Annotated in this window: 193 protein-coding genes, 16 tRNA genes, 1 other RNA gene and 3 pseudogenes (1 of these 213 only partly in view); 138 read left to right on the forward strand and 75 right to left on the reverse strand. The window is 60.3% G+C overall.

The genetic code is table 11. The annotated features are described in order from the left end of the window. The 3 genes from FSY59_RS00845 to FSY59_RS00855 form a co-directional block, all read left to right on the forward strand. Nucleotides 1–380, forward strand: partial view of a hypothetical protein gene (locus tag FSY59_RS00845; RefSeq protein ID WP_003057399.1) — the 3' portion only. Its footprint begins 61 nt before the window's first position; the window shows 380 of its 441 coding nt (coding positions 62–441); the start codon falls outside the window, past its left edge; its stop codon occupies nt 378–380. Between the two features lie 277 nt (nt 381–657). Further along, nucleotides 658–1,239: an HD family hydrolase gene (locus FSY59_RS00850; RefSeq protein WP_148728299.1), complete on the forward strand. Its 582-nt coding sequence runs from the start codon at nt 658–660 to the stop codon at nt 1,237–1,239. Between the two features lie 584 nt (nt 1,240–1,823). Further along, nucleotides 1,824–3,275 carry a sensor domain-containing diguanylate cyclase gene (locus FSY59_RS00855; protein ID WP_144244986.1) on the forward strand — a complete coding sequence of 484 codons (1,452 nt, stop codon included), beginning with the start codon at nt 1,824–1,826 and terminating at the stop codon, nt 3,273–3,275. A gap of 219 nt (nt 3,276–3,494) precedes the next feature. Here the strand turns inward: FSY59_RS00855 and FSY59_RS00860 are convergent, their stop codons facing one another. Then, nucleotides 3,495–4,628, reverse strand: a complete 1,134-nt coding sequence (locus FSY59_RS00860) for a CaiB/BaiF CoA-transferase family protein (protein ID WP_148728557.1) — start codon at nt 4,626–4,628, stop codon at nt 3,495–3,497. A 183-nt stretch (nt 4,629–4,811) separates the two neighbouring features. On the opposite strand from FSY59_RS00860, the gene FSY59_RS00865 reads away from it, so the two are divergent. The 7 genes from FSY59_RS00865 (at nt 4,812) to FSY59_RS00895 (ending at nt 16,809) form a co-directional block, all read left to right on the forward strand. After that, on the forward strand, nt 4,812–5,555 hold the full coding sequence (locus tag FSY59_RS00865; RefSeq protein ID WP_003057392.1) for an SDR family NAD(P)-dependent oxidoreductase: 744 nt from the start codon (nt 4,812–4,814) through the stop codon (nt 5,553–5,555). A gap of 289 nt (nt 5,556–5,844) precedes the next feature. Then, a complete protein-coding gene (locus tag FSY59_RS00870; protein ID WP_003057389.1) occupies nt 5,845–7,050 on the forward strand; it encodes an acetyl-CoA C-acetyltransferase in 1,206 nt (401 codons plus the stop codon). A gap of 17 nt (nt 7,051–7,067) precedes the next feature. Further along, on the forward strand, nt 7,068–9,227 hold the full coding sequence (locus FSY59_RS00875) for a 3-hydroxyacyl-CoA dehydrogenase NAD-binding domain-containing protein (RefSeq protein ID WP_148728300.1): 2,160 nt from the start codon (nt 7,068–7,070) through the stop codon (nt 9,225–9,227). 86 nt (nt 9,228–9,313) lie between these two features. Beyond that, complete coding sequence (locus tag FSY59_RS00880; protein ID WP_148728301.1) at nt 9,314–11,032, forward strand: GMC family oxidoreductase; 1,719 nt, start codon at nt 9,314–9,316, stop codon at nt 11,030–11,032. A gap of 28 nt (nt 11,033–11,060) precedes the next feature. Next, nucleotides 11,061–13,490 (forward strand): acyl-CoA dehydrogenase, encoded by a 2,430-nt coding sequence (locus FSY59_RS00885; RefSeq protein ID WP_148728302.1) that lies wholly within the window; start codon nt 11,061–11,063, stop codon nt 13,488–13,490. A gap of 135 nt (nt 13,491–13,625) precedes the next feature. Then, on the forward strand, nt 13,626–14,984 hold the full coding sequence (locus tag FSY59_RS00890) for an MFS transporter (RefSeq protein WP_148728303.1): 1,359 nt from the start codon (nt 13,626–13,628) through the stop codon (nt 14,982–14,984). 217 nt (nt 14,985–15,201) lie between these two features. Further along, entirely contained in the window at nt 15,202–16,809 is a 1,608-nt protein-coding gene (locus FSY59_RS00895) for an AMP-binding protein (protein WP_255439083.1), read from the forward strand. A gap of 96 nt (nt 16,810–16,905) precedes the next feature. Here the strand turns inward: FSY59_RS00895 and FSY59_RS00900 are convergent, their stop codons facing one another. The 3 genes from FSY59_RS00900 to FSY59_RS00910 all read right to left on the reverse strand — a co-directional run bounded on the left by FSY59_RS00900 (nt 16,906) and on the right by FSY59_RS00910 (nt 20,662). Continuing rightward, nucleotides 16,906–17,301 carry a hypothetical protein gene (locus FSY59_RS00900; protein WP_253279269.1) on the reverse strand — a complete coding sequence of 132 codons (396 nt, stop codon included), beginning with the start codon at nt 17,299–17,301 and terminating at the stop codon, nt 16,906–16,908. A gap of 209 nt (nt 17,302–17,510) precedes the next feature. Beyond that, nucleotides 17,511–18,866 (reverse strand): MFS transporter, encoded by a 1,356-nt coding sequence (locus FSY59_RS00905; RefSeq protein ID WP_051962136.1) that lies wholly within the window; start codon nt 18,864–18,866, stop codon nt 17,511–17,513. 80 nt (nt 18,867–18,946) lie between these two features. Continuing rightward, entirely contained in the window at nt 18,947–20,662 is a 1,716-nt protein-coding gene (locus tag FSY59_RS00910; protein WP_148728305.1) for an amidohydrolase family protein, read from the reverse strand. 285 nt (nt 20,663–20,947) lie between these two features. Between FSY59_RS00910 and FSY59_RS00915 the strand changes: the two genes are divergently transcribed. Beyond that, a complete protein-coding gene (locus tag FSY59_RS00915; protein WP_050785786.1) occupies nt 20,948–22,243 on the forward strand; it encodes an MFS transporter in 1,296 nt (431 codons plus the stop codon). Continuing rightward, complete coding sequence (locus tag FSY59_RS00920) at nt 22,240–22,965, forward strand: EthD domain-containing protein (RefSeq protein WP_148728306.1); 726 nt, start codon at nt 22,240–22,242, stop codon at nt 22,963–22,965. The genes FSY59_RS00915 and FSY59_RS00920 overlap by 4 nt, the downstream gene beginning before the upstream one ends. 174 nt (nt 22,966–23,139) lie before the next feature. Here the strand turns inward: FSY59_RS00920 and FSY59_RS00925 are convergent, their stop codons facing one another. From FSY59_RS00925 to FSY59_RS00935, 3 genes are all read right to left on the reverse strand, one after another. After that, nucleotides 23,140–24,249: a Rieske 2Fe-2S domain-containing protein gene (locus FSY59_RS00925; RefSeq protein ID WP_003057373.1), complete on the reverse strand. Its 1,110-nt coding sequence runs from the start codon at nt 24,247–24,249 to the stop codon at nt 23,140–23,142. Nucleotides 24,250–24,396: 147 nt separating this feature from the next. Next, nucleotides 24,397–25,242, reverse strand: a complete 846-nt coding sequence (locus FSY59_RS00930) for an SDR family NAD(P)-dependent oxidoreductase (protein ID WP_148728307.1) — start codon at nt 25,240–25,242, stop codon at nt 24,397–24,399. A 25-nt stretch (nt 25,243–25,267) separates the two neighbouring features. Next, nucleotides 25,268–26,602, reverse strand: coding sequence for an MFS transporter (locus FSY59_RS00935; protein WP_232536094.1), 1,335 nt, complete (start codon nt 26,600–26,602; stop codon nt 25,268–25,270). 125 nt (nt 26,603–26,727) lie between these two features. Here FSY59_RS00935 and FSY59_RS00940 point away from each other — a divergent pair, with 125 nt between their 5' ends. After that, complete coding sequence (locus FSY59_RS00940) at nt 26,728–28,152, forward strand: coniferyl aldehyde dehydrogenase (RefSeq protein WP_003057370.1); 1,425 nt, start codon at nt 26,728–26,730, stop codon at nt 28,150–28,152. Nucleotides 28,153–28,437: 285 nt separating this feature from the next. Beyond that, nucleotides 28,438–29,208, forward strand: a complete 771-nt coding sequence (locus tag FSY59_RS00945) for an SDR family NAD(P)-dependent oxidoreductase (RefSeq protein ID WP_148728308.1) — start codon at nt 28,438–28,440, stop codon at nt 29,206–29,208. Between the two features lie 265 nt (nt 29,209–29,473). Here the strand turns inward: FSY59_RS00945 and FSY59_RS00950 are convergent, their stop codons facing one another. After that, on the reverse strand, nt 29,474–30,409 hold the full coding sequence (locus FSY59_RS00950) for a LysR family transcriptional regulator (RefSeq protein WP_019043231.1): 936 nt from the start codon (nt 30,407–30,409) through the stop codon (nt 29,474–29,476). Nucleotides 30,410–30,489: 80 nt separating this feature from the next. Here FSY59_RS00950 and FSY59_RS00955 point away from each other — a divergent pair, with 80 nt between their 5' ends. The 4 genes from FSY59_RS00955 to FSY59_RS00970 are packed head-to-tail and all read left to right on the forward strand — an operon-like array spanning nt 30,490 to nt 32,766. Continuing rightward, on the forward strand, nt 30,490–31,128 hold the full coding sequence (locus tag FSY59_RS00955) for a DsbA family protein (protein ID WP_148728309.1): 639 nt from the start codon (nt 30,490–30,492) through the stop codon (nt 31,126–31,128). Between the two features lie 48 nt (nt 31,129–31,176). Then, nucleotides 31,177–32,076, forward strand: a complete 900-nt coding sequence (locus FSY59_RS00960; RefSeq protein ID WP_003057365.1) for an MBL fold metallo-hydrolase — start codon at nt 31,177–31,179, stop codon at nt 32,074–32,076. Nucleotides 32,077–32,093: 17 nt separating this feature from the next. Further along, nucleotides 32,094–32,486 carry a nuclear transport factor 2 family protein gene (locus FSY59_RS00965; RefSeq protein WP_187427869.1) on the forward strand — a complete coding sequence of 131 codons (393 nt, stop codon included), beginning with the start codon at nt 32,094–32,096 and terminating at the stop codon, nt 32,484–32,486. A 19-nt stretch (nt 32,487–32,505) separates the two neighbouring features. After that, a complete protein-coding gene (locus FSY59_RS00970; RefSeq protein WP_148728311.1) occupies nt 32,506–32,766 on the forward strand; it encodes a hypothetical protein in 261 nt (86 codons plus the stop codon). Between the two features lie 131 nt (nt 32,767–32,897). On the opposite strand, the gene FSY59_RS00975 is transcribed toward FSY59_RS00970, so the two are convergent. The 4 genes from FSY59_RS00975 to FSY59_RS00990 all read right to left on the reverse strand — a co-directional run bounded on the left by FSY59_RS00975 (nt 32,898) and on the right by FSY59_RS00990 (nt 38,252). Beyond that, nucleotides 32,898–33,389: a hypothetical protein gene (locus FSY59_RS00975; protein ID WP_003057362.1), complete on the reverse strand. Its 492-nt coding sequence runs from the start codon at nt 33,387–33,389 to the stop codon at nt 32,898–32,900. A gap of 110 nt (nt 33,390–33,499) precedes the next feature. Then, the gene (locus tag FSY59_RS00980; protein WP_050872732.1) at nt 33,500–33,883 is read right to left on the reverse strand and encodes a cytochrome c; all 384 of its coding nucleotides are present in this window, start codon (nt 33,881–33,883) and stop codon (nt 33,500–33,502) included. 212 nt (nt 33,884–34,095) lie between these two features. Next, complete coding sequence (locus tag FSY59_RS00985; RefSeq protein ID WP_043371361.1) at nt 34,096–36,222, reverse strand: NAD(P)/FAD-dependent oxidoreductase; 2,127 nt, start codon at nt 36,220–36,222, stop codon at nt 34,096–34,098. A 14-nt stretch (nt 36,223–36,236) separates the two neighbouring features. Beyond that, a complete protein-coding gene (locus FSY59_RS00990; protein ID WP_148728312.1) occupies nt 36,237–38,252 on the reverse strand; it encodes an NADPH-dependent 2,4-dienoyl-CoA reductase in 2,016 nt (671 codons plus the stop codon). A 154-nt stretch (nt 38,253–38,406) separates the two neighbouring features. On the opposite strand from FSY59_RS00990, the gene FSY59_RS00995 reads away from it, so the two are divergent. Together FSY59_RS00995 and FSY59_RS01000 are read left to right on the forward strand one after the other, a co-directional pair. Next, nucleotides 38,407–39,180, forward strand: a complete 774-nt coding sequence (locus FSY59_RS00995) for a 3-alpha-hydroxysteroid 3-dehydrogenase (protein WP_003057355.1) — start codon at nt 38,407–38,409, stop codon at nt 39,178–39,180. A gap of 109 nt (nt 39,181–39,289) precedes the next feature. Then, nucleotides 39,290–39,667, forward strand: coding sequence for a steroid Delta-isomerase (locus FSY59_RS01000; protein ID WP_003057354.1), 378 nt, complete (start codon nt 39,290–39,292; stop codon nt 39,665–39,667). 347 nt (nt 39,668–40,014) lie between these two features. On the opposite strand, the gene FSY59_RS01005 is transcribed toward FSY59_RS01000, so the two are convergent. Further along, the gene (locus FSY59_RS01005; protein ID WP_148728313.1) at nt 40,015–40,455 is read right to left on the reverse strand and encodes an acetyltransferase; all 441 of its coding nucleotides are present in this window, start codon (nt 40,453–40,455) and stop codon (nt 40,015–40,017) included. 45 nt (nt 40,456–40,500) lie between these two features. Beyond that, nucleotides 40,501–41,412 carry a LysR family transcriptional regulator gene (locus tag FSY59_RS01010; RefSeq protein ID WP_148728314.1) on the reverse strand — a complete coding sequence of 304 codons (912 nt, stop codon included), beginning with the start codon at nt 41,410–41,412 and terminating at the stop codon, nt 40,501–40,503. Nucleotides 41,413–41,521: 109 nt separating this feature from the next. Here FSY59_RS01010 and FSY59_RS01015 point away from each other — a divergent pair, with 109 nt between their 5' ends. Further along, nucleotides 41,522–42,289: an SDR family NAD(P)-dependent oxidoreductase gene (locus FSY59_RS01015; protein ID WP_148728315.1), complete on the forward strand. Its 768-nt coding sequence runs from the start codon at nt 41,522–41,524 to the stop codon at nt 42,287–42,289. Between the two features lie 126 nt (nt 42,290–42,415). Beyond that, a complete protein-coding gene (locus tag FSY59_RS01020; protein ID WP_148728316.1) occupies nt 42,416–42,817 on the forward strand; it encodes a GFA family protein in 402 nt (133 codons plus the stop codon). 45 nt (nt 42,818–42,862) lie between these two features. Here the strand turns inward: FSY59_RS01020 and FSY59_RS01025 are convergent, their stop codons facing one another. Next, nucleotides 42,863–43,675, reverse strand: a complete 813-nt coding sequence (locus tag FSY59_RS01025; RefSeq protein ID WP_043371379.1) for an enoyl-CoA hydratase — start codon at nt 43,673–43,675, stop codon at nt 42,863–42,865. 108 nt (nt 43,676–43,783) lie between these two features. On the opposite strand from FSY59_RS01025, the gene FSY59_RS01030 reads away from it, so the two are divergent. The 14 genes from FSY59_RS01030 (at nt 43,784) to FSY59_RS01095 (ending at nt 60,889) form a co-directional block, all read left to right on the forward strand. Beyond that, a complete protein-coding gene (locus FSY59_RS01030; protein ID WP_003057341.1) occupies nt 43,784–44,575 on the forward strand; it encodes an SDR family oxidoreductase in 792 nt (263 codons plus the stop codon). 18 nt (nt 44,576–44,593) lie between these two features. Then, complete coding sequence (locus FSY59_RS01035) at nt 44,594–45,538, forward strand: Zn-ribbon domain-containing OB-fold protein (protein WP_003057339.1); 945 nt, start codon at nt 44,594–44,596, stop codon at nt 45,536–45,538. A gap of 15 nt (nt 45,539–45,553) precedes the next feature. After that, nucleotides 45,554–46,657 (forward strand): acyl-CoA dehydrogenase family protein, encoded by a 1,104-nt coding sequence (locus FSY59_RS01040; RefSeq protein WP_003057337.1) that lies wholly within the window; start codon nt 45,554–45,556, stop codon nt 46,655–46,657. 12 nt (nt 46,658–46,669) lie between these two features. Beyond that, entirely contained in the window at nt 46,670–47,086 is a 417-nt protein-coding gene (locus tag FSY59_RS01045; RefSeq protein WP_003057334.1) for a MaoC family dehydratase, read from the forward strand. A gap of 32 nt (nt 47,087–47,118) precedes the next feature. Beyond that, nucleotides 47,119–48,291, forward strand: a complete 1,173-nt coding sequence (locus FSY59_RS01050; RefSeq protein WP_043005774.1) for a lipid-transfer protein — start codon at nt 47,119–47,121, stop codon at nt 48,289–48,291. A gap of 16 nt (nt 48,292–48,307) precedes the next feature. Then, a complete protein-coding gene (locus tag FSY59_RS01055; RefSeq protein ID WP_003057330.1) occupies nt 48,308–49,489 on the forward strand; it encodes an acyl-CoA dehydrogenase family protein in 1,182 nt (393 codons plus the stop codon). A 30-nt stretch (nt 49,490–49,519) separates the two neighbouring features. Beyond that, a complete protein-coding gene (locus FSY59_RS01060) occupies nt 49,520–51,331 on the forward strand; it encodes a long-chain-acyl-CoA synthetase (protein ID WP_148728317.1) in 1,812 nt (603 codons plus the stop codon). Continuing rightward, on the forward strand, nt 51,324–52,406 hold the full coding sequence (locus tag FSY59_RS01065) for an MBL fold metallo-hydrolase (protein WP_003057325.1): 1,083 nt from the start codon (nt 51,324–51,326) through the stop codon (nt 52,404–52,406). Before FSY59_RS01060 ends, FSY59_RS01065 begins: the two co-directional genes overlap by 8 nt. Next, on the forward strand, nt 52,403–53,599 hold the full coding sequence (locus FSY59_RS01070) for an acyl-CoA dehydrogenase family protein (protein WP_050872711.1): 1,197 nt from the start codon (nt 52,403–52,405) through the stop codon (nt 53,597–53,599). Before FSY59_RS01065 ends, FSY59_RS01070 begins: the two co-directional genes overlap by 4 nt. 71 nt (nt 53,600–53,670) lie before the next feature. After that, nucleotides 53,671–54,798 carry an acyl-CoA dehydrogenase family protein gene (locus FSY59_RS01075; protein WP_148728318.1) on the forward strand — a complete coding sequence of 376 codons (1,128 nt, stop codon included), beginning with the start codon at nt 53,671–53,673 and terminating at the stop codon, nt 54,796–54,798. A 1-nt stretch (nt 54,799) separates the two neighbouring features. Then, nucleotides 54,800–56,506 carry a class I adenylate-forming enzyme family protein gene (locus FSY59_RS01080; protein ID WP_043371397.1) on the forward strand — a complete coding sequence of 569 codons (1,707 nt, stop codon included), beginning with the start codon at nt 54,800–54,802 and terminating at the stop codon, nt 56,504–56,506. Between the two features lie 281 nt (nt 56,507–56,787). Then, nucleotides 56,788–58,167 carry a DUF1329 domain-containing protein gene (locus FSY59_RS01085; RefSeq protein ID WP_003057317.1) on the forward strand — a complete coding sequence of 460 codons (1,380 nt, stop codon included), beginning with the start codon at nt 56,788–56,790 and terminating at the stop codon, nt 58,165–58,167. Nucleotides 58,168–58,202: 35 nt separating this feature from the next. Then, nucleotides 58,203–59,714 carry a DUF1302 domain-containing protein gene (locus FSY59_RS01090; RefSeq protein WP_232536095.1) on the forward strand — a complete coding sequence of 504 codons (1,512 nt, stop codon included), beginning with the start codon at nt 58,203–58,205 and terminating at the stop codon, nt 59,712–59,714. A gap of 71 nt (nt 59,715–59,785) precedes the next feature. After that, the gene (locus FSY59_RS01095; RefSeq protein ID WP_003057315.1) at nt 59,786–60,889 is read left to right on the forward strand and encodes a dienelactone hydrolase family protein; all 1,104 of its coding nucleotides are present in this window, start codon (nt 59,786–59,788) and stop codon (nt 60,887–60,889) included. Between the two features lie 164 nt (nt 60,890–61,053). Here the strand turns inward: FSY59_RS01095 and FSY59_RS01100 are convergent, their stop codons facing one another. The 3 genes from FSY59_RS01100 to FSY59_RS01110 are packed head-to-tail and all read right to left on the reverse strand — an operon-like array spanning nt 61,054 to nt 64,999. Continuing rightward, nucleotides 61,054–61,512 carry a nuclear transport factor 2 family protein gene (locus FSY59_RS01100; RefSeq protein WP_003057314.1) on the reverse strand — a complete coding sequence of 153 codons (459 nt, stop codon included), beginning with the start codon at nt 61,510–61,512 and terminating at the stop codon, nt 61,054–61,056. Beyond that, nucleotides 61,512–63,995, reverse strand: a complete 2,484-nt coding sequence (locus FSY59_RS01105; protein WP_148728319.1) for an RND family transporter — start codon at nt 63,993–63,995, stop codon at nt 61,512–61,514. The genes FSY59_RS01100 and FSY59_RS01105 overlap by 1 nt, the downstream gene beginning before the upstream one ends. Continuing rightward, nucleotides 63,992–64,999, reverse strand: coding sequence for a YCF48-related protein (locus tag FSY59_RS01110; protein ID WP_003057312.1), 1,008 nt, complete (start codon nt 64,997–64,999; stop codon nt 63,992–63,994). The genes FSY59_RS01105 and FSY59_RS01110 overlap by 4 nt, the downstream gene beginning before the upstream one ends. Before the next feature lie 210 nt (nt 65,000–65,209). Between FSY59_RS01110 and FSY59_RS01115 the strand changes: the two genes are divergently transcribed. The 4 genes from FSY59_RS01115 to FSY59_RS01130 all read left to right on the forward strand — a co-directional run bounded on the left by FSY59_RS01115 (nt 65,210) and on the right by FSY59_RS01130 (nt 69,000). Then, nucleotides 65,210–66,424, forward strand: coding sequence for a thiolase family protein (locus FSY59_RS01115; protein ID WP_003057311.1), 1,215 nt, complete (start codon nt 65,210–65,212; stop codon nt 66,422–66,424). A gap of 4 nt (nt 66,425–66,428) precedes the next feature. Further along, nucleotides 66,429–67,367 (forward strand): OB-fold domain-containing protein, encoded by a 939-nt coding sequence (locus FSY59_RS01120; RefSeq protein WP_148728320.1) that lies wholly within the window; start codon nt 66,429–66,431, stop codon nt 67,365–67,367. Between the two features lie 349 nt (nt 67,368–67,716). Next, a complete protein-coding gene (locus tag FSY59_RS01125; protein ID WP_003057306.1) occupies nt 67,717–67,920 on the forward strand; it encodes a hypothetical protein in 204 nt (67 codons plus the stop codon). A 180-nt stretch (nt 67,921–68,100) separates the two neighbouring features. Then, entirely contained in the window at nt 68,101–69,000 is a 900-nt protein-coding gene (locus FSY59_RS01130) for a TonB-dependent receptor domain-containing protein (RefSeq protein WP_255439087.1), read from the forward strand. Between the two features lie 40 nt (nt 69,001–69,040). On the opposite strand, the gene tesG is transcribed toward FSY59_RS01130, so the two are convergent. The 5 genes from tesG to FSY59_RS01155 all read right to left on the reverse strand — a co-directional run bounded on the left by tesG (nt 69,041) and on the right by FSY59_RS01155 (nt 73,747). Further along, on the reverse strand, nt 69,041–70,093 hold the full coding sequence (gene tesG, locus FSY59_RS01135; RefSeq protein ID WP_003057299.1) for a 4-hydroxy-2-oxovalerate aldolase TesG: 1,053 nt from the start codon (nt 70,091–70,093) through the stop codon (nt 69,041–69,043). A gap of 16 nt (nt 70,094–70,109) precedes the next feature. Then, on the reverse strand, nt 70,110–71,033 hold the full coding sequence (gene tesF, locus FSY59_RS01140) for an acetaldehyde dehydrogenase TesF (RefSeq protein ID WP_003057297.1): 924 nt from the start codon (nt 71,031–71,033) through the stop codon (nt 70,110–70,112). Nucleotides 71,034–71,039: 6 nt separating this feature from the next. After that, nucleotides 71,040–71,846 (reverse strand): fumarylacetoacetate hydrolase family protein, encoded by an 807-nt coding sequence (locus tag FSY59_RS01145; protein WP_003057294.1) that lies wholly within the window; start codon nt 71,844–71,846, stop codon nt 71,040–71,042. 4 nt (nt 71,847–71,850) lie between these two features. After that, nucleotides 71,851–72,690, reverse strand: a complete 840-nt coding sequence (locus FSY59_RS01150; protein ID WP_003057291.1) for an alpha/beta fold hydrolase — start codon at nt 72,688–72,690, stop codon at nt 71,851–71,853. A 79-nt stretch (nt 72,691–72,769) separates the two neighbouring features. After that, a complete protein-coding gene (locus FSY59_RS01155; protein ID WP_148728321.1) occupies nt 72,770–73,747 on the reverse strand; it encodes a flavin reductase in 978 nt (325 codons plus the stop codon). A 287-nt stretch (nt 73,748–74,034) separates the two neighbouring features. Between FSY59_RS01155 and FSY59_RS01160 the strand changes: the two genes are divergently transcribed. The 9 genes from FSY59_RS01160 (at nt 74,035) to FSY59_RS01200 (ending at nt 83,487) form a co-directional block, all read left to right on the forward strand. After that, nucleotides 74,035–75,222, forward strand: a complete 1,188-nt coding sequence (locus tag FSY59_RS01160; RefSeq protein WP_019043221.1) for an acyl-CoA dehydrogenase family protein — start codon at nt 74,035–74,037, stop codon at nt 75,220–75,222. Nucleotides 75,223–75,326: 104 nt separating this feature from the next. Next, complete coding sequence (locus FSY59_RS01165; RefSeq protein WP_148728322.1) at nt 75,327–77,057, forward strand: FAD-dependent oxidoreductase; 1,731 nt, start codon at nt 75,327–75,329, stop codon at nt 77,055–77,057. Nucleotides 77,058–77,072: 15 nt separating this feature from the next. Then, the gene (locus FSY59_RS01170; protein ID WP_148728323.1) at nt 77,073–78,809 is read left to right on the forward strand and encodes an FAD-binding protein; all 1,737 of its coding nucleotides are present in this window, start codon (nt 77,073–77,075) and stop codon (nt 78,807–78,809) included. An 81-nt stretch (nt 78,810–78,890) separates the two neighbouring features. Continuing rightward, nucleotides 78,891–79,958 carry a ferredoxin--NADP reductase gene (locus tag FSY59_RS01175; protein ID WP_148728324.1) on the forward strand — a complete coding sequence of 356 codons (1,068 nt, stop codon included), beginning with the start codon at nt 78,891–78,893 and terminating at the stop codon, nt 79,956–79,958. Between the two features lie 3 nt (nt 79,959–79,961). Next, nucleotides 79,962–81,584: a FadD3 family acyl-CoA ligase gene (locus tag FSY59_RS01180; protein WP_148728325.1), complete on the forward strand. Its 1,623-nt coding sequence runs from the start codon at nt 79,962–79,964 to the stop codon at nt 81,582–81,584. A 99-nt stretch (nt 81,585–81,683) separates the two neighbouring features. Then, nucleotides 81,684–81,759 (forward strand) — tRNA-Gly (locus FSY59_RS01185). Nucleotides 81,760–81,858: 99 nt separating this feature from the next. Beyond that, nucleotides 81,859–81,947, forward strand: a tRNA-Leu gene (locus FSY59_RS01190). Nucleotides 81,948–82,172: 225 nt separating this feature from the next. Beyond that, nucleotides 82,173–82,802 carry a DUF6806 family protein gene (locus FSY59_RS01195; protein WP_003057277.1) on the forward strand — a complete coding sequence of 210 codons (630 nt, stop codon included), beginning with the start codon at nt 82,173–82,175 and terminating at the stop codon, nt 82,800–82,802. A 73-nt stretch (nt 82,803–82,875) separates the two neighbouring features. Further along, entirely contained in the window at nt 82,876–83,487 is a 612-nt protein-coding gene (locus FSY59_RS01200; RefSeq protein ID WP_187427870.1) for a M48 family metallopeptidase, read from the forward strand. A gap of 9 nt (nt 83,488–83,496) precedes the next feature. On the opposite strand, the gene murI is transcribed toward FSY59_RS01200, so the two are convergent. The 4 genes from murI to FSY59_RS01220 form a co-directional block, all read right to left on the reverse strand. Then, nucleotides 83,497–84,393 (reverse strand): glutamate racemase, encoded by an 897-nt coding sequence (murI, locus tag FSY59_RS01205; protein ID WP_003057273.1) that lies wholly within the window; start codon nt 84,391–84,393, stop codon nt 83,497–83,499. A gap of 86 nt (nt 84,394–84,479) precedes the next feature. After that, on the reverse strand, nt 84,480–84,860 hold the full coding sequence (locus tag FSY59_RS01210; protein ID WP_019043219.1) for a hypothetical protein: 381 nt from the start codon (nt 84,858–84,860) through the stop codon (nt 84,480–84,482). Nucleotides 84,861–85,100: 240 nt separating this feature from the next. Further along, nucleotides 85,101–85,691: a hypothetical protein gene (locus FSY59_RS01215; protein ID WP_148728327.1), complete on the reverse strand. Its 591-nt coding sequence runs from the start codon at nt 85,689–85,691 to the stop codon at nt 85,101–85,103. Continuing rightward, nucleotides 85,688–86,179 carry a GNAT family N-acetyltransferase gene (locus tag FSY59_RS01220; RefSeq protein WP_148728328.1) on the reverse strand — a complete coding sequence of 164 codons (492 nt, stop codon included), beginning with the start codon at nt 86,177–86,179 and terminating at the stop codon, nt 85,688–85,690. Before FSY59_RS01220 ends, FSY59_RS01215 begins: the two co-directional genes overlap by 4 nt. A gap of 226 nt (nt 86,180–86,405) precedes the next feature. Here FSY59_RS01220 and FSY59_RS01225 point away from each other — a divergent pair, with 226 nt between their 5' ends. The 8 genes from FSY59_RS01225 to FSY59_RS01260 all read left to right on the forward strand — a co-directional run bounded on the left by FSY59_RS01225 (nt 86,406) and on the right by FSY59_RS01260 (nt 94,299). Next, nucleotides 86,406–89,381, forward strand: a complete 2,976-nt coding sequence (locus FSY59_RS01225) for a monovalent cation/H+ antiporter subunit A (RefSeq protein WP_029158568.1) — start codon at nt 86,406–86,408, stop codon at nt 89,379–89,381. Beyond that, a complete protein-coding gene (locus FSY59_RS01230) occupies nt 89,381–89,746 on the forward strand; it encodes a Na+/H+ antiporter subunit C (RefSeq protein ID WP_003057261.1) in 366 nt (121 codons plus the stop codon). Before FSY59_RS01225 ends, FSY59_RS01230 begins: the two co-directional genes overlap by 1 nt. Beyond that, complete coding sequence (locus tag FSY59_RS01235; protein WP_148728329.1) at nt 89,743–91,575, forward strand: monovalent cation/H+ antiporter subunit D; 1,833 nt, start codon at nt 89,743–89,745, stop codon at nt 91,573–91,575. Before FSY59_RS01230 ends, FSY59_RS01235 begins: the two co-directional genes overlap by 4 nt. Continuing rightward, the gene (locus FSY59_RS01240) at nt 91,572–92,072 is read left to right on the forward strand and encodes a Na+/H+ antiporter subunit E (RefSeq protein WP_003057257.1); all 501 of its coding nucleotides are present in this window, start codon (nt 91,572–91,574) and stop codon (nt 92,070–92,072) included. The genes FSY59_RS01235 and FSY59_RS01240 overlap by 4 nt, the downstream gene beginning before the upstream one ends. Beyond that, nucleotides 92,069–92,347: a K+/H+ antiporter subunit F gene (locus tag FSY59_RS01245; RefSeq protein WP_003057255.1), complete on the forward strand. Its 279-nt coding sequence runs from the start codon at nt 92,069–92,071 to the stop codon at nt 92,345–92,347. The genes FSY59_RS01240 and FSY59_RS01245 overlap by 4 nt, the downstream gene beginning before the upstream one ends. After that, complete coding sequence (gene mnhG, locus FSY59_RS01250; protein WP_003057254.1) at nt 92,344–92,772, forward strand: monovalent cation/H(+) antiporter subunit G; 429 nt, start codon at nt 92,344–92,346, stop codon at nt 92,770–92,772. Before FSY59_RS01245 ends, mnhG begins: the two co-directional genes overlap by 4 nt. 53 nt (nt 92,773–92,825) lie before the next feature. Continuing rightward, entirely contained in the window at nt 92,826–93,203 is a 378-nt protein-coding gene (gene crcB, locus FSY59_RS01255; RefSeq protein ID WP_003057253.1) for a fluoride efflux transporter CrcB, read from the forward strand. Between the two features lie 217 nt (nt 93,204–93,420). After that, the gene (locus tag FSY59_RS01260; RefSeq protein ID WP_003057252.1) at nt 93,421–94,299 is read left to right on the forward strand and encodes a TIGR00730 family Rossman fold protein; all 879 of its coding nucleotides are present in this window, start codon (nt 93,421–93,423) and stop codon (nt 94,297–94,299) included. A gap of 114 nt (nt 94,300–94,413) precedes the next feature. On the opposite strand, the gene FSY59_RS01265 is transcribed toward FSY59_RS01260, so the two are convergent. The 7 genes from FSY59_RS01265 to FSY59_RS01295 all read right to left on the reverse strand — a co-directional run bounded on the left by FSY59_RS01265 (nt 94,414) and on the right by FSY59_RS01295 (nt 101,900). After that, nucleotides 94,414–94,935, reverse strand: a complete 522-nt coding sequence (locus tag FSY59_RS01265) for a DUF2199 domain-containing protein (RefSeq protein ID WP_003057251.1) — start codon at nt 94,933–94,935, stop codon at nt 94,414–94,416. 11 nt (nt 94,936–94,946) lie between these two features. Next, the gene (locus FSY59_RS01270; RefSeq protein ID WP_148728330.1) at nt 94,947–95,579 is read right to left on the reverse strand and encodes a DUF938 domain-containing protein; all 633 of its coding nucleotides are present in this window, start codon (nt 95,577–95,579) and stop codon (nt 94,947–94,949) included. 79 nt (nt 95,580–95,658) lie between these two features. Further along, nucleotides 95,659–96,243 (reverse strand): hypothetical protein, encoded by a 585-nt coding sequence (locus tag FSY59_RS01275; RefSeq protein WP_003057249.1) that lies wholly within the window; start codon nt 96,241–96,243, stop codon nt 95,659–95,661. A gap of 209 nt (nt 96,244–96,452) precedes the next feature. Continuing rightward, complete coding sequence (locus tag FSY59_RS01280; RefSeq protein WP_003057248.1) at nt 96,453–97,172, reverse strand: hypothetical protein; 720 nt, start codon at nt 97,170–97,172, stop codon at nt 96,453–96,455. Between the two features lie 190 nt (nt 97,173–97,362). Continuing rightward, on the reverse strand, nt 97,363–97,863 hold the full coding sequence (locus FSY59_RS01285) for a GNAT family N-acetyltransferase (protein WP_148728558.1): 501 nt from the start codon (nt 97,861–97,863) through the stop codon (nt 97,363–97,365). Nucleotides 97,864–98,024: 161 nt separating this feature from the next. Continuing rightward, on the reverse strand, nt 98,025–99,578 hold the full coding sequence (locus FSY59_RS01290) for a fumarate hydratase (RefSeq protein WP_003057246.1): 1,554 nt from the start codon (nt 99,576–99,578) through the stop codon (nt 98,025–98,027). A 135-nt stretch (nt 99,579–99,713) separates the two neighbouring features. Continuing rightward, a complete protein-coding gene (locus FSY59_RS01295; protein WP_255439091.1) occupies nt 99,714–101,900 on the reverse strand; it encodes a bifunctional diguanylate cyclase/phosphodiesterase in 2,187 nt (728 codons plus the stop codon). A gap of 242 nt (nt 101,901–102,142) precedes the next feature. Between FSY59_RS01295 and fumC the strand changes: the two genes are divergently transcribed. Then, nucleotides 102,143–103,534, forward strand: coding sequence for a class II fumarate hydratase (fumC, locus tag FSY59_RS01300; protein WP_043371648.1), 1,392 nt, complete (start codon nt 102,143–102,145; stop codon nt 103,532–103,534). A gap of 125 nt (nt 103,535–103,659) precedes the next feature. Here the strand turns inward: fumC and FSY59_RS01305 are convergent, their stop codons facing one another. From FSY59_RS01305 to FSY59_RS01320, 3 genes are all read right to left on the reverse strand, one after another. Further along, on the reverse strand, nt 103,660–104,856 hold the full coding sequence (locus FSY59_RS01305; protein WP_003057239.1) for a multidrug effflux MFS transporter: 1,197 nt from the start codon (nt 104,854–104,856) through the stop codon (nt 103,660–103,662). A gap of 52 nt (nt 104,857–104,908) precedes the next feature. Then, nucleotides 104,909–105,391, reverse strand: a complete 483-nt coding sequence (locus FSY59_RS01310) for a MarR family winged helix-turn-helix transcriptional regulator (protein ID WP_019043976.1) — start codon at nt 105,389–105,391, stop codon at nt 104,909–104,911. An 806-nt stretch (nt 105,392–106,197) separates the two neighbouring features. Further along, nucleotides 106,198–106,884 (reverse strand): DUF3334 family protein, encoded by a 687-nt coding sequence (locus FSY59_RS01320; protein ID WP_003057233.1) that lies wholly within the window; start codon nt 106,882–106,884, stop codon nt 106,198–106,200. A 124-nt stretch (nt 106,885–107,008) separates the two neighbouring features. Here FSY59_RS01320 and FSY59_RS01325 point away from each other — a divergent pair, with 124 nt between their 5' ends. Next, nucleotides 107,009–107,521: a hypothetical protein gene (locus tag FSY59_RS01325; protein WP_148728331.1), complete on the forward strand. Its 513-nt coding sequence runs from the start codon at nt 107,009–107,011 to the stop codon at nt 107,519–107,521. A 76-nt stretch (nt 107,522–107,597) separates the two neighbouring features. On the opposite strand, the gene proX (FSY59_RS01330) is transcribed toward FSY59_RS01325, so the two are convergent. From proX (FSY59_RS01330) to FSY59_RS01355, 6 genes are all read right to left on the reverse strand, one after another. After that, nucleotides 107,598–108,644: a glycine betaine/L-proline ABC transporter substrate-binding protein ProX gene (proX, locus tag FSY59_RS01330; protein WP_003057227.1), complete on the reverse strand. Its 1,047-nt coding sequence runs from the start codon at nt 108,642–108,644 to the stop codon at nt 107,598–107,600. Between the two features lie 107 nt (nt 108,645–108,751). Further along, nucleotides 108,752–109,822, reverse strand: a complete 1,071-nt coding sequence (proX, locus tag FSY59_RS01335; protein ID WP_148728332.1) for a glycine betaine/L-proline ABC transporter substrate-binding protein ProX — start codon at nt 109,820–109,822, stop codon at nt 108,752–108,754. Between the two features lie 173 nt (nt 109,823–109,995). Then, nucleotides 109,996–111,051, reverse strand: a complete 1,056-nt coding sequence (proX, locus tag FSY59_RS01340; protein WP_148728333.1) for a glycine betaine/L-proline ABC transporter substrate-binding protein ProX — start codon at nt 111,049–111,051, stop codon at nt 109,996–109,998. 20 nt (nt 111,052–111,071) lie between these two features. Further along, a complete protein-coding gene (proW, locus tag FSY59_RS01345; RefSeq protein WP_148728334.1) occupies nt 111,072–112,316 on the reverse strand; it encodes a glycine betaine/L-proline ABC transporter permease ProW in 1,245 nt (414 codons plus the stop codon). A gap of 18 nt (nt 112,317–112,334) precedes the next feature. Next, nucleotides 112,335–113,627 (reverse strand): glycine betaine/L-proline ABC transporter ATP-binding protein ProV, encoded by a 1,293-nt coding sequence (gene proV, locus FSY59_RS01350; RefSeq protein WP_003057214.1) that lies wholly within the window; start codon nt 113,625–113,627, stop codon nt 112,335–112,337. Between the two features lie 717 nt (nt 113,628–114,344). Further along, a complete protein-coding gene (locus FSY59_RS01355; RefSeq protein WP_187427871.1) occupies nt 114,345–114,983 on the reverse strand; it encodes a YqhA family protein in 639 nt (212 codons plus the stop codon). 359 nt (nt 114,984–115,342) lie between these two features. Between FSY59_RS01355 and acs the strand changes: the two genes are divergently transcribed. Further along, nucleotides 115,343–117,337, forward strand: coding sequence for an acetate--CoA ligase (acs, locus tag FSY59_RS01360; RefSeq protein ID WP_003057210.1), 1,995 nt, complete (start codon nt 115,343–115,345; stop codon nt 117,335–117,337). Nucleotides 117,338–117,478: 141 nt separating this feature from the next. Beyond that, nucleotides 117,479–117,934, forward strand: coding sequence for a hypothetical protein (locus FSY59_RS01365; RefSeq protein WP_003057208.1), 456 nt, complete (start codon nt 117,479–117,481; stop codon nt 117,932–117,934). Nucleotides 117,935–118,042: 108 nt separating this feature from the next. Here the strand turns inward: FSY59_RS01365 and argG are convergent, their stop codons facing one another. The 4 genes from argG to FSY59_RS01385 form a co-directional block, all read right to left on the reverse strand. Then, nucleotides 118,043–119,380 (reverse strand): argininosuccinate synthase, encoded by a 1,338-nt coding sequence (gene argG, locus FSY59_RS01370; RefSeq protein ID WP_003057205.1) that lies wholly within the window; start codon nt 119,378–119,380, stop codon nt 118,043–118,045. A 106-nt stretch (nt 119,381–119,486) separates the two neighbouring features. Further along, nucleotides 119,487–119,804, reverse strand: coding sequence for a pyrimidine/purine nucleoside phosphorylase (locus FSY59_RS01375; protein WP_003057202.1), 318 nt, complete (start codon nt 119,802–119,804; stop codon nt 119,487–119,489). 148 nt (nt 119,805–119,952) lie between these two features. Next, on the reverse strand, nt 119,953–120,708 hold the full coding sequence (locus FSY59_RS01380) for a glycine zipper 2TM domain-containing protein (protein ID WP_003057198.1): 756 nt from the start codon (nt 120,706–120,708) through the stop codon (nt 119,953–119,955). A gap of 125 nt (nt 120,709–120,833) precedes the next feature. Then, nucleotides 120,834–121,196, reverse strand: coding sequence for an ArsC family reductase (locus FSY59_RS01385; RefSeq protein WP_003057195.1), 363 nt, complete (start codon nt 121,194–121,196; stop codon nt 120,834–120,836). Between the two features lie 100 nt (nt 121,197–121,296). Between FSY59_RS01385 and folC the strand changes: the two genes are divergently transcribed. From folC to FSY59_RS01510, 25 genes are all read left to right on the forward strand, one after another. Continuing rightward, nucleotides 121,297–122,622, forward strand: a complete 1,326-nt coding sequence (gene folC, locus FSY59_RS01390) for a bifunctional tetrahydrofolate synthase/dihydrofolate synthase (RefSeq protein WP_003057193.1) — start codon at nt 121,297–121,299, stop codon at nt 122,620–122,622. 58 nt (nt 122,623–122,680) lie between these two features. Next, a complete protein-coding gene (locus FSY59_RS01395) occupies nt 122,681–123,631 on the forward strand; it encodes an SPOR domain-containing protein (RefSeq protein WP_148728335.1) in 951 nt (316 codons plus the stop codon). A gap of 28 nt (nt 123,632–123,659) precedes the next feature. After that, nucleotides 123,660–124,157 (forward strand): CvpA family protein, encoded by a 498-nt coding sequence (locus FSY59_RS01400; protein WP_003057187.1) that lies wholly within the window; start codon nt 123,660–123,662, stop codon nt 124,155–124,157. Between the two features lie 196 nt (nt 124,158–124,353). Further along, nucleotides 124,354–125,862 carry an amidophosphoribosyltransferase gene (gene purF, locus FSY59_RS01405; RefSeq protein ID WP_003057182.1) on the forward strand — a complete coding sequence of 503 codons (1,509 nt, stop codon included), beginning with the start codon at nt 124,354–124,356 and terminating at the stop codon, nt 125,860–125,862. Between the two features lie 298 nt (nt 125,863–126,160). Continuing rightward, the gene (locus tag FSY59_RS01410; RefSeq protein WP_029158613.1) at nt 126,161–127,372 is read left to right on the forward strand and encodes an O-succinylhomoserine sulfhydrylase; all 1,212 of its coding nucleotides are present in this window, start codon (nt 126,161–126,163) and stop codon (nt 127,370–127,372) included. A gap of 150 nt (nt 127,373–127,522) precedes the next feature. Further along, nucleotides 127,523–128,929 carry a glutamate--tRNA ligase gene (gene gltX / locus FSY59_RS01415; RefSeq protein WP_003057178.1) on the forward strand — a complete coding sequence of 469 codons (1,407 nt, stop codon included), beginning with the start codon at nt 127,523–127,525 and terminating at the stop codon, nt 128,927–128,929. 67 nt (nt 128,930–128,996) lie between these two features. After that, nucleotides 128,997–129,072 (forward strand) — tRNA-Ala (locus tag FSY59_RS01420). A gap of 46 nt (nt 129,073–129,118) precedes the next feature. Further along, nucleotides 129,119–129,194 (forward strand) — tRNA-Glu (locus FSY59_RS01425). Nucleotides 129,195–129,242: 48 nt separating this feature from the next. Then, nucleotides 129,243–129,319, forward strand: a tRNA-Asp gene (locus tag FSY59_RS01430). A gap of 86 nt (nt 129,320–129,405) precedes the next feature. After that, nucleotides 129,406–129,481, forward strand: a tRNA-Glu gene (locus FSY59_RS01435). Between the two features lie 48 nt (nt 129,482–129,529). Then, nucleotides 129,530–129,606 (forward strand) — tRNA-Asp (locus tag FSY59_RS01440). Between the two features lie 8 nt (nt 129,607–129,614). Continuing rightward, nucleotides 129,615–129,690: transfer RNA gene (locus FSY59_RS01445), tRNA-Ala, on the forward strand. Between the two features lie 46 nt (nt 129,691–129,736). After that, a tRNA-Glu gene (locus tag FSY59_RS01450) sits at nt 129,737–129,812 on the forward strand. 48 nt (nt 129,813–129,860) lie between these two features. Then, nucleotides 129,861–129,937: transfer RNA gene (locus FSY59_RS01455), tRNA-Asp, on the forward strand. A gap of 8 nt (nt 129,938–129,945) precedes the next feature. Continuing rightward, a tRNA-Ala gene (locus FSY59_RS01460) sits at nt 129,946–130,021 on the forward strand. Between the two features lie 46 nt (nt 130,022–130,067). Then, a tRNA-Glu gene (locus tag FSY59_RS01465) sits at nt 130,068–130,143 on the forward strand. 48 nt (nt 130,144–130,191) lie between these two features. After that, a tRNA-Asp gene (locus tag FSY59_RS01470) sits at nt 130,192–130,268 on the forward strand. A gap of 277 nt (nt 130,269–130,545) precedes the next feature. Then, a complete protein-coding gene (locus FSY59_RS01475) occupies nt 130,546–130,944 on the forward strand; it encodes a hypothetical protein (protein WP_148728336.1) in 399 nt (132 codons plus the stop codon). A gap of 330 nt (nt 130,945–131,274) precedes the next feature. Continuing rightward, a complete protein-coding gene (locus FSY59_RS01480) occupies nt 131,275–132,561 on the forward strand; it encodes a TolC family protein (RefSeq protein WP_043376249.1) in 1,287 nt (428 codons plus the stop codon). A 46-nt stretch (nt 132,562–132,607) separates the two neighbouring features. Continuing rightward, entirely contained in the window at nt 132,608–133,816 is a 1,209-nt protein-coding gene (locus tag FSY59_RS01485; protein WP_003057172.1) for an efflux RND transporter periplasmic adaptor subunit, read from the forward strand. Between the two features lie 4 nt (nt 133,817–133,820). Further along, entirely contained in the window at nt 133,821–136,910 is a 3,090-nt protein-coding gene (locus FSY59_RS01490) for an efflux RND transporter permease subunit (RefSeq protein WP_148728337.1), read from the forward strand. A gap of 20 nt (nt 136,911–136,930) precedes the next feature. Beyond that, nucleotides 136,931–137,266 carry a P-II family nitrogen regulator gene (locus FSY59_RS01495; RefSeq protein ID WP_003057166.1) on the forward strand — a complete coding sequence of 112 codons (336 nt, stop codon included), beginning with the start codon at nt 136,931–136,933 and terminating at the stop codon, nt 137,264–137,266. A gap of 147 nt (nt 137,267–137,413) precedes the next feature. Continuing rightward, nucleotides 137,414–137,489: transfer RNA gene (locus tag FSY59_RS01500), tRNA-Ala, on the forward strand. 46 nt (nt 137,490–137,535) lie between these two features. Then, a tRNA-Glu gene (locus FSY59_RS01505) sits at nt 137,536–137,611 on the forward strand. Nucleotides 137,612–137,659: 48 nt separating this feature from the next. Next, nucleotides 137,660–137,736 (forward strand) — tRNA-Asp (locus FSY59_RS01510). 92 nt (nt 137,737–137,828) lie between these two features. Here the strand turns inward: FSY59_RS01510 and FSY59_RS01515 are convergent. Continuing rightward, on the reverse strand, nt 137,829–138,587 hold the full coding sequence (locus tag FSY59_RS01515) for a 3-hydroxyacyl-CoA dehydrogenase (RefSeq protein WP_003057163.1): 759 nt from the start codon (nt 138,585–138,587) through the stop codon (nt 137,829–137,831). 272 nt (nt 138,588–138,859) lie between these two features. Next, the gene (locus FSY59_RS01520) at nt 138,860–139,408 is read right to left on the reverse strand and encodes a phasin family protein (protein WP_003057161.1); all 549 of its coding nucleotides are present in this window, start codon (nt 139,406–139,408) and stop codon (nt 138,860–138,862) included. 352 nt (nt 139,409–139,760) lie between these two features. Between FSY59_RS01520 and FSY59_RS01530 the strand changes: the two genes are divergently transcribed. The 7 genes from FSY59_RS01530 to FSY59_RS01560 all read left to right on the forward strand — a co-directional run bounded on the left by FSY59_RS01530 (nt 139,761) and on the right by FSY59_RS01560 (nt 147,871). Further along, on the forward strand, nt 139,761–140,240 hold the full coding sequence (locus FSY59_RS01530; protein WP_148728338.1) for a thioesterase family protein: 480 nt from the start codon (nt 139,761–139,763) through the stop codon (nt 140,238–140,240). 229 nt (nt 140,241–140,469) lie between these two features. Beyond that, the gene (gene pncB / locus FSY59_RS01535; protein ID WP_003057154.1) at nt 140,470–141,705 is read left to right on the forward strand and encodes a nicotinate phosphoribosyltransferase; all 1,236 of its coding nucleotides are present in this window, start codon (nt 140,470–140,472) and stop codon (nt 141,703–141,705) included. An 81-nt stretch (nt 141,706–141,786) separates the two neighbouring features. Beyond that, nucleotides 141,787–143,205, forward strand: coding sequence for a sodium:proton antiporter (locus FSY59_RS01540; protein WP_148728560.1), 1,419 nt, complete (start codon nt 141,787–141,789; stop codon nt 143,203–143,205). 62 nt (nt 143,206–143,267) lie between these two features. After that, complete coding sequence (locus tag FSY59_RS01545; RefSeq protein WP_003057152.1) at nt 143,268–144,245, forward strand: D-glycerate dehydrogenase; 978 nt, start codon at nt 143,268–143,270, stop codon at nt 144,243–144,245. 139 nt (nt 144,246–144,384) lie between these two features. Further along, a complete protein-coding gene (locus tag FSY59_RS01550; RefSeq protein WP_003057151.1) occupies nt 144,385–144,792 on the forward strand; it encodes a tautomerase family protein in 408 nt (135 codons plus the stop codon). A 278-nt stretch (nt 144,793–145,070) separates the two neighbouring features. Then, entirely contained in the window at nt 145,071–146,681 is a 1,611-nt protein-coding gene (gene rmuC / locus FSY59_RS01555; protein WP_148728561.1) for a DNA recombination protein RmuC, read from the forward strand. Further along, entirely contained in the window at nt 146,678–147,871 is a 1,194-nt protein-coding gene (locus tag FSY59_RS01560; protein WP_003057149.1) for an MFS transporter, read from the forward strand. Before rmuC ends, FSY59_RS01560 begins: the two co-directional genes overlap by 4 nt. A 62-nt stretch (nt 147,872–147,933) precedes the next feature. Here the strand turns inward: FSY59_RS01560 and lapB are convergent, their stop codons facing one another. From lapB to gyrA, 9 genes are all read right to left on the reverse strand, one after another. After that, a complete protein-coding gene (gene lapB / locus FSY59_RS01565; protein WP_003057147.1) occupies nt 147,934–149,091 on the reverse strand; it encodes a lipopolysaccharide assembly protein LapB in 1,158 nt (385 codons plus the stop codon). Beyond that, nucleotides 149,081–149,416 (reverse strand): lipopolysaccharide assembly LapA domain-containing protein, encoded by a 336-nt coding sequence (locus FSY59_RS01570; RefSeq protein WP_003057146.1) that lies wholly within the window; start codon nt 149,414–149,416, stop codon nt 149,081–149,083. The genes lapB and FSY59_RS01570 overlap by 11 nt, the downstream gene beginning before the upstream one ends. A 111-nt stretch (nt 149,417–149,527) precedes the next feature. Further along, nucleotides 149,528–149,851: an integration host factor subunit beta gene (locus FSY59_RS01575; RefSeq protein ID WP_043371680.1), complete on the reverse strand. Its 324-nt coding sequence runs from the start codon at nt 149,849–149,851 to the stop codon at nt 149,528–149,530. 109 nt (nt 149,852–149,960) lie between these two features. Beyond that, nucleotides 149,961–151,643 carry a 30S ribosomal protein S1 gene (gene rpsA, locus FSY59_RS01580; protein WP_003057144.1) on the reverse strand — a complete coding sequence of 561 codons (1,683 nt, stop codon included), beginning with the start codon at nt 151,641–151,643 and terminating at the stop codon, nt 149,961–149,963. 198 nt (nt 151,644–151,841) lie between these two features. Next, the gene (locus FSY59_RS01585; protein WP_148728339.1) at nt 151,842–153,914 is read right to left on the reverse strand and encodes a bifunctional 3-phosphoshikimate 1-carboxyvinyltransferase/cytidylate kinase; all 2,073 of its coding nucleotides are present in this window, start codon (nt 153,912–153,914) and stop codon (nt 151,842–151,844) included. A 106-nt stretch (nt 153,915–154,020) separates the two neighbouring features. Next, nucleotides 154,021–154,917, reverse strand: a complete 897-nt coding sequence (locus FSY59_RS01590) for a prephenate dehydrogenase/arogenate dehydrogenase family protein (RefSeq protein ID WP_148728340.1) — start codon at nt 154,915–154,917, stop codon at nt 154,021–154,023. After that, a complete protein-coding gene (gene pheA / locus FSY59_RS01595; protein ID WP_003057141.1) occupies nt 154,917–156,017 on the reverse strand; it encodes a prephenate dehydratase in 1,101 nt (366 codons plus the stop codon). Before pheA ends, FSY59_RS01590 begins: the two co-directional genes overlap by 1 nt. Nucleotides 156,018–156,139: 122 nt before the next feature. Further along, nucleotides 156,140–157,249 (reverse strand): 3-phosphoserine/phosphohydroxythreonine transaminase, encoded by a 1,110-nt coding sequence (gene serC / locus FSY59_RS01600; protein WP_019043391.1) that lies wholly within the window; start codon nt 157,247–157,249, stop codon nt 156,140–156,142. Between the two features lie 128 nt (nt 157,250–157,377). Further along, nucleotides 157,378–160,074 carry a DNA gyrase subunit A gene (gene gyrA / locus FSY59_RS01605; protein ID WP_043371685.1) on the reverse strand — a complete coding sequence of 899 codons (2,697 nt, stop codon included), beginning with the start codon at nt 160,072–160,074 and terminating at the stop codon, nt 157,378–157,380. 229 nt (nt 160,075–160,303) lie between these two features. On the opposite strand from gyrA, the gene ompA reads away from it, so the two are divergent. From ompA to FSY59_RS01660, 11 genes are all read left to right on the forward strand, one after another. Further along, nucleotides 160,304–160,951 carry an outer membrane protein OmpA gene (ompA, locus tag FSY59_RS01610; RefSeq protein WP_003057138.1) on the forward strand — a complete coding sequence of 216 codons (648 nt, stop codon included), beginning with the start codon at nt 160,304–160,306 and terminating at the stop codon, nt 160,949–160,951. A gap of 83 nt (nt 160,952–161,034) precedes the next feature. Then, nucleotides 161,035–161,748 (forward strand): bifunctional 2-polyprenyl-6-hydroxyphenol methylase/3-demethylubiquinol 3-O-methyltransferase UbiG, encoded by a 714-nt coding sequence (gene ubiG / locus FSY59_RS01615; RefSeq protein WP_003057136.1) that lies wholly within the window; start codon nt 161,035–161,037, stop codon nt 161,746–161,748. Between the two features lie 5 nt (nt 161,749–161,753). Then, complete coding sequence (locus FSY59_RS01620; RefSeq protein ID WP_003057135.1) at nt 161,754–162,413, forward strand: HAD-IA family hydrolase; 660 nt, start codon at nt 161,754–161,756, stop codon at nt 162,411–162,413. A 19-nt stretch (nt 162,414–162,432) separates the two neighbouring features. After that, nucleotides 162,433–162,809: a transfer-messenger RNA gene (ssrA, locus tag FSY59_RS01625) on the forward strand. A gap of 216 nt (nt 162,810–163,025) precedes the next feature. Then, nucleotides 163,026–164,273 carry an integrase arm-type DNA-binding domain-containing protein gene (locus FSY59_RS01630; RefSeq protein ID WP_054076035.1) on the forward strand — a complete coding sequence of 416 codons (1,248 nt, stop codon included), beginning with the start codon at nt 163,026–163,028 and terminating at the stop codon, nt 164,271–164,273. A gap of 126 nt (nt 164,274–164,399) precedes the next feature. Continuing rightward, nucleotides 164,400–167,642, forward strand: coding sequence for a helicase-related protein (locus FSY59_RS01635; RefSeq protein WP_148728341.1), 3,243 nt, complete (start codon nt 164,400–164,402; stop codon nt 167,640–167,642). Beyond that, nucleotides 167,639–168,460: a DUF4391 domain-containing protein gene (locus tag FSY59_RS01640; protein ID WP_081007870.1), complete on the forward strand. Its 822-nt coding sequence runs from the start codon at nt 167,639–167,641 to the stop codon at nt 168,458–168,460. The genes FSY59_RS01635 and FSY59_RS01640 overlap by 4 nt, the downstream gene beginning before the upstream one ends. Nucleotides 168,461–168,467: 7 nt before the next feature. Next, nucleotides 168,468–170,606: a DUF262 and DUF1524 domain-containing protein gene (locus FSY59_RS01645; protein WP_054076036.1), complete on the forward strand. Its 2,139-nt coding sequence runs from the start codon at nt 168,468–168,470 to the stop codon at nt 170,604–170,606. Nucleotides 170,607–170,811: 205 nt separating this feature from the next. After that, nucleotides 170,812–172,713 (forward strand): site-specific DNA-methyltransferase, encoded by a 1,902-nt coding sequence (locus tag FSY59_RS01650; RefSeq protein WP_054076037.1) that lies wholly within the window; start codon nt 170,812–170,814, stop codon nt 172,711–172,713. Then, entirely contained in the window at nt 172,713–173,696 is a 984-nt protein-coding gene (gene rhuM, locus FSY59_RS01655; RefSeq protein WP_054076038.1) for a RhuM family protein, read from the forward strand. Before FSY59_RS01650 ends, rhuM begins: the two co-directional genes overlap by 1 nt. Continuing rightward, entirely contained in the window at nt 173,693–176,773 is a 3,081-nt protein-coding gene (locus FSY59_RS01660) for a type III restriction-modification system endonuclease (RefSeq protein ID WP_054076039.1), read from the forward strand. The genes rhuM and FSY59_RS01660 overlap by 4 nt, the downstream gene beginning before the upstream one ends. 240 nt (nt 176,774–177,013) lie before the next feature. On the opposite strand, the gene FSY59_RS01665 is transcribed toward FSY59_RS01660, so the two are convergent. From FSY59_RS01665 to FSY59_RS01685, 5 genes are all read right to left on the reverse strand, one after another. Further along, a complete protein-coding gene (locus tag FSY59_RS01665; protein WP_081007871.1) occupies nt 177,014–178,354 on the reverse strand; it encodes a hypothetical protein in 1,341 nt (446 codons plus the stop codon). Nucleotides 178,355–178,520: 166 nt separating this feature from the next. Further along, nucleotides 178,521–179,009, reverse strand: coding sequence for a helix-turn-helix domain-containing protein (locus FSY59_RS27590; RefSeq protein WP_254302942.1), 489 nt, complete (start codon nt 179,007–179,009; stop codon nt 178,521–178,523). Continuing rightward, nucleotides 178,975–180,126: a hypothetical protein gene (locus tag FSY59_RS01675; RefSeq protein ID WP_054076085.1), complete on the reverse strand. Its 1,152-nt coding sequence runs from the start codon at nt 180,124–180,126 to the stop codon at nt 178,975–178,977. The genes FSY59_RS27590 and FSY59_RS01675 overlap by 35 nt, the downstream gene beginning before the upstream one ends. Nucleotides 180,127–180,208: 82 nt before the next feature. Continuing rightward, nucleotides 180,209–181,249, reverse strand: coding sequence for a YqaJ viral recombinase family protein (locus FSY59_RS01680; protein ID WP_054076075.1), 1,041 nt, complete (start codon nt 181,247–181,249; stop codon nt 180,209–180,211). A gap of 175 nt (nt 181,250–181,424) precedes the next feature. Then, a complete protein-coding gene (locus tag FSY59_RS01685) occupies nt 181,425–182,417 on the reverse strand; it encodes a DUF932 domain-containing protein (protein WP_054076076.1) in 993 nt (330 codons plus the stop codon). 921 nt (nt 182,418–183,338) lie between these two features. Between FSY59_RS01685 and FSY59_RS01695 the strand changes: the two genes are divergently transcribed. The 3 genes from FSY59_RS01695 (at nt 183,339) to FSY59_RS01705 (ending at nt 186,244) form a co-directional block, all read left to right on the forward strand. Beyond that, the gene (locus FSY59_RS01695) at nt 183,339–183,599 is read left to right on the forward strand and encodes an AlpA family transcriptional regulator (protein ID WP_202967643.1); all 261 of its coding nucleotides are present in this window, start codon (nt 183,339–183,341) and stop codon (nt 183,597–183,599) included. Between the two features lie 147 nt (nt 183,600–183,746). After that, on the forward strand, nt 183,747–184,916 hold the full coding sequence (locus tag FSY59_RS01700) for an inovirus-type Gp2 protein (protein WP_054076077.1): 1,170 nt from the start codon (nt 183,747–183,749) through the stop codon (nt 184,914–184,916). Further along, a complete protein-coding gene (locus FSY59_RS01705; RefSeq protein ID WP_081007881.1) occupies nt 184,913–186,244 on the forward strand; it encodes a DUF3987 domain-containing protein in 1,332 nt (443 codons plus the stop codon). Before FSY59_RS01700 ends, FSY59_RS01705 begins: the two co-directional genes overlap by 4 nt. Here the strand turns inward: FSY59_RS01705 and FSY59_RS01710 are convergent. Further along, nucleotides 186,234–187,088, reverse strand: coding sequence for a hypothetical protein (locus FSY59_RS01710; protein WP_148728342.1), 855 nt, complete (start codon nt 187,086–187,088; stop codon nt 186,234–186,236). The genes FSY59_RS01705 and FSY59_RS01710 overlap by 11 nt on opposite strands. A 172-nt stretch (nt 187,089–187,260) precedes the next feature. Here FSY59_RS01710 and FSY59_RS01715 point away from each other — a divergent pair. Further along, nucleotides 187,261–188,395: pseudogene (locus FSY59_RS01715) on the forward strand (IS3 family transposase). A 360-nt stretch (nt 188,396–188,755) separates the two neighbouring features. Here the strand turns inward: FSY59_RS01715 and FSY59_RS01720 are convergent. Continuing rightward, nucleotides 188,756–189,751, reverse strand: a complete 996-nt coding sequence (locus FSY59_RS01720) for an IS5 family transposase (protein WP_054076086.1) — start codon at nt 189,749–189,751, stop codon at nt 188,756–188,758. A 275-nt stretch (nt 189,752–190,026) separates the two neighbouring features. On the opposite strand from FSY59_RS01720, the gene FSY59_RS01725 reads away from it, so the two are divergent. The 25 genes and pseudogenes from FSY59_RS01725 to FSY59_RS01845 form a co-directional block, all read left to right on the forward strand. Next, on the forward strand, nt 190,027–190,890 hold the full coding sequence (locus tag FSY59_RS01725) for a xanthine dehydrogenase family protein subunit M (protein ID WP_054076079.1): 864 nt from the start codon (nt 190,027–190,029) through the stop codon (nt 190,888–190,890). Next, nucleotides 190,887–191,414 carry a (2Fe-2S)-binding protein gene (locus FSY59_RS01730; RefSeq protein ID WP_054076080.1) on the forward strand — a complete coding sequence of 176 codons (528 nt, stop codon included), beginning with the start codon at nt 190,887–190,889 and terminating at the stop codon, nt 191,412–191,414. The genes FSY59_RS01725 and FSY59_RS01730 overlap by 4 nt, the downstream gene beginning before the upstream one ends. Continuing rightward, entirely contained in the window at nt 191,401–193,791 is a 2,391-nt protein-coding gene (locus tag FSY59_RS01735) for a xanthine dehydrogenase family protein molybdopterin-binding subunit (RefSeq protein WP_187427872.1), read from the forward strand. Before FSY59_RS01730 ends, FSY59_RS01735 begins: the two co-directional genes overlap by 14 nt. Before the next feature lie 63 nt (nt 193,792–193,854). Then, a complete protein-coding gene (locus FSY59_RS01740) occupies nt 193,855–194,739 on the forward strand; it encodes an SRPBCC family protein (protein ID WP_054076082.1) in 885 nt (294 codons plus the stop codon). 20 nt (nt 194,740–194,759) lie between these two features. Further along, nucleotides 194,760–195,602, forward strand: a complete 843-nt coding sequence (locus FSY59_RS01745; protein WP_217277324.1) for a MoxR family ATPase — start codon at nt 194,760–194,762, stop codon at nt 195,600–195,602. Continuing rightward, nucleotides 195,599–196,765, forward strand: coding sequence for a VWA domain-containing protein (locus FSY59_RS01750; RefSeq protein ID WP_081007882.1), 1,167 nt, complete (start codon nt 195,599–195,601; stop codon nt 196,763–196,765). Before FSY59_RS01745 ends, FSY59_RS01750 begins: the two co-directional genes overlap by 4 nt. A gap of 215 nt (nt 196,766–196,980) precedes the next feature. Then, the gene (locus FSY59_RS01755) at nt 196,981–197,880 is read left to right on the forward strand and encodes a transporter (RefSeq protein WP_148728344.1); all 900 of its coding nucleotides are present in this window, start codon (nt 196,981–196,983) and stop codon (nt 197,878–197,880) included. Between the two features lie 363 nt (nt 197,881–198,243). Then, the gene (locus FSY59_RS01760; protein ID WP_054075384.1) at nt 198,244–198,780 is read left to right on the forward strand and encodes an aromatic-ring-hydroxylating dioxygenase subunit beta; all 537 of its coding nucleotides are present in this window, start codon (nt 198,244–198,246) and stop codon (nt 198,778–198,780) included. Nucleotides 198,781–198,792: 12 nt separating this feature from the next. After that, complete coding sequence (locus FSY59_RS01765) at nt 198,793–200,196, forward strand: Rieske 2Fe-2S domain-containing protein (RefSeq protein WP_054075385.1); 1,404 nt, start codon at nt 198,793–198,795, stop codon at nt 200,194–200,196. A 236-nt stretch (nt 200,197–200,432) separates the two neighbouring features. After that, on the forward strand, nt 200,433–200,969 hold the full coding sequence (locus tag FSY59_RS01770) for an aromatic-ring-hydroxylating dioxygenase subunit beta (protein WP_054075384.1): 537 nt from the start codon (nt 200,433–200,435) through the stop codon (nt 200,967–200,969). Nucleotides 200,970–200,981: 12 nt separating this feature from the next. Next, nucleotides 200,982–202,385, forward strand: coding sequence for a Rieske 2Fe-2S domain-containing protein (locus tag FSY59_RS01775; RefSeq protein WP_054075385.1), 1,404 nt, complete (start codon nt 200,982–200,984; stop codon nt 202,383–202,385). A gap of 28 nt (nt 202,386–202,413) precedes the next feature. Next, complete coding sequence (locus FSY59_RS01780; protein ID WP_054075462.1) at nt 202,414–203,061, forward strand: isochorismatase family protein; 648 nt, start codon at nt 202,414–202,416, stop codon at nt 203,059–203,061. Nucleotides 203,062–203,187: 126 nt separating this feature from the next. After that, entirely contained in the window at nt 203,188–204,357 is a 1,170-nt protein-coding gene (locus tag FSY59_RS01785) for an NADH-ubiquinone oxidoreductase-F iron-sulfur binding region domain-containing protein (protein WP_187427608.1), read from the forward strand. A 22-nt stretch (nt 204,358–204,379) separates the two neighbouring features. Continuing rightward, a complete protein-coding gene (locus FSY59_RS01790; RefSeq protein WP_148728345.1) occupies nt 204,380–204,598 on the forward strand; it encodes a ferredoxin in 219 nt (72 codons plus the stop codon). Between the two features lie 41 nt (nt 204,599–204,639). Next, nucleotides 204,640–205,419, forward strand: a complete 780-nt coding sequence (locus FSY59_RS01795) for an SDR family oxidoreductase (protein ID WP_148728346.1) — start codon at nt 204,640–204,642, stop codon at nt 205,417–205,419. Nucleotides 205,420–205,442: 23 nt separating this feature from the next. Continuing rightward, a complete protein-coding gene (locus FSY59_RS01800; protein WP_054075389.1) occupies nt 205,443–206,459 on the forward strand; it encodes a hypothetical protein in 1,017 nt (338 codons plus the stop codon). A gap of 25 nt (nt 206,460–206,484) precedes the next feature. Next, nucleotides 206,485–207,576, forward strand: a complete 1,092-nt coding sequence (locus FSY59_RS01805; RefSeq protein WP_148728347.1) for a protocatechuate 3,4-dioxygenase — start codon at nt 206,485–206,487, stop codon at nt 207,574–207,576. Nucleotides 207,577–207,587: 11 nt separating this feature from the next. Then, entirely contained in the window at nt 207,588–208,463 is an 876-nt protein-coding gene (locus FSY59_RS01810) for a carbon-nitrogen hydrolase family protein (protein ID WP_054075391.1), read from the forward strand. A gap of 8 nt (nt 208,464–208,471) precedes the next feature. Continuing rightward, entirely contained in the window at nt 208,472–208,741 is a 270-nt protein-coding gene (locus tag FSY59_RS01815; protein WP_054075392.1) for a hypothetical protein, read from the forward strand. A gap of 18 nt (nt 208,742–208,759) precedes the next feature. Continuing rightward, on the forward strand, nt 208,760–209,569 hold the full coding sequence (locus tag FSY59_RS01820) for a GntR family transcriptional regulator (protein WP_081007780.1): 810 nt from the start codon (nt 208,760–208,762) through the stop codon (nt 209,567–209,569). Nucleotides 209,570–209,593: 24 nt separating this feature from the next. Beyond that, complete coding sequence (locus FSY59_RS01825) at nt 209,594–210,337, forward strand: aspartate/glutamate racemase family protein (RefSeq protein ID WP_054075394.1); 744 nt, start codon at nt 209,594–209,596, stop codon at nt 210,335–210,337. Nucleotides 210,338–210,357: 20 nt separating this feature from the next. Continuing rightward, nucleotides 210,358–211,161, forward strand: coding sequence for an SDR family NAD(P)-dependent oxidoreductase (locus FSY59_RS01830; protein WP_054075395.1), 804 nt, complete (start codon nt 210,358–210,360; stop codon nt 211,159–211,161). A gap of 192 nt (nt 211,162–211,353) precedes the next feature. After that, nucleotides 211,354–213,654, forward strand: coding sequence for an NADP-dependent malic enzyme (locus tag FSY59_RS01835; protein ID WP_054075396.1), 2,301 nt, complete (start codon nt 211,354–211,356; stop codon nt 213,652–213,654). Nucleotides 213,655–213,710: 56 nt separating this feature from the next. Then, entirely contained in the window at nt 213,711–214,775 is a 1,065-nt protein-coding gene (locus tag FSY59_RS01840) for an XdhC family protein (protein WP_148728348.1), read from the forward strand. Between the two features lie 86 nt (nt 214,776–214,861). Next, nucleotides 214,862–215,295, forward strand: a pseudogene (locus FSY59_RS01845) (transposase); the annotation flags it as partial. Nucleotide 215,296: 1 nt separating this feature from the next. Here the strand turns inward: FSY59_RS01845 and FSY59_RS01850 are convergent. The 8 genes from FSY59_RS01850 to FSY59_RS27600 all read right to left on the reverse strand — a co-directional run bounded on the left by FSY59_RS01850 (nt 215,297) and on the right by FSY59_RS27600 (nt 224,413). Continuing rightward, on the reverse strand, nt 215,297–215,575 hold the full coding sequence (locus FSY59_RS01850; RefSeq protein ID WP_081007781.1) for a transposase: 279 nt from the start codon (nt 215,573–215,575) through the stop codon (nt 215,297–215,299). A gap of 58 nt (nt 215,576–215,633) precedes the next feature. Beyond that, a protein-coding gene (locus FSY59_RS01855) for an IS3 family transposase (protein WP_238592509.1) occupies nt 215,634–217,173 on the reverse strand; the annotation gives its coding sequence in 2 pieces (ribosomal slippage) (nt 215,634–216,440 and nt 216,442–217,173; 1,539 coding nt in all). A gap of 298 nt (nt 217,174–217,471) precedes the next feature. Next, on the reverse strand, nt 217,472–218,548 hold the full coding sequence (locus FSY59_RS01860) for an IS110 family transposase (protein WP_012837655.1): 1,077 nt from the start codon (nt 218,546–218,548) through the stop codon (nt 217,472–217,474). A 492-nt stretch (nt 218,549–219,040) separates the two neighbouring features. Then, nucleotides 219,041–220,312, reverse strand: coding sequence for a phospholipase D family protein (locus FSY59_RS01865; RefSeq protein ID WP_054075398.1), 1,272 nt, complete (start codon nt 220,310–220,312; stop codon nt 219,041–219,043). Nucleotides 220,313–220,870: 558 nt separating this feature from the next. Continuing rightward, entirely contained in the window at nt 220,871–222,067 is a 1,197-nt protein-coding gene (locus FSY59_RS01870; protein ID WP_054075399.1) for an IS91 family transposase, read from the reverse strand. A 9-nt stretch (nt 222,068–222,076) separates the two neighbouring features. Beyond that, nucleotides 222,077–222,952 carry a site-specific integrase gene (locus FSY59_RS01875; RefSeq protein WP_054075400.1) on the reverse strand — a complete coding sequence of 292 codons (876 nt, stop codon included), beginning with the start codon at nt 222,950–222,952 and terminating at the stop codon, nt 222,077–222,079. 828 nt (nt 222,953–223,780) lie between these two features. Then, nucleotides 223,781–224,080, reverse strand: a complete 300-nt coding sequence (locus tag FSY59_RS27595; protein ID WP_255439095.1) for a tyrosine-type recombinase/integrase — start codon at nt 224,078–224,080, stop codon at nt 223,781–223,783. Between the two features lie 24 nt (nt 224,081–224,104). Beyond that, nucleotides 224,105–224,413: a hypothetical protein gene (locus tag FSY59_RS27600; RefSeq protein ID WP_255439096.1), complete on the reverse strand. Its 309-nt coding sequence runs from the start codon at nt 224,411–224,413 to the stop codon at nt 224,105–224,107. A gap of 714 nt (nt 224,414–225,127) precedes the next feature. Here FSY59_RS27600 and FSY59_RS01890 point away from each other — a divergent pair. Further along, nucleotides 225,128–225,361 (forward strand): DUF1488 family protein, encoded by a 234-nt coding sequence (locus FSY59_RS01890; RefSeq protein WP_235214385.1) that lies wholly within the window; start codon nt 225,128–225,130, stop codon nt 225,359–225,361. A gap of 410 nt (nt 225,362–225,771) precedes the next feature. Beyond that, nucleotides 225,772–227,139: an EAL domain-containing protein gene (locus tag FSY59_RS01895; RefSeq protein ID WP_148728350.1), complete on the forward strand. Its 1,368-nt coding sequence runs from the start codon at nt 225,772–225,774 to the stop codon at nt 227,137–227,139. Here the strand turns inward: FSY59_RS01895 and FSY59_RS01900 are convergent. Next, nucleotides 227,073–227,943 (reverse strand): annotated as a pseudogene (locus FSY59_RS01900) (recombination-associated protein RdgC). The gene FSY59_RS01895 and the pseudogene FSY59_RS01900 overlap by 67 nt on opposite strands. Before the next feature lie 769 nt (nt 227,944–228,712). On the opposite strand from FSY59_RS01900, the gene FSY59_RS01905 reads away from it, so the two are divergent. From FSY59_RS01905 to FSY59_RS01915, 3 genes are all read left to right on the forward strand, one after another. Then, the gene (locus FSY59_RS01905; protein ID WP_255439097.1) at nt 228,713–229,144 is read left to right on the forward strand and encodes a hypothetical protein; all 432 of its coding nucleotides are present in this window, start codon (nt 228,713–228,715) and stop codon (nt 229,142–229,144) included. 211 nt (nt 229,145–229,355) lie between these two features. Further along, nucleotides 229,356–229,787, forward strand: a complete 432-nt coding sequence (locus tag FSY59_RS01910; protein WP_255439098.1) for a hypothetical protein — start codon at nt 229,356–229,358, stop codon at nt 229,785–229,787. Between the two features lie 110 nt (nt 229,788–229,897). Then, nucleotides 229,898–230,113, forward strand: a complete 216-nt coding sequence (locus FSY59_RS01915; RefSeq protein WP_019043953.1) for a hypothetical protein — start codon at nt 229,898–229,900, stop codon at nt 230,111–230,113. A gap of 362 nt (nt 230,114–230,475) precedes the next feature. On the opposite strand, the gene FSY59_RS01925 is transcribed toward FSY59_RS01915, so the two are convergent. Continuing rightward, nucleotides 230,476–230,637, reverse strand: coding sequence for a hypothetical protein (locus FSY59_RS01925; RefSeq protein ID WP_172671659.1), 162 nt, complete (start codon nt 230,635–230,637; stop codon nt 230,476–230,478). Between the last annotated feature and the right edge of the window lie 49 nt (nt 230,638–230,686).

Raw genomic sequence — 230,686 nt, forward strand, 5'->3', positions numbered from 1 at the left:
AGCTGCGCAGCTACAGCGTTGCAAATCGCCATGAGGCCGTCCGGTTTGCCTCGTCCAAATGCAATTGCGGGTGCCGGACCTTTGCGCTGCAGACCGATGAAGAAGCCGGCGTGGCAATCCGCACCTGCACCGACTGCGGGCAGAAACACCTGATGGGCGACAGCGCGGACTACGTTGAAGAGGCCACCCCCGAGGCTCACGAGTGCGTGTGCGAGAACGAGGTGTTCGAACTGATGTCCGGCGTCTCCGTGTACGAGGGCACACATGACGTGCGCTGGTACTACATCGCTTGCCACTGCGTGGAGTGCAATCTGGTTGGGGTCTTCGCAGACTGGAAGTGTGAAGCGGGTGATGCGGCGGCCTTCCTCGCCAAGGTATGAGTTCGCGTCCCCCGCAGAAGATCCTGCTCGCAGGCTCGAGCGGCCGAGGAGTGTCATGAGGTGGTTGGTGGACTTGGCTGTATCAATGACGACAATCGCCAGAAGCCGGCCATCAGCATCTGCCGCTTGAAACCAGATTCAGTTGCGTTTGGCTTTAGCTCTTTGCAAGTTAAATGCCAGGTAGCACGCCCACAGCCTTGCTTGAACGTCTCTGGCGGTTCAGCCGAGCTTTCGGTATGCAACGACCTGGGTTATGAGACGCTTTATAGAATCGGGCATGAATATCGACGACATCAAGGGCCGTCTAGCCTTTCTCCAGGAGGCTGAAAAGCTCAAGAGCGTGCTCCGAAGCTCTCACACCTCGACGGGCAGGGCGGAAAGCACCGCCGAACATACATGGCGCCTGTGCCTGATGGCTATGACCTTCGCGGACGAGCTTGCCGGCATGGACATGCTTAAGATTCTCAAAATGTGCATCGTTCATGATTTGGGAGAGGCCATTCACGGGGACATTCCAGCCATCGAGAAAAACCAGCATCCTGACAAGAGCGCGCAGGAAAAGACCGACCTTCTGCATCTGACCCGCTCTCTCGACGAGGCCCAGCGGGCCGACATCCTGGCACTGTGGCAGGAGTATGAGGACGCAACCTCACCCGAAGCAAAAGCTGTCAAAGCACTGGACAAGCTTGAAACAATCCTTCAGCACAACCAGGGGATCAACCCGCCTGATTTCGACTACGAGTTCAATCTGAGCTACGGTCAGAAACACACAAGCGCCGATCCTCTGTTCGCATTGATGCGCAGCATCATTGATGACGCCACACGCCAGAGATTGGCCGAAAAAGCCAGTTCGCAGTGACTGCAATGGGTCGTTTTTCCCCTTTCCAGTCGCTGTAAGCGTTCAGCCGCTACAACGATGGCGCTAGCCATCGTCGCGGTGGTGCGAGTTAACGGCAGCCTCGACGCCGGGTCGCACCAACGTTGGCAGCTTACGATCCAAGCGCTTGCGATAAAGCCTCAGCGAGGGGTGCCGTTGCTCTGCCTATGACGGCAGCCATCCGGTTTGCGCAGCCGGTTGGTATCGGCGTCCCGGCGCTGACGTTGTTGTGCTGGCCTGCCCGCAGGCCTGTCTTTGTTGCGGGTTATCCCATCTCTCTTGAGCCGTTCTGGCAGTCCGCTTGCTTGCGGCATCGGCCGCAGGCAGACCGGCGGTCGCATGCAGGCGTGCCGCCGGCCGGTGCTGCCAGGGCCTGGCTCTGTTGCGGCAAACACAGGCAGAATGGGGAGCGCGCAGGCCAGTGCACGGTGTTGTCTCGCAAGAGCGCACCCGCTTGCCTGCATCGAAGAAATGTGACCGTCTCGCTCAAATACAGCAACGACATGAAACTATTTCGCAAGCCTGCTTTTGATCACAGCAACGTCGTTTCCCGTGCTCCCTTTGCAATGCTGCTGGTAGGGGGGATCATTGCGCTTTCGATGACGGCCATCTGCACCTTTGTTCTCTACCAGAGTCGGCTGGATGCCATGGCGCATGCGATAGAGACATCGCGCAATGTGGCGCTTCTTGCCGAAAACGACGTGGTGCGGAACTTCGAACTCTATGCGCTGTCGCTGCAGGCCGTGGTCGATGGGCTGAACGACTCCGAAGTCATGGGCGCCTCCCCGCATGTGCGCAACGCAGCCTTGTTCGACAAGGCCGCGACGGCCTCCTATCTGGGCTCCATCCTGGTGCTCGATGTGCAGGGGCGAGTGGTCCTGAATGCGGGCTCGGAAAATCCGCTGAGCGGGCATTACCTGGAGCATGATTTCTTCAAGGTGCATCAGGAAAGCCCCAACGTCGGTCTCTATGTGGGAGACCCTTATTCATCGACGCTGCATGGCGGCTCGCTGAGCATTCCGCTGAGCCGCCGTGTCTCCCATGCGGACGGCTCGTTCGCGGGCATTGTGCTGATCGATGTCCAGCTCGAGTATTTTCAGAAGCTGTTCTCCGCGCTTTCGCTGGGCAAGCATGGATCGCTGGCCCTGATCAGAAAGGATGGCGCCATGATGATGCGCCAGCCTTTCGATGCCAAGGTCATCGGGCGCAATATCCGCAATGCCAGCACCTTCAAGCAGTTCATGCAGGCGCCCGAAGGCAGCTTCTCGGACACCTCCTACCTGGATGGCGCGCAGCGCGCGTACTACTTCAAGAATCTTCCGAGCTTGCCATTCATCATCATGGTGGCGAAAGCGCATTCCGATATCTACGCAGTCTGGCGCCAGCGCGCCTTGCTGATTGCCTCCGTCATGGGAACGCTCACCATGGCTTTCATCGGTCTGTCCTTTGCGTTCGGAGTGCAGCTCAAGCGCCGCATGCGCGCAGAGTCCGAACTGGCGCTGCTGGCGCGTACCGATGGACTGACCGGCCTGAACAATCGCCGCAAGCTCGACGAGATCATCGAGCACGAGTGGCACAGGGCCAAAAGAAGTCACAGCGCCTTCTCGCTACTGTTCGTGGATATCGACTGGTTCAAGGCCTACAACGACACCTACGGACATCAGGCCGGGGATATGGTTCTGGCGACCGTGGCCAGATGCATTGCCAACAATATCCGGCGCCCCGAGGACAGTGCGGCTCGCTATGGGGGTGAGGAATTCATCGTGGTGCTGCCGGACACGACCCTGGATGGAGGCGCGCTGATTGCCGAGAACATCCGGGAGGCAGTCTCCGAGCTTGCGATTGCGCACACCGGAAGCGAATTCGGCTGCATCACGGTCAGCATCGGTTGCGCGGCCTGGGTGCCGGGCAAGGATCTGGACGTGCAGGAGGTCCTGCGTTCGGCCGACAAGGCGCTGTACGGCGCCAAGATGACCGGGCGCAACAAGGTCGTTCTATCCAGCTCGTCTGCGGCATAGCGCCACAGGCGCTCTGGTGACTTGGGGCTTGGCCTGCATGGCAGCGTCTACCCCGGCAAAGCAAGTTGCCTGAATATTGATAGCTGCTATCGCTTGATATACATTGATTTCAATACGAAAAATACCTGAAATCTAGTCATATAAAGCGATGGTAGCTATATTTTAAGTAGCTTTCATCCAGCGCACCGCTGGTCGCCTCGCCGATTGCCCGATGGCTGCTCAGGCGCAGGCCTTGCTCTCGCGCAGCGCCGCTATATCGCTCTGGGTGTAGCCCAAGGATGCGAGCACGGCATCGGTGTCCTGGCCGATCCTGCTGCCCGGCGTGGGCCGACGCGCCGGGGTGCGCGAAAAGCGTGGCGCGGGTGCCGGCTGGCGCTGGCTGCTGCCTTCCACTTCCAGATCGACAAACAGCTGGCGCTGGGCGTTGTGCGGATGAGAAGGGGCTTCCGCCAGGCTTAGCACCGGGGCAAAGCAGACATCGCTGCCTTCGAGTTCCGCGCACCACTGTGCCTGGGTCTTGCCGCGTACCATCCCGGCCACGCGGGACTTGAGTTCGGGCCAGTCCGCGCTCTGATACTGGCGCCTGGGGTCCACATCGGGCAGCCCCAGCTTCTGCAACTGCAAGGCATAGAACTGCGGCTCGATGGCGCCGAGGGTGATGTATCTGCCATCGGCGCACTCGAAGGCCTCGTAGAAGGGTGAGGTGTTGAGAAAGTGGTTCTGCGCGGGGTCGTCCTTCCAGTAGCCCATGGCGCCGCGCATCTGGTGCATCAGGCCGCTCATGGCCGCCACGCCGTCGATCATGGCTGCGTCCACCACCTGACCCCTGCCGGATTGGCGTGCCTCATGCATGGCGCACATGAGGCCGAACAGCAGAAACATGGCGCCACCCGCCATATCGCCCACGATGGTCGGCGGCAGCACGGGCGCCTGGCCGGGGCGCATGGAGGTGGACATCACGCCCGTCAGCGCCACATAGTTGATGTCATGGCCTGCGGCCTGGGACAGGGGGCCGGTCTGGCCCCAGCCGGTGACGCGGCCAAAGACCAGGCGGGGGGCGCGGCGTGCGACCTCCTCGGGGCTGAAGCCCAGACGCTCCATCACGCCGGGCCTGAAGCCTTCGTTGAGCGCGTCGGCAGACTCGATCAGCTTCCAGGCGGCGGCGCGTCCGGCCTCGGACTTGAGGTCCAGCGCGATCGACTTCTTGCCCCGGTTCTGCGCCATGCGCGGGTAGCGGGATGCCGCTGCATGGTCGGCGCTGCGCTCGATGAGAATGAGCTCGGCCCCCATGTCGGCCAGCATCATGCCGGCAAAAGGGGCCGGGCCTATGCCTGCAAATTCGAGGACGCGCATTCCGGACAAGGGGCCAGCGTTCTGGCCCTGGGACGGTTTTTCTGTGCTCAAGTCGGTCTCCTGTGGTGTCTCTGACTTTTCTATCTTGTGGATCCCGCCGGTTTTGACCCCGTCCATTTGGAGTATGTCCGGGGCGCAGGCCGGGCCAACACTGGGCATTCCATATAAAAAGGAGTGCAAGACATGTTCAGGCTGGATGGCAAAGTGGCGCTGGTCAGTGGTGCCGGGCGCGGCATGGGGTTCGGCATCGCGCAGGCGCTGGCCGTGCAGGGCGCGCATGTGGTGGTGAACGACTTTCATCAGGAGCGCGCCCAGAATGCGGCAAGTCAGCTGCGTGAAGCGGGATGGAAGGCCTCGGCCCAGGCGGCGGACCTGACGGACCGCGCCGCCATCTTTTCCATGGTCGAGCGCATCCAGGCCGAGGTGGGCGCAGTCGATATCTTTGTGCACAACGCCGGCATTCCGGCCCAGGGCTGGGGCTACACGCCGTTTCTGCAGTCGCCCGAGTCCGAATGGAATGCCTGGCTGCAGCTCAATCTGCACGGACTGATGCATGCCTGTCAGGCACTGCTGCCCGCCATGCAGCAAAAGGGCTGGGGCCGCATCGTGGCCATCAACTCCGACGCGGCGCGCACGGCCACGGGCATGGGGCTGTGCGCCTACGGGGCTGCCAAGGCGGCGGCTATCGGCTTCATCCGCAATCTCTCGGGCGAGGTAGGCCCGCATGGCGTGACGGCCAACGCCTTGTCGCTGGGCACCATGAACAACTGGGAAGGCTCGGAGAAGATCGCCAGAAAAGGCACTTCCGTGGGCCGGGCCGGCTCGCCCCAGGATGTGGGTGCGGCCGTGAGCTATCTGGCATCGACCGAAGCGGAATGGGTCAACGGCCAGGTGCTGCCGGTCAACGGCGGTGGTCTGGTGGCCTGAGCCCGACAGCCTTGCCCGCAGCCTTCCGGTGCTACAAGCTGGAAGGCTTTTTTTGTCACTCATGAGACCGCGGGCTGTGGCAGCGAAGGCGGCAATGCCTCCGGTGCGGGCGTTCCTGCGATGCAAGCCGGCTTTCGCGCCCTGAGGTGCAAGCCATGTGCCACCAGGGGTGGCTGCGGGCGGGTTTTCTCATAGTCTGCCCCTAGTCCGAATCAGGTAGGTTGGGGAAAAAGCCGTATGGCAATCTGAAAAAGAACTCGATAACAACCTGGTGATGTGAGGAAAGCAGATGGAGGCATTGATCTTCGACCATGTCCGGACCCCCCGAGGCAAGGGCAAGCCGGATGGAGCACTGCATGAGGTGACGCCGGTCTGGCTGGCGGCCCAGCCGCTGCAGGCTTTGCGTGAGCGCAACCAGCTCGATACCTCGGCGGTGGACGATGTGGTCATGGGCTGTGTGGTGCCCGTGGGCGAGCAGGGTGGCAATGTGGGCCGCATGGCGGTGCTGCAGGCCGACTATGCGCAGAGCGTGGCCGGCGTGCAGCTCAACCGCTACTGCGGCTCGGGCCTGGAGGCCGTGAGCTTTGCGGCGGCCAAGGTCATGGCCGGTCAGGCCGATATGACCATCGGTGCCGGCGTGGAGATGATGTCCCGCGTGCCCATGGGCTCGGACGGTGGTGCCTGGGCGCAGGACCCACAGCTGGCCAGCAAGACCTATTTCGTGATGCAGGGCATCTCGGCCGATCTGCTGGCATCGCTGCGCGGCCACAGCCGCCAGGATCTGGATGCGTACTCGGCCGAAAGTCATCGCCGCGCCGCCAAGGCCTGGGCCGAAGGGCGCTTTGACAGGTCGGTCGTGCCCGTCAAGGATTTTCTGGGCCTGACGCTGCTGGAAAAAGACGAGACGATTCGTCCCGAAACCTCGGTCGAATCTCTGGCCGCGCTCAAGCCCGCATTCACCGAAATGGGCCAGAAGTACGGCTACGACAGCGTGGCGCTGCAGCGCTATCCGCAGGTCGAGCAGATTCATCACCATCACCACGCGGGCAATAGCTCAGGCATTGTCGATGGGGCAGCGGCAGTGCTGATTGGCACGGCAGAAGCGGGTGCCAGGCAAGGCCTCAAGCCCCGTGCGCGCATTCGTGCTTTTGCCAGTATGGGGTCCGAGCCCACGTTGATGCTTGACGGCCCGGCCCATGCCGCACGCAAGGCCTTGGCCAGGGCGCGCATGCAGGCTTCGGACATCGATCTGTGGGAGCTCAACGAGGCCTTTGCCACGGTGGTGCTGACCATGATGGAGGAGCTGGACATTCCCCATGAGCGCATGAACGTCAACGGCGGAGCGATTGCCATGGGCCACCCGCTGGGGGCGACGGGCGCCATGATTCTGGGCACGGTGCTGGACGAGCTGGAGCGCACCGGCAAGCGCACGGCACTGATCAGCCTGTGCGTGGCGGCGGGCATGGGCTCGGCCATGATCATCGAACGCGTGTGAGTGAGGAAGCAGAAATCATGACAACGGAAATCATTCGCTACGCCGTAGATGGGGACGGCATTGCCACGCTGACGCTGGATTACCCCGGCAAGACCATGAATGTGATCGACCAGGCCTTCATGGACAGTCTGGAGGCCTGTATCGCACGCATGCAAGGCGACGATGGGGTGCGCGGCGGCATCATCACCTCGGGCAAGGACAGCTTTGTCGCCGGGGCCGACCTGATGGGCATGGAGGCCAATATCGACGCCATGGCGGACATGCCCATCGAGGAGCTGTTCGCCTCCTGCGCATCGCTGTCCAGGCTGCTGCGCAAACTGGAGACCCTGGGCAAGCCGCTGGTGGCGGCCATCAACGGCATGGCACTGGGCGGCGGCTATGAAATCTGCCTGGCCTGCCACCACCGCATTGCAGCCGATGCCCCCACGGTCATGGTCGGCCTGCCCGAGGCGCAAGTGGGCTTGCTGCCTGGTGCCGGCGGCACCCAGCGCCTGCCGCGCATGATCGGCATTCTGGCTGCCATGCCTTTTCTGATGGAAGGCAAGCAGCTGCAGGCCGTGAAGGCCAGGGAGGCCGGACTGGTGGACGAGGTGGTGGCTCCCGAGCAGTTGCTCGGCGCTGCCAGGGCCTGGCTGCTGGCCAGTCCCATGGCGGTGCAGCCCTGGGATGTGAAAGGCTTTCGCATTCCCGGTGGCGGCCCGCTGGATGCGCGCGTGGCCCCGGCTTTTGTGGTGGGCAACACCCTGCTGCAGGCCAAGACCTTTCACAATATGCCGGCGCCGCTGTGCATTCAGAGCTGCATCTACGAAGGCTGCCAGCTGCCCATGGACAAGGGCCTGCGCATCGAGAGCAAGTACATGGCAACGCTGTCGCGCAGCCCCGTGGCGCGCGGGATGATTCGCACGCTCTTCGTCAACAGGAGCAAGGCCGAGAAAGGCATGCACCGCCCTGCAGGCTTGGAGCCCTTCAAATGCCGCAAGCTGGGCCTGATAGGCGCAGGCATGATGGGCGCGGGCATTGCGCTGGTGGCCGCCCAGCGCGGCATTCAGGTGGTACTGATGGACCGGGATCAGGCGGCAGCGGACAAAGGAAAGCAGTACTCCGAGAAGGTGCTGGCCAGGCTGGTGGACAAGGGCCGCCAGAGCCGCGAGAAGGCCGACGCCATCCTCGCGCGCATCATGCCCGGCACCGATTACGAGCTGCTGCGCGATGCCGATATGGTGGTCGAAGCCGTGTTCGAAGACCGCGCCATCAAGGCCGAAGTCACGAAGAAGCTGGACGCTGTGCTGCCGCCAACCTGTGTGCTGGCCAGCAATACCTCGGCCCTGCCCATCAGCCTGCTGGCGCAGGCAAGCGAGCGGCCCGATCGCTTTATCGGCCTGCATTTCTTCTCGCCGGCCGACAAGATGCCGCTGGTGGAGGTGATTCGCGGCCGGCAGACCTCGGATGCCACGCTGGCGCAGGCACTGGACTTTGTGGCCCAACTCAAGAAGACGCCCATTGTCGTCAACGACAAGCGCGGCTTTTTCACCAGCCGCTTCATCGGAGCGTTTGTGGATGACGCCATCGGCATGGTGGCCGAAGGCATTGCCCCGGCATTGATAGAGAACTGTGCCAAGCATGCGGGCATGCCCGTGGGGCCGCTGGCGATTACCGACGAGCTGTCGATCGATCTGTCCAAGCATGCGGGCGAAGCCCAGGCCAAGGAGTTCCCTGGGGAATACAAGCCAGGCCGTTCCGTGCCCGTGATCGGCAAGCTGTTCGAGCTGGGCCGTCTGGGCCGCAAGGTGGGCAAGGGCTTCTATGACTACGATGAAAGCGGCAAGCGCATCTGGCCAGGCCTGGCCGAGCATTACCCGCTGAAAGCCCTGCAGCCCAGCGCCCATGATCTCAAGCAGCGCATTCTCTATGTGCAAGCCGTCGAAGGAGCGCATGCCATGGAGGAGGGCGTGCTGCTGGCGCCGGCCGATGGCGACATCGGCGCGATTCTCGGCGTGGGATTTCCGGCTTACACGGGCGGCCCCTTCTGCTTTATCGACGGCATAGGTCTGCCGCAGTTCGTGGCCGAGGCCGACCGTCTGGCCGATCTGTTTGGCGAGCAACTGCGCCCGCCGCAGCTGCTGCGCGATATGGCGGCCAGGGGGCAGACCTTCTACGGCAAAACCGCCAGGGCCTGACCAGAGCCCAAAGGGTGGGCGGGCGCGCCCACCCGGTACCGGCTCGGCACAGTCACTCATCCAATAACAATCAATGGAGACAGGCCATGGAGGAAATCTTTGATTACATCGTCATCGGCGCAGGCTCGGCCGGTGGCACTCTGGCGGCAAGACTGAGCGAGAACCGCGAGCACAAGGTGCTGCTGCTGGAAGGCGGCGCCAGCCACAAGGATCTGCTGGTGTCCATGCCCTCGGGCTGGGGCCAGATGATCAACAGCCCCCAGTATTCCTGGGGTCATGAGACAGAGCCCGAGCAGTACGCGGCCCATCGCCGCATCAGCCTGCCGCGCGGCAAGCGCCTGGGCGGGTCTTCGTCCATCAACGGCATGATCTATGTGCGCGGCGACCGGGCGGATTTCGACAGCTGGGCTGCCCAGGGGGCGGCGGGCTGGGGCTATGAGCAGCTGCTGCCCTACTTTGTGCGCACCGAGGACCAGCAGCGCAGCGAGGCAGAGTTCATCCAGCCCTGGCATGGGCGGGGCGGGCCGCTGACCGCCAACAATCTGCACCATCCGCACCCGGTATCGCTGGCCATGGTGCGGGCTGCGATTCAGGCGGGCCTGCCCGCCTGCCGGGATTTCAACAACGGCCATCCGCAGGGCGCGGGGCTATTTCAGGTCAATCTCAAGAATGGCCGGCGCTCGTCGGTGGCCAGCAATGCCATCGAGCCCGCCATGCAGCGGCGCAATCTGGATGTACGCATGCAGCTGCTGGTCACCGGCATCGGTCTGGACGGGCTGCGCGCCAGCACGGTGCACTGGAAGGACAGGGCGGGCGCAAGCCGCGCTGCCCGTGCCGGCAAGGAAGTGCTGCTGTGCGCCGGTGCCCTGCAGTCGCCCCAGCTGCTGATGCTCTCGGGCATCGGCCCGGCCGCGCATCTGCAGGAGATGGGGATCGAGGTCAAAGTGGATCTGCCCGGAGTGGGTGCCAATCTGCAGGACCATGCGATTGTCCCCATGTCCTGGCGCATGAAGGCCGGCACGCCCAGCCTCAACCGCTCGCTGAGAGGCCTGGGTATTGGCGCTTCGCTGCTCCGGTACCTGCTGACCAGGCAGGGCGCCATGGCGATGCCGGCTTCGGAGTTTGCCGCCTGGTTCAGCAGCGATGCGAGCCTGCCCTACAACGACATCCAGATTCACGGCCTGCCCGTGACCGGCGATATCGAAGGCTATATGCAAAGCGGCAAGAACTACCGCACAGAGGCCTTCCCCGGCATGACGATGGCGCCCTACCAGGTGCGACCTTACTCGCGCGGCCAGCTCCAGCTCAAGAGCCGCCATCCCGAGGAGCTGGCCAGCATCCGCATGAACTTTCTGCACGACGAGCGTGACCGCAAAGCGCTGCTCCACGGTGTACGCATGGCGAGCACGATTGCCCGTCAGCCTGCACTGGCCGGACTGATCGAAACGCAGACCCGTCCGACGCCTGATCTGCAAAGCGATGACGAGCTGCTGGACTGGATCTCCATGTACCTGGGCTCGGGCCATCACGCCAGTGGCAGCTGCCGCATGGGCGATGCGGCCGACCCGCTGAGCGTGGTCACGTCCGACCTCAGGGTCAAGGGCGTGCAGGGTCTGCGCGTGATCGATGCCTCGGTCATGCCGCATCTGGTGTCGGGCAACACGAATGCGGCCTCGGTGGTGATCGGCGACAAGGGTGCCGACCTGGTGCTGGGCCTGACGCCGCCTGCCAACAGGATGTCGGATATGTCCGGCGCAGCGGCCGCTGCGCTGTCTGATGGCGCAAGAGCCGCCGCCGTGGCCTGAATATTGGAAGATTGGGTGGAGACAGAAGATGAACTTCGATTTCAGTGACGACCAGAATGCCTTGCGCAATGAGATTCGCAAATTCCTGACCAGGGAGTCGCCGCTGACGCAGGCGCGTGCCTTGCTTGAGGGCGAGGGCGAGCATGCCCAGAGCGTTTGGAGCGGCATGGCACAGCTGGGGGTGAGCAGCCTGATGCTGCCCGAGGACTGCGGCGGCATAGGCCTTGGTGCCATGGAGATGTGCGTGGTGGCCGAAGAAGTGGGTCGTCAGCTCAGCCCCGTGCCCCTGGCTTCGACCATGTATCTGGCGGTGCAGGCCGTCTTGCTATCCACACAGGAGCATTCTGCGCAGCGCCCGCGATGGCTGCTGCCGGTTTCTGGCGGAAGCATTGGCTGTCTGGCAGCGCCTGCCGACGGGCAGGTCCCTCCATCCGGTCTGCCCCTGTTTGACGGCAAGACCTTGAAGGGCGACTGCCCGCTGGTGGCCGACGGCATGGCCGCGCAGTGGGGCGTGGCGCTGGCGCGCAGCGCGACGGGGGTGCAGGTGCTGGTGGCCTTCAGGTTTGACGGCTCGGTGCGGCGCGAAAAGCTCAGGACGCTGGACCCTTCCAAGCCCTATGCCCGCCTGAGTTTTGACCATACGGAGGCAGAGCAGCTGGACGGCAGCCGCAGCGCTGCCGAGGTCATGCGGCGAGTGCGCAATCGCGCGGCCGTGATGCTGGCCTTTGAGCAGCTGGGTGCGGCCGATGCCGCGCTGGAGATGGCCAGCAGCTATGCCAGGGAGCGCAAGGCCTTTGGCCGGCCCATTGGCTCCTATCAGGGCATCAAGCACAAGCTGGCCCATCTCTACACCAGCAACCAGCTGGCCCGTGCGCATTGCTACTACGGCGCCTGGGCGCTGACTTCGGACATGGCTGCGGCCGATGGCGCGCCCGAGCTGGCGGGCGCAGCCGCAGCAGCACGCGTGAGCAGCACCCAGGCGCTGTCGGACGCTGCACAGGAAAACCTGCACACCCACGGCGGCATGGGCTATACGTGGGAGCTGGACTGCCACCTGTTCTATCGCCGCGCGCGTCAGCAGGCCGTGGAGCTGGGCAGTATCCACGCCTGGCGCGAGCAGGTCGCGGCCGAGTTGCAGCAGCGGCTTCTCGCAGCTGAGCCTGAGGCGCCTGCAAAGAGCGCGAAGCAGGCCGACAGCCAGTCCATGGATTTCGAGGACACGCCCGAAGAGGCGGCATTCCGCGCCGAATGCCGCGCCTGGCTGCAGGCCAATGCCGAGCCCAAGGCCAGCGCCGACGACTATTTCGGCCGCGACATGACGGCCGCGCAGCGCCTGGAGGCGGCCCGGGTCTGGCAAGGCCGGAAGGCGGCAGCAGGCTTTGGCGCCATCACCTGGCCCAAGGTGCTCGGCGGCCGTGGCGGCACGCCCATGCAGGAGCTGATCTGGCGCCAGGAGGAGGGCAAGGTCAAAGTGCCAACGGGCATGTTCAATGTGAGCCTGGGCATGGTGCTGCCATCGGTGATGGCACATGCCAGTCCCGAAGTGCTGGGCCAGCATGTGGCCCCGGCGCTGAGCGGCAAGAACCTCTGGTGCCAGCTGCTGAGCGAGCCAGGCGCGGGCTCCGACCTGGGTATGGTGCGCACACGTGCCGAGCGCGCGACCGATGGCCGCGAGGGCTGGATCATCAACGGCCAGAAGGTCTGGACTTCGCTCGCGCAGTTTGCCCAGTGGGGCCTGGTGCTGACCCGTTCCGATCCGCAGGCCAGCAAGTTCGAAGGGCTGAGCACCTTCTTTCTGGACATGCATTCGCCCGGCATTACCGTGCGCCCGATTCGTCAGGCCGGCGGCGAGTCCGAGTTCAACGAGGTCTTCTTCGAGGATGTGTTCGTGCCCGACCACCAACTGGTGGGGAAGCTGGGCGGTGGCTGGAAGGTCACGCTGACGGGCTTGATGGCCGAGCGCCTGGCCATTGGCGGCGTGATGCCCGCCGAGCTGTGGCGCACCACGGCAGGCTTGCTGGCCGATCTTCGCTTCGAAGGCCGGCCCGCACTGGAGGACGGCCGCCTGCGCGAGCGCTGGGCCGATCTCTATCTGAAAGAGCAGGCGCTATGGCTGCTGCAATGCCGCGCACTGACGGCGCTGAGCAAGGGGCGCCAGCCCGGCCCGGAAATGAGCGGCGCCAAGAACGTGGCCGCTGCCGCGCTGCAGTCCTTCAGCTACTTCGCTATCGACTTGCTGGGCCAGCGCGGCGTGCTGACGGCCAGCGAACTGGCGGCCAGCGGATTGGGTGAGCGCTTTGCAATGGTGGAGCGTCTGTGGTTTGGCTCTGCCGGCATGCGCATTGCGGGCGGTACCGACGAGGTGGTGCTCAACAGCATTGGCGAGCGCGTGCTGGGGCTGGCCGCCGAGCCGCGCAGCGACAGGGATGTTCCCTTCTGCGAACTGCTGGCCCGGTGATCCGGTGCGGCGCAGCAGCATGTGCTGTGCCCTTGTGCCCGGCTCTTGTGCCCCGCTCTTGTCCCGGCTCTTGTGCCGGGGGCAAGCCTTCATTGATTCAACGTGGCGCAGATCACGTTCTTGAGGAGACAGGAAATGAGTGCATCTGCTGCGACCCGCGTGTCGCAAGCTGCTTCGGCCCATCGGCAGCCGCTTGGCAACGTGACGGGCTGGCGACGTCACTATCTGCTGCTGGTACTGCTGCTCGTCTATGGCGTGAGCATGATCGACCGCCAGATCATGGGGGTGCTGATTCAGCCCATCAAGCAGGAGATGGGGGTTTCGGACAGCGCCATGGGTTTGCTCACGGGTCTGGCCTTTGCGCTGTTCTACAGCATTCTGGCCGTGCCTTTTGGCCGCCTTTCCGACCGTTGCAACCGGCGCAACCTGATTGCCTGGTGCTGCGCCGGATGGAGCATGGCCACGGGGCTGTGCGGCATGGCGATGGGCTTCTGGAGCCTGACGGCCGCGCGTGTGGGCGTGGCGGTGGGAGAGGCGGGCAGCACGGCGGCATCGACCACCATGATCGCCGATGTCTATCCGCCCGAGCAGCGCAGCCGCGCCATGAGCGTGTTCAGCCTGGGCCCGCACCTGGGCTCACTGGTGGGGCTCGGCGTGGGCGCCTGGATCGCCCAGCACTACGGCTGGCGCTCGGCTTTCCTGTGGCTGGCCTTGCCTGGCGTGCTGGTGGCCCTGCTGCTGCGCCTGACCTGCCGTGAGCCCGAGCGGGGGGCTCAGGACGGGCGCCCGGCGGCACAGGCAGCCGTCGAAAAATTTGGCGATGTCATGGCCGCGCTGGCACGCAACAAGGCGTTTGTGGGCCTGGGTCTGGCCAGCATGCTGATGGCGTTCTCGGGCTATGCGATCGGCATGTGGAACACGGCGTTTCTGGTCCGATCGCATGGTCTGCAGCTCAAGGATGCGGGCGCCATCATGGGCTTCATCGGCGGGCCTGCAGCCATCGCTGGTGCTTTGCTCAGCGGCTGGCTGACGGATCTCATGGCCAGGCGTGACAAGCGCTGGCAGGTGGGCATGCCGATTCTGGGTACGCTGATCTCGGTGCCGCTGGGGCTGGCCTTCTATCTCAACACCTCGCCCCAGAGCTGGCAGCTTGCGGGGCTGCAGATTCCCCATGCCGTGGCCTTCTATGGCCTGTTTGCCATCTTCTCCAGCTTCTGGGCGGCGCCAGTGTTTGCGGCACTGACCAATGTGATCGCAGCGCATCGCCTGGCGACCTCGCTGTCCATCTACAACCTGCTGCTGACGGCTGTCGGCGGCGGCCTGGGGCCGTTGGCGGTGGGACTGCTCAGCGATGCCTTCACTGCTGGTTACGGGCAGGAGTCACTGCGCTGGGCGCTGGTCTGCATGCTGGCGTTCTATCTGCTGGCGGTGGGAATCTATGTCTGGGTCATCAGGCACTACGCGGCGCAGCTTGCAGCAGGAAAGACGGCTTGAGCGGCATTGCAGCAAAGCTGCCCCAGGGTTGGCGCTCTTGGCAGCACAGGCCGTTGGGTCCGAGCATTGGCGCGCCAGTGACCAAGGGTCTGTCCCCAGTTCAAGCGGACGATGGATGCCACAGGCCAGCCGCCGAGCATGAGAGCGATTGCAGACACAGTGAATTCAGAACAACTCAAGGACAGACGGAGACAGGAAGATGAAGCGGACCTTCAATTTGGCAGATATTTTTGAGCTGGTGGTACAGGCCGTACCTGATCGCACGGCCTTCGGTTGCGGCGACCAGAAGCTCAGCTTCAAGCAGCTCGACGAGCGAGCCAATCAGCTGGGCAATGCGCTGCGCGCGCGCGGCATCGGGCGGGGCGACAACGTCGGCATCCAGCTCTACAACTGCGCCGAGTATCTGGAGGCCTTTTTTGCCTGCAGCAAGATCGGCGCCGTGCCGGTGAACGTCAACTACCGCTATGTGGCCGATGAGCTGCAGGGACTGTTCAACAGCCTGGATCTGCGAGCCCTGGTCTATGGCGCGGACTTCGATGCATCGGTGCTGGAAGTCATGCCCCGGGTGCCCACGCTGCGCCTTGCGCTGCGGGTTGGCACTGTGCGCGATGGCCTGCCCAGAAGCGTTCAGCCCTACGAGTCGGTGCTGGCCGAAGGCGCCCGGGAACTCACGGACGCCGAGCGCAGCGACGACGATATCTTCATGCTCTGCACCGGCGGCACCACGGGCTTGCCCAAGGGCGTGATGTGGCCTCACAAATCGCTGTTCATGGGGGCCCTGGGCGGTGGCGGCTATTACTTCCGCCGCCCCCCCATCGAGACACCCGAGGAGCTGCTGCAACTGGTGCCCAACGGCCCGGCGCTGGCCTATCTGGCGGCGGCTCCGCTCATGCATGGCGCGGCCATGTGGGCGACCCTGATCAGCCTGTTTTCCGGGCACCCCGTCTATGTGAACGAGCGCAAGAACTTCGATCCCGTGCATATGCTGGATCTGATCGAGCATCACCAGATCAATGTGATGGCAGTGGTGGGCGATGCCATGGCCCTGCCCATCATCCAGGCGCTCGAGAACAACCCTGGGCGATGGCCGCTCAAGTCGCTGATGATTTTCGGCAACGGCGGTGCCGTGTTCTCGCGTCATCTGCAGGAGCGGCTGCTGCTGCAGGTGCCGCATCTGGTGCTCAACAACGGTATGGCCAGCTCCGAATCCGGCGTTCTGGGCGGGGGGGAGAAGACGCCCGAGGGCGAAGGTTTCATGCGCATCGCGCCGCGTCCCGACCTGAGTGTGATCTCCGAGGACCTGCGCATTCTGAGCCAGCCCGGAGAGGAAGGCATTCTTTCGCGCCGTGGCCACATGCCCCTGGGCTATTACGGCGATCCCACGCAAACGGCCGAGACCTTCGTCATGGTCGAGGGCAGCCGCTGGGTGTTGACGGGGGACAGGGCTCGCATCGACACCACGGGTGAATATGTGGTGCTGGGCCGCGGCTCGCAATGCATCAACACCGGGGGGGAGAAGGTCTACCCCGAGGAGGTGGAGGAAACCGCGCGCCGCTACCCGCCGGTTCAGGATGTGGTGGTCGTGGGCGTTCCGGACGAGCGCTGGGGCAGCAAGGTGGTGGCCGTGGTGCAGGTGCAGCCGGGCCACGAATTCGATCTGCAGGAGTTCGAGAAAGTCTGCCGCAGCAATCTGTCGGGCTACAAGCTGCCGCGCGCTGTGTATCTGGCCACTGAAGTCAGGCGCAGCCCGGCAGGCAAGGCTGATTACCGCTGGGCCAAGGCCTATGTGGCCGGGCATGAGCCGCTGACTGCCGCGACAGCCTGAGCGAGAAGAAGGAGCATTTGCAGACGGTGAAGGAATACCCTGTTCGTCGCGCCTGACGACGGGATTCAAAGGAGGCCCCGGCCTCCTTCTTTTTTTTCAGCGTGCCGCAGCGCAGATCCGGCGTGCCGTCTTCTCGGACTTCAGTGCCACAAATGCCTTTGCCTGCGCGTCATAGCGGTGTGCAATCACATACCGGCTGCAGCGATCCGAATAGCGTGCGCAGGTCTGCATGGCCACGCACAGATGGGACCCGCTCCCCCAGACCTTGGCGGGCGGCCTGTCGTAAATGCCTTCATACAGCGTCTGCTCCTGCGCTCCCCCGTCATTCCATCTGGCCACGATTTCAGAAGAGAAATGGTCAAAGCCGACGCTGCTGTAGCCCACCTCGTAGTCAATCGTGCCCAGTCTGGTGATGGAAGTGCGGCCCGTGGCCTGCTGGTCCCAGGCGGCAGTCTCCTGCGCGCTGCAGGATATGGCGAAACAGCTCAGCATGAGCGATGCTTGAAGCGGGATAGAGAGCTTGCGCAGGTACATGGCGTGTAGGCCCGGAAATTGACGCAGCCACTATATCGCCGGTCTCGGCCAGGCACCGCCCGGCGCAGCCAGCGACGGCTTTGCGATCCGGAATGCGAGATCGCCCGGGCCGGCCATGGCCTGGCAGATGGCCGGGGCGCTGGCGGCTGCTCAGTTGCTCGGGTGCCTCAGGTATCTGGATGGCCTTGGACCCTGCGCACATAGTCACGCAGCGAGAGCAGGTAGCAGAGCACGGCCAGCAGACAGCATCCGACCATGGCCACTAGGCCATAGCGCAGGGCTTCCTTGCCGTAGCTGGCCGTCAGGCCGTCGCTGATCAGGCCCACGACCAAGGGCCCCAGTCCTCCGCCCACGGCAGAGGCGCAGAGTCCGAAGATCGCCATCGCCGTGGCCATGCGTGTGGAGGCCACCACATTGGTCAGTGCCGCATAGGTGGGCGGAACCCAGAAGCTCATCAGCACGCCGAACACCAGATAGGCGGGCATGGCCTGCGGCACTTTCAGGCCCCAAAGCGGCCAGATGCCTTCGGCAGGCGCCAGGTAGAAGTAGATGCCGAACGGGATGGAAAGCAGCACCCCCATGGCAGGCAGCCATAGCTGCCAGCGCGCATCGTGCCGGATCAGACGGTCGGTCAGCCATGCGCTGAACAGGGCCCCGGTGACGGCGGCGCTGGCACCCAGAACGCCAAAAATGGCACCTGCTTCCTTGAGGCTCAGGCCATAGGAGCGCACGAGAAAAGAGGTGTTCCAGATGCCTATGGCCTGACCGGCGAAGGTCAGTATCACGCCGGCTGTGGCAATGCCGACAAAGGCATGGTTGCGACGCAGCGACTGCAGGACCTGCAGAAATCCTTCCTGGGCCCGGGATATGTTGCCATCCGCATGCGGCAAGGGCTTGCGCAGCGGCTCCATGCAGGTAAGACGCAGCAGCATGGCCACCACCATGCCGGGAATGGCCATCCAGATGAAGACATGGCGCCAGCCGTATTCCTGCGCAATCCAGGCGCCTGCGCCCAGGCCGAACAGCACGCCAAAATGCGCGCCCAGCATATAGATGCCCATGGCGCGGCTGCGTTGCTCTGGAGGGTAGGCATCGGCGATCATCGACACCGACGGCGCGCTGCCGCCTGCCTCGCCGATCGCCACCGCCACGCGGGCAGCGGCCAGCGTCCAGAAACCCACTGCCAGCCCGCACAGGGCCGTGGCAATGCTCCAGGCCAGGCAGCACCAGGCAACCAGATTGCGCCGGTTGGAGCGGTCTGCATAGCGCCCGAACGGTATCGCCAGCACGCTGTAGAACAGCGCGAACGCGAGGCCGGTGAGCAGGCCCATGGCGCCGTCGGAGATATGGAACTCGGCCTGCACGGGCTGGATGAGAACGCCCATGATGTTGCGGTCGGCCATGGCCATGGTGTAGACGAAGAACAACACCAACAGCATGTAATTGCGCTGCCTGTGGCTCAGGGAAGACGGCTGCTCGTGAGCCGGGGGCGCGGTTCCGGAGGCGGATACGGGGATATGCACGGAGGTCTCCTGTCGAATGAAAAGCGGGTGCCGGTCTCAGGCGCCGGATTGGCCTCGAAGCCGTGGATGCCCTGGCGCGCTCAGCCGGGCGTCAGCTCGCTGCGCTTGAGCAGGCGGCCCGGCAATGCCTCGGTGGCACTGCCGTCGCGGTAGGTGATCTGGCCGGACTTGATGGTGTAGCGATAGCCCTGCGCGCCTTGTAGAAAGCGCTTGCCGCCGGCGGGCAGGTCTCTGGCGATATGCGGCGGCTCAATCCTGAGCGCCTGCAGATCGATGAGGTTGAGGTCCGCCAGCTTGCCCGGCTGCAGCACTCCCCGGTCGGCAAAGCCGTAGAGCGAGGCCGGCCGCTGCGTGAGCAGATGGATGGCCTGCTCGATGCTGAACAGGCCGCGCTCGCGCACCCATTCGGTAAGCAGGAACGTCGTGGCGCTGCCGTCGCAGATGGTGCCCACATGGGCGCCACCGTCGCCCAAGGCGGGTACGGTATGGGGATGGCCGAGCAGCTCGTGCACAGCGCTGCAGTCATGGTCCAGATAGTTGGCCATGGGCAGATAGACCAGGGCCTGGCCTTCACGGCCCAGCATGAAGTCGTACATCCACTCCAGCGGCGGCACGCCGGCGGCATCGGCCAGCGCCTGAACCGAATCGCCTGCCTGCGGCAGATAGTTGGGCTCTTCGCCGCGCCAGGGATACATGCCCGCGAAGTTCTGGCCGAAATACTCCATGAACAGATGGGGGTTGCGGTCCTTCTCGCCGAGGATGGCGCTGCGCGTGGCGGGCAGTGCCAGCGCCCTGAGGCGTTCTGCCGGCTCGAGCGGTGCCAGCGCCGCATAGCTGGGGCGGCAGGAGAAGGGGTTCAGGCTGCACTCGAACCCCATGAGCACGCCCACCGGGCGGTTCAGCACCTGGCCCATGATGCGCAGCCCGTCGGCGTTGGCTTTCTCGATCTGCTGCAGCAGTTCGCGGTGCAGCTGCGGGCGGTGCGGATACTGAAGCACGGTGAGGGTGGCGGCACGGCCCGTGCGCTGAGCGACGCGTGTGAGTATGCTGAATTCATCGCCGACGTGTTCGAAGTCAGAGATCATCTGGAACACGCTGTTCGGGTAGTCCTTGAGCGCGAGTCCCAGCGCCAGCAGCTCCTCGCTCGCGGCCTGGTACATGGGGGTGAAGTCCCCCGACTTGGAGCGGTGGGCCATGGTGCGCGAGGTGGAAAGGCCCACGGCGCCGGCGGCCAGGCCTTGCCGGACCAGTTGCTGCATGGCTTTGATGTCTTCGGCGCTGGCTGGCTCGCGCCGTATGGCGCGTTCGCCCATGGCGTGGACGCGCAGCGGCGCGTGAGGCAGCAGGGCGGCAATATCGATGTCGTAGCACCGCGCTGCCAAGGCTTGCAGATATTCGGGAAAGCTCTCCCAGTTCCATCGCAGACCTTCATGCAGCGCGGTGTCGGGGATGTCCTCCACCCCCACCATGAGCGCAATCAGCTGGTCCCTGTCTTCGGGCCGGCAGGGCGCAAAGCCCACGCCGCAGTTGCCCATCACCGCCGTGGTCACGCCCTGCTGCGAGCTGGGCCAAAGCCTCTCATCCCAGGTCGCCTGACCGTCGAAATGCGTGTGCACGTCCACAAAGCCCGGCGTCACCAGCAATCCGTCGGCATCGATCTGCTGCACGGCGTCGCCCAGTTGCCGGCCGATGGCGGCGATGTGCCCGTTGCGCACTCCGAGGTCCGCGCGGTAAATCGGGGCCCCGGTGCCGTCCACGATGCGGCCGTTGCGGATCAGCAAGTCGAACTGCTGCATAGGTCGGTCTCCTTGAGGTTCTGGTGTGCGGCCGTGCCCGCAGCAGCTTCCATTAAGAGGCAATCCGCACGCAACGCCTATCAGGGTTAGGGAATCGTCCGTTGGGACGATGTGGGTGCGGCAGCCCATGCATCACGATGCTCAGGGCGGTGCTGCAGCCGGCGGCATATCGCCGCACCGCGAGGTGCGAGACGGGTCGAAAGACTGCCGCCGTGCCGGACGTGCAGCGCACAGGGCGCGAGCAGCGGCCAGAGCTTCTGCGTGATGCCAAAAACCAAGAAAACAATGACCCAACCAAATCATCAGAACCCATCGAGAGGGTATGTGCTGGCGCTGCTGACGGCCTTGTCCGCGCTGACCTTCATGGACCGGCAGATCCTGGCCGTGCTGCTGCAGCCCATCAAGCAGGAGTTCGGCTTCTCGGACCTGCAGATCGGCCTGATTACCGGACTCGGCTTTGCGCTGACCTTTGCTGCGCTGGGCATACCTCTGGGGCGGCTGGCGGACCGCCATGAACGGCGCAGCCTGATTGCCTGGTGCCGGGGCGCCGGCGGCGCGGTGGCAGCACTGGGCGCGCTGGCCGCCGGCTCTGGCGGACTGACGGCATCGCGCGCCGGCGCTGCCCTGGGAGATGCCGGTGGCGGCGCGGCCTCCATGTCCATCCTGGCCGATCTCTACAAACCCCATGAGCGCTCGCGTGCCATGAGTGTCTTCGGCGTCGGCAATGCGATGGGCGCCCTGCTGGCCTTGCTGCTGGGGCCGCTGTTTGCCGAGCTGTGGGGCTGGCGCGTGACCATGGTCGTCATCGGCGTGGCCATCATGCTCCTGTCCCTGGTGCTGCGCCTGAGTGTGCGCGAACCCGTTCGCACGGTCGGACAGGTGGGCGCGGCACCACAGGAAGGCCGGCAGCAGTCCCGCTCTGCAGTCGCCCTGATATGGCAGGAGCCCGTGACCCGCTATCTGATTCTGGGTGCAGCCTGCGTGCTGATCGCGGGAATCTCGATCGGCGCCTGGAATGTGGCCTTGCTGGCGCGTCGCTTCGATCTCAGCCTCAAGCAGGCAGGCTCGATTTCCGCAGGGGCTGCTGTGCTCTCGGTCTCTGGCAGTCTGTTCTCGGGCTGGTTGACGGACCGGCTGGCGCGCAGCGACGTGCGCTGGCAGATCCGTATTCCCGTGATCGGCACCGCTGTGGCCATGGTGCTGGGTTTCGGCTATCTGCTGGTGGGTTCGGATCAATTCATGTTGTCCATGGCCTGCATGCTGGTCTATTCCTTCTTCACGGCTTGGTGGGCACCGGCCACCTATGCGGCCCTGAGCCTGGTCGTTGCCGCCGAGCGGCGCGCCACGGCCAGCGCCATGGTGCTGATGGCCGGGGCCTTGCTGGGCAACGGCGTGGGACCCATCGTGGCCGGCTGGCTCAGCGATGTGCTCAACAGCGTCGCACCCGGCGAAGGCCTGCGCTATGCCATGGCAATCATGATGTGCACGCTGGTGCCGGCGGTGTGGGCGTTCTACCGGGCCCTCCAGCATTACCCGGGGGCTTACCGCAGGGCCCACGCACCAGTGGCCGTTGCCGCATGAAGAGGCAGGCGGCCAGCGAGCAGGGCGGCGGTGCCGTCTGGAAGATGATCTATCTGGCGCGGCGCAATCCGGCGCTGCGCCCAGAGGAGTTTGCGCAGGCCTGGCGCGAGCATTCCGCGCTGGGCCGCCTGTGCCGCAACGTGGGCCAGCGCGTCAAGGCCGTGGCCCAGTGCTCACGACATCTACAGGCACATGCCGCAGCCCTGAGCAAGGACCATGACGGCGTCAATCTCATGGTGCTGGCCGAGCGCGAAGCCGGCTCTGCGATCTGGTGCGACCCGGAAACTCTGGCCATCATGCGTCCCGACGAGCCGCGCGTGTTTGCCGACTATGTGCGCAATTTCTCGCTGCTGTGCCGTCAGCAGGTGTTGCGCGGCAGCCTGTGCGTAGATGTCTTGCCGCAGCACAAACAAGTCATGCTGATCGGCTTTTTGCAGCGCAGCGACGTCTGGCGCGGCGCTGCGGCCTTGCCTGAGATTTGTCCACTGCAGTGGCAAAGCGTTGCTCTGGGGCTGGCCAGCCGCATTGTCTGCAACACCATCGATGAGCAACCACCTTCCGGCTACGGCTACCGCCATGTGGTTGAGTGGTGGTTTGACTCGGTGGAGCAGGCGCAGGCGGCAGCGGTGTCACTCGATGTATCGGCCCGTGCGCAGGACGGCGAGTTTGGCTGGGGCGAACATGTCTTCATGCTGACAGAGGTGACGCACGCCAGATCTTGAGGACTTGAAAAATAGTAGCTTCTTACGCTTTATGAATAAGGAATTCAATATGCTTTGTATTGAATTTCCATGAAGATAAAGCGCTGGCAGCTATGGTTTTCAGGGAGAGGTCTTCAACCCTGCAAAAAAGGCCCATGCAAGCGCATGGGCCTTTGGCCTTGGAGTCAATGGAGATCAGGCTGTCACTTCCTCGGCTTCCTGGGTATAGGCCACCATGCCGCGCGGAATGTATCTGCCTTCGCACTGGTCCAGATACTCGGCAGTCTTGGTGCGCGGGTTGTAGAACTGCTTGTACCAGATGCGGGCCTTGAGGAAGGCGCCGTCGCTGGGGATGAACAGCGGGTTCAGGCAGGGCGCCTTCTGCGACCAGACTTCGAAGTCCTGGGCAAAGGCCAGGCGGCTGGCCTCCTGGTACTGTTTGGCGGCAATTTCGTCCGCCTTGGTGGGCAGGCCGCCATGCGCGGTCTTCACCAGCAGGTTGTGCCAGACCTTGATCCTGCCGTCCTCGATGGGGGTATGCATGATCATCATGAAGGAGTTGAACATGCCGCTGACCTTGGAGACCAGGATGGCGGGGCCGTGGTACCAGGTGTCGGTGTGCAGATCGGCGCTGGCACCGCCTTCGCCCACCAGGGTGCGGTGACCGCCGCACTGGCGCTGGATGGCATTGTGGCCCTTGAACTCGTTCTCGAAGCGCGCCACGGTGGAGCCATGGATGGGGCTCAGATGACCATAGTCGGCAATGTTGTCCACGACCTCCATGGGATGCTGGTTCAACTCGCCCAGGTAGTCCCATTGACCGTTGACATAGGTCTCGTCATGCCAGTCGCCAAAAGTGGGCAGATCGTAGTCGGGCTCGCCGCCTTCGGGATCGAACCAGACCCAGATGGCGCCGTACTGCTCGACCACCTTCCAGCTCTTGACCGCGGCCGCAGCCGGAATGGCGCCGTCGTGATAGGGGATGTGGTTGCACTTGCCGTCCGCGCCGAAGCGCCAGCCGTGGTAGGGGCAGCGGATGCCGTCGCCTTCCACGTTGCTGCCGCCACCGTCGATGACTACATAGCTGGTGGCGTTGGGCGCCGCCAGATGGGTCTTCATATGGGGACAGTAAGCGTCCAGCAGCACGACCTTGCCGCTTTCGCGGCCGCGGTACAGCGCGAAATCCTGGCCGAAGAAGCGCACGGCCACGGGCTTGTGGGTGTCGAGCGCACTGGCCTCGGAAATCATGAACCAGCCACGCGGGTAGGTAAATTCACCGAGGCGGTAGTCCTTCGTGGTTGCCATTGCAGAGGTCTCCGTATTTAGTTTTGGACGGATGCATCTTCTGGCAGGCGGCGCCGCCGCGCATACTCTGTTTGGACGAGTGCCGGAGCGCTTTTGAGCTGGCGCAAACTGCCCAGGGTTTGCACCAGTCCGAGTGTGAGTGCGTGCTCAGGAGGTGGTCGCGGCCGCTGCCACACGCTCCTGGTACAGAGGCTGCAGGTCCAGCATGGTGTGGGACTTGGCCAGCGACAGGGCCTCGGGCTCGGAGCCCAGCCAGAACAGGGCGGCCGCGATCTGTTCGGGCGTGGCCGCACCATAGCGCTGGGCCAGCACGCCGTCGTCGCCCAGCGTGGCCTTGACGGCCTCCGTCGTCACCACACCGGGGTTGACGCTGAAGGCGCGTACATTCTGCTGCCTGTACTCGGTGTTGATGCAGCCGGCCAGGCGCGCAACAGCGGCCTTGGAAGCCCCGTAGGCAAATCCCCAGCCGCCCTGGTCGGCCGGAACGGGCGGGTTGTATTGACCTGCGGCCGAGCACACATTGATGATGCGGCCGCCGCCTTGTGCCGCCATGGAGGGAAGCAGGCGCTGGGCCAGATGGAACGGGGCGATGACATTGCCCTGCAGGCAGCGCTGCAGCGACCCGGCCGTGATCTCGGGGATCAGGTGGTTGATCTCGCGGTTCTGGTAGACGGCGTTGTTGATCAGCAGATCGACACGGCCAAAGCGCTGCAGCACGGCATCGGCCGCCTTGTCCAGGCTGTTCAGCTCCATCAGGTCCATGACATGGGTAAATACCTCGCCGCCGGCGGCCTCGATGGCTCGGGCGGTGGACTCCAGGCTGCCGGACAGCAACTGGCCGTTGGGCAGACGCAGCTGGTTGTCCAGTTGCGCGCCTTCGGTCAGCGTGCGCGCGGTGATGGCCACACGCCAGCCCCGCAGGGCAAAGAAGACGGCGGTTGCCGCGCCGATGCCGCGGCTGGCACCGGTGATGAGAACGACGGGCTGGCTCATGAGAGTCTCCGGTTTTTTGGGGGGATCAGGCGGCAGCCGTCTGCAGCTGCTGCAGGCGCTGACGGTAGGGGCGAATGGCCAGTGCGAAGAAGATCGAGGTGATGAGCAGCAGCGAGGTCACGCCCATCAGCGCCCAGCGCAGGCCTTCGGAGCCATGGGTTTGGGCAAAGTAGTCCGACAGGATGCCGGTGACCAGCGGGCCCAGGCCCACACCGAGCAAGGTCATGAACAGGTTGAGCAGGGCCGAGGCCACGCTGCGCTCGGCGGCCGTCACCATCTGGCTCACGGCGCTGTATGAGAGCGTGGCGAACCAGCTCGCGAAGAAACCGAACAACAGCGCAAAGGCCATGGCGTAGGGGACCTTGATGCCGGCAACCGTCCAGAAGTCGGAAACGGGCCAGAAGAAGACGGCCACGCCGGCCGGCACGGCGCAGAGCGTTCCCATGGCGGCCAGACGCAGCTGCCAGCGCGCGTCGCGCTGGGTCAGCCTGTCGCTGAGCCAGCCACAGAACATGGCGCCGAACACGGCCCCCAGGCCGCTGGCCAGGCCGAACACCAGGCCGGCGTGGGAGATGCTCATGCCGTGAATGCGCATGAAAAAGCTCGGTGCCCAGACGCCGTAGCCATAGCCCGCAATACCGGCCACGCCGCAGGCGATGCAGATATTGCGCAGCGGCGCCATGCCCAGCAGACGCCTGAGCTGGCGGAACATGGATTCACGCGGGGCGCTGCCTTGCGCGGCGACACGGGCGGTTTCATAGGCGCCGCGTGCGGGTTCCCTGACAAAGAAATACACCAGCAGGGCCAGAATCACGCCCGGAATGCCGAAGGCCAGAAACACGGAGCGCCAGCCGTAGTGCTGGGCCACCATGCCGCCGATGACCAGGCCCAGCAGCGTGCCCAGGTTGGGGCCCATCATGAACAGGCTGATGGCAAACGAGCGCATCTTGGGTGGGTAGAGATCGGAGACTATGGACACCGACGGCGCCATGCCGCCCGCCTCGCCCACGGCCACGCTCATGCGGGCCAGCAGCATATGCCAGTACTGGGTGGCGACGCCGCAGGCTGCGGTGGCCAGGCTCCAGATGCCGCAGCACAGGGCCACGATGTTGCGGCGGTTGCGGGTGTCGGCCAGACGCCCCACGGGCACACCCAGCATCGCATAGATCAGACCGAAGGCCAGCCCCGTGAGCAGACCCATCTCGGTGTCGGAGGCACCGAATTCCTGCTTGACGGGTTCCAGCAAAATAGACAGAACCTGCCGGTCAATGAAGGAGAAAATATAGACCAGCGCCAGCAAGGCGAGGCTGAGATGAGTGCGCCAGCTGACGGCGGGAGGCGGGTTTTGAGGGGTGTGCATGCGCAGCATCGTGCGAGGGGCTCAGGGTTATGCCATCGTCTTTTTGGACGACGACCAGGAAATCTTCAGGTCCGAGCATGTGCCTTCCCGTTCATGGCTTTCAAGAGAAATATTCAGGAGACAAAATGACCCAGACGAATTCGTCCATCGGCATCCGCCAGCTGCTGGACATGCAAAAGCAGGCTTTCATCGAAGAAGGTGCAGTCAGCGCCGAAGTGCGCATGCAGCGCCTGCAGCAGCTCATCGACATGCTGGTGGAGCACAGGAATGCCCTGTGCCAGGCCATGGGTGAAGACTTCGGCGGCCGCCCTGCCGTATTTTCGCTGGCCAACGACATCCTGGGCTCGCTGGCCTCGCTCAAGCATGCGCGCGACCATCTCAAGGACTGGCTGGGCGACTCGGTGCGTCCCAGCGTCAAACCCTTCGACATGTTTGGTGCCACGGCCTGGGTCAAGTACCAGCCCAAGGGCGTGATCGGCATCATCGGCACCTGGAATGCGCCGCTGTTCACCTTGCTGTCGCCGCTGGCCTGCGCGTTCGCGGCGGGCAACCGGGCCGTGCTCAAACCTTCCGAAATCGCACCGCGCACGGCCCAGGTGCTGGCCGAGGCCGTGGCCAAACGCTTTGATCCCCAGGTACTGGCCGTGGTGCAGGGCGGCCCCGAGGTGGCGGCAGCATTTGCCGAGCAGCCCTGGAACCACCTGGTCTTCACGGGCTCCACCAGTGTGGGCAAGCTCATCATGGCTGCCGCCGCGAGGAATCTGGTGCCCGTGACGCTGGAGCTGGGCGGCAAGTCTCCGGTGCTGGTCGGCGACACGGCCGATATCGCCCATGCGGCCGAACGCATTGCCGTGGGCAAGTCGCTGAACTCCGGCCAGCTGTGCGTGTCACCCGACGAGGTCTGGGTCCATGAGTCGCGGCTGCAGGCGCTGGCCGAAGGGATTGCGGCGCAATACCAGTCGCTGTATCCCTCGGTGAGCGGCAATGCGGATATGACGCCTGTGATCAACGAGCGACACCATGCCCGTGTGAAAGCCTATGTGGACGATGCCAAGGCGCGTGGCCTGAGCGTGCTGGAAGTCGGTGCCGCGCAAGCCGGATCGGACCGTCGCCTGCCGCTGGCGCTGGTCATCAACCCGCCTGCCGACGCCGAGATCTCCCTGCATGAAATCTTCGGCCCGGCCCTGGTACTGCGCAGTTTCCACAATATCCGCGATGCGGTGGCGGCGATCAATGCCGGCGAGCGCCCGCTGGCGCTGTACTACTTCGGCAACGACGAGACGGAGCAGGGCTGGGTGCTGGACAACACGCTGTCCGGCGGTGTCTCCATCAACGATGTGGTCATGCATCCGGCGCTGGAAGACGCCCCGTTCGGCGGCGTGGGGGCTTCGGGCATGGGTCACTACCATGGCCGGGAGGGCTTTCTCGAGTTCAGTCATGCGCGCTCCGTCTACAAGGCTGGCAGCCACGACCCGCGTCGAGAGTGGGGCATGCTGCCGCCATATAACGAGCAGTTCGCACAGATGCTGCAGGCCGCTGTCACCCCCTGAGCCGAAGCGCGGCTTGCCCCTCTGTGCTTCTCGGAGGGGAACGACAGCTTCGCTGAGGGACAGCGGAGCATCCTGGGCCCTTGCTCGCTGTCTCTGATTCTGAATCTGCCTGATTCGCGGCTCTTCCCCGGTGCAGCGCTATCCATTTCAGGGGCTCATTTCTTGCGTGTTGACACAAGCTGCACGGGCCGACCATGGGAGTTGTCTCATGGTCCGTTTGGCTGATGTTTCAAAAGCGTTTCATGCAGAGCATGGCTGGCTTGGAACGCAATCAGAGGAAGAGACATGAACGAGATTTTTCGCCAGTTTTCGCTGGAGGGTCAGGTTGCTGTAGTGACCGGTGCGGGCAAGGGAATTGGCCGTGCTTGTGCGATCACGCTGGCCAGGGCGGGCGCCGATGTGGCGCTGTTTGCGAGAACCGAGGCGGATCTGCAGGCCGTCAAGGCCGAGATCGAAGTGTTGGGGCGCCGCGCCATCATCGTGCCTGGCGATGTGAACCGGGACGAGGACCTGCAGGCCCTGATCGATCGCACCGTGGCCGAGCTGGGCAAGATCAATGTGCTCATCAACAATGTGGGCGGCGGCGGCCCCAACGACCCACGCAAGGTCACGGGCAAGGCCGTGGGCGACATGCTGGCCTTCAATGTGGTGCCTGCCTATACGCTGATCCAGAAGGTGGCCGCCGCCATGGACGCCGCAGGCGGCGGCGCGGTGGTCAATATCTCGTCCACGGCGGCGCGCTACTCGCAAAAGTACTTCAGCGCTTATGCGGCTTCCAAGGCCGCGCTCAACCAGCTCACGCGCTGCCTGGCGCAGGACTTTGGCCCGAGGGTGCGTATCAACGCCATCGAGCCCGGCACCATCATGACCGATGCGCTGGCACCGTTTCTCACGCCCGAGCGCAAGGAGCGCATGGAAAAGACCACGCCCATGGCACGCATGGGCCAGCCCGAAGACATTGCCAACGCCGCGCTGTTTCTGGCCAGCCCCGCATCCAGCTGGGTGACCGGCAAGGTGCTGGGAGTGGACGGAGGTGTGGAAGCGCCGAACTTCTGAGTCTGAAGGCACCGCTCAGGCGGGACCGACCGTTTCGCGCAGAAAAAGGGAGCTTGGGCTCCCTTTTTCTATGCGCTCTTGACGATGTCGCTTGAGCCAAGCTGCGGCTTGAATCGAGCCTTTGTGTTCGTGGTCAAGCGCAATTGCAACGTCTGCAAGCTAGTGCCTCCTCCGGATGATGCGGCCGTTGTGCGATGGCGGTCTGGTGTGGTTTCAGCATGTCGCAGGCTGAGCCGCTTGCTTGGCGCCTGATGGCCGGCCTCGGTCATGTCCTGGGGAGGATGTGCTCCTGCATCAGGTCCACAAAGGCTTTCACCTTGGCAGGCCGAAAGCGTGCCGTCGGGAATACGGCATGAATGCCCCCCGAGGGCAGCGACCATCTGGGCAGTACCTGTATCAGCGTGCCGTTCTTCAAATCATCGGCCACTGCGAAGTCGGGCAGTACCGACAGGCCCGCGCCCTGGCGCACGGCCTCGCGCACGCCCAGCGTCGCATCCAGCGAGATCACCGGATGCACGGTCACGCTCTGCTGCTCCAGCTCGCCGCGCGAGAAGCGCCAGCTGCAGGGGTCACGCAAGGCCGTGTTCGCCACGAAAGGCAGCGCGCCGATATGCTGCGGCTGCTTGAGCTGCCCCACTTGCCGGCGCATCGAGGGCGCGGCGACCAGCAGTTGCCGGAAGCTCCCGATCTGACGGGCCTGCACGTTGAGGTCGGAAAGCCAGCCCACGCGGATCGCCAGCTCCACCTGCCCCGACATCAGGTCGAGCGACTGGTCGCTGAACACGGCATCCACCTTGCATTGGGGGTAGCGCCGGGTGAACTCGGTGATGGCAGGCACCACCGCCGTGATGCCATAGTCCAGCGCAGCGGTCAGGCGCAGGATGCCCGAAGGCTCGGCCGCCACCTCTCCGAGTTCGTCGAAGGCATCGCCTGCCTCCTTGAGGATGGATGCGCAGCGCTGATAGAAGAGCCTGCCTGCGTCGGTGGGCACGACCTTGCGGGTGGTGCGGGTCAGCAGCGTGGTGCGGAACTCACGTTCGAGTCTGGCGACCTGCTGGCTGACCACGGCCTTGGTGATTCCCAGCCGGTCTGCGGCGGCCGTGAAGCTGCCGGTCTCCACCACGGCTGCGAAGTAGGCCAGGCGCTTGAGATTGGCAAGCCTGCCGGCGATGGATTCTTCTGGATTGTTTGCCATTGACATACGGTTTATCTATTCGATCGGGGTTTTTCTGTCAATGCTTTGTTTCTACGATCACGGTATTCAAGCCATGGAGCCCTTTTGTGACCAAGACCCTGCATTACGTATTCGACCCTCTGTGCGGCTGGTGCTACGGTGCCGCCTCGGCAGTGGCGGCCCTGGGCAAAGCGCCCGAGGTCGAACTGCGCCTGCTGCCCAGCGGCCTCTTCGCCGGCGCGGGTGCACGTCCCATGGACGACGACTTTGCGGCCTATGCCTGGAGCAACGACCAGCGCATTGAGCGCCTGACGGGCCAGCGTTTTAGCGAGCGCTACCGCAGCCAGGTGCTGTCGGACCGCCAGCAGCGGTTCGACAGCGGTCCGGCCACCCTGGCGCTGAGCGCCGTCAGCCTGACCGCCCCCGAGCGCGAGCCAGAGGCCCTTGAAGCCATCCAGCATGCGCGATATGTCAACGGCGAGGACATCACCCGGTTGGAGCCGCTGGCGGCCGTGCTGCAGGCCCTGGGACTGGAGCAGGCGGCTGCATGCCTGCTGCGGTCTGAGGGCGAACTGCTGGCAGCCAATCGCGTCCGTATCGCCGCTGCGCAGGCCTTGCTGGGCCAGTTCGGCGCGCGTGGCGTTCCGTGCTTCATCCTGGAAACCCATGGCCAGCGCCAGTTGCTCAATTCCAGTGCCGCTTACGCCAATCCGCAGGCCTTTGCCGAGCAAGTCTCCAAGGCTTGAGGCTTTCGCCTTTCAACCTCGCCATCCCGAAATTACCGGAGAACCATCATGATGAATCGCCGAGACTTTGTTCATACCGCCGCCGCTGCCGGAATCGTTACAGGCCTGGCAGGTTGCGCCGCTGCCGTGACCGGCCAATCCAGGCTGCAATGGCAGCACTTCCCTGCAGACGACAAAGGCTTTTTCCGTGCGCCCGTGCTGCTTTCGGGCGACCAGGAGGCCGTTCTTATCGACGGCGGCTTTTCCCTGCCCGATGGCCGCGCCGTGGCCGAAGCCATCAAGGCTTCGGGCAAGCAGCTCAGCACCATTTATATCAGCCAGAGCGACCCGGATTACTACTTCAGCCTGGGACCGATCAAGGCCGCCTTTCCCGCTGCCAGGGTGATCGCAGCCTCCGACACCATTGCCGCCATCCGCGCCAACGTGCAAAAGAAGATTGATACCTGGGCGCCCCAGCTCAAGGAGAACGGTCCGCAGAAGCTCGCCGACATCGTCTTTCCCGAAGCCTATGACGGTCCCGCGCTGATGCTGGAAGGCCACCGCATCGAAATCGTCAAGGCGCAGGGACTGGAGAACCGCCGCTACCTGTGGGTTCCCTCGCTGAATGCGGTCTTCGGTGGTGTGCTGGTGTTCTCGGGCCTGCATGTGTGGACGGCCGATACCCCGACGCCAGCCTCTCGCGCCGCCTGGGTCAGGAATCTGGAGGCCATCGCCGCACGCAAGCCGGCCGTGGTCGTGCCGGGCCACCTGGGCGCCCCTGGCGCGCTGGACGTTTCGGCCGTGAACTACACCCGCGAATACCTGCTGGCCTTCGAGCAGGAACTGGCCAAGGCCGCCAATGGCGATGCCTTGATCGCCGCCATGAACAAGCGCTATCCTGACGCCGGCCTGGCCGCTGCGCTGCAGATCGGCGCCAAGGTGGCCAAGGCCGAGATGAAATGGGGCTGAAGCCCGGGAAGCACACCATGACCACCAATCTGGACATCATCCGCTCGACCTACGAAGGTCTGCCCGAGGAGAACGGCAGGAATCTGCTGGCCGCACTGGCGCCCGACGCGCGGTGGACAGAGGCCGCCGGCTTTCCCTATGCCGGAACCTACATCGGCCCGCAGCAAATCGTCGCGGGCGTGTTCCAGCGGCTGGCGACGGAGTGGGACTGCTACAGCGCCAAGGTCCACACCTACCTGGCCGATGGCGACCGCGTGGCCGCCTTCGGCGTCTACTCGGGCACCTATCGCGAGACGGGCAAGGCAATGACGGCTAGCTTCGCCCATCTGTACCGGCTCAACGAGGGCAGGATCACGAGCATGGAACAGTATGTGGACAGCCACCTGGTGCAGCAGGCGCTGCTGGCCTGAGCACAAGCGCAGTCCTGTCATGAGCGATGTCAACGCACAGTTGGAAGCCATCGTGCTGCAGATGCGGGCCGGGCAATGGAATGGCGCGCACGATGCCGTGCAGCAGCATGAAGGCCTGCTTGCAGCCTGGTTGCATGGGCTGCTGCATCTGCAGGAGGGCGATCTCGAGGACGCAGAGAACTGGTACGAGCGTGCCGGCCAGCGTTTCAGGCATCGCGGCACGCTGCAGCAGGAACTGGACCGGTTCGAGGCCGCACTGCGCTCTCGGCCCGGTGCGTGAGCTTCAGGCCGGCTCGCTGTCCGGTATTCGGCCTCTGGCCGTCACGGGTGCTGGCTGGTGTTGACGGCCCTCTCGGTGAACAAGCTCCTCAGGTCTGCGGAGAGCGGCGCCGGGCCATTGCCCGTCCTGGCTCAGTCCTCGCTGTAACGCGGGTAGCCTGCGTCTGCCCAGCGCTGCGCGGAGGCACGGTTGAGGCCATGGTCGGGCCGGACTCTTACCTTGGCCAGCTCGCTGCCGTCGGCCGCGGTGGCCGTGAGAGTCGCCGTGGGGTTGTCCTCATCGGGCTCGATATCGAGCGCCACGGTCACGCGCGATCCGCGAACATCGATCTGAATGGCTTTGTGCAACAGCGCCGCCTGGTGCTGCTCATGCCGGCGTATGACTTCGCTGGCGGTCTTCACCAGGGTGTTGAAGGCCGATACATCAAGAGGCTTGGGGTTCTTCTTGTCGCGCCCCATGGTCCATGGGCCGACCAGAGCGGGCTCCGCCTGGCCGTCCTGAGTCATGGACACGGCCCAGCCATCGTCGTCTTCATTCTTGATGACGCGGGCTTCCCAGCCCTTGTGATGCCAAAGGCGGTCTTCGAAGATGGAGAGGTCTTCTTGTTCGAGTTCTGCTGACATGTCTGGACCTTGGTCGGGGAGGTATCAAGTCCAGAGTCTACTGTTTCTTTATACAGTTTGCGGGGCTGGGTCTATACAGGCCAGGGCGTCCCGGGCAGGGGCGGGCGCAGTCATCGGCTTTTTGAAATCACGTCGCTCATGTATTTGTTCAGGTCGCGAAAATCCTGCACCGTCCAGGGATGCGGGGCGAGCTTGACCCCGTTCTCCCGCAGGGTTCTGGGAATCAGGTCCCCGTTCGGTCGGAGTATGACCGAGGAAACAATGACGCCCGGATATTCCTGGAGCCGCTTCCTGAAAGCTGCGCTGGTCAGATCCGGCGTGGGAGGATTGCTTTTCCTGGCCAAGGGGCCGGTGCCCTTGATATCTGCACCGTGGCAGACGGCACATCTCTGGGTGAAGAGATTTTTTCCATTGTTGTTCTGTGCAGAAGCCGGTGCTGCCTGGGTGAGCACCAGAACTCCCAGCAAAGCGATGAAGCATTCCCTTGCGTGCATTGGGTCTTGTCGTCGGTCGTGAGGTTGGAGGGGCCCGAAAAGTATAGGGCTGCTGGCCTGAAGCGGTGGCTTGCGGCTGGACGCAGTCCGGTGACTGTTTCCTGTTGCTCCGGGCAGACCAACTGGCGCCCAGCGGCAAAAGGCCGACACTGCCTGCCGTAGTTTTTGCGAAGAACCGCCTGCAGGCGGTCTCGGCTCTCCGGTCAGTGGCTTCAGACTTCGCGCCCGGCCTGATGGCCGGAATGCATGGCCCCCTCGATATAGCCCAGGTCCCGGCAGTCCCCGATGCGGCGCACGGGAATCCGGGTAAGGGCTTGCAGCTGCTCGGCGACGCTGGAATCGGCCTCGGCGCCTATGGCCAGCACCACGGAGTCGGCGGGCGTACGGTATTCCTCGCCTTTCTTGTCCGTCCAGACGACTTCCTTGCGCTCGATGCGCGTGACGCTGGACTGCATCAGCAGCTTGCCGTGGTTCTTCACGGTGTCGTACACGCGCCAGCGGCGCACGATGGCCAGTTCGGTGCCGGGGTGGGTACCGGGGTCCAGCACGGTGACTTCGCGGCCGCGATCGAGCAGGAATTCGGCCAGCTCCAGACCGACCAGACCTGCGCCGATGATGACCACGCGCTTGCCCAGGGGCATCCATAGCTTGGACAGATTCTGGATCGCTGCCGTGCTGTCCGTCACCTTGAGCATGCCGCCGGCCTTGAATAGTGCGCGCTCGGCCAGATTCAGCTTGGCCTTGGCAATTTCGTCGGCCCGGTCGCCCGTCATCAGGCGGCGCAGCTCGTCGCCGCTCCAGACATGGCTTTGCTGGGCGCCCTCGATGGCGGGGGCGGCACGCCTGGCGCCGGTGCCCACCAGAATCTCGTCGGGCTGCAACTCGGCCAGCAGTCCGTCATCGACCGTGGTGTTCAGGCGCAGCTGGATGTTCGGGTGGTCCATCTGCCGCACCAGATAGTCGAGCAGGCGGCCGTTCTCGGGATAGGCCAGGGCGGCAAAGAACAGCGTGCCGCCGAGGCGGTCGCTGCGCTCGACCAGCGTCACGCGGTGGCCGCGCAGGGCGGCAACGCGCGCCGCTTCCATGCCCGAGGGGCCGCCGCCGACGATCAGCACATGCCTGGGTTTGGCCGCAAAGGCAATGGTCTTGACGGCTTCATGACCGGTCAACGCATTGACGGCGCACTTGATGCCGCGGTTGACGAAGATTTCGCTCACGCAGGCATAGCAGTAGATGCAGGGGCGCACGTCGCCGGCCGCATTGGCCTGCAGCTTGTTGACCATGTCGGGCTCGGCCAGCAGCTTGCGGCCCATGGCCACGAAGTCGATCTCCCCCCTGGTCACGGCATCGGCGGCATCGTCAAGCTCCCAGCGTCCAGCCGAGATGATGGGAAGGCTCACGGACTGCTTGAACTGCCGCGCAAATTCGCGGTAGGCGTTCTGCTTCTGCGGAATCGGGGCGTCGGTGAACGCCGAGCCGGTGGGCATGCGGGCATAGGCCGAGACGCTGATGGCGTCCATGCCCAGTTCCTCGCAGAGCCTGGCGGTCTTGAGTGCCTCGTCCATGGTGATGCCGCCGGGCGTGTGCATCTCTTGCGCGTCCAGACGTACCCAGACCGGATAGTCGGGGCCCACGCGCCTGCGCACCTCGGTCAGCACCTCGCGCAGCAGGCGGCTGCGGTTCTCGTAGCTACCGCCGTACTCGTCGGTGCGGCTGTTGAAGAAGGGCGAGAGAAAATTGGCGATCATGTAGTTGTGCGCGCAATGCACTTCCACCGCGTCGAAGTTGGCCTGCTTGGCGCGCAGGGCCGCAGCGGCAAACCACTCCACCATCTGCGCGATATCGGCCTTGTCCATGATGCGGTAGCGCTCCGGGTAGGGGCCGACGCCGACAAAGGTCGAGAACTCCTTGGGCGTGATGGTGCGCATGCCGTCGTGAACCGGGCCGTCGGGCGGCATGGAGGACACCCACATTTCGCGGCCGCAGGCGCGGTCGTGGGCGGCGACCTTGCCGCTGTGATTGATCTGCACCGCGATCTTGCCGCCATGGGCATGGACGCGGCGCGTGACCTCAGCCAGGCCGGGGATGAAGCTGTCGTTGGAGATGCCCAGCTGGTGCGGCTCGCTGGTGCCCGAAGGCCAGGAAATGGCCGTCGTTCCCATGATGATGAGACCGGTTCCACCCTGAGCCCTGGCTTCGTAATAGGCCTGGGTGCGTTCGCCGCAGCAGCCGTCGTCGCCGCCGAAGTTCTCTCCCATGGGGGCCATGGCGACGCGGTTCTTCAGCTCCATGGAGCCGATACGTCCTGTCTGCAGCAGGGATGCGTGGGGATTGTTCATTTTCTCGCTGTCTCCTATAGTTTGCGGCCGAGTTCGGCGCCTTCCTCGATGGCTCTCGCAGCATCAATCTTGTGCGCATTGCGTGCACCGCCAATCACGGTATGCGCAATACCGCAGGCCTGAAGCCTGGGCGACCAGGGGTCGTGCGACTCCTGTCCGGCGCAGACCACGATGTGGTCCACGCTCAGGCAGCGCTGCTCGCCGCGTATGCGCAAGTGCAGGCCGTTGTCGTCGATATGGATGTATTCCACGTCGTTGAACATGCGTGCGCTCTTGTTCCTGATCCGGGCGCGGCGGATCCAGCCCGTGGTGGTGGGCAGGCTGCTGCCCATGGCCGCCTTGCTGCGCTGAAGCAGCCAGATCTGACGCGGCGAATCGGCTTTCTCGCTGGCCTTGATGCCGCCGCGCAGCTGGCGCTCTGGATCGATGCCCCATTCGCGGTCGAAGGCGGCCACGCTGCCGTCGTCGGCCTTGTGATGGGACAGCAGCTCGGCCATGTCAAAGCCCAGCGGCCCCGCGCCCACGATGGCCACGCGTTCGCCGACAAAGCGGGGGCTGCGCAATGCCTCGATATAGTCCACCACCTTGGAGCTGTTCTCGCCCTCGATGCCGCTGCGCCGCGGTGTCACTCCCGTGGCCACGACCACATGATCAAAGCCGCTCAAGGTGTCGATGTCCGGTGTGGTGTTGAGCCGCAGCTCTATGCCCAGGCGCTGGATCTCATGCTCGAAATAGCGCAGCGTCTCGCCCAGCTCCTGCTTGCCGGGCACTTTCTGCGCCAGAAAGAACTGGCCGCCGATGCGGATGCCGGGCTCGAACAGCGTCACCTTGTGGCCCCGGTCGGCCGCCTCGCGCGCGCAGGCCAGTCCCGAGGGGCCCGCGCCGAGCACGGCGATCTTGCGCGGTGCTGCGGCTTTTTCCTGGGGCCATTCCCATTCCCGGCAGGCTCTGGGGTTGACCAGGCAGCTGACCTGCTGGCGCGTGAAGATGCGATCCAGACAGGACTGGTTGCAGGCAATGCAGGTGTTGATGGCGCTGTTCTGGCCTGCCTGCGCCTTGCGCACAAAGGCCGGGTCGGCCAGAAAGGGGCGGGCCATGGCCACCATGTCGGCATGGCCCTGGGCAATCAGGTCATCGGCCACTTCGGGAGTGTTGATGCGGTTGCTGGCCGCCACGGGAACGCTGACCGCATGCTTGAGCTGCTCGGCTGCCCAGCTGAAGGCCGCGCGCGGCACCATCATGGCGATGGTGGGAATGCGCGCTTCATGCCAGCCCACGCTGGTGTTGAACAGGTCCACGCCAGCGGCTTGCAGCTGGCGGGCCAGGTCCAGCACTTCCTTCCAGTGGCTGCCATGCTCGACCAGATCCATCAGGGACAGGCGAAAGCTGATGACGAAGTTCTCGGGCACGGCCGCGCGTATGCCTTGCACGATGCGCAGCGCAAAGCGGCTGCGGCCGGTGGCATCGCCACCCCATTCGTCGGTGCGGAAGTTGGTCAGCGGCGCCAGGAACTGGTTGATCAGATAGCCCTCGCCGCCCATGACTTCCACGCCGTCATAGCCGGCTTCACGGGCCAGGCAGGCACAGCGTACATAGTCGGCAATGATCTGCTCGATCTGGGCCGCGCTGAGTTCGCGCGAGCTGCGGCTGCTGAGCTTGGAGAGCACGCTGCTGGGCGAGACGCCGCCGCTGCCGTGGTCGTAGCGGCCCACATGCAGTTGCTGCATGAGGATGTGGCAGCCCTCGGCATGCACTGCGTCCGTGATGAGGCGATGCCGGGCCGCCTGCTCGTGCGTGCACAGCGTCGAGAACTCGGCATGCTCGGGCATGCCCAGTGCGTACTCGTTGACGCCGAAGCCGCCGGTGACGATGAGCTGCAGCCCCTCCCGGGCACGCTCGGTGTAGAAGAGGGCCAGCTTCTCGAAACCCTGAGCCTGATCCTCCAGCCCGGTATGCATGGAGCCCATCAGAATCCGGTTCTTGAGGGTGAGATGGCCGATGGTGATGGGTTGGAAGAGATGGGGGGACATGGCTGGTTTCCTCACACGCAAACGTTGCGCCAGTGTAGAAATGGCCACGGTAAATTCTCCCTAGGGGAATCACATCGTCCGTTTGCATGTAGTCTGACTTTTCGTGATGGGCTTTGATGTGCGCCATCACAACCCAGACCCAAGGAAACAAGACATGTCCATCATCGTGATGAGCGGCTGCGCCACCGGCATCGGCGCCGCCACACGCAAGGCCCTGGAGGCGGCCGGCCACCAGATCGTCGGCATCGATGTCCGCGATGCAGAAGTGATCGCCGACCTCTCGACGGCCCAGGGCCGCAGCCAGGCGGTCGCCGATGTGCAGGCCAGGTGCGGCAAGAGCATGGACGGCCTGGTGCTGTGTGCCGGCCTGGGGCCGCAGACCAAGGTAGTCGGCAATGTGGTTTCGGTCAATTATTTTGGCGCGACCGAGCTGCTGGACGCTTTTCTGCCGCTGCTGGAACAGGGCCGCCAGCCCGCTGCCGTCGTCATCTCGTCCGTGGCTTCCGCGCATCTGGCGCACGACAGGAACCCGCTGGCACCGGCACTGGAAGCCGGCGAGGAAGCCAAGGCCCGCGCCATTGTCGAACAGGCGGGGGAGCAGGGCGGCAACCTGGCCTATGCAGGCAGCAAGAACGCTCTCACGGTGGCCGTGCGCAAGCGCGCCACGGCATGGGGCCAGGCCGGCGTGCGCCTGAACACCATCGCCCCCGGCGCGACCGAGACGCCTTTGCTGCAGGCGGGCCTGCAGGACCCGCGCTATGGCGAATCCATTGCCAAGTTCGTGCCTCCGCTGGGCCGTCGCGCCGAGCCCGCCGAAATGGCATCCGTCATCGCCTTTCTCATGAGTGAGGCCGCCAGCTATGTGCATGGCGCGCAGATCGTGATCGATGGCGGTATCGACGCGGTGATGCGCCCGACGGGATTCTGATTCCCCCTGAGCCGCCTTGTGGCTTGCTCCCGGGAGACAGGAGCCTGGCTGCCTTAGACCTGGGGCCGTCTTGCTCGGGAGCGCCTTATTCTGGAATTCTGGAGCTGAGATGAACTCTGTTGAACATATGACCGCAGTTGTGCAGCGCTATGTGGCTGCGCTCAACGCCGGCGATCTGGACGGCATCGTCGCGCTGTTTGCCGATGACGCCACGGTGGAAGACCCCGTGGGCTCCGAGCCCCGGCGCGGCAGGGAGGCGATTCGCGCGTTCTATGCCAACTCGCTCAAGCTGCCCTTGGCGGTGGAGCTGACGCAGGAGGTGCGCGCGGTTGCCGACGAAGCGGCCTTCGCCTTCATCGTCAGTTTCGAGTATCAGGGCCGCAAGACCGTGATTGCGCCCATCGATCACTTTCGCTTCAACGAGGCAGGCAAGGTGGTGAGCATGCGCGCCTTGTTTGGCGAGAAGAATATTCACGCCGGCGTCTGAGCAAGCTCTTCAGGCTACGTCACAGGCCATGACGGTTCTTTTGACACAGGCGCCGATACCAGGATTCTGCAGCGCAGGCGCAGCGCCGATCTCGCATCGCTTCGCTCGGTCTATGGCGAGCTTGCCCCGGAGCTGCAGAAGCCATGGCGCTGCCGAGCCGCAGCGTCCCATGTCTGTCATGCTCTGTATTCAGAAGCGGCTTACGATTGACTGCATTCAAATTTTAAATGTTTTATAGCTGAAATCAATAATGGGAATGCGCTATGTGCTCTTGTTTAAATAGCATATGAGGCGCTGAATGCATTGAGTCGGGCTGGATCGGCGCTTGGTCCAGCCAGGCCGGGCCTTCAGGGATTGGCGTATTTCAGATGGATGATGGGGTAGGCGCGGCCTTGCCCGTCGAGCGCAGAGCGGCCCGTGCGCTTGAAGCCCAGGCGTTCGTAAAAGCCCACTGCCTGCGCATTCTGCTCGTTCACGTCGGTGCTCATCTCGGGGTGCAGTGTCAGGCCGTGGCGCACCAGCGCCGCACCGAGGCCCCGGTGCCGGAAGGCAGGGTCCACAAACAGCGCCTCCATATGGCCCTGGTCCATGAGCATGAAGGCCAGGGGATGGTCCTGCTCGTCGACAGCGAACCACAGCGGGGCGTTTGGCAGAAAGCCGCACACCATCTCATCAATCTCGGCGCGATCCTGCGGACTCAGAAAGTCATGCGTGGCATCAACGGCATGGCGCCAGATCTCTATCGCTCGTGCCCCTTCGTCGGGGCGGGAAGCTCGAATGGAAGTCATCGCCGGATTATGGGCACCAAGCATGCTTGCCCCGGGGGCCGGGCATCAAGAGCGGTGCATGCCTGTCAGATGGGGCTCCAGCACCTCGGTGATCCAGTTCAGGAAAGCGGTGACCCGCGGCGCAATATGTCTGCGATGCGGGTAGAGCAGGGACACCGGCATGGGCGCCGCCTTGAAGTCGGGCATGACCTCGACCAGCAGACCCTGATCCAGCAGATGGCGCACACCCCTGACGGGTGCCTGAATCAGGCCCAGACCGGCAAGACAGGCTGCCTGGTAGGCATCCGTGCCGTTGACCACCAGTGCGCAGCGCATGGGCTGCAGGGCGGTCTCCCTGCCACGCTGATACTCCCAGCCCGCGCCATGCCGTCCGAGCTGGTTTGCATAGTGAATGATCCGGTGGCGTGACAGATCGGCCAGTGTTGCGGGTGTGCCGTGGCGCTCCAGATAGGCGGGGCTGGCCAGGTTGCACATCTCCAGCGCGCCGAGCGTGCGGGCGATCAAGTCGGTATCTGCCAGCGGGCCGATGCGCACCACGCAGTCAAAGCCCTCCTGCACCACATCCACGCGGCGGTCGCTGGTGCTGATGCCTACTTCCAGCAAAGGGTGGGCCGAGAGGAATTCGGGCAGTTTCGGAAGGACGACGTCTCGGGCCAGGGTGTTGGGCATATCGATGCGCAGGCTGCCCCGCAGTCCGCTGGTGGCGGGCTGGAACATGGCTTGCAGCTGTTCCAGGTCGGCCATCAACTCCTTGCTGCGTTCGAGGAACTGCTCGCCATCGGCAGTCAGCCGCACATGTCTGGTGGTGCGTTGCAGCAGACGGGTTCCGAGCTGCCTTTCCAGCTGCTGGACCACGGTCGACACACGGCTTTTGGTCAGCCCGAGCTGGTCTGCGGCCAGGGTGAAGCTGGAGAGCTCGGCAACGCGGGTGAACACATGAAGCGCATTGAAGTCCATGCTCTTGATTGTATTTTCAAAGTGAACAGTGAGATCTTTATCAAGGTGTTTATTCATGGATTGAGAACACCTAAAGTCCTGGCTTGTTGACATCCTCCATGAGACCGACATGCAAGCATCTTCACTCCGTATCGCATTGATCACCGGCGCAAGCCGTGGCCTGGGCCGTAGCGAAGCCCTCAAACTGGCCGAACTCGGCGTTCATCTGATCGTCACTTACAAGGACAGCGAAAGCGATGCGCAGGAGCTGGTCTCCCGCATCGAGGCGCTGGGCAGCCGCGCCGTGGCGCTGCGCCTGGACGTGGGCGACAGCAAGAGCTTTGCTGCGTTTGCCGAACGTGTCAGGGGCGTGCTGGCCGACACCTGGCAGCGCGAGCAGTTCGACTATCTGGTGAACAATGCCGGCATCGGCTTGGTGGCGCCGTTTGCCGAGACCACGCAAGAGCAGTTCGATCTGCTCGTCGATATTCACCTCAAGGGCACGTTCTTTCTGACGCAAAAACTGCTGCCCCTGATCAGGGACGGTGGACGCATCGTCAATACCTCGTCCGGGCTGGCACGTTTCAGCTTCCCCGGCTATGCCGCCTATGCGGTGATGAAGGGCGGTATCGAAGTGATGACACGCTATCTGGCCAAGGAACTGGGGGCACGCGGCATCGCCGTGAACACCATTGCTCCCGGCGCCATAGAGACCGATTTCGGTGGCGGCGTGGTGCGCGACAATGCACAGGTCAATGCCCATATCAGCGGCCTGACTGCCATGGGCCGGGTGGGCCGCCCCGACGATGTGGGCGCCGCAGTTGCCGCCTTGCTGGCGGATGGCAACAACTGGGTCACGGGCCAGCGCATTGAAGTCTCTGGCGGCATGATGCTCTGAGCAGGCTTCGATCCAGAGGAATCCATCCGGATTTCCCGGGGTGAGCGGTATTGGGCATGCAGGCGCGCAGCGGCAGAGGTGAGGCCTGCGGCCCTGTTTTTGAATAGAAGATTTGGAGACCGAGTCGTGCCCGAGAACTACCTGGGAAGCTGTTTATGTGCAAGAGTCGCCTATCGACTGCTGTCGCCGCCCAGGGCCGTGACTCACTGCCATTGTGGGCAGTGCCGCAAAAGCCATGGCTCCGCGTTCGCAAGCTATGGCGCCGTGCCGCGCAAGGACTTGTGCATAGTCTCCGGGCAGAGCGATATCAAGTCCTATGCCTCTTCGGCGTCCGTGCACAGGCAGTTCTGCCAGCACTGCGGCTCGTCGCTGTTCTGGTCCAGGCAGGCCGGCGACTGGGCCGACTGGATATGCATAGCGCTGGGCACACTGGACTCGCCTTTCAAGGCATCACAGCAAAAGCATGTGCACCTGGACTCCCGGCCCTTGTGGTCGGATTTTGCCGATGGCTGCATGTCGCATGACTGAGAGATAGTCCTCTGCCAGTGCTCCCGGATCCGAGGCAGAAAGCACTCATTCCCCCTTGAATTGCGGCTGGCGTTTCTCGATGAAGGCATGCATGCCTTCCTTCTGGTCCCGGGTTGCAAACAGAATCTGGTTGGCCTTGCGCTCCAGCATCAGGGCGGCATCCAGCGAGGCATCCATGCCGGCAATCACCACTTCCTTGATCTGCTCCACGGCCAGCGGCGGCATGGCGGCGATGAGTTTTGCCATTTTCAGAGCCTCAGGGATTACCTGATCGTCTGCACAGACTAGGCTGACCAGACCCATGGCGCAGGCCTCGTCGGCGCTGACGGGTTTGCCGGTCAGCAGGATGCGCATGGCCTGGAACTTGCCCACGGCACGCACCAGACGCTGGGTGCCGCCGATGCCGGGCATGATGCCGATGCGAATTTCGGGCTGGGCAAAGCTGGCACCGCGGCCGGCAATGATGATGTCGCAATGCATGGCCAGCTCGGCCCCGCCTCCAAAGGCATAGCCGCAGACCGCCGCGATGATGGGCTTGGGGCATTTCTCGATCGGCGCCCAGACCCGCTCCGTGTGGCGCTTCATGATCTCTATGGGGCCGCAGGAGTCCATGCTCCGGATGTCGCCGCCCGCTGCGAACACCGTGTCGCCGCCGGTCAGAACAATGCAGCGCACGCTGGCGTCTGCGCTCAGCGCGGTGAAGGTTGTGGACAGCGCGGCCTGCAGGGACAGGCTCAGTGCATTCGTGGCCTGAGGGCGGTTGAGCTGCACCACCGCCACGCCATTGTCCTGCTGCCGAACCAGCAGTTCCTCCTGCGCGGAATTCGTGTTTTCAATAGCAGTAGGCGTTGCTGACATTAGGTTTCCCAAGGAGTTGAACAGGGTCGATGGTCGTTTTCAGGCAAGAGACCAACATCGTCCTTTTGGACGTATCTGCTGCCGGTGCCGAAATCTAAATTGGCAGCCATGGATACGAACAACGACTTTCAAAACAAGGTGGTGCTGGTCACCGGCGGCACCAAGGGCATAGGCAAGGCCATTGCGCAGGGATTTCTCGCCGCAGGCGCCACGGTGGTGGTCTGCGGGCGCCAGCAACCCGAAGCGCTGCCCGGTGCGGGCGGTCGCCGCGCGGACTTCATGGCCTGCGATGTGCGCGAGGCCCAGGCCGTCAAGGACATGGTCGATGAGGTGCAGCGCCGCCATGGTCGCCTGGACGTTCTGGTCAACAACGCGGGCGGCGCTCCCCATGTGGATGCGGCCACGGTATCGCCGCGCTTTCATGAAAGCGTGCTGCGCCTGAATCTCTTTTCGACCCTGCACGCCTCTCAGGCCGCGAATGCCGTGATGCAGCAGCAGGACGGTGGCGGCGTGATTGTCTGCATCGGCAGCATCAGCGCGCTGCGCCCTTCGCCCGGTACGGCGGCCTACGGCGCAGCCAAGGCTGCGGTGCTGAGCCTGGTCAGCTCTCTGGCGGTGGAGTGGGCACCCAAGGTGCGGGTGGTGGCCGTCAGCCCCGGGCTGGTGCGCACCGAGCAGTCGCATCTGCACTTCGGGGACGAGGCCGGTATCGCCTCGGTCGCGCAGACCATTCCTGCGGGCCGCCTGGCCGAACCCGAGGACATTGCCAACGCCTGCCTGTATGTGGCCTCGCAGAGCGCTTCCTACATGAGCGGCACCAATCTGCTGCTGCACGGCGGCGGCGAGCGCCCCGCATTCCTGAGTGCCTCGAACTCGGAATCCGTACCGCAGAAACACTGAATTTCAAAGGAGACAATCTTGACCGATCAAGACTGGATGGCAGAAGTCCGCAGCTATGTGGGCAAGCAATACGGGCGTGTCTATGCCTGGGACAAGGTCAACAGCCCCATGATTCGTCAGTGGTGCGAGCTGATGGGCGTGGCCGTCAAGACCGACAGGGAGGGCAAGACCGTTGCGCCTCCTGCCATGCTGCAGGTCTGGTGCATGGAAGGGCCGGTGCAGAACAACTACCCGCCCGGCTCCACGACCGAGAATCCCTATGAAGTTCTGAAGCTGATCGAGGCACAGGGCTTCCCTTCCACCGTGGCGGTGAACTCGGAGCTGAGCTTCGAGCGCGATGTGCTCGAGGGCGAGGATCTGTACTACACGACACGCCTGGAAGCCATCAGCGAAGAGAAGACCACGGCCCTGGGAACAGGCTACTTCGTGACTCAGATCATGGAGTATTTCTCGATCAAGGCCCCGGGCGGCGAAGACGAGAAGGTCGGCCAGCTGATGTTCCGCGTCTTCAAGTTCCGACCCGCCAATGTGCAAAAGGCCGAACCTGCGCCGACGGCGGCCGCGAAGATCAAGCGACCCGCTCCCGGTGTCAGCGATGACAACCGCTTTTTCTGGGAAGGACTCAAGGAAGGAAAGCTCCTGATTCAGCGCTGCAAAAGCTGCGGCGATCTGCACCACCCACCAGGTCCCGTCTGCCCCCAATGCCATTCCTTCGACTGGGACACGGTCGAGGCCAGTGGCCAGGGCACGGTGTACTCCTTCGTGGTCATGCACTACCCCGAAGTTCCGCCTTTCGACCACCCCAACCCCATCGGCCTGGTGGAGCTGCAGGAGGGCGTGCGCGTGATCGCCCAACTGGTCGGCGTCAAGCCCGGCGAGGTGCAGATCGGCCAGAAGGTGCAGGTGGAGTTCAACACCTTTGATGGTGATCTGACTCTGGCCCAGTTCCGCCCCGTGGCCTGATGCGAGGAGGCCGTCATGGATTTTCAACTCAGTGAAGACCAGCGTGCGTTTGCCGACATGGCGCAAAGCCTGTTCGCCGACTATTGCACGGACGACAAGCTGCGTGAGCACGATGCCTCGGGTCAGCCCTTTATGCAGGAGCTGTGGCAGCAGTGCGTGGCTGCAGGCCTGCACAGCATTCTGGTGCCGGAAGCCGCAGGGGGTCTGGGTCTGGGCATGAGCGAGATGCTGGCCGTGCTGGAGCAGCAGGGCCGTGCGCTGGCGCAGGTGCCGCTGTGGCAGCAGCAGGTCGCCGCAGCCGCAGTTGTCAGGTTTGCCGAAGGGCAGGACGCAGTCGTTCAGTCAGCCATGCAGGGCGAGCTGCTGGCTTTGTCGCTGCAGGCTGCCGTGGCCACACGCGGGCCGGCGCTTCAGTTGCAGGGTGACCGACTCAAAGGCCAGCTGCAAGCCGTGCCGTTGGGCGAGCAGGCCCAGATGGCTCTGGTGGCGGCGGCGGCGGGCGACGAGATCAGGCTGGTGCTGGTGAGCTTGCAGGCCGATGGCGTCAGTCGCGTGGCTGGCATGCGCGAGGACTATTGCGCGGTGGCAGACATCAGCTTCCGCAACACACCGGTGCTGGCCGTGCTGGGCGGTCGCGCGCTGGACTGGGTTCATGAGGCGGCCATCGCCTGCCTGGCCAGTCTGCAGCAGGGCGTGACGCAGGAGCAGCTGCGTCGCACGGTCGAGTATGTGAGCGAGCGCAAGCAGTTCGACCGACCCATAGGCAGCTTCCAGCTGGTCCAGGGTCAGATGGCCGACGGCTACATCCTCATGCAGGCACAGCGCAGCGCGCTGAGCCAGCTGGTCTGGCGTCTGGATGCCGGCCTGCCCTGCGTGCCTCAGGCCCATGCGGTGCGTGCCCAGTCCAACGAGCTGGGCCTGAAGGTGGGCCGCGTTGCACAGCATGTGCATGGTGGCATGGGGGTGGACGTGACCTATCACATCCACCGATTCATGTTCTGGTGCCGTGCGCTGGCTGCCGAGCTCGGCAGTGCCGAACAGCACCTGGAAGCGCTGGGCCAGTGGCTCGCAGACAACGACACGCTCGGCTGGAAGTACGACCTGCCCGAAGACCGCTAAGGAGACAACAACATGGCCAATCAATCTATTCGCTTCGAGTCGGTGAACGTGGGCGACGAGCTGCAATCCGTGAGCGTGCCCATCACCGTGCCGCTGATTGCCGGCGGTGCCATCGCCACGCGCGACTATTTCCCCGGTCACCACGACCGCGATGCTGCGCGCGAGCTGGGCTCGCCCCATATCTTCATGAACATCCTGACCACCAACGGTCTGGTGCAGAGCTTTGTCGAGAGCTGGGCTGGCGACGAGGCGCGCCTCATGGATCTCAAGATTCGGCTGGGTGCGCCCAACTATCCCGGCGACACCATGAAGTTCACGGGCTCCGTGACCGAGAAGAACGAGGCCACGCGCAGCGTTCAGATCACGCTCAAGGGCAGCAATTCCATGGGCTCTCATGTCAGCGGCACCGTGCAAGTGGCCCTGGCCTAAGAACAACAAGCGGAGACATTCCTGTGAACGATATGAATATTTCCGGTCGCGCCGCCATTGTGGGTCTGGGTGCAACAGAATTTTCCAAGAACTCGGGCCGTACCGAGCTGCGTCTGGCCATGGAGGCGACGCTGGCTGCGCTCAGCGATGCCGGCATCGACCCCAAGGAGGTGGACGGCTTTTCCTCGTACTCCGTGGACAAGGTTCCCGAGTATGAAATCGCCCGCCTGCTCGGGGCTCGCAATGTGAGCTTTTTCTCCCAGGTACCGCATGGTGGTGGTGCGGCCTGCGGCCCCGTGCTGCATGCGGCCATGGCCGTGGCCACGGGCATTGCCAAGACGGTCGTGGTCTACCGCGCCATGAATGAGCGCAGTTGGTACCGCTTCGGCACCGGCAGCTATGGCTTTGGCAGCACGCCATTCTTTGACAATGTGAACTATGGCTGGTACATGCCCCACGGCTTTCACACACCGGCATCCTGGGTGGGCATGTTTGCGCGCCGCTATATGCACAGCTTCGGTGCCACCAGCGAGGACTTCGGCCGTGTGGCCGTGGCCGTGCGCGACTTTGCCGCCACCAATCCCAACGCATTCTTCTACGGCAAGCCCATCACACTGGAGGAGCACCAGGCCAGCCGCTGGATCTGCGAGCCGCTGCACCTGCTGGACTGCTGTCAGGAGTCCGACGGTGCCGTGGCCATGGTCATCACATCGAGCGACCGTGCCCGCGAGATGAAGGCCAAGCCGGTCTACATCAAGGCTGCAGCCCAGGGCATCTCCGACGGTCAGCAGTCCATGACTTCCTTCTACCGCGAGGACATCACCGGCCTGCCCGAGATGGGGCATGTGGCCAGCCAGCTGTGGCAGCAAAGCCGCCTGACGCCCAAGGATGTGCAAAGCGCGGTGCTATACGACCATTTCTCGCCCTTTGTGCTGCCTCAGCTCGAGGAGTTCGGTTTCGTCAAGCGCGGCGAGGCCAAGGATTTCATCCGCGGCGGCGAGCATGCGCGCGGCGGCTCCCTGCCCGTCAACACCCATGGCGGTCAGCTGGGCGAGGCCTATATCCACGGCATGAACGGCATTGCCGAAGCGGTGCGTCAGATTCGTGGCACTTCGGTCAACCAGGTCAAGGACGTGCACAACATGGTGGTGACCGCCGGTACCGGCGTGCCCACCAGCGGCCTGATTCTGGGCGACGAGGCCTGATGGCAAGGAGACATTCATGTTCATTGACCTGACTCCCGAGCAGCATGCGCTGCGCCTGAAGTGCCGCGACTACTTTCAGGCGCTGATGACGCCCGAGCTCAAGGCCCGCATGCGCGGTGCCGAGGGCGGCGACGAATACCGCGAGCTGATCCGCAAGATGGGGCGCGATGGCTGGCTGGCGATTGGCTGGCCCAAGGAGTTCGGCGGCCAGGGCCTGTCGGCCACCGAGCAGCTGATCTTCTTTGAGGAAGCGAATATCGCCGGGGCTCCACTGCCTTTCGTCACCATCAGCACTGTCGGTCCCGCGCTGATGGAGTATGGCACCGAGGCGCAGAAGCAGGAGTTTCTGCCGGGCATGGCCAGCGGCGACATCATCTTCGCCATTGGTTACTCCGAGCCCGGTGCCGGCTCCGACCTCGCCATGCTCAAGACGCAGGCCCAGCTGCAGGGCGATCTGCAGACCGGGCACTTTGTGGTCAACGGCCAGAAGCTGTGGACTTCAGGCATCGAGTCGGCCGACTACGTATGGCTGGCTGCCCGCACCGACCCGGAGCTGGCCCGCCACAAAGGTATTTCCATCATGGTGGTCGATGCCCGGGACAAGGGCTTTTCGCACACGCTGATTCAGACCGTGGGCAATTACACGGCAGCCACGTATTTCGACAATGTTGAAGTGCCCGCAGCACGTCTGATCGGCCAGCTCAATGGGGGCTGGAAGCTGATCACCGCCCAGCTCAACCACGAGCGCCTGGGTCTGGGGGCCTGGTCGGACAAAGTGTTCGGCCCCTTCGCCAAGGTGCTGCAGTGGGCCAAGGCCAGGGACGAGCAGGGCCGGCGCGCTGTCGATCAGGCATGGGTCAGGCGCAGCCTGGCCGAGTGCTATGCCCGCCTTGAAGCCATGCGGCTGACCAACTTCCGCATCGCTGCCAGTCTGGAAGCCGGTGCCATGGATGTGAGCCTGGCTTCTGCCACCAAGGTCTATGGCTCGGAAGGCGTGGTCGAGGTGCTGCATCGATTGATGGACATCGTGGGCAGCAGCGCTTTGGTGCGTGGCGGCTCGGCGGCGTCCTATCTGATGGGCGAGCTGGAGTATGAGCTGCGCGCCTCCACCATCAACACCTTCGGTGGCGGCACGAACGAGATCCAGCGCGAGCTGATTGCCCAGTTCGGCCTCGGCATGCCACGTCCTCAGCGCTGATCTAAGACAAAAAAACCAAGGAGACATGTGATGAGCGACACGACTGTGGTGTCGCGCGAGCAGACCCAGCTCAAGCTGGATCGTCGCGCGCCCATTGCGGCCAAGTACATGGCCGATACGCCCTACACCATGGCCGATCGCCTGGAGGACTGTGCGCGAGATTTCGGCGAGCGCATCTTTCTGACCGAAGGCGATGTGCGCTACACCTACGCGCAGTTCAATCAGCGCGCCGATCAGGTGGCTCGTGCGCTGCACGGGCAGGGAGTGAGAAAAGGCGATGTGGTGGCCATGGCCATCGAGAATCGTCCCGCCTTTTTCTTTGCCTGGTTCGGCGTGGCCAAGCTGGGGGCCGTGGTGGCCTTCATCAACACCCATGTGACGGGCAAGCCGCTGACGCACGCGCTGGAGGTGACCAGGGCCGGCCATGTGATCGTGGGCGAGGAATGTGTGCAGCGCTTTGCGCAGACCGAAGGTCTGAACACCGCACTGAACTACTGGCACTGGCCGGATGAGGACAGGCCCGCGGAAGCGGAAGTTCTGTCGCAGTTCGGTCCGGATCTGCAGGCGTTGGCCGCGAGCCAGGACGACTCACCCGTACCGCTTGCATGGCGCGAGGGCGTGCTGGCCGGCGATACGGCCCAGTACATCTTCACCTCCGGCACCACGGGCCTGCCCAAGGCTGCGGTCATCAGCCATGCCCGCTGGCTGATGGCGGGAGACTCCATGCAGCTGCTCTGGGAAATCACCCGGGACGACTGCTTTTACTGCTTTCTGCCGCTCTACCATGGTGCGGCTTCCATGTCGCTGACCGCAACCGCCATGGCTGCAGGCGCGCGCATCGTGGTGCGCCGCAAGTTCAGCCGCAGCGAGTTCTGGCGCGATATCCGCACGCATGGCATCAGCTTTTGCCAGTATGTGGGGGAGATCTGCCGCTTTCTGCTCAGCGCGCCTGCGACCGACCAGGACCGGGAGCACAGCTTGCGCAAGATGGCTGGAACCGGGCTCACGCCGGAGATCTGGCAGCAATGGACCTCGCGCTTCGGCGCCGTGTTCCAGATTTACGAGGGCTGGGGCGGGACGGAGTCCAACACCAACACCATCAATCTTGACAATCGGATCGGCTCCTGCGGCCGTGTGCCCTTCTGGGAGAAAACCAATCTGCGCCTGGTCCGCTACGACCAGGAAAAAGGCGATTACATCCGCGACGAGAACGGATTTCTGCAGCTGGCCGGCGTGAACGAGCCCGGCGAAGCCATAGGCATGGTCATTCAGTATCCGGGCGTGGTCGCCGGGCGCTTCGAAGGCTATACCAGCGAGGAAGCTTCCGAGAAGAAGCTGCTGCGCAATGTCTTCCAGCCGGGCGATGTCTGGTGGACCTCGGGCGATCTGCTGCGTTGCGACGAAGACGGCTATTGCTGGTTTGTGGACCGCATCGGCGATACCTTCCGCTGGAAGAGCGAGAACGTATCGACCATGGAGGTCGGCGATGCGCTGGGGGACTTCAAGGGCCTGGATGCAATTACCGTCTATGGCGTGCAGGTTCCCGGCCATGGCGGTCGTGCAGGCATGGCCGCCATGGTGATGCATGAGGGTGCCGGGTTTGACCCCGGAGCCTTCTGGGAGCTGGCCATCTCCCGCCTGCCACGCTATGCAGCACCGCTGTTCGTGCGCCTGATGGATACGCCGGACATGACCGGCAATTACAAGCTGCGCAAGGTGGATCTGCAGAAGCAGGGCTATGACGGCGTTCCCGGCGCCGATCCGCTGTTTGTGCGCAATGACAGGCTGCAGACCTATGTGCCGCTGACTGCCGCCGCACTTGAAGAGGCTCTGCGTGGCTAGCGCCGTCGCGCAGGAGCGCGTACGGGCCAAGCCCGCAGAGGTGCTGCGCTACCCCTTCGAGCCGCCGCCAGCCGATGGCAGCCATGTGGAGATCGTGCCCGGCCTGCTGTGGCTGCGCATGCCCATGCCCATGGCCCTGGATCACATCAATGTCTATCTGCTCAGGGACGGCGACGGCTGGGCGCTGGTGGACACGGGGCTGGGAATCCCTGCCACCTTCGAGCTGTGGGAGAAGATCTTTGCGCAGAAGCTGGCCGGACAGCCGCTGACCCGCGTGATCTGCACCCACTGCCACTATGACCATGCGGGGGCGGCATGGTGGTTGCAGCAGCGCTTTGGCGTGCCGCTGCTCATGACCTATGGCGAGTTCATGATGCTGCGCTCGCTGATGGGGCCGCCGCCCGATCCGCTGCCCGAGGCGCATCGCGAGTTCTATGTGCGTGCAGGGGTGAGCAGCGAGGAGCTGGACAGCATGCTGACTGCCATGCGCAAGGACCCGTTCATGCCCAGGCAGCCCAGCCATTACCAGCGCATTCATCCGGGCGAGCTGCTGCAGATCGGGGAGCGCCAGTGGCGCATTGTGCTGGGCGAGGGACATTCGCCCGAGCATGCCTGTCTGTATTGCGAGGACGAGGGCATTTTGCTGGCCGGTGATCAGGTGCTGCCGCGCATCACCTCGAACGTGATGGTCAGCCCCATCGAGCCGGAGGGCAATCCGCTCAAGCTCTGGATCGATTCGCTGCATCGACTGGGTGAGCTGCCGGCCGACACCCTGGTGCTGCCATCGCATCAGGGCGTGTTCTACGGCCTGCACGAGCGTCTGGTCCAGGTGCACGAGCACCATGCCGAGCAGTTTGCGCTGCTGACCGGGCATCTGGGCCAGGTGGGGTGCGCAACGGCGGCCGAACTGGTGCCGGTGCTCTTTCCCCGGCTGCGCAGTCCCGTGGATCGCCTGATGGCCCTAGGGGAAACGATAGCCCATTTGAACCTGCTTCACCAGGATGGAGTGCTGTTGCGCACCGCGGGTGAAGGCAAGATTGCATATTTCTCGTTGGCCGAGGTGAGGAAGCCATGACGGAACTGGAAACATTCAAACAAGACGTGGCGCAGTGGCTGGAGGAGAACTGTCCTGCGAGCATGCGCCGCCCCATTGTCTCCGAGGAGATGGTCTGGGGCAGCTCCCGGCTGCAGTTCACGAGCGAGGATCAGAAACTGTGGTTCGAGCGCATGCGCGACCGCGGCTGGTTCGCGCCGTCCTGGCCGCGTGAATACGGCGGTGGAGGCCTCTCTCCCAAGCAAGCCCGCATCCTGGACACGGAGATGGCCCGTCTCGGTTGCCGCCAGCCCCAGTACAACCTGGGCGTGTGGATGCTGGGGCCGGTCCTGGTGGAGGTGGGGACGCACGAGCAAAAGCTCGAGCATCTGCTGCCCATGATGCGCGGCGAGCAGCGCTGGTGCCAGGGCTTTTCGGAGCCCAATGCCGGCTCGGATCTGGCCAGCCTCAAGACCTCGGCCAGGCGCGTGACGGACGAGCAGGGCGAGGCCTATATCGTCAACGGGGGAAAGATCTGGACTTCGGACGGAGACAAGGGTGACTGGATGTACGCGCTGGTCCGCACCAGCAGCGAAGGCAAGAAGCAGGACGGCATCAGCTTCCTGCTGATCGACATGAAGAGCCCGGGCGTCACGGTCAAGCCCATAGAGCTGATCAGTGGCAAGTCCAGCTTCTGCCAGGTCTTCTTTGACGACGTGCGGGTGCCTGTGCGCCAGCTGGTGGGCAGGGAAGGCGAAGGCTGGTCGCTGGCCAAGAAACTGCTGCAGCATGAGCGTGCGGCCATGTCCAAGTTCACGGAAGGCGGCGCGCCCTCGCACGATGCTCTCAGGACCGCACTGCCCTATATGGTGGATGACCAGGGGCAGGTCCGCGATGGCGCACTGCGCGACAAGCTGGCTGGACTGCTGATGGATGCACAGTCTTTCGCCCTGACCCATCGCCGGGTGACCGAAAAGGCGCTGGCGCGCCAGGATGTTTCCGGCCCCTCCAGCATCATGAAGCTGGTGCAGACCGAGCAGGAGGTTGCCAAGTACGAGCTGCTGCAGCAGGCGCTGGGCCTGCGTGGCCTGGGCTGGGATGCCGGCGATGACTTCACGGCCGACGAGATCGAGGTAGGCCGTGCCTGGCTGCGCTCCAAGAGCTACACGATTGCCGGCGGCAGCTCGGAGGTGCAGCTCAACATCATTGCCAAGCGGGTGCTGGAACTGCCTTGACCGTGGGCTGCAATGCGGCTTGGCGCCACGCTGCGGGGCGGCGGACAACGAATTGAAATGGAGACAAGAATATGACCATGCTTTTGTCGCAAGAGCAGGAACTGCTCAAGGACAGTGCTGCAGCCTTTCTCGCGCAGGAAGCGCCTGTGGCCCAGCAGCGTCGCCTGCGCGATGCAAAGGTGGAACAGGGCTTTGATACGTCGCTGTGGCAGCAGATGGTGGAGATGGGATGGCCCGTGGCGGTACTGCCCGAATCGCATGAGGGGCTGGCTGCAGGCTATCTGGGCATGGGCGCCGTGTTTGAGGCGATTGGCCGCAACCTGTCGGCCCAGCCGTTGCTGAGCCAGGCCGTGCTGGCACCGGAGCTGCTGATTCGCGCGGGCTCTGCGGCCCAGCAGGCGCAGTGGCTGCCCCTGCTCGCCAGTGGTCAGGCCAGGCTGGCGCTGGCCCTGGAGGGAAAAGCCGGCCAGCATCAGGCCGATGCATCGGGTGCGGTGGCCGAGCAGTCCGGCACAGGCTGGAGCCTGAGCGGCGAAAAGGCCTTTGTGCTGGATGGCGTGGGCGCCAATGGCTTTGTGGTGCAGGCCGTCTCGGGCGAAGGTGCTCCCGGCCTGTGGCTGGTGCCTGCCGATGCCCAAGGTGTCAGCGTCAGCCCCATGAGCGTGATAGACAGCCGCAACATGGCGCGCGTGCGGTTTGACCAGGTGGCTCTGAGTGCCGAGATGGCACTGGTGGCCAGGCCGGCGGCTCGGGCGCTGGAGGAAGTGCTGGACCGGGCCAGAGCCTGTCTTGCCGCAGAGTCGCTGGGCCTGCTGCGTGAGGTGTTCGAGCGCACGACAAGCTATCTGAAGGAGCGCGTTCAGTTCGATGTGCAGATCGGCTCATTCCAGGCATTGCAGCACCGTGCGGCACGCCTGTATGTGGAGCTTGAGCTGCTGGAGAGCTGCGTGCTGGCGGCCCTCGAAGCCATTGACTCGGGCCGCGAAGACAAGGTGCCCGAGCTGGTCAGCATGGCCAAGGCCAGGGCGTCCGAGCTCTGCGAGAAGCTCTGCAACGAGGCCATACAGCTGCATGGCGGCATCGGGGTGACGGACGAACTGGACATCGGTCTGTTCTTCAAGCGGGCACGCGTCTTGCAACGCCTGCTGGGCGACGGCAGCTATCACCGCAACCGCTTTGCACAACTGAAAGGTTTCTGAGATGAGCGATGCCTTGGTTTCCATAGGTGAAAAGATCCGCAGCGTTCGCGCTCAGCTGACGGCGGCGGGCGCACCTTTTGAAGTGCAGCAGATCACGCTGCCCGATGGGCGCAGCGTGGCCGCCTATCGCAATGCGTTTCAGAATCTGGCCCAGCTGATCGATGCGGGCCGGGTCCACGGTGCGGCCGAGTTCATGGTCTATGGCGATGATCGCTGGACCTTCGACCGCTTCTTTGCCGCAGCCGACGCACTGGCCAGCCGCTTGCAGAAGCAGCAAGGCCTCAAGGCCGGCGACCGGGTGGCCATCGCCATGCGCAACCGCCCCGAGTGGGCGGTGGCCTTTGCTGCCACGGCCTTGCTTGGCGCCGTGCCGGTGCCTCTGAACAGCTTTGGTCTGAGCAGCGAACTGATGGCCAATCTGGAGGACACGAGTCCGGTGATGCTGATCTGCGATGCCGACCGCCACGCTCGCATCAGCCAGGCCATTGCGCAGACTGCCATCAAGACGGTGGTGGTGGATGGCGAGGCTGGCGACATCAGCTGGCTGGCGCTGACCGCAGGCGGTCATGATGGCTTTGTGTCGCCGCAGCTGAGTGCCGATGAAGCTGCGCTGATCCTGTTCACATCGGGTGCCACCAGCCGTGCCAAGGGCGTGGAGTCCACGCACCGTGCCGTGTGCCAGGGCATCTTCAATATCGACTTCATCGGCGCAGTGGCGGCCATGACCTCGCCGGACGCGATTGCCGCCATCATGGCGCGGCAGCTGCAGCCGACCACCTTGTCGGCCGTGCCGCTGTTCCACGTCAGCGGCCTGCATGCCCAGCTGCTGGTCAGCCTGCGCCATGGCCGCCGCCTGATCTTTGTGCACCGCTGGGAGCCCGAGAAGGCTGCCGAGCTGATCCGCAACGAGAAAGTCACCCAGTTCAATGGTGCGCCCAGCATGGTGCAGCAGCTGATCGGCCTGCCCGGCTTCGAGCAGCCGCAAAGCTCGGGCAATCTCTCCGGCGTGGGCTTTGGCGGGGCGGGACTGCACCCGCGCCTGATCGATGAGGTGCTGACCAAGTTCAAGGGGCGCATGTCCGGCATAGGATTTGGACTGACCGAATCCAACGGCGTCTGCGCAGGCAGCTCGGGTCGCATGTTCGAGGAGCATCCGCGTAGCTCGGGGGTGCTGTCGCCCATCATCGAGGTGCGTATTGCCGACCTGGATGGCGCCGCCCTGCCCGTGGGGCAGAGCGGCGAGATCTGGCTGCGGGGCGTGACCCTGATGGAGCGCTATTGCGGCGACGAGGAGGCTACCGCCAAGGCCATGCAGGGGGGCTGGTTCCACACCGGAGACATAGGCTTTCTGAACGATGAGGGCTTCCTGACCATCGTCGACCGCATCAAGGACGTGATCAACCGCAGCGGTGAAAAGATTGCCGCGGCCGAGGTCGAGGCCTGCCTGCTGCAGCATGAGTCGCTGGAGGAGGCCGCCGTGTTCTCCATGCCGCACGAGGTCACGGGCGAGCAGGTCGTAGCCGTGGTGGTCGGGAAATCGTGGAGTCAGGTCACTCCAGAGCTGCTTCGCGAGTTCGTGGCTCAGCGGCTGGCCAGCTACAAGGTGCCCAGCCGTATCGTCGTGCGTGCCGAGCCTTTGCCGCGCAATCCCGCCGGCAAGATGCTCAAGGCATCGATTCGCAAGGAATGTGCCCATCTGCTGAGTTGATGCCCGGATCGGGGTGGTTCTAGGACTTTCCCGATCTGCTTTCCAAAGCCTGCTGCTGCCTCGCGCACCAGCAGGCTTTTTCATTGGGAAAAACTCTTTGAGTTACCCATGTGGACTAGGTCTCTAGGGTCTGTCAGTAGTCAACTCAGACGATGGTTGAACAGACCTGCTGACGCAGTATGCAACTGCCTGCAAACGGCAAAACCACTGGGACTGCGCGAGGCGATGTACTTCGTTTGTAGCACCCACCAAAAATAAGTTCTAGAACCTAGGAGACAGAGATGAAGTTTGTGACAGACAGGACTCCGCTCGCAGTGGCAGTTGGCCTGATGGTTGCATCGTCGGCATGGGCGAAGGTGCCGGCGAGCGAAGCAGAGCAGCTGGGCAAGGAATTGACCTGCGTGGGAGCCATCAAGGCCGGCAACAAGGAAGGCACGATTCCCGAGTTCACTGGCAAATGGGCTGGCGCGCCCACCGGCGTGGCCCATGTGCAATCCAGCGGCAAGCATCCCGTGGATATCTATGCCGATGAAAAGCCTCTGTTCGTGATCACGGCGGAGAACATGGACAAGTATGGCGACAAGCTCAGCGCCGGCCAGAAAGCCATGTTCCAGAAGTACCCCAAGACCATGCAGATTCCGGTCTACAAGGGGCATCGTGACTTCCGCTATACGGATGAAGTCTGCGCCGTGCTGAAGAAGAATGCACTGGAGTCCGAGGTCGTCGACAACGGCATGGGCATCAAGGGCAGCTTCGGAGCGATCAACTTCCCGATTCCCAAGACCGGACAGGAAGTGATCTGGAACAACCTGCTGCCCACGCGTGCCTACACCGAGTCCATCACGCGTGACATGGCAAACGTGCTGTCGGACGGCAGCATGAGCTTCGGCCGCATGCAGAACCTGAATCTGGACATGGTCAACAAGCCGGAGATGCTGGGCAAGCCGGTCGAAGGCGTGATGGCCTATACGCGCACCAGAACGCTGGCTCCCGAGCGCGAGAAGGGCGGCGTGACCCACTCCGTGGAGCCCGTCAACTTCGCCAAGGACAAGCGCCTGGCCTGGAGCTACGACCCCGGTACACGCCGTGTGCGCCAGGTGCCCGAGTATGGCTTCGACCAGCCCATGGCCGGAACCGGCGGCAAGATGACCATCGACTCGGACCGTCTCTTCAACGGCTCTCCCGAGCGCTACAGCTGGAAGTTGCTGGGCAAGAAGGAAATGTACATCCCCGCCAACAACTACAAGATCCACCAGCCCACGGTGAAGTACGCCGACCTGCTCAAGCCCGGTCATGCCAACCCCGATTTCATGCGCTATGAGCTGCGTCGCGTCTGGGCCGTGGAAGGCACCCTGAAGGACGGCTTCCGGCATGTCTATGGCAAGCGTGTGCTGTTCGTCGACGAGGACACCGGCCAGGCCGTGGCCGCGGACATGTATGACGCGCGCGGCCAGCTGTGGCAGCACGCCTTCATCAACTACTACTACTCCTTCGACATCAAGGCCTGGCATGCAGGCACGTCCTTCTATCACGACCTGAACTCTGGCGGGTACATGGGCTACAACCTTTTTCAGGAACGAGCCCAGGGTCCCGTCCTGAACAAGGGTGATCTCGTGCCCGCCATGTTCACGCCAGAAGCCGCGCGCAACGCGGGCAACTAAGTTTTATCAACGAGCGACTCACTATGAAAAACAATATGAAGAAACTCACTCCCATCGCAGTGGCGGCGCTGCTGTCCCTGGGCATGGGAGCGGTTCAAGCGGGGGAGACTGTCGAGCTGGGCGATGGTATGAAGTTCGACTGGCGTCTCAACGTGAGCTATGGCCTGGGTGTTCGTCTGGACAACCCGTCGCCGGTGCTGAACACGGACGGCAACAACAACTTCAAGAAGGGCGCGCTGACGGCCAACCGCCTGGGCGCTGTCTGGGAGAGCAAGCTGTCAAAGGGCGACAGCGGCTTTGTGCTGAACGCCAGCACCTTCTATGACGACGTCTACCACCAGCGCAACGACAACAAGGGCCCGATCAGCACGGCCGGTCCCGTGGACGAGTTCAACTCTGCTGCCAAGCGCTATGGCGGCGGATATTCGCGTCTTCTCGATACCTATGCATACACCAGCTTCAACATGGGCGAGACCCGTGCCACGGTGCGTCTGGGCAAGCAAGTGGTGAACTGGGGCGAGTCCATGTATTTTGCCAATATCGCTGCGGCCCAGGGCCCCAGCGATGCGGCAAAGGCCGCCTCGCCCGGAGCCGAAGTCAAGGAAATCCTGCTGCCTGAAGACCAGATCTCGGCCTCGCTGGAAGTCAGTCCCAAGCTCTCGCTGCTGGGTCACTACCAGTTCGGCTTCCACGAGACGCTGCTGCCTGCTCCCGGCATGTACACCAGCACCAGCAATGCCCTGGGTCCCGGCGCCTCCTGCCTGGGTGTCTACAACGGCGCGACCTGCCGAGGCCTGCGACGCGGCAATGACATCCGCCCCAGCAGCTCGGGTCAATGGGGTATCGGCGGTCGCTATCGCGTGACCGACGAGACGGAAGTCGGCCTCTACTACCTGAACTACAACGACCGCACTCCCTCGCTGGTCGTGAACATGAACGGCGCGATACCGACGGGCTACCAGGTTCGCTATTTCGACGATATCAAGATGCTGGGAACCACGGTCAGCACGACCTTCGGCAAGTTCTCGGCCTTTGGCGAAGCCAGCTACCGCAAGGGCACGCCCGTGCTCAACGGCAACGGTGTGGCGGTGCGTGGGGATGTGGTGCAGGGCAACGTCGGCGGTATCTTCAATATCGGCCGCACCGGTATCGCGGACGACATGTCCCTGGCCGCCGAAATCTCCGGCTCTCGCGTGATCAGCGTGGCCGATGGCAGCTCCACCGACAACCTGAGCTTCAAGACCCGCAACTCACTGGTGGCAGGCGCGACCCTGACGCTGGGCTACCCCGGCATCTTCGAGGGCTGGGATCTGAGCATCCCCATCAGCTATCAGTCGCAACTGCGCGGTCGTTCACTGGTCGGCACCTTCGGCGGCGGCCAGAGCGACAGCCGTTTGAGCATTGGCGCGACGTTTGTGCGCAAGAGCAATTTCTCGATCAACGTGGCCTATATCAACTACCTGGGTAATCCTTCCGCCGACTCCCTGCGCGCACGCCCTCTGGCCGACCGCGACCAGCTGTCGGTTACCGCCAAGTACTCGTTCTGAAGCACAGCAACGAGCCAGCACCACAAAAGCCCGGCTCTCCGGGCTTTTGTGTTTGAAAGAGGTCTGAGTACATGCCAATAACGACCGGAAAATGGATCGCCCCCTTGAGGGCCATGGCGCTGGGATTGATGAGCAGTGCCGCATCGGGGCAGTATCTGCTGGACGCCTTGCCTCCTTTGCCCAAGGTAGCTCCCTTGATGGCACCCACCGAGCTGCACGGTGATACACAGGGCGACATCCGTTTCAGGTCCAGCAGCCCATATGACCTCGATGTGCTGCTGGGCCAGCCGGCCAGGGCCGAGGCAACCATGGGCATGGGCAAGCTGTTCCTGCCCAAGGGGGCCAGCGAGAAGAAGCAGGTGCCGGCCATGGTGGTCCTGCCGGGCGGCGCCGGTGCCATTCCCGGGCGCGAGAGCGAAATGGCACAGATGCTGGCCGACAACGGCATTGCTGCGCTGCTGGTCGATAACTTCAAGCCGCGCGGCATCAGCGAAGACATGCCTTACGCGCTCAAGATCATGGGTACCTCCGAGTTCGATGCCGTGGCCGATGCCTATGCCGCACTCAAGGCCTTGAACAAACACCCCGCCATCGATGGCTGGCGTATCGGGGTGATGGGCTTTTCCAAGGGCGGAATCGCGGCGCGCATGAGTCTGGATGCCCGTATTCGAGACAAGCTGGCACCTTTCATCCAGCCCTTTGCCTTGCATGTGGACTTCTACGGGCCTTGCTACGCGCTGCTGCAGTCACGCAAGACCACAGGCTCGCCCTTGCTCAGCTTCAGAGCGGGGGAGGATGCATCGAATGATCTGGTTGCCTGCGCGCAGCAGGAAAAGATCCTGCGTGAGGCCGGCTCCGAAGTCAGCACCGTGGTCTATGCCAGGGCCGGCCATGACTGGGAAAGCGACAAGCCGCGCGAGATGACGAATCGTCCCTACCTGGCTGGCTGCACCATCGAGTTCAACGACAAGGACTTTCCCGTCTTCAATGGCCAGCCTCTGATTCCCGCCGGGGCTCAGACTGATCGCCAGACACGCTACAGAATCCGGGTGCAAAGCGGTAAAGCGCTGGGAGACTGCGTCAAGGTGGGCTATATCGCCGGGCGCGATGAAACCGCACGCAGCCTGGCCGGCAAGCAGTTGCTGCAGTTTCTCAAGGTAAAGTTCGAGCAGTAGCCAAGGTTCTGCAGAAAGCACGGAGGCCAGCGATCGCTGGCCTTTTTCATGTCTTGAGTCTGGCTGAAGTAGCTGTCCATGAAGGGGGTGAAACTATCAGGAGAGCAGCATTTCAATGAAAGGGCCGCGCAGCCATGCTGCGCGGCCTGGTGAAGTGCTGCGGCTCAGGCGGCGGGTTGCAGCACGCTGCGATCGCCGATCTCCAGCAGCATCGTCATGCTGCGCTTCTGGATGCGCCAGCCCGCCGGCAGCTGCATCCATTCGTCTTCATAGAAGCCGATGGCGTCGTAGCGCAGATGACTGCGCGGGCCTAGTCCCTGATGCACGGCGCGTACCTGGATCCTGCTGCGTGGGCGAGCCGGGTCGTCGACATCGACCTCCAGATTGCCCAGCAGATGCTGGGTGGGGCCGCAGCCGTCAAGGTGTGTGCTGATCATGCGACGGACCTTGGCGACGCCTTCGCAGAGGTAGCGGCCACCATAGACCGTGGTGCAGTCGGGTGCGAACACCTGCTGCAGCAGGTCCCAGTTGCGTGTGTCGCAGGCCGTGGCGTAGCGGATCAGGGTCTGGGCCAGAGCATGCTCGAGAAGAAGCTGCTCCAGCGTGCTGGCGCTGGTCTGCATCACAGTTTCCCGTTCACGGAGGACTGGGGTTCGGGTTTGAGCATGCCGCCCGCGTGACCGATGCCGCCTGCACTGCCTGCTGCATGGGCATGTCGGGGCTGCCGGTGCAGGCGCTTGACACGTGCCTTGGCTTCGGCCGCGCCCACATTCAGCCAGTAGGCCATGGCGGGCAGCAGGAAGATGGCGCCCAGCATGTTCACCAGGAACATGAAGGCCAGCAGGATGCCCATGTCGGCCTGGAACTTCAGCGCCGAGAAAGCCCAGGTGCCCACGCCGATGGACATGGTCAGCGCAGTGAAGATGGCGGCGTTGCCGCGCTGGCGCATGGCTTCATAGAAAGCCTCGCGCAGCGAGATGTCGCGCTCGCGCAGCTCATGCTGCATGCTCTCGAACAGATAGATGCCGTAGTCCACGCCCACACCCACGCCCAGGGCCACCACGGGCAGCGTGGGAACCTTGAGGCCGATGCCCAGCATGGCCATCAGGGCATTGCAGAGTATGGAGACGATGGCCAGGGGCACGACAATGCACAGCACGGCGCGCCAGCTGCGGAAGGTCAGCCAGCACAGCAGCGTGATGGCGCCGAAGATGGAGCCCAGCATCTGCACTTCGGCATGTTCCACGGCTTCGTTGGTGGCGACCGCGACACCGGCATTGCCACCGGCCAGCAGGAACTTGACGTTGGGCGTCTTGTCCTCAGCGATGAAGTGGCGCACCTCGTCCACCACATGGGTCAGCGTGGCGCCTTCGTGGTCCTTGAGGAAGACCTGCAGATAGATGACCTTGCAGCCTTCGGTGTTCAGGCCCAGATCGGGAGACAGTGCCTTGGCGCCCGAGCGCAACGCGGCTTCGGTGCGCTGCAGCGCCGCCCAGCGAGGGTTGCCCTCGTTGTTGCTGGAAGCCGCAATCTTGGCCAGACCGGATACGCTGGATACCGATTGCACGCCGTCGACCCGGCGCATGCGCGATTCGAACCGCTCCACGGCATTCATCACCTGCCAGTTCAGGCAGCCTTCGTCGAGATTGGAGGTTTCGACGAAGATGGACAGCACATCCATGCCGATCGAGTAGCTGCCGATGATGTTGTCGTTGTCGCGGTTGTAGCGCGATTCGGCGCGCAGCTCCGGAGCGCCCGTGCCCACGTCGCCGGTCAGCAGCTTGCGCGACTCGTAGGTACCCGCGGCCAGCAGCAGCAGCGACACCACCAGCGTCAGCATGGCGGGACGGGACTCGGCCAGTGCCGACAGCTTCCACCAGAGGGGGTTGCGGCCGTTGGCGGTGGAGGAGGGTGCCTGCAAGGCCTTTCTCTCCAGGCGCAGATTGGCCAGCACTGCGGGCAGGAAGACTTTGTTGGTGATGATCATCAGCAGCACGCCCATGCAGGCGGTCACACCCAGCTCGTGCACGATGGGGATGTCGATCAGCATGATGACCATGAAGCCCAGGGCATTGGTCAGCAGTGCCAGAGCACCGGGAATGGCCAGCTTGCGAATCGCGTTCTCGGCGGCCAGCCTGGAGCTGAGGCCGGCGCGCACATCATGCTTCCAGGCGCCCGTCATCTGCACGGCGTGGGATACGCCGATGGAGAAGATCAGAAAGGGCACCAGGATGGACATGGGATCGATGCCGTAGCCGATCAGCGGCAGGATGCCCAGCAGCCAGATCACAGGCAGCAATGCCACGGCCAGGCCGACCACCGTGATGTTGGTGGATCGGGTATAGAGGCGCAGCATGACGGCCGTGATGACAAAGGCGATGGCGAAAAAGGTCATGACCGTGGTCAGTCCGTCCATCACATCGCCCAGCACCTTGGAGAAGCCGATGATGTGAATCGAGATGTCCTTGTTCTCGAACTTGCTGCGGATCTCTTCCAGGCGCTGCGCAACCTGGTGATAGTCGAGCTTTTCGCCGCTCTTGGGGTCGACCTCGAGGAGGTCGGCGCGCACCATGGCGGACTTCAGGTCGTTGCTGACCAGCGAGCCGATCTGGCCGGACTTGGCCACGTTGGAGCGCACCTGGGCCAGGCCTTGCTCGTTGGCCTCGAAGCGGGACGGAATAAGTACCTCGCCCACGTAGCCGTCTTCGGTGATCTCGATGTATTTCACGTTCGGTGTGAACAGCGAATACACCTGGCCGCGATTGACGCCGGGGGTGAAGAAGACTTCGTCCGTCACGCCGCGCAGCGTATCGAGGAATTCCTTGTTGTAGATGTCGCCTTGCTGGCCCTTCCACTCCACGCTCACCAGAATGCGATTGGCGCCCGAGAAGGTTGCTGCATGCTTGAGAAACGCCGTCATGTACTCATGGCGCATGGGGATCAGCTTGTTGAAGCCGGGGTCCAGATGCGTGCGCATGGCCGAGGCAGCCAGCAGAGCGGTGGCAATCAGCGTCAGTACGACGATCGACTTGCTCCACGAGATCAGCCAGCGTGCCGTGGATGCAATGAACCGGTCCAGCCGGCTGGTGGGGGCGCTCAGAGTCATGGGGTCGCTCCTGGGTCAGCCTGAGTGGCTGCCTTGGCTTGTTGTGAAGGAGGGAAGGGCTGGAGGCCCGCATCGCTGGACATCCAGCCGCTGTCAGGGCCGGTCAGAACGATGTCGGTCAGGGTGGCGCGGCCTTTGGCGCGTTGCAGACTGAAGCTCTTGCCGCCGTCCTTGCTCAGGCCCAGCATGCTGCCCTGTCCCACCAGGATGAGGGTTCCGTCCTTTTCCTGGGCATGGCCGAAAAAGGAAACCGGAGCCGGTATCGCCGACTTGAGCCATGGCGTGCCGGGCGCTGCCTGCACGAAGGCGTTGCCGCGCATGCCGTAGATCAGCCAGCCGCCCTCGCGCGTGGCCATGGCGTTGTAGAAAGAGCCTTTGTAGAACTCGGGCTCGATCTGCCAGCTGGTGCCGGAGTCCTCGGATCTGATGACCAGGCCGCGCTCGCCCACGATCAGCCAGTGCTTGCCGTCCTCGGTGCTGGCAATGCGGTTCATGTGCTTGTCCTCGACCTCTGCGGGCAGGGCCAGCGGCTCCCAGGTTTGACCATTGTCCCTGGAGGTGATGGCACGGCCGAAGGCGCCGACGCTGATCCAGTCGCCCGAGGGAAGGCGCGCTATCGACATCAGAGGCTCTCCGTTTTCCTTGGAGAAGGCGACCTCCTCCCAGGTGCTGCCGCCGTCCTTGCTGCGCAGAATCCAGCCCTCGTGGCCCACGGCAAAGCCGGTCTTTCTGTCGGGCGCAAAAGCCATGCTGATGATGAGTGCCTGACGCTGCTCCTTGAGCTGTGCCTGCAGCCAGTGTGTGCCCTTGTCGTCCGAGTACAGGATCTCGCCCAGTGCGCCGGCGGCCAGCAGACGATCACCCACCTGTGTGACGGTGTTGAAATGGCTGCGCTCGACGCCCATGGTGGTGGGCGCCAGCGGGGGCGGTGTGCGGGGCGCAAAGGCAAGCGCTGAGGCAAAGGCCACCAATGCTGCTGCGCCTATACCGACGGCTGTTTTCACGTTGTCTCCTTGTTGATTCGTACACGCTGTGCATGTATTGCAAACACGGGTGCAGGTTCTTGATTTGGAGCCTCAGCAACATCGTCCGAATGGACGTTTGCCCGGAGAATTAGGGGTATGTACGGGGCCGGCTTTTTAGTCTCTACAGACGATGGATTCGGTCTGCTTCATTTACACAATGAATGCACACTTTCTTGGTAAGGGAGACATATGGGTTTGCAAGGAAAAGCGGCGCTGGTTGGCGTCGCGCAGTACAAGCCGCAGAAGTACGCAACGGCGCCGCGCATGTTCCATCTGGAGCAGGTGGCGGACCTGACGCTGCAGGCTCTGGAGGACGCCGGCATGGAGCTGTCCGAGGTGGACGGCCTGATCACCAGCGCCCCGCACTTTCATGAAGCCAGCTGTTTTGTGCCGGCCATGGCCGGCGAGTACCTGGGCGTGCGCCTGAACTTTGCCGAAGTGGTCGACCTGGGTGGGGCCAGCTCCGTGGCCATGGTCTGGCGCGCAGCGGCCGCGATCGAGCTGGGGCTGTGCAACACCGTGGTCTGCGTGCTGCCGTCGCGCATGGCGCCGATCTCCGAGCATGACGACCACATCAAGGAGGTCATGAAGGCCAGCCGCTTCGGCGGCCACAGCACCCGCTTTGGCGCACCCGAGGCCGAGATGGATCTGCCCTATGGTCATATGGCGCAGAACACCGGCTACGCCATGATTGCTCAGCGCTACGGCGCGGTCCATGGCTACGACGCGGCCGCTTTGGCGCGCATTTGCGTGGACCAGCGCTTCAATGCCTGCCACAACCCCGATGCCATGTTCTACGGTCAGCCCATCACCGTCGATGACGTGCTGAACTCGCGCATGGTGGCCGACCCTCTGCATGTACTGGAAATCGTGCTGCCGGCTGCGGGCGGCGGCGCCATGATCGTCACCCGTGCAGACCGTGCCAGAACCACCAGACACCGCCCTGTCAGCATCGTCGGCTGCGGCGAGCATGTGAGCAGCAAGTCGCCCACCTATATGGCCGACATGCTGCAGACCCCCATCGGTCCGGCCTCTGCCAAGGCTTTCGAGATGGCGGGCATGCGCCCTTCCGACATGCATATGGCGCAGATCTATGACTGCTACACGATCACCGTGATGCTGACGCTGGAAGACGCGGGCTTTTGCGAGAAGGGCAAGGGCATGGACTTTCTGCGCAACAACGATTTCACCTTCAAGGGCAACTTCCCCATGAACACCCATGGCGGCCAGTTGAGCTTCGGCCAGTCCGGCACGGCGGGCGGCATGTCCCAGGTGATAGAAGCGGTGCACCAGATCCAGGGACGTGCCGGCGACAGGCAGCTGGGTCGCAACGATCTGGCCTATGTGTCCGGCACCGGTGGCGTGATGAGCGAGCAGGGCGCCTTGATCCTGCGGGGAGCATAAGAACATGGCTTGGAACAAACCTCTGCCCCATCCCACGGAAATTTCTGCGCCGTACTGGGAAGGTCTCAAGGCCCACGAAGTGCGCATTCAGCAATGCGATCGTGGACATTCGCTGTTTTTCCCGCGCACCCATTGCCCCACTTGCGGATCGCGCTCCCTGAAGTGGAGCAAGGTGTCGGGCGAGGGCACGCTCTACAGCTTCACCGTTGCGCGCATTCCCACCATGCCCGAATTCACCGACGAGATGCCTCAGGCCCTGGCGGTGATCGAACTCCGTGAAGGCGTGCGCATCAACACCACCATGGTCGGCGTGGCGCCCGAGGCGCTCAAGGTGGGCATGGAGGTGCGCCCCGTGTTTGACGAGCGCCCCGGCGAGGTCACCCTGCTGCGCTTTACTGCCCATGCGGGCAGCCATCCGAGCGTCATCAAGGCCGATGCCGAGTCCGAGGTTGCCGTAGTGGAGCAGGCTGTCGCTGCCAAGCGCAGGATTTCCGTCAAGGACATCGAGGCCATGAAGTCGCTGGTGTCCGAGGAGTACAGCCCCTGGTCCAACGAGTTCACCGTGAGCCAGGAAGTCATTGACGAGTTTGCCAGGCTCTCGGGCGATGACTACTGGATTCACACCGACCCCGTGCAGGCGCGTGAGAAAAGCCCGTTCGGCACCACCATCGCCCATGGCGCCCTGGTGCAGGTGCTGGCCAGTCAGCTCAGGATTCCGCTGGACTACGAGGTGGTGGACTTCAACAACATGGTCAACTATGGCTCGGATCGTCTGCGCTTCCCGACCCCTGTGCCCTCCGGTTGCAAGATCCGGGCGCGGGCTCGCATCAAGGCGGTGGAGCAGGTCAGGAGCGGCGTCCAGGCCACGATGGAACTCAACATCCACGTGGTCGGCCAGGATCGTCCGGCCGTCATCAACGACCTGGTGATTCTCTACATGTGATCGCCGCAGCCCGCCTTCCGAGGGCGGGTGTTTCAGTTTCTTCAAGGGTTGGGCTTTGCGCAGGCAAAGCCCTTTTTTATGCCCATCCACAAATGGGCTGCTTGCTCTGTGCAGCGCTAAAAATATAAGCCAAACTGGATTTATGGCTATGCATGTAAAGCGATGACAGCTATCAAATTATGAAGATTGTGCTTGCCATTGGCCCAAGCTGTGCGACGGCACCACCGGGGCATCGATCTGGGGTTGTCACCTAAGTAAATACCTGCTCATCAAAATGGACGATGTTGCATTTTCTGTGCTGGCCATACTGCAGACCAGAAAGGCCATAGAGCCTGCACAGGAGACAAGCATGAAAACCTCTTTTCGCTGGATGAATGCACTTCGCACAGTGTCGCTGGCCGCTGCGGCACTGGCTCTATACCTGCCTGCCATGAATCTGCCGCAGAGTGCCGCGGTGGCGGCGCAGGCGGACTCTGCACCCAAGCTGCCCGCCGGCATCGTGCTGGCCAGTGCCCAGACTTCCTGGAGCGCGGTTTTTGCATCAGGCTATTGAGTTCCGGCAGACCTCGATGGGGCGCTGGAACCAGCGCCGTGGTGAGTTCGACCTGGCGCGCGCCACAGGACAGTGCAGTCCGGCGCCATGAAGCGCGCCGACAGCTGCCGCGACCGGCAGTTTCCCGATCGCAAGGCGCCAGCGGCATCGGTGCTGATCTAGCCCAGCTCGGATACCAGCGTGCTGTTGCAGGCCGACTATCTGAAGGACAGCCGCCTGACGGACTTCGGTATCCCCGCGTACCAGGGCCGAGCTGTCAATGTGTCGCCTGGCACCTGCTACGGCGCGGCCAATGCCAGGGATGTGGATGTCAGCCGTGCCGAAGTGGCATCGCTGGGTGCGACGGTGAATCACCGTATCAGCGACAGCCTGTCCTTGCGCAATGCCTTGCGCTTCTGCGATGACCTGCTGGATAGAAACAACACGCTCGTGGGCTCGGTCAACGAAAAGGCCCTGAGCGCATCGCTGACCCGGGGCAATGGCCAGCGTGACGGGAGCGGCTTGTTCAAGCAGACCGAACCGACCCAGAAGCTTGAGCTGGCGGGGAGGAAGCATCAGCTGCTGTACGGCTTCGAATTCGGTCGCCAGAGCAAGGACCTGCTGTCATACAGCCAGGTCAATGTGGCGACGGTCTCGCGGTTCAATCCGGTGCTGCCGACTTTGCCGCTGCGCATCAACGGCAAGCCTTCGGCGGACAACCACAGCGTCGTCAAGGTGGCCAGCCTGTATCTGCAGGATCTGGTCAGCATCAACTCTCATTGGAAGGCTCTGGCCGGCGTGCGCTATGACCGTTTCCAGCAGGAAACGCATGAGCGCCAGCCGGGCAGGCCGGATCTGGGCCGCACGGACACCGCCTGGAGCCCGCGCGTCGGGCTGGTCTATCCGCCATCGTCGGCATGGTCTTGCCATGCATCGTGGGGCAATTCCTTCCAGCCCTCGGGCGAAACTTTTGCGCTGGCGGCAAACAATGTGGCCAGGGTCAGAGTCGCTGCCAGGGCCGACGGGCTGGATGGATGGAGGCCCGACGCTCAGGACGATGCCGCAAAAAAGGGTTCAACGGCTGCACCAAGCAGCCGCTGAACCCGATACAAAGCGGCAAAGAGAATGTGAAGTCAGGCGATCAGGCCGCCACGGCCACCTTCGGTGCCAGCTTCTGGCGCTCGCGCACCATGGTCAGTGCGGTGTCCTCGATCATGTCTTCCTGGCCGCCCACCATGCCGCGGCGGCCCAGCTCCAGCAGCAGCTCGCGCGCGGGGATGCCGTACTTGGCTTCGGCACGCTTGGCAAACAGCAGGAAGCTGCCGTAGACGCCGGCATAGCCCAGAGTCAGCGCGTCGCGGTCGATGCGGATGGGAAAGTCCATCAGCGGCACGACCAGGTCTTCGGCAACGTCCTGAATCTTGAACACGTCCACGCCGGTTTCAATGCCCATGCGCGCACACACGGCCACCAGCACTTCCATCGGCGTATTGCCTGCCCCTGCGCCCAGGCCGGCCGCTGCCGCATCGATGCGGTTGGCCCCGACTTCCACCGCCGCCAGCGAGTTGGCGATGCCCATGGCCAGGTTGTGGTGGCCATGGAAGCCCAGTTCGGTCTCGGGCTTGAGGGCCTGACGAACGGCGGACAGGCGCTCTTTCACATCCTGCGGCAGCATATAGCCGGCCGAGTCCGTGATGTAGATGCAGTTGGCGCCATAGCCTTCCATCAGCCTGGCCTGCTTGACCAGACCTTCGGCGCTGTTCATGTGGGCCATCATCAGAAAGCCCACGGTGTCCATGCCCATCTTGCGGGCCATGGAGATGTGCTGCTCGGAGACATCGGCCTCGGTGCAATGCGTGGCCACGCGGATGGTGGACACGCCGAGATCATGGGCCATCTTCAGGTGATCGACGGTGCCTATGCCGGGCAGTAGCAGGGCCGAGACCCTGGCCTGCTTCATCAGCGGAATGACGGTGGACAGGTATTCCTCGTCCGTGTGCGCAGGAAAGCCGTAGTTGACCGAGCTGCCGCCCAGGCCGTCGCCATGGGTGACTTCGATGAGGGGCACGCCTGCGGCGTCCAGGCCGCAGGCCACGGACTTCATCTGCTCCAGCGTCATCTGGTGGCGCTTGGGGTGCATGCCGTCACGCAGCGTCATGTCGTGAACGGTGATCTTCTTACCTTTGAGGGACATGTTCTTCTCTCCTTGATCAGGCTGCAACGGCCGCTTCGGCCAGCTCGAAGCGGCCGGCGAGGATTTCTTCGGCAAACATCTCGGCCGTGCGCGCGGCGGCGGCGGTCATGATGTCCAGATTGCCGGCGTACTTGGGCAGGTAGTCGCCCAGGCCTTCGACCTCCATGTAGATGGAGACGCGGTTGCCGTCGATGACGGGGCCGTTGACCAGCTTGTAGCCGGGCACGTATTTCTGCACTTCCTTGATCATGTCCTGCACCGAGGCTTCGATCTCTTCCTTTTTCGGCGCATCCACGGTCAGGCAGTGGATGGTGTCGCGCATGATGAGAGGCGGCTCGGCGGGGTTGATGACGATGATGGCCTTGCCTTTTTGTGCGCCGCCGATCTTTTCGACCGCGCCGGATGTGGTGCGGGTGAACTCGTCGATGTTCTTGCGGGTGCCGGGGCCGACGGAGCGGCTGGACACCGTGGCCACGATTTCGCCATAGCTCACGGCCTGCACGCGCGACACGGCTGCCACCATGGGGATGGTGGCCTGGCCGCCGCAGGTGACCATGTTCACGTTCATGGCCTTTTCGGCCACCTTCTCGGACAGGTTCACGCTGGGCACGCAGTAGGGGCCGATGGCCGCAGGCGTCAGGTCGATCATCAGCACGCCCAGCTCGTTGAGCTTGCGGCTGTTTTCGGCGTGGACATAGGCGCTGGTGGCGTCGAAGGCGATCTGGATGCCGTCTTCCTTGACGAAAGGCAGCAGGCCGTCCACCCCCTCGGCTGTGGTCTTGATACCCATTTCGCGGGCGCGCTTGAGACCGTCGGATTCGGGGTCGATACCGACCATCCACACAGGCTCCAGCAGGGGGGAGCGCTGCAGTTTCATGAGCAGGTCGGTACCGATGTTGCCGGGGCCGATCAGTGCGCACTTGATTTTCTTTTGCGTCATGGTGTCTTACTCCGTGAATTGAATGGAACAGCTGCCCATGCCGGCGATGACCATCTCGAAGCGGTCGCCGGCAGCGGCAGGAACCAGCGGGGCGAGGGAGCCCGAGAGAATGACCTCGCCTGCCTTGAAGGGGATGCCGAAAGCGCCCAGGGTGTTGGCCAGCCAGGCCACGGCTTCGGCAGGGTGGCCCTGCACGGCGCTGCCCAGGCCCGATCCGGCGGGTTGGCCGTTCTTGCTCATCTGCATGGAAGCAGCGGCCAGGTTCAGAGTGGCCGGATCGGTGTGCTGCTTGCCAATGACAAAGACGCCACAGGATGCGTTGTCGGCCACGGTGTCCTGGATCTTGATCTTCCAGTCGTTGATGCGTGAATCAACGATCTCGAAGCAGGGCGCCACCCATTCGGTGGCGGCCAGCACGTCTTCCTTGGTCACGCCCGGGCCCTGCAGGTCCTTCTTGAGCATGAAGGCGATCTCGCCTTCGGCGCGGGGCTGGATCAGGCCTGCAGACTTGAGCGAGACGGCGGCGCCGTCCTCGTATTCCATGGAGTCGGTCAGAAATCCGAAGTCGGGCTGGAACACACCCAGCATGTCCTGCACGGGCTTGGAGGTCACGCCGATCTTCTTGCCGATCACATGTTCGCCCGATGCTTCGCGCAGGCGCAGCATGTGCAGGGAGATGTGATAGGCGTCTTCCACCGTCATGTCGGGGTGGCTGTCCGTCAGCGGTGCCAGCGTCCTGGCGGTGCGCAGCGCGTCATACAGGCGCCGGCCCTGAGTTTCGATGAATGGCAGATCAAGTTCGGTGGTACTCATGGATTCAACCGTTTTTCATGAAGTCGATGCAGGTGCGGTTGAACATCTCGCGATGCTCGACCTGCACCCAGTGGCCGCACTGGTTGACCAGCACCACGCGGCAGTTCTTGATGCCCTTGGCCAGCTTGTCGGCACCGCCCACGGGGTTGAAGGCGTCCTGCATGCCCCAGAAGCCCAGCACATTGCACTTCAGTTCGGGCAGTTGCTCTGTCATATTGGGGATATACAGGCGCTGGCGCGAGGCTTCGGTCTGGGTCAGAGCAATGGGCGCACGCTCATTGATGATCTCGTCGGTCAGCAGCGCCTGGTCCACCACCTGCATGCTCATGACGGCGCGCATGGCTTCTGGGCCCGTCTTGCCCGACTTGTAGACATTGAACATGTTGGCAATGCCGGGCATGGCCATATAGGCTTCGAACTCTTCCACGCCACCGGGTGCCATGAGGATCAGGCTCTTGACGTCTTCGGGGTGCTTGAGCGCATAGCCCAGAGCCACGGCGCCGCCCAGCGAGTTGCCCAGAATGGTGATGTTCTTCAGGCCCAGCTGGTCCACCAGCCCCTTGACGCCGGCGATGAAGAAATCCATGTCGTACTGCCTGGGCTCTTCGGTCTTGGACGACAGGCCGTATCCGAGCAGATCGGGAACGATGGAGCGAAAGCCGGCTGCCGCAAATTCAGGGTAGTTGCCCTTGAAGTTGCTGTAGCCGCTGGCGCCGGTGCCGGCGCCGTGCAGGAAGATGACGGGATCACCCGAACCCTGCTCGTGGTAGTGCACGCGCTGGGGATGGCCGGCCACATTGCCGATGTCCACATATTTGCCTTCGGGAATGGAAAAAGTGCTCATCTCTGTTCTTTATGGTTGGAGTGGGTAGGCGAAGGCTGTCTCCTGCCTTCGGGTGAGGAGTCGTTGCTGGGGCCTGCTCTCAGGCCTTGGCCTGCCAGAGCTTGGGCAGGCCGGGGTCGGTGGCGGCAATGGCTTTCTTGAGCAGATTGCGCAAGGTGGCAGCTTCCATCTCGCCCAGGCTGGCGATCAGATCGGTTTCCACGGCCTTGGCGGCGGCCAGCACATGGAGGATGGACTCGTTGCCCTGGGCGGTCAGTTGCAGGGACTCGGCGCGGTCACGGCTTTCCTCCACCCAGCCTTTGCTGATCAGCGACTGCAGGGCCACGGCACCGATATCGGTGCCGGTATAGGCCATGTGAGAGGCAATCTCGGCAGGCGACTGGGGCTGCTGGATGCTCAGCAGCGAGAGCACGTAGAAATCGGCGTCGGTCATGCCGTATGCCGCCATGGGCCTGCGCAGGCCGCTCAGAAACTGGAAGTGCGCTCGGCCCATCAGATAGCCGATCAGGTTTTCGGAATAGGCAGTGTTGGTGTCGGCCGCAGGTTCGCTGGCCACGGGGCCTGCCTTGCGCGAAGCCATGGCGTAGCCGCCCGTCACATAGAGCAGCGGTGGGTGAGGGGTGGCGTCGTAGCCTGTGACCTCGCCCACGAAGATGATGTGGTCGCCGCCGTCGTACTGGAAGGCTGTCTTGCACCGGAAGCGTGCGCTGCAGTCCTGCAGCAGCGGGGCATGGGCTTCCTCGGAGTCCAGCGGCAGGCCCGAGAACTTGTCCTCGCCGACGCGTGCAAAGCGGTTGGAAAGTGCTTCTTGCTCGTTGGAGAGAATGTGCACATTCCAGGTGCTGGCACTCTGGAACACCGGCAGGCTGCGCGCGTTCTTGGCCAGGCTCCACAGCACCATGGGGGGCTCCAGCGAAACCGAATTGAAGCTGTTGGCGGTGATTCCCACAGGCTCGCCATTCTCGGCACGGGTGGTGACGATGGTGACCCCGGTGCCGAACATGCCCAGGGCGCGGCGAAAGTCTTTGGGGTCGAAGGTTGCTGCAGTACTTTGCATGAGGTGAATGTCTCCTTGCTGCAAGAGTGCTGCGAACGGGGTTTTGATGAATCCTTCACTTGGACTAGCAGGGAAAAACCGGGACTGGTATTTGTCCTAGGCCCTGTGTTTTTGCTGCATCCGATCCAGTTCCTGAAAGCTCCGCAAACGCCTGCGTCATCGTTAGTCTGATCGGACGATGAACGGAAAATTGCATGGTGCGAGCATTTCTGTCATAGGCGAGAAGCCTTGCCCACCACACCACAAGCCGTCCGGTGGAGCGGCAACCGGAGACCTGAATGAACACAATGACAGACAACTACCTCACCCCCGATGCGCTGGCCGTGATCGAGCGTGCCAAGGCTCTGGCGCCCAAGCTGGCGGCCCGCGCCCAGCAGGCGGATCGCGAAGGAAAGATCAGCGACGAAACCGTTCAGGAGATGGCCGAGGCAGGTCTGTTCCGTGTGTTGCAGCCCAAACGCTGGGGCGGCTATGAAATGGATCCCCGTGTGTTCTACAGCGTGCAGATGGAACTGGCCAAGGGCTGCATGTCCACGGCCTGGATCTATGGCGTGGTCGGTGTTCACCCCTGGCAGCTGGCGCTGTTTCCCGCGCAGGCGCAGGAAGATGTCTGGGGCAAGGACACGGGCGTGCGCATTGCCTCGACCTATATGCCCACCGGCAAGGCCGAGCCTGTGGAAGGCGGCTTCCGGTTCAATGGTCGCTGGAGCTTTTCCACCGGCTCCAAGCATTGCGACTGGCTGTTTCTCGGCGGCCTGCTGCCCAACCGTGATGGCACGCCCGGCATGGAGCATGTGACCTTTCTGCTGCCCAGGTCGGACTACCGCATCGAGGACAACTGGGATGTGCTGGGGCTGCGCGGCACGGGCAGCCATGACATCGTGGTGGAAAACGCCTTTGTGCCCGCTCACCGCATCCAGTACACCAATGACCACAGCGATGTGGGCTGCCCCGGCCGCAAGGAAAACTCGGGCTGGCTGTTCCGTATCCCGTTTACCCATGTGTTCCAGCGTGCCGTGTCCACGGCATGCCTGGGCGCACTGGAAGGCACGATTGCCGCCTTCACCGAGCGCGCTACTGCCCATGTCGGCAAGCATGGAAACAAGATGGCTGAGGACGTGAACGCCCAGACGGCAGTGACCGAGGCCACGATTGCACTGGACCAGCTCAAGCTGGTTCTGTTCCGCAACTACGCCCGCATCGTCGATGCTGCCAAGACCGGCATTCAGCTGTCGCTGCAAGAGCGCCTGCTGCAGCGTGCGCAAGCTGCCCATGTGCCCAAGCTCACGGGCTTTCATGTCAACGAGATGATGCGCGCCTGCGCTGCCAGCGGCACCTTCAAGAGCAACCCCATCGAGCGTGTGTTCCGCGACATCCATCAGGGCCGTACCCATATCGCGAACAATACCGACGCCTATGTGCGTGCCTATGGCTCGCATGTACTGGGTATTCCTAACCAAGAAGCGTATGTGTAAGTCGCTCTGATTGCGAGTGCGGTGGTGGTCTTTGCAGGGGCTGCCGCCGCATGCAGGTATTTGCAGAAGCCCATCCAATAAAACAAATATTTCGGAGACAAGGTATGGCAGAACAGGAATATGACCTGATCGTCGTGGGCTCGGGGGCCGGCGCTTTGCTGGGCGCGATTCGTGCGCAGGAGCAGGGTCTCAGGACTCTGGTGGTGGAGAAGACCGAACTGTTTGGTGGTACCTCGGCCCTGTCCGGTGGCGGCATCTGGATTCCGGTCAATTACGATCAGAAAAATGCCGGCATCCAGGATGATCTGGAAACTGCGTTCGGCTATTTGAAGCGCTGCGTGCGCGGCATGGCCACCGACGACCGCGTACTGGCCTATGTGGAAACCGCCAGCAAGATGGCCGAGTACTTGCGCCAGATCGGCATTCCCTACCGTGCCATGGCCAAGTATGCGGATTACTACCCCCATATCGAAGGCTCCAGGCCTGGTGGCCGCACCATGGACCCGGTGGATTTCAATGCAGCCAAGCTGGGCGTGGCTGCGCTGGAGACCATGCGCCCCGGCCCTCCGGGCAATCAGCTGTTCGGCCGCATGAGCATCAACGCCTTCGAGGCGCATTCCATGCTGTCGCGCGAGCTGAAGTCGCGCTTCACCATCCTCGGCATCATGCTCAGGTATTTCCTGGACTACCCCTGGCGCCGCAAGACCAAGCGTGATCGCCGCATGACCGGCGGCCAGGCGCTGATTGCCGGTCTGCTGACTGCGGCCAACAAGGCGGGTGTCGAGCTGCGGAGCAATAGCCCGCTCAAGGAGCTGGTGCAGGACGCATCGGGGCGTGTCACCGGAGTTGTCCTTGAAAAGAATGGTCAGCGCACACAAGTCAAGGCCAGGCGTGGCGTGCTGCTGGGTGCCGGTGGCTTTGAGCGCAACCAGGAAATGCGCGACCAGTATCTGAACAAGCCCTCCAGGGCCGAATGGACGGCCACCCCTGTGGGCGGCAATACCGGCGATGCCCATCGCGCAGGCCAGGCTGTGGGTGCGCAGCTGGCGCTGATGGACTGGTCCTGGGGCGTACCCACCATGGACGTTCCCAAGGAACCCGCTTTCCGCGGCATTTTCGTGGAGCGCTCGCTGCCGGGTTGCATGGTGGTCAACGCGAAAGGGCAGCGCTTTTTGAATGAATCCGGCCCTTATCCCGAGTTCCAGCAGGCCATGCTGGCCGAGCATGCCAAGGGCAATGGCGGCGTGCCTGCATGGATTGTGTTCGATGCCAGCTTCCGCGCGCAAAACCCCATGGGTCCTCTGATGCCCGGCTCCGCCGTGCCGGATAGCAAGCTGCGCAAGAGCTGGCTGAACAATGTCTACTGGAAGGGCGAGACGCTGGAGGATCTGGCGCGCCAGATCGGCGTGGATGCAGCCGGGCTGAAGGACAGTGCTCGGCGCATGAGTGAATATGCCAGGACCGGCAAGGATCTGGACTTCGACCGCGGCGGCAATGTGTTCGACCGCTACTACGGCGATCCGCGACTTGGCAATCCCAACCTCGGCCCCATCGAGAAAGGCCCGTTCTACGCCATGCGCCTGTGGCCCGGCGAGATCGGCACCAAGGGCGGGCTGCTGACCGACAGGGAAGGCCGTGTGATCGACACCCAGGGCCGGATCATCGAAGGCCTGTACTGCGTGGGCAACAACTCCGCCTCCGTCATGGGGCCGGCCTACGCCGGTGCTGGTTCCACCCTGGGGCCAGCCATGACTTTCGCCTTCCGCGCCGTGGCCGACATAGTGGGCAAGCCTTTGCCACTCGAGAACCCGCATCTGCTGGGCAAGGCCATTTAGGAAGGAGGCGTGGAGATGTCCAATTCCAAGAAACTCGTCAGCACCGTCAATCCCGTGAGGGCTGCGCTGGATGTGCGCTCGGCCGATGAGATCCAGTGGTCCGATGCCAGTGATGTGGTGGTTGTCGGTTGGGGGGGCGCAGGCGCCAGCGCAGCCATCGAGGCACGCGAGCAAGGTGCCGAGGTGCTGGTCATCGACCGTTTCGGCGGCGGTGGTGCCAGTGTGCTTTCCGGCGGCGTGGTCTATGCCGGCGGCGGCACCAGATACCAGAAGGAGGCCGGCTTCGAGGATTCGCCCGAAGCCATGGCGGCTTACCTCAAGCATGAGGTCAATGGCGTGGTCAGCGACGAAACACTGGCCCGCTTCAGCCGCGACAGCGTGGACAACCTCGACTGGCTCGAGAAGCAGGGCGCCACATTTGCATCCGCCATGCCGTCGTACAAGACATCCTATCCGGCCGACGGCATGTATCTCTACTACTCGGGCAACGAGGTCGTGCCGGCCTACGGCAACCCCCAGCTGAGCAGCAAGCCCGCGCCGCGCGGTCATCGCGTGGTGGCCAAGGGGCAGTCGGGAGCGACGTTCTTCGCCGCGCTGCAGAAGTCCACCTTGGCACACGGAGCCCGTACCTTGACGCAGGCTCGCGTCCAGCGCCTGGTGCGCGAGAAGGACAGCGGCCGCGTGTTGGGCGTGGAGGTGATGGTCTTGCCCGAAGGCGATCCACGTACCGAGCGCCATAAGAAGCTGGACGAACTGGTGGCCAAGTGGCGTCTGTATCAGGCGCCACGAGCCCAGGCGGGGCGCCGCGAAGCGGCACAGATCGAAAGCGAGATCGGCGAGAAGCGCTATATCCGCGCCCGCAAGGCGGTGGTGCTGTCCACCGGTGGCTATATCTTCAATTCGGAGCTGCTGGATCGGCATGCGCCGGCCTACAAGCCTGGCTGGCTGACCGGTGCGGCGGGCTGTGATGGCTCCGGTCTGCGGCTCGGGCTGTCCGTGGGAGGGGTGGCCCATGACCTGAACAATATCTCGGCCTGGCGCTTCATCACGCCGCCCTCGGTCTGGCCCAAAGGTCTGGTGGTCAACACCCGCGGCGAGCGCTTTTGCAACGAACAGGTCTACGGTGCCAAGCTCGGCTACGAACTGATGGAAAAGCAGGGCGGCAAGGCCTGGCTCATCATTGACGGCAAGCTGCGCAGGCAGGCCGCCTGGCAGTGCCTGTTTGGAGGCCTGTGGGCTTTCCAGTCCATGCCCGCATTGGCGCTGATGTACAAGGTCGCGATCAAGGGCCGATCGGTCGCCGATCTGGCCCGCAAGCTCGATATGGATGCGGCGGTGCTGCAGCGCCAGTTTGACGGTGCCAATGCCGCTGCTCGCGGCGAGATCGAAGACCCTCAGGGCAAGTCCAGGGATATGCGCCATGAGTTCAAGGGTGGTTCGCTGTTTGCCATCGATATCTCCATCAGCCAGAAGATGTTCCCGCTGGCCGTGCTGAGTCTGGGAGGTCTCAGGGTCAACGAGGACAACGGTGCGGTGATTGATGGTGCAGGCCGGGACATTCCTGGGCTGTATGCCGCAGGGCGTACCGCCATCGGCGTGGCTTCCTCGCGCTATGTGAGTGGCCTGTCTCTGGCCGACTGTGTGTTCTCGGGCCGCCGTGCCGGCAAGGCTGCGGCGCTTGAGGATGACAAGTCCCTGGCCGGCCAGACCGCGCGACAGCAGGCACCCGCTGTGGAAAGCATCAGTTCCTGACCCCTTGAATCGGGGGGGCGATCCTGCGCCGGGGCGCCGCTGCAAGACGGCACAGAAAGAGTGAGTAAGGGGTAAGAAGAAATGAGCAGTGAAGCCATGACAACCGCATCGCGCTACCACCCGCTGCGTGTGCGTGCAGTGATTGACGAGACGCACGATACCAAGTCCATCGTCTTCGAAGTGCCGGGGGAGCTGGCGGAGCAGTTCAGCTATCGGCCTGGCCAGTTTCTGACATTGCGTCTGCCCATCGAAGGACGTTATGTGCCTCGCTGCTATTCCATGTCCAGCGCTCCGACGCTCGACGATGCCTTGCGCGTGACCGTCAAGCGCGTGGAAAAGGGGCGAGGCTCCAACTGGGTGTGCGACCGGATCCGGGTCGGTGATTCCATCGAGCTGATGCCGCCCTCGGGCTTGTTCTCGCCGCGTAATCTGTCGCAGAACTTCTTGCTGCTGGCAGGTGGTAGCGGCATCACGCCGGTGTTCTCCATCCTGCGCACCGTGCTCAAGCAGCATCAGGGCAATGTGGTGCTGTTCTATGCCAACCGCGACGAGCGCTCGGTCATCTTCAAGAAGGACCTTCAGTTGCTGGCGGCCGAGTATCCGGATCGCCTGCAGGTCATTCACTGGCTGGACTCGGTGCAGGGTGCGCCGTCGCAAAAGCAGCTCGCTGCCTGGGCCACGCCGTGGGTGGCCGATGCGGGCCAGGCCTTTATCTGTGGGCCGGGCCCCTTCATGGATGCCGCACAGGCCGCGATGATAGAAGCCGGCATGCCAGCCGATCAGGTGCATGTGGAGCGCTTTGTCTCCCTGCCTGACGAAGAGACCCTGCAGCAGCTGCAGGAGGCGGCAACTCCCGTGGCGGCCGCTGTCGAGCATGCCGTGGTGCAGCTGCGCCTGGACGGCGAGGAATACGAATTCAGCTGCAGCGGCACGGAGACCATTCTGGAGGCCGGACTGCGCGCCGGCATCAACGTGCCGTACTCCTGCCAGGCCGGCATGTGCGCCTCCTGCATGTGCCAGGTACAGGACGGCAGCGTACACCTTCGTCACAACGAAGTGCTGGATGCCAAGGATCTGTCCAGGAACTGGACGCTGGCCTGTCAGTCCGTGCCCACCAGTGAAAAGCTGCGCGTCAAATTTCCGGAGTAATTTATGTCGAAACCCAACCAGAATGCGATGCCCGAGTCCTCGCTGACCTTGCCGGGCATGCTGGCCGATGTGGTCAGCCGCTTTTCCACCCGCGCGGCGATTGTCGAAAGCGGCAAGTCCATCAGCTATGCCGAGCTGCAGCAACTGAGCCGCCAGGCCGCACGAGCCTTGATGAGCCTGGGCGTGCAGGCCGGTGACCGGGTGGCGCTGTGGGCGCCGAATCTCAGCGAGTGGATCGTGGCCGCCTGCGGCGTGCATGCCGCAGGTGGCGTGCTGGTGCCCTTGAACACCCGGATGAAGGGCGCCGAAGCTGCCGACGTTCTGGAGCGCAGCCGCGCCAGGGTGCTGGTATGCGTGGGGGACTTTCTGAATAACTACTACCCCGATCTGCTGCAAGGTCTGCGCCCTGCCACGCTGGAGCAGGTGGTGGTGCTCGGTGACAAGGTGCTGCCCAGCGCAGACCTGAGCTGGGCGCAGTTCATGGCCAGGGCCGAGAGCACGACTGCCCAGGCCCAGCAGCAGCGCGAAGCCGGGATCAAGCCAGACGACACGGCCGACCTGATGTTCACCTCCGGCACCACAGGCCGCCCCAAGGGCGTGATGTGCGCTCACCGACCGACGATTCTGGCTTTCAAGGCCTGGTCGGAGGTGGTGGGTTTGACCGAGGGCAGCCGCTACCTGATCGTCAACCCCTTCTTCCACACCTTTGGCTACAAGGCAGGCTGGGTGGCGGCCTTGCTTCAGGGCTCCACCGTCTATCCCGAGCAGGTGTTCGATGCACAGGCCATCTTGCAGCGCATCGAGAGCGACCGCATCAGCTTCCTGCCCGGGCCGCCCACCCTGTTCCTGTCCATGCTGGCGCATCCGGGGCTCAAGGATTTCGATCTGAGTTCGCTGAAGTCCTCCGTGACTGGCGCCTCCACCGTTCCTCCCATTCTCATCAAGCGCATGCGCGAGGAGCTGGGCATCCAGAATGTCACCACGGCCTACGGCCTGACGGAATGCGGTGGTTGCGCCACGCTCTGCGAGCCGGCCGACAATGTGGAAACCGTGGCCAATACCTGCGGCAAGGCCCTGCCCGGGACCGAGGTGCGCTGCGTCAACGAGCAGGGGCAGCCCGTGGCCCCCGGCGAGGCGGGCGAGGTGCTGCTGCGTGGCTATCACATCATGCAGGGCTACTTCGAGGACGAAAAAGCCACGGCCGAGACCATCGATGCCGATGGCTGGCTGCATACCGGCGATGTGGGCGTGCTTGACGAGCGCGGCTATCTGCGCATCACCGACCGCCTCAAGGACATGTTCATCGTGGGAGGCTTCAATTGCTACCCCGCAGAGATCGAGCGCATGCTCTCCAACCATCCCGAGGTGGCACAGGTCGCCGTGGTCGGAGTGGCCGACGAGCGCATGGGTGAGGTGGGCTGTGCCTGCGTGGTGGCACGCAACGGCATCACGCTGGACAAGGAAGCCTTCACCGCCTGGTGCCGCGCGAATATGGCCAACTACAAGGTGCCGCGCTTCGTGCTGCAGCTGGACGGCCTGCCCGTCAACGCCTCCAACAAGGTGCAAAAGCGCGATCTGCTGCAGATCGTCAAGAGCCGGCTGGCGCCTGCTTCACAGCCAGCCTGAACAGGACTGTCTGAAAAAGCCAGGCGGTTTTCGGAAAGCGGCCGAAAATCATGGCTATAATTCGGGTCTGCTCTGTAAGGCGCACAGCTTTTCAGAAATGCGGGAATAGCTCAGTTGGTAGAGCGATACCTTGCCAAGGTATAGGTCGACGGTTCGAACCCGTTTTCCCGCTCCAGGTTTTGAAAAGGGAAGCAAAAGCTTCCCTTTTTTATTGCTTTGGTCGCCTGGCTGATGCAATACTTCCCCCTGGCGCCCGGCGCTGGTGGTGAAGTGGGCCTCGATGGTGAAATTGGTAGACACTGCAGACTTAAAATCTGCCGCTTTTAACGAAGCGTGCCGGTTCGATTCCGGCTCGAGGCACCAGAATTGAAAAGCCTGCTATATATTTTGTAGCGGGCTTTTTTTATTTATGGCTTGATGGCCGCTGCCGCCCGCAGTCTTGCCGAAGGTGGGAAAATCAAGGGCTGTGATGCCGTAGGGCAGTGCGATGTCGGGCTTTGTCAAGGCGCTTGGAAAAGCTCCGGCTTCGATGCAATATGGCTTGCAGTTCTGTCATGCTGACGGGGTCTGCACTCCTAGAGAGAAAAGATGTCTAGTTACAACGCTGCTTTTGAAATTCATGTCCACGGCCAGGTTCTGCTCCGTGCTGACGTTACGTATGAGCAGCTGCAAGATGCATTGCGTCCCTTGTGGGCCTATGCCGGCGCGCGCTCATTGACGGATGGCGAGGGAAGTCTTTACGAAGAAGAGCCCGGCATCCAGTTCGAGGCCAAGGAGCATCTGCTGCAGATGTGCTGGACCGTGCGCGGCGATGATGACTTCCGTCAGGCTCTGGACGATATGTGCATGGGCCTGAACGAGCTGGCCGAGCAGGGCTCGCCGATCGAAGTGACCTTCTACGACACCGAGTTCGACGAGGAAGAGGCTCCTGCCGAGGCCCAGAGCCGCGATGACTTCCTGATGCTGTTTGTGGGCCCCAATCCTGCCGCCATCATGCAGGTGCAGCGCGATCTGCTGGTGCAGGACGTCATCAACATGATGGAGCGCCACTTCGATGGCGCCGAACTCGGCGGCGTGGTGCAGGAAATCGACAAGCTGTTCTCGCAGCGTTTCGAAGCCCTGGTCAGCTCGCTGGAGCTGGGTAAGCCGCCGCGTGGCGGATCGGGCGGCTCGGCCTCCGGTCATGGCGGCAATCGCCGCCCGCGCCATCTGCATTGATTCTTCGCTCATTCGCCGTCAAAGCCCTCTGTGCTGCAGTCCCGAGACTGTGACAGGGGGTTTGTTTTTTGCCATGAAGCCCATTTCCACCCCCAAATATTCGGGAGCCGTCACGCAGCAGCTACGCAAGGACAGGGCTGCGCGCGCCAGCATGGGCGAAGCAGGGGCGCCGCTGGCGCTGGCATTGCCCTATCTTTCGGGTTATGCGCCATCGCTGCAGAACCAGGTGCGCGATTGGCTGCTGGCAGGCAAGGCCGGTGACTGGCTGCTGCGCAAATATCCGCAGGCCCACGCGGTACGCACTGACAGGGCGCTTTATGACTATGTCGATGCGCTCAAGACCCGGTATCTGCGCAATGCCGGTCAGCTGCACAAGGTCGCTTACGACAGCAGGATCCATGTGGTGCGCAATGCCCTGGGTCTGCATACGCGGCGTGCGATTGCGCATGGCGGCAGGCTCAATGCGCGGCACGAGATTCAGGTGGCGGCCATGTTCAAGCAGGCACCCGATGCCTTTTTGCGCATGATCTGCGTGCATGAGCTGGCCCATATCCGCATCATGGATCACGACAAGGCTTTTTATCAGTTATGCATGCATATGGAGCCTGACTACCACCAGTTGGAGTTCGATGTGCGCTTTTACCTCAGCTATCTGGATCAGGGTGGCCCGCCACTCTGGGTCTGATGGCGCAGCTCAGGCCGGTGTGGCCACGGCGCTTGGCGAGCACACGCTGACAGCCTGGCTGCAAGCGGCAGGCAGATCCAGCCAGCGCTGGGCCGCGGCTTGCATGGCCGTCAGGCGGCCGGTTGTCATGAGCCGGATCTGCTCGGCCTGGGCCAGCTGCCGCGATCCATCGGTCTCGGGCCCGAGCAGATGGCGCTGCTCCAGCATGCGCCGGGTCTGGCGCGCGACAGGGGCGCCTGTGTCCAGAAACTGGATATCCGGCCCCAGCAGCGCGCGCAAATCGTCCTTGACGAAGACATAGTGGGTGCAGCCCAGCACCAGCGTATCCATCTGCCCGGTCTTATGGCCGAAACTGCCTAGAGCGCTCGTGTATTTCGTGCAAAGCGCTCTGATCTCGGTGGCGCTTGCATCCTCGGGCAATGCCTGCTCGGTGCTTTGCTCGATGGCTCTGGCCAGGCCATCGCAGGCCTGCAGATGAAACTCGGCACGCTGACCATGCTCGGCCACCAGGCGTGCTACGCGCTGGCTGGAGACAGTGCCCCGGGTGGCCATCACTCCCACATGATGGGTCTGGCTCGAAAAAGAGGCCGGCTTGATAGCGGGTTCCACGCCGATGACGGGCAATTGCGGCATGCGTTCGCGCATCAGCTCCACGGCCGCAGCCGTCGCGGTATTGCAGGCAATCACCAGAATCTTGATGTCGTGCTGCTGCAGCAGATACTGCGCAATGGCCAGGCTGCGCTCCTGCACAAACGCATCGCCCCGTGCATCGCCATAGGGGGCATTGCCGCTGTCGGCCAGATAGACGAACTGCTCATGCGGCAGCTCGTGACGCAGTGCCTGCAGCACGCTGAGGCCACCCACACCGCTATCAAAAATACCGATGGGGGAGTGAGGAGTGGGCATGTGCAAAAAGATGAGTGCAGGCAATGATGCGGCCGCCAGTATGCGCCGCTTTGCGCCCGGGTGGCGCGTTCAGGGGTATGGATGCGTCACGCGTCCTGGCTGCTGTGGTCTGCGGGCAGGCCGCAGACCGGGCAGAAATTATTGCCATGAGCGACTTCATGCCCGGCCGGGCAGTGGCGGGGCGCCAGGAGGGAGGGCAGGTTCCAGCTCGAGAAGAAGATGCAGAACGCCATGCCGTAGAAGATCATCCAGTGGCCCGAAAACACGCGCAGGCCTGTCATGCCGACCGCAATGCTGAGAAAGAAGTTGACAAAAGCGTAGATGAAGATCGCGTAGGCGCTGTTGCGCATCCAGGCGGGGCAGCCGGCGAGCACCTTCTTCCAGGAAAACTGCAGACGATTGCCGTTGTTGATGCGCTGGGCGATCAGCGCCGCAGGAACCCAGACCGCAAAAATTCCCATGCTCATCACGCTGGTGAATATTCTCAATGTGTCTTTAGGTAAATGAACGTCAAGTGCGTCTATCTGTCCAGCAAGTGCTGCCAAGTGCGTGATTGCGCTGAGTACAAAGCCCATGCCGGAAATCAGCAGCAGTGGCGGTAGAAGAATGGGCATGGCGGTGATGAAAGATAAAAAAGGAAGCTGCTAGCGCTTATTTGACGGGGGATTTAGGCATAAGTAATGTAATTTTTCAAGCTGAAGCTACGATCAATGCTCATCTTTTTGTTGAGGATTGGACAGGCGAATGCTGTCCACCAGCTTGCCGAAGTAGCTTTGGCGCATGGACAGCAGGGCTGGCAACGGGCCTGAGGGCAGGCGTTCGTAGCCTTCTTCATCGATGCAGAACTCGAAGAAGAGATAGTCCACTTCAGCCAGCTTGAGCTGATGGCGGCAGGCATGGCGACCCGAACCCCGCTTTTTCTCGGCAACGGTCTTCAGGCTGGCATCGCTTCCCAGCGCTGCCGTATAGGCCATGGGCAGGGTGGCTGCCAGATCGAACCAGAGCACAAAAACCATGAAGGCGCTGCAGAGCACACCCATTAGCCAGCGCTTGACAGGACCGTAGCTGGGCCAGGGGCCTGCCGGCTGCCACAGTCCCAGTCTGTGCAGCCGCCGCAGCCAGATGCCCGCTGCCGCAGTCAGCGCCAGCGACAGATACAGCGCGAGCAATTGCCAGCGGGCCTCGGGTATGAAGCTGCGCCAGACAATGGGGGCGAGGGCGCCCAGCATCACCGCCATGAAAACCGCAATCAGCCATTTCTGCGGGGTGGAGGTTTCAGGTTTCCAGAGCCAGTTCATGCAGCAGGGCCCGCAGTCCGGGGCCGGAGCGCTTTTCGCATGCGCGTGTTGCTCAGGGCAATGCCTCTTACGACGGGCATTTGCCGGCACTGCTGCTCAAAGCCGAAATGGGCGAAGAAGCCCTGGGCGTTGAGACTGACATCGGCGCTCAGCTCCTGCAGACCGTTTTGCCGCGCGGCATGCTCGATATGCGCGAGCAGGAGTCGGCCCACGCCCTGGCCGGCATGTTGCGGGGCCACAAAAAAGTGATCGATATAGCCGTTGGCTTGCAGATCTGCATAAGCCACGGGTCGATCATTGGCGCAGAGGGCGACAAAAGGGCTCAGTGCCTGGATGCGCCGGCTCCACTCCGCCCGGTCGGGCTGTGGCTGCGCCCAGGCATCGAGCTGCTCGGGGCTGTAGTGATTCGCGGCCAGTTGATGCACCGCGTCGTGGAACACCTGCCACAGCGCGATTTCATCTCCGGGGCGATAGCTGCGTATATGCATGGGTTGGCAGATGGATTGAGTTTGGCAAAAATGCTTTTCAGCAGCAGAGGCATGACATCGGTTCCGCGCGCATGGGTAGATCGGATGCACTTCTTTATCTGCACGCAACCCGCTGTTTTGATGGATTTTCTGTCATCAATTAAAGCTGAACAGTGGTCTAAAGTCTGTGAAATGCTCAGGTTTTTATAGCGGAAAAAATAACGTCAACCTCTAGAATGATCCGCCCATGCCCTTGATCTACCTTATCCTCCTACCTTTCGCAGGCAGCCTTCTGGCTGCCTTATTGCCTGCAAATGCGCGCAATACGGAATCCACACTTGCAGGTGTCATCGCGCTGATATGCGCGATTCAGGTAGGGATGCTGTTCCCGGAAATGGCCGATGGAGCGGTGCTCAGGCAGGAGGTGTCCTGGCTGCCCGCGCTGGGCCTGAATCTGGTGATTCGCATGGACGGGTTTGCCTGGCTGTTCTCCATGCTGGTCTTCGGCATCGGTGCACTGGTGGTGCTTTATGCGCGCTACTACATGTCGCCCGCTGATCCGGTTCCGCGCTTTTTCTCGTTTTTTCTGGCCTTCATGGGGGCCATGGCGGGGGTGGTGCTCTCGGGGAACATCATTCAGCTGGTGTTTTTCTGGGAGCTGACCAGTCTTTTCTCCTTCCTGCTGATCGGCTACTGGTATCACCGCAAGGATGCGCGCCGGGGTGCGCGCATGGCCTTGACGGTCACGGGCACGGGTGGGCTGGCCATGCTGGTGGGCATGCTGGTGCTGGGTCATATCGTGGGCAGCTATGACCTCGACAATGTGCTGGCTGCAGGCCAGCAGATTCGCGACAGCCACCTCTATCTGCTGGCATTGGTGCTGATCTTGCTTGGCGCACTCACCAAAAGTGCTCAATTTCCGTTCCAGTTCTGGCTGCCCAATGCCATGGCGGCACCTACGCCCGTGTCGGCCTATCTGCACTCGGCCACCATGGTCAAGGCTGGCGTGTTTCTGCTGGCGCGGCTGTGGCCGGTGCTGGCGGACACCGATGCATGGTTCTGGCTGGTCGGTGGAGCCGGTGCCTTGACGCTGCTGATTGGCGGCTATTGCGCGATGTTCCAGCACGATCTCAAGGGTTTGCTGGCCTATTCAACGATCTCGCACCTGGGTCTGATCACCCTGCTGCTGGGCCTGAACAGCAAGCTGGCGGCCGTGGCCGCAGTTTTTCACATCATGAATCACGCGACCTTCAAGGCGTCGCTGTTCATGGCGGCGGGCATTGTGGACCATGAAAGCGGCACGCGTGACATCCGGCGCCTGTCGGGTTTGCGCTTCATGATGCCGATCACGGCCACGCTGGCCTGTGTGGCCAGTGCCGCCATGGCCGGCGTGCCGCTGCTCAACGGATTCATCTCCAAGGAAATGTTCTTTGCCGAGACCGTCTATCTGGATGCAGCTCCCTGGGTCAAGACCGTGCTGCCCGTGTTGGCGACGGTGGCCGGCATGTTCAGCGTGGCCTATTCGCTGCGCTTCACGTTCGATGTCTTCTTTGGTCCCCAGGCCGACGATTTGCCGCACGAGCCCCACGAGCCGCCGCACTGGATGCGTGTGCCCGTGGAGCTCCTGGTGCTGGCCTGCCTGATCGTGGGCATTTTCCCGGCCTGGGCGGTGGGCGGCTTTCTCGCGGTGGCCGCAACGCCTGTCGTGGGCGGTGACTTGCCGGAGTACAGCCTGGCCATCTGGCATGGCTGGAATATGCCGCTCATCATGAGCCTGGTGGCACTGGCCGGCGGTATCGTGCTCTACACCATGCTGCGCTGGCAGCGCACGGTCGGGCACTTCGACACCACGCCCGTGCTGGGCCGTGTCAGCGGTCGCAGGATCTTCGAGAATCTGCTGGCCCGCATCACCTGGCTGGGCCGGGCGGGGCGCCGCAATCTGTCCACGCGCCGCCTGCAGTGGCAGATGCTGTGGCTGGTCTGCGTCGCCCTGGTCGCAGCGGCCCTGCCGCTATGGCTATGGGGCATGAAACTGGGTGACCGTGGCACTTTGCCGGTGTCTTCGGCCTTTGTGCTGCTCTGGGCGATTGGCTGTCTGTGCGCGCTGGGAACGGCCTGGAAAGCCAAGTACCACCGGATGACCGCGCTGATCATGCTGGGCGGCACGGGGCTGTGCACGGTGCTGACCTTCCTCTGGTTCTCTGCGCCCGATCTGGCGCTGACCCAGCTGGTGGTGGAAGTTGCCACCACGGTGCTGATCCTGCTGGGGCTGCGCTGGCTGCCCAAGCGGGACAAGAACATGCGTACCGCCGACAACGCCGATGCGCGGGCCAAGGCACGCCGCCTGCGCGATCTGGTGCTGTCGCTGATTGCCGGTGGCGGCATGGCCTGGCTGGCCTTTGCCATGATGAGCCGGCCCTTCTACGAAAGCACCTCCACCTTCTTCCTCGAAAACGCGCTGGGCGGCGGCGGCGGCACCAATGTGGTCAATGTGACGCTGGTGGACTTCCGTGGCTTCGACACCTTCGGCGAGATCGTGGTGCTGGGCATCGTGGCCGTCGTCATCTATGCGCTGCTGCGCCGCTTCCGTCCGGCGCGCGAGGCCATGGACATTCCGGAGCAGCAGCGCTATGTGCCCGGCGATTTGCAGACCGATTTGCTCAATCCGCGCAATGCCAGCGATACGGCGGTGGGTTACCTCATGGTGCCCGCCGTGCTGGTGCGGCTGCTGCTGCCGTTCGCGACGCTGGTGGCTGCCTATATCTTCGTGCGCGGCCACAACCAGCCGGGTGGCGGTTTCGTGGCCGGGCTGGTGTTCTCGGTCGCCTTGCTGATGCAGTACATCATCTCGGGCACGCATTGGGTGGAGGCGCATCTGCCGCTTTATCCGCGCCGCTGGATTGCCGCGGGCCTGCTGTTTGCGCTGGGCACGGGTCTGGGCTCCGTGGCCGTGGGCTACCCCTTCCTGACCAGCCACAGCTTTGACTTTTCGCTGCCCTTGGTGGGACATGTGCATTTCGCCAGCGCCACCTTCTTCGATATCGGCGTGTTTGCGCTGGTGGTGGGCTCCACCATGCTGATCCTGACGGCGATTGCCCACCAATCGGTACGCGGACACCGCTTCCATGCGCGCTTGCTGGAAGAGCAGGAACAAGAGGCCAAGAAGGCCGAGGCCGAGGTGCAGGCGGCCACGGCCGCGGCGTTGGCAAGGGGAGGTATGTAATGGAAATTGTTCTGGCCATTGCCATCGGTGTGCTCACCGGCTCGGGCGTCTGGCTGCTGCTGCGTCCGCGCAGCTACCAGGTCATCATGGGGCTGGCGCTGCTGTCGTATGCCGTCAACCTGTTCATCTTCTCGATGGGGCGCCAAGGCCTCTCGATCAACAAGGTGCCGGTGCTGCAAAACGGTGTGCCCACCGATTTGTCGCACTATGCCGACCCCATGCCGCAGGCGCTGGTGCTGACCGCCATCGTCATCGGCTTTGCCATGACGGCGCTGTTCCTGGTCGTGCTGCTGGCGTCGCGAGGCGCTTCCGGCAATGACCATGTGGATGGCGCGCACTCGCGGACCGAACAGGAAATGCTATGAGCGAGTGGATTGAGCGTCTGATGCCGCACCTGATGCTGGCCCCCATCATGCTGCCCATGCTGACGGCAGCGCTGATGCTGTTCTTGCGCGAGGAGCGCCAGCGCCTGAAGCTGGGCATGAACATCCTCTCCACCACGATCAGCCTGGTGATCGTGGTCATGCTGCTGAGCTGGACCAATCAGGCGGGTTCGGCCGTCACCATGTCGGTCTACATGCCGGGCAACTGGCCTGCGCCCTTCGGCATCGCGCTGGCGCTGGACCGGCTCACGGCCCTGATGCTGCTGGTCACCTATGTGGTGGCACTGGCCGCGCTGGTGTTCTCTGCGGCGCGCTGGCACAAGGCCGGGGTGCACTTTCACCCCCTGTTCCAGCTGCAGCTGATGGGGCTCAGCGGCGCCTTCATCACGGCGGACCTGTTCAATCTGTTTGTGTTCTTCGAGATCATGCTCGCAGCCTCTTACGGTCTGCTGCTGCATGGCTCCGGCAGCACGCGCATCCAGGCTGGTCTTCACTATATCGCCATCAATCTGGCAGCGTCTTCGCTGTTCCTGATCGGCGTGTCCATGCTCTATGGCATTACCGGTACGCTCAATATGGCCGATCTGGCCCGGGCCATTCCGCTGGTGCAGGATGCCGACCGCGGCCTGCTGCATGCGGCGGCAGGCGTGCTGGGCACGGCCTTTCTGATCAAGGCGGCGCTGTGGCCGCTGAACTTCTGGCTGGTGCCCGGCTACAGCGCGGCGACTGCACCCGTGGGAGCCCTGTTTGCGCTCATGACCAAGGTGGGGGTCTATGTCATCTTGCGCCTGTGGACCTTGCTGTTCAGTTCGGAAGCCGGGGCATCGGCCCTGTTTGGCAGCACCTGGCTGATCGTGGGCGGCATGCTGACCATGGCTTTTGGCGCCATCGGCATGCTGGGCTCGCAGCGGCTGACCCATCTGGCGGGCTTTGCGGCGATTCTTTCGTCCGGCACCTTGCTGGCAGCGACGGGCTTCGGGCAGAACCTGCTGACGGCCGGACTGCTGTATTACCTGCCGGGCTCCACGCTGGCCGTGGCCTCCCTGTTCCTGATCGCCGATGTCGTGGATCGCTGGCGCGTGGATGATGATGCAGGCGAGCCCTACGAGGATGATGAGGCACCGTTCCTCAATGCCGAGCTGCTGCCGACCGAGGGCTTTAACCTCGACGATGAGGAAGAGCTCATGATCGGCCGGGCCTTCCCGGCGGCAGCAGCTTTTCTGGGTCTGAGCTTCATGGCCTGTACCTTGCTGATCTCGGGCTTGCCGCCGCTCTCGGGCTTTCTCGGCAAGTTCGCCATGCTGACCAGCCTGCTCAATCCGCTGGGCATGGGCACCTCCAGTGGCGTGAAGGCCGGCCCGCTTGGCTGGAGCATGGTGGCGCTGCTCATCATCACCGGTCTGATGGCGCTGATTGCGCTCACGCGCGCCGGCATCCGGCATTTCTGGGCCAACCCGGAGCAGAGCGCTCCCTCGCTCAAGGTGGCCGAAGGCCTGCCCATCGCTGCGCTGCTGCTGTGCTGCATGGTGCTGACGGTCAAGGCCGATGACGTGATGCGCTACACCCAGCGGGCGGCCAATGCACTGCATTCGCCCGATGTCTATGTGCGCACCGTCATGGGCCTGGCTCCCGTGCCAGCGCCCAAGGAGAAGAAGGCTCAGGAAGCCGCAGGCCCCGAGGCGGCAGCGCGTGCGGCCGCGCTGGAGATGCAGGCCGAGCTCCTGCCTGGTATCGGCGATGAACGGGACGCCGGGCAGAACGCCGTGACCCAGACCACGGCTTCGGTTCAGAAGGAGGAGAGCCGCCCATGAGGAACGTCATGAAATCCATCTTCCCGGCACCGCTGCTGTCGATCGCGCTGCTGGTGCTGTGGCTGCTGCTCAACCGCTCGGTCAGTGCCGGCCAGATCCTGCTGGGCCTGATCCTGGGCCTGCTGATTCCCGTGCTGCTGCGCGGCCTGCGCCCCTTGCCGGTGCGGGTCAGCCATCCGCTGAGCATTCTCAAGCTGGCCTTTCGGGTGGTCTGCGACACCTCGATCTCCAACTTCAACGTGGTGCGCTTTCTGTTGTTGCCGCGCATGCGCAAGCACCCGGCGGCCTTTGTCCCGATTCCGCTGGACCTGCGCGACCCCAACGGGCTGGCGGTGCTGGCCATGATCGTCTGTCTGACGCCGGGTACGTCCTGGGCCGAGATTTCGCGTGACCGCTCCATGCTGCTGCTGCATGCGCTGGAAGTGGAGGATGCCAAGAAGCTGGCCGACTTTGTGAAGTCCCGCTACGAAAGCCTGCTGATGGAGATTTTTGAATGAACCCCTGGTTTTATTGGGTGCTGATGGCATCTCTGGTCATGCTGCTGGCGGCCATGGGCTGCTCGGTGCTGCGCCTTCTCAAGGGACCGCATGCGCAGGACCGTGTGCTGGCGCTGGACTGCATGTATCTCAACGGCATGCTGGCCATGCTGGTCATGGGGATTCTCTATGACAGCACCAACTACTTCGAGGCGGCCTTGCTGGTGGCCTTGTTCGGCTGCGTGGGCTCCACGGCCATGGCCAAGTTCCTGCTGCGCGGCGAGGTGATCGAATGAGTACCGAGGTCATTGGCGTGGATCTGCCGCTGTGGGCCCAGATCCTGGTGGCCGCCCTGGTGTTCGGCGGCTCCTTGATTGCGCTCATGGGCTCCGTTGGGTTGCTGCGGCTCAAGAGCTATTTCGAGCGCGTGCATGCGCCTTCCATCATCGCCACCATGGGCTGCTGGCTCATCATGCATGCCACCTGGATCTATTTCTCCGTCAGCGGCCAGGGCTTTGTCATGCACTCGGTGCTGATTGCCATCTTCATTGCCGTGACCGTGCCCATCACCACCATCTTCCTCATGCGCGCGGCGCTGTTCCGCTCGCGCCGTGCAGGGGAGAGCGTGCCGCCCACGCTCAGCAATCTGGTGCGCAACGAACCCCTGGACGAGGAAGTGGCCGTCGAGGCCGATGAGAAGCCTGTGGCGAATAAGGCCTGAAATCCTGTCGTCCAAACATTTCAGGGCCGCCGTCTTGCGCTAGATTGGCAGCCATGCTCAATATTTTCGCCATCTGCATCGGTGCCTGTCTTGGCGCCCTGTCGCGCTGGGGGCTGGGACTGTGGCTGAGCGCAGGCGCCAGTCTGCCCTGGGGCACCCTGGCAGCCAATCTGATCGGCGGCTATCTGATCGGTGTTTTCATCGCGCTGTTTCAGGCCATGCCCCAGCTGGATCCGGCCTGGAAGTTGGCCATCATCACCGGCTTCCTCGGCGCCCTGACCACGTTTTCCAGCTATTCGGCCGAGGTCATCGGCCTGCTGCAGCAGCAACGTCTGGCTGCCGCTCTGGGCTGGGCCAGCGTGCACCTGGTCGGCTCACTGTTCATGACCTACATGGGCATGATCAGCTGGAGCAGCTGGTTCAGCCGTTAAGCTGGCAGACCATTTGCCACTATTGAGGCAAACTGCTTCAGCGTTTAGAGGCGAAATACTCTCCTGGGCTATAGCTTTGTGAGCGTATAGTGCAAGCATCATCTGCACTACAGGTGCATTTGAGCTTGAAGTACTTGACGGATGGGCGGTCAGCGCTACGAAATCTTTAGGGATGGCTGTAGCCCGTGCCACTCAGCATTCTAAGAACCGAGGGTCCATGCAAATCTCATCTCCCCTGTCCGATACCGATCTGGCCAATGCCTGGGCCGAGCTGCACAACCAGGCCCATAACGGCAAAGAGCTGGAACCTCAATCCAACCGCCTTGCATTCGCCGATCCGGAGTTCATGTTCCGCCGTGAAACGCGTGGCATCCGCATGCAGCTGGAAATGCTCAAGCCCGATCTGACCCAGATCGAGCGCGGCATCGAGCACACGGTGGTGGTCTACGGCAGCGCGCGCTTTGTCGATATGGATCAGGCGCGCGAGCAGCTTGCGCAAGCCAAGGCCAGCGGCGATGCCCAGCGCATGGCGCTGGCCGAGCGCGGCATGCGCAACGCCGAGCGTTATGAGGCGGCACGCGCCTTTGCACGCATCGTGGCGACCGAAGGCATGAAGCAGGCGCCCAGCGAGCGCTTCTACATCTGCACCGGTGGCGGCCCCGGCATCATGGAGGCCGCCAACCGCGGCGCCCATGATGCAGGTGCGCCCAATGTGGGGCTGAACATCTATCTGCCTCACGAGCAGCATGGCAACCCCTACATCACGCCGGGGCTGAGCTTCAAGTTCCACTACTTTGCGCTGCGCAAAATGCATTTCATGATGCGGGCCAAGGCGCTGGTGGCCTTCCCTGGCGGCTTCGGCACCATGGACGAGCTGTTTGAAGTGCTGACGCTGGTGCAGACCCACAAGAGCAAGCCCGTGCCCGTGATCCTGTTCGGCACGGAGTTCTGGAAGCGGGTGCTGAACTTCGACGTGCTGGTGGAGGAGGGCACCATTTCCGCCAAGGACCTGAACCTGTTCCGCTACACCGATGATCCGGCCGAGGCCTGGTCCTTCATCCAGCAGTTCTATCAGACCGGCTGGAACAACGGATAAGCGTTCACACCACTGCCCCGAGCCGCGAGAAGGTTTTCCTCTGGCGGTTTTTTTATTGCGCATCAACGCATGGACGATAGCTTCTGCGGAGTCAGCGCTCGGGCCTGCTTCGGCCTATATGCCATGCAGCGATTGCTCGGCCAGTTGCTGGGCGCGCGCGATCGAAATGCCTTCGTGCTGGTCGATGACCAGCGCATCGATCTCGTTGTCGCCGCGGTGCAGCACCACGCGCGGGCGTGTGCCGTCGGCCTGGATATGCACATCGGCCGGGCGTGACTTCTGCGTGGGGTAGACGGCAATCAGATTGGACAGCCAGCCAAAGAAAATCGGGTCTTCGGGCGGTTTGCCGAAGGAGTCCAGATAGCGGTGAAAGCTGGCTTCGCTGGCCGACACCCAGATGCCCCAGAGAAAGGGCTCGTCCAGGCCATGGATCGGCACTTCCAGAATGGCGCGCACGTAGTATTGCGTGCCTTCGGGATGGCTGATCACGCAGAGCTCGTCGCTCAGCTCGGCCCATGCCTCGCGTTCTTGCTCGCTCAGGCGTCGGTAGGGTGCAGGGGCATCGAAAGCAAAGCTCGGCGATCCTTCGTGAATCTCATCGCATTTGCTGCATTGGTAGGCAAAGATGGCGGCCATGGGGTGAGCTTTCAACGTTTGTGAAATACCAGCGTGCGGTTGTTGGCCGGCATGGCCTGGTCGAGCTGCAGCTCCATGCCGTGTTCTGCGGCCAGCGTCACGATGGCTTCAAAATCGCGCAGGCCACTGCGCGCATCGCGCTGGCGCAGCCAGGCGTCGAAGGCGCGGTTGCTGTCGCTGGTGAAGTGGCCGCCATAGTTGAACGGGCCATAGACGGCAAACACGCCGCCCACGGGAAGATGTGACCCCACCAGCTCGAACAGGCGCTGCACCAGCGGCCAGGCCACGATATGACAGGTATTGCTGGTGAAGACGGCATCGAAGCCGGATGAATCCGCAGTTGCCGGCCAGGCATCGGTTGCCAGGTCGAACTCCAGCGGCGCACGCAGATTGGGAGCGCCTTGGGCGGCGTGCCAGGCCCGGATGCCTGCATGACTGTCGGCCAGGTCACTGGTCTGCCAGAGCAGCTGCGGCAGGCGCGGTGCGAAGTACACGCTATGCTGGCCTGTGCCGGAGCCTATCTCCAGCACATGCCGGCAGTGCTGGAGGGCGGATTGCAGCACCTCGAAGATAGCGGCCTGATTGTTTTCGCAGGCCTGGGAAAAAGGCAGCTGCAGTGCTGTCGATGAAGAGTTGGAGGTCATAGGGGACTCGGCGGGCAGACACAGGAAATGGTGCAGGCATCTTCGCCCGAAATGCCAAGTCCGCGCAGTGCGACGGCCTTCACGGCCTGAAACGCAGCCTGATCTCGGGCCGAACGTTCAAGCTGCCGATTTTCCAGCTGTACGAACCCAGGCCCAGCGTGGGTGTGGAGCTGGCGTTTTGTGAGAGTACCTCGGCATTGCCGGGCAGGCTGACCTTCAGCTTGCCATTCATGGTGATGCCCAGCTGCGCAAAGTCTCTCTTTTCCTTGTCCTTGAGCGGCTTGGCGGCAATCGTCATCACGCCGCTGCTGTCGGTCTGCACGGTGAACAGGTCCAGCAATCGCAGGCCTTCGCCGGGCTTGCGCTGGCCGGCAATCTCCAGCACATAGCGGGCATTGCCCTTGTAGACGGCTTTCCTGACCTCGGGTTCGCGGCTCAGTTGCTGTGCCTGCTCTGCCAGCTCGCGGTGGTCTTTCTCGCTCAGCACGCCCTGTTTTCTGAGCTTCATCACGGCCAGGGCATTCACCACCGTGCCGTCAAAGCGGTAGCTGTAGCTGCCGTCTGCCTGTACTTCCACACTGGCGGAGAATCGCTCGGGCACCAGGCAGGCGCTCAGCAAGGCGGCGAGGGCGGTGGCCGTCGAGAGCGCAAAAAGCTTGTGCATGAGGACTCCTTTCGAGCGGCATCGCAGCATCCCGGGATGCGGATGCCTGAGCCATCGTAGAACAAACAGGAATCACGCCAATAGGGGCTGCCATCAAGACGGTATGGAGTCCTGTCGCAAGACTATTCAAAAAGAGTAGCTGCAATCGTTTTCTGTATAAGGGATTCAAGCCATCTATGTTTTTGGTTGGCTTGGCCGAGGGCAGTCCCTCACTTGGATTTGGATTCGGCTTTGAGCTGGCTGATGGCTTCCTGAAAGCCCTGCAGATACTTGGAGCGCGTCTGCTCGGCCAGGGCAGGCCACTGCGCGGCCGGCAGGCTCAGCGATTCCAGCGTCAGCCTGGCGGCCAGTTGCGGGTCCCGCGAGGCCTGTACCGCCTGCATGCCGTGCAGATTGATCCAGTGCGGATCGTAGGCGTGGGGCGTGCGGCGATCCCAGTCCACGACTTTGGCAATCAACTCCTGAGCCTTGTCCAGATCCTGAAACAGATAGCGGTTGATGGGGGCTCCATAGCTCTGGTTCATCACATCGACTGCTTGCCTGGCGGTGACGTCTGCACAGCGATTGGCATCGAAGCGGGCACGCAGCTGGCCGGCGTAGTACCAGAAGGCTGCCTCGTCGCGCTGGCCTGCCTTGAACAGCGCCTGCGACAGGACGTAGAAGACCGGAGGCTGAAAGCGCTCGGGTGCGGCGCGTACGCGCTCCAGCACGGCTTGTTGCTGCTGAGGCGTACCCTGGGACAGCAGGCGAAGCGCTTCCTGCCCCAGTCTGGTGTCGATCTGCGCATACACCCCCTGGGGGGACAGTACCTGAGTCGAAGGGGAGGGCTGCGGCTTGGGCGCAGCCGATGGCTGCTGAGTCTGCGCGGAAGCAAAGCCCGAGAGCGCCACCAGCGCACCGGTCACCATCTTTGCTGCGACATGGCTCATGCTGAACTCCTTGTGCTTGCGTTGCAAATCATTCCGGACGGTCTCAGACAAATACCCACTCTGTCGCCTATCTTAAATAGCAAGCGTGTTATCGGTGTCTCGTATTTACCAAGAAGTGTTTATTTCACGGAAAACCAGGCATGGCCTATCTCCCTGGGGCCAGCATGCAGCGCTGGCTGAAACAGGCGTATCAGTCCCTGGCATTGAAGGCGCTGTGATAACTCACTTCACCTTGCGGCAGCGGACCTGCGAAAGACAGGGCCTGAAAATACTCGGCAGGCACTCCGGGCAGCACCAGGCCCGGCACCGCCCGAAAGCCGAAACGCCGGTAGTAGCCCGGGTCACCGAGCAGCACGAATCCCTGCGCGGACTGCGCCTGCAGAGCGCTGATGGCAGTCCGCATCAAGGCGCTGCCTATGCCCTGTTGCTGCTTTTCAGGGAGTACGGAGATCGGGCCCAGGCCAAACCAGTGCTGGCTGCCATCGCTGATGGTGACGGGAGAGACGGCGACATGCCCGACGACCAGTCCGTCGATCTCCGCGACCAGAGACAAGGCAAGAGCCCCGGCCTCACGCAGCGCACGCACGATGAACTGCTCGGTGTGCTCGGAATGCGGTGCGTGCCTGAAGGCGAGGATCGTCACCTGCTCTACGGCCTCGGCATCGGCGGGGAGTTCTGTCCGGATATGCATGGCTTGGTATGGGTTCACGAAAAATCTGGCTCGACTATGCCGCAAATGGGAAAAGAGCCGAAGAAATGGCCCATGGCCCTGCTGCGGTCGATGTCCGGGCGGTTGGACATGAAAAAACCGCCCGAAGGCGGTTCCTTGTTCAGGCAGGCTGCAACAGCGAATCAGGCGCCCGCAACGGCAATGCCCTTGAAATCGCCGGTTGCAATCTTTTCCTTCCAGATGGCAGGGCCGGTGATGTGGGCGCTGGTGCCGCCGGCATCCACGGCCACGGTCACAGGCATGTCGACCACATCGAATTCATAGATGGCTTCCATGCCCAGGTCTTCAAAGCCCACCACCTTGGCCTGCTTGATGGCCTTGGAAACCAGGTAGGCGGCGCCGCCCACGGCCATCAGGTAAGCGCTCTTGTGCTTCTTGATGGCTTCGATGGCGACGGGGCCGCGCTCGGACTTGCCGATCATCGAGATCAGGCCGGTCTGCGACAGCATCATGTCGGTGAACTTGTCCATGCGGGTGGCCGTGGTGGGACCTGCAGGGCCAACCACTTCGTCGCGCACGGGGTCCACGGGGCCGACGTAGTAGATCACTCGGTTGGTGAAGTCCACGGGCAGCTTTTCGCCCTTGGCCAGCATGTCCTGGATGCGCTTGTGGGCCGCATCACGGCCGGTCAACATCTTGCCGTTGAGCAGCAGGGTGTCGCCGGGCTTCCAGCTGGCCACTTCTGCGGGGGTCAGCGTGTTCAGGTCGACCTTCTTGGACTTGTTGTAGTCGGGGTGCCAGTCGATCTTGGGCCAGGTGTCCAGCGAAGGGGCATCCAGGTATACGGGGCCGGAGCCGTCCATCACAAAATGGGCGTGGCGGGTGGCGGCGCAGTTGGGGATCATGGCCACGGGCTTGGAGGCCGCGTGCGTGGGGTACATATTGATCTTGACGTCCAGCACCGTGGTGAGGCCGCCCAGGCCTTGGGCGCCAATGCCCAGGGCGTTGATCTTCTCGAACAGCTCCAGACGCAGCTTTTCCACGTCGTCGAGCTCTGCACCGCTGGCAGCTTTCTGCTGCAGCTCGTACATGTTCAGGTCTTCCATCAGGCTTTCCTTGGCCAGCAGCACAGCCTTCTCGGCCGTGCCGCCGATGCCGATGCCCAGCATGCCGGGAGGGCACCAGCCGGCGCCCATGGTGGGGACGGTCTTCAGAACCCAGTCCACCAGGTCATCGCTGGGGTTCATCATGATCATCTTGGACTTGTTCTCGGAGCCGCCGCCCTTGGCAGCCACGGTCACGTCCACCTTGTCGCCGGGCACGATCTGCACATTGATCACGGCGGGAGTGTTGTCCTTGGTGTTCTTGCGCTTGAAGTGCGGGTCGGCAACGACCGAGGCACGCAGCGTGTTGTCAGGGTGGTTGTAGCCGCGGCGCACGCCTTCGTTGATGGCGTCTTCCAGGCCCATGGTGAAGCCTTCCCACTTGACGTCCATGCCCACTTTCAGGAACACGTTGACGATGCCGGTGTCCTGACAGATGGGGCGCTGGCCGGTGGCAGCCATCTTGGAGTTGGTCAGGATCTGAGCCATCGCATCCTTGGCCGCAGGGCTTTGCTCGCGCTCATAGGCACGGGCCAGATGCTGGATGAAATCCGGCGTGTGGTAGTAACTGATGTACTGCAGGGCACCTGCGATCGAATCGATCAGGTCCTGCTGGCGGATGGAGGTCGTCATCGTGAAGCTTCTCGGGGGTTGCAATCTGTACGCGTGGGGCGCGCACGGTAAACCCATCGATTATCGGCCCAGACGACAAATCTTGCAGCCATAACCCACCAGTCTTATATATGACTTGCGGGCGTTTTGCGGAGCTCAGCCGGTCAGCGATCCGAGGATGGACGCCGAGAAGTCGGCCTGGCCTGCGCGCTGATCGCCTCTTGCCCAGGCCAGCAGGCTGTCCGCCGGCATGGGACGCGCATAGAAGTAGCCCTGCAGCTCATCGCATTGCATGTCGATCAGAATGTCCCGTTGCCCTGCGGTCTCCACACCTTCGGCCACCACGCGCAGGCCCAGGGCATGGGCCAGGCGCACGACGGCATGGACCACCGCGCGGGCATCTTCCTCGGTTTCCAGGTCGCGGATGAAGCTGCGGTCGATCTTCAGCTGCTGGGCAGGCAGCTGACGCAGATAGTTGAGGCTGGAGTAGCCGGTGCCGAAGTCGTCGATCGAGAGAAAGATGCCGATATCGCGCAACTCCTCGATTGCACGCTGTGTGGCCTGGGTGTCCTCCATGGCCACGGACTCGGTGATCTCGCACAGTAGCTGGCTGGCCTGCACATCGTGGCGCAGCAGCGTCTGGGTGATGCGATCTGCCAGGCCGCTTTCGCGCAGCTGGTGCACGGAAAGATTGATCGCCACCCGCATCTGCAGTCCCATGTTGCGCCACAGGGCGAGCTGGCGGCAGGCTTCTTCAATGACCCAGTTGCCCAGGCTGTTGATGATGCCGAAGCGCTCGGCCAGGGGGATGAAGATGTCCGGGGCGATCATGCCGCGTTCGGGGTGCGCCCAGCGCAGCAGCGCCTCGACCCCGATGATGCTGCCGCGCTCGCCGTCGATCTTGGGCTGGTAGTGCAGCTCCATCTGGCCGCGCTGGATGGCGTTGCGCAGGTCGTTTTGCAGCTCCAGCTGCTCTGAGGCGTCGCTGCCCATATGCGGCTCGAACACGGCAAAGCCGTTGCCGCCATTGCGTTTGGCGGCGTACATGGCCGCATCGGCGTTGGCGATCAGGTGATCGCGGTCGCCATGGTCGGGAAAGGCCACGATGCCGATGGAGCAGGTGATCTGCAGCTCCTTGTTGCCAAGCTGGAAGGGCTGGCTCAGGGCCTTGAGAATGCGGTTGGCCACCGCCATGCAGGCGGCCACATCCTGGGTGTCTTCCAGCAGCACCAGGAATTCATCCCCGCCGACCCGGGCCACGGTATCGCTGCTGCGAGCTTCCGCCATCAGCCGCTCGGCCGCGCTGACGAGGATCTGGTCGCCCGCGGCATGGCCGAAGGAGTCGTTGATGGGCTTGAAGCCGTCCAGATCCACGAACAGAATGCCCAGCCTCTCCTTGGTGCGAGAGCGGTTGGCGCGCTCCAGGCGCAGCAGGGCGTGGATGAGACGATCCTCGAACAGCAGCCGGTTGGGCAGATTGGTCAGCGGATCGGCAAAGGCGCGCTGGCGCAGCTCGGTATTGGCCAGCTGCAGCTTGGCATTGGTTTCCTGCAGTGACTGGTTGAGCTTGAAGGCCGTGCTCTGCAGGCGCGCATCGAGCAGGGTGCTGAACAGCGCTGCGATCAGCAGCATCACCGTGGTGATGATGATGATGGTGGTGAGCTCGGGGCCGCTCAGCGCCTCCGCACTCAGGCAGACCGAGCCGCTGGCAAAGCTGGCGGCCGACATGCCGGTGTAGTGCATGCCGCAGATGGCAAAGCCCATGACCAGTGCCGCCAAAGACTGGAACAGCCACATTCGCTTGCCGGAGAGCGAGAACAGTGCGCGAAACAGATTCAGCGCCGTGGCCGAGGCCATTACCGCGATCAGAGCGGAGGCCGCCACCAGAGACCAGTCCCAGGCAATCGGGATGGACATCTCGATGGCCAGCATGCCCAGGTAGTGCATGGCGCAGATGCCGCCGCCCATGAGCAGCGAGGCCGCGAGAAAATGGGGCCAGCGGTATTCGGCCCTGGTCGCCACGCCGAAGGCCAATGCGGAGGCCGCGACCGCCGCAACCCAGGAGGCCAGCGTCAGGGCACCGCTGTAGCCGAGCGTGATGGGCAGCTCGAAGGCCTGCATGCCGATGAAGTGCATGGCCCAGACCCCCGTGCCCATGACCATGGCGCCGATGGCCCACCAGATGCGTCCTATCCTGCCCGAGGCCATGCGCATGCGACGGGCCAGGCCCAGCGTCACAAAGGAGGCAGACACCGCGATGACGATGGAGACACACACCATCATCGCGCTGTAGCTTGATGTCATGAAGGTGTTGGCGACAGGGGCGGAGAGATCAGTGAACATTGATGTGGCGGTCCAGCAAGGCCGGTCGGATTCTTTGTCCGATATTGATTTAATGTAACTATGTATTTCTGGCCTTGCCGGCGCAGGGGTGTTGCCTCGATTGTGCTTGCCGCCCCTCGGGCTGAGCTAGCATGGACCGGTTGTGGAAGTCGCCCGCCTGGCGGTGGGTCGACTTCCGTTTCCGGCCAACGGCAGCCAAATTTTCAGCCAGCTGCGCCGAGTTGTATGCAAGGAGCGATTCCATGACAGTCACCCGCCAGGAAAAAGACACTTTTGGCCTGATCGATGTACCCGCCGACAAACTCTGGGGTGCTCAGACGCAGCGCTCGCTGCAGAATTTTGACATCAGCGGCGAGCAGCAACCGCGTGAAATCATTGCTGCGCTGGCGCAGGTCAAGAAAGCCTCTGCCAGCGTCAACCAGGCGCTGGGTCTGCTGGACGAGAAAAAGTCCAGGGCCATCAATGCGGCCGCCGACGAGGTGCTCGCGGGCAGGCATCCCGACGAGTTCCCTCTGGTGGTCTGGCAGACCGGTTCCGGCACCCAGACCAATATGAACGTCAACGAAGTACTGGCCAACCGGGCCAGCGAGCTGATGGGCGGCGAACGTGGTGAAGCCCGTCTGGTGCACCCGAACGACGATGTGAACAAGAGCCAGTCCAGCAACGATGTCTATCCCACGGCCATGCATGTGGCGGCGGTGACGGCCATCGAGCACAAGCTGCTGCCCGCCATCGCCAAGCTGCGTGTCACGCTGCTAGCCAAGAGCGAAGCCTTTGCCGACATCGTCAAGATCGGCCGCACGCACTTGCAGGATGCCACGCCGCTGACGCTGGGCCAGGAAATATCCGGCTGGGTGGCCCAGCTGGCCCATGGCGAAGCCCATGTGCGTGCCGCGCTGCCGCATCTGCATGAGCTGGCCCTGGGGGGGACGGCTGTGGGCACGGGGCTGAACGCTCCCAAGGGCTATGCCGAAGGCGTGGCGGCCGAGCTGGCCAGACTCACGGGCTCTGCCTTCGTTACCTCGCCCAACAAGTTCGAGTCCCTCGCGAGCTGCGACGGTCTGGTCTATGCACATGGTGCTCTCAAGACGCTGGCCGCCAGCCTGATGAAAATCGCCAACGATGTGCGCTGGCTGGCATCCGGGCCGCGCAGCGGCCTGGGCGAGATTTCGATTCCCGAGAACGAGCCGGGTTCGTCCATCATGCCGGGCAAGGTCAATCCCACGCAGTCCGAAGCCGTGACCATGCTGTGTGCCCAGGTGTTCGGTAACGATGTGGCCATCAATTTCGGCGGAGCCTCGGGCAATTTCGAACTCAATGTGTTCCGCCCCATGGTGGCGCACAACTTCCTGCAAAGCGTGCGCCTGCTGGCCGACGGCATGGTCAGCTTCAACGATCACTGCGCCGTGGGCATAGAGCCCAATCGCGCGCGCATCGAGGAGCTGGTGGGCCGTTCGCTGATGCTGGTGACAGCGCTCAACACGCATATCGGCTACGACAAGGCGGCCTATATTGCCAAGAAGGCGCACAAGGAAGGCAGCAGCCTGCGTGAGGCGGCCATTGCCAGCGGCCATGTGACGGCCGAGCAGTTCGACCAGTGGGTCGTGCCCGAGCAGATGGTCGGAAATCTGTAATCCGCTTCAGTCTTGAAAAGAGCCCGCAATGCGGGCTCTTTTTCTGTGTGCACCGGGCTTGCCGCCCAGGCGGGAGCATCGATGGACAGGCTGCACGGCCTTGGCCGGGGAGCCAGCGGCTGGGCTCAATGTGCAGCGGCCCGATTCAGGCGCAGCGCATACCTGAAGCCCAACTGCCCCACAGCGCAGGCAATCAGCAGCACGGCAAAGGCCGATAGCGCAGGGCTGCTGCCCAGGCTGGCTCCCAGCGTGCACAGACCGCCCACGGCCATCTGGGAAAAGCCGTAGACCCCGGCGGCCGAGCCTGTCAGATCGCTATGCACGCCCAGAGCCTTGGTCAGCGCAGCGGGGCTGGTCAGGCCCGAGCCCAAGGTGAACAGCAGCATCAGGCCAACGACCACAGGCACGTTGATCTGCTGCAGCAGGGTCAGGGCTACCAGCGCTGCGGCGCAGCCCAGGCTCAGCAAATTGCCGCCCAGTATCAGCCGCTCCAGCGGCCAGCGCCGGATGAGCTGGCGCGCCAGGGCATTGCCCGCAGCCATGCCGGCCATCAACACCCCCAGGTAGATGCCGAGTTGGGCCTTGCTGGTGTGTAGCTGTTCGATGAAGATGAAAGGCGCTGCCGCAATAAAGGCATACATGGATGTGGTGGCGCTGCCCCCGCCTATGGCAAAGCCCAGGAACTGGGGCGAGCCCAGCAAGGTGCGATAGTCATTGCGCACGGTGCGCCAGTTCAGCTGGCCGCTGGGGCGACCGGTTTCGGGCAGCAGGCGCCAGACCCCGAGGGTCGTCAGCGCCCCCATCAGCGCCAGCACCGCAAAAATCACGCGCCAGCCGAAGAGGGCGTCCAGCCCCGAACCTATGGAAGGGGCGATGCCCGGGCCGATCATCATCATGAGATTGAGCAGGGCCAGGCTGCCTACGGCGGTCTCGGGTGTTGCGGTGTCGCGCGCAATGGCACGGCCCAGTGCCAGGCCGGCACAGCCGCCCAGCGCCTGCATCAGGCGTGCGCCGATCAGCATATTCGCGCTGGGCGCCAGAAAGGCTGCAAGACTGGCGACGGTGTAAAGACACAGGCCGGTCAGCAGCATGGGGCGGCGGCCCAGAGCATCGGACAGGGGGCCGTAGATCAGCTGGCCCAGCGCCAGCCCGAGGATGTAGACCGTGATGGTCTGCTGCATCTGCGCGCTGCTGGCGCCAAAGTGGCGCGCAGCATCAGGCAGAGCCGGGATGAACATATGCATGGCCATGGTGCCGGCAATGGTGACCATGGCCAGCAGCCAGAGCGGCGCTTTGCGTGAGGAGGAGGCAGGACTTTGCATACAGTTGAGATCAGGAGCTGACGGGGAGAGGACGGTGGCGTGCGGCGCGCCTTCAGCTGCCCGGTCGCGAAGCCGCGTCGGCGCTCATCTCCAGGGCCGCCATCTTCTCCAGCATGATTTCCAGTGCATCCAGGGTGGCATCCAGCAGATCGGGGGCCAGCTCCTGCATGACTTCGCTGCGGACATCCGCCACGATGGTCTTCACGGTCTCGACCTGTGCCAGGCCGGCGGCCGTGAGCTGTATGCGCTTGACGCGCCGGTCGGCATCGTCGAGGCGCTCCACCCAGCCCTGGGCCTCCAGACCGTCGATCAGGCGCACGACAGAAGAGCTGTCCAGCGCCAGCGCCTGGGCCAGGTCCTTTTGTCGCATGGCTCCCGCGCTGTGCTCCAGATGGACCAGAGGCAGCCACAGCGCCTGGGTCAGGCCCAGCGGAGCCAGGACCTTGTCCAGCGTGCGGCGCCATTGCTTGTTGACCTGTGCCATGACGAAGATGAGCTGACGCTGGCGGCTGGACAGGGAGGCGGTGCTGGACATTGCGGATGTATTCAAATAGTTGGTATTCAAATTATTGCGCAAACAGTATTTATCCTGTGAACAGGGTCTTGTTACTTCACACTGCCGCCTGTGGTCGGCGAAGAGGCGTACTTGCCTGTTGTGCAGGGCATTGCCCTATAGGTTGCGGCCCGGCCTGGGAAGGGGGCTGGGTCCGGCAGGCGCCTAAAGCCGGCGGCGGAGACTGCGCAGGCCCGCCGCTTCGGCCCGGTCTTGCAGGCATTCGATCGCGGCAAGTGGCGCTGGTGTGCCTGGCGGCCCCGATCGTACCGGCTTTGAGAGTGCAGCCAAGGCCGGCGAGGGCTGATCTAGCCAGGCTGTGGTCAGGCGGCGACGGCCTGCGCGTTGGCCGATGCGGGGCGGCTGCAGGCTTGCAGCAAGCAGATGGTAAGCCTAGGGGTGCGGCCCGACTCCGGGGCCCGAGCGGGCGGCGGCCGCGGCGGCTTCCATCTGTTTGAGGCGCTGCTGCATGCTTTCATGCGTGCTGCCGCTGCGTGAAGGCCGCGCGAACATATGGCACCCTTCTTCGCCGGGGGAGCGGAATCGAGCTTGAGCTTGAGCTCCTGGCCGGATTGCATGCTCTGGCCATGCAGGATGGCTTCATTGCCTTTGCAGGGCTAGCCTGTGCCGTCGGCATCGACGCAGCGGGCTTTTTGAGCGAGCGTTGCCTGCGCAGTCAGCACCAGACTGCAGAACATGAATGGCAGGGGACCAGAGTGCGCATGGTGTTTCTTCTGGTGGAGGCAGCATGCAGGGGTCATGGCGCCTCGCGGGTCTACCAGGCTGTCTCAGAGTCCCAGGGACTTGAGCAGATCGTCGGTGTCGCTGGAGGCTGCAGCAGCCGGCGCCTGAACCGATTGGGCTTCACGGGCCTGAGCCATGACCAGATCGGGGTCCGGCTTCTCCTGGGCTTCGAAGTCCTTGATCTTGATGAACTCCATGTGATCCACCGCCATCTCCAGATAGAAGATGTTGTTGTTGCCCGTGTAGAAGGTCACGCGGCGGGCTTCGGGGGCATCGAGGTTGGCATCCACGCTCAGATTGACCTGCTTGTTCAGGCGGATCATCTTGGGCTGGCTTTGCGCGATATGGGTTTGCAGCTCGCGCTGCACCTTGCTGGTGAAGTCGCCCACGACCTGGTTCATCAGCTCGCCCATGACGTTGCTCACGTCATCCGAGGTATAGGAATTGGCCAGATCACTCTCGGCCATGCCCATGGACAGCAGATAGCTGCGGTAGAGCTCCATGGCCGCATCGGCCGAGAAATTGATGATGATGAGCGCCGAAAAGCCGCCATCGATCAGCACAAAGCAGCCGATGTCGGGTTTGAGGCTGGTCTTGGTGATGCGTTGCACCATGCCCGAATACTGGATCGGGCACTGGGTGGCCACCTGCAGCACGCGTGAGACGGAGTTGCACAGGGCAATCAGCACATCTTCGGTGCCGTGGACGATGGGGGCGTTGGGTTGGCTCATGGCTGCATTGGTTCAAGAGATGGCTGATTATGTATGCAACACTTTGTTGCATCGAGATATCTGCAGCAATTGCAGGCTGCTGCTGTCTGTTAACGTGCCTGCTTTTGCAAAATCAGAGGTATTCATGCAGAGCAAGCTGTGGCGCCTGGCGGCCAGTGTCATTGTGGTGACGGGTTTAACCGCCTGTTCAAGCTTGTCCGGCATGACGGACAAGGTCTCCCAGACCTGGGACAAGACCTGGACCGGTCTGACAGGCAAGAAGCAGGCCCAGACCCAGGCAGTGGTCAAGCAGGCCGGACCGGTATCCGAGGGCCTCAAGCCCAGCCAGGAAAGTGGGCGCTGGCAGGGACTGTACAGCCTGGATGGTGAGACGGCGCGCTTTCAGGAGTGCGAAACCGGCCAGGTCATCAGCATCCTGCCCGAGGGCGACAGCGTGCTGCTGGAGCAGGCCTATCTGAACACGCGCAGCAGCGCCAACATCGCCATGCTGGCCGAGGTGCAGGGCCAGGTGGTGGAGCGAGCCGTGGCCGATCCGGTGCTGGCCCGGCAGGGGCGCAAGATGCTGGCGCTGCGGGTGGAGCGCTTTGTCGCCCTTTCCAGCCAGGCGGCCTGCCGCAATGCCAAGGCCAACTGGTAGGCAGGGGCGCGCTGTTAAAAGCACTTTTGATAGCTTCCAGCGCTTTCCCTTCAAGCGCTGGAGCTGTTCTTGATACTTATTTGGCAGCGGCGCGCGCCTGCTCCAGCCAACCGTCAAAAGTCTGCTGATGGGCCTTGATCCAACCATCCACATGGCGGCCGACATCGGCCTCGCTGCTCTCGCCCTGGCGCATGCGCATGTTCTGGGCGTTGATGTCCTCGATAGGCAGCTGCATCACTGCAAACAGCTTGGCTGCCGCCGGATTTTTCTCGGCCCAGGCCTTGTTGGCCAGGATGTATTGCTGATTGAGCTTGAAGCCGTAGTTCTTGCCATTGGGTAGCTGGGTCTGGTCTTCACCCTGGGCACCAGGGACATTGGGTACCTCCAGCCAGCTGACCTCCTTGCCAGGGCGCAGCACGGTGTTCACCCAGAACGGGGTCCAGACGTAATACAGAATGGGCTTGCCGTTTTTGTAGCGGGTGATGGTGTCTGCAATCAAGGCCTGGTAGTTGCCTTGCCTGTGGGTGATGCTGGACTCCAGATCCAGTCCCTTGAGATGTTTGTTGATGGCCAGCTCGCAGCCCCAGCCCGGGTTGCAGCCCGTCAGATCGGCCTTGCCGTCGCCATCTGTGTCGAACAGCGCTGCCAGCTTCGGGTCCTTGAGCTGCGTGATGCTGGTGATGTGGTACTTCTCGGCCGTGGCCTTGTCGATCAGATAGCCTTGCACCGCATTGCGCGAATAGGTGCCGGCGCGATAGAAGGCCTTGTCTGCGCCATTGCTTTCATAGAAGGCACGGTGCAACGGCATCCAGTGAGTGGCGGTAAAGGTGGCGTCGCCCTGTGCCACAGCCACATGCTGGGTGCCGTTTTCCAGACTCTTGACGGGCTGTACCCGGTAGCCCAGCTTCTGCAAAGCGCGCGAAACCAGCAGGGTCTGGAACATTTCCTCATCCACCGTGCCCTTGAGCGGCTGCACCGAGACGCCTTTGCCGGGCAGGTCGCCAGCGTTCGTCTGCGCTTGTGCGGCAGCGGCGCCAAAGCTCAGCAAGGCGATGGCAGCCAGACAGCGGTATTGGTACTGCAGGTTTGGAAAAGGCGAATGTGCGGGCTTGTTGCTGTGCATGAATACTCCTTGGATGCTGGGTGCCTACCCCGAAATCGGCATGAAAAAAGCGAGAGGGTTGATGAAGGAAACGGCGCCCGGATCAAGTCCGGTGCGCCGTTGGCGAATCAGGATTTCAGGGCTGCGGCCTTGGCCTGGGCAATCCAGGTGTCAAAAGTCTTCTGGTGGGCCTTGATCCACGCATCCACATGGCGCTGGATATCGGTGGGCTTGCTTTCCCCATCGCGCAGCAGCTGGTTCTGGCGGCTGATATCGTTGATGGGAATCTGCATGATCTCGAACAGCTTGCCGGCGGCCGGGTTCTGTTCGACCCAGAGCTTGTTGGCCACGATGTACTCGTTGTTGAGCGGAAAGCCGTAGTTGCGGCCATTGGGCAGCTTGGTGTCGGTGCCGGCCTGCACGCCGGGCATGGAAGAGCGCGACACCTGCAGCCACACCACTTCCTGGCCCGGGCGCAGCACATTGCTGAGCCAGTAGGGCGTCCATGCGTAGTACAGCACGGGCTTGCCGGCCTTGAAGCGCGCCAGCGTGTCGGCAATCAGGGCCGGATAGTTGCCCTGGGTGTAGCTGACGGTGTTTTCAAGACCGAAGGCCTTGATCTGATGGGCCACCACGGCCTCGCCGCCCCAGCCGGCGTTGGGACCGATCAGATTGGCCTTGCCGTCGCCGTCGATATCGAACAGGGCCGCCAGTCCGGGATCTCTGAGCTGGTCGAGATGGGTGATTTGGTGTTTGTCAGCCGTCTTCTTGTCGATCATGTAGCCCTGCGCGGCACCGGCTGCATACACGCCCTTGCGCGAGAGCTTGGCGTCGCCCCCTGCCTGCTGGTAGAACTCGGCATGGTGCGGGTTCCAGTGGTTGGCCATGAAGCTGGCGTCGCCATTGGCCACTGCCACATGGATCAACGGGTAGTCCAGCTCTTCCCAGGGCTTGACGGTGTAGCCCAGCTGCTGCAGCGCCTTCATCACCAGCAGCGTCTGGAAGTTCTCCTCAGCCAGAGCGCTCTTGACGGGCAGCACCGTGATGCCTTGGCCAGGAAGCGCATTGCCAGGCGCATTCTGGCCGGTCGCCCAGCTAGATGACTGACCCAGACCCAGCGCTGCAGCGCCGGCAGTACCCAGCAGCAGCTGGCGCCTGGTGTGTTGGCTTGGGGTCGGGGTCTGCACAGACTTGCTCATCGTTCTTGTCTCTCCTTGGTATGGGGGGCTTGCGGCCCGATTGAAAATGACACCCCACGCTCCCTACTGCGTGTGGTTCGCTGCGCCTCCAGGAGGGGCGTTTGATCTGGGGGCGGCCCGGCGATAAAAAAACGGCGGCCGCGCAAGCGGTCGCCGTGATTCAGGGATTGGGATCAGGACTTCTTGGCAGCGGCCAGTGCCTGGCTGATCCAGCCGTCGAAAGTCTTCTGATGGGCCTTGATCCAGCCGTCGGTGTGACGCTCGATGTCGGAGGCCTTGTTCTGGCCCTGGCTCATCATGTAGTTCTGGGCGTTGATGTCGCCCACGGGCAGTTTGATGATTTCAAACAGCTTGGCGGCGGCCGGGTTCTGTTCGGCCCAGGCCTTGTTGGCCACGATTTGCTGGTTGTTGGCAATAAAGCCGTAGTTCTTGCCGTTGGCCAGCTTGGTGTCGGTGCCGGACTGCTCGCCGGGCAGCGCGGAGAACGGCACCTCCAGCCACACCACGTCCTTGCCGGGCTTGAGCACATTGCTCACCCAGTAGGGCGTCCAGGTGTAGTAGAGGATGGGCTTGCCGGCCTTGTAGCGTGTGATGGTGTCGGCCATCAGCGCCGAATAGGTGCCCTGCTTGTGGGTGACCGTGTCACGCAGCTTGTAGGCGCCGAGCTGGTGCTCGATCATGGCCTCGCAGCCCCAACCGGGCGTGCAACCTGTCAGGTCGGCCTTGCCGTCTCCATCGGTGTCGAACAGCTTGGCAATTTCGGGGTTCTTGAGCTGGCCCAGATTCGTGATCTTGTGCGCATCGGCCGTCTTCTTGTCGATCAGATAGCCCTGAGCGGCATTGGCCGAGAACACACCCTTGCGGTAGAGCTTGGCGTCGCCGCCTGCATTCTTGTAGTAGTCGGCGTGCAGCGGGTTCCAGTGATTGGCCATGAAGGTGGCGTCGCCGTTGGCCAGTGCAATATGGGCCGTGGGGTATTCCACTTCCTTCATCGGCTGGACCTCGTAGCCCAGCTTTTCCAGGGCCTTCATGACGAGCTGGGTCTGGAAGGTTTCTTCTGCAATCGAGCTCTTGAGCGGCTGGACCTTGATGCCCTTGCCTGGAAGCTCGTCGGCAGCGAAGGCGCCGGTGCTGACCATGGACAAGGCCATGGAGGCTGCGGCTGTGCTGGCAAGCAGCCAGTGACCCAGGCCGTTGCGGATGCTGGCAGTGTTGTTGGCTGTATTCATGTGTTCTCCTTGTTCTTGATTCAGATCGTCGCGGGCTTGGCGGCCTCGCTGTCGCGCTTGGGGGCCGGTGCAGAGCGCTTGTTGTCGAGCAGGCGCACCACCAGGCCGGCCGGGCCGGTGGCCCACCAGCGGGCACTGCCGCGCTTGGACTCGCCCATGGCCTGGGTGATGCGGTCCAGCACGATGGCCAGCAGCACGATGCCCAGGCCGCCGACGGTGGCCAGACCCATGTCCAGACGGCCGATACCGCGCAGCACCATCTGGCCCAGACCTCCCACGGCGATCATGGAAGCGATCACCACCATGGACAGGGACAGCATCAGCGCCTGGTTGATACCGGCCATGATGGAGGGCATGGCCAGCGGCAGTTGCACCTTCCACAGCAGCTGGGCGGGCGATGCACCGTAGGCGCGGCTGGCCTCGATCAGGTCAGGGCGTACCTGGCGAATGCCCAGATTGGTCAGGCGGATCAGCGGCGGCAGCGCAAACACGATGGTCACGATCACGCCGGGCACGTTGCCGATACCGAACAGCATCACCACCGGCACCAGATAGACGAAGGCCGGTGTGGTCTGCATGGCGTCCAGGAAGGGGCGTGTCCAGCGCTGGGCGAGGTCGCTGCTGGCCAGCAAGATGCCCACGGGCAGGCCGATGGCAATGCAGAAGAACAGCGAGGTCAGCACCAGTGCCAGGGTGACCATGGCTTCGGACCAGATGCCCAGCAGGGCCACACACAGCAGGGCCACGGCCGAGCCTATGGCCAGCTTGCGACCCGCAAACTGCCAGGCCAGCAGGGCAATCAGCAGCACCAGCGCGGGCATGGGAATGGTCTGCAACACATCGGTCACGCCGTTGAGCGTGGCGTCGATAGGCGTCCGAACGGCCTGGAAGAAGGGGCGGAAATGGTCGACGACCCAGGTAAGACCGTTGTTGATCGAGTCCTGCACGGGCAGGCCCTCGGTGGTGATCTGGTGCCAGAGCTGGCCGATGCCGCCGTCATGTTCGGGCACATCGGTGGGCGAGGGGGCGCTGAGCCAGTCGGTACTGCTGACCTGGCTGGCGGCATCGCCGCCGCTCCAGGCATCGCTGCCCGAGCCTGTATTCGCATCGGCATAGGAGGCGGCCCAGGGGTCGGCATCTGCGGCCGAGGCCGTGGCATCGGCGCTGGTGGGCTCGCTGGCGGGTGCAGAGGCTGCTGCCCACGGGTCTTCAAAGGCCGCGTTGTTGCTTTCTGTGTTGGGGGTATTCAGTGCGTTGTCGTTCAAATCGGCTCCCTCCTTTTATTACGCTGCGTGTCGGGCAGCTTGTGTGTTGGACGTGGGCTGGAAGTGCTGGTCCAGCTTGATGGGTGGAATTTCCTTCTGGGGCGGCGGAACCGGCGGGGTAGCCCTATCCAGGAACTTGAGCATGGTGGTGCGGCTGATCACGCCCAGGTACTTGCCGTCTTCGTCGACCACGGGCAGCGGATAGGCCGGAGCGGCCACGGCGCCGAACAGCTCGGCCACCGGGGTGTTGCTGGCGATAGGCTGCACGTCGGGGATGAAGGCGTGCTTGAGCCCCAGCAAGCCGTCGTGGCCGTGCAGCGCATCGCGCAGCGATTGCGACGAGACCATGCCCAGAAAGCGCTTGCGGGCATTGAGCACATAGGCGTAGTCGCGGTCGGAGTCTTCCAGCAGGCGCAGCGCGGCGCGGCAGCCACGGTCGCTGTGCTCGGAGATCACGGTCAGCGCCTGACGGGCGATGTCGGAGGCCTTGAACACGGCTGCCGCATCCACGCCCTGGATGAAGGTGCGCACATAGTCATTGGCCGGGTTGCGCAGAATCTCGTCGGGCGTGCCGACCTGCTGCACCATGCCGTCCTTCATGATGGCGATGCGGTCGCCAATGCGCATGGCTTCGTCCAGATCGTGGGAGATGAAGACGATGGTGCGGCGCTTGATTTCCTGCAGGCGCAACAGTTCGGACTGCATTTCGGTGCGGATGATGGGATCCAGCGCCGAGAAGGCCTCGTCCATCAGCAGGATGGAGGGGTCGGAGGCCAGCGCACGGGCCAGACCCACGCGCTGCTGCATGCCGCCGGAGAGCTCGTCAGGGTAGCTGGCGCCCCAGGCGTCCAGCCCCACCTGTTCCAGGGCATCCTGCGCCTGCTGCTGGCGTGTGGCGCGGTCCACGCCGGCCAGCTCCAGGCCAAAGGCCGTGTTGTCCAGCACCGTGAGGTGGGGCATGAGCGCAAAGGACTGGAACACCATGGAGATGTCCTTGCGGCGCAGTGCGCGCAGTTCCTTGTCGTTGAGCGCATTGATGTCCTGGCCGTCGACCAGGATACGGCCGCTGGTGGGCTCGATCAGGCGGTTGAGCATGCGCACCAGGGTGGACTTGCCCGAGCCCGAAAGGCCCATGACCACGAAGATTTCACCGGCTTCGATGGTGAAGTCGGCGTCGAACACGCCGATGGATTGCCCGGTCTGGGCAAGGATCTCCTGCTTGCTCAGGCCCTGTTTCACCAGGCTGAGAGCGGTTTTCGGGTCGTTGCCGAAGACCTTGAAGACATGATCGATAGCGATTTGCTTGGCCACTGTGGCGTTCTCCTTTTTGATGGGATGGAACACAGTCCAGCGCCCACGACCGGTAATGCCGGTGGGCGCTGGCGCACAAGCCAAAATAAAAGCCCTGATGCCGCAGCCCAGCCCGGTCTGGTGGACAGGACTGCGCAATGCAGATGGCGCAGCGATGGCGCCGAGTTTTCAGCCCGGATGGCACAGCCAGGTGTGCGCAAGAGCTGGCAAATTGGAAGAAGCAGCTGGCTGGCAGAGCTGGTACCGACTGGCACGCATCTGCACGGCTTCTTGTCAGGCCAACCCCGGCACATCGGCCGGGGAGAGCCCCTACATCAGGGCCGTGTTTCGGCCCGGTTGACGGGGCTGCGCCAAAGAGCGGCAAGCGCTCTTGAATTGACACAACGATCCGCCGGGAAGTGAGTCAACCGCATCTCAACAATGCGTTGACGACCTGCACGGCAGGTTGTAAATGACTTTTTAATATATCGAATTGAGTTTTATGCGTCAAATCCAGCTGTAAGCTTTGCCCTCAGCATCCGCGGGAAATGGCGCCGCTGAAACATTCGCATACGTAAAAATAGCTGGCGCAAGTCATTGATAGATAAGGACTTGCGCTGGATTGACGGATTATTTTTGACGGTTGTCAGCTTTGGGCGAGCTTTGCGCTCGCTGAAGACATGAAAAAAGCCCCTTCATGGACAACCATGCGGGGCTTTTTTGGGGAGCAGTGCGGCTTCAGTGGTGAGCGCTTTGGGTGAGCTTGTCCGTCAGCGCAATGGCCAGGGCGCTGAGCAGGAAGACCACGTGGATGATGGTCTGCCACATCAGCACCTGGACTTCATAGCTGCCGGCATTGATGAAGCTCTTGAGCAGGTGGATGGAGCTGATGCCGATGATGGACAGCGCCAGTTTGACCTTGAGCACCGAGGCATTCACATGGCTCAGCCACTCGGGCTGGTCGGGATGGGACTCCAGGCCCATGCGGCTGACAAAGGTTTCGTAGCCGCCCACGATGACCATGATCAGCAGGTTGGAGATCATGACCACATCGATCAGGGCCAGTACCACCAGCATGATGATGGTTTCGTTCAGATGGGTGATCTGGACATCGCTTTTGTAGCCGATATTGGTGATCAGGGCATGCAGGGCTTCCTGGTTGCCGAAGACCGCCTCCACCAGATGCCAGAGTTCCACCAGAAAGTGCCAGACATAGACACCCTGCGCGGCAATCAGGCCCAGGTACAGCGGCAGCTGCAGCCAGCGGCTGGCAAAGATCAGCGAGGGCAGGGGACGCAATACGCCGGAAGGCTGGTAGCCGCCAGGCGGCGTGTGGTGGTTGGAGTTGCCTGCTTCGTCGGAAGGGATGCGGCTCATGATGTGTATGCGGGGCTGGCTGTATGCGATGGGTGGGCAACGGGATGCCGCCACCTTGTAAGACTGGTTTTGCTGGGGCCGCGTCCCGGACTGCCTGCGCTTTCGAGAGCTGGCCGCAACATGGGCCCCGGCCTCTGCAGCAGCAGGTGCGCGATTTTAAGGGTTTGTTCCGGGGTGTTTTGAGAAAAGTGCAAGCAAATCAACACCAAGCAGTTGCTTTCTGCTGCAAAAATGGGAGCGAATGACGGGCTTGACGGCGCGCAGAAGCCGCTTCTCAATTTCAGTCAGTGGGGTGTAAGACCGAGCCTTGACAGTACACCCACAATTATTTCATTGCTTATGCATCAGGAGACAAAACGATGAGCGCTGCGACATCAACCATCGAATCCGTGCTGGTGGAAAACCGTGTGTTCCCGCCCCCTGCGGATTTCGCCGCCAAGGCCCGCATCTCGGGCATGGCGCAGTACCAAGCCTTGTGCGACGAAGCCGAACGCGACTATGAAGGCTATTGGGCGCGGCTGGCCCGCGAGAACGTGCAGTGGACCAAGCCCTTCACCCAGGTGCTGGACCAGAGCAACCCGCCGTTCTACAAATGGTTTGCCGACGGCGAGCTCAACGCCAGCGCCAACTGTCTGGACAAGCACATGGGCACGCCCGTGGAAAACAAGACGGCCATCATCTTTGAAGCCGACGGCGGCGAAGTCACCAAGGTCACTTACAAAGAGTTGCTCGCCCGCGTGAGCCAGTTCGCCAATGCGCTCAAGGCACGCGGCGTGCAAAAGGGCGATCGTGTGCTGATCTACATGCCCATGACCATCGAGGGCGTGGTGGCCATGCAGGCCTGCGCACGTATCGGCGCCACGCATTCCGTGGTGTTCGGCGGTTTCTCGGCCAAGGCTGTGCAGGAGCGCATTGTGGACGTGGGTGCCAGTCTGGTCGTCACTTCCAACTACCAGATGCGTGGCGGCAAGGAGCTGCCGCTCAAGGCCATCGTCGACGACGCGCTTGCGCTGGGCGGCTGCGAAGCCGTCAAGAGCGTGCTGGTCTATGAGCGCACGGCCAGCGTCTGCAATATGGTCGCGGGCCGCGACATCAGCTTCACCGAGGCATTGGCCGGCCAGTCCACCGAGTGCGAGGCTGTGCCCGTCAATGCCGAGCATCCGCTCTTCATCCTCTACACCAGCGGCTCCACCGGCAAGCCCAAGGGCGTGCAGCATGCCACCGGCGGCTATGTGCTGTGGGCCAAGCAGACTTTCGAGTGGACCTTTGATGTCAGGGACAGCGATGTCTTCTGGTGCACGGCCGACATCGGCTGGATCACCGGCCACAGCTATGTGGCCTATGGCCCGCTGGCGGCCGGTGCCACGCAGATCGTGTTCGAAGGCGTGCCGACCTTCCCCAATGCGGGCCGCTTCTGGCAGATGATCGAGCGTCACCAGTGCAGCATCTTCTACACGGCCCCCACGGCCATCCGCTCGCTGATCAAGGCGGCTGACTCCGACCCCAGCGTCCACCCGAAGAACTGGAATCTGTCCAGCCTGCGTCTGCTGGGCTCGGTGGGCGAGCCCATCAACCCCGAAGCGTGGATGTGGTATCACAAGCATGTGGGCGGCGAGCGCTGCCCCATCGTGGACACCTTCTGGCAGACCGAGAACGGCGGCCACATGATCACGCCGCTGCCCGGTGCTACGCCTCTGGTGCCCGGCTCCTGCACCTTGCCTCTGCCCGGCATCACGGCGGCCATCGTCGACGAGGCAGGCAACGAGATCCCCAACGGAGCAGGCGGCATCCTGGTGGTGAAAAAGCCCTGGCCCTCGATGATTCGTACTATCTGGGGCGACCCCGAGCGCTTCAAGAAGAGCTACTTCCCCGACGAGCTCAAGGGCTACTACCTGGCTGGCGACGGCGCCGTGCGCAGCGAAGACCGTGGCTACTTCCGCATCACGGGCCGTATCGACGATGTGCTCAATGTCTCGGGGCACCGCATGGGCACCATGGAAATCGAGTCGGCCCTGGTGGCCAAGACCGATCTGGTGGCCGAGGCCGCGGTGGTCGGCCGTCCCGACGACCTGACCGGGGAAGCCATCTGCGCCTTTGTGGTGCTCAAGCGCGGCAAGCCCACGGGCGAAGAGGCCAGGCAGATCGCGACCGAGCTGCGCAACTGGGTGGCCAAGGAGATCGGCCCGATTGCCAAGCCCAAGGACATCCGCTTCGGCGACAACCTGCCCAAGACCCGCAGCGGCAAGATCATGCGCCGCCTGCTGCGCTCGCTGGCCAAGGGCGAGGCGATTACCCAGGACACCAGCACCTTGGAGAATCCGGCAATCCTCGAGCAATTGTCGGAGACCAATTGAGCCGGAGAATGCGGCTGATCTGAACGCATCATGACGACAGGGCCGCTGGCAACAGCGGCTTTGTCATTTCTGGCGCTTGCTGACGCAAGCCGATGCGATCTTGGGTTACAACAAGGCATCTCGGAGTACCAGGAGAAGAGCATGAACTTTCGCACCATCTGCATTGCCATCATCGTGGCCCTGATTGCCGTGTTGGCCGCTTTCAACTGGACGGCGCTGTCCACGCCTGCAACGGTTTCGCTCGGTCTGACCGAAATCCAGGCACCGCTGGGCGTGCTCATGCTGGCGCTGACGATTTTGCTGAGCGTGTTCTTCATCGCCTATGTGCTTTGGATGCAGGGCTCGGTGCTGCTGGAGGCGCGCCGCCACGCCAAGGAGATGCAGGCCCAGCGCGATCTGGCCGACAAGGCCGAGGCTTCGCGTTTCACCGAGCTGCGCAGCGTGCTCGAAGCCTTGCATGCCAGGGACAAGGAAGAGGTGATGGCCCGGCTCGACGTGCTGGAGGCGCATCTGGTGCAGCGCGCCCAGGAGTCGGACAACAGCACGGCAGCCTATGTGGGGCAGCTGGAGCAGCAGGTGCACCAGATCAATCGCTGACAATGCAGTATTGATAGCTGCAATCGCTTTATCTGCAAGCGATTGAGGCGCATTCGGCATGAAAAAAGCCGCTGCAGTGCAGCGGCTTTTTCGTGGACGCGGGTCGAATTACTTCTTGTCGTTACCCAGCTGTGGCAGAGCGTTGGCGCTGCTCACGCTCAGCAGGCCGGCTTGCGAGTAGATGGCCAGCTTGGCGCGGGTGTCGATCAGGTCCAGGTTGCGCATGGTCAGCTGGCCGATGCGGTCGATGGGGCTGAAAGGCGCATCTTCGACCTTTTCCATGGACAGACGCTCGGGAGCGTAAGTCAGGTTGGGCGATTCGGTGTTCAGAATGGAGTAGTCGTTGCCGCGGCGCAGTTCCAGCGTCACGGTGCCGGTCACGGCGCGGGCCACCCAGCGCTGCGAGGATTCGCGCAGCATGATGGCCTGGGGGTCGAACCAGCGGCCCTGGTACAGCAGACGGCCCAGGCGCAGGCCGTTGATGCGGTACTGCTCGATGGTGTCTTCGTTGTGGATGCCCGTCACCAGGCGCTCATAGGCAATGTGCAGCAGGGCCATGCCGGGGGCTTCGTAGATGCCGCGGCTCTTGGCTTCGATGATGCGGTTTTCGATCTGATCGCTCATGCCCAGGCCGTGGCGGCCGCCGATGCGGTTCAGCTCCAGGAACACTTCCACGGCATCGGTGTATTCCTTGCCGTTGATGGCCACGGGGCGGCCTTCTTCGAAGGTGATCGAGACTTCTTCTGCCTTGACTTCGACTTCGGGCTTCCAGAAAGCCACGCCCATGATGGGGTTCACGATGCGGATGCCGGAGTTCAGGAACTCCAGATCCTTGGCTTCGTGGGTGGCGCCCAGCATATTGGAATCGGTGGAATAGGCCTTCTCGGCCGACATCTTGTAGCCGAAACCTTCCTTGGTCATGAAGGCCGACATTTCGGCACGGCCGCCCAGCTCGTCGATGAAGTTGCTGTCCAGCCAGGGCTTGTAGATCTTCAGCGCGGGGTTGGTGAGCAGGCCGTAGCGGTAGAAGCGCTCGATGTCGTTGCCCTTGAAGGTAGAACCGTCACCCCAGATGTTGACGTCGTCTTCCTTCATGGCGGCCACCAGCATGGTGCCGGTCACGGCACGGCCCAGGGGCGTGGTGTTGAAGTAGGTGATGCCGCCGGTGGAAATGTGGAAGGCGCCGGACTGGATGGCGGCAATGCCTTCGTTGGCCAACTGGGGGCGGCAGTCGATCAGACGGGCCTTTTCTGCGCCATATTCCATCGCCTTGCGGGGAATTTCGTCGTAATCGGCTTCGTCGGGCTGGCCCAGGTTGGCCGTGTAGGCGTAGGGCAGGGCACCCTTGTTCTTCATCCAGCGCAGGGCGGCAGAGGTGTCCAGGCCGCCGGAGAAGGCGATGCCGACCTTCTGGCCGACGGGAACATGTTGCAGAATGGTTTCCATGAGATTTCTCTTCAAAGTGATAGCTGCAAGCGCTTGATGGGTAAGCGATTGGGGCTGAAAAGGCTTGAAATTCTCGGGTCTGGCCCAAAGCCGGGCCAGGCGCGGATCAGGCGTAGTGGCAGATGTAGTGGTAAGCCTCGGTCACGCGGATGTCGAACTTGGAGTTCGCGGGAATCTGGAAGCTCTCGCCGGCCGAGGACTTCTTCCACTCGTCGCTGCCGTCGAGCTTGTATTCGCAGGAGCCGCCCACGCATTCCATGATTTCTGCAGCTGCGGTGCCAAAGGTCAGCGTTGCAGGCAGCACCACGCCCACCGACTTCTTGGTGCCGTCGGCCAGCGTGAAGCTGTGGCTGACGCACTTGCCGTCAAAGTAAACATTGGCCTTGGTGGTGAGGCTGACGCCTGCGATGGTTTCGGTGGTCATGGAAGAAGTACGCTGTGCGTGGTCGAAGATCAAAAGCATTGATTTTAGGCCACGGGATTTGCACCTGCGCGAATGCCCGGCAAAGGCAGGAAAAACAAGAGCCCCGTGAAGGGGCTCCTGGGCGGCCTGCAGGCCGGATCGACTCGGGTCAGCGGCGCCAGCCGTGGCCGCCATGACCACCGTGCCAGCCCGGACGGTAGCCGGGTCGGTAGTAGTGGCCGGGGCGGGTGGCGTAGTAGGCACCCGCACCAATGGCTGCGCCGATCAGCAGAGGTGCCACATAGTCAGAGGCCGAATAGGTCGAGCCTACCGAGTAGGTGGGCGCCACGGGCTGAGGGGCGTAGTAGCCGCTGTCGTAATTCTGCGGGTAGCTGGTGCTGTAGGCGCCCTGGGGAGGCGTCTGGGTGCTGTAGTAGCCGTCGTTGCTGTAGACCGGGTCGTTGGCCACGGGCTGCACATTCAGCGCAATCCATTGGCCGGGAGGGTTGGCGGTCTGCGTGGTGTAGCTGCGACCGTTGTACTCATAGGTCACGTTGTAGCCCACGGTGCGGTTCTGGTAGAAGGTCTGCGTGCTGCACTGGCGCATGTTCTGGTACTGCACCGGGCCGGAGGCTTCGGCCTGGTTGCCCAGCATGGCGCCGCCGACGACACCAGCGGCCGTGGCCGCTGCACGGCCGCCACCACCGCCGATGGCATTGCCTATCAGGCCGCCGGCAATGGCTCCGACCACGGCACCTGCACCGGTGGGGCGAGGAGCGACCGCCACCGGCTGGTCGCTGCAGACTTGCTGCGGCACGGCGACCTGCTGGGTGATGGGGGTCGAGGACAGCACGCGGCCACGTTCCTGGGCATAGGCCCCGGTGGCGGCCACGGCGGTCAAGGTCAAAACTGCCAGAGTTTTCATCAACATCTCTCCTGTCTCTGAAGCTTTAACGCATCAGATCACCAAAAAGTTTAGGGGATCTGCGTAAATTCAAGCTCTCGGCCCCGTAAAACTAGGTAAAGCAATGTGTGAATGTGAGCGGTTGCTCAGGCGCTTCGCTTCGTATTCCAGTCATCGGCCTTGAAGCCGACGGTGATTGTCCCATCGGCCCACTCCACCACGGGGCGCTTGATGGTGCTGGCGTTTTCCTGCATCACGGCGGCGGCACTGGTCGCGTCCACGGCACTGTTCCTGGTCGTGTCATCGAGCTTGCGCCAGGTCGTGCCCTGGCGGTTGAGCAGCTTTTCCCAGCCCACGGCCTGCATCCACTGGGGCAGGCGCTCGGCGGGAACGCCTTGCTTCTTGAAGTCGTGGAACTGGTAAGTAATACCTTGCTCACTGAGCCAGCTGCGTGCTTTCTTGACGGTGTCGCAGTTGGGGATGCCGTAGACGGTGGTGATCTTGCTCATGGTGTTCGGTATCGGTGAAACGGTTGGAGTCAGATGTAACGCATTTGCCAAGTGCCGGCAGCCATAGGGCCTCTGACAGTGGGTGACAATAGCGCCCAGTATGCACACCATATTTCCCACCTTGGATGCCTGGCTGGCTTATTGCGAGCGCCTGCATCCCCAGAACATCGCCCTGGGTCTGGATCGCGTGCGTGAAGTCGCACAGCGCATGGGCCTGCAATTCGACTGCCCCGTCATCACGGTGGCCGGCACCAATGGCAAGGGCTCGACCTGCGCCATGCTGGAAGCCGTGGCACTGCAGTCCGGCTATCGCCCCGGTGTCTATACCTCGCCGCATCTGGTTCACTTTGAAGAGCGCTGCCGTGTGGGCGGCGAGATCGTCAAGACCGAGGAACTGATCCCGCATTTTGAAGCAGTGGAGCAGGCCAGGGTCAAGGATGGCAAAGAGGTTGCACTCACCTACTTCGAGTTCACCACGCTGGCAATATTGCGCCTGATGAGTCTGTCCAGGCTGGATGTGGCGATTCTGGAAGTTGGCCTGGGAGGCAGGCTCGATGCCACCAACATCATCGATGCCGACTGCGCCATCATCACCAGCATCGATCTCGATCACATGGAACTGCTGGGCCCGGACCGCGAAAGCATAGGCCGCGAAAAAGCCGGCATCATGCGCGCCGGTCGTCCCGTCATCGTCAGCGACCCGGTGCCGCCGCAAAGCGTGATCGATCACGCGGCCGAAATCGGTGCCGACCTCTGGCGCTTCGGCAAGGACTTCAACTACGATGGCGACAAGCAGCAATGGGGCTGGGCCGGCCGTGGCCGCCGCTATGCGGGACTGGCCTATCCGGCGCTGCGCGGCGCCAATCAGCTGATGAATGCTTCCGGCGTGCTGGCAGCCTATGAAGCCATTCGCGGCAAGCTGCCGGTGACGGCGCAGGCCGTGCGCACGGGCTTGTCCATGGTGGAGCTGCCCGGCCGCTTCCAGATCGTTCCCGGCCAGCCTACGCTGGTGCTGGATGTGGCGCACAACCCGCACTCGGTGGCGGCGCTCACGGCGAATCTCGATGCCATGGGCTACTTCCCGACCACGCATGCCGTATTCGGTGCCATGGCCGACAAGGACTGGGAGCCCATGCTCACCAAGGTGGGGCCGCTGGTCGATCGCTGGTACTTTACCGACCTGCCCACGCCGCGTGCGGACTCCGCGGAAAACCTCAAGGCCAAGCTGCAGCAGTTGCAGGCCCAGGGCGTGATCCGCAAAGATGTGAGCATGCAGACCTTTGCCAATCCCCAGCAGGCCCTGGATGCCGCTGTGGCGGCCTCGGAGGCGGCTGATAGAATCGTGGTCTTTGGATCGTTCTTTACCGTGGGCGGAGTGTTGCAAAACGGCACGCCTCGTCTGAACGCCAAACACCTGACTCACTGAGTCAGCGGCCTGCCGCTCCGGCTCTTGCCGGGTGGCAGGCCTCAACAAGTCCTCACTCATGGCATTTTTCAATTTCCGTTGGCCTGGCAAAAAAGACGAAGCCGAGTCCGTGGCCGGAGCCAAGCGCCCCAGTCGCCTGGCCCAGGGCGAAAGCGTGGAAGCCATGCGGCGCCGCGCACGCCATCGCCTCATCGGGGCGGCCGTGCTGGTGCTGATCGGTGTGGTGGGCTTCCCGCTGTTGTTCGATACGCAGCCACGTCCCATCCCGGTCAATATCCCGATTGAAATTCCCGATCAGGCCAATTCGGCCCCCGAGGTCGTGCCTGACACCCAGGTGGCGAGCCAGACGGCCTCACCGTCAGGGCGTGTTGCTGCCAATGCTTCCCTGGATGACGGCGAAGAAGTGCTTGCGCCCTCGGCCAAGCCTGCCACCCCTGCGGCTGCCGCCATTGCGCCGGCTGCTCCTGTGGTGGGGGCTGCTGTGACAGCGGCAGCCGTTGGCACTGCCGCTGTGGTGGCATCTCAGGTCAGGCCCGAGCCCAAACCAGAAGTCAAACCTCAGCCCAAGCCCGAGGTAAAGCCTGAGCGCAAGCCGGAGCCCAAGCCCGAAAAGCCCAAGGCCGAGGTCAAGCCAGAGGTCAAACCCGAGATCAAGAAGCCGGAAGCCAAACCCGAGCCCAAGCACAAGCCTGAAGCACCCAAGGTGGACGAGGCCGCCCGTGCCCGTGCACTGCTGGAGGGGCGCAGTACCTCGGAAGCTGCTGCGGCCAAGGAGGCTGCAGCGACCAACGAGCGCTTTATCGTTCAGATCGGCGCCTTCGCTGAAGTCGGCAAGGCCAACGAAATCAAGGGCAAGCTGGGGGCCGGAGCCTTTACCCAGACCGTGGATACCAAGGACGGCAAGCGCACACGAGTTCGCATGGGGCCTTTCAAGAGCCGCGAGGAAGCCGAGAAGGCTGCGGCCAGGGCCAAGTCCCTGGGCTTGCCCGCATCGGTGTTCAAGGCTTGAGCCCGGTTCTTCGGCAACGGTTTGATTGATGAGCACGCTGGACTGGATGTTTGTGGCCGTTGTGCTGGCCTCCTTGTTGCTAGGAGCCTGGCGCGGCCTGGTCTACGAAGTCCTGTCTCTGCTGGGCTGGGTGGTGGGCTTTGTGGTCGCACGCAGTTGGGCGCAAGAGGTGGCGGTATGGCTGCCGCTGGACGGCTGGGACATGCAGCTGCGCTATGCGGCAGGCTTTGTGCTGCTGCTGGTGGGATCCATGTTCGCCTGGGGAGTGATCTCCTGGCTGTCCAAGCAGTTGATTGAAGCCGTGGGGCTGAGGCCTGTGGATCGCACCCTGGGCGCATTGTTCGGCGTCCTGCGCGGGGGGCTGCTGCTGCTGGTGCTGGCACTGGTGATCCAGTACACGCCGCTGCACAAGGCCTTGTGGTGGCAGGACTCGGCTCTGGCGCCCTGGCTGAGCGAGGTGCTGGGCTGGGCGTTGCCGGCACTGCCGCAGGAGTGGGGGCAGTATCTGCCTAAGGCTTCCTCTTGAAGCGAAGTTTTTTGCCGCAATTTACCTCAGGGTGGAAAGTGGCTAAGGCGCTTGCTGTAAAACGCAGTGGGTGCCGACGAGAGTTTGGTGTTGGCGTGATCCGCCATGCCGGATATCAAAGCGCAGGCTAGCCAATGGGTGGCGAAGCAGGCGAGTGTGGCGAAGGGCGACTTTCGCGAACAGATGGAACGCAACTATGTGTGGAATCGTTGGTGTGGTGAGCACCACACCCGTGAATCAGCTGATTTATGACGCTTTGCTGCTGCTGCAGCACCGTGGGCAGGATGCAGCCGGCATCGTGACCCAGCAGGAACGCAAGTTCTTCATGCACAAGGCCAAGGGCATGGTGAAGGATGTGTTCCGCACCCGCAATATGCGGGCTCTGCCCGGTGATGTGGGTCTGGGTCAGGTGCGTTATCCCACGGCAGGCAATGCCTCCAGCGAGGAAGAGGCTCAGCCCTTCTACGTGAATGCGCCCTTCGGTATCGTCATGGTGCACAACGGCAATCTCACCAATGCCAAGCAACTGCGCCGCGAACTGGCGGATACCGATCACCGCCACACCAATACCGAAAGCGACTCCGAAGTCCTGCTCAACGTGCTGGCACACGAGATCGGGCGCGCCTCCAGCGGCGCGCCGCTGCAGAGCGAGGAAATCTTCAAGGCCGTGCGTGCGGTGCACAAGCGCATCAAGGGCTCCTACGCCGTGATCGCGCTGATCGCCGGTTACGGCCTGCTGGCCTTCCGCGATCCCTTCGGCATTCGTCCGCTGTGCATGGGGCGCGGCAATGATGGCACCATCATGCTGGCCAGCGAGTCCGTGGCACTGGAAGGTACAACCCATCAGTTCGAGCGCGACATCGCTCCCGGCGAAGCGATCTTTGTGCACAACGACGGCCGTATCGAAAGCCAGCAATGCGCTGAAAAGACCCAGCTCAATCCCTGCGTGTTCGAGTATGTGTATCTGGCACGTCCCGACTCCACCATGGACGGCATCTCGGTCTATCAGGCTCGCCTGAACATGGGTGAGACGCTGGCCAAGCGCGTGATCTCCATGGTGCCTCCCAATGAAATCGATGCGGTGATTCCCATCCCCGAATCGAGCCGCCCCAGCGCCATGCAACTGGCCCAGCTGCTGGGCAAGCCCTATCGCGAAGGGTTTGTGAAGAACCGCTATGTGGGTCGCACCTTCATCATGCCCGGCCAGGGCGCACGCAAGAAGTCGGTGCGCCAGAAGCTCAACGCCATCAGCAGCGAGTTCAAGGGCCGCAATGTGCTGCTGGTCGATGACTCCATCGTGCGCGGCACCACCTCCAAGGAAATCGTGCAGATGGCGCGCGATGCAGGTGCCAACAAGGTGTATCTGGCCTCGGCTGCGCCTCCTGTGCGTCACCCCAACGTGTATGGCATCGACATGCCCACGCGCTCCGAGCTGGTGGCTCACGGCCGTACGGTCGAGGAAATTCGCCAGGTCATCGGCTGCGATGCCCTGATCTATCAGGACGTGGAAGCGATGAAGCAGGCCGTGGGCAAGATCAATGCCCAGGTGAGCGGTTTCGAGGCATCGTGTTTCGACGGCATCTACATCACCGGCGATATCTCCGATGAGGAGGTGACGGCGCTCAACGAGGGCCGCAACCGCGGCAGCGAAGAGGAGAGCGAAGACACTTCGCGCCTTTCCCTGCCCAATGCTCAGGAAAGCTGAGCGTTAAAGCGCAGCGAATGACCGAGTCGGAAAGGGTTGCTTAGGCAACCCTTTTCATTCGGGAGGACAATGGCAGAGCCGCGCGGTCAGTGTGCTCTTTAATAGTGAGCTCACGACGTATGTCCATAAAGCGTTTGAGTCTGATTTGACTCGGATTTTTTGGAATGTGAGCAAGGCATATTCAAAGACCGGCACGGCGAGTGCCGCCGGTCAAGCTGGTAGAGCAGCATGCGTGCGGGCCTGATTGGCGGTCTGCAGCGGACTCATGACCGGTACCAACCATCTGGATTTGACGATTGTGACCAACAAGACATTACCCGAAGGTTTGCATCCTGAAACTCTGGCCGTGCGCGAAGCGGTCGAGCGCAGCCAGTGGGGCGAACATTGCGAAGCCCTGTACATGACCAGCAGCTTTGTGCAGCCCGATGCGGCGACCGCAGCGCGCCGCTTTGCCAATGAAGAGCCGGGCTTCACCTATAGCCGCACCGGCAACCCCACGGTCACCAGCTTTGAGAAGCGTCTGGCGGCCATGGAGGGTACGGAATGTGCGGTCGCGACTTCCACCGGTATGTCGGCCATCTTGCTGGTGGCGCTGACGGCGCTCAAGACAGGCGATCACGTGATCTGCTCGCAGTCCATGTTCGGCTCCACCATCAAGCTGCTGGGAACCGAGATGGCACGCTTCGGCGTGGAAACCACGTTTGTCTCGCAGACCGATATCGAAGCCTGGAAGGCGGCCATCAAGCCCAATACGCGCATGCTGTTTGCCGAGACGCCCACCAACCCTTTGACCGATCTCTGCGACATCGCTGCGCTGGCCGAGCTGGCACACGCCAACAACGCGCTGCTGGCCGTGGACAACAGCTTCGCCACTCCCGTGCTGCAGCAGCCCGTGAAGTTCGGCGCCGACCTCGTCGTGCATTCGGGCACCAAGTTCCTCGACGGCCAGGGCCGTGTCATGGCTGGTGCAGTTTGCGGCACCATTGCGCTGGTGGACAAGGTCATGGGCACTTTCTTGCGCAGCGGTGGTCTGAACATCGCTCCCTACAACGCCTGGACGGTGATGAAGGGCCTGGAAACCCTGGCTTTGCGTGTCAAGGCGCAAAGCGCTGCGGCGCTGGAGTTTGCCGCCTGGCTGGAAGCCCATCCCAAGGTGGCGCATGTCTACTACCCGGGCCTCAAGAGCCATCCTCAGCACGAGCTGGCCATGCGCCAGCAAAACGGCATGGGCGGTGCCGTGCTGGCGTTCGACGTGGTGGGCGAGGGTGCCGAGCAGCTGCGTGCCAATGCCTTCCATGTGGTGGACAGCACGCGTCTGTGCTCGATTACGGCCAACCTCGGTGATGTGAAGACCACCATCACCCATCCCGCCAGCACCTCGCATGGTCGTCTGACCGAGGACCAGCGTCAGGCTGCCGGCGTGGGTCAGGGCCTGATTCGTATTTCCGTGGGCCTTGAGCATCTGGAAGACCTCAAGGTCGACCTGGCTCGTGGACTGGATACGCTGTGAAACACCCCCTGAGTCGCTTCGCGCCTTGTCCCTCAAGGGGGGCGATGCCTGCGCTGCGAGGCGGCTCTTGCTCGGCATCTCCGACCGAGACTGCGCGCGCATCAAGCGCCACAGCCTTGGCGCAGGGAATGCCGTACAAGGATTTCTGATATGACAAACAAAATTCGCACCCGCTTTGCTCCTTCGCCCACGGGCTTCATCCATCTGGGCAATATTCGTTCCGCTCTCTATCCCTGGGCTTTTGCGCGCGCCAATGGCGGCGACTTCGTGCTGCGCATCGAAGACACCGATCTGGAACGTTCCACCCAGGCTTCCGTGGACGTGATCCTGGAAGGCATGGAATGGCTGCAACTGGACCACGACGAAGGTCCGTTCTATCAGATGCAGCGCATGGACCGCTACAAGCAAGTGCTCGCCACGCTGCAGGAAAAGGGCTATGTCTACCCCTGCTATATGAGCATGCAGGAGTTGGACGCATTGCGTGAAAAGCAGATGGCCGCCAAGGAAAAGCCCCGCTATGACGGTACCTGGCGCCCCGAGGAGGGCAAGGTCCTGCCCGCGATTCCCGAAGGCGTGAAGCCCGTGCTGCGCTTCAAGACTCCGCAGACCGGCGTGGTGGGCTGGGACGACAAGTGCAAGGGCCGTATCGAGTTTCAGAACTCCGAGCTGGACGATCTGGTGATTGCCCGTCCCGACGGCACGCCCACGTACAACTTCTGCGTCTGCGTGGATGACATGGACATGAACATCACCCATGTCATCCGTGGCGACGACCATGTGAACAACACGCCGCGCCAGATCCACATCTTTGAGGCGCTGGGCGCCACCGTGCCGACCTTTGCCCATCTGCCTACCGTGCTCAATGAGCAAGGCGAGAAGATGAGCAAGCGCAACGGCGCCAAGGCCGTGACCCAGTACCGCGATGAGGGCTATCTGCCCGATGCCATGGTCAACTATCTGGCGCGTCTGGGCTGGAGCCACGGTGACGACGAAATCTTCAGCCGTGCCCAGTTCCTGGAGTGGTTCAACCTGGACCACCTGGGCCGCAGCGCCGGTCAGTTTGACGAAGCCAAGCTGCGCTGGGTCAATGCCCAGCATCTGAAGGCCATGGACGACGCCGAGCTGGCCCAACTGGTCAAGCCCTTTGTCGTCAAGGCGGGTGTGGCCGAGAGCCTGATCGATGCCGATGACCGTCTGGTGCGCATTGCTGCCTTGTTCAAGGATCGTTGCGAGACCCTGGTGGATCTGGCCAACTGGGCCAAGGTCTTCTATGTGGACAGCGTGGAGCGCAATGCGGAAGACTACGCCAAGCATGTGACCGAGGCGGCCAACCCCGTGCTGGATGCATTTGCGGCCGTGGTGGAAAACGTGGAATGGACCAAGGAAGCCATTGCGGCAGCGATCAAGGAGTTGCTCAAGGCGCAGGGTGTGAAGATGCCTGTGCTGGCCATGCCCGTACGTGTTCTGACCGTGGGCACAGCCCATACGCCCTCGGTCGATGCAGTGCTGGAATTGCTTGGACGTGAAAAAGTTATCGCGCGTTTGAAAAATCGCTAAAAACCTGTCTATAATTCGAGTCTCTGCAAAACGCGACTGATTAAAAGGTTGTCTTGCAGAGAGTTTTGGGGGTATAGCTCAGCTGGGAGAGCGCTTGCATGGCATGCAAGAGGTCATCGGTTCGATCCCGTTTACCTCCACCAAAATTTAATGACGGCGAGTCGCAAGACTCGAATCGTTCTAGGAATTGACCCTATCGTCTAGAGGCCTAGGACATCACCCTTTCACGGTGAGTACCGGGGTTCGAATCCCCGTAGGGTCGCCAAGTTTGAAGCGCTTGCAGCTACATGCTATGTAGCAAAGCTTCCTGCCAGGAGTGGTAGTTCAGTTGGTTAGAATACCGGCCTGTCACGCCGGGGGTCGCGGGTTCGAGTCCCGTCCACTCCGCCAGTTTGGCTAGTCGCTTGATTAAAAAAGCGCCTTTATTTTCAGAAGGCGCTTTTTTAATCGGTGCGAAAGCAAAGATTCTAGGTTATGACCCTATCGTCTAGAGGCCTAGGACATCACCCTTTCACGGTGAGTACCGGGGTTCGAATCCCCGTAGGGTCGCCAAGTTTGAAGCGCTTGCAGCTATATAATATGTAGCAAAGCTTCCTGCCAGGAGTGGTAGTTCAGTTGGTTAGAATACCGGCCTGTCACGCCGGGGGTCGCGGGTTCGAGTCCCGTCCACTCCGCCACAGTTTTTGGGGGTATAGCTCAGCTGGGAGAGCGCTTGCATGGCATGCAAGAGGTCATCGGTTCGATCCCGTTTACCTCCACCAAAATTTAATGACGGCGAGTCGCAAGACTCGAATCGTTCTAGGAATTGACCCTATCGTCTAGAGGCCTAGGACATCACCCTTTCACGGTGAGTACCGGGGTTCGAATCCCCGTAGGGTCGCCAAGTTTGAAGCGCTTGCAGCTACATGCTATGTAGCAAAGCTTCCTGCCAGGAGTGGTAGTTCAGTTGGTTAGAATACCGGCCTGTCACGCCGGGGGTCGCGGGTTCGAGTCCCGTCCACTCCGCCACAGTTTTTGGGGGTATAGCTCAGCTGGGAGAGCGCTTGCATGGCATGCAAGAGGTCATCGGTTCGATCCCGTTTACCTCCACCAAAATTTAATGACGGCGAGTCGCAAGACTCGAATCGTTCTAGGAATTGACCCTATCGTCTAGAGGCCTAGGACATCACCCTTTCACGGTGAGTACCGGGGTTCGAATCCCCGTAGGGTCGCCAAGTTTGAAGCGCTTGCAGCTACATGATATGTAGCAAAGCTTCCTGCCAGGAGTGGTAGTTCAGTTGGTTAGAATACCGGCCTGTCACGCCGGGGGTCGCGGGTTCGAGTCCCGTCCACTCCGCCAGATTCAAAAAGCCGCAATCAAGCAATTGATTGCGGCTTTTTTCTTGCCGGTCATGCTCTTGCAAACCTGATTTGCTCCTGACTTTCTAGCAAGATACCCTTGCCATGCAAGTGCTATGGCGATACGCTATCGTTCACCCTTACAGATGTTGACAAAAGTTTTTCATGTGGGAACTTTTGTTGCCGATCAGTACACCATCTTGTCACCATCGGGTCTGTTTCCCGGTGACTGTCCCTTCCCTTCATCGTTGTTCGTTTAACCACCGCTTTTCCTATCCATGCGCCCGGCGTCTTCCTTTCTGCTGTCGCTGCTGATGTTTGCCTCCATCATCGGAGTGCAGCTCATCGCCATGTGGCCCGCGGGTTCGCAAGATGTGGTGGCCATGGCTTATGTGCTCGACGCAGAGCCGCATGAGTACGGTGTCGATGTGCTGCAGGAGTTCGAGGACGATGTGGAAGACGATACGGTGGAGTTCTCTATTCACCGTCCACATCGCACTGCCGAGCTCAATCCTGCGCAGGACGATCGAAATGAACTGTTTGGCCCTCCCGAAGCGGTAGCTGTGGGTGTGGCCGATGTCCGGGTGCCTCCTCAGGAGCATGTGGTGCACCCTACCTTTCCCTGGCCGGAAAGCATGCTGCGTCCGCCCAATATGAGCCTGCCGCTGGCAGGCTAGCTCCAGCGCACCTGACGACATCCACGTCGCTTTGCTTGCGCCGGGCTTGACTTTCCCGATACCTGCTGTCCCTTGTTTCAGAGCCTGCTGGCCTGGAATGTGCTTGTCTGCAGAACATGGCTCTGAGACAGGTCTGGGGCGGCTTCACCTGCTCAGGTGTAACTGATCCTGCATTGCATGCGGCGGCTGCCGCATGTGCATGACGGGGTTTCGACCCTTTCCTCACTTTATCTGCCCTCAAGAAGGCAGCTGTGTTCTATGTTCAATAGATCGAGAGTGCCGGCTTCTTTCCCGGCCAAGGCCAGCAAGAATTCTTCTGGCCCTGCACCGTTGCGCAGCCTCAAGCGCTCGGCCGTTTTCGGCATATGTCTCGCTGCAGCTCTGGCTGCGCATGCTCAGAATGCCAGCAGTGCACCACAAACCAGCGGCACGATTTCCGATCAGGTGCAGCCCAAGCTGACCCTGACGCAACTGGTGCAGACCGTGCTGGACAACAACCCTGAACTGCGCTCCGTTCAGCAGTCGAGCGTCACCGCTCAGGCGGCGGTGGTCAGCGCCGGTGCTCTGCCCAATCCCAAGCTGGAGTGGAGTCGCGGCGACAACAAGGCGCGCCTGGCATCGGCCACGCCTGGCAATGTGCAGACCATGGCGATTTCGGTTCCCATCGAAATGCCTTCGGTGCGCGCTGCGCGCATAGAAGCCGCTGAAGCCGGGCAGCGGGCATCGGTGCACCAGATTGCCGCATCGCGCAATGCCCTGATTGCCCAGGTCAAGCTCAAGGCCTATGAGGTGGTGCTGCGGCAGGCGCAGGCACAGGCTGCCTATGACGCCGTCAAGCTGCTGGAGCAGGCCCATGAGCGGGTACGCGTGCGTGTTTCCAGTGGCGAGGCAGCGCGCTACGAAATCATCAAGGCCGATGCCGAGCTGATCAACGCGCGCCAGCAGGAGCAATCTGCCCGCTTGCTGGCCGAGCAATCCCAGCTCACGCTCAATCGCCTGGCCGCAGGCCAGTTGCCCAGCCGCTTTGACCTGGCCCTGTCTTTGCAGGACCCGGTGGCCCAGGCTCAGTTGAAGAACATCAACTGGCAGTCCCATCCGGAACTGCTGCAGCTGCAGTCCGAGGTGGACAAGGCCGAAGCGCAGAAGAGCGGTGCCAAGGCCAGCCGCTGGCCGGGTCTCGAGCTGCGTTACGCACAGACGCGCGAGCCCGATATTCGCAACAACACCGTCGGCGTGAGCATGCAGATTCCTCTGTTCGACCAGCGTCGCGGCCCGATTGAGGAAGCCGCTTCGGAAGCCGAACGTGCGCGGCTGCGCATGGAAGGCCGCAGGGCCGAGCTGGAGCAGCAGATGCTGCAGGCCTGGAAGGTCATGGAGATGGCGCAGGTGCGCATCAAGGCCTTGAGCGAAGGGGCGGTGCGCGAGGCTGAATCGGCCCTGCGTGTGGCCGAAGCCGCTTACCGCTATGGCGAGCGAGGCATTCTCGATGTGCTCGATGCCCAGCGCGTGCTGCGCACGGTGCGTGCCGATCTGCTGGAAGCCCGTTATCAGCTGCAATCGGCCCGGATCGAGCTGGACTTCCTGGCCGGTCGCTATGCCGAGCCTTCCTCGCTTTGAGCTTTCAAAGTCAAGACCACGTTTTCGCATTTTTTGAATTCGCTTTATGTCTTCTCATCATCATTCCAGGACTGCGCGTCCTGCCTCTCTGGTTCTGGCACTGGCGCTGGCCGGGCTGACAACATTGACCCTGACCGGCTGCGGCAAGGACGAGCAGGCGACTGCTGCGGTTGCTGCTGCAGATACCAAGGCTGAGCTGGACCCCATGGAGGTGGTTGTCTCGGCCGAAATGGCGACCAACTTCAAGACCGCAGCGGTAGCGCAGGCCGAGGTCGCATCGGTGCAGGAAATTGCCGGTCGCATCGAAGCCAACGAGCGCAGGGTCACCCGCATCGGTGCGGCCGTGACAGGCCGTGTGACCGAGGTGCTGGCCGAAACCGGCGATCGCGTCAAAACAGGCCAGACCCTGGCGCGCGTCGCCAGCCCCGAGCTGACCACGGCTCAGCTGGCCTATATGCGTGCCAGCGCCACAGCGACTCTGGCCGAGCGCTCCGTAGAGCGGGCGCGTCAGCTGATTGCTGCCGACGTGATTGGCTCTGCAGAACTGCTGCGCCGCGAATCCGAAGTGCAGATTGCCCGCGCAGAGTTGCGGGCGGCAGGCGATCAGCTCAAGCTGATGGGCTTGTCCGCCGATGCGCTGAGCAGTTTGCGCGCCAAGGGCAATGTCGCACCGAATGCCGCCATCACGGCTTCTGCCGCCGGTATCGTGATCGAGCGCCAGGTCAGCCAGGGTCAGGTGGCACAGCCTGGAGATCCTCTGTTCACCGTGGCGGATCTATCCAACGTCTGGGTGGTCGGCGCCTTGCCCGAGCAGATTGCACGCAGCGTGCAGACTGGTCAGAACGTGCAGGTCGATGTGCCGGCGCTGGGGCTGACCGTCGAGGAGACGCCCATCTCCGGCAAGATCATCTACGTGGGTGACACCGTGTCGCCCGAAACCCGCACCGTGACCATCCGTACTCAGGTGGACAACAAGGATCTGGCGCTCAAGCCCCAGATGCTGGCCACCATGAAGATTCAGGGGGCCATGGAGAAGACTCTGGCGATCCCAGCACTGGCAGTGGTCCGCGAGAACGACAGGGACCATGTCTACGTCAAGAAGGCCGAAAACCACTACCGCCTGACTCCGGTGGAGCTGGGTGCGACCAGCGCTGGTCTGCGGCCTGTGATCAAGGGGCTGGGTGAGGGCACGCAGATCGTGGTCGAAGGTGCATTCCACCTGAACAACGAGCGCAAGCGCGCAGAACTGGAGTAAGCCCATGATTGCCTCCATGATTCGTGCCGCGCTATCGCAGCGGCTGGTGGTGGTCGTGCTGGCGCTGGTGATGTGTGGATTCGGCCTGCGTGCTGCCATGAATCTGTCGGTGGATGCCTTCCCCGATGTGACCAATGTGCAGGTTCAGGTGGCCACCGAAGCTCCCGGCCGCTCGCCCGAGGAAATCGAGCGTTTTGTGACCGTGCCTCTGGAAATTGCCATGACGGGCTTGCCCGGCCTGGCCGAGATGCGCTCGCTCAACAAGAGTGGCCTGTCCATCATCACGCTGGTGTTCACCGAAGCGACCGATGTGTACTTTGCCCGCCAGCTGGTGACAGAGCGCCTGATCGAAGTCACGCCGCGCATGCCTGAAGGCATCGTGCCGGTGCTGGGGCCGGTATCCACGGGCCTGGGCGAGGTCTACCAGTACACGCTTGATCATCCCGATGATGGCGAGCGCGAGCTGACCCAGGCGGAGCTGACGGAGCGCCGCACCATCCAGGACTGGGTGGCGCGGCCCTTGCTGCGCTCCATTCCCGGTGTGGCTGAAATCAACTCCCAGGGCGGCTATGTCAAGCAGTACCAGGTGCTGGTCGATCCTGCTCGTCTGCGTCATTACAACCTGAGCGTGCGCCAGGTGGTGCAGGCCGTGGCGGACAACAATGCCAATGCCAGCGGCGGCATTCTGCCCCAGGTGACCGAGCAGTATCTGATCCGCGGCGTGGGCATGATCCGCTCCCTGGATGACATCGGCAACATCGTGCTCAAGGAGCAGGGTGGCGTGCCGGTCTATGTGCGCGATGTGGCCAAGGTGCAGATCGATGCCGAGGTCCGCCAGGGCGCCATCATCAAGGGCGGCTATACCGAAAGCGTCTCCGGCATCGTGCTGATGATGCGCGGAGGCAATGCCAAGGAGGTAGTGACCCGCGTGAAGGAGCGCGTGGCGGAGATCAACTCCAAGGGTATGCTGCCTGGCGGTCTGCAGATCGTTCCCTACTACGACCGTACCGATCTGGTCGATTCCGCCCTCTGGACCGTGGGCAAGGTGCTGATCGAAGGCATCTTCCTGGTGGTGGTGGTGCTGTTCATTTTCCTCGGTGATGTGCGCTCCAGCCTGATCGTGGTCGCGACGCTGGTCATCACGCCGCTGACGACCTTCATACTGATGAACAGATACGGCATTTCTGCCAACCTGATGTCCTTGGGAGGGCTGGCCATTGCCATCGGCCTGATGGTGGATGCCACCGTGGTGGTGGTGGAAAACGTGTTCCACAAACTGGGGCAGGCTGGCGACTCGCGTGGCGAACGCATTCGCACCGTGCTGTCTGCCACCGTGGAAGTGGCCACGCCCACCATCTTCGGCATTGCCATCATCATTCTGGTGTTCCTGCCGCTGATGACGCTGCAAGGCATTGAAGGCAAGATGTTCGGTCCGCTGGCGCTGACCATCGCCATGGCTCTGGCCATCTCGCTGGCGGTTTCGCTGTTCCTGTCTCCTGTGCTGTGCTCCTACTTCCTCAAGGGCGGCGCAGACCACGACACCAAGCTGATCGCCTTCCTCAAGCGCCACTATCTGCGTCTGCTCGACGGCGCGACTGCGCGCAATCGCCTGACTCTGGCTGTGGCCGTGGCTCTGCTGATCGGCTCGCTGGGACTGTTCCCGTTCCTGGGCAAGTCCTTTATGCCGACCATGAAGGAAGGGGCGCTGACGCCGCAGATCAACCGCGTGCCCAGCATTTCCCTGGATGAATCCATCCGCATGGAAATGGCTGCCATGAAGGAAGTGGCGCAGGTGCCAGGCGTGAAGTCCGTGGTGTCCAAGCTCGGTCGGGGCGAATCGCCTGCCGATCCTGCAGGCCCCAACGAGTCCGACCCCATCGTGCTGCTGGACCCCGAGTCCGAGCGCAGCCAGGACGAGATCGACGAAGACATCCGTCAGCGTCTGTCCAAGATTCCCGGGGTGCAGATTGTGCTGTCACAGCCCATCTCCGAGCGTGTGGACGAAATGGTGACGGGCGTGCGCTCGCAACTGGCCGTCAAGGTGTTTGGTGATGAGCTGGAAGACCTCAAGGAAGTCTCCGAGCAGGTGGCGCGTATTCTGAAGAGCGTCTCCGGCAGCACCGACATCCGTGTCGAGCGACTCTCGGGACAGCAAGCCCTGACGGTGGACGTCGATCGCAAGGCGATCGCCCGCCACGGTCTGAACGTGGCCGATGTTCAAAGCCTGCTGGAGTCCGCCATCGGCGGCAAGGATGTCACGACCTTGTATGAGGGCGAGCGTCGCTACTCGGTGGTGGTGCGCTTCCCCGAGTCCTATCGCGGCTCGTCCGAGGCCATCGGAGCAACGTTGCTGACCACGGCTACCGGCGCGCAAGTGCCGCTGAGCAGTCTGGCCAGGATCGAACTGGTGGATGGACCGGCACAGATCAGCCGCGAAGGCGGCAAGCGTCGTGTGGTGGTGGGGGCCAATGTGGAGGGGCGCGACCTGGCGGGCTTTGTGGCCGAGGTCGAGCAGCGCCTGGCGAAGGAGGTCAAGCTGCCCGATGGCTATTACTTCAAGTTCGGCGGTCAGTTCGAGAACATGGAGCGCGCCATGGGCACGCTGCAGGTGATCGTTCCGCTGACCATCGTCGCCATCTTCTTCCTGCTGTTCCTGCTGTTCAACTCCATCAAGCTGGCAAGCCTGATCATTCTGGTTCTGCCCTTCGCTTCGATTGGCGGGCTGATCGGTCTGTTCGTCACGGGGGAGTATGTCAGCGTGCCGGCTTCCGTAGGCTTTATTGCCCTGTGGGGTATCGCCGTGCTCAATGGTGTGGTGCTGGTCTCTAGCATTCGCCATCTGCGACAGGAGGGAATGGAAGTGGCCGAGGCCGTGCGTGAAGGCTGTACCCAGCGTTTCCGTCCGGTGATGATGACTGCCACCGTGGCCTTGCTGGGTCTGGTGCCGTTCCTGTTCGCAACCGGTCCGGGCTCCGAGGTTCAGCGTCCGCTGGCCATTGTGGTGATCGGTGGTCTGATCACATCGACCCTGCTGACCCTGGTGGTGCTGCCCACGCTGTACCGCTGGTTTGACGAGAAGCCGACCGAGGCTTGATTTGAGAAAGGAGTGATCCGATGACGATGAAAGAAATCCGCGCCATCGTGCGTCCCAGCCGGTTGGAGCGCCTGCGTACCGAGTTGCGTGCGATTCCGAACTTTCCCGGCGTGACAATCTTCAAGGCCGAAGGTTTTACGGCCCCTGCTGCCGTGGACAAGCGCACGGTCAAGGATGAGCTGACCGATTTTTCGGACAAGCTCATGGTTTGCGTGATCGTGGAGGAGTCCATGGTGGCGGTGATTCGCGAAGCCATCGTCGCTGCCTGCCGCACCGGCCAGATTGGCGATGGTCTGGTCTGGACGGTGGATATCGGCGAAATGCATCGCATCCGCGATGGTGGTGCAGTGAGCTGATAGTGCCCGTTGGCTGACAAGAAGGGATGCACTGTGCATCCCTTTTTTCATGCTTTCGACAAATTGTTGGTGGTTTGGAAAAAGCAGCGAAAACCCTGTGCTACAATTTTTGCATTGCAGCAGAGAAACACTGTTTCATTGCTTCAAGGGGGTATAGCTCAGCTGGGAGAGCGCTTGCATGGCATGCAAGAGGTCATCGGTTCGATCCCGTTTACCTCCACCAAAATTTAATGACGGCGAGTCGCAAGACTCGAATCGTTCTAGGAATTGACCCTATCGTCTAGAGGCCTAGGACATCACCCTTTCACGGTGAGTACCGGGGTTCGAATCCCCGTAGGGTCGCCAAGTTTGAAGCGCTTGCAGCTACATGATATGTAGCAAAGCTTCCTGCCAGGAGTGGTAGTTCAGTTGGTTAGAATACCGGCCTGTCACGCCGGGGGTCGCGGGTTCGAGTCCCGTCCACTCCGCCAGATTCAAAAAGCCGCAATCAAGCAATTGATTGCGGCTTTTTCTTTGTCCGGAACTCAAAGAAAAGGCCTTGCGACAAGGCCTTTGACCTTCATTACTTGGGTGCCATGCGAATGGCGCCATCCAGGCGGATGACTTCTCCGTTGAGCATGTCGTTCTCCAGAATCTGCTTGACCAGCTTGGCGTAATCCTCTGGCTTGCCCAGACGGCTAGGGAAGGGCACGCTGGCGGCCAGCGCATCCTGCACTTCCTGGGGCATGGTGAACAGCATGGGAGTGCCGAAGATGCCGGGAGCAATCGTCATATTGCGGATGCCACTGCGTGCCAGGTCGCGGGCAATGGGCAAGGTCATGCCGACCACGCCGCCCTTGGAAGCCGAGTAGGCAGCCTGTCCGATCTGGCCGTCATAGGCCGCAACGCTGGCGGTGGAGATCAGAACGCCGCGCTCGCCTGTAGGCTCTGGCTCATTCTTGCTCATGGCATCGGCCGCCAGTCGAATCATGTTGAAGGTGCCGACCAGGTTGACCATGATGGTCTTGGTATAGACGGCCAGGCTGTGCGGGCCACTCTTGCCTACGGTTTTTTCGGCCGGTGCAATGCCGGCGCAGTTGATCAGGCCGGCCAGCTTGCCCAGGCTGGTGGCTTTGGCGACCACGGCCTGACCGTCGGCCTCATTGCTGACATCGCAGCGCAGATAGACGCCGCCGATCTCGCTGGCCACGGCCTCGCCGCGCTCTGCATTCATGTCGGCAATCACGACCTTGCCGCCATTGGCGGCGAGCATGCGCGCTGTGCCTTCACCCAGGCCCGAAGCGCCACCGGTCACGATGAATACGCGATCCTGAATCTGCATGAACTGTCTCCTTGTTTGATGTCCATTGACGTTGACGTAAACGTCAATTATGCACAGGGCGGAAGAGCTGGCGACCTGAGGAAAGCGCGCATAAAAAAAAGCCCAATCACGGGGATTGGGCTTTGAAGGGATCCATGAAACGGGGGTTTCAGGAGGATCCAAGGAGACAACTTGCGCAAGGTCGGCATTCACATCAATGCATGCCGACCTGACATGCTGGTGATTATAGGGTAAACCCTAGGTCTTTGCCAAGCATGCCAATAACCATGTGCTTAACGCTTGGCAGTGGTAGTGGCCTTGACAGCTTCGGTTGCTGTCTTGGTAGCCGCGTTGAAATTGGCTTCGGCCATGTCGGAGGCTTGCTTGACCGCCTTTTGCACGGATTCGAAAGCGTTGTTGGCGGCAGAAACGGCGCTCTTGACCATGGCCACAGCGGACTCGGAGCCGGCAGGCGCATTCTTCGTGGAATTGTCCAGCAGGGAGTTGAAGCTCTTGCGGGCTTCGGTGGATTGCACTTCCAGAGCCTTGTTGAATTCGCCGGCAGTGTTGCTGGCAATGTCATACAGATGGCGGCTGTAGGAGGCAGTCTTTTCGGCCAAAGGCTGGAACAGGCCGGCTTGCAGAGTCAGCAGTTCCTGGGCGTCCTTGACGCTTAGCACGGCTTGGGTGTGCTGGGCAGCTTCGGTCAGGGCGGCACGCGAAGCGGTGACGTTCAGTTCCACCAGCTTTTCCACGCCTTCGAAAGCTTTGCTGGTCAGGCCGAACAGCGTCTCGAAGTGGGCTTTTTGTGCGCTCAGGATTTGGTCAGGGGTCAGGCTCATAGCAATTCTCCAAAATTACGGATCAAACAAAGGGATCGGACCGGAGGAAACTTCTGCTCTGACATCGCCGCTAGCTCTGAGCCAGTTCTATGTTGCAGTGCAGCATGAGTGCATTGTGAAAGAGAATTTGCAGCAATGCAAGCTTTAATTTGTTGCGTTGCAGCAAAAAGATTGATGACTCTTTGTTTTCGATAAGTATTTGATTTTTAAAAACTTTGTTATGTCTGATAACTGACAAAAAAATCCATAGCTGTGTTTTTTGATGCGCTGCGTCATGTGTTGGCGAGCAGTGACTTCCAGGCCCTGTCGCGGTGGTGCTGGCGGCGCCTGGGCTCCTCTGCACAATGGCTGCATGACTGCATCCTCCAACCATGGCAAACCCTTGCGCGCCCAGCCACAGGCGCGTGACTCCTATCCTGTGTTTCGCGACATCAGCACGCGCTGGTCGGATAACGATGTCTACGGTCATGTGAACAACGTCATCTACTACAGCTGGTTCGATACTGCGGTCAACGCCTATCTGATAGAGCAGGGCGCGCTGGATATCCATGAAGGCCAGACGATCGGCCTGGTCATAGAGACGCAGTGCAATTACTTTGCCTCGCTGGCTTTTCCGCAGCGGGTACAGGCAGGCATTCGCGTGGCCCATCTGGGCAGCTCCAGCGTGCGCTACGAGGTGGGGCTGTTTGCTGAGGGCGAGAGCCAGTCGGCTGCTGCCGGGCATTTTGTACATGTCTATGTCGACAGACAGTCGCGCCGGCCCGTGGCCTTGCCCCAGGCCTTGCGTGCGGCCCTGCAGCCGCTGCTGCGTGCAGAGCCGGTTGGCGAATAGTAAAAAGATAGCTTCTTGCGTATGCCTGTCAAGCGTTCAAGGGCGATTTGAATCGGGTATCCGGCGGCGCTTGCAAAGCCGGCATCGGCACGAAGCACTTAGGGGCAGCGACCACGGTACAGGGTGTGGAATCGCCTACACTCGTCAGTCTATGTTGAGGCTGGCTTAGCCTGTGTTTTGAGCCAGCCTTGTTCCATGACTGAACGGACCGCCAGGCCCACCGTCGTCCATGATCATCACCAGTCTGCTAGACACCGACCTGTACAAATTCACGATGATGCAGGTGGTGCTGCATCAGTTTCCGGGCGCGCAGGTGGAGTACCGCTTCAAATGCCGCAACCCTGGCGTGCAGCTGGCTCCGTACGTCAATGAAATTCGCGAAGAGATCCGTTCTCTGTGCAAGCTGCGCTTTCAGGATGCCGAGCTGGCCTATCTGAGTTCGCTGCGTTTCATCAAGAGCGATTTTGTCGATTTCCTGAGCCTGTTCCAGCTCAACGACAAATACATCACGGTCACGCCCCTGGCCAGCGGCGAGATCGACATCACCATCCAGGGCCCTTGGCTGCACACCATCCTCTTCGAGATCCCGGTGCTGGCCATCGTCAACGAGGTGTATTTCCGCAATACCCAGCCCGTGCCCAACTTCCTGGAAGGGCGCAAGCGTCTGGACGAGAAGATCGAGTTGCTGCAGGCGCCTGGCCTGGAGTCGCTCAAGATTGCCGATTACGGCACTCGCAGGCGCTTTTCCAGGGCCTGGCATGAAGAGGTTCTGCGGGTGCTTTGCGCCAGGCTGGGTCACTCGGGGACGGCGCGGGTCAACGGCCAGCGCAAGGGGCAACTGGCGGGCACCAGCAACGTGCTGTATGCGATGAAGCTGGGCCTGATCCCGCTGGGGACCTTGGCCCACGAATATCTGCAGGCCTGCCAGTCGCTGGGCCCACGCCTGCGCGACAGCCAGATCTTCGGCTTCGAGTCCTGGGCGCGCGAGTACCGGGGCGATCTGGGCATTGCGCTGTCCGACGTCTATGGCATGTCGGCCTTTCTGCGTGATTTCGATCTGTACTTCTGCAAGCTGTTTGACGGCGCGCGCCATGACAGCGGCGACCCGTTTGACTGGGGTGAACGCCTGATCGCGCATTACAAGGCCAACAAGATCGATCCGCTGAGCAAGGTGCTGATCTTCAGCGATGGGCTGACGATCCCCAAAACCATCGGGCTGTTCGAGCGCTTCAACGGTCGCTGCCAGTTGGCGTTCGGCATCGGCACCAATCTGACCAACGATCTGGGAAATCCTCCCGAGCATATGCCCTTGCAGATCGTGATCAAGATGACACGCTGCAACGGGCAGCCGGTAGCCAAGCTCTCGGACACGCCGGGCAAGAGCATGTGTGACGATGAAAAATATCTGGCCTATCTGCGTCAGGTGTTCAGCATTGCGCCGCCGGAGCCGGTCGCGCCGGCTTAAAAATCAGGAATCAGAGGCGGCAGCCGCGCCGGCTGCAGGGCCAGAATCAGGGAGGATGGGCGTTTGATCAGCAAATCTTGGATGAAGGCCGCAGCTGCCGCGTTTCTGACGCTGGCGGTGGGCGCTGCGCGAGCCGCAGAGATCAATGGCGCGGCCATGTCGGTCGCCTGGGGCATACCGTTTGTGGGCATGTTGCTGTCGATTGCGCTGATGCCGCTGCTGCTGCCGCAATTCTGGCATCACCATTTCGGCAAGGTCACCGCCGGCTGGGCGCTGGCCTTCATGCTGCCTTTTGCCCTGGTTTACGGGCCGGGCGCGGCGGGCATGAATCTGGTGCATGCCCTGCTGGCCGAGTATCTGCCGTTCGTGATCCTGCTGACCGCCTTGTACACGGTGGCTGGCGGCATCTATGTGCGAGGCAATCTGCGCGGCTCGCCGGGACTGAATACCGCCATTCTGGCCATTGGAGCACTACTGGCCAGCTTCATGGGCACGACAGGAGCTTCCATGCTGCTGATCCGCCCCTTGCTGCGCGCCAACGACAACCGCCGTCATCAGGCCCATGTGGTGGTGTTCTTCATCTTTATCGTCTCCAATGCCGGGGGGGCTCTGACGCCGCTCGGAGATCCGCCGTTGTTCCTGGGATTTCTGAAGGGGGTGGACTTCTTCTGGACGGTGAGCCACATCTGGGGCCCGATGTTGTTCCTCACGCTGGCGCTGCTCGCCGTCTTCTATGTGCTGGATCACAGGCTGATGGGGCATAAGGGCGAGACCGATCTGCCCGATCCCACGCCCAGCATGGACGCGACCGGCGCTCGCAGCCGCCTGGGCTTTGAAGGCCGCGTGAACTTTGTGCTGCTGATGGTGGTGGTAGCTCTGGTGCTGGTCAGCGGCATCTGGCGCACTCCTGCTGGCTTCGAGATTGCCGGCACCCATGTCGGTCTGCCTGGTCTTGTGCGCGATCTGGGCCTGCTGGCCGTGGCGCTGCTGTCGCTCAAGCTCACGCCAGCCCGCGTGCACCGGGCCAACGAGTTCGGCTGGGGGCCCATGCAGGAAGTGGCCAAGCTGTTCGCAGGTATCTTCCTGACCATCATTCCCGTCATTGCCATGCTCAAGGCGGGTGCCGAGGGGCCGTTCGGTGCCGTGGTACGAGCCGTGACCAATGCCGATGGCACGCCCAACCCGGCCATGTATTTCTGGGCCACGGGCCTGCTGTCTTCCTTCCTCGACAATGCTCCGACCTATCTGGTGTTCTTCAATACCGCCGGAGGCGACCCCGCGCACCTCATGACCGAGATGGCGCTGACGCTGACCGCCATCTCTGCCGGTGCCGTGTTCATGGGCGCCAATACCTATATCGGCAATGCGCCCAATCTCATGGTCAAGGCGATTGCCGAAGATCGCGGCGTGAAGATGCCGGGCTTTTTCGGCTACATGCTCTGGTCGGTCTGCGTGCTGGTGCCGCTGCTGGTGCTGATCACCTGGATCTGGTTTCTATAGGCCGTGAAAGCGCGGCCTGGCAGTAGTGCTGCCATCACCCATCACTTGAAGAGGAAACAACGATGAGCAACAAGCCTCGCATTCTGATCGCCCGTGCCATTTCACCCGAGGTGGTGCAGCGGCTGCAGCAGCACTTTGAAGTGCAGTCCAATCAGGACGATGTGGTCTGGTCTCCAGCTGAGCTGGCACAGCAGCTGCAGGGCAAGGATGGCGTGCTGACCACGGGCTCGCAGCGCATCGATGCCGAATTGCTGGCCGCCTGTCCGCAGCTCAAGATCGTGGCCAATATGGCGGTGGGCTACAACAATTTCGACGTGCCCGCGATGACGGCCGCAGGCGTGCAGGGCACGAATGCCCCCGATGTGCTGACCGAGACCACGGCCGATTTCGGCTTTGCCTTGCTGATGGCCACGGCGCGCCGCATTACCGAGAGCGAGCACTATCTGCGTGCCGGGCTCTGGAAGGATTGGCATTACGACCTGTTTGCCGGCGCCGAGGTGCATGGCAGCACGCTGGGGATTCTGGGCATGGGCCGCATCGGTCAGGCAATTGCGCGTCGTGCGGCCTACGGCTTCGGCATGGAGGTGATCTATCACAATCGCTCGCGTCTGGATGCTGGACTGGAAGCCGAGTGCAAGGCCAGCTATGTCGGCAAGCAGGAGTTGCTCGAACGTGCGGATCACCTGATGCTGGTGCTGCCGTTCACCCCCGAGAACCGCCACACCATAGGTGCGGCAGAAATGGCCCTGATGAAGCCCACGGCCACGCTGATCAATATTGCGCGCGGCGGCATCGTGGATGATGCGGCGCTGGCCCAGGCGCTGAAAGATGGGCGCATTGCCGCAGCGGGGCTGGATGTGTTCGAAGGCGAGCCGGCCGTGCATCCCGAGCTGCTGACGGTGCCGAATGTGGTGCTGACACCCCATATCGCCAGCGCCACCAAGGGCACGCGTACGGCCATGGCCTCTCTGGCGGCGGACAATCTGATCTCCTTCCTGGCTGGCAAGGGGCCGTTGACACCCGTCAATCAGCTTGGCTGATGCGTCTCCATTACGTCGGCTCTCGTCACATCAGTTTGAGGGCGGATGCGTGATCTGAGCGCTTTTTCGGCTTTGATAATTTCTGCCCGCATGGCGTGTGAACGCGCAGCGGGCTTTTCTTATTTCAAGCGAGACAGCAATGCCTTTTATCCGCACCAGCGTCCACAAGGACACCACGCCCGCCCAGCGCCAGGCCATCGTCAACGGGATTCATCAGGCCTTGATCGATGGCATCGGCATGCCTGCCGATGAGTTGTTCAACATGGTTGATGACTATGACGAGCAGAAGTTCTTTTTCAGCCGCACCTTCAACGGCTACCAGCGCTCGGATCGTGTGGTGGTGGTGGAGATCACCATGCGTCGTGGCCGCAGCGATGCCATGAAGCGTTCCCTCTACGCCCATATCGCAGCCAATCTGGAAAAAGATGCGGGTGTGGCCCCCAGCGACGTGTTCATCTTCACGCACGAAAACGACTATTCCGACTGGTCGGTGGGCGGTGGCAAGTTCGCCATGGCCATTGCCCAGCAGGTCGGCCCCGACGCCTGATTCTTGCGTCAACCGATTGCAGCCTCGCTGTCGCCAAGGCTGCAACCGGGACCAGCACTTTTGTCAGCATTGGATTTTTCGTGGCTCTGAGGGCTGATAATTTGCCTGCGCGCTAGCGCTTGCAAACTTCAGTCTGCAATGCCTGTTGCGAATTTTCAATGCAAAACAGCCCGTAGCGCTTTGCTCGAGAGCGCTTCCAGCTATGAAAACAAGAGTGTGAAAGGCGTGGCAAGACAGTGACTACGTGGTGGCTTGGGTTGGCGGCGGTGGCCGCATTGATGGTGGCCCTGCTCCTGGTGCTGCTGTGGTGGCTGCAGGGGCTGCGCCGTCAGACGCAGCTGGCTCTTGGTCCTGATGCGATGAGGCTGCAAGCCCAGCTGCTGCAGGGATTGCAGGCGCTGGATGTCAGGCTGCAGCAGCTGGAGCGCAGCAGCCAGAGCACCCAGATGACGGTGGCCAAGAGTGAGGGTGCCCTGGATCGTGTCACCCAGCATGTGCAGACCCAGCTGGCCCAGACCCAGCAAGATGCGCTGGCCGCGCGGCGCGAGCAGGCGGTGGCGCTGGCTTCCTTTCGTGAAGAGGTGGCTCAGCTTGCGCAGCGGCTGACGGGCGACAGCCAGCAAGCTCGCGCGGCACTGGCCCAAAGCAGTGCAGAGCAGGCCGTCCATGTCCAGCAGCGCTTCGAGGCACTGGCCGAGACCACACGTGGCACGCTGGACTCGCTCAAGGGTGATATCCAGCACCAGCTCACGCATATGAGTACCAATATGGGGGCTGCGCTCAAGGATCAGCTGGGCAGCAATGGCGAGCAGCTGCGCCATCAGTTTGCCGTGTTGCAGGACGCGGTGAGCCAGCAGCTGGCTGCGCTGACGCAGGGCCAGCAGACCACGGCCGAGCAGTTGCGTGCGACGCTCAACGAGCGCCTGGCCACGATTCAGAGCGACAACGCCCTCAAGCTCGACGAGATGCGCCGCACCGTCGATGAAAAACTGCATGCCACGCTGGAGCAGCGTCTTGGCGAATCCTTCAAGCTGGTCAGCGACCGGCTGGAGCAGGTGCACAAGGGGCTGGGCGAGATGCAGACCCTGGCGGGCAGCGTAGGCGATCTGAAGCGCGTGATGACCAATGTGAAGTCGCGTGGCACCTGGGGCGAGCTGCAGCTGGGCAGCATCATCGACAATGTGCTCACGCCAGAGCAGTACGCCAGAAACGTCAAGACCGTGCCTGACAGCGATGAACTGGTCGAGTTCGCCATCCGGCTGCCGGGGCGCAACGACGAGCAACCCGTATGGCTGCCCATTGATGCCAAATATCCGGTCGAGCATTACCAGCGCCTGCAGGATGCGCAGGACAGCGCGGATCGCGTGGGCATTGTCGCGGCAGGCAATGCCTTCGAGACATCGATTCGCGGCGAAGCCAGAAAGATTGCGAGCAAGTATGTCGCGCCGCCGCACACCACGGACTTCGCCGTCATGTATCTGCCCAGCGAGGGCCTGTTTGCCGAGGTACTGCGGCGTCCGGGGTTGGTCGAGGCGCTGCAGAACGAGCATCGCATCGTGATTACCGGTCCCGCGAATCTGGCCGCCATGCTCAGCAGCCTGCAGATGGGCTTCAAGACGCTGGCGATCGAGAAGCGCTCGTCCGAAGTCTGGGGTGTGCTCGGTCAGGTCAAGACCGAGTTCGGCAAGTTCGGCGAGGTGGTCGAGGCCACGCGCAAGTCCATCGATGCCGCTGCGCGCAAGTTCGATCAGGTGGGTGTGCGCACGCGCGCCATTCAGCGTCATTTGCGCAATGTGCAGGAGCTGCCGAATGAAGCCGGGCAGGAGCAGCCCCTGTTTCCGGCCACATCGCCTGGAGGCGATCAGAGCGCCAGCGAGGACGAAGAATGAATGCAGCCCTGCTGCGCCTGATCCTTGCGCAAGTCTGTATCCACGGCACCATGACCGGAATGCGCATGGCCACGCCGCTTTTGGCGCTCAAGGAGGGCTATAGCGCAGCCGCGGTCGGCATGCTGCTGGCGCTGTTTGCACTGACCCAGGTGTTTCTGTCGCTGCCCGCCGGGCGCTACGCAGACCGTCACGGGCTCAAGCGCCCGCTCATTATCAGTGTGGTGGCCGCCTGTTCCGGAGCGGGAGTGGCCGTGCTGTTCCCGATCTATCCGGTGCTGTGTCTGAGCGCTTTGTTGACGGGCGGCGCAGCCGGCATGGCGCTCATCGCCCTGCAGCGCCATGTGGGGCGCATGGCACACAACAAGGACGAGCTGCGCAAGGTCTTCAGCTGGCTGGCGATTGGCCCAGCCATTTCCAACTTTCTGGGACCGTTTGCGGCCGGGCTGCTGATCGACTATGCAGGCGCAGAAGCGGCCAGCACCACGGGCTTCAGGGCCGCCTTCCTGCTGCTGACCCTGATGCCTCTGGCGGCCTGGTTCTGGGCGAGAACGGTGCAGGAGCTGCCGGCGCTGCAGGCCGAGAGCGCGAACCAGAAGGCAACGGCCTGGGATCTGGTGCAGAACCGGGGCTTCAGGCGCTTGTTGCTGCTGAACTGGGCGCTTTCCTCTTGCTGGGATGTGCATACCTTTGTCGTGCCCATTCTGGGTCATGAACGCGGACTGCCTGCCTCGGTGATCGGCAGCATCCTGGGGGCTTTTGCGATTGCAGCGGCCGTGATCCGCCTGTTGATGCCCATCATCACGCGCCATATGGCCGAATCGCAAGTGGTGCTGGGCGCCATGGTTGCCGCCTGCGCCCTGTTCATCGCCTACCCCTTCATGCCCGGCGCCTGGAGCATGGGCGCCTGTTCGGTCTTGCTGGGCGTGGTGCTGGGATCGGTGCAGCCCATGGTGATGAGCATGATTCATCAGATCACGCCACCCGAGCGTCATGGTGAGGCGCTGGGATTGCGCATGATGGCCATCAACGGCTCCAGCGTGCTGATGCCGGTGCTGTTCGGCTCGCTGGGCACGGTGGTCGGTGTCTCGGCCCTGTTCTGGGCCGTGGGGGCGCTGGTCGGGGTGTCCTCGCGCCTGCCCTGGCTGATCGGCAAGCAGGATATGCCGGCCGATGAGTGGGGCGGCCATTAACCGGGGCGGTCACGTGCATTAAAAAAGAGCGCCCTGGGCGCTCTTTTTTCTTCGAGAAGTGCTTACAGCTCTTCGACCCTGCGTGCCGGGTAGCTATCCCAGCTCTGGCAGCCGGGGCAATGCCAGAAATGGGTGCGGGCTTCAAAGCCACAGGCCGCACAGCGGTAGCGGGTCAGGGGTTTGGTGGCATGGTTCAGTGCCTTTTGCACGGTGGCATGGTACTGCTCTTCGGTCAGGGTCTCGCCTTCCAGCCATTGAGCGGCCGCTACCAGGGACGACTCATGCTCCAGATGCTGCACCAGGCGCTGGCGGCCGGGGGCTTCTGCATCCCCGCTTTTCTGATCGACTGCGACCAGTGCCTGCAGCAGGTCCAGCGAGGGGGCCTGCGCATAGTGCTTGAGCAGCAGATCGCGAGCCTCGGCGAGCGCGCCCGTTGCTTCGGCCACTTCCACCAGTAGGCTGGCAGCCAGGGGCAGGGCTGCGGGGCTGTTCTGCGCCAGCGCCTGAAGGCTGGACAAAGCCTGCTCGGACCGGCCCTGGCGATGCTGGAGCTGGGCCAGCTCCAGTCGGGGGCGCGGAGCTTGTGGCGCAGTCTCCAGGGCCTGCTGCAGCTGCGCAAAAGCCTTGTCGAGCTGGCCATGGGCCACCTGGGATTGCGCATCTTCGCAAAGATAGTGGGCCAGGCGGGTGCTGAAGTCTCCCTGGCCTGCGGCCTGCATCTTGCGCACGATGGCCGCTGCCTGGGCCCAGTCGCGCGAGCGCTCGTAAATGGCCAGCAGTGCCAGGCGTGCCTCGCCTTCGTACTGCGTGCCTTCCAGGCGGTTCAGAGCCTCCTCGGCGCGGTCCAGCAGGCCGGCCTTGAGAAAGTCCTGTGCCAGTGCATGCTGGGCACGGTCCCGGTCGGGGCGGGTGAGGTCGGCGCGGCTGAGCAGATGCTCGTGGACGCGCACCGCACGGTTGTATTCGCCGCGGCGGCGGAACAGATTGCCCAGTGCAAAGTGCAGTTCGGTGGTGTCGGGGTCGTTCTGTACGGCCTCGATAAAGGCATCGATGGCCTTGTCCTGCTGCTCGTTGAGCAGAAAATTCAGGCCTTTGAAGTATGCCTTGGGAGCCTGGCGGTTGTCGGCACGCACCTGGCGCAAATCCCAGCGGGATGCCAGCCAGCCCAGCACAAAGGCCGCAGGCAGGCCCAGCAAAATCCAAGTCAGATTAAATTCCATGCACGTCGCCCGGCGCAATGATCGAAGAAGAGTTCTGTTCCTTCACCGCAGGTGCTGCACTGGTGGCGTTGGCTGCGGTGTTCGGTGCCTGTTGAGTGGCCTGTGCTTCGCGCGCTGCGCTGCGATGCTTGAGCCAGCGCGGCACCATGCCCAGCACCCCGACAAAAAGGCCCAGCGCAAAAGCCGCCAGCACCACCAGCACCAGAGGTGCCGTCCAGGCCGTGCCAAAGAAGAAATGCACGGTGGCGTCTTGCTGGTTGTTGAGCGCGAATGCGAACAGAGTGAAAAAAATGGCTGCCTTGAGCAGCCACAGCAGGTATTTCATGCTTCCCTTTATGCGCCTTGTGTGACGGGAAGATTTTAGGCCAGCCTATGTGCGGGCTGGCAAACAGACTGTAGGGTCAGCCTCGGGCTGCACTGGCAGTGCCTGCGGTAATCAGGCGATCTTGGGCTGCTGTGCCGCAGAGGAGTCGTCGGCCTTGAGATTGTCCACGGCTTCGCGCAGCGCCTTGCCGGGCTTGAAATGAGGAACGCGCTTGGAAGGAACCTGAACGGACTCGCCCGAGCGGGGGTTGCGGCCTATGCGGGGCTGGCGGTGATTGATGGCAAAGCTGCCAAAGCCGCGAATTTCAATACGGTGACCGCGCACCAGGGCATCGCTGACGGCATCCAGAATGGTTTTGACGGCCTGCTCGGCATCACGTTGGTTGAGTTGGCCAAATTGGGCGGCAAGTTCTTCGACGAGATCGGATCGGGTCATCGGGTGACGGAGGCTCTAGGTTGAAAACAACAACGGGCGCACAGGGCGCCCGTTGTCTTTGACGCTTGGCGGTCAGTCAGACGAGCTGGCTGACCGGCTGATGCAAGATTTACTTGTCAGCGTCCAGCTTGGCGCGCAGCAGAGCGCCCAGGCTGGTGGTACCAGCGTTTTCCTTGGAGGACTGAGCCGACAGGGAAGCCATGGCGACTTGCTGTTCAGCGTGATCCTTTTGCTTGATGGACAGCTGGATGTTGCGGCTCTTGCGATCCACGTTCACCACCACGGCAGTCACTTCGTCGCCTTCCTTCAGGACGGAACGAGCATCTTCCACGCGGTCTTGCGAGATTTCGGAAGCGCGCAGGTAGCCGATGATGTCTTCGCCCAGGTCGATTTCAGCGCCCTTGGCGTCCACAGTCTTGACCTTGCCGGTCACAACTTGGCCCTTGTCGTTCACGGTCACGAAGGTCGTGAAGGGATCGCTGTCCAGCTGCTTGATGCCCAGGGAGATGCGCTCGCGCTCAACGTCCACGGCCAGCACGATGGCTTCGACTTCTTGACCCTTCTTGTAGTTACGAACAGCGGCTTCGCCGGCTTCGTTCCACGACAGGTCAGACAGGTGCACCAGGCCGTCGATACCGGCAGCCAGACCCACGAACACGCCGAAGTCGGTGATGGACTTGATGGGGCCCTTCACGCGGTCGCCGCGCTTGGTGTTCTGGGCGAATTCTTGCCAGGGGTTAGCCTTGCACTGCTTCATGCCCAGGGAGATGCGACGCTTGTCTTCGTCGATTTCCAGAACCATGACTTCCACTTCGTCGCCCAGGGACACGAGCTTGGTGGGAGCAATGTTCTTGTTGGTCCAGTCCATTTCGGAAACGTGCACCAGGCCTTCGATGCCGGGTTCCAGTTCCACGAATGCGCCGTAGTCAGCAATGTTGGTGACCTTGCCGAACAGACGGGTAGCGGAGGGGTAGCGGCGAGCCACGCCCATCCAGGGATCGTCGCCCATTTGCTTCAGACCCAGGGACACGCGGTTCTTTTCGGTGTCGAACTTCAGGATCTTGGCAGTGATTTCCTGACCAGCAGTCACCACTTCGGAGGGGTGACGCACACGGCGCCATGCCATGTCGGTGATGTGCAGCAGGCCGTCGATACCGCCCAGGTCCACGAACGCACCGTATTCGGTGATGTTCTTGACCACGCCCTGAACGATAGCGCCTTCCTTCAGGGTTTCCATCAGCTTGGCGCGCTCTTCGCCCATGGAAGCTTCCACCACAGCGCGGCGCGACAGCACCACGTTGTTGCGCTTGCGATCCAGCTTGATGACCTTGAATTCCAGGGTCTTGTTTTCGTAGGGAGTCAGGTCCTTGATAGGACGTGTGTCGATCAGCGAACCGGGCAGGAAAGCGCGGATGCCGTTGACCAGAACGGTCAGGCCGCCCTTGACCTTGCCGGAAGTGGTGCCGGTCACGAATTCGCCGGATTCCAGAGCCTTTTCCAGCGACAGCCAGGAAGCCAGACGCTTGGCGGTGTCACGGGACAGGATGGTGTCGCCGTAGCCGTTTTCGATGGAGCCGATGGCCACGGACACGAAGTCACCCACTTGGACTTCGACTTCGCCCTGGTCGTTCTTGAACTCGTCGAGGGGCACGTAGGCTTCCGACTTCAGGCCGGCGTTCACCACCACGAAGTTGTGCTCAACGCGCACGACTTCAGCGGTGATAACTTCGCCAGGACGCATTTCGGTGCGTGTCAACGACTCTTCAAAAAGGGCGGCAAAAGATTCAGACATGTAGTTCCTTGCCCGCAACCAGGTTTCCGCCGGCACCATTGCCAAGCGTTTTTAAGACTGATTGCGGAGGTTGTGGGTTTTTGGGCCCACGGGGTTAAAGGTTAACAACCTTGCTGCCGGTTCGCGGTCTGCGAAAGCCTGGCATCAAGGGCCAACAAGCCAGATGCGGGGCTGCCTCGAAAACTTCAAGCCGAAGTCTCAAGAGCGGCCAAACGGCTGGCGTTCCTGCCACCACGACAGCACCTGGGCAACCACTTCTTCAATGGTCATTTCGGAGCTGTCGAGCTGCAAAGAATCCTCGGCGGGCTTGAGCGGAGCGGTGGCGCGATTCATGTCGCGCGCGTCTCTTGCCTCAAGGTCTGCCAAAAGGGTGGACATATTAGCTGAAATTCCTTTGGAAATCAACTGTTTATATCGGCGCTCCGCGCGGCACTGGGCAGATGCCGACAAATAGACCTTGAGCGGGGCGTGGGGGAAGATGACCGTACCCATGTCGCGGCCGTCGGCCACCAGTCCCGGCAGAGCCTGGAAGGACAGCTGCAGATCCACCAGCGCGGTGCGCACGGCGGGCAGGGCCGAGACGCGCGAGGCGTTCATGCCGGCTTCTTCGCTGCGAATGGCCAGGCTGATATCCTCGTCGCCGAGCCATACACGCTGCTGCGCATCGAAGCGCACTGGCATGTCCAGCGCCATTTCGGCAATGGTTTCCTCGTTCGATTCGTCAAGCGTCATGCCGGCACGCGATGCGGCCAGGCCGGTGATGCGATACAGCGCGCCGGAGTCCAGCAGCTGGTAGCCCAGGGCCCTGGCGACTTCTGCGGCAATCGTGCCCTTGCCGGAGGCCGTGGGCCCGTCGATGCAGATCACGGGAACATGCTCGCGCTCGGCTTCGCTGACGGAGAACAGTGCCTCGAAATAGTCGGGAAAGGTCTTGGCCACGCATTTGGGGTCTTCGATGCGCACGGGCAGCTTGGCCGGGTTGAAGGCCGCCAGAGAGAAGCACATGGCGACGCGGTGGTCGTCATAGGTGTGGATGCTGGCTGCTTTCCAGGCGGCCTTGCCGGCCGGGGGAGTGATGCGGATGTAGTCCGCACCTTCTTCTACCGCGGCGCCGAGCTTGCGCAGCTCGATCGCCATGGCGGCAATGCGGTCGGTTTCCTTGACGCGCCAGCTGGCGATGTTGCGCAGCGTGGTCACGCCGTCGGCATACAGCGCCATGGTGCCCAGCGTCATGGCCGCGTCGGGAATATGGTTGCAATCGAGGTCGATGGCTTTCAGAGGCCAGCTGCCACGGCTGACCTGCAGCCAGTTGGGGCCGCTTTCGATCCGGGCGCCCATGGCCTGGGCGGCCTCGATGAAGCGGATATCGCCCTGGATCGAGTCCTGGCCTACACCCAGAATGCGGATGCTCTTGGGTTGCGGCGCGTTGTCGGCATCGGCGTCATCGGTGGTGCCGGTGGCAATCGCGCCCAGCGCGATGAAGTAGCTGGCCGACGAGGCGTCGGCCTCCACATGGATGGCGCCGGGCGACTGGTAGTGGCTGCCAGCGGGGATCACGAAGCGCTGCCAGCGGTCGTTTTTCACGGCAATGCCGAAGCGCGCCAGCAGCTCCAGCGTGATGTGGATATAGGGCCTGGAGATCAGCTCGCCCACCACCTCGATGGAGATGTCGCGCTGTGCCCCGGGGACATTGGCCAGCAGGGGCAGGGCCATCAGCAGCGAGGTCAGGAACTGGCTGGAGACATCGCCGCGCACCTTGATGGAGTCGGTGCCCAGCTGGCTGAAGTCGGGCTGGCCGATCTTCAGGGGCGGAAAGCCTTCGTCCTTCAGATAGTCGATCTTGCAGCCCAGCTGGCGCAGCGCGTCGACCAGGTCGCCGATCGGGCGTTCGTACATCCGGGGCACGCCGGTCATCTCGAAGTCGCCTCCCAGCACCGACAGCGCCGCAGTCAGCGGGCGCATGGCCGTACCGGCATTGCCCAGGAATAGCGTGGCCGCAGTGCCGGCCGGCAACTGACCGCCGATGCCGGTGACCTCAATGGCCCGGCCGGGGGTGACGACGTCCGGGCTGATGCTGCAGCCCAGTTGCTTGAGTCCGGCCAGCATGACGCGGGTGTCATCCGAATCCAGCAGGTCGTGAATGGTGGTGGTGCCCTGGCTCAGCGCGGCCAGCAGCAGCACGCGATTGGAGATGCTCTTGGAGCCGGGCAGGCTGACGGTGCCGTTGGCGGAGTCCAGTGCGGGCAGATCCAGAAATTCGGTGGTGAACATAAAACTCTCGTAACCCCTGCGCAGCCTGGCTGCTTCGACACCGGGCTGCGCGGCGGGCGTTTCCCGGTGTCTGTGGCGGTTGGGTGAATAGATCGACGCCGCTAGTTTAAGAGCCTCGCTTGCCGCCCATGGTCCATTCGGCGCGCGCGGCGCTGGCCAGGGTCAGGCGATCCTGCAGGCCCTGGCCGTCGTTGGCCTGCATCAGCCCTTCGAGCTGCTCCAGCGCCTGGCGGAACTGGCGCGACTGGGTCAGCACCTGATCGCGGTTGGCCAGCAGCACATCGCGCCAGAGCTTGGGGTCGCCTGCACCGATGCGCGTGAAATCGCGAAAGCCGGGCCCGGCCAGCGCCAGCATATCGTCGGCACCGGGCTGGTTCAGCACGCTTTGCATCATGGCAAATGCCAGCAGATGGGGCAGGTGGCTGACGGTGGCGAGTGCGCTGTCATGGGCCTCGGGCGACATGGCTGTGACCTTGCATCCGAGGGCCTGCCACAGCGCCTGGGCCTTGGCCAGATGCGCAGTCAGCGTGCGCTCCGTCGGGGTCAGCACGACCTGGGCACCCTGGTAGAGCTTGACATCGGCGTGTTCCACGCCGGCCACTTCCTTGCCGGTGATGGGGTGGGCGGGCACAAAGCTGCCGATCTGGTCGCGCAGCGCCGAACGTGCGGCCTGCACCACATCGACCTTGGTGGAGCCTACGTCCATGATCATCATCTGGGGTGTGACCAGATGCTTGATGGACTTGAGCGTGGCCTCGGTGGCCGCCACGGGCACGGCCAGCAGCACCAGATCGGCGCCGGCCGCCGCCAGCAGGGCGGAAGGTGCCTCCACGTCGATCACGCCCATCTGGCGGGCGCGTTCGGTGGTCGAGGGCGATTTGCTGTAGCCCACCACGCGCTTGACCAGGCCGGCCTTCTTGAGTGCCAGAGCGAAGGAGCCGCCCATCAATCCGCAGCCGATCAAGCCGAGCTGCTCGAACGGCTGCAATTCCTGAGCTGCCATCACTTGCTCACCGGGTAGGTGCCCAGCACCTTGTAGAAGGCGCACAGGCCCTGCAGCTCCTGCAGGGCGGCGGCCACATTGGCCTGGGCCGGGTGGCCTTCGATGTCGATGTAGAAGTAATACTCCCATTGGCCGGTGCGGGCCGGACGCGACTCGAAGCGCGTCATCGAGACGCCATGCCTCTTCAGCGGCACCAGCAGGTCATGCACGGCGCCGGCAGTGTTGGGCACCGAGACCACCAGGCTGGTGCAGTCGCTGCCGCTGGGCGCGGCCGTGGCCAGCGTGTGCGGCAGGCAGATGACGGCGAAACGCGTGCGGTTGTAGGCATCGTCCTGGATCGCGTGGCTGACGATGTGCAGGCCGAACTGCTGGGCGGCACGTTCGCCGGCAATGCCGGCCCAGTTGGGGTGCAGGGCCGCCAGGCGCGCGCCTTCGGCATTGCTCTCCACAGGGCGACGTTCGGCATGGGGCAGATGCTTGGACAGCCAGCCCTGGCACTGGGCCAGAGCCTGGGGGTGGGCGGCCACGACTTCGATGCCGTCCAGCGTATTGCTGGTGCGCATCAGGTTGTGGCGGATCAGCATGCTGACCTCGCCCACCACATGGCAGGGCGTGTGCAGGAACATGTCCAGCGAGCGCGTGACCACGCCCTCGTTGGAGTTCTCCACGCCCACCACGCCGTACTGGGCGCTGCCGGCGGCCGTGGCATGAAAGACTTCCTCGAAGCTGTTGCAGTACATCAGGTCGGCCGCGCCGCCGAAGTACTGGATCGCCGCTTCCTCGCAGAAGGTGCCGGCAGGGCCGAGCACGGCCACGCGCTGGGGGGATTCCAGCGCCAGGCAGGCCGACATGATCTCGCGCCAGATGGCGGCCACATGCGCGCCCTTGAGCGGGCCGGGGTTGTTGGACTTGATCTTCTCGATCACCTGGGCCACGCGGTCCGGGCGGAAGAAGGCCGAGCCTTCCTTCTTCTTGAGCTCGCCCACCTGCTCGGCCACATGGGCGCGCTGGTTGACCAGCTCCAGCAACTGGCGGTCCAGGGAGTCGATCTGGTTGCGCAGCGACAACAGCTCGGGGCTGGCTTGGGGTTCTTGGCTCATGAATCTCTCAAATTTCGTAGCTGCTAACGCAAGTTGCACAAGGATTTCAGACCAAAACCTTGTTGAAGTGCTTGCAGATAAAGCGCCGGCAGCTCATCTTTTTACAAGGCTAAAGGCGGGACTCAGGCCTGACGTTGCTCGAAGTCCCGCATGTAGTCGACCAGCGCCTGCACGCCTTCGATGGGCATGGCGTTGTAGATGCTGGCGCGCATGCCGCCCACGGACTTGTGGCCCTTGAGCTGCAGCAGGCCGGCTTGCTTGGCGCCGGCCAGGAAGGCGTCGTTGCGCGACTCATCATGAAGGAAGAACGGAATGTTCATGCGCGAGCGGCAGTTCGCGGCCACCTTGTTCACATAGAACGAGGACTGGTCCACATAGTCATAGAACAGCTTGGCCTTGGCGATGTTGCGCGCTTCCATGGCTGCCACGCCGCTGAGGCTGCCTTCCGTCTGGCGCTTGAGCCACTGGAAGGTCAGGCCGGCCATGTAGATGCCCCAGGTGGGAGGCGTGTTGTACATGCTGCCGTTGTCGGCCACGGTTTTGTAATCAAACGCCGAGGGGCAGACGGGCAGGGCATGGCCGAGTAGGTCTTCGCGCACGATGACGATGGTCAGGCCTGCGGGGCCGATGTTCTTCTGCGCGCCGCCAAAGGCCAGGCCCACGCGGCTCCAGTCGATGGAGCGCGAGGCCACATGCGAGGAGAAGTCGATGACCAGGGGCGCATCCGAGCCCAGGGCCTGGAGGTCGGGCAGCTCGTGGAACTCCACGCCGTGAATGGTCTCGTTGCTGCAGATGTGCACGTAGCTGGCGCCGCGGCTCAGATTCCAGCTGCTGGCGGCGGGAATCGTGGTGTAGTTGCTGTCCTTGGCGGTGGCGGCCACATTGGCATCGCTGGCGTACTTGGCGGCTTCCTTGGCCGACTTCTGACTCCAGCTGCCGGTCACCACAAAGTCCACCACGCCGGCGCGCGACAGATTCATGGGCACGATGGCGTTTTCGGCAATGCCGCCGCCTTGCATGAACAGGATCTTGAAGTGGGCGGGCACGGCCAGCAGCTCGCGCAGATCGGCTTCGGCGGCTTCGTAGATGCTGATGAATTCCTTGCCGCGGTGGCTCATTTCCATCACCCCCATGCCGGAGCCGTGCCAGTCCAGCATTTCGGCGGCTGCGGTTTGCAGCACTTCTTCAGGGATGGCGGCGGGGCCTGCGGAGAAGTTAAAAGGGCGGTTCATCAGATTTACGCTCAAAACATGTGAAAGCGCTTGTCTGGCTTGCGCTTTCAGCTATCAAAACATTGGGCCACGGGCATGGATCATGCCCGTGGCGTCCTGTCCGTATCGGGGCAGCCGGGGCTGGCCGATCAGGATGCGTCGCCGGACTCGGCTGGGCCTTCGGCGGCGGCGCTGCCGGAGTCTTCGGCTTCGCCGTCCTCGCCGGCACCGTCGTTCGCATCATTTTCGACGATGCGCTGCAGGCCGATGAGCTTGGCGCCGGCGTCCAGATTGATCAGCGTCACGCCCTGCGTGGCACGGCCCAGTTCGCGGATTTCCGCCACCCGGGTACGCACCAGCACGCCGGTGTCGGTGATCAGCATGATCTCGTCCTCGGGCGCCACCAGGGTGGCGGCCACCACCTTGCCGTTGCGCTCGGACTGCTGGATTGCAATCATGCCCTTGGTGCCGCGGCCGTGGCGCGTGTATTCGCTGATGGCCGTGCGCTTGCCGTAGCCGTTTTCGGTGGCGGTCAGCACGCTTTGCGAGCCCGCCACCACATTGCCCGTGCCGTCGTCGGCCTCGGCGACCAGCATGGCGATCACGTTCTGATGCTCCTCGATGTTCATGCCGCGCACGCCGCGCGCATTGCGGCCCATGGGGCGCACATCGTTCTCGTCAAAGCGCACTGCCTTGCCGCCGTCGCTGAACAGCATCACATCATGCTTGCCGTCGGTCAGCGCGGCGCCGATCAGGTAGTCGCCTTCGTCCAGGCCCACTGCAATGATGCCGGCCTTGCGCGGGTTGCTGAACTCGGTCAGCGCCGTCTTCTTGACGGTGCCCATGCTGGTGGCCATGAAGACGTAGTGATCTTCGGGGAAGCTGCGGTTTTCGCCGGTCAGCGGCAGCACCACGTTGATCTTCTCGCCGTCCTGCAGCGGGAACATGTTGACGATGGGGCGACCACGCGAGCCGCGCGAGCCCGAGGGCACTTCCCAGACCTTGAGCCAGTACATGCGGCCACGGTTGGAGAAGCACAGCAGATAGTCGTGCGTGTTGGCGATGAAGAGCTGGTCGATCCAGTCGTCTTCCTTGGTGGCCGTGGCCTGCTTGCCGCGGCCGCCGCGCTTTTGCGAGCGGTACTCGGACAGGGGCTGGCTCTTGATGTAGCCGGTGTGCGAGAGCGTCACCACCATGTCGGTGGGCGTGATCAGATCTTCGGTGGACAGGTCTTGCGCGCTGTACTCGACGGTGGAACGACGCTCGCCCTTCTTGGACTGACCGAACTCGGCCTTCACGGCGTTGAGTTCTTCGCCAATGATGATGGAGACGCGCTCGGGCTTGGCCAGGATGTCCAGCAGGTCTTCGATGACCGACATGATGTCCTTGTACTCGGCCACGATCTTGTCTTGCTCCAGGCCGGTCAGGCGCTGCAGACGCATCTGCAGAATTTCCTGGGCCTGGGTTTCGGACAGGCGGTACAGGCCGTTGCCCTGCATGCCGAATTCGACTTCCAGGCCTTCGGGGCGGTAGTCGTCGGCATTGACCACACCGCCGTCGGTGCGCGTGCGGGTGAGCATCTCGCGCACCAGCTTGCTGTCCCAGGATTTTTCCATCAGCGCCGCCTTGGCCACGGGAGGTGTGGGAGCGTTGCGGATGATGGCGATGAAGTCGTCGATATTGGCCAGCGCGACGGCGAGACCTTCCAGCACATGGCCGCGGTCGCGCGCCTTGCGCAGCTCGAACACGGTGCGGCGGGTCACCACTTCGCGGCGGTGCTCCAGGAAGACCTGGATCAGATCCTTCAGATTGCAGAGCTTGGGCTGGCCGTTGACCAGTGCCACCATGTTCATGCCGAAGGTGTCTTGCAGCTGGGTCAGCTTGTAGAGGTTGTTGAGGACCACCTCGGGCACTTCGCCGCGCTTCAATTCGATCACCAGGCGCATGCCGGACTTGTCCGACTCGTCCTGGATATGGCTGATGCCCTCGATCTTCTTTTCGTGCACCAGCTCGGCCATGCGCTCCTGCAGCGTCTTCTTGTTGACCTGGTAGGGCAGCTCGTCAACGATGATGGACTGGCGCTGGCCCTTGTCGATGTCCTCGAAGTGGCACTTGGCACGCATCACCACGCGCCCGCGGCCCGTGCGATAGCCTTCCTTGACGCCGTTGATGCCGTAGATGATGCCGGCCGTGGGGAAGTCCGGCGCGGGAATGATCTCCATCAGCTCGTCAATCGAGGCATCTGGGTTCTGCAGCAAATGCAGGCAGCCGTCCACCACCTCGTTGAGGTTGTGCGGCGGAATGTTCGTGGCCATGCCCACGGCAATGCCCGAGGAGCCGTTGACCAGCAGGTTGGGCAGGCGGCTGGGCAGCACCAGTGGCTCGCTCTCGGAGCCGTCGTAGTTGGGGCCGAAGTCCACGGTCTCCTTGTCGATGTCGCCCAGCATTTCATGAGCGATCTTGGACAGGCGGATTTCGGTGTAACGCATGGCGGCGGCACTATCGCCGTCCACCGAGCCGAAGTTGCCCTGACCATCGACCAGCATGTGGCGCAGCGAGAAGTCCTGCGCCATGCGCACGATGGTGTCATAGACCGCGCTGTCGCCGTGAGGGTGGTACTTACCGATCACGTCACCGACGATACGCGCCGACTTCTTGTAGGGGCGGTTCCAGTCGTTATTGAGTTCGTGCATGGCGTACAGAACGCGGCGATGCACGGGCTTGAGGCCGTCACGCGCATCAGGAAGCGCCCGGCCCACGATCACGCTCATGGCGTAATCGAGATAACTGCGACGCATCTCCTCTTCAAGGCTGATGGGCAGAGTTTCTTTAGCAAACTGGGTCATGTCTAGTGATACTTTGACGGCTGGAAAACAGCCATTTTAGGTCGAATGGCGTGTGGCAGCAGAGCAACATAACTGAGGAATTACATAGCTGTCCTACTTGTTGGTGCCTAGTTGACAACACTCTTGCATGTTACGTATGGCACAATCATTTCAACGTTTTTGGTGATGGTCACTGATGACGTCCACAGATTCGCAGCCCTGCTGCGGCTTTTTCCCCAAGAGGAGAACCATGAAGAAACTGAACAAAGTGGCGATGTTGTTTGCCTCTGCTGCCCTCGTGACAGCCGCTGGCGCACAAGTGAAGGCTGCTGACGGTGGCAAGACTATCGACAACTGGCAAAACGGCACCAGCGAACTGGTGTGGAAGAACGGCACGAACGAATTGTGCTGGCGCGATGCCAACTGGACTCCTGCTACTGCCGCTGTTGATTGCGACGGTGCTCTGAAGGCCCAGGTCACTGCAGCTCCTGCTCCCGCCGTTGTGCCTCCCGCTCCTGTGGCTCCCCAGCCTGCAGTGGCATCCAAGGTTACCTACTCTGCTGACGCTTTCTTCGACTTCGACAAGTCCGTGCTGAAGCCCGCAGGCAAGGCCAAGCTGGATGACCTGACCGGCAAGATCAAGGACATCAACCTGGAAGTCATCATCGCCGTGGGTCACACCGACTCCATCGGTTCCGATGCTTACAACCAGAAGCTGTCGGTGCGTCGCGCTGAAGCTGTGAAGGCTTACCTGGTGTCCAAGGGCATCGAAAAGAGCCGCGTGTACACCGAAGGCAAGGGCAAGAAGCAACCCGTGGCAAGCAACGCCACTGCTGCTGGCCGCGCTCAAAACCGTCGCGTGGAAATCGAAGTTGTGGGCACCAAGGCTGCTCAGTAATCTTTCGATTGCTACACAAAAAGCCCCGGCAACGGGGCTTTTTTTATGCCCGATCCATCGTGGTAATCGCGGACAATGGCGGCATGAGCAACACTATCAATGCCGACCCGGCAGAACTGGAAAAATTCTCCAGCCTGGCCCATCGCTGGTGGGATCCCGAGAGTGAATTCAAGCCACTGCATCAGATCAACCCCCTGAGACTGGACTGGATCAACGCCCAGGCGCCCCTGGCGAACCAGCGTGTGCTGGACGTGGGTTGCGGCGGCGGCATTCTGGCAGACTCCATGGCGCGCAAAGGGGCCAAGGTGGTGGGTATCGACCTGGCAACCAAGGCTTTGCGCGTGGCGCAGTTGCATGCTCTGGAAACGGGCACGCCCAATATTCAGTACCATGAGGTCAGCGTCGAGCAGCTGGCGCAGGAGCAGCCGGCCAGCTTTGATGTGGTGACCTGCATGGAAATGCTGGAGCATGTGCCCGATCCCGCATCCATCGTGCGGGCCTGTGCTCAGTTGGTCAAACCTGGTGGCTGGGTGTTCTTTTCCACCATCAACCGCAATGCCAAGGCATTTGCGCTGGCGATCGTGGCTGCCGAATACATGCTCAAGATGATCCCCAAGGGCACGCATGAATACGGCAAGCTGCTGCGCCCCAGCGAGCTGGCTCGCTTTGCGCGCGAAGCAGGCCTGGATGCCCAGGGCACCAAGGGCATGGAGCACAACCCGATCTCGGGGCGCTACTGGCTGAGCAATGACACCTCGGTCAATTACATGCTGGCAACACGCCGCCCTCAGGAGTGATAGTCATGTGGAGACATGTGAGAGCCGTTCTTTTTGATCTGGATGGCACCTTGATCGACAGCGCTCCCGATCTGGGGGCGGCAGCGGACAAGATGCGTGTGGATCGCGGCATGCCTTCGCTGCCGCTCAATGCCTACCGCCATATGGCCGGAGCCGGGGCACGCGGAATGCTGGGCATTGCGTTCGGCATGACGCCGGAGTCTGCAGGTTTTGCGGAAATGCGTGAGGAGTTCTTTCGCAATTACGAGCAATGCATGACCGAGCGCACCTATGCTTTTGAGGGTGTGCCGGAGCTGATCCAGGCCTTGGAGGCTGGCCCGTTGCTGTGGGGGGTGGTGACCAACAAGTCCATGCGCTTCACCGAGCCGCTGACGCGTCAGATGCCCTTGTTTGCTCAGGCTGCGGCCGTGGTGAGCGGGGACACGACGCCGCATTCCAAGCCTCACCCCGAGCCTCTGTTTGAAGCCGCGCGACGCATGCAGATCGCTCCCGAGCATTGCATCTATGTCGGCGATGATGAGCGCGATATTCAGGCGGGTGCCGCTGCGGGTATGAAAACCGTAGCAGCACGCTATGGTTACCTTGGAACGACAGCAGATACGGCTCATTGGGGTGCCGATGCGCATATCAATTCACCCCTTGAGCTGTTGAACTTGCTGGGATGAGGCTAGAATAGGCAACTAAGGGGCTGTCCTGGTTTCGACGTGGGTTCGGGACCGGTGCGGTGCATGTCGAGCTTGAGTGATGCTCGTAAATCTCCATTCAAAAAACTAACTGCAAACGACGAACGTTTCGCACTCGCCGCTTAATCCGGTGAGCCTTGCAACAGCACGCTAGTGGGCTGGGCAAGGGGGTAGCAATACCTCCCGGCTGCAAGGGAATTTACATTAGCTGGCTGGATACCGGGCTTCTTGGTATTTGGCGAGATTTAAGGAAGCTGGCTACCCAGACAGCGTGTGCCTGCGGGGTTTGGGTGGCGAGATTCAAAACAGAGCACTAAACATGTAGATCTGTCCGGCGAAGGCTTACGGACGCGGGTTCAATTCCCGCCAGCTCCACCATCTACCCATCCAAAGGGATTCAATGAAGTTCATTGAATCCCTTTTTCTTTTGTTAAATCAACAACTTAGAGTGCAAATAAGTCTAAAGAAATTTAACCTCTGCCAAGAGCACTAGGGGGAACATTTGGGGGAACAGAGGCTTGAAATGGTAGATTTACCCCCGTTGTTCCCCCATTTCCCTCTAGAGCAGGGCATTTTTGAGAGGTTTGTTCCCCCATGTTGACCGATGCACAGTGCAGGAATGCCACTTGTTCCCCCGGCGTGAAGAGAGAGCGCTTTTCTGATTCGGGTGGTTTGTACCTAGAAGTCAGTCCCGCCGGGTCGCGGCGATGGTTTTGGAAGTACAGGAAGGATGGTAAGGAAGGGCGTTTGGCTTTGGGGAGCTACCCGCAGGTTAGCTTGTCGGCTGCACGAAAGGCGCGAGATGTTGCGCGCTTGCAAAAGTCCGACGGTGTGGATCCGGCAAAGGCTCGCAAGCTTGAAAAGTTAGTCAATCCAACGGGAATAGGCAGCACCTTCAAGTTGGTGGCCTTGGACTGGCATGAACGACAGGTGACCCGCTGGAGCCCTGGGCATGCTGAGAGAACACTGAGGCAATTGGAGCGTGACTTGTTCCCCTGGATCGGTGATAGAGAGATGGCCGAGATCCAGCCAATGGAACTCTTGGCTGTGCTTCAAAAGGTTGAGGAGCGTGGTGCAATTGAGACAGCCGACCGCGCTCTAATGCTTGCTCGGCAAATTTGGCGTTATTGGCTACCAACGGCCAACAACACTCAGCGTGACATCACAGAGGGGTTGAAGGCGCGGTTGACCCCTTATCGTGGAAGCAATTTCCCAGCGATCGTGGAGCCGGAGCGCTTTGGTGAGCTTTTGAGGGCAATGTATGCCTACAAAGGTGGCCCATTCGTGCGAACGGCACTTTTGCTGGCACCGTTGCTTTATCAGCGCCCAGCCAATCTGCGGATGATGGAGTGGGAGGAGCTTGATTTGGATGGGCAGCTGTGGACGATTCCTAGCGCAAAAATGAAGCGCTCTGTGCAAGAGAAGGAAAACGGCGAGCCGCATGTTGTGCCGTTGCCCAAACAGGCGGTGGCGATGCTTCGTGAGTTGAAGCCTCTCAGTGGACGTGGCCGTTATGTTTTCCCTGGCCAGCGAGATCATGACAGGCCCATGTCAGATAACTCTGTGCGCACGGCCTTATATAGCCTCGGGTTTGGCGATGAGCAAAGCTGGCATGGTTTTCGTGCCAGCGCCAGAACCATGTTGGTTGATCAACTGGACCTTGATCCACTGGCGATTGAGGCTAATCTGGCGCATGCCGTCAAGGATGCGAACGGAAGGAGCTACAACCGCACCAAGTACTTGGCAAAGCGTTTTGAGCAGATTCAGCAATGGGCTGACTACCTTGATCGACTGCGTAATGGTGGGGCCAATGTGGTTGCGTTGCATCAGCGTGTAGGCTGAAACTCGGATGCATCCGTGCACTGGCATGTGCTTCTTGATCAATGTTGAGAAAGGCATCCGTTCTCTGTGTCCCCTCTGTTTGATAATGAGATCATAAGAAACTGATCATCGGGGGGATGAGGAACAATGAAGTTCATCAGCAATGCCGGCTCTGACCGGGTTCTGGACCTGATTCGTCCTGGGTTAGGGCGTGGGCACAAGCTGGACATGGTCTCAGACGCGTTCTCCCTGTTTGCTTTTGCTGAACTGCTCACTGAGTTATACGTGCTGGAGAAAGCACGCATCGTTGTCCCACCCCCCAAGCAAAGTAGCACTCCTTTTCCATACTTCCAGACAGACCACCTTGGATTGCTTGGTTCCGCTTGTGACCGTGCTTCGCGCAACAAGCTTCAAGTGCATTGGCTGGCCCGCAAACTGATGCAGTGGCTGGAGGTCAAAGCAGATGTTCGACAGGCTAAAGGTGCTGTGCCGCAGGGCACGTTCGTCTTGCGTGATGAGAGCAGCCTGGCTCAGCAAGCGGCTCTGGGTTCCTTTGGCTTTAGCTCTGAAGGCTTGGGCATAACTTCTGGCAATCCATTGAGTTTGATTCAGGCATCTGAAAATACGGCAGAAGCCCAAATGCTCAGTCAGTGGTTTGACCAGCAATGGGCACAGCTTGAAGAGCATCCTGAAGCAAAAACCTTGCTGCTTTCTGCTGTCAAGGAGCTGGCCAACCATCGCGATGCAGCCAGTGTGTATGCCTTGGTGCTTCACCAGTTGTTTGCCACAGAAGAGCTGGATGAGGAAAAAATCGTCAAATCAGCCACTGGCATACGCAATACCGTTGTTTGGAAAAAACTCTATAAGTTTCAACGAGATGGCGTCGTAGGCGCCATCGAAAAGCTGCAACGCTTTGGTGGCTGCATCATTGCAGACAGCGTGGGCCTCGGCAAAACCTTTGAAGCCCTGGCCGTCATTAAGTACCACGAACTACGCAACGATCGCGTGCTAGTGCTGTGCCCCAAACGCTTGCGCGACAACTGGACGCTCTACAAGGCCAACGATCAACGCAACGTCCTTGCACCTGATCGATTCAACTACGACGTTCTCAATCACACAGACCTCACCCGAGACAAAGGCAGCTCCGGCGATATCGACTTGGCGCACGTAAACTGGGGCAACTATGACCTGATCGTGATCGATGAGTCTCATAACTTTCGCAACAAAGCTGCGAACAAGGGACGCGAGACACGCTATGACAAGCTGATGCGCAAGATCATTCGCGAAGGGGTCAAAACACGGGTGCTGATGCTGTCAGCCACGCCAGTGAACAATCGCCTAGCAGACCTGCGCAATCAGATTGCTTTTGTCACCGAGGGCAATGACACAGCACTTTTTGAGCATGGCATCGCCAGTATTGATAGCACCACCCGCCGTGCCCAGAAAGCCTTTAACCGCTGGCTAGATCTGCCTCCTGAAGAGAAGTCACCGGCGTTGCTGGTGGAAATGCTGGGCTTTGACTACTTTGCCTTGCTGGACCACCTGACCATCGCACGCTCGCGCCGCCATATTGAAAAGTATTACGGTACGGCAGAGACTGGCCGGTTCCCTGAGCGTCTGCCTCCCATCAACATCAAAGCCGATGTGGACCGTGCGGGCGAATTTCGCTCCATCCGCGACATCAATCTGGAAATCCGACGGCTCAACCTTTCTGCGTATGCGCCCCTGCGCTACGTGCTGCCGCACAAGCAAGAAGCCTATGACCAGAAGTACAGCACCCAAATTCGTGGCGGAGAGAGCTTCTTCCGTCAAGCAGATCGTGAAGAAAGCCTGATTCACCTTCTGCGTGTCAACGTGCTCAAACGCATGGAAAGTGCTGTGTCTTCGTTTGCCTTGACTGTGCAGCGACAGCTGCGCGATGTGGAAAGCATGCTGGCGCGCATTGAAGCTCATCAGGAAGAAATTGAAGAGCTCGACATCGCCGATGTGGACATTGACGACCCCGCCTTTGAATCCCTCTTGGTCGGTCGCAAAGTCAAGGTTCTGCTGACTGATGTAGACCTGCTGCGCTGGCAGCAAGACTTGATTGAAGATCGCAACCGCCTGGCCACCTTGTACGCCGCAGCAGAGCAAGTCAGCGCCGCCCGCGATGACAAGCTGCAAAAATTGCGTGAACTGATCGCGCAAAAGTGCCAGCAGCCGATCAACCCCGGCAACCGCAAAGTGATCGTATTCACTGCCTTTGCCGATACGGCCAACTATCTGTATCAACACCTTGCTACCTGGGCCAAGTCAGAGCTGGGTATCGAATCGGCATTGGTGACAGGCGCAGGACGCAACCAAACCACATTGCCAGAACTGCGCCGTGACCTGAGCAGTATCTTGACTGCATTTTCCCCACGCTCCAAAGAGCGGCCAGAGGCGCTGGTGCATGAAGGCGAGTTGGACTTACTCATTGCCACCGACTGCATCAGCGAAGGCCAAAACCTGCAAGACTGTGACTGGCTGATCAACTACGACATTCACTGGAACCCGGTGCGAATCATCCAGCGGTTTGGGCGGATTGACCGTATTGGCTCCACCAACAGCAGCATTCAGCTGGTGAACTTCTGGCCCAACATGGAGTTGGAGGAATACATCAACCTGGAGCAACGGGTCAGCGGCCGCATGGTGCTGCTGGATATTTCCGCCACAGGCGAAGAAAACATCATTGAAGAGCAATCCGGCAACCAGATGAATGATCTGGAATACCGCCGCAACCAACTGCTCAAGCTGCAAGAAACCGTCATTGACCTGGAAGACCTCTCCAGCGGCGTCGCCATCACCGACCTGACGCTGACCGACTTCCGAATCAACCTGGCCGAATACACACGCGAACACCCTGACAAGTTGGAAGGCATGCCCTTGGGCTGCTTTGCCGTCACCACCAGCATTGATGCCGATATTCCACCGGGCATTCTGTTTTGCCTGCGTGCCGAAGGCGCTGCTGCGCAAAAAATGGTGGATGCCAGCTACCCCTTGGCCCCTCACTATCTGGTACATGTGGGCGATGATGGTGCGGTGCTGCTGCCTTACACCCAAGCTAAACGCTTTTTAGACCGACTCAAACGCTTGAGCGTCGGTCGTGACCTGCCCGATGCCACAGCCTGCGCACGCTTTGACCACGCCACCCGCCATGGCCAAGACATGCAGCATGCACAAAAGCTGCTTGCTGCTGCCGTGGGATCGATTGTGGGCAAATCCGAAGAGCGAGCCGTGGCCAGCCTGTTCTCACCGGGCGGCACCCACGCCATGCGGGGGGAATTCGCAGGGGCTAATGACTTTGAAGTGGTTGCCTACCTGATCGTCTTACCCAATGAACATGAGACTCAGGAAGCTCAAGCCGCATGAGTACGCATAGTCTGCATGCCCAGCAATTACTGACGGCACTTGCTGTTCCTACAACTGCTTTGGTGCAAAAGCGCATTCCCAAAAAAATGCTGGCCGAAAGCGGGGCGGCCACTGTCGCTGACCGCAAGCTGGTGCAAGACCACATTGAAGAACTCACCTGGTATGCCGCGCTCAAGCCCGGCAATGTCGGCGTCGCGGCATATGAAGACGAACAGCGCAGCTACCTGGAAGTAGCCGTAGTCGTTGCCCAAATTCGCTCTAATCAAGCTCCCCACGCTGCAGCTACTGCCCAGCAGTCAGCGCGTCCTGTCACCATTAGCACCAGTATCAAACGCGTAGCCGAGCTGGTTCACCGCGCCATCCCTTACCCCACCTTGCTCGTGCTGGATAGCGGCGGGCAATTGCTTGTTTCCATTGCACATATTCGCAAGGCACAGCGCGAATTGGATAAGACCGTGCTGGACGATGCTCCCACCATCACTGCCCTTGGGGTAGGTACTTCGGCAGAGGCATTTTTACAAGCCATGGCATTGGGTAAGCAGCCCACCCAACACCTGCAAGCCCTGTACCAAGGCTGGTTTGACACGTTGACAGCTTGGCAGGCTATGGAGTTGACAGGGCAATTCATCCCCAGTCATAGCCCACAGCATGCCGCGCAGCGCCGAGCAGCACTGCACGCCTGCAGAGAACTGGACACACGCATTGCCGCAGCACGCGCCGCTGCAGTCAAAGAAAAACAGCTGGCCAGGCAAGTGGCCGCCAATTTAGAAATCAAAGCCCTGTTGGCCCAGCGCCAGCAAGCAGCTCAAAACCTTTGAGGGAAAAATGAAAGCGACCGAAGCCAATTTGCTCAAGTTCTTGCGCAAGTCCCCGCAATTTGTCATTCCTATCTATCAGCGCAACTACTCCTGGACAGAAGCGCAATGCCGCCAGTTGTGGGCGGACCTGATGCGGGCTGGACGTGATGACAAAGTCAATGCGCATTTCATTGGCTCCATCGTTTACGTAGAACGCGGCTTGTCTACCGTCACGACCGAAGAGGCTTTGCTGGTGATCGATGGCCAACAGCGCTTGACCACCAGCACCTTGTTGATTGCAGCGCTTGCCGAGCACTTCAAAACCCATAATGTGGCTGAGTTGCTGGATGCTTTTTCCTTCAAAAAGCTACGCAACTACTACCTGCTAAACCCTGATGAGGATGGCGACCGCCACTACAAGCTCATCCTGTCGGAAACAGACAAAGAGACCTTGCTGGCCCTGCTGCAGGACACTCCCATGCCCGCGCAGGCCAGCACACGCATCACCGAAAACTACGCGCTATTCCAAAGCCTGATTGAAGAGCACCAGCAAGAGCTGGAAGCCATCTGCCAAGGGCTGGCTAAATTGGTCATTGTGGATGTGGCCTTGGACCGCTCACAAGACAATCCCCAGTTGATCTTTGAGAGCATGAACTCCACGGGGCTGGAGCTCAGCCAGGCCGACCTCATCCGCAACTACATCTTGATGGGGCTGGAACCCAAGCTGCAGACGGAGCTTTACAACACCTACTGGCGGCCCATGGAAAAGGCATTTGGTCAGGCAGCCTATGTGGTGCACTTTGATGCTTTCATGCGCCATTACCTCACCACCAAGACGGGTGAGATTCCGAACGTGCGTGAGGTGTACCTTGCGTTCAAAGCCTTTGCCCAAAAGCAACCCGACACCGACACACGCACACGCGACCTGGTGGCCGATATTCACGCCTACGCCTTGTACTACTGCGCCATGGCCTTGGGTACCGAGACAGATACAGGCTTGAAGCAAGCCTTTCACGACCTGCGGGAATTGAAAGTGGACGTGGCCTATCCCTTCTTGTTAGACGTGTACCACGACTACAAGCAAGGCCGTTTGGGCAGCGATGAAGCTTTGCAGATCGTGCGCCTAGTGGAAAGCTACGTCTTTCGCCGCGCCATCTGCGCCATTCCCACCAACTCACTGAACAAAACCTTTGCGGGCCTGAGCCGCACTCTCAAAAAGGACCGCTACTTGGAAAGTGTGCAAGCTTCGCTGCTGCTACTGCCCTCATACCGCCGCTTTCCCAAAGACGATGAATTTCAGCGTGAAATCAAGCTGCGTGACCTCTACAACTTCCGCAGCCGCAGCTATTGGTTGCGCCGTTTGGAAAACCATGGGCGCAAAGAACGTGTGGTGGTGGAGGACTACACCATTGAGCACATCCTGCCGCAAAACGAAGACCTCTCTCCGGAATGGCAGCAAGAGCTGGGGCCTGACTGGCAACGCATTCAAGAGGAATGGCTGCACACCCTGGGCAACCTCACGCTCACCGGCTACAACGGCGAGTACAGTGACCGCCCCTTCGCTTACAAGCGCGATCAAGTCACTGACAAAGATGGCAACCCGATTGGCTTTGCCAGCAGCCCCCTCAAACTGAACCTGGGCTTGGGCGCAGTCGCGCAGTGGGATGAAGCAGCCATCAAAGCCCGTGCCGAACGTTTGGCCACTGACGCCGCCAAAGTATGGAAAGTGCCAGCGCTGGACAATAGCGTACTCGACGCTTACCGAGCCACGCCTGCTCAACCTGGGCAAACCTACAGCATGGCTGACCACCCGCACCTGGAAACGGGAGCTATGAAGCCCGTGTTTGAGGCGCTACGCAAAGCCGTGCAGGCACTCAACCCCAACGTCACCGAAGAGTTTTTAAAGCTTTACGTGGCCTACAAGGCAGAGACCAACTTTGTCGATGTAGTGCCGCAGGCCAAGCGGCTGCTGCTGGTGCTCAACATTGGGATTGCCGAGTTGGACGACCCACGTGGCTTGTGCCGCGACATCTCCAATATTGGCCGCTGGGGCAATGGTGATGTCGAAGTGGGCCTGAGCTGCCTGGACGAATTGCCCTATGTGATGGGGCTGATTCGCCAAGCATTGGACCGCCAGATGGGCGGGCTGCAAGACGATGGATACTGATCCGGTTGCGGCCAACTTACATTGCACTTGAACACAAAAAAGATAGCTGCTTGCGCAAGTAAACAATGGCTTTAAATTGAAAAATCATTCAAAAACTAATAAAGACAAGCGCTAGCAGCTATCTTTTTTACCGACTAGAACTTGCTGACTGCACATCAAGATTTGATGCAGCCAGCAAGCTCCCTCCAAGATTTGAGCGATTTCTATGACGATACAAAAAATCGAAGCCCATTCCTCCGAGGCGCAAAGCGCTAACCTGGTGGCCGACAACATTGAAAAGCTCAAAGCCCTGTTTCCCGAGCTGCTGACCGAAACCGTGGTCAACGGCCAAACCACCGCAGCCTTGAACATGGATGTGCTCAAGGCATTGGTGGGTGATGCCACCGTCACCGACAGTGATGAAAAATACGGCCTCAACTGGCATGGCAAGCGCAAGGCACGCCAGATTGCCTTGACGCCCAGCACCGGCACGCTGCGCCCCGCCAAAGACGAAAGTGTGGACTGGGACACCACCCAAAACCTGATGATTGAGGGTGACAACCTGGAAGTGCTCAAGCTGCTGCAGAAGAGCTATGCAGGCAAGGTCAAGCTGATTTATATCGACCCGCCTTACAACACGGGCAAGGACTTTGTGTATCCCGACAACTTTCAGGACAACATCAAAAATTATCTGGAGCTAACGGGGCAAACTGAGGGCGGTTCCAAAATCACCACCAACACTGAGGCCAGTGGTCGGTTTCATACCGATTGGCTGAATATGATTTATCCGCGCTTAAAACTTGCAAAAAGTCTTCTGCGAAAGGATGGAGTGATATTCATCAGCATTGATGATGGTGAAGTTAGTAATCTCAGAAAAATCTGCGATGAGATATTTGGAGAAGAAAACTTCGTTAGCACTTTGATTTGGGAAAAAAGATATAGCCCTCAGAATGCAGTGCAGTGGTTTTCTGAATCTCATGATTTCATTTTGGTCTACGCTGCGAACAAGGAACTTTGGAAGCCAAATCTGCTTGAGCGCTCTGATGAAATGAATGCTCGATATAGAAATCTAGATAATGATCCACGTGGAGATTGGAAACCTGCAGATGCGACAGCACAAGCAGGTCATGGAACTCCTGCACAGTTTTACGAATTCACGTCACCTTCTGGAAAAACGTTTTCTCCTCCAAACGGGCGTTGCTGGGTATATACAAAGCCCAGGATGGAGGAAATGCTTGCTGATAATAGAATTTGGTTCGGAGCATCCGGGGATAATGCTCCAGCTATCAAAAGGTTCCTTACGGAGGTAAAGCAAGGTGTAGCATGCCAAACAATCTGGAAATATGAAGATGTAGGCCACAATCAAGAAGGCAAAAAAGAAATAAAAGAAATTTTCCCCGAAGCTGTTCCATTTGATACGCCAAAACCTACCAGATTAATAGAGCGAATTTTAAAAGTAGGTACTACAGATGCATCGAATGATCTGGTTCTCGATTTTTTTGGAGGAAGTGGAACTACAGCACAAGCTGTTTACTCCGTCAACAAAATGGACAATGGGAAAAGAAAGTTCATTCTTGTTCAGCTTCCTGAAGAAACAGCAGACAATAATTATTCAAATATTGCGGAAGTAACCAAAGAGCGACTACGACGATCCGGAAAAATCGTAAAGGGAAGCGATCCACTTTTTACGGGTGATATAGGCTTTAGGTGCTTTAAGCTAGATACCTCGAACATTCGTGCATGGAAACCCAACGTCAACGATTTAAAAACATCGCTGTTTGACAACCTGGAGCACATTGAGCCCGAACGTAGCAATGACGATGTGCTGTACGAAGTACTGCTCAAGCTGGGGTTGGATCTGTGCGTCCCCATGGAAGCTCAGCAAATTGCGGGCAAAACCGTGCACAGCATTGGCGGTGGCGCGCTCATGACCTGCTTGGATGCACACATTGGCGTAGCAGATGCCGAAGGCTTGGCCCTGGGTATGGCCCAGTGGCGTGAAGCACAAGGCACGGCCACTGAGACCACCGCAGTCTTCCGCGATAGCGCGTTTGAAAACGATGTGGCCAAGAGCAATCTGGCCGCCATCTTGGAGCAGCACGGTATCAAGCACGTGCGGAGCCTGTGATGAGCGATTTCTTGATCTACCAAGCAGAAGACGGTAAAACGCAGCTTTCCGTGCTTCTAGATAACGAAGATTTGTGGCTCAGCCAAAAGCAGCTGACAGAGCTGTTTGGCAAGGCCAAAGGCACGATCAGTGAGCACATCAAGCACATCTTTGAAGATGGCGAGTTGCACGAGGCTTCAGTTGTTCGGTTTTACCGAACAACTGCCACCGATGGCAAAAGCTACGAGGTAGCGCACTACAACCTGGAGATGGTGCTGGCCCTGGGCTTTCGGGTGCGCAGCCAGGCTGGTGTGCGCTTTCGGCAGTGGGCCAATGCCCAGTTGAAGGAGTTCATCATCAAGGGCTTTGTGCTGGATGACGAGCGCCTGAAAAACCCCGGTAAGGGTCGTGATTACTTTGATGAGCTGACGCAGCGGCTGCAGGACATCCGCACGAGCGAGCGCCGCTTCTATCAAAAGATTACGGACATCTATGCCACCAGCGTGGATTACAACCCGCAAGCGGCTATCACCCAAGAGTTTTTTGCCACGGTGCAAAACAAGGTGCACTACGCCATCCACGGCCATACGGCGGCAGAGCTGATCAAGCAACGCGCGGACAGCAGCCAGCCCAACATGGGGCTGACCAACTGGAACGGTGCGCGCATTCGCAAAAGCGATGTAAGCGTGGCCAAAAACTATCTGACGGAAGAAGAGCTCCGGGCTTTGAACAACTTGGCTGAACAATATTTGGTGTTTGCCGAAGGGCAGGCAGCGCGACGCATTGCCATGACGATGCAAGACTGGGTGACCAAGCTGGAAGGCTTTTTGACACTGAATGACCGGGAAATTCTGCGTGGAGCCGGGCGTATTTCTGCCGACTTGGCCAAGAACCATGCAGAGCAAGAGTTCACCAAATTCCGTACGTTAGAGAATGCATCGCTGGAGTCTGACTTTGACAAGATGGTGAAGTCCTTGCCTGCACCACGAAAGGGTAAGCAATGAAGCTGCATTTTGAGTCCGACCTTTCTTACCAAAAAGCAGCGATGGATGCTGTGTGCGATCTGTTCCGTGGGCAGGAGGTGTTTCACTCAGTGTTTTCGGTGGCTGCGCCTGTGGCCACGGACGACCAGCAGTACAGCTTTGAAGGAAAGCAGTTTTCTGACAGTGGTGGCGTGGGCAATGCCTTGAAGCTGCTGCCGGACGTTGAAATTTCTGACAACCTGCAAAAGGTGCAGCTGCGCAATGGTGTGCCGCCCTCTGACAAGCTCAAGCCCAAGCAAGCGCTGGACTTCACCGTTGAGATGGAAACCGGCACGGGCAAGACCTATGTGTACCTGCGCACGGTGTTTGAGCTGAATGAGCGTTACGGCTTTACCAAGTTTGTAGTGGTGGTGCCATCAGTGGCCATCAAGGAAGGGGTCAACAAAACCCTGCAGATCACCCGCGAGCACTTTGAGGGCTTGTACCCTGGTGCCAAGGGTTATGAGTTTTTTCAGTACAACTCTGATCGCTTGGGTGAGGTGCGCAACTTTGCGACTAGCCCCAATATTCAGATCATGGTCATCACTGTGGGTGCCATCAACAAATTTGGGGATGAAGCAGCCGCTGCCGCAGAAGAGTCTGATGAAGCCAAGCGCCGTGAAAAGTCCAAGAACAAGATGTACCGGGCCAGCGAGAAAACGGGTGGTGAACGCCCGATTGACCTGATTCGCAACACGCGTCCCATCTTGATCGTGGATGAGCCACAAAGCGTGGATGGCGGCATGGACGGCAAGGGCAAAAAAGCCTTGGCACACATGGACCCGTTGTGCACGCTGCGTTATTCAGCCACCCATGTGGACAAGCACAACATGGTGTACCGGCTGGATGCGGTGGATGCGTATGAGCAAAAGCTGGTGAAGCAAATTGAGGTGGCCGCAGCCACTGTGCAAGGCGGCGGCAACAAGCCTTTTGTGAAGCTGCTGGCCGTGGCCAACAAAAAAGGCGTCATCACTGCAAGCATTGAAGTGGACCGGGAGAACGCCGCAGGCGCTGTGCGGCGCGAAACGATCACGGTGCAAGATGGTTTCGACCTGGAGCAAGAGACAGGCCGCCCGCTGTACGCTAATGTGCGGATTGGCGAAATTCGCGCAGCCAAGGCGGACCAGTTCATTGAACTGAAAGTGCCCGGCGGCGAAGAGTTCTTGCGTGTGGGCGAGGCGTGGGGCGATGTAGACCCCAAGGCCGTACAGCGCGCCATGATTGCCCGAACAATCAAAGAGCACCTGGACAAAGAGAAGCGCCTGCGCCCCTTGGGCGTGAAGGTACTGAGCCTGTTCTTTATCGATGAAGTGGCCAAGTACCGCCAGTACGATGAGCAGGGGAATGCCGTCAAAGGCGAGTACGCCTTGATGTTTGAGGAAGAGTACAAGCGCCTGGCCAAACACCCGGACTACCAAAGTCTGTTTACAGAAGTGGATCTGTTGGCGGCAGCCAGCGAGGTGCACAACGGCTACTTCTCCATCGACAAGAAAAAAATTGGCGGCAAAACGGTGGAAGTGGTGAAGGACACCAGCGGCAGCACCGCCGCGGATGACGACACCTACAGCCTGATCATGCGTGACAAGGAAAAGCTACTGAGCTTTTCTTCGCCACTGAAATTCATCTTCTCGCACTCGGCACTGAAGGAAGGCTGGGACAACCCGAACGTCTTTCAAATCTGCAATTTCTCCACCCGCGATACGGAGCGCTGGCGCCGTCAAACCATTGGCCGTGGCCTGCGCCTGTGCGTGAACCAAAAGGGCGAGCGCTTACTTGGCTTCATGGTCAACACCTTGACGGTGATTGCGACTGAGAGCTACGAACAGTTTGCCGAAAACCTACAGCGCGATATTGAAAAAGACACGGGCATTCAGTTTGGGATTGTCAAAGACCACGAGTTTGCTGGGATTGGAGTAGGCCAGACCAACGGCGATGTGACGCCCTTAGGGTTTGATGCATCCAAGGCGCTGTGGGCACATTTGAAGTCACAAGGCTACATCGACAGCAAAGGCAAGGTGCAGGACACACTGCGTACCGCCCTAAAGGAGGTGACCTTGGTGCTGCCCGAGCAGTTCTCTGCGCAAAAAGAGCAAATTGCGGCAGTGCTGAAAAAAATCACCGGTAAGCTGGAAATCAAAGATGCGGATGAGCGCGAGACTGTGCCCGTGCGCAAGTCGGTTCTTGTGAGCCCAGAGTTCAAGGCGCTGTGGGATCGCATCAAGCACAAGACAACCTACCGTGTGCAGTTTGACAATGCCCAGTTGATCAAAAAATGCATTGATGCTTTGAATGTCATGCCCCCTGTGGCCAAGACGCGTCTGCTTTGGAAAAAGGCAGAAATGTCGATCACCAAAGCTGGGGTAGATGCCTCCGAGTTGGCCGTTTCCAGCCCTGTAGCGATTGATGAAAACGACATCGAGTTGCCTGATGTACTGACCGAGTTGCAGGATCGTACCCAGCTGACACGTAAAACGATTGCGCACATCCTCACTGAAAGCACCCGGCTGCAAGATTTCAAGCGCAACCCACAGCAATTCATTGAAATGACCGCTGATGCTATCAACCGCTGCAAACGTTTGGCCTTGGTGGATGGCATCAAGTACCAGCGACTGGGCGACGACAATTACTACGCCCAGGAGTTGTTTGAAACCGAAGAATTGACGGGTTACCTGAAGAACTTGGTGCAGGACACGCAGAAGTCTGTGTACCAGCACGTGGTCTACGACTCTGCCGTTGAACGTGACTTTGCTGATGCCTTAGAGAAAAATGAGGCTGTGAGGGTCTACGCGAAACTGCCAGGCTGGTTCAAGGTGCCCACGCCCTTAGGAACTTACAACCCTGACTGGGCCGTGCTGATCGAACGAGATGGCCAAGAGCGCTTGTACTTCGTTGTTGAGACGAAAAGCAGCCTGTTTGAAGAAGATCTGCGTGACCGCGAGGGCGGTAAGATCAAGTGCGGGGCTGCGCATTTTGCAGCCTTGGCGGTGGGTGAAAACCCGGCAATTTACGGAAAATTCAAAGATGTTAATGGCTTGATGGAGAAAGTGCTAGAGCATTAATCCATTAATAATTTTCTTCGCTGATCCAAGAAAAATTAAACAATCCCGAACTGAGAGAAGTCAGTTCGGGATTGTTTTACTTGGTTGAATCGTTAAAACGACCGGAGCCTCTTCTAACCTAGAAAGATAGGCGTTACCTTGTGATGAATTTTCGCTGTTTAAATTAAAAAAAGAATGACAAAAAAGCGATACGACCCGGAGAGTCGTATCGCTTTTATATCGTCTAAGAGAATCTCTGGTTTATTGAGACAGACCCATTGTCAGATAGTTGCCCCAACGCGATTCTTTGTCGCTGCTCTTGGAAGTGGCAACCGAAATATACGCATAGGTTGTCTTGCCATTGAGTGTGATTTTGTAGGCCTTTGCATGTACAAGGGCGTTCTCCCCAGTGTCTTCCATGCCAGCCGTTGTCAATGCCTTCGAGAAGCCGAAGTCAGGTGAGTCGGGAGCTTGTCCAGTCTGTGTGAAGATGACGGAGTCGTCAGGTCGGAACTCGACAGTACCCGTGTTGATGCAATCTTCATAGTCATTGAAGATTTTCCCGTGCAACTCCTTGGTGTCGGTCACTGGCGTCCAGTCTTCAGAAATGTACGCATAGAAGCCTCGCTGCTGAGCACCCATTGCACCGGCTTCACCCTTGCAATACTGCGCGATACGGTTGCCCATCAGACTCGCCACTTTCACCAGCGGCAGGCCAACTTGGGCCACATTGCCCGAGCTATCAATGCTTGCTTTCACGGTCAAAAGCTCGCGGACAGGATCGGGAATCGACAACACATAGTCGCCGCCGAGCAGCTTGGCGGCGCCTGCACGGAAAGCAGTCATGTTCGGGAAAGTGAACGCGGTTCCCGCAAATGCTTCTTCGGTCAGTGGCTTGCCGTTCGATGCATTGTCAGCAGCTTGGGTTTGCGTCAGACCTGCAGAAGTCAGCGCAGAGCCATAGCTCTCCAGCAGATCATCACCAGCGTCACCCTTCTGAGCGTTGAACGCGCTCGTCAGCGGGTTGAAGTTTGAGGGCAATGCAGGCTTTCCAGGTAGACTAGCCAAGGTTCCCTTCAACTTGTCCTGCGCATTGTCCAAAGCCGTTGCAGAAATCTTGCCGCTTAGATCGCCATTGGTGACGGTATCAAACCAGGCATTGGGTTTGCTGTTGCTCAGAATCCCGACGATCAGATCGGTCAAAGGTGTGATGTTGGCAATGCCTGCACCTGCGACAACCGAGTGCAGGGCAGTGGGCAGGGCTTGACCATTGGCCTGACCGCCATCTACACGGATTGCGCAAGGATAGTCGCTGCTCTTGAGAGAGACTTTCCAGGTGCCGTCAGCGCCCGTGGTAGCTGTAGCCGTAGCGCCGGAGGCGCATTTCAGGGAAACGGTGCCGCCTACGATGGGGGCGCCGATTGCGGCCACACCGCTGGTTGTTGTAGTGCTGGGGGCGGGTGTCTCTGTGTTGCCGCCACTGCCAGAGTTTCCAGCATTGCTGCTGTTTCCACCGCCGCCGCCTCCGCAGGCTGCAAGTACGGCTGCCATGATGGCGCTCACTGCGATTTGAGCAATTCCCTTATTCGTAATCTTCCTCATTTATTCCCTCTCCAGTGGTTTATTGAATGTGAATGCCCGCTTGCAGGTGGGCAGTACTTTTGATGCTCAGATGGATATGCTTTTAGGTTGTCTCCGATCCGGAAATTTGAGTTTACGTTAAGAATCTATTTGTTACATTTATGTTTTTTTCAGCTAAACCATGCGGTTAGTTGGATTGGTTGCGCTGCCGGATATGCACCTGGGCACGGTCTGCAAAGTGCTTGAACTGAATCACCTGCCCATGTGCTTCTTGATTAGCAAAGTAGCCATCCAGCGCAGCGAAGAACTCCGAAGGCTTGAGTTGCAGAGCGATGATGATGATTTCCATATTGGCAAGGGTGATGTTTCTCTCACCCCGTTCCACACCGCCCATATAGCTGCGGTCTAGGCTGCAGTAATACGCAAAGCTCTCTTGCGAGAATCCTTGCGCTTTCCGAAACTCCCGAACCATCTGGCCAAAGGCCACTAGCACGGACAATCTCGCATCATTGGTGGAGGAGTGCTGTTCAATGGGGCGCAATGGTTGCTGCAAGCCCAGCGAATAGCCACAGACGCTAGGCCCACTGTTTTTGAAAACACGGGGCTTGCATTCACGGCTGCAAAGCTCACGGATAGCCAGATCACGGCCTTTGCGAATACGGGCTATGCGTACCATTGCCGTTGCTGGCACGGTGCAGCCCTGTTGGTGTTGCCGCCTCTGTTGCTGTAGCAGCCGGAGGCTTGGTTTCCTCTGGATAAAACTCTTCCACGATGTCTACAGCTTCATCAGGCGTATCTTCAAAGCTGCCATTGGCATAGCCCAGGCGTGCAGCTTCATCCAAAGCCATCTGATCAAACCCTGCGGCTTGACGCTGTGCAGTAATCTTTTTAGCTTGGGCAATCGCGGTATTCAAAGATATGCCACTGCGCACAATCAGATCGGCGTAGTAGATAGCTGAGCGATGGGATTGTGTGGTGGACTTACCTCGCAGCTTGAGCTCCAGTGGCATGGAGGCCAGATGACCGCCAGACACCGCAGCGAAGTACTGCAGCCTGGCTGCCAAGGTTCGGATGCTATTGAACCCCGTTGTCCTGAACACAAAGCTGCCCAGTTCATCGCTGTCACCGATGAGCAGATTCAAGCGTCCATAGGGCTTGCAACCGTCTTTGCCGAAAGCGCAGACATCAGGCCCAGGGCATGACATGGACTCCAGCCCCTTGCTGCTCACACGTTTGCAGCTCTCGCCATCACCAACACAGACGGGCCTGGCCGTCGTGCGATCAAACAAGGTGTAGTTGGCCCGCAGATTCAGATCGGGATCGTTGAACAGCACTCGCACCGGAATGCTGCGCAGCTTGCGCCGTGCAGGTGCCGAAGATGATGCTAATGATGAAACCGAAGAAGGCTCCACGGCCTGATCTGCATTGGACTCCGTTGCCGTACACGCACTGACGCCCATCTTCTCCTTAAGCGAACGCTTGCCAGTACGCACAGGCCGAGCCGTTGTACCGGTTTGGATTGCCTGCGCTGTATTAGCGGCATTACGGTTGTCTTCATCTCCATCAGGTGCGGGAGGCTGCGAGCCTTCCTTTATGCCGCTTTGCGCCTTGTCTGCAGCCAGGCGCAGTGCTTCATCCAACGGATGCAAGATCCACTGCCCACGCGACTGCAGCTGCGTAGTGATGGTGAATTCATCATCCTTCTCGGGAAGGCGTTTGCCATTGCGCTCCACCAGCTTACCGATGGCAATGCGGCCAATCACCGGAGGCGTAATCATCAAACCTTTGATCATGAGGATCTCCAAAAAAGGGCCCTCCAGGGCAAAGCCAAGGAGGGCAAGGGGAGGGGAAAACAATGCTTCGTCCCAAGCCGTTTCATTGCTCGGGTTCGTAAACACAGAAGCGCCGGGAGCCCGGTTTAGGACTCATAAAGCGCTGAGCCAGTGTGGGATGTGCTTGGACAAACTCGCTGGTGTTGAAGGTCTGTCCGTCCTTACTGCGCTTCCAGGTCACGGAGCCACCTGAGGCAAACAATGCCTTGCTGGCTTCACCCATGTGCATCTGAATACGCTGGCGTAAACGGGCTTCAAGCTTTTGGACGGCATCGAGATCGGTGCGCGCCCGCAGCAGTTCCTCAAACGTGGTGTTGAGTGCTTCATCGTCGCTGAGATCGACTTGATCACCTGCGCCAGATGGGAACAGGCAACGCAAAGCGGTATCGCTGCTGTCTGAGCCATCTCCGGCCGGTGCAACACCTTGCTGAACCATGTCCCAGAATCGCGTCTCCAAAGTGATCAGGCGGGCGATCAATACCTCATCTCGTTCGATTCTGAAGATTCGCAGCTCTTGCCCGCCGATCAGCACTGCCACATCGGCGGCACGATGGCCTGTCACGGCCAATTGATGCATCACCTGTAGTTGCACATACTCGGGAACGCCATCACGCCACAGACGAGCACCATGGATCCCCGCTGTCTTGCATTCCAAAATCTGAACCTCTGATGAACCCACGACTTCGCGGTCCACATTGGCCAGCATCCAAGGATGTTCAGAGTGCTGCAATACTGCATTCACACGGCGTACCTTGTTGCCCGTGCGCTTGGTGTAGTGCGCTGCCACAATCGGCTCCAGCATCGTTCCCCAGAACATTGGACTGGTGTCATCGTTGGGATCAATGGTCGGCAAGAGATTGCCCTTGCCGGTCTTTTGCATCCACAGTTCCAGTTGAGACTGATAGGGATTGAGGCCAATGGCCGCCGCAGCATCCGAGCTACCAATACCGGTACGGCGAATCTCCAGCCAGTCCTCTCGCTCCATGGCTTTGGTAGAGACCAGGCGCAAAGCCGCACCCTTGCGAGGCGTGCGTGCACCCGCAGCGCCATCCAGATTTCCATTCTTGAGAACATGCACAGACATCAAACTCTCCTGGCCCGCAAACTACGGGCATAAAAAAACCACCTCAAAAGGTGGCTTGGGTTGGAGGAAAACAGAGCAGAAAAAAGAGAAGAAAGCAGAGGGGATCAGGCCGGTGTGAAGCGTCCAAAGGCGACCCACAAGCTCTGGGTTCAGCTATTGCCATTCTGATAGCCCATCAGGCCACCAGCTGCAACGCATGATCGAGAGCACGCTGCTTGATCACTGCACCCTGACCAAACCAAGCACTGTCCAGACGGTTGTCCTGGCTACGCGCTTGCTTCTCATGGTCCACAAACTCCGTGACGGCACACAGCAGGCCCCAAGCCGTATCCTTGGCGGCCTGCATCTCAGCGCCACGGCCATGACCCTCGTAGAGCATCTGCACTTTCTTCAGCGCACGCTCGTTGGTAAGGCCCACTGAAGGATCGGAATGCTGATCCGTATTGCAGATCACCTTGAGGAAATAATTCATCGCCTCATGGGTCTTGATCTTGCGCTCGGCCAGTGTCTTCATGCGGTACATAAAGCTATCCCACTGGCCCACCGCCACACCCAACTGGCGCTTGACAGCCTGGGCATCAAACGAGGTGCTGTGAGGGACTTTGACGGCACCGACACCATCACGCAGTGCAATGGTTAGCGTGTTATTACAGACCACGCGCACGGTCGTTGGCATTACCACCGTAGCCAGTGTTCCATCGCAAGACGTTGCCAGTAGCAAATAGCCGTTGACCACATCCTTGCCCTTGAGGGCTGCTGACTTGCCGGTGCGGGCCAAAGCCCAGAACTTGCGACCGGCTTTGAGCACACCCGCAGTTTCTAACTCGTACCCAGCCACCTCAGTCAAGTCACGATAAAACTCCAACACCTCACGAGGTTGCACCACCTGGTAGCGGCTACCAACCACGGACAGCGGAGTTTGCGTATCGCTGCGGTACAGCACCTTTTGCTCTGCGAACTCCTTGGGCTCGGCATACAGGTCAGACAGCCCAGAAAGACCCGAATCGCCATCGGTGGCGAGATAACGCACAGGCGTTTCCTGAATACGCCAATCCATGCCCGCGGCCTGCGCCCAGACATCGATGCTTTGCTTGACGGGCAGGGCGTGGCCCAGTTCATGCCAAGGTGTTTGGCCGGTATAGGCCATGGTTTCTACGAGATGTGCCATGTGGAGTACTCCTTTGAAATGGAAGCGAACGAAGCGGTTTGACTGGGTTGGTTAGGTGCTTGCAGAAAACGTGTGGCCACATGCTTTACAGACAAGGTTGTCGAGCATGTGTTGATCAATCTTTTGGCCTACAGCTGAGCCGATCTCGCAACCAATGGCGCTGCCCGCAATACCGCCCAACAAGGCCCCTGCAACGCCCCCAGCCGTTGAACCAGCAGGCCCCACCAGCGCACCAGCAGCTATTCCAATCTGCGCTCCGCGCAAAGTACCTACAAAGCCGCCTGTGGCTCCTGCGGCAGTTCCTATAGCTCCAAAGGCCCTCTTGGCCCAATTGCGTTGAGAAATTTTTGTGCTTGAGCACATCGGACAAACCGATTGGGATTTCATAAACATCCTCAGTTGATGGTTCGGAAGGCGGAAGATCCGGTGGGCATCGCACCTTCAGTTTCGAGATGAGCTCTTGGGTTGTGCTCGCTGAGGTGATATGTGATTGAAATATCTTGGAATCTTAATTTTTCGAAGGCTTCAAGTGAGCTTTAGGGAGGCCACGTGACCTGTTTGATTTAGGCCACAACACCTGCGCATCGAATCTGTTCCAAGAGAAAGAAGCTGCAACTTGCAAACCGTGCGAATGTGTTCCTTCGCATGTGAATGCCCCTCGAGGGGAACTAAAAAAGTGCTCCATTCGCATTTTTTTCCGTTGCTTTATTTATCGTCCACCTTCGTGCCCGTGGCTTCGTGAAAGATTGATAAAAGCAAAACAAATCAATGGTTTAGCAATTTATTTTTTGCTATCTGATGTTTGTTGAAAAGTCAATATGGCTGCTTGAGTCTGGTGAGACCAGCTAAGGAGAGGGGTGTTCCCAAGGCTGATGAGCCGATGCAATGCGTCTTGTGTAAACAAAACGTGGGAAGTCAAACATGAATGCTGCAACGCAGGGTGGATCTGAGGATCTCGGAGAGATGGAGGCTACTTGGAGGCTTCAGGCAGTAGTGATCCGGCTGCCTGAGCTGTTAAGAACGCTTGGTATATCGCGCTCTACCGTGTATTTAAAAATTAACCCCGGCTCTAAATACTACGACAGGAAATTTCCTAAGCCAATCAAGCTGGGTAATAAAGCTGTGGGATGGCTTTTGCATGATGTCGTTAGCTATGTAAATGAACTTAAAAAGGGGTATTAAATATACGCCAATGAATTCACTTGAAAATATATAAATACATAGGTCCTATCGGTAATATCTAATTATTTTTGTATGTTGAATAATTAGTAAAAGAGATACGTATAAATAGATTATATATTTTCTTTGAAATAACTTAATAATTTTATCATGAGAATTAAAGATTCATTTGTTGAGCTTCAGCACTTAATTGGTGTTGATGTTGATAAATCTAGTTTCTACATTAATGGGTTGGAAAGAAAAATGTATGCGGAAAGGCTTATGTTCTATGAGATAGCAGTGAAGGTCGCTGCACTTTCTGATCGAATGCCATTTTTCAAATACACAAAGAATAGCCAAAGTAGAAGCTTTGCAAGAGCTTCAGAGTTAGGTGCAAAGATTCTGGCTGCATTGGATTATGCTGAGTGTAATCGTTTGTTTGAATGGGATAGTGAGTTTTATGAGCATGTAATGCTTCCGCCTCAATTGAAGCTAGTGTATCAAGCATGCTATGCCGCAAAAATACCAGGTGGAAGTCTGGTTGAAGGAGTCGGGTTTGTGAAATACATAAAGTATTCACATAGGAAATATTTTAATTCAAAAGAGGAAGTGCAGGATGATGCAATTAACTGCTTAAATGAATTTTCGGAAAATTTGAAAAAATCTCTCAGAAAATATTCCTTTAGGGAAAAGATTAAAAGCTTCGAAAGAAATTCAAGGGAACGTTATTTCCAATTGATGAATGTAGCATCTCAAGGGTGGGAGAAAAATTGCAAAAATATCTTGATAAGGATTGATTGGGGTTTTAAAAAAGAAAATATATTGATGCCTGTGAGGTTTAAGAATGAAAAAGAAATGTCTGATGTTTTTAATGAAGTTGATTGCTTGAGAAAGAGGATGCTGAAAAGCATTAAGAGGTTTTTTGGTGTTGATTTAACGTTTTATGCGTGGAAAATAGAGTGTGGAGATATAAAAGGTCTGCATATTCATTGGTTGGTAGCGGTTAATGGTTCAAAGAGAATGCATGCGGGTTATGCTGGAAAAGAAATAGTAGATGAATGGAATAAATATATTTGCGATAAAAACAGTTATGCATTTAACGTTAATTATTTAAAAGGCGGATATCGATCTGGGTTGAGGTTAATTGATTACAGGGATGAGGAGTTGCCGGAAATATTGGATAGGTACGTTGGCTATTTAACCAAGCTGGATTTTTTGATGAAGTTACGTGTCCCAGGAAATATGAGGACATTTGGATGTTCAAAATTGAAAAATCAGACAAATGAAAAACGCGGCCCCAAAAGAAGCGGTATTTCAACACTGAAGGAGAAAATAAAATGAATGAATATTTTAATAAAGCTGTTTACCCAATAGACGCTCTACCGTGTGCATTGAGGGATTTTGCAGATTCTGTTGTTGCTTCGACTCAGTCTACCTATGACATGGTTGTGCCTGTGATGCTAGCGACAATGTCAGCAGCAGTTCAAGGCGTTGTAGATGTGAGAACTCCTTATGGTACGAAATTGCCAACGAGTCTCTTTGTTTCTGTTATAGCCAAGTCAGGTGATAGGAAATCGAGTGTTCTGAACAGGATGACGCTTGGCTTTGAAGAATTCGAAAAGGGCAATTTGAAAGAGATCTCGCTGCCTGGCTGGCCTGCCCAAGAGGCTCTGGGTGGGCATCAATTTTTAATAGAAGAGGCCACAGAAAAGGGAGTGATAGACATTTTTAAAGAAGGTGCTAAATCGGTTTTTTACTCTCTCGATGAAGGTGCATTGCTCTTTAAAAATTTAGATATCCCAAATCTATGTAAGCGCTTTAATGGCGATACTATTCGCAATGTAAGTCGAACGAATGGAGTGGTTTTTCTGCACGATAGACGTACAGCATTATGCATGCTAACTCAAGATGTCACATTCGAACGATTTATGAAGAAAAAGGGTGAATTACTGGTCGAGTCTGGACTAATGCCACGAATGCTCATTTCTCAAGCATCTATTCAAAATGGTCCAATTGGTGGTTTTCCAGGATTTAAATTCCATAAAAATTCTGATGACCATAAATTCCATCAACGGATACGAGAATTGATGGTTGTTTATGCAAAATCATTGAGGATCGTAAACTATAATCGACAAGAAATTTATTTAGATGACGAGGCCGCAAATCTATGGGGACATTACAGCAACAATGTAGACATTTTACTAATGAAATATCCTGAGTGGAATGATATACGTGCATTCATGCGTCGTAGTTCTGAGCAGGTGATTCGTGTTGCTGGTGTACTTCAATACTTTATTGATGCTGGAGAGAAAATTCAAGTGTGGGCTGTTCGAGCTGCTATCTCAATCGTGCAGTGGCATATGTTGGAAGCTAAAAGAATTTTTGGAGAAGAATCTTTAGAATTGACTTCTTTCAGACTGGCAAAAAAAATGTATGAATATATGTTGAGAAGATCTCAAAAAATTGGCTCTGAATATATTGGGAAGAGTGAGGTTTTACGGTATGCGCCAAGTGAGTTGAGAAGTGCTGATGCACTGGATCTGGCTATCAACCAGTTGGCTGCATGTGGAAAAATCAGCATAGTTTCATATGGGAGAAAAACATATCTCAAATTAAATGAAATAAATCATTTTTTAAGTTTGCAAAATGGTGTGCTTGCTAATTGGTGATTTCGGTTTCCAAATTGTTATTGAGGGCGCTTCTAAATTGTTTGTCATTACACCATTTTTTTAGATATTTTGGAAGATCGTCAGTCACTAGTTTTTCGCCAAACTCTAAGGTAGGCCCACCCTTCACTACGGGGCTGCCTAATATATCCTGATAGTCTCTTAAAACTTGATCGAAAATTTTTCTATGTTTCTTAAAAAAATCATCGATACTTGTATTGTTTTTATTAACATCCTGAATTTTTGAAATTGCTTTCAAGGTCTCATTCATCAATACCTCCTCTCCATAATGACGAGATGCCACCGCAGTTAATGCTCTTTTACTTCTAATTTCTTCGCTAACTGGTACCCCTTTTTTGATCTGAAGGATTCTTAGTAAGCTGTAGGAATGAAGTTGAAGTGGAAAGAATTCAGGGACGACTTGATTAATAAAATTTGAATTGATAAAGTTTTCTTTGAGAAACAATTGAAGTCTGAATTCTTCAGAAAATGGATCAGGGTAGTTTTCTTTTGATGAGATGGTGTTGTAGTAGTTTTTCTTTATTCTTAGTGCTGTAATTATTAATCCAGCATAAGGATAAAAAACTATATCTTTTATGTTTTTTGAATATTCTTCAGAAATCTGACCATTAATAAAAGGTTCCTTGAAATTTTTTAGTTCTTTTGGGTTTATGCCTATTTTTCGATAGGCCTTTTGAAGGTCGGTGGGCCTTTTTTCTTCAATTTGATGGATGCAATTGGCGCTTTGTTTCCAGATTGCTTGGAGTTTTACTTGAAGTGAACCAGGTGAGTCGTACATCGCATAGGCCATCAGTCGCAGGTCTTCTTCAAAGCGGGAATCTTGCATTGTTGGCATTTCTCAGTCTGGCTGTTGTATCAGGAGCGTTGAGGCTGTCGTCAAAAAGTCTTGTTTCAAGAGAATATACAGACTAGAAGTGGTCCCGGTTTTTTGAACAAGTAGCTAAGCGAGATCTTTCCGTAAAAATGGCCCGGAGTCAGGGGCCAATTTGGAGAGATCTATGACCATCAAATCACGACGTAAGCACAACCCGGCTTTCAAAGCCAAGGTGGCTCTGGAAGCCGTGCGCGGGGAGCGCACGGTTGCTGAGCTGGCTCAGCAATACGAGTTGCATCCCACACAAATTGCCGATTGGAAGCGGCTTTTGCTGGAGAGGGCTGCTGATGTGTTTGGTGCAGCTCCTGCGCCTGTCGCCCCCGCAGTGGACCTCAAAGAGCTGCATGCCAAGATTGGGCAGCTGACCTTGGAGAAAGATTTTTTGCACGGTGCGTTGAGCAAAGCGGGCTTACTCAACGACAAGCGATGATCGACCGCAGCCATCGCCTGTCCATCACCGCCAGGCACAACTGATGTGTATCAGCCGGGGCGCTGTTTACTACCGCCGCAGGCCGCCGTGCAGCACTCAAGTGCAGCTCATGCACCGCTTGGATACCCTGCATATGGCCCATCCTTTTGCAGGCTCTCGCATGCTCAAAGGACTGCTGCAGCGTCAGGGGCACTGCGTGGGCCGCAGACATATTCGGACACTAATGAAGCGTATGTGCATGACCCCGTTGTATTGCAAGCCCCGCACCAGCAGTCCTCACCTGCAGCACAAGATCTACCCCTATCTGCTGCGAAACAAGACCGTTACGCATGCCAATCAAGTCTGGGCCATGGACATCACCTACGTGCGCATGCACACAGGCTGGCTCTATCTGTGTGCCGTGATCGATTGGTACAGCCGTAAGGTGCTGGCCTAGCGGCTGTCCAACACCATGGATGTGGGGTTTTGCGTGCAGGCCGTGCAAGAGGCCATTGCCTGCTGGGGAACGCCGGCGATCTTCAATACGGATCAGGGCAGTCAATTCACCAGCGATGCCTTTACCACAGAGCTCAAGCGCCATGGCATCCGTATCTCAATGGACTGCAAAGGCGCTTGGCGTGACAACGTCTTTGTGGAGCGCCTATGGCGCTCCATCAAGTACGAAGAAATCTATCTCAAAGCCTATGACAGCGTGCGTACCGCACGCTGCGGGATTGGCCAATATCTGCAGTTTTACAATTCACAGCGACCCCATCAGGCGCATCGCCAGGCAACCCCTGACGAGGCATACTTTGCAGCATTGCCGTTTGCACCAATGCAGGCGGCATAACCCCGAAGATCTCGCTTAGCAATTGGGTTGAGTTGTTCAAACGACCGGAGCCACTTCTCTGTGGAATACCGGCACAAACTTGGCCTAGCCGCATAAAACTAGTCCAAATTTTTATCCGCACCTCCAACCGGGGGCTAGTGGGTCACTTCTGGGTGGAAATCAACAGGCAGTCCACTTCCTCGTTTTTGTGCCGCCTACATTGCCCAATGTTCTGCCTTGGCTCGGGGCGGGCGTGAGTTCTTAACATGCTCTAGGGAACCTCTGCATAAAGCGATTCCAAGCCTGGTAGCGCCTGGGTGAGACTAACGTTCCGGTGATTCCTCACCCAAGATGCCCGCGTTTCGCGGGCATCTTGCCTTTTCAGGCTGCCATCATCGGCTTGGATGGGCTACTCACCAGCAAGCGCCCACGGGCCATCCATAAGTTCGCCAAGGCAAACAGGGTGTGCAGTTGCTGGGTGTTTTTAGCCAAGCCTCGGTAGCGAACTTTGACGTGGCCAAACTGGCGTTTGATCACTCGGAATGGGTGTTCGACCTTGGCCCGAATCTTGGACTTCACCTTCTCAAGCTGCTCTTGCAAGGCGGGTATCGGTTGCTGTGGATCGAGCGCTTTGCGTTTGCTACGTTTCATGGCGATATGCCAACGCAGCTTGCGCTCGGGTGTCGGCACAGGCATGTCGGGACGTTTGTCAGCGCCCTGATAGCCCGCATCGCCATATCCATCGACTTCTTGCCCGTGCAGCAGGCTGTTAGCTTCGAGCACATCACCGACATTGGCGGCGGTGCCACGCACAGTGTGCACCAAGCCCGAGTCGGCATCCACGCCAATATGGGCCTTCATGCCAAAGTACCACTGGTTGCCTTTCCTGGTCTGGTGCATCTCGGGATCACGAGACTTGGTGTTGTTCTTGGTGGAGCTGGGTGCAGCGATCAACGTGGCATCGACGATGGTGCCTGTGCGCAGCAGCAGCTTCTTGCTTTCCAGCAAGTCCGTGACCGTCTTCAGAATTTGCTCAGCCAGCTTGTGCGCCTCCAGCAAATGGCGAAAGCGCAAGATCGTGCTCTCGTCGGGAGTAGGACTGCCCCATGACAGCCCCACGAAATCCCGAAACAGCGGCATGTCGTGCAGCGCCTCTTCCATGGCTGGGTCGATGAGTGTGAACCACTGCTGCATAAAGTGAATGCGCAGAAGCATCTCTACAGGAAACGGTGGCCGGCCTTTGCGCCCTTCAGGGGCATAGGGCGAAATCAAGGCCAGCAAGTCTTTCCATGGCACGACCTGCTGCATTTGCTCGAGGAATTCGCGTTTGCGTGTCTTCTTGTTGGAGAGGTTCAGGCCGAGATCAGATTGCTGCATGGGCTTGGATGCTGCCGCCCCCGGCATACATGTGCAAGCACATGCGTTGAGGACTTATGCAGAGGTTCCCTAGAGGCACAGATATTGAATTGAGGGAGTGCTAGCGATAAGGATGGGCAGGCCACAGATGAGTCAAAAAGTGCCAAATACTAGGGAAAACACTTGCATGTAACTCCTGTTCTTGGTTCAAAATTTTTCGATGCATTTTTTTTGCGTGCAAAATTGAATGCAAAAAAGAATGCAATTAACCTAAGGCTATACAAGGAAGACCTTCCATGAAGTTTCCAGCGTTTGCTTATGCGCGTCCCAGCACGCTAGAAGAAGCAATAGACCTATTGAGCCGCGACGATGAATCGCGGCCTCTTGCGGGTGGGCAGTCGTTACTGCCAGTGATGGCGCTCCGCCTCGCCGCTCCCGGCACACTTGTGGATTTGGGGGACATTGCAGCGCTGAAGTTGATTGAGCTGGATCCCAGCGGCACGACGCTGCGCATTGGAGCCATGTCCACGCACGCCAACAATTCCGTCAGTCCTTTGATCGAGGAATTTGCGCCGCTGATGACACAGGCTCTGGAGCATGTGGCGCATGAGGCAGTTCGAAACCGGGGCACGATTGGTGGTAGCGTTGTTAACGCTGACTCCAGTGCGGAAATGCCGTTCGTCACGACAGCGCTCGATGCCGTGATGGTGCTGCGTGGAGCTAATGGTGAGCGCTACGTGCCGGCTGCGGATTTCTTTCAAGGGCATTTCTCCACGGCATTGCAGCCCGGTGAATTGCTGGTTCGCGTTGATGTTCCTCTCTCGACATCGCAATGGGTGTTTGAGGAAGTGGCGCGGCGTCCCGGCGACTTTGCGTTGGTGATGGTGGCTGTGGGCCTCGAGATCTTTGATCAACGTTGCGAAGGCGCGCGGATTCTCATTGGCAGCGTGGGTGATCGTGCCGTGCGGGCCAAGGAGGCGGAGCAATTCCTAAAAGGCAAAAAGATCGATGAGCAGGTAATCGATCAAATGATTGAGCTGGCGCTTTCGGGCGTCGCAGGACGCGCAGATATCCACGCCAGTGCCGAGTCCCGTCGGCAACTTGCCCGAACCTTATTGCGCCGCGCGACGCGACGCTGTCTGAAACAGGAGCCCGCATGATTCAAGCAGAAAAAAATACAACCCTTGCCGTGAGCGCCACAGTCAATGGTCGCACGGTGCAATTCAATGTTGCTCCGCGTGTGAGTCTGGTCGACACGCTGCGCGATGAGTTGAACCTCACCGGCACAAAGATTGGTTGTGAGCATGGCGTTTGCGGCGCGTGCACTGTGTTGGTGGATGGTGTCACCGTTCGTTCCTGCCTGATGCTGGGCGTGCAGGCGCACGGTTGCGACATTCGTACCGTGGAGGGTTTTTCGGACAAGGCAAGCCTGAGCGCTTTGCAGCAGTCTTTCAAAGACCATCATGCCTTGCAGTGCGGCTTCTGCACGGCCGGCTTTTTGTCCACCGCGACTGCGCTGCTGGAGCGCAATCCCACGCCGTCGCGCGAGGAAGTGCGTGAGGCGATCTCGGGAAATATTTGCCGCTGCACGGGCTATGAAACCATCGTCGATGCCATCGTGAGTGTGAATGCATCGCAGAAGAACCTTCGCATTGAAAAGGAGCCAAGCCATGGCCAAGAGTGATGTTGCTGAACTCAAGCCGCGGCTGATGGGTGTGTCCATCTCGCGCAAAGAAGACGATGCATTTCTGACGGGGCGTGCGCAGTATCTCGCGGACATTCGACTGCCGGGCATGCTTCACGCGGCGATTTTGCGCAGTCCCCATGCGCACGCGAAGATTCTGAGCATTGATACCTCTGCCGCACGGGCATTTCCTGGCGTACACGGCGCCTGGACGGGTGACGACATCATCAAGTTGTGCACGGGTATTCCGGGTTCACAGCAGATCAACGGATTTGTCACCACGGTTCAGCCTTTGCTGGCGCACCAGATTGTTCGCTATGCAGGTGAGGCGTTGGTGATTGTGGTCGCGCAGAATCGTCGCACGGCTGAGGATGCGCTCGAGTTGATTGATGTGGAGTACGAAGAGCTCCCGGTCATCGCCAACATTGATGCCGCCATGGCTGAAGGTGCGCCGCTAGCGAACGAAGGCGTTCCTGGCAATCTCGTGTTTCGCCACAGCCATTCCAGCGACGATTTGCAGAATGTGTTTGCGCAGGCTGCAGTGACCGTCGAAGGCGAGTTTCACAACAACCGCGTCAGCGCATCTCCGATGGAGCCACGCGGATACATTGCCCGGCATGAGTGGACTACCGGAAAGATGACCTTGTGGTCGGCCACGCAAATGCCTGCACTGGTGCGCACCATGGCGGCAATCTTGCTGAACTTTCCTGAGCAGAACCTGGAAGTGATCACGCCTCATGTGGGCGGGGGGTTTGGGCAGAAGGCGCACTTGCATCCTGAAGAGTTGTTGGTGTGCGTGTTGACCAAGGAGCTGGGCGCGCCAGTGGCGTGGTTTGAAGATCGACAGGAAAACCTGCTGAGCGCCACGCACGCCAAGCACCAGGTGAACCAGATGGCGCTGGCCTGCGATGCCAACGGCAAGTTCCTCGGTATTCGGGCGCGTGGGTTGACTGACGGCGGTGCCTACAACAGCATGCCTTGGACGCAACTAGTCGAGGCGCATGTGGGCCTGCGGGTGCTGACGGGCGTGTACAAGGTGCCTCGCATGCAGGATGAGGCCATTGCCGTCACTACCAACAAGTGTTCCATTGGTGCATACCGCGGCGTGGGCTTTCAGGCACCACACACGGCGCGCGAGATGTTGATTGAGAAGGCGGCGCGCAAGCTTGGTATTTCTCCGTTTGAGATTCGCCGCCGCAACGTGATCCTCGATCAGGACTTCCCCTACACCACACCGAGTGGACTGACGATTCGCGAAGGCACGTTCCTGAAGTCGATCGACGAGCTGGAGCGCATGGTGGACTACCCGCGCTTTTTAGAGCGTCAGAAAGAGGCTCGCAAACAAGGGCGTTACCTTGGGCTGGGCTTGAGCGTGTTCAATGAAATCAGCGGCATCGGCACACGTGCGCTTTCCTATCTGAACACTCCGACCACCACTCACGATACCGCCACCGTACGTATGGACGCTACGGGCAAGGTGACCGTCACAACGGGTCTTGTCGCTGCAGGGCAGGGGCATTGGACTACGCTTGCGCAGATTGCGGCCGATGCGTTTGGGGTGAGTACGGAGGATGTGGTGGTCTGTGCGGGTTCCACCAACCATGCATCCAGCTCGGGCACATGGGCGAGTCGTGGTGCGGTGTTTGCTGCGGGCACCATTGGGCGCGCTGCGGACATCGTGCGCCAGCGCCTGCTGCAGTTGGCTGCGCATCTGCTCGAAGCCTCGGTTGAGGATTTGGTCATGGACAAAGGCATGATCCACGTGGCCGGTGTTCCCGCCAAGGGAATGCCGCTGGCTCAGGTGGCTGGCGCGGTTTATTTTGCGGAAGCTACTCATCCACCGGGCTTTGAGCCATCGCTGGAAGCGACTGCGGCTTTCGATCCTGCTGACGTGGTGTTGGCCAACGGTGCACATGCGGCCATTGTTGAGGTGGATATCGAAACCGGCATTGTCAAAGTTGAGCGTGTCTTTGCCATTGAGGACTGCGGCCAGATGATCAATCCGATGATCGTCGAAGGGCAGATCCGTGGCGGCGTGGGTCAGGCCATTGGCTCCGTGCTGCTTGAAGAGCTGGTACACGACAGCAACGGGCAACTGCTCACTACTACTTTCATGGATTACTTGCTGCCCACGTCGGTGGATGTGCCAGATATTGAGATTCACCATCTGTGCACACCGTCGGCGCTTGTTCCTGGTGGGGTCAAGGGCATGGGTGAGTCGTCCATGATTTCTGCACCGGCTGCGCTGGCTTGCGCAGTCAATGATGCGCTGGCGCCGTTGGGCGTGGAATTTCAGCGCTTCCCGATCTCCCCCGAGCGAGTGCTCAGCACGCTGGCGATCAAGCGAGCAAGCGGCTCAGAGCACGCCGCTGCGTAAAGCACCGATGTTGTGCATCGATGTCGATGCATTTCGTTTGCAATTTCAATTTCGAGTGATGTCATGAACTTCAGCTACCAATTCGAACTCCCCGTGCCCGTAGAGCGGGCGTGGGCCACTTTGATGGATATTCCTCGCGTCGCGCCCTGCATGCCCGGTGCGACCATCGAGTCCAGTGACGGCAACAACCACATCGGTAAGGTGCGCGTTAAGCTGGGCCCAATCGAGTTGACTTACCGCGGCGCAGTCACCCTTGTGGAGCGCGATGACGCTCAGCATCAGGCGCGCGTGAACGTGGTCGCCAAGGAAATCAAGGGCGCAGGCGCAGCCAAGGCAGAGTTGACACTGGCGGCTGCTGAGTCTTCTCCCGGCACGACCAAGGTGTCCGTTTCGAGTGAATTCTCTATCAGCGGCAAGGCGGCGCAATTTGGGCGCGGCGTAGTGGACGAAGTGGCTGCTGTCATGATGGGCCAGTTTGCCGAGCGTCTGTCACGCTTGCTGCAGCAGCCGGACGCAGCTCCCGCACCAGCGCCGGTCACCACCGCCGCTGTAGCTGCCGCACCCGCGCTTGCGGTAGCCTCTGCACCGCTTGCAGACACTACTGTTGCTCAGCAGTCTGCTCCCTCAATTCCGCAAGCAAGAGCCATCGATGCGTCGATGGCGCAGGAAATGCAGGTCATGTTCATCCAGATGTTGAACGCCACCACAGCCGCCGCCAACGCGGCCACAGCGGCTGCCAACGCCGCCTCTGCCGCGGCATCAGCGCTGGCGTCTGTGCATGCACGTGTTGGCGTGCAGTCCGCTGGTTCGTTCAATCAAGACAACGATGCCCTCGATATGGGTAACGTGATGGGCGCGGTGCTCTATCGACGCCTCAAGTGGGTGGCTCTTGCCGGTGTGGCTGTGATCGCTGTGGGCGCAATGATCTACATGGGCGGGAGAAACTAGTGGCTAGTGCAGCGTTCACCTTGGAGTCGCCGCTGCAGATCCAACAGGCGTTGGATCAGGCAGGCTACATCACGGCTCAGCCTTTAGCGAGCGTGCTGTATTTGGCAATGGCGCTGAATCGTCCGTTATTTCTCGAGGGCGAGCCAGGCGTTGGCAAGACGGCTCTGGCCAATGCGATTGCTTCGGCGACGGGTGCAACGCTGTTTCGGCTTCAGTGCCACGAAGGGCTGGACGCCACGCATGCTTTGTATGACTGGGATTTCCGCAAACAGATGTTGCACCTGCGGGTCAATGCACACGAAGGCGCGGATACGGAGTCACTGGAGTCAGGCTTGTACTCCCGGCGCTTTTTGCTGGCGCGCCCCGTCATGCAGGCATTGCAAACCAGCCCAAGCGTGCTGCTGATTGATGAAATCGACCGTGCGGATGATGAGTTTGAAGCGTTGCTGCTCGAAGCCCTGTCCACTCACAGCATCACCATTCCTGAGATTGGAACGATCCGCGCCGAGACGCCGCCGTTGGTGATACTGACGTCCAATCGCACGCGTGAAGTGCACGATGCGCTGAAGCGACGCTGCCTTTATCACTGGCTGGAACACCCCAGCGCAGACACTGAACTCGCTATCTTGCGTCGTCAACTGCCGCAGTTGTCTTTGGAGTTCTCGCAGGAGATTGTGGCCACAGTGCAAGCACTGCGTAGCCAACATTTGCTTAAGCCGCCCGGTATTGCCGAGAGTCTGGATTGGGCCGGCGCGCTGTTGGCATTGAGGGCGAACAATCTTGCTGATCCGGTTGCGGCGTTGGCGTTGGGGGCGTTGGTTAAGCACAGCGAAGATATGGCCAAGGCTGTGTTCCCGGCATGACAACGCAGATCTGCTCAACCGCTGTAGGTGTGCAACTGATGACACAGTTGGCGCAGATGCTCGAGCGCCAAGGTCTCGAGATCGGAGCGGAGCGCCTGACGCATTGGATGGAGGCGACACAAAAGCTCGCTCCGTTCGATCTAGATACCCTGCGGCTCACGGGCCATGCCACGCTGTGCCGCGACACCGACAGCATGGCCTTATTCGACCAGTGCTATGCCGTCTGGTGTGCGCAGCAATCCTTGCAGAACACCGTGCCTGCAGTTCGGCCGGCGCTGGCGAGCCTTGCGTTGCCGACAAGTTCGGAGCAGCCAGCTGCACCAGCGGCCGAGCAGCGCCAGGAACTGGCATTGGCTGCCGCGCAAGACCTGCTGCGTCAGCGTGATTTTTCGAAGTTGAATGAACAAGAAAAGGGCGAGATTCAGCGTCTGTTGTTGGCCTTGGAGGCTGCACCTGCCATGCGTCGATCAAGGCGTTTTCGCCGCGCAGCGAGTGGTCGGATTGATCTGCGCAAGACCTTGCGAGCGGCGCTTCGCAGTGATGGCGAGACACTGGACTGGTGCTATCAGCAGCCTCGTCAACGGCCTCGTAGAAGGGTGCTGTTGATTGATGTGAGCGGCTCGATGGCTCCGTATGCCGATGCACTTTTGCTGTTGGGTTTCGCCTTGATGCGCTCCGCACCCAAATTCACCGAGGTGTTCACGGTGGGCACTCGCTTGACGCGCTTGACGCGGGCTTGGCGTACGCCCGATCCTGAGCATGCCCTTGCGCTCGCATCACAGGCCGTTCCGGACTGGATGGGTGGAACTTTGCTGGGTGAGCAATTGCAGGCGTTTCTGGATCGCTGGGGTAAGCGCGGCATCACGCGGGGTGCGGTGGTGATGATTGCATCAGATGGTTGGGAAAACGGCGACGGCAAGTTGCTCGGCGCGCAGATGGCGCGACTGCATCGTATGGCGCACAGCGTGGTCTGGTGCAACCCACATAAGAGCAGTGCGGGCTATCGCCCCATCGCGCGAGGTATCAGCAATGCATTGCCGTACATCGATCATTTCGTGAGTGGTTGCAGCGTGGATGAGCTAGAGCAACTCGTGCAGACCATGCAGACATCAGGCGGCGCTGCGCGCCATGCGGGTGTACCGCCGAACAACGTTAGACATTGAGGCTCATGCGTATTGATCGTCATGGGCATTGTGGAGGTGAAGTGAGTTGGATTTTTTGCTTATGTTTGCATGCAAATTTGCATCCGTGTGGCAAATGAATTCAAAAAACAGGGTGCGATCTGTGTTGCAGATCAAAGCGCCTGGCTAGGTAGGCATCGTTTTTGTGGGTTTTCCAACAGCAGTGGGCAAAGGAGTTTCTTCTTCAAGGAGGCAGTATGAAAGTGGATCAGCTCATTAATAAAGGCGTGGCTCTCGTGTTGGCCGCTATGGCGGCATCAGCCGGCGCGACAGAAGGCGGTACATCCATGTACCCGGTTGGCTCAGAGGCTTACACCTGTTGTGCCTTGCCTCCACCGGGCACCTACGGAATGCTCTATTACCAGAACTACCAAGCCAATAAGGCGGTCGACAATGCAGGTAAGACCGTAACGCCTGATGGTTTCAAGGTGCGAGCTAACGCAGTAGTGCCGCGCTTCATTTGGGTGCCCAAGGAGACTGTGTTGGGCGCATCTCCTGTGGTGCATGCGATTGTTCCTATCGTCAATCTCGACGTTGCTGTGGCGCCGGGCCTTTCGCAAAGCAAGACAGGCGTCGGCGATATCACGGTGGGTGCGGGTCTTGGCTGGCATCACAACGAGAACGTCCATTCGCTTTTGGCCTTCGACCTCTTCATGCCGACAGGTAGCTACCGCAAGGAAAATCTGGCGAACATTGGCAAGAACCACTGGGCGATTGCTCCAGTGGCTGGGCTGAGCTATATCCAGAAGAGCGGCTTGAATGCGGACATGCAGCACATGGTCATCTTCAATGGTCGCAACAGTGATACTGATTACAAGTCCGGTGTTGAATGGGTCATGGACTACGCGCTTGGCTGGGGCATGGGCAACGGCTGGACCGTGGGTGTTGGTGGATATTGGTATCAGCAACTGACTAACGATAAGCAGCACGGTGCGAGCCTGCCTGGCTCCAAGGGGCGCACGCTGGCGATTGGTCCAGCGATCCGCTATGACAGCGGCAAGGGTTGGTTCTTCACGGCAAAGTACGAGACCGAAACACAAGTCCGCAATCGTTCTGACGGACGCTCGTTCTGGCTTCGAGGCGTCTATTCGTTCTGAGCGTTCGCCGCGAGGGTGAGCCACATGGACCGCTTGCAGTGCCGATGTCTTCCATGGACACGACAGAGCAGGCGGGCCCTGGCGACCACAACCCTTTGGATAGGGAAGGGCGTGGCCGTCTGACTGACGCTGTGGCTTGTCGAAATTCTCGAGTTAATGCGCGCATTGGACGCCCGAGCAGGTTAGTGGCCATCTCATGTAGACCTGAGATAGTTTTCAATAAATCCTAGGGAAATCACTAGGTCCAACGTATTCCTCGACTCCATTGAAATCTCTACAATTTACTCATGGATGCAAATTTGCATGCAAAATAGAATGCAAAAAAACTGCGAAATATTGGTACTGAACTCAACATTCTGAATCATGAAATCTCAACAGCCAAGCGCCGTCGGCGCACCGCCTAGCCCCGAGTTGGAGCGAGACATCATCCATTGGATCCATCTTGAGGCTGAACTGCTCGATGACCGCCGTGAGCGTGACTGGATCGAATGCATGGTGAGCAAGGATGTGATTTATCAAGTGCCGTTGAGAAGCACGGTGGAGCGGGCGCGTGGCTTCGGTTTTTCTACGACAACCTTCCACATGGATGAAACCCATGGTTCGTTGATGGCGCGGATTCGCCGCAATGAAAGCCCGTTCGCGTGGGCTGAGGATCCGCCATCGCGTGCTCGCCATTTTGTGAGCAACATCCGCGTGGGCTTGCGCGATGACGGAGGCCTCAACGTGCGCAGCAATCTCATGCTGTATCGCACGCGGCAGGAGCAGACGGCGCCGCAGATCATGTCTGCCGAGCGACACGATGTGCTGCGTTTGATCGAAGGTCAATGGCGCCTTGAGAAGCGCGTTGTGTACCTCGATCTCACGGCCATTGCTTCCCACAACCTCGCGATCATTTTCTGACGGAGTGCATAGATGACTGCAACCAAAACACAGACCGTGCACTGGCACAAAAGCGCAAGCCGACTGCTGAGCGATCTGGAAAAAGGCGTTGATCAAGGTGAGGTGCCTGCATCGATCTACGGGAACCCTGAGCTCTATGACATTGAGCTGCGCAAAGTGTTTGGCCGCGCTTGGGTGTATCTGGGACATGAGTCTGAAATTCCCGCGCAGGGCGACTATGTTCTGCGCAAGATTGGCGAGGACGATTTCATCGTGGTGCGTGACGAAGACGGCAACGTGAATGTGCTGTTCGATGCCTGTCGCCATCGTGGAGTGCAACTGTGCCGCGCCGATCATGGCAACACCTCGCACTTCCGTTGCCCGTATCACGGCTGGGTGTACGACACCAAAGGCAACTTGATCGGCGCGCCGCTCTGGAAGAACGCGCTGCAAGGTATGCCCAAGGAAGGAAATGGACTGGTCAAGCCCGCGCAGATCGATACCTATCTGGGTTTGATCTTCGCCACGCTCGATCCTTCTGCGCCGTCGCTCAAGGAATATCTTGGCGGTATGGCCTGGTATCTGGACTTGATCTTCGGTTTGAACGAGCACGGTATCGAAATTCTGGGTGAGCCACAACGTTTCGTTATCGACGCGGACTGGAAATCCGGTGCCGACAACTTCTCTGGTGACGATTACCACTTGGGGACACTGCACAAGTCCGTTTGGGATGTGGGTGCGTTTCCGGTCTCGTTTGAGAACAACATGCAGGGCTATCACATCCAGGCGGCTCCGGGGCATTCGCTTTCGTTCTCGATGGCGATGAGCGAGCTCGAGCCAGGCCCGCGCTACTTTGGCTTTGCGCCAGAGTTGGTGGAGAGTTTCAAGCCCGAAAAGATCTCGAAAGAGCAGCTTGAGGCAGCGCGTATGTCGCGCGTGTTCGTGGGTAACGTGTTCCCTAATTTCTCCATGCTCGTGCTGCCCATGACGGAGGACCCTGCGCATCCGCCCACCGGCATCATCACCTTGCGTGTCTGGCAACCCAAGGGTCCGGGCAAAGTGGAAGTCTGGAACTGGTTTGCGGGCTACAAGAACATGTCTCCAGAACTCAAGAACCGGGTGTACAAGGCCGGACTCGGCACGTTCTCGATGGGTGGTTCGTTCGAGATGGACGATACGGAACCATGGATCACGGTGAGTCGCATGGGGCGCTCGCCTGCTGCCGACTTGCTGGACTTCAAGCTCAACTACCAGATGGGTATGCCAGGCGTTGGCATCGCGACTAAAGTTGAGGAAGGTTGGCCTGGTCCCGGCGAAGTTTTCCAGACGCGTTATGAGGAGGGCGTGCAGCGCAATCTGTGGCGCTTCTATTCCAAGCTGATGCGCTGCGAGCCGGGTGAGTGGCCCAAGTCCACGCCTGACGCTGAGACAAAGTGAGGAACGAGTCATGGATGGAGCGCAAAGCATGAGTCATTCTTGGGCCGCGGACACGTTAGTGGCCATCTCATGTAGACCTGAGATAGTTTTCAATAAATCCTAGGGAAATCACTAGGTCCAACGTATTCCTCGACTCCATTGAAATCTCTACAATTTACTCATGGATGCAAATTTGCATGCAAAATAGAATGCAAAAAAACTGCGAAATATTGGTACTGAACTCAACATTCTGAATCATGAAATCTCAACAGCCAAGCGCCGTCGGCGCACCGCCTAGCCCCGAGTTGGAGCGAGACATCATCCATTGGATCCATCTTGAGGCTGAACTGCTCGATGACCGCCGTGAGCGTGACTGGATCGAATGCATGGTGAGCAAGGATGTGATTTATCAAGTGCCGTTGAGAAGCACGGTGGAGCGGGCGCGTGGCTTCGGTTTTTCTACGACAACCTTCCACATGGATGAAACCCATGGTTCGTTGATGGCGCGGATTCGCCGCAATGAAAGCCCGTTCGCGTGGGCTGAGGATCCGCCATCGCGTGCTCGCCATTTTGTGAGCAACATCCGCGTGGGCTTGCGCGATGACGGAGGCCTCAACGTGCGCAGCAATCTCATGCTGTATCGCACGCGGCAGGAGCAGACGGCGCCGCAGATCATGTCTGCCGAGCGACACGATGTGCTGCGTTTGATCGAAGGTCAATGGCGCCTTGAGAAGCGCGTTGTGTACCTCGATCTCACGGCCATTGCTTCCCACAACCTCGCGATCATTTTCTGACGGAGTGCATAGATGACTGCAACCAAAACACAGACCGTGCACTGGCACAAAAGCGCAAGCCGACTGCTGAGCGATCTGGAAAAAGGCGTTGATCAAGGTGAGGTGCCTGCATCGATCTACGGGAACCCTGAGCTCTATGACATTGAGCTGCGCAAAGTGTTTGGCCGCGCTTGGGTGTATCTGGGACATGAGTCTGAAATTCCCGCGCAGGGCGACTATGTTCTGCGCAAGATTGGCGAGGACGATTTCATCGTGGTGCGTGACGAAGACGGCAACGTGAATGTGCTGTTCGATGCCTGTCGCCATCGTGGAGTGCAACTGTGCCGCGCCGATCATGGCAACACCTCGCACTTCCGTTGCCCGTATCACGGCTGGGTGTACGACACCAAAGGCAACTTGATCGGCGCGCCGCTCTGGAAGAACGCGCTGCAAGGTATGCCCAAGGAAGGAAATGGACTGGTCAAGCCCGCGCAGATCGATACCTATCTGGGTTTGATCTTCGCCACGCTCGATCCTTCTGCGCCGTCGCTCAAGGAATATCTTGGCGGTATGGCCTGGTATCTGGACTTGATCTTCGGTTTGAACGAGCACGGTATCGAAATTCTGGGTGAGCCACAACGTTTCGTTATCGACGCGGACTGGAAATCCGGTGCCGACAACTTCTCTGGTGACGATTACCACTTGGGGACACTGCACAAGTCCGTTTGGGATGTGGGTGCGTTTCCGGTCTCGTTTGAGAACAACATGCAGGGCTATCACATCCAGGCGGCTCCGGGGCATTCGCTTTCGTTCTCGATGGCGATGAGCGAGCTCGAGCCAGGCCCGCGCTACTTTGGCTTTGCGCCAGAGTTGGTGGAGAGTTTCAAGCCCGAAAAGATCTCGAAAGAGCAGCTTGAGGCAGCGCGTATGTCGCGCGTGTTCGTGGGTAACGTGTTCCCTAATTTCTCCATGCTCGTGCTGCCCATGACGGAGGACCCTGCGCATCCGCCCACCGGCATCATCACCTTGCGTGTCTGGCAACCCAAGGGTCCGGGCAAAGTGGAAGTCTGGAACTGGTTTGCGGGCTACAAGAACATGTCTCCAGAACTCAAGAACCGGGTGTACAAGGCCGGACTCGGCACGTTCTCGATGGGTGGTTCGTTCGAGATGGACGATACGGAACCATGGATCACGGTGAGTCGCATGGGGCGCTCGCCTGCTGCCGACTTGCTGGACTTCAAGCTCAACTACCAGATGGGTATGCCAGGCGTTGGCATCGCGACTAAAGTTGAGGAAGGTTGGCCTGGTCCCGGCGAAGTTTTCCAGACGCGTTATGAGGAGGGCGTGCAGCGCAATCTGTGGCGCTTCTATTCCAAGCTGATGCGCTGCGAGCCGGGTGAGTGGCCCAAGTCCACGCCTGACGCTGAGACAAAGTGAGGAACGAGTCATGGATGGAGCGCAAAGCATGAGTCATTCTTGGGCCGCGGACACGAAGGCTTTTTATGCGGATCGTGGCATTGGCGGTGCTCTGGAGCCGGCCAAAAAGCCTGCGATTGTCGTTGTCGATCTCATCAAAGGGTTCACGGACCCTTCGTTTCCGGCGGGCTCGGATCTCACTGAAGTTCTGGGTGCCACGCGGCAGTTGCTGGACGTGGCACGTGAGGTAGGTGTTCCGGTCATCTACACGACCATCGCTTTCAACGAAATGCAGGTGCAGTCACTGGTGTGGCTGCGCAAGATGAAGGCCATGCAGGGGCTGCTGGAAGGCACGCCGTGGATTGAGGTGGACGAGCGCCTTGGACGTACCACGCAGGAACCGGTCATTGCAAAACAGGCGGCTTCTTCGTTTACGGGGACACCGTTGGCGAGCATGTTGGTGGCCTTGGGCGTGGATGGCGTCATTGTGACGGGCGCTGTTACCTCCGGCTGCGTGCGCGCTACTGCTGTGGATGCGTGCATGTTGGGTTGGCCGGTGTTCGTGCCGCGTGAATGCGTGGGCGACCGTGCGCAAGGTCCGCATGAAGCAAGTTTGTTCGATATCCAAGCCAAGTATGGCGATGTCTGTAGTCTGGCGCAGGCCATCGGCATGGTCCGTGAAGCACGCGTTGCATAGCGTGGGCTGGATCACTCTGTTTATGGAAACCTCAATATGTTGATAGTTGCAGAAACCGCTGTTCACGCAGGCGCATATCCTGGCCTGCAACCTCGTCTGATGGTCCCGCAGGCATTGGCGTCGCGCATGGATCTGGCTGCTGAACTGGAGTGCGGCACGTATCAGCGCAAAGTCCCCGTGGAAAACATCATTGCGGAACTGCAGGCATCTGGATTGCAGGGGCGCGGAGGTGCGGGGTTTGCTGCTGGCGTCAAATGGGCTACGTTGGCGCAGAGCAAAAAAGAGCACAAAGTGGTGATCGCAAATGGCGAGGAGGGCGAGCCAGCGTCCGGCAAGGACCAATGGTTGCTCAATCATCGGCCGCATTTGGTGCTCGATGGGTTGCTGCTCGCCGCACAGGCTGTTGGTGCCACTCGCACCATCGTGTATCTCTCACACGCTGCCACGGTGCAATCCATGCGCGCAGCCATTGCGGAGTTGGAAGCATCAGTTCACAAGCCTGCCATTCCTGTTGAAGTCCATGTGGTGCCCCGAAGCTACGTGGCGGGTGAGGAAAGCGCTGTGTGCCGCGCCATCAATGGCGGTCAGGCCAAACCCACGGCCAAACCGCCACGGCCATTTGAGCGCGGCGTAGATGATGCGCCCACTTTGGTGAGCAATGTTGAAACGCTGGCACATGCGGCATGGATTTCGCGCAACGGTGCGCAGGCCTTTAGAGCCGAGGGAACGGAGCAATCTCCGGGAACGATTCTCGTGACTTTGACGGGCGCTTGCCATCGGCCTGGTGTTTACGAAGTCCCGCTGGGGCTGACTCTGGATACCGTCTTCGAGGCCGTGGGTGGCGGCTATAGCGCCCAACCCAAAGCCTTCATCGTGGGCGGTTGGTTCGGCGGCATGTTGGCTGCGGAGCATTCAAAGCGTAATTGCTGCTATGCCGGTTTGCGGCAAGTGGGCAGTGGCTTGGGTTGCGCTGCGATCACAGTGCTCGGTCAGGACGCCAACGTTATGGAAGTGGCTGGCGACATCGGCATGTGGTACACGCGGGAATCGGCTCAGCAATGCGGGACCTGCATTCGCGGCACTCAAGCCATTGCCGGCGCACTCGTGCGCATCAATCTTGGCGCGGGCGAGCACCAGGACCGGGAAAACCTGATTCGCTGGGGCAACACCTTGCCCGGTCGCGGAGCCTGCGCGTTTCTGGATGGCGCCGCAGCACTAGCGCGCACGGTGGTGCACGAGTTTGATGCTGACTTGCGCCAGTGCTTGTCCAAGAGCGCCAGCAAGTCCAAACAGTGAATCAACAAGAACAGGAGCGAGGATGAAAGTCTATCTGGACATGACCAAGTGCACCGGTTTCGGCACGTGCGCCGATTTGGCGCCGGATGTGTTCGAAATTGACGAATTCGGCTACGCGATGCTTTTGCACAAAGGCTCCGTGCCGAAGGAATTCGAGGCTCAGGCTCGCGATGCTTCACGCAAATGCAGCGCTTGGGCGATTCGGATTGAAGAAGAAGCGGCCGACAACCCGTCCGCATGAAACCAATTCAAGGATGAGGTGCGTTTGCACCGGGGAAAGTTATGGAACTCGGACTCGACGGAAAAATTGCGCTGGTGACTGCTGCCAGCCAAGGCATTGGCTCGGCGATCGCTCATACGTTGGCGCGTGAAGGCGCAACCGTGGCCGTCAGCTCGCGCAACCCGCACGCAATGGCGCAGGCCTACCAAGGAAGCAAGGGTGCCATGCTGCCCTATGCAGCGGATCTGAGCGATCCGGCGGATTTTGCTTCGCTGGTGCCGCACGTGGTTGCTGATCAGGGGCGGCTTGATATTTTGGTGGTCAACACACCGGGCCCGCGCATTGTTCCTGTGCTCGATGTGCAAGACGATGACTGGGAAGCCGCCTACAAGCTGCTGGTTCGGCCCGCCGTCAAGCTCGCGCACGACGCGGCCAAGCAGATGGTGGTGCAGGGTGGTGGCACCATCGTTTTCATCACCTCTACCTGGGTGAAGCAGACCATGCATGGCGGCGTGCTGTCGGCCATGATGCGCTCATCCCTGTCGGCGCTTTGCAAGCAAATGGCGCTTGAGCTCGCACCTCACGGTGTGCGGGTCAATCAGGTGATGCCCGGTGCTACAGGCACCTCGCGCATGGAGACCATCTTGAACAGCAAGACAGAGAAGAACAACAGCTCTCGCGATGCCGAACTGGCCAAAGTCGTGGAGCTCATTCCCATGGGCCGTTGGGCGCAAGCCGAGGAAATCGCGGATGCCGTGGCGTTTGCTGTCTCCCCCAAAGCGGGCTTCATGACGGGCGTAGCGCTGCAAATCGATGGCGGTGCGATCCGCTCAACCCTTTAATTCGACATATTGGAAAACCTCGAATGGCCAAGACTCTCAGTGAATTGTTTTTTGCGCAACTGACGTTGTGCAATCTCGATGCGACGCAACTGGTTGCGGTGATTTCCGAACAAGGCAAGCGCGCCGATTTCGTGGAGGCTGCGGTCTCTGCTGTGCGCCAAAAGGGCGCGGGCGTGCTGGTGCTGACGGCATCGAGCCTCTCCAACCCTAACTTGCCTCCCTATGCTGGTGATGGCCGTGAAGTGTCGGCACTTCTGGCTGCTGCCGAGCAATGTGATCTGGTGCTCGACCTGACCGTGGGTGGCCTGATTCATTCGGACGTGCGCACCCGTATCGTTGGCAAGGGCAAGCGCATGCTGTTTGTGTCACCCGAGCCCGCCGATGTGCTTGAGCGCCTGATGGGTTCGAGCGAATTGCGCAGTCTCGTGGATCGCGGTGCAGAGGTTCTTAAGGCCGGTCGCACCATGCACATCACCAGTGCTGCTGGCACCGACCTGACAGTGGACATCAGCGGTGAGGCGTTGCCGATCACCCGTCAGTGGGGCTATGTGGATGAGCCAGGTCGCTGGGACAACTGGCCCAGTGGTTTCATCGCCTGCTTTCCCAACGACAAGACGGCCAACGGCACCATCGTGCTGCAGCCTGGTGATGTGTTGATCCCTTGGCAGACCTATGTGCAAAGTCCCGTGACGTTGACGATCAAGGACGGCTACATCACTGACATTCGTGGTGAAGGCTCGGACGCTTTCGTGCTGCGCGACTATTTCGAGCGTTGGAAGGACCCAGAGGTCTACGCTTTGTCTCACATGGGTTGGGGCGTTCACCCGAATGCATCGTGGGCGGCGTTGGCGGTCTATGACGCGAAGAAGCTCTTCGGCCAGGAACTGCGTTCGACCTCAGGCAATTTCATGTTCTCGACCGGCTCCAACCGCTTCGCGAATCGTGAAACCCCGGCGCATCTGGACATCCCGCTGCGCAATTGCACGGTCACCATCGACAGCACTGTGGTGGTCCGTGATGGCTCACTGCAGCAGTTCTGAGTCAATCGCAGGAAGGCTCTTTATCATGGATAGAAAAGTTCTGGAGTCTGCGATTCTGTCGATTGCGCGCTCACCCGAGTCGCTCGATGAATTCAAGAAGTCACCCGACACAGTCGGTCTGAAGTACGGGCTGGATGCTGAGTGGAGTCAGGTCATTTATGCAGGAGACCGGGATCGTCTGCGCTCGGCGGGCGTGGGTGACGGCATCACTATTTTGGTGAGCCGCTGGTTCAAGGATGATCTGGGCGACAGCATCAACAAGGGTGCATTCACGGTTAACCGTGCAGCCCAATTGCCTCCGGCCAATGTGCCGCGCAACCTGGTGTTTGCGGGTGGTTGCTCGCATGTACCTGATCTGTTGGCTCGCCCCGAGATCGATCCGGCGGAAGCGGTTGGACGTCTGAAGGCCGCCTATGAGCGCCTGCGCGCGGACCTCGTGGCCGCCAAGCCGGACGTCATCATCGCAACGGCGGATTGCCATTTTCAGAGTTTCGAGACGGGTTCGTTTGTTGTGGGTAACGGTGCATCGCACGAAGGTTCGATGGCGTTCTACAAGCGTCCCGACATCGATCTGCGCTTGCAAGGTGACAGTGAGCTGGCCAACCGCATCGTGCAACACATCCGCTCGCTGGGCATGGAGGTGGAATCGGCCCCGCGTGTGGATTTGGACCATGGTTTCATCGTGCCGATGAAGCTCTTGCTGCCCAACCCCGATATCCCGGTGATCCCGATCATCACGCAACCTGCGCGCACGTTCTCGCCATTCAATGCGCGAGTGTTCGGTGAAGCCTTGCGTGCAGTCATTGAAAGCTCGGGCAAACGCGTGGCCTTCCTGGGTACGGGCGGACTCTCGCACTGGCTGGATCCCGGCAAGTTTGGTTTCGTTGATTTGGAGTTTGACCGCTACATCCTTGACTTGCTCGAATATGGACAAGGCTTGAGCCTCGCCAATCTCGAACCCTATGCGCTGCTCAGTCACGGTCAGTATGAGCTGCTTAACTGGATCATCATGCTTGGCGCCGTTGGCCCCGGCGTGAAAGCACAAACCTATGCATACGAGCCAATGACGGCCTCCGGCGGCGGCTGGACTGTCGCTCGCATGCTCTTCCCACAATGAAAGACACTCTCATGGAGCAAACCACAAACACGGCCGCACAGCACTTTCGCATGGGCCTCACGCAATGGCACGCTGGACGTGATCTGGATGCCAACCTCAAGCAGGCGCTTCAGGCCATTCACCAATGTGCGGAGCAGGGCGCTCAGCTCATCAGCTTGCCTGAGAACGGACTGTTCCTTGGCTCCAACGCCGAGATGCGTGCAGCAGCACTGTCGCTGGATAGTGCGCCCATTGAAGCGCTGCGCAATGCCGCACGCCAAGTGGGCGTTCCTGTGACGTTAGGCGGGTTCAAGAATCGCGACAGCGAAGGCCGGATTCACAACTCCGCCATCGTGATGGACAAGCGCGGCGAACTGGCAGGGCACTATCACAAGATCCATCTGTTCGACGCCAACGTAGCGGGTCAGTCGTTTGAGGCCTCGAGCGTTGAGCTGCGCGGGCAAGAGCCAGTGATTCTGAACATCAACGGCGTGAAGATTGGCATGACCATTTGCTACGATGTGCGATTTCCTGAGCTGTTTCGTGCGCTCGCGCTTCAGGACGCTCAGGTGTTTCTGGTGCCCGCCGCGTTCACTTACACCACAGGTCAGGCACATTGGGAAGTACTGCTGCGCGCACGTGCCATCGAGAATGCAGCCTTCGTGGTGGCATCGGCAACGGTACGTGGAGAAGACCCGACCAAGGATGCCTTCCAGACGTGGGGACACGCCATGGTGGTCGATCCGTGGGGCAAGGTGCTGACCGATCTGGACAGTGCCAGCGCTGCGGTTCAGGTGGTTGATCTCGACCTTTCGCGAGTCGCCGAGATTCGCACCAAACTCCCCGTGCTCAAAGGCGTGCAACCGTCCTCCTACACTCGTTCGCCCCGTGTGATTGAACTTTCTTAGGCACTTCTATGAGCAGCTATTTCGAACCCTCCGATTTTTTGAAGCAAGGCGTTGATGTCCCGGACGCGGCGTTTGTTGGTGAGCCAATCGTCGTCGCCAATGAGTTCACCGCTGTCGCTCTTCAAAAGGTCGCCATGCGACAAGGGGAGCGAGTGCTGCTCAAGGTCATGCCTGACGGCAGCAGCCTGCTACTGGATGCGATGCAACTGGAAGCAATTACACGGTTGAGGCCAGAGGACTTTTCACGTCTGCTGGCTCGCAATCTTGGTGTGGAATGAAAAATAAGGGAGGTATGCATGAGTAGGCAACGTGGACATTCGGTGGACATGGTTCATCGTGTTCTGGAGGACCGGATCGTCAGTGGCTTCTACGCTCCTGGCATGCGCTTGTCACAAGCGGATCTGGCCGAGGAACTGGAGACCAGCCGTACACCATTGCGTGAGGCATTCAACCGTTTGCAGATCAGCGGACTGGTCGTCGCGACGAACAACCGCGGCGTGGAGGTTGGGCCCATCAAGTTTGAACACACGGAGCAACTCTATGCACTGCGTCTTCTGGTTGAGCCGCCTTTGATTGCTGCGCTGGTGCCAGTGGTTTCCAATGCAGAAATTGCTGCCATGCGCAAGGCGCTTGCGGAGATGGAGTCCAACCACTATTCCACACGCGCTTTCCAAGAGAGCCATCTGGCGTTTCACGAGGTACTGCTGTCGCGTTATCCCGAAATGCTGCGCGAGGCGGTTGAACACGCGTATCAGCGCATTCACCGGCATCAGCGAGTGCATTTCTCGCGCCCACATGTGCCAGAAGATTTCACCGCAGTCGATCGCTTTTTCCTTGATGCGATCGAAGCACGCAACCCCGAAATGGCAAGGCGTTGGAACGAGTTCCATCTGATTGACGCCGCTCTGGGGTTGATGCACGACATCGACACCGCACAGAAGCTGGATGCGCTCCGGCTCTGTGCCACTGGCGTTGACATTGAATTGGAACAGGTCGTCAAGACAGGTAAACACAGTCCCGTACGGATTCGCTGGATGCGCAGCAAAGCAGAGGAAATACCGTACATCGAGACCGTCAACCTGATCCACGACCCCAAAAGTTATTAATCTAATACCTAGGAATTTGACTTTATGAATGCTTCACGTCGTATCGGACTGATCGTCCCTAGCTCCAACACCACGATGGAAACGGAGATCCCCGCCATGCTGAGATCCATTCCGGGTCTGGGCGACAGCTTCACATTTCACTCTGCGCGCATGCGTATGAAGCACGTCACGCCGGAGGAGCTCAAATCGATGGATGACGCCTCAGTGCAATGCGCTGCTGATTTGGCCGATGCACGTGTAGATGTCTTGGCGTATGCCTGTCTGGTCGCCATCATGGCGCAGGGCGTTGGCTATCACCGCCGTAGCCAGACCAAACTGGAAGCGGCCGTACGTGAAAATCAAGGCGGTGATTCGCCTGTCATTTCTTCCGCTGGGGCGCTGGTTGAGGCACTGCATCACGTTGGCGCCAAACGTGTCTCGGTGGTTGCGCCCTACATGAAACCGCTGACCAAACTGGTGTGTGACTACATTGAGGCAGAAGGCATTGAAGTGCAGGACGCGCTCAGCCTGGAGGTCTCCGACAACCTCGCGGTTGGGCGACTCAATCCGCAGGACCTTAAGGAGCATGCCAAAAAGGTCAACACCAAGAACGTGGACGCGTTGATTCTGAGCGCCTGCGTGCAGATGCCATCGCTGCCCGCGATTCAGCCGGTTCAGGACAGCTTTGACATTCCAGTCATGTCCGCTTCCGTTGCCACCGTCTGGAAAATTCTCAAGTCGCTGAATCTTCCAACGCATGTGCCCAACGCAGGCCGTTTGTTGGCCTGACCGGTTGACGGAGCGTCAATATGGGAACCTTGGAAAACAAAGTTGCTCTGATCACAGGCTCTGCCGGTGGCATCGGTCGAGGGATTGCGCGTCGCTTCGTCAAGGAAGGCGCCAGGGTGGTTCTGATGGATGTGTCAGCGCAAGCACTGGCTGAGCTCACGAAAGAACTCGGCGCATCTTCCGTTGCCGTGGTCGGTGATGTGAGCAACTGGAGTGACAACCAGCAGGCCGTTGCCGCAGCCGTTGATACGTTCGGTCAACTCGACGTATTCGTAGGCAATGCGGGTATTTACGATCACGCTGTGGCCCTTGAGGATATGGAAGGAGATGCGCTGTCGACAGCGTTTGACGAGCTCTTCTCCATCAATGTCAAGGGGTACGTGTTGGGTGTTCGCGCAAGCCTTGACGCGCTTTTGGCCTCACGCGGCAACGTGGTGCTTACCGGTTCCTTTGCCAGCTCTTCACCCGCTGGAGGAGGTGTTCTGTACACGGCCTCCAAACATGCGGTGCTGGGATTGGTCAAACAGTTGGCCTATGAGCTGGCGCCAGACATCCGTGTCAATGGCGTGGCTCCGGGTATCGCGCCTACGGTTCTCAAGGGCGTCAAGTCATTGGGGCAAGCGCCTAAGGATTCCATTCTGGACGGGGCGCAGGCCATCATCCCGTTGCAGGCCATTCCCAATGCGGACGTGTACGGCGGAATGTACGCCATGCTCGCATCCGATATGGAGTCTGCGCACATTACAGGCTCCATGCTCACTGCGGACAGTGGTCTCGCGATTCGTGGGTTTGGTAAACCAGGTGGGCGTATAGGTCGTCCATGACACATCTCTCGCAGCCCGGATGAGCAACATCCGGGATCTGCGAAGAGGTTACGGATGGAGGCCTCGAGACTTTCGTTCTCAGGAGGCCGCTCCATCAAGGGCCATCCGATTTCAGTTGTTTATTCATTCGCTTGCATTGGCTGCAGTAGTTACTTGCGCCGATTGCATTGCTGTGCCTGTTGAGATTGAAAAATGCCGCAAAACCTGTCCGTAGCAGAAGCTGCACTGCGCGAAGCCGCTCTCGAATACCACCGCAACCCATCGCGCGGCAAGATTTCCGTCACGCCGACCAAACCGCTGTCCAATCAGCGTGACCTCTCGCTCGCTTACTCGCCAGGCGTGGCCTATCCCTGCCTGGACATCGAAGCCGATCCTTCCAAAGCTTCGGAATACACCTCGCGCGGCAACCTCGTCGGCGTGATCACCAACGGCACCGCCGTGCTGGGGCTGGGCGACATCGGCCCGCTGGCCAGCAAGCCGGTCATGGAGGGCAAGGGCTGCCTGTTCAAGAAGTTCGCCGGCGTGGACGTGTTCGACATCGAACTCGACGCCCGTGACCCCGACAAGATCATCGAGATCGCCGCCGCGCTCGAACCCACGCTCGGCGGCATCAACCTCGAGGACATCAAGGCCCCCGAGTGCTTCTACATCGAGCGTGAACTCTCCAAGCGCATGCAGATCCCCGTGTTCCACGACGACCAGCACGGCACGGCCATCATCTCCAGCGCCGCCCTGCTCAACGGCCTCGAACTCGTGGGCAAGCAAATCGACAAGGTCAAGATCGCCGTCTCCGGCGCGGGCGCTGCGGCGATTGCCTGCGTCGACGTGATGGTCGGCCTCGGCGTCAAGCGCGAGAACATCTACATGGTGGACTCCAAGGGCGTGATCTATGACGGCCGCCCAGGGGGTCTGGACGAATCCAAGCAACGCTACGCCCAGAAGACCGACGCGCGCACGCTGGCCGATGTGGTCAACGGTGCCGACGTGTTCCTCGGCTGCTCCGCCCCTGGCGTGCTGACCGCCGACATGGTCAACACCATGGCCGACAAGCCGATCATTCTGGCGCTGGCCAACCCCGAGCCGGAAATCCGCCCCGAACTGGCCAAGGCCGTTCGCCCCGACTGCATCATCGCCACCGGCCGCTCGGACTATCCGAACCAGGTGAACAACGTGCTGTGCTTCCCCTATATCTTCCGTGGCGCGCTCGATTGCGGCGCGACGAAGATCACCGAAGCCATGAAGCTGGCCTGCGTGCGCGAAATCGCCGCCCTGGCCAAACAAGATGTCAGCGATGAAGTGGCCGCCGCCTACCAAGGCAAAGAGCTGACCTTCGGCCCCGACTACCTCATCCCCACTCCCTTCGATACGCGCCTCATTCTGCGCATTGCCCCCGCAGTGGCCCAGGCCGCTGCTGAATCGGGTGTGGCCACTCGTCCCATCGAAGATATCGCGGCCTACCGCGAAAGCCTGACCCGCTTCGTCTACCAGACCAGCATGTTCATGCGCCCCGTGTTTGCCGCCGCCAAGGCCAACCAGCAGCGCGTGGCCTACGCCGAAGGTGAAGATGAGCGCGTACTGCGCGCCGTGCAAGTCGCCATCGACGACGGTCTGGCCAAGCCGATTCTGATCGGTCGCCCTGCCGTCATCGAAGCCCGTATTGCCAAGGCCGGACTGCGCCTCCAACTGGGCAAGGATGTGGAAATCTGCAACCCTGAAGATGACCCCCGCTTCCGCCAGTACTGGGAAACCTACCACAAGCTCATGGGCCGCGACGGCGTCACACCCGAAGCCGCCAAGGCTGCCGTGCGCCGCTCCAACACCATCATCGCTGCGCTGATGGTGCACCTGGGTGACGCTGACGCCATGCTGTGCGGCCTGGTCGGCAAGTTCGACGCCCACGTCGGCCACGTGCGCGACATCCTGGGCTTGAAGGAAGGCTACAACCAACTGGCCACCGTCAACGCCGTGATGCTGGATACCGGCACGCTGTTCATCGCCGACACCTACATCAATGAAGACCCGACCGCAGAAGAGCTGGCCTTCATCGCCCTGATGGCCACTGAAGTAGTCCAGCGCTTCGGCCTGCCACCCAAGGTGGCGTTCCTCTCGCACTCCAACTACGGCTCGTCCACACGCCCGTCGGCCCTGAAGATGCGCAAGGCCCGCGACCTGTTCCAGACGATGGCACCGCACATCGAATGCGACGGTGAAATGCACGGCGACGCGGCACTGTCCGAATCCGTGCGCCACAACACGCTACTGGAAACCACCTTCTCCGGCTCCGCCAACGTGCTGATTTGCCCGAACCTTGACGCAGCGAACATTCTGTTCAACGTGCTCAAGCAAACCGGCGGCCACGGCACCACCATCGGCCCGATCCTGCTGGGCGGCGGCGGCGCAGCTGACGTGCTGACCCCATCGTCGACCGTGCGCCGCGTGGTGAACATGACAGCCCTGGCAGCAGCCAACGCAGCAAGCAGCCGCAAGACCTGACTCTCTTCGCTGAAGATGGAGCAGTGCTTGAGCTTAACGATAAGGAGAAGCTGGAAATGGACAACATCGATCTCATGGTTCTCAAAGCATTGCGTGACTGGCGATTGTCGGGCCAGCAGGCACTGCTTGCTACGGTGGTTCGGACTTGGGGTTCGTCACCCCGACCAGTAGGGTCGATGATGGCCTTGCGTGACGATGGTCGCAGCGTTGGATCGGTCTCAGGCGGTTGCATTGAGGATGACCTCATTGCTACTTACACCCGTGCCATCGGCGCGGGACGCTTTCCGGAGCACGCCACTGAACTTGTGCGTTATGGCATTGAGGCCGACGAAGCACATCGATTTGGGCTGCCTTGCGGCGGAACGCTTGAACTCTTGCTCGAATTCAATCCGGCTACGGATGAACTGGCTGAACTCGTTACCCATTTGGAGTGTGGAGCGCTGTTGCAGCGTATCGTAGATTGCCAAAGTGGAGCCGTCCGTCTTCACCGCAATGAGCAGCTTCAGCCTTTGACGTTTGATGGACAGACACTTTCCAATCCTATGGGGCCTGGGTTTCGCATGCTCATCATCGGTGCGGGAGCTTTGTCCGAGTACCTCGCGACAATGGCACTGTTCAACGGATTCGCTGTTACTGTCTGCGATCCTCGTGAGGAATACATGGGCGCGTGGTCGGTCCCTCAAGCACGAACAATCAATGAGATGCCTGATGATGCTGTTGTGGCTTTCAAGCCAGACTCAGGAAGCTGTATCGTGGCACTCACCCATGATCCAAAGTTGGATGACCTGGCGTTGCTGGAAGCGCTTCATAGCAAAGCGTTCTATGTCGGTGCTATCGGATCTCGGCGCAACAATCAAGCACGTCGGCAGAGAATGATTGAACACTTTGGTGAAACCGAAAAGTCATTGGTCGACTTGCGTGGCCCCATCGGCATCTACATCGGCAGCAAGACACCTGCAGAGATAGCGGTCAGCATCATGGCAGAAATATTGGCCATCAAGAATGGGGTGGAACTGCCTCAAGAGGTGCTCGTAGAAAAAGCCAAACACAAACGTGAGATTGTCAGGTGGACTGCCCCTAGGCAGGTAGACAAACCCCGCCTATCTTTGGACTGCCCCTAGGCAGGTAGACAAACCCCGCCTATCTTTGGACTGCCCCTAGGCAGGTAGACAAACCCCGCCTATCTTTTGAGCATAGGAGGCAGTCCATGAGCGCACAGAGGTTTACGCCAGAATTCAAGGAAGAAGCGGTCAAGCAAGTCACCGAACGCGGTTATTCGGTGGCCGAGGTGGCAGCCCGCTTAGGGGTCTCAACGCATAGCTTGTACAAATGGGTCAAGGCCGTCTCACCAGACCGCAATGAGCAGCAATCCCAAGAACTGTTTGAAGCCAAGAGTGAGATCCTGCGACTACGCAGCCAGATGCGTCGCATCGTAGAAGAGCGGGATATCTTAAAAAAATCCGTGCGGTACTTGGCCAGGGAGCCCGAGTGAAGTACCGCTTTATCAACGAGCATCGTACTGAGCACGCAGTCAGCCTGATGTGCCGATTGTTGCGAGTCGCTCGTGCAGGGTTCTACGCCTGGCTGCATGACCCTATCTCTGCCCATGAGCAAGAGGATAGGCGTTTGCTAGGGCTTGTCATCAATTAAGCCAAATGACGACTGCGGCCAGGTGGATGCCTCCCAAGAACGCATCTGCAGTTTTGTCATAGCGCGTTGCTATGCAACGGTACTGCTTCAAGCGTGCAAAGAAGTTCTCAATAAGGTGGCGTGCTTTGTACAAGTGCTTGTCGTAGTAGCGCTTTTCTTTGCAGTGCCTACGACTTGGGATGACTACTTGCTTACCTTGCTTCAAGAGCGGGTCTACGACCCGCTCTTGGGCGTCGTAACCTTTATCCGCAAGAACTGCAGCCGCAGGAATTGTTGATTTCCACGCAAAACTGACCCGCCGGAGGTGCGGATAAAAACTTGGACTAGTTTTATGCGGCTAGGCCAAGTTTGTGCCGGTATTCCACAGGACTTAAACGTCCCAGAGATACCTTGATACGTTTTTCGTTGTACCAACGAATGTACGTATCGACAGCTTCGATGAACTGCTCAATCGTCGTTGATTGCCAATTGCCGGGATAGAACAGCTCCATTTTCAGCCTTCCGAAGAAGCCTTCGCATGCAGCATTGTCTGGCGAGCACCCTTTACGAGACATCGAGCGAACCAACTTTGCATCATGGACCCTCGAGAGCCAGCCTGGCCAGCGGTAGTGAGCTCCACGATCAGAATGAATCACAGGGCGGCTCTCGCTGCCTTGAACAGCATCAATGGCCGCATCCAACATTGTGTTGACGAGATTTGCATTGGGATGAGTCCCAATCGACCAACTCACCACCAGCCCGTCAAAGCAATCAATGACTGGTGACAGGTAAACCTTGCCAGCAGGAATCTGGAATTCAGTAATGTCGGTGAGCCACTTCTCATTGGGCGCAGCAGCATGGAAGTCTCGATTGATGAGGTTTGGCGGGGCCACACCTATCTCTCCAAGGTATGAGTTGTATCTGCGGCGTTTTGGCTTGGTCACGGCCAACCCTTCCTGCTTCATCAGTCGACGAACCACCTTCTCGGATATACACGTGCACTCCTTGAGCAGGGATGCCTGAACCCTGCGGTATCCATAGCAGCGGTAGTTGTTGTCGAAGATCTCTGTGATGCTTCGGCGTACATCCAAGTATTTGTCAGCCAGCTTCAGCCGGGCACGATGGAAAAAATACGAGCTTCTTAGCAAGGCCAACAAAAGAAAGTAGTTCTGGCAATTCATACTGCCCATGCAACGCTTCAACCAGCACAGCCTTATCTTTGTTTGCCAGCCTATGTAGGTCAATGTCGGATCCATGTTTTAAGATTTCATGGGCCTGTTTGAGAAGCTCCCGCTCTATCTTCAGCCGCCGAACATCCTGGCGCAATGATTCAACTTGGCGCCTGAGCGCTGCTGCATCTAACACTGGCGATCGCTTTGGACTGTGTTTCATCGAGGTGGGGGCACAAGGGCCAAGCAACTGATTTTTCCAGTTGTACAAGGTTCCCCGGCATACCCCTAACTTGTCCGCAATCTCCTGTGCACTTGATTGGCGGGCACACAGTTGCACCACGCCCTCACACATCAAAGCATCAGGCTTTGTAGTCGGCCAAGGCCTGCCGACCATCGATTTACTGACCTCAGGGCAGTCTTGCCGAACCCACGCAGTCAACGTTCCTCGACCCGGGTAACCCAAAACCCTCATCGTGGCGGCAATACAGCGATCGTGGGCGAGGTAATGAGCAACCGCCACCTGTCTTTGCTGTAGCGAATATTTCGGTGCTCTTGGCGTTTGGTTTGCAGGCAAATCCTGATGCTTCAGGTACTGCTGATACCAGCCTTTCAATGCGTTCTTGGTTGGATATCCCAACTGGCGAATCGTGGCTCTGACACGCAAGCCAAGCTTGATGTAAATCTCAACTGCACGAATCCTGTCTGCGTATGAGTACATGAACTACCTTGTATGGATGCCTCCCAGCCATGAGTAGTAACCCGCAATGCTTTGTGAAGAAGTCGGCTGCTGCCTTGTATCCGGCCTGTGATGTGGACGCTGGGTTGCCCCTTGTCCGCTGGCCCCGATGTAATCCGCTGACGAGCGCCTCATCTCCTAGGACGGACTTTTGAAGTCCGGTAGTTCATCCAGGTTTAGCTCGTCCCGGTCTGACCTGTTTCACATCACGCTGCTTTGTTGCTGCCTCATCGCCTTCAAAGGTTCACATCCTCCTTTCTCGGGTTGATCTGCTATCCGTTCAAGCCCCAAGCGGCCTGGTGCTCTGGTGGCCTCGTTGGTAGTCCTGCTGTCGGGCCGTAACGGCCCAGATCGTTCGCGCCATCTTGGCCGCCTGTGCCACGATCACAACGTTCGTTGGCCTCCTGGCTTGAAGCTGTTCCAGCCATGGGCCGGGCTCTTTCGCATGTCTCAGTACCGCACGCGCACCGTGAATAAGCAAAGTCCGCAGGTAGGTGTCGCCCCGTTTGGAGATCCCCAGAAGATTTACCCGGCCACCTGTGCCTCGTTGCTTGGGTACCAGACCCAGCCAGGCACAGAATTCGCGCCCCGACTTGAATGCCTTGGCTTCTCCCATAGTGGCGATGGCCGCTGTAGCCGAGAGCAGGCCTACCCCGGGTATCGCCGCCACACGCTTCATGTCGACGTCAATGCGCAGGACCTCAGCAAGCCTCACCTCGATGGCCTTAATGTCTATCGCCAGTTGCTTGATGCGCTGGGCCTGCTCGCGCAGGCTATCGACGACATACTGTGGAATGCTGTTGGCAAGCGCCTCCAGTGCGAGTTCCAACTCGCCCAACAACGCCTTCTTGCCTCGCGCTAAGGTGGCTCCAAACTCATAGAGTAGTCCCCGCAACGCATTGATCTGCATGATCTTCATCCGCATCAACATCTCGCGCTGACGATGCAAGGTGAGCGTGGCTTGTTGCGCCAGCGTTTTCACGCCCACGAATTTGGTACCCGGCTGCTGGATCGCCAGCCAGATGGCGCGTGCATCTGTAGCGTCGGTCTTGTTGCCGTTCACGAATGGGCGCACGGCTTTGGCATGAATCAGCCGCACGGCATGGCCCTGCGCCGTCAACTCACGGGCCCAGTGGTGCGCTCCGCCGCAGGCTTCGATGCCGATCAAGCAAGGTGCACGGTTGGCGAAGTGCCCTAAAACCTTGGCCCGCTTTAGCTGCACGTTGACAATCTCGCCTGTGCTCATGTCCACGGTGTGAAGTTGGAACACGCTTTTGGCGATGTCCAGTCCAATGACCTGCAGGCCGGCCACCTGACCGATGATTTGCCCCGCGCTTTGGGTAGTACAACGATGCATGACGAAACCTCGCTGATGTTTGTGAAGACATTGGTCTATCAAGCCACGGGCACTTTGATACCGTATCCATTCAAGAGCCCAGCTCGTCTAGCGAACAAGCACACTCCCAAAACGGTCACGCTGTTCATCTTTATGCTTCTGCGGCCTTTGAGCTGCCCGTAGGCAGGGAGGCATCCATTACATCTCCTGGTAGTCCAAGTTTTTGTCCGCTTCCCCACCGGGGGCTAGTGGGTCACTTCTGGGTGGAAATTAACAGCCTACTTCTGCTTTGCAGCGATCGCTGCCGGTCGTAATCAACGCGACAGAAGCCAACACTGCCCCCTGCTATCGGGCCGTATCCCGAATCGCATCGTTCGCGGATGCGGATGCCGTCATGATCAGCTTGAAAACACTTGGTCCGATCGACAAGCACAGCGAAGATGAACCGAACTTCTTGCCTTTTAGAAATCAATCAGGACAGTCGCACAACTGATACCGCTACGCAGTGGCAGGTCAGTGGATCTGTCGAACTCTGGATCCCAAGTAGCGCAGCACTTTTGTCGTTCGGCTATTAAGGATGGGGAGTTCTTCCTTGTTGCACCAGCCGATGAGTTCCTGAACGTTGGCCTTACCGAAAGCCTTAATCTTGCCGTCGCCATTGACAGCATCAGCCATCCTGTCTACTACGTCCCCACGCCCGAACACCAAATGCGCAAGCGCCTCTCTGGCGCGTTCGGGGTCGTTGCTATTGATGAACTCATCTCTCCAAGTTTCTTTCCCGCCGCGATAGAAGCGGAGGCGGTCGCCGAAACTGTGCAGAGTGGATAGGGCGTCAAACAGGTCATCGTCCGAGGCCGCGAGAATTGTCTCCTTTGACTTGAATACGCGCTGCAGGCGTGGATAGGTCTCGCCGACGATGGTGTTCTCGAAGTAAGGCCATGGTATAGATGACCACTCGTCAATGAGTGGTCGCAAGATGGTTCGCTGCTCCTCGACGGTTCGGTAGGGGGACTGCTGCCAAGACTCCCCGGTGGCGTGTTTTTGCCGAATGAAACTCATGAAGGAGTCAACCTCAAGACGGAGTGGAACGTCCTGCTCGCTGACCTTCCTATAGCCGCTCGCTGCGTATGCATCTCGCACAATGCTGAATGCCGACACGCACTCTTGGTAGGACTTTCGAAAGCTTGAACGAAAGAGAGAATCGGACCTGGGCTTTGGCTGTCCGCGGGCGATGTTGTTCGGTGCGGTCTTGCCGAGCAACTCTGCAACCTCGTCAGCAAGCAATTCTGCAGCGTTGCTGTGCTGCTCGTACTTGCGGTACAACATCCTGTACTGTGCCAACATTTCGCCTGTGGGAACGTCAGCGCTTTCCCAGTAGTCTTGGAATATCGCTGCGAGCTCAGGCAAACGTTCGTCACTATCGTCAAGTCCCACTACGATTTCTTGATTCGCTGTGATGGCCGCTCTTGTTAGGTTGGCCGACCCCACCAACGCCTTGTTATCGCCGAAAAGATAGAGTTTTGGATGGAATGAACGCGCCGTATAGACGCGAAGTTGGACATTCGGGTGGCTCATCGCCCACTCGACAGCAGCAGGACAGGTCGGAAAGCCCAGCCTTACCACCAGCCAAACCTTGCAGCCGTGGTCTAGAAGTTTTTGGACAACATTGGTTTCAGTGAAGAACGCTACGGCAATGAAGACGTCACAACCCTGAACATCTCGCCGAGTAAGTTCGTTGATCAGGAAGTCCCTGTGCACCGTCCGATTGGCAAATAGGTTATCCATCTTCGTGCCTCCCTTGAATGTAGTGGTCGCGACTCTACATGTACGCAAGTCGATCCTAACTATTGTTGCTCGTCGGCCCACGACATTGGACTGGAACGACTAGCTGTCGGTTAGGCCAGCGGGGCTCAACGGCTGCTCTTGGCAGGAGCGGTCGCCTAAGGCCTGAAGCGCGAACGACTCAATCAGTTTAGGGTTGTGGGATACCTGCCCGGAACGACACCCCCACGCGACGATCAACCCTGCCTGAGGGCAGGTGTCGCACAAGCCTCGATGGTGGAAACCGCGGAACACGCCTATGTTGGTGTTCCGGGCGCAAACGCTATGGGGATTTGAGTCTGACTTCTGCGATCCGGAGTGCAGCTACCCAGACGCTCAGCATGCTCAAGAGCAAAGATTCAGCCTGGTAATAAGCCAAGTGCAGCCCGCCATATGGCTGTTGCACCTCTAGGCAGCCTCCATGGCATCCGTAACTCCACACGTGCCGCAAACAGGCGTGCGCTTCCTCCGTCGAGTTGCTGGTGGACATCGACATCGCTTTGAGGTTTGAAGGTGCGGTGCTCATGATGCTGGTGGTGCACGGATGGCTTGCCCACGCACAAAGCCTTGCAAGACGCTCAGGGCTTTGCCGCAATGCCAGCAGAAAAATACAGGTGTTGTCTTCCTCTCTGACATAACCGTTTGCACAGACTTCTCGGTGTCGCTCGCGGCCTGTGCTGGTGCGACTTGCAGCAGCTCACGCGCCAAAGACAGACAGCTCTTGCGAGCACCGTTGGCCAGCAAACCATAGTGCCTGATGCGGTGGAAGCCGCAGGGCAGCACATGCAACAAGAATCGGCGCATGAACTCTTCGGGAGCCAAGGTCATAGTCTTGTGGCGTGTGCGGCCCTTGGCCCGGTAGTCCTTCCAGCGCAAGCTCACCCCGTGCGCATCCATGGCAATCAACCGGCTGTTGGAGATGGCGACACGGTGCGTGTAGCGGGAGAGATAGGCCAGTACCGCCTGCGGCCCTGCAAATGGACGCTTGGCGTAAACCACCCATTCACATTGACGCATGGGGGCTAGCCATTGCCTGAAGTGCCCTGCGTCGGCCAGACCAGCCAGTGCTCCAAAGAACCTGAGCCCGCCCGTTTGATGAAGGCGCAGCAGTTCTTCAAGAAAGCGCCTACGCATCAGCCGGGACAGCACGCGCACTGGCAGGAAGAACCCAGGCCGGCAAGCCTTCCAGCGTCGCCCCTCATCCGCCAAACCACCACCAGGCACGATCCCGTGCACATGGGGGTGATGGGTCAAGGCAGAACCCCAGGTGTGCAGTACCAAGGTAGCCCCAATACGAGCTCCAAGGTGCTTGGGGTCTGCAGCGATGGTTTGCAATACCTCGGCAGCGACATCAAACAGCAACCCATAGAGTTCAGCCTTGTTCTGGTAAGCCAGATCGGCAATCGGTGCAGGCAAGGTGAAGACCACGTGGTAATACTCCACGGGCAGCAGATCAGTCTGACGGGCATCCAGCCAGCGCTTGGCGGCTGCACTCTGGCACTTGGGGCAGTGGCGGTTACGGCAGGAGTTATAGGAAACTTGCTCTGCTGCGCAGCCTTCGCAGCGCAAAACATGACCACCCAGTGCCGCTGTACGGCACTGTTCAATGGCCGACATCACCTTGAGCTGAGACAGGCTCAGGTGGCCACGCTGGCTCTCACGCCAGGCTGCGCCATGTTGAAGAAAGATGTCGGCAACCTCCAAGGAGGGCCGCTGCACGAGTGCCTCTCAGCTTGTTTGCATTGGCTCCAGTGGGCCGATCACATCACGCAGCAGATCGGTCGCCACATGGGCATAGATCGAAGTAGTCTCCAGCTTCTGGTGACCCAGCAGAACCTGAATCACACGGATATCGACCTTGCGCTCCAGCAGATGTGTGGCAAAGCTATGGCGCAGGGTGTGCGTCGTGACGCGTTTGTCGATGCCTGCCGCTTCGGCGGCAGCATGAACGGCACGATTGAGCTGGCGAATCGTCAGGGGCTCCAGGGCCGTCATACCCGGAAACAGCCATCCACCGGGCAACATCTTGCCCTGGGCATGTGCCAGATGCCACCATGTGCGCAGGCGCTGCAGAACAACGGGGCTGAGCATGGCATAGCGATCCTTGGCCCCCTTGCCTTGCTCGATGCGCAAGGTCATGCGCTGGCTATCCACATCCGTGACCCGCAAGTGCACCACTTCGCTGGCACGCAAACCTGCGCCATAGGCCACAGACAGAGCCACTTGGTGCTTGATGTTGTAGGCCGCTGCCAGCAGGCGTGAGACTTCCTTGCTGCTGAGAACCACAGGCAAGGTTCTAGGCAACTTCACAGGCTGCATCTTGGCCATCAGCTCAATGTGACCGAGCGTCACGTCAAAGAAGAACTTCAGACCTGTGAGCGTGGCGTTCAGTGTGGTGGGTGATGATCCTGCATCCACCAAATGCAGCTGGAAGTTGCGCAAATCCTCGACGGTGGCGGTGTCAGGCGAGCGCTTTAGGTAGGCGGCCAGATTGCGCACAGCACGGATATAGGCTTCCTGCGTACGAGGCTGCAGCTTGCGCATTCGCATGTCGTCGAGCATGCGCTGACGCAACGGGGAGATGGTTTGAATCGAGGGGGTCATGATCGCACTCCTGTCGAAGAACGAGGCCGATTGCCTCATTCACCAACATAGACAGGGGTGCGATGTGTATTCCGCGTCAGGGCCTTCGCGGCGGACTACCGCGCGAGCGGTTTAGTCCATCAGCCTATAGTTGTCCAAAGAGGTCTTTGAACGAGGTGAACAATTGTGGAAAATTCAAACCTTTATGGGGGGCAGTTTCAGCTGAGCCAAAAATTCACTGTCCTCATTCAAATCCGTATCCGGCACCGTTTTTTGCCTTTTTTGCGCTGAGCATGTGCAATAATTTGCCAATAAATTTATGTCTTAAGTGTTCCAACCCAATCCAGCCTTAAATTTGCTCCAACGGGGGAACAACATGGGGAACATCAAGACATAAAAATTTTCAAAAGTCTTTGGTTTATGCTGGTTTCAAGGGAAGATTCAATTCCCGCCAGCCCACCATCCACCACCGCCCTACACCAAGTAAATGCAAGGTGTAGGGCGGTTTTCTTTTGTCTGGATGGTGCAGGATGGTGCGCAAGAATGCACGTGAAATGCACGCGGAATGCACCGATCTCAGTTGACAGCGCGCAGGGCCGGTTTCGGCTTCTGGTAGTCCTCCCGGATGAACTTGCCATACGTCCGGGACACCATCTCCACATCCTAGTGCCGCAACTGGCTGGCCACGTACCAGGGATTGGCGCCGGCCGTCAGTAGGGCCGAGGCATAGGTGTGGCGGACTTGGTACGGGTTGCGGTACTCCACTTCGGCGCGCTTGCAGACCGGCTGCCAGAGTGTCTTGCGGATCTGGGCATCGGTGCTCCAAGGTTCGCTCGTGCGTGGATTGAGTCAGATGCGTTCGCCCTTGAGCTCGGAAATAGGGCGCTGGGCTCGCAGCGCAGCGAGTGCCTCGGCAGACAGTTCCACATCACGAATGCCGGCAGCTGTCTTGGGTCCCTTGATCACGTCTGCGACCTGATTGAGCTCTATCCGGGCAACGGCTCGATCCCAATCGATGTGGTTCCACTGCAACGCCTGCAGCTCGCCTGGGCGCAGGCGTGTCTCAAACCAGAACTGGAACATGGGCCGTTCGTCGGGGCGGCAGGCCTTGAGGATGGCCTCGCGCTCCGCTGCAGTGAATGGCGTCACCACATAGTCGCTGACCTTGGCCGTTTACCTGATCAGTTTAGACAAAGCGATGCGCTCGAAAGGACTGCAGGCGATCAGCTCATCATTCAGGGCATCCTCAAATAGGCTGCGCAGTGGGATAAGCATGTTCCGTATGGCCTTGCTGGCGCAGTCCATTTCCGAAACCCAGTCACGGCAGACTGGGTAGCACCTCACCCACCTGCACCCATGCCAGCGGCGCATGCGCTCTTCAGTGATGGCTTTGGCGTAGCCGTTGTAGGTGGAAGGGGGCATTTGCCAGTTCTTCACCTGGCGGACATCGATGGCCAGTTGCTTTTGCAGCAACGTTTCCATGAGCGGGTTGCTTTTGGAAGAAGCTACAGCCTTGGGACTGTCTGGCAAGTAGTCCACATAGGAATAGGTACCGTCGGCAATCTTGCACCTGATTCATCGCGCAAGGATGCTGCTCCTGTTGATTCGGCAAGGGGGCTGCAGTTCGCGACATTCCTGACCCTCGGTGAAGGCAATCTGGAGCCGGGCACCGGAGACCATGGGCAGATCTTTACGCCGGGCGGTGTTGTTTGGGCAGGTGGTCTTTTATCCATTGATAGGCGGCCTTGATGTTGACGTAAAGGCGGTGGTGAACGACGGCGACTTGGGCACCCGCGCGCCAGGTGCCGGACTTTTTTGCGTTGTTTGACCGTCTTTATCGTGACCTCCGTGAGTTCCTCGTACTTGGAGGCCAGAACCCACTCGGGGGGCGTTGACGGGCACATCATTGGCAGTGGGTGCAGCAGCTTGCGTATCTGAAGGCTTCATGAATCAAGGGCTCAATTTCAGGTTGGGACGAGGTGTTCGGCGGCTTGAAAACGCATGTGTGGATGGAGTGGGCTGGTGCTTAATGTCGGCATTGCCTTTCAGTGCAATGCGCGGTGACGACGCGTTGAGGGTGCGTCGTTGGCTCCAGAATGCAAAAATGCCCGCATAGTGGCTGCCTATGGGTAAACTTCTGCTGATGAATTCAGTGAGGCATGTATGGATCAAATGGATGCCGGTGCAACATACGCAATGAGCCCGCGTAGAGTTGTGTTTGAGTACCAGGCCAACAATGAGGCTCGATCAGCGGCTATCAGTGGTGACGCGCTTGAGCGTTTGACAGGGGCCAAGGACCTAGCCGGAGCGCAGCAGAGCTTGGAGGCTTACAGAGCTCACTGGCAAGAAATCCATGGGCTGGCCGCGACAAAGCACGATCAGGGTCAGGAGCCTGTCGTCATTCGCGTGGGCGATATTCCCGCCTCATAGAGCTGCGAGGGGGCAGAGGGCGGCTTTGCGTGGTCATGCAGCAGTCAGGCGACGATCTCTGTGATTTCTTGAAGCTGAACCTCCAGCGTAAGACTCATTGATACCTCCAAAGAAAAAGCCCACTCAATGGCGGGCATAAAGGGTTAGGGGCTTGGGTGAATGACACCCATCTAGGGCTATTGCGGCTGGCACTCAGGTCGTGAGAAGCCGTCCATTTGCTTGTAGGTCATGGGGCTTCTAGCTGCGCGCGGCCTATATGTCATTGATATGAAATCAATGGACTCACTATCAATTGAAAAATATGCATAGTGAAAAAATAATACATTGAAACAAATTGTAATATATGATTAAGAGAGCTCGGCTGTAGGTTGGGAACATCTACTTGGTTTAAAAGTATGGAGTAATTTAAATTGGTAGATGCGGAAAATAAAGAGCAGGCTCACTATAGAGAAGTGGAGTGGCTGGGAAAAAAATTTCCGAAGAGCGATCGGGCCATAAAAATCAGACTGCTTTTGCAGTTGAATACTCTGGTATGTACCTCGCTCGGCATTTTCTGGACTATATGCTATTCGTTTTTCTCAAGAATCGATCTGGCTTTAATCTTTGTGGCTTTGTTTTTTGTGGGTGTCTGTTCTTATTTTTCTGCCAAGAAATTCAGCTACCAATATCTTGCCGGTATAGCGCATGCACTGCTGTTGATCGTGATCGCCATCTCTTTGATTGACAGTCCTATCGAAGATGTTCCGCGCTCTGCGCATGTGTACTTTTTGCCGCTGGCAATTGGGGTGGTGTTTGTCTTTAATCAGAAAGACAGATATATGGGGATCATCTTCCCAAGATTGTGCTTGATTCTTTTTGCAATCTTCGGCGTCGGACTCATGGATATGGATGTATCCAGTATTTCTCCACCTGAAAATATCCGATGGATAGGCTGCATCAGCAATTATCTTTTTTCCACGCTGGTTCTGGCCTGCATACTGAAAATCTATATTGCAAATTTGAATGCAAAGGTCGACTTGGCATTTAATCTGGCCCAGGCTGTTTCAAATAACGAAATAGTGGTGCACTATCAGATTCAAGTTGATAAGGATGGAAATCCGTTGGGTGCGGAGGCTCTTGTCAGATGGATGCACCGAGAGCGTGGTCTTTTATCTCCGGACAAATTTATTCCACTGGCGGAAGAGAGTTTTGTGATCAGAGATATTGGGCTGGAAGTTCTGCGTCAGTCCTGTCATCTGCTGAGAGAGTGGTCTGAAGATCCCTTGCTGCAGAATAAGTACATTGCGGTCAATGTGAGTCCGGTGCAGCTCATCGATGATGATTTTGTGTTTGATGTCATCAAGGTTGTACAGGCGGCGGGAGTCGATCCTGGTTTGATAGAACTTGAACTGACAGAGTCGGCTTTGAGCATGGATGCTGAAAAAGCAAGTTTGAAAATTCAGCAATTAAGAGACTTTGGTATCCGATGGGCTCTCGATGATTTCGGCTCGGGGTTCTCATCGCTCGCCATACTGAAGTCTTTGCCGGTCCAGAAAATCAAGATCGACAGGCAGTTCATCAAGGATGCCAAGTCAAGCGAGTCCTCGAAGAGCCTGCTGAAAAAGATCCTGGAGATTTCCGAGCTGATGGGGATGGAGGCTATCGTGGAAGGCGTTGAAGATCATAGCCAGCACACCATGCTCGTTGATCTGGGATATTCGCAATTTCAGGGCTATCTCTTCGGACGCCCCAATCCGGCTTCAGACTTGACCGATTCCATCAGGTCGCGCAGAGGCTGATCGAGTGGAGCGAGCTTCTCCCCCAGTGCATCTATCATGTCGGGAATCAGGCTTGAAAGCTCGCCCGTGGCAATGCTCGCATCGGTGTCGAAGCCGCCGTCGTCCTGGCTGCTGCCATCCATCGCTGCATCCCGCAGCGCGATGTTCTTAATCTGGAAGCTTCGGCAAGCACGAAGCTCACCCGGTGCTCCCAGGTCCTGGCCAGTCTGGCGGGGAGCTTGCCGTGCTCGATGTGTTGGCGGACTTCGTCAATATCCAGGGGGTGGCGGGCGTAGCGCACGACAGCCTTGGATTCATCGCAGGCTTTCAGCTCTGTCTCGCGCGGTCGGCTGTGAAGCCCGCGGGCGGCTCCCAGGCGAGCAGCCAATGCACCATGGCTGCCTGTGGGCTGGTCTGTGTATCCACCAACGCCACCGCAAAGCCGGGAGGCCTTCAACCAGCAGCATGACGATCTCATCGGCGCGGCTTTGGACACTCGTGCCGAGGACCAGGGTACGGGTCTGCAGGTCGATGCATACCCGCATGCCGCCTTGTTTTGTAGAGACCGTGGGCAGCAGATCCCTCTTTCTTGCCGGGCTTGCGGCCCTCGGATTTCTCAATGTGCTCAGCCTTCGCGTTGAGCTTGCGATTAAGCACGCTTGCGGGCAGCACCTTGACCTCTGCCATGAAGCGCATCATCCGCTGCCCGGCCACGGATTCGACCAGCGGGCCGTGCTTCTCACCGCGTGGCGGCACCCAGCCGGCGGAGTGCTCTTGTGTGACGCCACATTCGGCAAGGATTGCCTTTTGCAGGGCATCCTCCAGCCTCTGGAGGTCGCCTTGTCAGCGATCGGAAATGCGGTAAATGCTCATGTTTTTAAACATAGCTGCTCCTGAATGAATGAGTCCGCCGTTGGCGGTGTTCTTTGAGTTGACGATCTCCTACAGAGGAACATCGCCTTACAGAGGTGTTTCCCAGTAGGACTAGGCTGTTGTCAGAAACACTTGTAGAAAGAGCTGCCATGAGAGAGCTATTTGCACTGGTTGCGGCCGCCTTGATGCTGGCTGGATGCGCGATTCAGGCGCCTGCGAACGGGCAGGGTGCGATGCCGGGCTCCAACCAGATGGAGAGGAATGCAGATCAGGATCTTCGAAACAACGAGATCCCGCAGCCAGGTCGCTCGAGCGACTTTGACAATGATTGGGGCCGAGAGAAGGCACCAGATCGCGGCAATGAGGGCCATGAAAATCAAGGCAGTTTGTGGCCATGGCCAGGTTCGGGACTGAGCGGCGGAGCTACCTACCCGGGCGGACATAGTTGGGGCTATTAGGGTGAAGGCGTGGGTGTATCTTCAGGTGCAGTGGTCTTGTTGTGCAGCCCCTGGCATCCTCGCGCGGCTGCAGATCGCCTTGCCAAGTATTGAGAATGTGCGTAATTGATTAAGCGTCTTGAGCGCGGTGGCTAATACATGCTGATGTGGCTATGGTTTTCCATTAAAAATTGAAATAATTCGACCGCCTGGGCTCAAGAGAATGACTTGGGTGCTATCAAAATGAGATAGATAAATTGCGTTTTCAATAATCGAAGCAGGCCATGAAATTTAGAGCTATTGCAGTTGTTATAGCGGCAATTTGCGCTACTTCATTTGCTTTGGAGTGCTTTGGGCAGAGCTCAAATGTTGTCGCCAGTGAAGTCAACAAAGCTGCTTCAGAATCTTTGAAGACTTATCGAAGTCATGGCATGGCCGGGTTGAAGGGGGCTGTGTCGGACTGCTGGCAACAGCCGCGTGATTTCTGCCTTTATCTGGATGTTGCTTCGCAGCGGATTGCTGCCAATGCGAACCGCAGCGGCACGGCTGTTGACAAGTATTTCTACACGTCGACCTCCCTGGAGCGGGCCCATGCCTGGCTCTCGTTAAGCGCTCGAAGCCCCAAAGCCAATGTCCAATATCTGCAGGCGGTAGAACAAGTCATGGACAGCGTCTTGCACACCCAGCAAGAAAAAATGGCTTACAGAGCTCGGTAGTTTCTGGTCGGTGCCTAGTTCAGGCTCTGCAAGGCCTTTTGCCCAGCCCTCAGCAGGACTGCCCTGAACATTGAGAGTCCCAAAAAGAATCGGCTGATTGTGCATTCGGTGGATTTCTTGCTGCACTGCAATAATTCAAGACGCCAGCAGTCCCAAAATTGACCACAGATAGCAACTTGAGTGATTGGAGATGCTGTTTGTGTGTCATGTCATGAAAGCAAAAGCCATTGCGTGCTTGCTGGCATCCATCTGCTTGGCCCTCCTTTCTGGCGGAGTGGCGGCAAAGGAAGCCAACTCCATAGCCAGCGAGGTGAAGAAGGCTGTTTCTGATTCGCTGCAGGTCTACAAGCAGGGCGGCGTATCAGGGTTGACCAGCGCGGTGTCCGATTGCTGGAGAGCACCACGTGACTTCTGCCTCTACCTGGACTTTGCTTCGCATCGTATTGCGGTGGGCGCGACGTATACAGGCACTGCACTGGGCGAGTACTTCTACGCTGCATCCGTGTCGCAGCGAGGACGCACCTGGCTCGCGTCCAACGGCCGCGGACAACTGGCGAATGACCAGTATTTGTATGCGGTGGATCAGGTGATGAACCGTACCCTGATCGCGCATCGGGACAGGATGTTCAAAGGCAGCCCCTGAGCGGCTCAGGCATACGAACTGGGTAGGCAAACCGGCGGTTCAACAAGAACTTACAAGCAGGGGGCGCAACAGGAATAGCCTGAGAGACTTCACTTTCTCAAGGGGTTGTCATGAAAGCGCTACTTCTGATTGCGGCTGTTGCCAGCATGCTGGCGGGATGTTCGATGATGCCGGGGCGTGATTCGGGCTCGATGCCAGCTCAGGGCGCCAGCCAGCCCATGGGCTCCATGAGCATGGGGGCCGACAGTGATCGCTGGATGTACGGCCGCAATATGCAGCCATGGACTGGCGGGGACGGCCCGTTCTTCGTGCGCAGCAATATGTAGTGGGAGCGCAGGCAGCACCGCGGGCATGTCGGCTTTTCTTTCGGGCACTGCACGGTCTTGTCGTCCAGCCACTGGGCATGCATGCCCGGGCACACGAACTAGTCGCGCAGTGCCTTGGCCGGGTAGGGGGGGCATCGGCCCGGGCGCAAGGGCTGGCCAGTCAGGCCAGCGCCATGCAGATGGAGGAGAATCAGGCCTTCAAGAACAGTTGTCATGAGTGATTCCGTAGTGCTGCGCGAGCAGCGATCAACATTGCGGCGGTTGCGCCTACATCGGCCTTGCGTCGGGCCTGAGTGTCATCACCACGGTCGCACCGATCAGGCAGAAAAAACCAACCAGGGTCAGCAGCCAGTGCAGGGAGATCAGTAGCTTTGTTCCAAGGCCGGTGCGAGCAGGAGCAGGGCAGCCAGGAGCAGCGCTAGAGCCGGGGTATGGATGCGCGGCCATTTCACAAGCCTTCCTTTTTTGCGCAGGCGTTGCGCGAGCTCGTCATCAATAGGGTGGTGCTCGTTACGGGTGGGCATGAGATCTCCTGTAGGCAAAAAAGCCCGCGAGCGAATGCTGCGGGCAGGC

Source organism: Comamonas sp. Z3, from assembly GCF_008121565.1.
GTDB lineage: Bacteria > Pseudomonadota > Gammaproteobacteria > Burkholderiales > Burkholderiaceae_C > Comamonas > Comamonas brasiliensis.

Coding starts and splice junctions, on each gene's coding strand:
- FSY59_RS01395 (WP_148728335.1), top strand. CDS start 122,681: ATGGCATTTTTCAATTTCCGTTGGCCTGGCAAAAAAGACGAAGCCGAG.
- FSY59_RS00965 (WP_187427869.1), top strand. CDS start 32,094: ATGACCACCAATCTGGACATCATCCGCTCGACCTACGAAGGTCTGCCC.
- FSY59_RS01155 (WP_148728321.1), bottom strand. CDS start 73,747: ATGCAAAGTACTGCAGCAACCTTCGACCCCAAAGACTTTCGCCGCGCC.
- FSY59_RS00870 (WP_003057389.1), top strand. CDS start 5,845: ATGGAGGCATTGATCTTCGACCATGTCCGGACCCCCCGAGGCAAGGGC.
- FSY59_RS01640 (WP_081007870.1), top strand. CDS start 167,639: ATGAGTACGCATAGTCTGCATGCCCAGCAATTACTGACGGCACTTGCT.
- FSY59_RS01015 (WP_148728315.1), top strand. CDS start 41,522: ATGCAAGCATCTTCACTCCGTATCGCATTGATCACCGGCGCAAGCCGT.
- FSY59_RS01365 (WP_003057208.1), top strand. CDS start 117,479: ATGAACTTTCGCACCATCTGCATTGCCATCATCGTGGCCCTGATTGCC.
- lapB (WP_003057147.1), bottom strand. CDS start 149,091: ATGGAATTTAATCTGACTTGGATTTTGCTGGGCCTGCCTGCGGCCTTT.
- FSY59_RS01080 (WP_043371397.1), top strand. CDS start 54,800: ATGAGCGATGCCTTGGTTTCCATAGGTGAAAAGATCCGCAGCGTTCGC.
- FSY59_RS00980 (WP_050872732.1), bottom strand. CDS start 33,883: ATGCACGCAAGGGAATGCTTCATCGCTTTGCTGGGAGTTCTGGTGCTC.
- FSY59_RS01705 (WP_081007881.1), top strand. CDS start 184,913: ATGAATGAATATTTTAATAAAGCTGTTTACCCAATAGACGCTCTACCG.
- FSY59_RS01160 (WP_019043221.1), top strand. CDS start 74,035: ATGACAGACAACTACCTCACCCCCGATGCGCTGGCCGTGATCGAGCGT.
- FSY59_RS01475 (WP_148728336.1), top strand. CDS start 130,546: ATGCGCCCGGCGTCTTCCTTTCTGCTGTCGCTGCTGATGTTTGCCTCC.
- FSY59_RS00970 (WP_148728311.1), top strand. CDS start 32,506: ATGAGCGATGTCAACGCACAGTTGGAAGCCATCGTGCTGCAGATGCGG.
- FSY59_RS01515 (WP_003057163.1), bottom strand. CDS start 138,587: ATGCAGATTCAGGATCGCGTATTCATCGTGACCGGTGGCGCTTCGGGC.
- FSY59_RS00890 (WP_148728303.1), top strand. CDS start 13,626: ATGAGTGCATCTGCTGCGACCCGCGTGTCGCAAGCTGCTTCGGCCCAT.
- FSY59_RS01120 (WP_148728320.1), top strand. CDS start 66,429: ATGGCTTGGAACAAACCTCTGCCCCATCCCACGGAAATTTCTGCGCCG.
- FSY59_RS01075 (WP_148728318.1), top strand. CDS start 53,671: ATGACCATGCTTTTGTCGCAAGAGCAGGAACTGCTCAAGGACAGTGCT.
- FSY59_RS01150 (WP_003057291.1), bottom strand. CDS start 72,690: ATGAGCACTTTTTCCATTCCCGAAGGCAAATATGTGGACATCGGCAAT.
- FSY59_RS01305 (WP_003057239.1), bottom strand. CDS start 104,856: ATGCAAAGTCCTGCCTCCTCCTCACGCAAAGCGCCGCTCTGGCTGCTG.
- FSY59_RS01235 (WP_148728329.1), top strand. CDS start 89,743: ATGAGCGAGTGGATTGAGCGTCTGATGCCGCACCTGATGCTGGCCCCC.
- FSY59_RS01380 (WP_003057198.1), bottom strand. CDS start 120,708: ATGAAAACTCTGGCAGTTTTGACCTTGACCGCCGTGGCCGCCACCGGG.
- FSY59_RS00990 (WP_148728312.1), bottom strand. CDS start 38,252: ATGTCCCCCCATCTCTTCCAACCCATCACCATCGGCCATCTCACCCTC.
- FSY59_RS01780 (WP_054075462.1), top strand. CDS start 202,414: ATGAGTCATTCTTGGGCCGCGGACACGAAGGCTTTTTATGCGGATCGT.
- FSY59_RS27590 (WP_254302942.1), bottom strand. CDS start 179,009: ATGGTACGCATAGCCCGTATTCGCAAAGGCCGTGATCTGGCTATCCGT.
- FSY59_RS00985 (WP_043371361.1), bottom strand. CDS start 36,222: ATGAACAATCCCCACGCATCCCTGCTGCAGACAGGACGTATCGGCTCC.
- proX (WP_148728333.1), bottom strand. CDS start 111,051: ATGAATACAGCCAACAACACTGCCAGCATCCGCAACGGCCTGGGTCAC.
- FSY59_RS01295 (WP_255439091.1), bottom strand. CDS start 101,900: ATGTTCACTGATCTCTCCGCCCCTGTCGCCAACACCTTCATGACATCA.
- FSY59_RS01290 (WP_003057246.1), bottom strand. CDS start 99,578: ATGACGACCTCCATCCGCCAGCAGGACCTGATCGATTCGATCGCAGGT.
- FSY59_RS01105 (WP_148728319.1), bottom strand. CDS start 63,995: ATGACTCTGAGCGCCCCCACCAGCCGGCTGGACCGGTTCATTGCATCC.
- FSY59_RS01775 (WP_054075385.1), top strand. CDS start 200,982: ATGACTGCAACCAAAACACAGACCGTGCACTGGCACAAAAGCGCAAGC.
- purF (WP_003057182.1), top strand. CDS start 124,354: ATGTGTGGAATCGTTGGTGTGGTGAGCACCACACCCGTGAATCAGCTG.
- FSY59_RS01085 (WP_003057317.1), top strand. CDS start 56,788: ATGAAGTTTGTGACAGACAGGACTCCGCTCGCAGTGGCAGTTGGCCTG.
- ompA (WP_003057138.1), top strand. CDS start 160,304: ATGAAGAAACTGAACAAAGTGGCGATGTTGTTTGCCTCTGCTGCCCTC.
- FSY59_RS01830 (WP_054075395.1), top strand. CDS start 210,358: ATGGGAACCTTGGAAAACAAAGTTGCTCTGATCACAGGCTCTGCCGGT.
- FSY59_RS01260 (WP_003057252.1), top strand. CDS start 93,421: ATGCAAATCTCATCTCCCCTGTCCGATACCGATCTGGCCAATGCCTGG.
- FSY59_RS01760 (WP_054075384.1), top strand. CDS start 198,244: ATGAAATCTCAACAGCCAAGCGCCGTCGGCGCACCGCCTAGCCCCGAG.
- FSY59_RS01650 (WP_054076037.1), top strand. CDS start 170,812: ATGACGATACAAAAAATCGAAGCCCATTCCTCCGAGGCGCAAAGCGCT.
- FSY59_RS01000 (WP_003057354.1), top strand. CDS start 39,290: ATGAACTCTGTTGAACATATGACCGCAGTTGTGCAGCGCTATGTGGCT.
- FSY59_RS27600 (WP_255439096.1), bottom strand. CDS start 224,413: ATGGAAACGTTGCTGCAAAAGCAACTGGCCATCGATGTCCGCCAGGTG.
- FSY59_RS00900 (WP_253279269.1), bottom strand. CDS start 17,301: ATGCTGAGCTGTTTCGCCATATCCTGCAGCGCGCAGGAGACTGCCGCC.
- FSY59_RS00910 (WP_148728305.1), bottom strand. CDS start 20,662: ATGCAGCAGTTCGACTTGCTGATCCGCAACGGCCGCATCGTGGACGGC.
- FSY59_RS01585 (WP_148728339.1), bottom strand. CDS start 153,914: ATGTTCACCACCGAATTTCTGGATCTGCCCGCACTGGACTCCGCCAAC.
- FSY59_RS00925 (WP_003057373.1), bottom strand. CDS start 24,249: ATGGCAACCACGAAGGACTACCGCCTCGGTGAATTTACCTACCCGCGT.
- FSY59_RS01355 (WP_187427871.1), bottom strand. CDS start 114,983: ATGAGCCGCATCCCTTCCGACGAAGCAGGCAACTCCAACCACCACACG.
- FSY59_RS00860 (WP_148728557.1), bottom strand. CDS start 4,628: ATGCGCGTCCTCGAATTTGCAGGCATAGGCCCGGCCCCTTTTGCCGGC.
- FSY59_RS01735 (WP_187427872.1), top strand. CDS start 191,401: ATGGCCAAGAGTGATGTTGCTGAACTCAAGCCGCGGCTGATGGGTGTG.
- proX (WP_003057227.1), bottom strand. CDS start 108,644: ATGCACAGCAACAAGCCCGCACATTCGCCTTTTCCAAACCTGCAGTAC.
- FSY59_RS01540 (WP_148728560.1), top strand. CDS start 141,787: ATGAAGGCCGCAGCTGCCGCGTTTCTGACGCTGGCGGTGGGCGCTGCG.
- FSY59_RS01180 (WP_148728325.1), top strand. CDS start 79,962: ATGTCGAAACCCAACCAGAATGCGATGCCCGAGTCCTCGCTGACCTTG.
- FSY59_RS01630 (WP_054076035.1), top strand. CDS start 163,026: ATGTTGACCGATGCACAGTGCAGGAATGCCACTTGTTCCCCCGGCGTG.
- mnhG (WP_003057254.1), top strand. CDS start 92,344: ATGAGTACCGAGGTCATTGGCGTGGATCTGCCGCTGTGGGCCCAGATC.
- FSY59_RS01665 (WP_081007871.1), bottom strand. CDS start 178,354: ATGAGGAAGATTACGAATAAGGGAATTGCTCAAATCGCAGTGAGCGCC.
- FSY59_RS01805 (WP_148728347.1), top strand. CDS start 206,485: ATGGATAGAAAAGTTCTGGAGTCTGCGATTCTGTCGATTGCGCGCTCA.
- FSY59_RS01005 (WP_148728313.1), bottom strand. CDS start 40,455: ATGACTTCCATTCGAGCTTCCCGCCCCGACGAAGGGGCACGAGCGATA.
- FSY59_RS01865 (WP_054075398.1), bottom strand. CDS start 220,312: ATGGATAACCTATTTGCCAATCGGACGGTGCACAGGGACTTCCTGATC.
- FSY59_RS01635 (WP_148728341.1), top strand. CDS start 164,400: ATGAAGTTCATCAGCAATGCCGGCTCTGACCGGGTTCTGGACCTGATT.
- FSY59_RS01915 (WP_019043953.1), top strand. CDS start 229,898: ATGAAAGCGCTACTTCTGATTGCGGCTGTTGCCAGCATGCTGGCGGGA.
- FSY59_RS01750 (WP_081007882.1), top strand. CDS start 195,599: ATGACAACGCAGATCTGCTCAACCGCTGTAGGTGTGCAACTGATGACA.
- FSY59_RS00930 (WP_148728307.1), bottom strand. CDS start 25,242: ATGAGCCAGCCCGTCGTTCTCATCACCGGTGCCAGCCGCGGCATCGGC.
- FSY59_RS01570 (WP_003057146.1), bottom strand. CDS start 149,416: ATGAAATACCTGCTGTGGCTGCTCAAGGCAGCCATTTTTTTCACTCTG.
- FSY59_RS01790 (WP_148728345.1), top strand. CDS start 204,380: ATGAAAGTCTATCTGGACATGACCAAGTGCACCGGTTTCGGCACGTGC.
- FSY59_RS00915 (WP_050785786.1), top strand. CDS start 20,948: ATGACCCAACCAAATCATCAGAACCCATCGAGAGGGTATGTGCTGGCG.
- proX (WP_148728332.1), bottom strand. CDS start 109,822: ATGAGCAAGTCTGTGCAGACCCCGACCCCAAGCCAACACACCAGGCGC.
- FSY59_RS01385 (WP_003057195.1), bottom strand. CDS start 121,196: ATGAGCAAGATCACCACCGTCTACGGCATCCCCAACTGCGACACCGTC.
- FSY59_RS01810 (WP_054075391.1), top strand. CDS start 207,588: ATGGAGCAAACCACAAACACGGCCGCACAGCACTTTCGCATGGGCCTC.
- FSY59_RS01060 (WP_148728317.1), top strand. CDS start 49,520: ATGAGCGACACGACTGTGGTGTCGCGCGAGCAGACCCAGCTCAAGCTG.
- FSY59_RS01520 (WP_003057161.1), bottom strand. CDS start 139,408: ATGAGCCTGACCCCTGACCAAATCCTGAGCGCACAAAAAGCCCACTTC.
- FSY59_RS01240 (WP_003057257.1), top strand. CDS start 91,572: ATGAGGAACGTCATGAAATCCATCTTCCCGGCACCGCTGCTGTCGATC.
- FSY59_RS01820 (WP_081007780.1), top strand. CDS start 208,760: ATGAGTAGGCAACGTGGACATTCGGTGGACATGGTTCATCGTGTTCTG.
- pheA (WP_003057141.1), bottom strand. CDS start 156,017: ATGAGCCAAGAACCCCAAGCCAGCCCCGAGCTGTTGTCGCTGCGCAAC.
- acs (WP_003057210.1), top strand. CDS start 115,343: ATGAGCGCTGCGACATCAACCATCGAATCCGTGCTGGTGGAAAACCGT.
- FSY59_RS00855 (WP_144244986.1), top strand. CDS start 1,824: ATGCTGCTGGTAGGGGGGATCATTGCGCTTTCGATGACGGCCATCTGC.
- FSY59_RS01700 (WP_054076077.1), top strand. CDS start 183,747: ATGAGAATTAAAGATTCATTTGTTGAGCTTCAGCACTTAATTGGTGTT.
- FSY59_RS01145 (WP_003057294.1), bottom strand. CDS start 71,846: ATGAGTACCACCGAACTTGATCTGCCATTCATCGAAACTCAGGGCCGG.
- FSY59_RS00875 (WP_148728300.1), top strand. CDS start 7,068: ATGACAACGGAAATCATTCGCTACGCCGTAGATGGGGACGGCATTGCC.
- FSY59_RS01755 (WP_148728344.1), top strand. CDS start 196,981: ATGAAAGTGGATCAGCTCATTAATAAAGGCGTGGCTCTCGTGTTGGCC.
- FSY59_RS01050 (WP_043005774.1), top strand. CDS start 47,119: ATGAATATTTCCGGTCGCGCCGCCATTGTGGGTCTGGGTGCAACAGAA.
- FSY59_RS01925 (WP_172671659.1), bottom strand. CDS start 230,637: ATGCCCACCCGTAACGAGCACCACCCTATTGATGACGAGCTCGCGCAA.
- FSY59_RS01055 (WP_003057330.1), top strand. CDS start 48,308: ATGTTCATTGACCTGACTCCCGAGCAGCATGCGCTGCGCCTGAAGTGC.
- FSY59_RS01620 (WP_003057135.1), top strand. CDS start 161,754: ATGTGGAGACATGTGAGAGCCGTTCTTTTTGATCTGGATGGCACCTTG.
- pncB (WP_003057154.1), top strand. CDS start 140,470: ATGATCATCACCAGTCTGCTAGACACCGACCTGTACAAATTCACGATG.
- FSY59_RS01645 (WP_054076036.1), top strand. CDS start 168,468: ATGAAAGCGACCGAAGCCAATTTGCTCAAGTTCTTGCGCAAGTCCCCG.
- FSY59_RS00865 (WP_003057392.1), top strand. CDS start 4,812: ATGTTCAGGCTGGATGGCAAAGTGGCGCTGGTCAGTGGTGCCGGGCGC.
- FSY59_RS00850 (WP_148728299.1), top strand. CDS start 658: ATGAATATCGACGACATCAAGGGCCGTCTAGCCTTTCTCCAGGAGGCT.
- FSY59_RS01225 (WP_029158568.1), top strand. CDS start 86,406: ATGCCCTTGATCTACCTTATCCTCCTACCTTTCGCAGGCAGCCTTCTG.
- gltX (WP_003057178.1), top strand. CDS start 127,523: ATGACAAACAAAATTCGCACCCGCTTTGCTCCTTCGCCCACGGGCTTC.
- FSY59_RS01490 (WP_148728337.1), top strand. CDS start 133,821: ATGATTGCCTCCATGATTCGTGCCGCGCTATCGCAGCGGCTGGTGGTG.
- FSY59_RS01550 (WP_003057151.1), top strand. CDS start 144,385: ATGCCTTTTATCCGCACCAGCGTCCACAAGGACACCACGCCCGCCCAG.
- FSY59_RS01010 (WP_148728314.1), bottom strand. CDS start 41,412: ATGGACTTCAATGCGCTTCATGTGTTCACCCGCGTTGCCGAGCTCTCC.
- FSY59_RS01310 (WP_019043976.1), bottom strand. CDS start 105,391: ATGTCCAGCACCGCCTCCCTGTCCAGCCGCCAGCGTCAGCTCATCTTC.
- FSY59_RS01320 (WP_003057233.1), bottom strand. CDS start 106,884: ATGAGCCAACCCAACGCCCCCATCGTCCACGGCACCGAAGATGTGCTG.
- FSY59_RS01770 (WP_054075384.1), top strand. CDS start 200,433: ATGAAATCTCAACAGCCAAGCGCCGTCGGCGCACCGCCTAGCCCCGAG.
- FSY59_RS01485 (WP_003057172.1), top strand. CDS start 132,608: ATGTCTTCTCATCATCATTCCAGGACTGCGCGTCCTGCCTCTCTGGTT.
- FSY59_RS01825 (WP_054075394.1), top strand. CDS start 209,594: ATGAATGCTTCACGTCGTATCGGACTGATCGTCCCTAGCTCCAACACC.
- FSY59_RS01680 (WP_054076075.1), bottom strand. CDS start 181,249: ATGTCTGTGCATGTTCTCAAGAATGGAAATCTGGATGGCGCTGCGGGT.
- crcB (WP_003057253.1), top strand. CDS start 92,826: ATGCTCAATATTTTCGCCATCTGCATCGGTGCCTGTCTTGGCGCCCTG.
- FSY59_RS01590 (WP_148728340.1), bottom strand. CDS start 154,917: ATGGCAGCTCAGGAATTGCAGCCGTTCGAGCAGCTCGGCTTGATCGGC.
- FSY59_RS01685 (WP_054076076.1), bottom strand. CDS start 182,417: ATGGCACATCTCGTAGAAACCATGGCCTATACCGGCCAAACACCTTGG.
- FSY59_RS01800 (WP_054075389.1), top strand. CDS start 205,443: ATGGCCAAGACTCTCAGTGAATTGTTTTTTGCGCAACTGACGTTGTGC.
- FSY59_RS01740 (WP_054076082.1), top strand. CDS start 193,855: ATGAACTTCAGCTACCAATTCGAACTCCCCGTGCCCGTAGAGCGGGCG.
- FSY59_RS01660 (WP_054076039.1), top strand. CDS start 173,693: ATGAAGCTGCATTTTGAGTCCGACCTTTCTTACCAAAAAGCAGCGATG.
- FSY59_RS01910 (WP_255439098.1), top strand. CDS start 229,356: ATGAAAGCAAAAGCCATTGCGTGCTTGCTGGCATCCATCTGCTTGGCC.
- FSY59_RS01195 (WP_003057277.1), top strand. CDS start 82,173: ATGTCTAGTTACAACGCTGCTTTTGAAATTCATGTCCACGGCCAGGTT.
- FSY59_RS01545 (WP_003057152.1), top strand. CDS start 143,268: ATGAGCAACAAGCCTCGCATTCTGATCGCCCGTGCCATTTCACCCGAG.
- FSY59_RS01730 (WP_054076080.1), top strand. CDS start 190,887: ATGATTCAAGCAGAAAAAAATACAACCCTTGCCGTGAGCGCCACAGTC.
- FSY59_RS01860 (WP_012837655.1), bottom strand. CDS start 218,548: ATGCATCGTTGTACTACCCAAAGCGCGGGGCAAATCATCGGTCAGGTG.
- FSY59_RS01100 (WP_003057314.1), bottom strand. CDS start 61,512: ATGCAGACCAGCGCCAGCACGCTGGAGCAGCTTCTTCTCGAGCATGCT.
- FSY59_RS01575 (WP_043371680.1), bottom strand. CDS start 149,851: ATGACCCGATCCGATCTCGTCGAAGAACTTGCCGCCCAATTTGGCCAA.
- FSY59_RS00920 (WP_148728306.1), top strand. CDS start 22,240: ATGAAGAGGCAGGCGGCCAGCGAGCAGGGCGGCGGTGCCGTCTGGAAG.
- FSY59_RS01280 (WP_003057248.1), bottom strand. CDS start 97,172: ATGAGCCATGTCGCAGCAAAGATGGTGACCGGTGCGCTGGTGGCGCTC.
- FSY59_RS00995 (WP_003057355.1), top strand. CDS start 38,407: ATGTCCATCATCGTGATGAGCGGCTGCGCCACCGGCATCGGCGCCGCC.
- FSY59_RS01045 (WP_003057334.1), top strand. CDS start 46,670: ATGGCCAATCAATCTATTCGCTTCGAGTCGGTGAACGTGGGCGACGAG.
- FSY59_RS01675 (WP_054076085.1), bottom strand. CDS start 180,126: ATGATCAAAGGTTTGATGATTACGCCTCCGGTGATTGGCCGCATTGCC.
- FSY59_RS01530 (WP_148728338.1), top strand. CDS start 139,761: ATGACTGCATCCTCCAACCATGGCAAACCCTTGCGCGCCCAGCCACAG.
- FSY59_RS01785 (WP_187427608.1), top strand. CDS start 203,188: ATGGATCTGGCTGCTGAACTGGAGTGCGGCACGTATCAGCGCAAAGTC.
- FSY59_RS01560 (WP_003057149.1), top strand. CDS start 146,678: ATGAATGCAGCCCTGCTGCGCCTGATCCTTGCGCAAGTCTGTATCCAC.
- FSY59_RS01165 (WP_148728322.1), top strand. CDS start 75,327: ATGGCAGAACAGGAATATGACCTGATCGTCGTGGGCTCGGGGGCCGGC.
- FSY59_RS01115 (WP_003057311.1), top strand. CDS start 65,210: ATGGGTTTGCAAGGAAAAGCGGCGCTGGTTGGCGTCGCGCAGTACAAG.
- FSY59_RS01765 (WP_054075385.1), top strand. CDS start 198,793: ATGACTGCAACCAAAACACAGACCGTGCACTGGCACAAAAGCGCAAGC.
- FSY59_RS01070 (WP_050872711.1), top strand. CDS start 52,403: ATGACGGAACTGGAAACATTCAAACAAGACGTGGCGCAGTGGCTGGAG.
- ubiG (WP_003057136.1), top strand. CDS start 161,035: ATGAGCAACACTATCAATGCCGACCCGGCAGAACTGGAAAAATTCTCC.
- FSY59_RS01285 (WP_148728558.1), bottom strand. CDS start 97,863: ATGCATATCCGGACAGAACTCCCCGCCGATGCCGAGGCCGTAGAGCAG.
- argG (WP_003057205.1), bottom strand. CDS start 119,380: ATGGAAACCATTCTGCAACATGTTCCCGTCGGCCAGAAGGTCGGCATC.
- FSY59_RS01215 (WP_148728327.1), bottom strand. CDS start 85,691: ATGAACTGGCTCTGGAAACCTGAAACCTCCACCCCGCAGAAATGGCTG.
- FSY59_RS01905 (WP_255439097.1), top strand. CDS start 228,713: ATGAAATTTAGAGCTATTGCAGTTGTTATAGCGGCAATTTGCGCTACT.
- FSY59_RS01200 (WP_187427870.1), top strand. CDS start 82,876: ATGAAGCCCATTTCCACCCCCAAATATTCGGGAGCCGTCACGCAGCAG.
- FSY59_RS01710 (WP_148728342.1), bottom strand. CDS start 187,088: ATGCAAGATTCCCGCTTTGAAGAAGACCTGCGACTGATGGCCTATGCG.
- serC (WP_019043391.1), bottom strand. CDS start 157,249: ATGAACCGCCCTTTTAACTTCTCCGCAGGCCCCGCCGCCATCCCTGAA.
- FSY59_RS01040 (WP_003057337.1), top strand. CDS start 45,554: ATGGATTTTCAACTCAGTGAAGACCAGCGTGCGTTTGCCGACATGGCG.
- FSY59_RS01835 (WP_054075396.1), top strand. CDS start 211,354: ATGCCGCAAAACCTGTCCGTAGCAGAAGCTGCACTGCGCGAAGCCGCT.
- FSY59_RS01245 (WP_003057255.1), top strand. CDS start 92,069: ATGAACCCCTGGTTTTATTGGGTGCTGATGGCATCTCTGGTCATGCTG.
- FSY59_RS01270 (WP_148728330.1), bottom strand. CDS start 95,579: ATGACCTCCAACTCTTCATCGACAGCACTGCAGCTGCCTTTTTCCCAG.
- FSY59_RS01095 (WP_003057315.1), top strand. CDS start 59,786: ATGCCAATAACGACCGGAAAATGGATCGCCCCCTTGAGGGCCATGGCG.
- tesF (WP_003057297.1), bottom strand. CDS start 71,033: ATGACGCAAAAGAAAATCAAGTGCGCACTGATCGGCCCCGGCAACATC.
- fumC (WP_043371648.1), top strand. CDS start 102,143: ATGACAGTCACCCGCCAGGAAAAAGACACTTTTGGCCTGATCGATGTA.
- FSY59_RS00935 (WP_232536094.1), bottom strand. CDS start 26,602: ATGCACACCCCTCAAAACCCGCCTCCCGCCGTCAGCTGGCGCACTCAT.
- FSY59_RS01400 (WP_003057187.1), top strand. CDS start 123,660: ATGAGCACGCTGGACTGGATGTTTGTGGCCGTTGTGCTGGCCTCCTTG.
- FSY59_RS01030 (WP_003057341.1), top strand. CDS start 43,784: ATGGATACGAACAACGACTTTCAAAACAAGGTGGTGCTGGTCACCGGC.
- FSY59_RS01725 (WP_054076079.1), top strand. CDS start 190,027: ATGAAGTTTCCAGCGTTTGCTTATGCGCGTCCCAGCACGCTAGAAGAA.
- gyrA (WP_043371685.1), bottom strand. CDS start 160,074: ATGACCCAGTTTGCTAAAGAAACTCTGCCCATCAGCCTTGAAGAGGAG.
- FSY59_RS00885 (WP_148728302.1), top strand. CDS start 11,061: ATGAACTTCGATTTCAGTGACGACCAGAATGCCTTGCGCAATGAGATT.
- FSY59_RS01275 (WP_003057249.1), bottom strand. CDS start 96,243: ATGCACAAGCTTTTTGCGCTCTCGACGGCCACCGCCCTCGCCGCCTTG.
- rpsA (WP_003057144.1), bottom strand. CDS start 151,643: ATGTCTGAATCTTTTGCCGCCCTTTTTGAAGAGTCGTTGACACGCACC.
- FSY59_RS01325 (WP_148728331.1), top strand. CDS start 107,009: ATGCAGAGCAAGCTGTGGCGCCTGGCGGCCAGTGTCATTGTGGTGACG.
- FSY59_RS00880 (WP_148728301.1), top strand. CDS start 9,314: ATGGAGGAAATCTTTGATTACATCGTCATCGGCGCAGGCTCGGCCGGT.
- rmuC (WP_148728561.1), top strand. CDS start 145,071: ATGGTGGCCCTGCTCCTGGTGCTGCTGTGGTGGCTGCAGGGGCTGCGC.
- FSY59_RS01125 (WP_003057306.1), top strand. CDS start 67,717: ATGAAAACCTCTTTTCGCTGGATGAATGCACTTCGCACAGTGTCGCTG.
- FSY59_RS01090 (WP_232536095.1), top strand. CDS start 58,203: ATGAAGAAACTCACTCCCATCGCAGTGGCGGCGCTGCTGTCCCTGGGC.
- FSY59_RS01720 (WP_054076086.1), bottom strand. CDS start 189,751: ATGCAGCAATCTGATCTCGGCCTGAACCTCTCCAACAAGAAGACACGC.
- FSY59_RS01210 (WP_019043219.1), bottom strand. CDS start 84,860: ATGAGCATGGGAATTTTTGCGGTCTGGGTTCCTGCGGCGCTGATCGCC.
- FSY59_RS01795 (WP_148728346.1), top strand. CDS start 204,640: ATGGAACTCGGACTCGACGGAAAAATTGCGCTGGTGACTGCTGCCAGC.
- FSY59_RS01025 (WP_043371379.1), bottom strand. CDS start 43,675: ATGTCAGCAACGCCTACTGCTATTGAAAACACGAATTCCGCGCAGGAG.
- FSY59_RS01170 (WP_148728323.1), top strand. CDS start 77,073: ATGTCCAATTCCAAGAAACTCGTCAGCACCGTCAATCCCGTGAGGGCT.
- folC (WP_003057193.1), top strand. CDS start 121,297: ATGCACACCATATTTCCCACCTTGGATGCCTGGCTGGCTTATTGCGAG.
- FSY59_RS01220 (WP_148728328.1), bottom strand. CDS start 86,179: ATGCATATACGCAGCTATCGCCCCGGAGATGAAATCGCGCTGTGGCAG.
- FSY59_RS00960 (WP_003057365.1), top strand. CDS start 31,177: ATGATGAATCGCCGAGACTTTGTTCATACCGCCGCCGCTGCCGGAATC.
- FSY59_RS01815 (WP_054075392.1), top strand. CDS start 208,472: ATGAGCAGCTATTTCGAACCCTCCGATTTTTTGAAGCAAGGCGTTGAT.
- FSY59_RS01495 (WP_003057166.1), top strand. CDS start 136,931: ATGACGATGAAAGAAATCCGCGCCATCGTGCGTCCCAGCCGGTTGGAG.
- tesG (WP_003057299.1), bottom strand. CDS start 70,093: ATGTCCCTCAAAGGTAAGAAGATCACCGTTCACGACATGACGCTGCGT.
- FSY59_RS01265 (WP_003057251.1), bottom strand. CDS start 94,935: ATGGCCGCCATCTTTGCCTACCAATGCAGCAAATGCGATGAGATTCAC.
- FSY59_RS00975 (WP_003057362.1), bottom strand. CDS start 33,389: ATGTCAGCAGAACTCGAACAAGAAGACCTCTCCATCTTCGAAGACCGC.
- FSY59_RS00945 (WP_148728308.1), top strand. CDS start 28,438: ATGAACGAGATTTTTCGCCAGTTTTCGCTGGAGGGTCAGGTTGCTGTA.
- murI (WP_003057273.1), bottom strand. CDS start 84,393: ATGCCCACTCCTCACTCCCCCATCGGTATTTTTGATAGCGGTGTGGGT.
- rhuM (WP_054076038.1), top strand. CDS start 172,713: ATGAGCGATTTCTTGATCTACCAAGCAGAAGACGGTAAAACGCAGCTT.
- FSY59_RS01875 (WP_054075400.1), bottom strand. CDS start 222,952: ATGACCCCCTCGATTCAAACCATCTCCCCGTTGCGTCAGCGCATGCTC.
- FSY59_RS00940 (WP_003057370.1), top strand. CDS start 26,728: ATGACCCAGACGAATTCGTCCATCGGCATCCGCCAGCTGCTGGACATG.
- FSY59_RS01890 (WP_235214385.1), top strand. CDS start 225,128: ATGAGCCCGCGTAGAGTTGTGTTTGAGTACCAGGCCAACAATGAGGCT.
- FSY59_RS00950 (WP_019043231.1), bottom strand. CDS start 30,409: ATGTCAATGGCAAACAATCCAGAAGAATCCATCGCCGGCAGGCTTGCC.
- FSY59_RS01175 (WP_148728324.1), top strand. CDS start 78,891: ATGAGCAGTGAAGCCATGACAACCGCATCGCGCTACCACCCGCTGCGT.
- FSY59_RS01375 (WP_003057202.1), bottom strand. CDS start 119,804: ATGACCACCGAAACCATCGCAGGCGTCAGCCTCACCACCAAGGCCAAT.
- FSY59_RS01230 (WP_003057261.1), top strand. CDS start 89,381: ATGGAAATTGTTCTGGCCATTGCCATCGGTGTGCTCACCGGCTCGGGC.
- FSY59_RS01695 (WP_202967643.1), top strand. CDS start 183,339: ATGAATGCTGCAACGCAGGGTGGATCTGAGGATCTCGGAGAGATGGAG.
- FSY59_RS01840 (WP_148728348.1), top strand. CDS start 213,711: ATGGACAACATCGATCTCATGGTTCTCAAAGCATTGCGTGACTGGCGA.